The sequence below is a fragment of the Bradyrhizobium manausense genome (assembly GCF_018129685.1).
GTDB classification, from domain to species: domain Bacteria; phylum Pseudomonadota; class Alphaproteobacteria; order Rhizobiales; family Xanthobacteraceae; genus Bradyrhizobium; species Bradyrhizobium manausense_D.
Window position 1 is genome coordinate 1 of sequence record NZ_JAFCLG010000009.1, and the last position, 226892, is coordinate 226892.

Sequence of the window (226892 nt, forward strand, 5' to 3'; positions counted from 1 at the left end):
GCCCTCATTGCTGTCGCCAGGAAGCTGCTGACCATCCTCAACGCCATGCTGCGCGACCGAAAAATCTATAAGGTCGAACCATCAACATAACAGTTGCCGGCCTTCGCCGGGACGACAGTTGAGCTAGACTCCATATTGGGGTCTCACATTGCACCCCCGCCCAATCACGACCAGGTGTCTTGATTAGGAAACAATCATTCCCTAATATCGCGCTATGCAGAAAGCCGCCCGCAAATCCGAGCCTGCCTCCAATCCACCCGGCCGCCCCCGGGAATTCGACATGGATACCGCGCTGGACGGCGCGATCAGGGTGTTTTGCGAGCGCGGCTATCATGCCACCTCGATCGGAGAGCTGACGGCGGCCATGCGGCTCGCGACCGGCAGCGTCTATAAGGCGTTTCGCGACAAGCATGCCGTGTTTCTCGCCGCCTTCGAGCGCTACGTCGAGGTCCGCCAGGAGCAGACCCGCAGCGCGGCTGCGCGCGGTGCGAACGGTCGCGAGCGGCTGCGTCATGTGCTGCTGTCTTACGTCGAGCACTCCCAAGGCAGCGAGGGGCGCCGCGGCTGCATCGTCGTCGGCAGTGCGGTCGAGCTGTCGGCGGTCGATCCGGTGATGCGCGCGCGCGTCACGGCGCAGCTCAAGACCAACGAGACGTTCATGGCGAGCCTCATTCGCGAGGGGCAGGTCGACGGCTCGATCCCCGGTCACGTCGATGCCGATGATACCGCGCGGCTGATGATCTGCATGACACAGGGCCTACGCGTCGTCGGCAAGGCGCGTCTGCCGCTCGACGGCGACCGCCTCGTCGGCATCGCGATGAAGCTGCTCGATTGAACCTCGTCAAATTAGGAAATGAACGTTTCCGATCTATGCAAGTGTCGAAGTGCCGGAGAGTTTGGAATGACGATGAATGCCACAATCGACGCTGCGCCCGAACCGGATGCGGTGTCACAACGACTGACGTTCGTGCTGGCCGCGGCCTGTGGCATGGTTGCGGCCAATATCTACTACGCCCAGCCGCTGATCGCCCCGATCAGCGCCGCGCTCGGCCTGTCGCACGCGGCCGCGGGCCTGATCGTGACCATGACGCAGATCGGCTACGGCACGGGCTTGCTGTTCATCGTGCCGCTCGGCGATCTCGTCGAGAACCGGACGCTGATCTGCAGCGTCATCGCGCTGGGCGCGGCGTCATTGATCGCGGCTGGCTTCGCCACGCATGCGCTGCCGTTCCTGATCGCGGCGCTGTTCATCGGTCTCGGCTCGGTCGCCGTGCAGATCATCATTCCCTATGCCGCCCATCTCGCGCCGGAGGCCATTCGCGGCCGCGTCGTCGGCAATGTCTCGACCGGATTGATGCTCGGCATCATGCTGGCGCGGCCGGCTTCGAGTTTCGTCACCGCAGCGCTGTCGTGGCACGCGGTGTTCTTCTGTTCGGCGGCGTTGATGATCGCGCTCATCGTGGTGCTTCGACTGACGCTGCCGAAGCGCAAGCCGGTGGCGCGGATGCATTACGGCGAACTGCTGCTGTCGATGCCGCATCTGGTGCGGAAAATGCCGCTGCTCCGGCGCCGCGCACTCTACCAGGCCGGGCTGTTCGGCGCCTTCACCCTGTTCTGGACGGTGGTGCCGCTCCAGCTTGCAAGCTCCTTCGGCCTCACTCAGAGCGGCATCGCGCTGTTCGCGCTCGCCGGCGTGTCCGGCGTGTTCTCCGCCCCGATCGCAGGAAGGCTCGCCGATCGCGGCCATAGCCGCATCGCCACCATCGCCGCGATGCTGTTCGTCGCCCTCGGCTTCCTGGTGACCCATGTCGGCGCGGCCGGCTCGATGCTCAACCTCGCCTGCCTCGTCGTGGCCGCGATCGCCATCGATTTCGGCGTTCAGGGCAATGTCGTGCTGGGCTTCCGCGCCATCTTCGTGCTGGGGCACGAGCACCGCAGCCGTCTCAACGGCCTCTATATGGCGACGTTCTTCGCCGCAGGTGCCGCCGGCTCCGCGCTCGGCGCCTGGGCGTTCGCGCAAGGCGGCTGGACCCTCGCCTCGGCCATTGGCCTTGCGCTGCCCGTCGCCAGCCTGATCTACGCCGCAACCGAATAGCGGTACGATTGTGTGCCCTGGGCCGTTTACCAGCCTCGGATCGGGCAGCGGGTCGGTGCGATTTCCGTCTCGCGGATTCCCTGCCGCTGTAGTACTTTGGTCGCAAGCGGCCTGATTAACGGCGGCAAGGGAGGGCCTATGAGGCGTGCGGGACTGGTTGGCGTACCGCGAGTACGGCCATGGTCGTGGCAGGCATTTCTGCTCGGATTTGTCGTCGTCGCCGCGTCGGCTGCGCTTCAGGGCGTCTGCGTCGCGCTTGGCGCAAAGCTTTACTTCGCGGTGTTCTTGCCGAGCCTGTTCGTACTCGGCCTCGTCGCTGGCGCGCCAGCGGCAATCTTCGCCGCATTGCTGACCGTTCCGCTGGTATGGTGGGCGTTCATGCCGCCGGTTTTCGAGATTGCGCCGCTGACCCCTGCCGACGCGGATTCCATCAACCTGTTCTTCCTGCTCGCCGTGCTCCTGATCGGCCTTGCCGATCTCTGCCGCAAGGCCGCGGCCATCATCAGCCGCGGCGGGTTGAAGTCGTCGGGCGAGAGCGCGGCAACGAATTCGCAATGATGAAATGCCGCGCGTGACAGGCCCGTTGCGCGCGTGCAACAGTCCGGCAACCATCCGCGCGCTCAGATCGCGCCGCTAACTTTTCAAAAAAGATTTGGCCGCAATTTCTCCCGCGGGAATACGAGGGAGTTTTCGACATGAACGGTCAAGCCATTTTCGAGAATGTGCGCCGCTATCGCGGCATCGCATCGCTCTATCGCCAGACTGCGGCATTCCGGCCGGGCCAGCGCTGGTCGCTGCTCGAGCAGGCCAGCGAGTGGGAAGCCCGCGCGCTGTCCGAGCTGGAAGCCTATTTCGCAGCTCGCGCCGACTACGCCGCCCCGCTTGCTGCCTAGTCGTTAACCGTCCGCGGCCCGCGTCAGCGAAGGCAATCGCTGACGCTCTCGATGATCAAAGATCAGAAGCGACAGCACGTCGATTTCCGATCCGCATCCGGGTAGAACCCGATACGATTACGGGTTACCCCGGCGCCGGCGTATGCTAGCAAGCCGTCCGGACACCTTCACGATGACCAGGGGCGCGCGATGACCACCTTCAACCGTATCTTCACGACACAGCGCCTGCTTCAGATCATCGTGATCCTCACGGCGGCGGTCGCGTTGAAGTTGATGGGCTGAGCAGCGACTGCGCTACCGCTCAGCGAAATCGGGCACCTCGGGCAGATAGTTCGCGCCTTCAGATCCCAGAAAATCGAACATCGCCTGCGCTGGCGGCAGCAGCACCTTGTCGCTTCGGCGGATCACGTACCATTGCCGGATGATCGGAAGACCTGCGACGTCGAGCACGACGAGGCGGCCCTCGGCGAGCTCATGCGCCACCGTGTGCGCCGAGATGAAGGCGATGCCGAGGCCCGCGATCACCGCCTGCTTGATGGTCTCGTTGCTGCTCATCTCCATGCCGATGACCGGCTCGAGATCGGACTTCTGAAACATCCCCTCCATCAGCGTGCGCGTGCCCGATCCCGGTTCGCGCGAGAGGAAAGTCTCATGCACGAGATCGGTCAAGCTGAGGCCTGAATCCTTCTCCAGCCAGTGCCCCTTGCGTGCGACGATGATGTGGGGATTGCGCCCGAGCTGGCGCACGTCGACGCTGACATCGGCCGGCGGCCGACCCATCACGGCGAAATCGAGATCGTAGCCGTGCATGGCCTCGCGAATCTCCGCGCGGTTACCGATGGTGAGCTTGATCTCGATCTTCGGTGACCGCTTGGAGAAGGCCGCGATCGCGTGCGGCACGAAATATTTCGCGGTCGAGACCGCGCCGAGATGCACCGTGCCGCCGGTCTTGCCCGCAAGCAGGTCGAGCGCGCCCTGGCAGTCCGTGATCGCGGCCTCGACGCGCTCGGCGAGCGCCAGCACCGCGCGGCCTGCCTGCGTCAGCAGCATGCCGTCGCCGGTCCGCTGCACCAGCGGCAAACCCGCGAGGTCCTGCAGCTGCCTGAGCTGTTGTGTCACCGCCGGCTGCGTCAGCCCGAGCTGGTTCGAGGCCGCCGTCACGCTGCCCTTGGCCGAGAGCGCGGCAAGCGAGCGCAGCTGCCGGATCGTCAGATGCCGGAGATGGGTCGCCGAAGGGCCGGGCCCATTATAAGGAAATTCTTTGGCGCTCATAATGAATCGAAATTTTCCTTATTAAGCCCGCCCTGTCAATCTCATCGTGCCGGGACAGACCGCACCGACCTCCTCCGGGGAGGGAACTGGATGCGGCTCCGGCAAGGGGATGGACGCAGATGACCGGGCAACTCAGGCTGGACGACCACCTCCGACGCTTTTCCGAGACCGCGCCGCATGCGCTTGCCGTGGCGGATGCAATCGATGCCATCGCGGCGGCCGCGATCGAGATTGCCGACCTCATCGCCACCGGCGATCTTGCCGACGCCTCGGGCCTCACGACCGGTTGCAACAGCGACGGCGATATTCAACGCCATCTCGACGTGCAAGCTGATGCGATCTTGCGCCGCTGCCTCGGCAAGCTGCCGATCGCGGCGCTGGCGTCTGAAGAGATGCGCGAGCCGCAGATCGTCGACCGCACTGCAAATATCTGCGTCGCGATCGATCCCCTCGACGGTTCCTCCAACATTGACGTCAACATGACCGTCGGCACGATCTTCTCGATCCTGCCCGCGCCGGACGATCTCGCCCTCGCATTTCATCAATGTGGCTCGGCACAACTCGCCGCCGGTTTCGTCACCTACGGTCCGCAGACCTCGCTCGTGCTGACGCTGGGCGACGGCGTCGACATCTTCACGCTTGACCGCAAGTCGGGCTGTTTCCGTCTCTCGCGGCGCGGCGTGCAGATTCCCGAGACAGCAGACGAATTCGCAATCAACGTCTCGAACCGCCGGCACTGGGATCCACCAATGCGCGCTTTCGTCGACGAATGCCTGGCCGGCATCGATGGTCCCGCAAATCGCAACTTCAACATGCGCTGGATCGCATCGCTGGTCGCGGAGGCCTATCGTATCCTCACCCGCGGCGGTGTGTTCCTCTATCCCTCCGACGCGCGGCCCGGCTATGGCGACGGCCGCCTGCGCCTCACCTACGAGGCGCACCCAATGGCCATGATCATCGAGCAGGCGGGTGGTTCCGCCTCGACCGGACGGGAGCGCATCCTCGAACTTTCAGCGCAGAATCTGCACCAGCGCGTGCCGCTCGTCATGGGCTCGAGCAACGAGGTTCGGCGCGTCGATGAGTTGCACTGCGATCCGCTGCTCGTGGCGAGCGGCTCCGCGCCTCTGTTCGCGCGTCGCGGCTTCTTCCGCGTCTGAGAGGGGGCGACTCATGTCCAGGAAGCATCCGATCATTTCCATCACCGGCTCGTCCGGCGCCGGCACCACCTCGGTGAAGAAGACGTTCGAGCAGATCTTCTTCCGCGAGAAGGTCAATGCCGTCTACATCGAGGGCGATGCCTTCCATCGCTACGATCGCGCCGAGATGCGCGCGCGGATGGCCAAGGAGGCCGAACGCGGCAACAAGCATTTCAGCCATTTCAGCCCTGATACGAATTTGTTCGAGGAACTGGAGCGGGCGTTTCGCGACTATGGCGAGACCGGCACTGCGACCACGCGGCACTACGTCCACGATGCCGAGGAATCGGCGCTGCACGGCGCGGAGCCCGGCACCTTCACCGGATGGGAGCGGCTCCCCGAAAATTCGGACCTGCTGTTCTACGAAGGCCTGCATGGCGCCGTGGTCACCGACAAGGTCAATGTCGCGCGTTACGCCGACCTCAAGATCGGAGTCGTGCCCGTCATCAATCTCGAATGGATCCAGAAACTGCATCGCGACCGCAGCGCGCGGGGTTATTCGACCGAGGCCGTCACCGACACCATTCTGCGGCGGATGCCCGATTACATCCACTACATCTGCCCGCAATTTTCCGAGACCGACATCAATTTCCAGCGCGTGCCGACGGTGGACACCTCCAATCCGTTCATCGCGCGCTGGATCCCGACACCCGACGAATCGATGGTCGTGATCCGCTTCAAGAATCCGCGCGGCATAGACTTCCCTTATCTGCTCTCGATGCTGCCGCACAGCTTCATGTCGCGCGCCAATTCGATCGTGTGTCCTGGTGCGAAGCTCGACCTCGCAATGCAGCTGATCCTCACGCCGTTGATCATGCAGCTCATCGAGCGCAAGCGAAACCTGAAGTGAAGAAGGTGAGGATCCGATGAACGTCTCCGTCCATGCCGACGCCGACCTCACGACCGTCACGCACAACGACCTCGCCAATGCCGTCCGCTTCCTGGCTGTCGACGCCATCGAGACCTCGCAATCCGGTCATCCCGGCTTGCCGATGGGCATGGCCGACGTCGCGACCGTGCTGTTCTCGCGTTTCCTCAAATTCGACTCGGCGCATCCAGACTGGCCGGACCGCGACCGCTTCGTGCTGTCGGCGGGCCACGGTTCGATGCTGCTCTACGCCTTGCTTCACCTCACCGGCGGCGATGTCAGCCTCGACGACATCAAGGCTTTCAGGCAATGGGGCTCCAAGACGCCGGGGCATCCGGAATACGGTCACACGCCCGGTGTCGAGACCACGACCGGACCGTTGGGGCAGGGGATCGCGACCGCAGTTGGCATGGCTCTGGCCGAGCGCATGGCCAATGCGCGGCATGGCGATGCCCTCGTCGATCACTTCACCTATGTCATCGCCGGTGACGGCTGCCTGATGGAAGGCATCAGCCAGGAGGCGATCTCGCTTGCCGGCCATCTCGGGCTCGGCCGCCTGATCGTGCTGTTCGATGACAACGGCATCTCCATCGATGGGCCGACGTCGCTCGCGACCTCCGACGACCAGCTTGCGCGCTTCGCTGCATCCGGCTGGTCGGTGCGCCGCGTCGACGGGCACGATCCCGAAGCGGTTGCGCAGGCGATTGCCGCGGAACGCGAGAGCGCACAACCATCGCTGATCGCCTGCCGTACCATCATCGGCTACGGCGCGCCGGACCGGCAGGGTACCGAGAAGGCGCATGGCGCGCCGCTCGGCCCCGATCAGACGGCAGCGGCGCGTCGGATGCTGGGCTGGGACTATCAGCCCTTCGTGGTTCCGATGCCCGTCGCAAAGGCGTGGCGGATGATCGGGCAGCGCGGGCAGGTCGAACGCCTCGCATGGCTCGACCGCTACGAAGACGCGACGCCCGAACAGCGCGATTTGTTCATCGAGGGCAAATCCGTCACCTTGCCGAACGCCTATGTCCAGGCGTCGGCGAAATTGCGCGAGCGCTTTGCCACCGAGCGGCCCAAGCTCGCGACGCGGCAAGCCTCGCAGCAGGTGCTGGACGGGATTGCCGGGACAATCCCTGGATTTGTCGGCGGCTCTGCGGACCTGACGCATTCGAATCTGACGCATGCCAAGGCGCAGGTGCCTGTGAAGCGGGACGCATTCGCAGGTGATTACATCCATTACGGCATCCGCGAGCACGGCATGGCCGCCGCGATGAATGGTCTCGCGCTGCATGGCGGCTTCATTCCCTATGGCGGCACGTTCCTCGCCTTCTCCGACTATAGCCGTCCGGCGATTCGCCTTGCGGCCTTGATGCGGCTCCGCGTCATCCACGTGATGACCCATGACTCCATCGGGCTCGGCGAGGACGGCCCGACGCATCAGCCGGTCGAACACCTCGCGGCGCTGCGCGTCATTCCCAACTTGCTGGTGTTCCGTCCCGCCGATGCGGTTGAGACGCTGGAGGCTTGGGACTGCGCGCTCGAAGCGGAGAACCGTCCCTCCGTATTGTGCCTGTCGCGCCAGGCGTTGCCTGCCTTCCGCAGCGATGCGCGCGGCCGAAACCACGTCGCGCACGGCGCTTATGTAATTGAATCGCCCGATGGCGGCCGTGACGTGACGTTGATAGCAACCGGCTCGGAAGTGTCGATTGCGCTGGAAGCCGCCCGTCTGCTTGCCACCGAGCATGTCCGCGCGGCCGTGGTGTCAGCGCCATGCTTCGCCTTGTTCGAGGAGCAGCCGGACGACTATCGCGCCGCCGTTCTCGGCACGGCGCCGCGTGTCGGCGTCGAGGCGGCCGTCGCCGGAGATTGGCATCGCTGGATCGGCACCGAGGGCGAGTTCGTCGGCATGCGCGGCTTCGGCGCCTCGGCCCCGGCACCGGTGCTTTACCGTGAATTCGGCATCACGCCGCAGGGCATTGCCGAAGCCGCCCGTCGGGCGATCGCCCGCGCTCGCAAGCGATAACAGGAGGAAGCCCCGTGGCCCGTATCACTCTTCGCCATCTGCTCGATCACGCGGCATCCCACGGCTATGCGGTGCCGGCGTTCAACATCAACAACATGGAGCAGGGGATCGCGATCATGCAGGCTGCGGCCGAGGTCGACGCGCCCGTCATCATCCAGGCCTCGCGTGGCGCGCGCAGCTATGCTGGCGATCTCATGCTCTCGCACATGATCGACGCGCTGGAGCGAACCTATCCCGACATCCCGCTCTGCATGCACCAGGACCACGGCAATGACGAGGCGACCTGCGCCTCCGCCATCGCCCATGGCTTCACTTCCGTGATGATGGACGGCTCGCTCAAGACCGACGCCAAGACGGCGGCCGACTACGACTACAACGTCGCGATCACCCGGCGCGTCGTCGATCTCGCCCATTGGGTTGGCGCCTCCGTCGAAGGCGAACTCGGCGTGCTCGGCTCGCTCGAGCACGGCGGCGGAGAGCAGGAGGATGGCCACGGCGTCGAGGGCAAGGTCAGCCACGACCAGCTCCTGACCGATCCCGACCAGGCGGTCGACTTCGTTCGTGCCACCAAGGTCGACGCGCTCGCGATCGCGATGGGTACCTCGCACGGCGCCTACAAGTTCAGCCGCAAGCCTGATGGCGACATCCTGGCGATGCGCGTGGTCGAGGAGATCCACAAACGGCTGCCGAACACGCATCTGGTGATGCACGGCTCTTCGTCGGTGCCCCAGCCGCTGCAGGACATGTTCAACCAGTTCGGCGGCGAGATGCCGCAGACCTGGGGCGTGCCGGTGGAGGAGATCGTCCGCGGCATCAAGAGCGGCGTGCGCAAGGTCAATATCGATACGGATTGCCGCCTGGCGATGACCGCGGCGTTCCGGAAAGTGGCCGCGCAAAGCCGCAATGAGTTCGATCCGCGCAAGTTCCTGAAGCCGGCGATGGATGCGATGCGCGAGCTCTGCCGCGACCGTTTCGAGCAATTCGGCACTGCGGGGCATGCCAGCAGGATCAAGGTCGTTCCCTTGAGCGAGATGGCACGGCGCTACCGAACCGGCGAGCTCGACCCGCGTGTCGATGCCCGCGAGCCGGTCGCGGCCTAATCATTCAGAGAGAGAGAAGAGCGGGAGAGAGCCATGAATGCACACGCAGGAACCGTCCGCGGCAAGGAGCGCTATCGATCGGGCACGATGGAATACGCGCGCATGGGCTATTGGGAGCCCGATTATGTGCCGAAGGACACTGACGTCATCGCGCTGTTCCGCGTCACGCCGCAAGAGGGAGTCGATCCGATCGAGGCGTCCGCGGCCGTGGCCGGCGAATCCTCCACCGCGACCTGGACGGTGGTGTGGACCGACCGCCTGACCGCTGCCGAAAAGTACCGCGCCAAGTGCTATCGTGTCGATCCGGTGCCGGGCACGCCTGGCTCGTACTTCGCTTACATCGCCTACGACCTCGACCTGTTCGAGCCGGGCTCGATCGCAAACCTCTCGGCGTCGATCATCGGTAACGTGTTTGGCTTCAAGCCGCTCAAGGCACTGCGCCTGGAGGACATGCGCTTCCCCGTCGCCTATGTGAAGACGTTCCAGGGTCCGGCGACCGGCATCGTCGTCGAGCGCGAACGGCTCGACAAGTTCGGCCGGCCGCTATTGGGGGCGACGGTGAAACCGAAGCTCGGCCTTTCGGGCCGCAATTACGGCCGTGTCGTCTACGAGGCGCTGAAGGGGGGGCTCGACTTCACCAAGGACGACGAGAACATCAATTCGCAGCCCTTCATGCATTGGCGCGACCGCTTCCTCTATTGCATGGAGGCGGTGAACCGGGCGCAGGCCGCCTCCGGTGAGGTGAAGGGCACCTACCTGAACGTCACCGCAGGAACGATGGAGGACATGTACGAGCGCGCGGAGTTCGCGAAAGAACTCGGCTCTGTCATCATCATGATCGACCTCGTGATCGGCTACACGGCAATCCAGTCCATGGCGAAATGGGCGCGCCGCAACGACATGATCCTGCATCTGCATCGCGCGGGTCACTCGACCTATACGCGGCAGAAGAGCCATGGCGTGTCGTTCCGCGTCATCGCCAAATGGATGCGGCTTGCCGGCGTCGATCACATCCATGCCGGCACGGTGGTCGGCAAGCTGGAAGGCGATCCCAACACGACGCGAGGCTACTACGACATCTGCCGCGACGATTTCAATCCGGTGAAACTCGAGCACGGCGTGTTCTTCGACCAGCCCTGGGCGAGCCTCAACAAGATGATGCCCGTCGCGTCCGGCGGCATTCATGCGGGCCAGATGCATCAGTTGCTCGATCTCCTCGGCGAGGACGTCGTGCTGCAGTTCGGCGGCGGCACGATCGGTCATCCCATGGGGATCGCGGCTGGTGCCATTGCCAACCGTGTCGCGCTCGAAGCCATGATCCTCGCCCGCAACGAAGGGCGCGACTACGTCCATGAGGGACCAGAAATCCTGGCCAGGGCAGCCGAGACCTGCACGCCGCTGAAATCGGCGCTAGAGGTCTGGAAGGACGTGAGTTTCAACTATCAATCCACCGATACGCCGGACTTCGTGCCGACGGCGCTGGAAACCGTTTGAGGAGTTTGACAATGAAATTGACCCAGGGCTGCTTCTCGTTCCTGCCTGATCTGACCGACGATCAGATCACCAAGCAGGTGCAATATTGCCTCGCCAATGGCTGGGCGGTGAACATCGAGTTCACCGACGATCCGCATCCCCGCAACACCTATTGGGAGATGTGGGGCCTGCCGATGTTCGATCTCCAGGACGCCGCGGGCGTGATGATGGAGCTAGCTGAATGCCGCAGAGTCTACGGCGACCGTTACATTCGGGTCAGCGGCTTCGACTCCAACCACGGTTGGGAATCGGTGCGCATCTCGTTCATCGTCAACCGACCGAAGCAGGAGGCCGAGTTCGAGCTGGTGCGGCAGGAAGTCGGTGGCCGCGCGATCCGCTATACCACGGTGCGCAAGCCGGCCGTGCACGCATCGACCTGATTATCCTCTCCGCGCGGAGCCGCCCTGCTCCGTTTCCTTGGCGGACCACTGCTTCGCCGCCGCCCCCCGCGGCGAAGCTTCTTTCTTCGAGGTGCCGATGCTCGATATGCCCAACGCAACGACCACCGAGCTGACTGAGACCAGCTTCGATCTCCGCAAGGAAGCCGAAGCGGCCGGGATCACCGACACGCTGCAACAACTCGAGCGGGAGCTCATCGGGCTGAAGCCGGTCAAGGGCCGTGTGCGCCAGATCGCATCATTGCTGCTGATCGAGCGCATCCGCCAACGTGCCGGCCTCGCATCGGCACCGCCGACACTGCACATGTCGTTCACCGGCAATCCCGGCACCGGCAAGACCACGGTGGCGCTGCGCATGGCCAAGATCCTGCACGGGCTCGGCTTCGTCCGGCGAGGGCAGGTGATCTCGGTGACGCGCGATGATCTCGTCGGGCAATATATCGGCCACACCGCGCCGAAGACCAAGGAGATCCTGAAGAAGGCGATGGGCGGCGTGCTGTTCATCGATGAAGCCTATTACCTGCACCGTCCGGACAATGAGCGCGACTACGGGCAGGAGGCGATCGAGATCCTGCTCCAGGTGATGGAAAACCAGCGCGAGGACCTCGTGGTGATCCTGGCAGGCTATGGCGAGCGCATGACGAAGTTTTTCGGCTCGAATCCCGGCTTCCGCTCGCGCATTGCCCATCACATTGAATTTCCTGACTATGGCGAAGCCGAGCTGCTGGTCATCGCCGAGCTGATGCTGAGGGAACGCGGTTATCGCTTCTCGGCAGCGGCGCGCGAGGCCTTCGAGAAGTACATTGCGTTGCGCCGGACCCAGCCGTTCTTCTCCAATGCTCGCTCGATCCGCAACGCCGTCGATCGCATTCGCCTGCGGCAGGCCGACCGCCTGGTGTCCGACCTCGATCGCATGCTCGATGTCGCCGATCTCGAAACCATCGATCCGGCGGACGTGCTCGCGAGCCGTGTCTTCACTGGTGGAGCTGACGCGCCGAGCGCAAAGCCATGACCAGAGAGATCATCATTGCTCCCTCGATTTTGGCGGCGGATTTCGCGCGCCTCGGCAACGAGATCGCCGCGATCGATGCGGCCGGCGCCGACTGGATCCACTGCGACGTCATGGATGGCCACTTCGTGCCGAACATCAGCTTTGGTGCCGATGTCATCAAGGCGATCCGGCCAGTGACGAAGAAGGTCTTTGACGTGCATCTGATGATCGCCCCGACCGATCCCTATCTCGAAGCGTTCGCCAAGGCGGGTGCGGATGTGATCACCGTGCATGCCGAAGCGGGCCCGCATCTGGACCGTTCGCTCCAGGCGATCCGCGGGCTCGGCAAGAAGGCTGGCATCAGCCTGTGCCCGTCGACATCGGAAGGCGCGATTGAGTATGTGCTCGATCGTCTGGACTTGGTGCTGGTGATGACAGTCAATCCGGGTTTCGGCGGCCAGTCCTTCCTCGGCTCCCAGCTCGAGAAGATCGCACGCATTCGAAGCATGATCGGCGAACGGGAGATCCGGCTCCAGGTTGATGGCGGTGTCACGCGCGACAATGCCGCCGCGGTTGCCGCCGCTGGCGCGGATACGCTTGTGGCCGGTTCCGCGGTATTCCGCGGCGGCAGCGCCAACTATGCCGGCAACATCGCGGCCATTCGGATCGCGGCGGAGGCTGGTCGGGTTCCAAAACTGCAACAACTTGGTTCCGCGCAGCCAATGCTGGCGAGCGAGGGTGCGCGCATCCGGTAGACTAGGGTGGCGGCATGCGTGCGCGCGTGACGATTCTCCGGTGTCCTACGGGGAATCGGCCGTGAATCCGCGGCGCGTTTCATGACGGGGTAACCAATAGCGGCGAAGGCGGGTGTCCGATTAACGGCGAGGCAATGCGCCGCACCACAATCTGTGGTTCAAGGACCGCAGAGAGCGTGGGATGCAGATTCAATATCGCCACTGGAATGCTGCCCACGGCTGGCGCGGAGCGAATGCCCTGCGCGAGCCGCCTCAGCTCGTCCTTTGTTTCGGCAGCCGTGAGGGATTGGCGGGCGGGGAGCGCTATCGCGAACTGCGCACCTTCTATCCGGACAGCCACATCGTGGGTTGCAGCACCGGCGGACAGGTCCATGGCGACGACGTCGCCGACGACGTCATCGTCGCCGTCGCCCTGCGTTTTGCCCGGACGCAGGTGCGGGTCGTGAAAGAGGCGATCGAATCCCGCGAGGCGTCGCGAGTTTGCGGTATGCGTTTCGCCCGCCGGCTGGCTGCGCCCGATCTCGCCGGCGTCTTCGTCCTCTCCGAAGGATTGAACGTGAACGGCAACGAACTGATCGCGGGCATCACCGAGGTCTTGGGGCCCGGTCTGCCGGTAACCGGCGGACTGGCCGGCGATGGCGCCAGGTTCGAGCAGACCCTGGTCGGCGCCGACGGCGAGCCACAGCCGCACTGCATCGCCGCGATCGGCTTCTATGGCGCGTCCCTCCGCTTCACGCACGGTTGTGCCGGGGGCTGGGATGTGTTCGGCCCGCGGCGCAAGGTGACGAAATCGGACGGCCGGGTTGTCGTGGAACTCGATGGCGAGCCGCCGCTCGATCTCTACACCCGTTATCTCGGCGAAGAGGAAGCCGCGGCGATGCCGGGCTCGGGCATCGCCTTTCCCCTGCGCATTCACGACGAAGCCGCGCCGGAGCGCCAGATCGTGCGCTCGGTGTTCGCGGTGGATCGCAATGCCCGTACGCTGACTTATGCGGCCGATATTCCGGAGGGATGCACCGCGCAGCTGATGCGCGCCAATTTCGACAGTCTTGCCGCCGGCGCGGGCGAGGCGGGGCGGCAGGCGCGCAACGCGCTTGCAGGCGAGATCGCGGGCGACAAGCTCGCGATCCTGGTGAGCTGCACAGGCCGCCGCAAGGTGATGGGGCAGCGCACGCAGGATGAGCTCGATGCGGTCGCCGCCGAGCTTGGCGACGACGTCACCCGCATCGGCTTCTACTCCTATGGCGAGATTGCTCCACCCGCGGCGACCGGTCGTTGCGAGCTGCACAACCAGACGATGACGATCACGATGATCGCGGAGGTGGCCGCGTGACCATGCATCGCCTGCTGGCAAGGCAGATCAGGCAGTCGACGGACGAGGCCGGACAGGTCGATATGACCAGGCTGGGCGAGCTCGTCAGCGCCGCCTATGAGGAGAGCGATCGCGATCGTCGCCGGACAGACCGTGCCATCAAGCTGATGATCGAGGAGCTCGAGCAGACGCACAAACGTGCCGAGCAGGACTTGTCGCAGGCGCGCGAATTTCTCGACAGCATCATCGAGAACATCCCGATCGCGGTGTTTGCCAAGGATGCCCGGGATTCGCGCTATATCCTGCTCAACCGCGCCGGCGAAGAATATTACGGCATGCCCCGCGAGGAGATGCTGGGCAGGACTCCGGAGCAGATCTTTCCCGCCGATCTCGCCCGCGTCGTCAGCGAGCAGGATCGCCGCGTGGTCGAGAGCGGTACGCCGTTGTTCCTGGAGGGGCATCGGCTTGAGGTAGGCGTCCATGGTCACGATCGCGTCGTCAATTCCCGCAAGCTGCTGGTCCGCGACGGGAATGGCGCCCCGCAATACCTGGTCGGGGTGATCGAGGACGTCACCGAGCGGATCACCAACCAGGCGCGCATCAGCCATCTTGCCCATCATGATGCGTTGACCGACCTGCCGAACCGCAGTGCTTTCAACGCGGCGCTCGCCGGGCGGCTGGAGCGCGCGCAGGAGGCGTCGACCAGCTTTGCCGTGCTGAGCCTCGATCTCGACCGCTTCAAGGATGTCAACGACGTGTTCGGTCATCCCGTCGGCGACATGATGATGCGGGCAGCCGCCGAGCGTCTTGTCGCGGACGCCGATGGTGCTTTCGTTGCCCGTATCGGCGGCGACGAGTTCATGATCTTGATGCCTGACGACGTCAGGCGCGAAGACGTCCTCTCGCTTGCCGAGCGGCTGGTCGAGGCGATCGGTAACGAGCTGGAGGTCGAGGAATTCTTCTCCCATGTCGGCCTCAGCGTCGGCATCGCGGTCTATCCGCACGACGGCGAGGATGCGGCGACGTTGCTGGCCAATGCCGATTCCGCACTCTATCGCGCCAAGCGCGAAGGCCGGGGCAGGGTCTGTTTCTTCGAGACCGAGATGGACCGGGAGCTGCGCGACCGCAGGCTGTTGCAGCACGATCTGCGCCAGGCCGTGGAGCAGAACCAGCTCCTGGTCTACTTCCAGCCGCAGGCGCGGATCGATGGCGAAATCATCGGCTTCGAGGCGCTGGTGCGCTGGGACCATCCGACGCGCGGCTTCGTGCCGCCCGACCAGTTCATTCCGCTCGCCGAAGAGAACGGACTGATCATCCAGATCGGCGAATGGGTGCTGCGCGAGGCGTGCCGCGAGGCCGCGTCCTGGCCGCGGCCGTTGCAGGTCGCGGTCAATCTGTCGCCGGTCCAGTTCCAGGCTGGCGATCTCGAACGGTCTATCCACCAGATCCTGCTGGAGACCGGGCTTGCGCCGACGCGGCTCGAGGTCGAAATCACCGAGGGCGTGCTGATCGGCGACTTCACCCGTGCGCTGAATCTGCTGCGGCGGCTCAAGGCGCTCGGTATCCGCATCGCGATGGACGATTTCGGCACTGGGTACTCATCGCTGTCCTATCTGCAGTCGTTCCCGTTCGACAAGATCAAGATCGACCGCAGCTTCATCCTGGATCTCGAGGCAACGCCGCAATCGGCCGAGATCGTCCGCGCGGTGCTCAGCCTTGCACACGCCCTGCACATCCCGGTCGTTGCGGAAGGGGTGGAGACGGAGGCGCAGCGCGCCTTCCTGGAACACGAGGCATGCGAGGAGATGCAGGGTTATCTCATCGGCCAGCCGGAACCGATCGAACATTATTTCGATTTGATCGGCATCAAGGTCGACTGCCGCCGCTACGCTTAGACATACTGCGAGTTCCACGCTTGGCTCGTCCGGTAGGAACGAAAATGCGTCTGCGCATTTCCTGAAAGTTAACCGATGTTAAGCCGTCCAGGCGCGCAGAAAATGTTTTGCACAACCGCCATCGGCCTGACGCAAATCAGGGCAATAAGCCCACTGTGAATGCGAGGGAGGGTCTCATGGAGAATGTACGTCGCTACCGCGCGCTGGCATCCCTCTGTCGCCAGCAGGCCGCCTATCGGCCGCTGCAAAACTGGCAGCTGCTCGGTCAGGCCGAGCATTTCGAACATCTCGCCGAGATCGCGCTGAAAGCGCATTTCGATGCGTGCAATGCGCAACGCGAAGAGGATGCCGTCGCGGCCGCAGCATGGGAGCGACCCGCCGCGGCGTGAGCGGTGCGTTGTTCGAAGGACTGCCTACGTCCGCCAGCCGCAGTTTCTTTGCCAAGAATTAATCGCGCGGACGGGACGTCGTAAGGTGACGATGTCCATGTTGGGTACAAGGCGACTTACCCAAGATGGACATCTCGACATGATCGATCGCGTCAATTCCGACACCACCAGGACTCCAACCATTCTGAAGCCGCGCCGGCTGGCGCTGCTCGGCACCGTGGCCGCGCTTGGCGTGGCCGTGCTGGCGGCTTCTCCCGCTTCAACGCCGTTCGGCGTGTCTTCGCTGATTTCGCCTGCGCAGGCTGCTGAAAGCACCGCAACGCCGCCGGGCTTCGGCGATCTCGTCAGCAAGGTCAAGCCGGCCGTCATCTCGGTGCGGGTGAAGATCGACCAGGACAACGACAAGAGCGCGATGCTGCAGCAGAACCGGATGGATCAGGACGAAGACACACCGTTCGACCAGTTCTCGCGGCAGTTCGGTTTCCGCGGCCCCGGCGGCATGAACGGCATGCCGCGCCAGCGTCATCAAATGATCACCGGCGAGGGCTCCGGCTTCTTCATCTCGGCTGACGGCTATGCCGTCACCAACAATCACGTCGTCGATCACGCCGAGTCCGTGCAGGTGACGATGGATGACGGCACGATTTACACCGCAAAGGTCGTCGGCACCGATCCGAAGACCGATCTCGCGCTGATCAAGGTCGACGGCAAGAAGGACTTTCCGTTCGTGAAGTTCTCCGACCAGAAGCCGCGGATCGGCGACTGGGTGGTCGCGGTCGGCAATCCGTTCGGCCTCGGCGGCACCGTCACGGCCGGTATTGTCTCGGCCAGCGGCCGCGACATCGGCAACGGTCCCTATGACGATTTCATCCAGATCGACGCGCCGATCAACAAGGGCAATTCCGGCGGACCCGCGTTCGACATGAACGGCAACGTGATCGGCGTGAACACCGCGATCTATTCGCCCTCGGGCGGCTCGGTCGGCATTGGTTTCGACATTCCGTCCTCGACCGCGAAGCTTGTGGTCGCGCAGCTCAAGGACAAGGGCTCCGTCACCCGCGGCTGGCTCGGCGTGCAGGTGCAGCCCGTGACGGCGGAGATCGCCGACAGCCTCGGCCTGAAAGCCGCGCGCGGCGCGATCGTCGACAACCCGCAGGATGGCAGCCCGGCGGCGAAGGCCGGCATCGAGGCAGGTGACGTCATCACCGCGGTCAACGGTGCCGCGATCAAGGACTCCCGCGATCTTGCCCGCACCATCGCAGGGCTGGCGCCGGGCACGTCCGTGAAGCTCGACATCGTTCACAAGGGCGACAGCAAGATGGTGACGCTGGCGCTCGGCGAGCTGCCGAACGAGCGGCAGGCCAAAGCGGGCGATCAGGCGGATGACGGCAAGACGCAGCAGGCCCCCGCCGCGCCCCGTCTCGGCCTCAGCCTTGCCCCGGCCGGTGACGTCCAGGGTACCGGCCAGAAGGGCGTCGTGGTCACCGAGGTCGATCCCCAGGGACCGGCAGCGCAGCGCGGCATCCAGACCGGCGACGTCATCCTGAATGTGGGCGGCAAGGCTGTCGCCAGCGTCGGCGACGTCCGCGCCGAGCTGGCGCAGGCCAAGTCGGCCGGCAAGAACAGCGTGCTGCTGCAGGTGAAGAGTGCGGAGGCGACCCGGTTCGTCGCCGTGCCGCTCGCCTGATCTCCGCTCGATGGCAAATTCAAGAGGCGGCCAGCGGGCCGCCTTTTTCGTGGGCATCTGCGAGATACCCACAGGCCACCGATAACATTCGCGTTAACGGCAGCCATGATGACGGGTTCGTCCGAAAAAGCCGCGTTCGATCTTCAGACTTCGGAATAGTGTGTCGTGCTTCGGCGGCAATGAAGCCCCGAGGCAGATTGCTGGAGTGGAACTTCGGACGTCCGGCCGTTTTGTGGAACCGGCCAGTTGTTCGCATTTGATCGGTGCCGACATGGATCGATTGAAGCTCTCGCTGAGATGTGCGCTGCTCGTCGCGACCCTCATTCTGTCGACCGGAAGCGCGATGGGGCGTGATGACGGCCGCTTCAAGGATTCGCCGCTCAAGCCCTGGTTCGACAGTTTGCGCAGCCATCTGGGTCCGTGCTGCTCGGATGCCGACGGCGTTGCCGTGGCCGATCCTGATTGGGATTCGCACAATGGGCATTATCGGGTGCGACTCGACGGAGAGTGGGTCGATGTCCCCGACGAAGCCGTGATCACCGAGCCAAACCGGGCTGGTCGAACCATGGTCTGGCCGGTCAAGACGGTGTTTGGCATTTCGATCCGTTGCTTCATGCCCGGCAGCATGATCTGACGGCGGTCAGCCTCGCCGCTTGGCGGATTTGCGTACCGCGCTCTTCTTGGTCGTTTTCTTGGTCGTCTTCCGCTTGGATGCCTTCTTCGGCACCTTCTTGCCTTTCGCGCGCGCTTCGGACAGGGCGATCGCGATCGCCTGCTTGCGGCTCTTCACGCGTCCACCGCGACCGCGGGGTCCGCTTTTGGCGGTGCCCTTCTTGTAACGCCGCATCTCGCGCGCGACGTCATCGCCGGCGCTGGGTGAATAACGGCGCTTGGCTGCCTTGCGTGCCATCAACTCTCTCCCTTGGCGTGGCAAGAGAACAAGACTGCCGACGCAACGTTCCAAAAGCGCGAGCAGCCCGTCAGAAGGAGTTGGCGAGCTCGATCTCCGCCTCCAGCACCTGGATGCGGCGCGCGGCTTCGGCAGAGGACAGGCCGCGATCGTATTGCGCGGGCTGATAAGCCTCTTCGCTCAGCCGTTTCAGCCGCAGCCCTTGCGCCCGCGTCATCTGCTCCATGAGAAAAGCCTTGGCGTCGTATTTACCCTGAACCTGCATCTGACCTCTCCGTTCTGAATTCGTGACTTGACTATATGTTCTTATTCTGTTCTAACAAGCCATGGACAACAGAATTAATGAAATTCGACGCAAAATCAGTGCCTTGAGACTGGAGATGGCCGATGTCGAGGCGGCCGTGCGCGATCTCGTCAATCGCGACCGCGACTGCTCTGGGATGGCCCAGGCGCAGATGGATCTGCGCCGGAAAATCGATCTGCTGATCAGCGAATGGAAGGCCGCCGGCGGCGGCGAGATGTTGCCCGACATCCGCGATCGGGTGCGCCTGCGTCCGCTGAAGAATGCGAGCAGGCCAGTACGCCGCTGAGGCACGTGGGTGGAGGCTGGCCGTGGAAGAAGACCCGGACACCTACCGGATTCTGAAATTGCGTGCCGAGATCCTCGAATTGGGCTCTGCCATCAGGCAATTGCAGCGGGAGGGCCTGGACGATGCGGCGGCTCAGCTCCTGATCGCGCGCAAACGCGCGCGGCTCGACCATCTTGTGAAGACCGGCTCTCCGGGCGGGCACCTTAACATCACTGACATCCGACGCAGCTAAAGCGGTCGCGCAACGCGACATGCTGGAGCTCGTCAATGCCGCATGCCGAAATGGCCGCCCTGTTGCGGGCGGTGCTCGATGAAGTCTGCGCGGAAATTTCTCTATCGGATACCGCGACGCGCGAGCGCGTTTTCGCGAAACTCAATGACCTCGCCCGCTCAGGGCAATGTTCGGTCGACGATTTGAGGCGCGCGGGCCGCGATGCGCTGACCCGTGCGCCCACCATGTGGCCTTGAGGTGCTCTATTGGAAAGGCCCCGCTGTCGCGGGGCCTTTAGTCGTGACGAGCCTGTTACTTGGTGCTGCTCGGCGCGCTCTTGTTGGACATGGTGCCGCTCTGATCGGCGCCGGGAGCGGAGCCGCCTTGGGCCGTGGGTTCGCTGCCCTTCGACTTCATGTTGGCGCCCGTCGTCGTCTGCGACATGGAAGAGGAGTGATGTTTCTTGTGCGACTTGGCCTGCGCGGCCAACGGCGCGGCGGCAAGGCCGGTTGCCAACATTGCGGCGAGAGCGAGCTTGATCGTCTTCATATGGGGGAACTCCCTGAGTTGAATCGACGCAGGCAGCCAACCGCCACTCGCCGCAGGAGTTCCTGGCAAATTCGGAGGACGCGTACGCGCGCGTCAAGATTCCTTGTTTTCGTCGAGAATGAGCACCGCGCCTGTCAGCGTTGCACCGATGGAAAACGTTGTCACCATCGTGACGACGACGACGTAGATGGCGCCGCTCCCGCTGTCGTTCAGCAATTCTGCCACCGCAGGATTGGCCAGAATGAGCGCGAGCGTGAAGGCGAGACCGAGCGCCGCGCCCATCATCGCATGCGTCATCAGCCTGACGAATCCGGCGGGAGAGATCAGGCTTTGCGACTTCTTGGCGCGCATGGAACCGCCCCTCGATTTTGCATGCAACGCGGCTGATGATCGCAGGTTCCATCATCGTGAACGATTTGTCACGGCAGGCTTCATCCGGCGTTCATGCCGACCTTGCGAAGATGAACGGCATCAACACGGGAACATTTCGCTATGGCTAAGGTGGTTTTTCTCTATCGCTCGCTGGCTTACCGCAACGCTGCGGCGGACATGTTGCGCAAGGCGCGCAAGCTGCCGCCAGGCGCAGAGCGAAGCGCCGCTCGTCGTTACGCAACGGCCCTGCGTGACCTCGCACGGACGGAAGCCTGGCTCGAAGGGCGCGTCGCCGATGAACCGCAGTCGATGCCGCGGCTGAAAATTGCCGCGGCGCGCTAACCCGACGCGCGCTGAAGCTCGGGAGAGGCGCTCGCCTCGAACTTGTCCTGTGCCGCCGACGTTGCCGCGCTCTTGCGCGTCAACGGAACCTCGAGACGGCACACCAGGCCCTCCGGGCGCCAATCGAACAGGGCCCGTCCACCGAGCTGGGATTCGACACTGGCGAGCAGGCTTCTTGTGCCGAAGCCATGCGATTTCGGCGTCCTGACCAGCGGCCCGCCGGTCTCCTCCCACGTCACGGTGAGCAGATCATCCTCGGCCTGCCATCCGATCGCCAGCCGTCCCGACCGCGTCGAGAGCGCGCCATACTTGGCCGAATTGGTGAACAGCTCGTGCAGCGCGAGCGCGAGCGTCTGGGCGGTGGCCGGCAGCAACTGCACTTCCGGACCGGTCAGCTTGATCTGGCCCCCGAGCGAATAGGGCGCAAGCTCTTCCTCGATCAGCTTCGAAAGCTCGGCGCCCTGCCAGCTCGACAGCGACAGGATGGTGTGCACGCGCGCGAGCGCATTGATGCGGCCCTCGACCGCGCTGACGTAAGCCTTGACCTCGTCCGCGCGGGTGAGGCGCACGATCGACTGCGCCAGCGCCAGCGCATTCTTGGCGCGATGATCGACCTCGCGAGCGAGCAGGTTCTGTCGTTCCTCCGCGCGCTTGCGTTCGGTGATATCGACGGTGACGCCGCTCACCCGCACGACCCGGCCGCTGGCGTCGACGGTTGCGGCCGCCGTGCCGACGCACCAGCGCACCTCGCCATCGGGGCGAATGATGCGAAACTCTCCTTCATAGGCATGGGAGCCGGTATTGAATGCTGCAATGGCCCGGCTGAACTGGTCGGCATCGTCAGGATGCAGCAGCGCCTGGACATTCGCCGACGTGACCTTGAACGTTTCCGGCGTTACGCCAAAAATGCGGTACTGGCCTTCATCCCACATCCAGTCGCCGTTGACCCAATCCCAATCCCAGGATCCCATTTTGCCGGCTGCGATCGCCATGCTGCGCCGCTCTTCGCTCTCGCGCAGTTTTGCGGTGGAGTTTTCCAGCTCGGCCGTACGGGCGCGCACGCGGTCCTCGAGATCCTGGTTGAGCCGTTCGAGCTCGCGCGTCTTGCGATACAGCTCGGCAAACACCTTGACCTTGGCGCGCAGCACTTCCGGGATGACGGGAACCGGCACGTAGTCGACCGCGCCCATCTCGTAGCCGCGCAGGCGGTCGATGTCGCTGACCTGAATGGCGGAGATGAAGATCATCGCGGTCTTCTGGAAGCGCGGATGTTCGCGGATCATCGCCGCGAGCTCGAAGCCGTCGAGTTCGGGCATGCAGACGTCGACCAGGATGACCGCGATCTCGGTCCTGAGCAGCACCTCCAGCGCCTCGCGGCCGGACGAGGCGATCACGAGGTTCTCGCCGAGTTCCTTCAGGATCACCTCGTAGGCGAGCAGCTTGGCCGGCTGGTCGTCGACGAGGAGGATGTTGACCTTCTCATGGTCCATTCGCGGATCCTACTCAGCGGTGCAGCCACATGCGGATCGCAAGCAGCAATTGATCGGTGTTGACCGGCTTTGCGAGATAGTCGGAGGCGCCTGCCTCCAGGCATTTCTCGCGGTCGCCCTTCATCGCCTTCGCCGTCAGCGCGATGATCGGCAGGCGAAGGAAGGCCGGGTTCTCCCGGATCACGCCGATGGTCTGATAGCCGTCCATCTGCGGCATCATGATGTCCATCAGCACGATGGCGATTTCCGGGTTGGATTCGACCAGCGTCACCGCCTCGCGGCCGGTTGTCGCCGTCAGCACTTTCATGCCGCGCCGTTCCAGCACGCTCGACAGGGCGAAGATGTTGCGGGCGTCGTCGTCGACGAGCAGCGCGGTCTTGCCGATCAGATCCTCGTCGGAACTGTTCAGCTTTTCCAGCATGCGCTGCTTCTCGACCGGCAGTTCCGTGATCACGCGATGCAGGAACAGCGCCGTTTCGTCGAGCAGGCGTTCGGGCGATTCCACGCCCTTGACCACGATGCTTCGCGCCATGGTGTGGAGCTCTGCATCCTCTTCGGCCGAGAGTTCGCGGCCGGTGAATACCACGACGGGAACATTTGACAGTGCCTCGTCGCGGCGGATCTGATCCAGCACCTCGAAGCCGCTCATGTCGGGCAGGCGCAGATCGAGCACCACGCAATCACAGGGGACTTCGCGCAATGTCGAGAGCGCGCCGGCCCCGGTGTCGGTGGTGACGATCTCGATGTCGTCGTGATGCAGCAACTCGCGGATCGACAGCTGCTCGGCCTCGTTGTCTTCGACGATCAGCAGGCGCTTGCGCCGCGGTCTTGCATACTCCTTGATCTGCGTCAGCGCGGCGGCGACGCCCTCGGTCGTCGTCGGCTTGTTGACGAAAGAGAAGGCGCCGCGGGCCAGCGCATGCTGGCGGTCCTCGTCGAGCGTGATGATCTGCACCGGGATGTGGCGCGTGAGCGGATTGTGCTTGAGCTGGCTCAGCACCGTCCAGCCGAGCATGTCGGGCAGGAACACGTCGAGGGAAACGGCGCTTGGCTGATATTGTTTGGCAAGCTCGAGCGCCTCCGCGCCGCGCGCGGCGACCAGGACCTTGAAGCCCTTGTCGCGCGCGAGGTCGACCAGGATGCGCGCATAGTGCGGATCGTCCTCGACGATCAAGAGGATGCTGTCGCCGGGCTCGATATTGAGCCGGTCGTCCGGCAACTGCTCGGTGACGCGCTCCGGCGCCGTCGCGGCCGGCTGGAGTGCTGGCGGCTGGTTGTGTTGATGCGGCGAAGGCGTTGCGCGCGGCGCAAGCGTCGGCCCGGAATATTTCAGCGGCAGATACAGCGTGAACGTGGAGCCCTTGCCGGGCGCGCTGCGCAGATGGATTTCGCCGCCGAGCAGGCTCGCAAGCTCGCGGCTGATGGCGAGGCCGAGGCCGGTGCCGCCGTATTTGCGGCTGGTGCCGGCGTCCGCCTGCTGGAACGCCTCGAAGATCAGCTTCTGCTTCTCCAGGGGAATGCCGATTCCGGTATCGGAGACCTCGAAGGCGATCACGGCCGGCGCGGAGTTGAGCACCGGATGGTCCGTGCCCCAGCCGCCGAGCGCGCCGGCGACCTTGAGCCGCACTTCGCCTTCTGCGGTGAACTTGAAGGCGTTGGAGAGCAGGTTCTTCAGCACCTGCTGCAGACGCTTGGAGTCGGTGACGATGCTGCGTGCGAGGTTCGGATCGACGTCGATCTTGAATGACAGGCCACGGTTCTCCGCTTCGTGCCGGAATGGCCGCCCGACCGTTTCGAGCAGGTTCGCGGTGAGGATTTCCTCGGCGTCGACCGTCACCGTGCCGGACTCGATCTTGGAGAGATCGAGAATGTCGCTGATGAGGTTCAACAGGTCGGTGCCGGCGCCGTGGATGGTGCGGGCGAATTCGACCTGCTTGGCGGAGAGGTTGCCGTCCGGATTGTCGGTGAGCTGCTGTCCGAGGATCAGGATCGAGTTCAGCGGCGTGCGCAGCTCGTGGCTCATATTGGCGAGGAATTCCGACTTGTACTTCGAGGTCAGCGCGAGCTCGGTCGCCTTCTCCTCGAGCGCGCGGCGGGCCTGCTCGATTTCCTGGTTCTTGCGCTCGACCTCGACGTTGCGTTCGGCGAGCTGTTGCGCCTTCTGCTCCAGCTGGTCGTTGGTCTGCTGCAACTCACGCTGCTGGGTCTGGAGTTCGGTGGCGAGCTGCTGCGACTGCTTGAGCAGGCCTTCGGTCTGCATCGTCGCTTCGATCGAGTTGAGCACGATGCCGATGGAGTCGGTCAGCTGCTCCAGGAACGTCATCTGCGAGGTCGTGAACGTGGTGAGCGAGGCGAGCTCGATCACCGCCTTGACCTGGCCCTCGAACAGCACCGGCAGCACCACGAGGTTCTTCGGTGCCACACGAAGCAGCGCCGAGTTGATCGGCACCACGTCGGCGGGAATGTCGGCGACCACGCGAGGGCGCCGGTCGACCGCGCACTGGCCGATCAGGCCGTCGCCGAACTGCAGCACGCGTTGATACGGATAGACGCCGTCGCCGGCATAGGAGGCGAGCAGCAAGAGCTGCGGATTGTCCTCGTTTTCGACCTGGTAGATCACGCCGGTATGGGCGTTCACCAGCGGCGACAGCTCGGTCAGCAGCAGCCGGCCGACCGTGGTGAGGTCGCGCTGGCCCTGGAGCATGTTGGTGAACTTGGCGAGGTTGGTCTTCAGCCAGTCCTGCTCGGTGTTCAGCTCCGTCGTCAGACGGAGATTCGTGATCATCGTGTTGATGTTGTCTTTCAGCTCGGCCACTTCGCCGCGCGCATCGACCTGAATCGATCGCGTCAGGTCGCCCTTGGTCACGGCAGTGGCGACTTCCGCGATCGCGCGCACCTGCGAGGTGAGGTTGGCCGCCAGCAGGTTGACGTTGCCGGTAAGGTCCTTCCAGGTGCCGGCCGCGCCCGGCACGTCGGCCTGGCCGCCGAGACGGCCTTCGACGCCGACTTCGCGCGCCACCGACGACACCTGATCGGCGAAGGTCGCCAGCGTCTCGGTCATGTTGTTGATGGTGTCGGCGAGCGCGGCGACCTCGCCCTTCGATTTCACGGTGAGGTTCTGCTTGAGGTCGCCGTTGGCGACCGCGGTCACCACCTTGACGATGCCGCGGACCTGCTCGGTGAGGTTCGCCGCCATGAAGTTGACGGTGTCGGTGAGGTCCTTCCAGGTACCGGCCACGCCAGGCACCTGGGCCTGGCCGCCGAGCTCGCCTTCGGTGCCGACCTCGCGCGCGACGCGGGTGACTTCGCCGGCGAAGGCGTTGAGCTGATCCACCATGGTGTTGATGGTGTTCTTCAGCTCGAGGATTTCGCCCTTCACGTCCACCGTGATCTTGCGGGACAAGTCGCCGCGCGCGACGGCCGTGGTGACTTCGGCGATGTTGCGGACCTGCGTGGTGAGGTTTGCGGCCAGCAGGTTGACGTTGTCGGTGAGGTCCTTCCAGGTGCCGCCGACCCCGGGCACGACGGCCTGACCGCCCAGCCGGCCCTCGGTGCCGACCTCGCGCGCGACGCGCGTCACTTCGGCCGCGAAGGAGCGCAGCTGCTCCACCATCGTGTTGAGGGTATCCTTGAGCAGCAGGATTTCGCCGCGCACGTCAACCGTGATCTTCTTCGACAGATCGCCGCCGGCGATGGCGGTCGCAACCTCGGCGATATTGCGGACCTGCGCCGTCAGGTTCGAGGCCATGAAGTTGACGTTGTCGGTGAGGTCCTTCCAGGTGCCGGCAACGCCGGGCACTTCGGCCTGGCCGCCGAGCTTGCCTTCGGTGCCGACCTCGCGCGCGACGCGCGTCACTTCGCCGGCGAAGCCGTTGAGCTGGTCCACCATGGTGTTGATGGTGTTCTTCAGCTCGAGGATTTCGCCCTTCACATCCACCGTGATCTTGCGGGACAAGTCGCCGCGCGCCACGGCCGTGGTCACTTCGGCGATGTTGCGCACCTGGGCGGTGAGGTTGCCCGCCATCGAGTTCACGCTGTCGGTGAGGTCCTTCCAGGTGCCGGCGACGCCGGGCACGTTGGCCTGGCCGCCGAGACGACCTTCGGTGCCGACCTCACGCGCCACGCGCGTCACCTCGCCCGCGAAGCGGTTGAGCTGGTCGACCATCGTGTTCAGCGTGTCCTTCAGCTGAAGGATCTCGCCGCGCACGTCCACCGTGATCTTGCGCGAGAGGTCGCCGCCGGCAATCGCGGTCGCGACCTCGGCGATGTTGCGCACCTGAGCGGTCAGGTTGCCCGCCATCGAGTTGACGGAGTCGGTCAAATCCTTCCAGGTGCCGGCAACACCAGGCACGTCGGCCTGGCCGCCGAGCTTGCCGTCGGTGCCGACTTCGCGCGCCACGCGCGTGACTTCGCCGGCGAAGGCGTTGAGCTGGTCCACCATCGTATTGAGCGTTTCCTTCAGCTGAAGGATTTCGCCCGACACGTTCACGGTGATCTTCTTCGACAAGTCGCCCTTGGCGACGGCGGTCGCGACTTCGGCGATGTTGCGGACCTGGCCCGTCAAATTCGACGCCATCGAGTTGACGGAGTCCGTCAGGTCCTTCCAGGTGCCACCGACGCCGCGCACGACGGCCTGGCCGCCGAGCTTGCCTTCGGTGCCGACCTCGCGCGCGACGCGCGTGACTTCGCCGGCGAAGGCGTTGAGCTGGTCCACCATGGTGTTGATGGTGTCTTTCAGCTCGAGGATTTCGCCGCGCGTGTCCACGGTGATCTTCTTGGAGAGGTCGCCGCCGGCGACCGCCGTCGTCACCTCGGCGATGTTGCGGACCTGGGCGGTCAGGTTCGAGGCCATCGAGTTGACGCTCTCGGTCAAATCCTTCCAGGTGCCGGCGACGCCGAGCACGTTGGCCTGACCGCCGAGCCGGCCTTCGGTGCCGACTTCGCGCGCGACGCGCGTCACTTCGCTGGCGAACGCATTGAGCTGGTCCACGCAGGTGTTGAGCGTTTCTTTCAGCTGGAGGATCTCGCCCGAGACGTTCACCGTGATTTTCTTCGACAGATCGCCGCCGGCGATGGCCGTGGCGACGTCGGCGATGTTGCGGACCTGCGCGGTCAGGTTCGACGCCATGAAGTTGACGTTGTCGGTGAGGTCCTTCCAGGTGCCGGCGACGCCGGGCACCTGCGCCTGGCCGCCGAGCTTGCCTTCGGTGCCGACTTCGCGCGCCACGCGCGTCACCTCGGAAGCGAAGGAGTTCAGCTGGTCCACCATCGTGTTGATGGTGTCCTTGAGCTCCAGGATCTCGCCGCGGACGTCCACCGTGATCTTGCGGGACAAGTCGCCGCGCGCCACGGCGGTCGTGACGTTGGCGATGTTGCGGACCTGGGCAGTCAAGTTGCCGCACATCGCGTTCACGGAATCGGTCAGGTCTTTCCACGTGCCGGCGACGCCGGGCACGATCGCTTGGCCGCCGAGCTTGCCGTCGGTGCCGACCTCGCGCGCGACGCGCGTCACTTCCGAGGCGAAGGAGCGTAGCTGATCCACCATCGTGTTGATGGCTTCCTTGAGCTGCAGGATCTCGCCGCGGACGTCGACGGTGATCTTCTTGGACAAGTCGCCGTTCGCGACCGCGATCGTCACTTCGGCGATGTTGCGAACCTGGTTCGTCAGGTTGTTCGCCATCGAGTTGACGCTCTCGGTCAGGTCCTTCCAGACGCCGGTCACCTCGGGCACCTGGGCCTGGCCGCCGAGCTTGCCCTCGGTGCCGACCTCGCGTGCCACGCGCGTCACCTCGGAGGTGAATACGCTGAGCTGCTTGATCATCGTGTTGACGATGGTCGCCGACTGCAGGAACTCTCCGCGCAGCGGGCGGCCCTCGACATCGAGCTTGACGGTCTGGAGCAGGTCGCCCTGCGCCACGGCCGCGACCGCGCGGGTCACCTCGCGCGTCGGCCAGAGCAGATCGTCGATCAGCGTGTTGACGGAGCCTTCCATGTCGGCCCAGGAGCCGGAGGCGAGGCCGAACTTCACGCGCTGGCGGGTCTTGCCCTCGCGTCCCACCACCTGGCCAACCAGCTCAAGCTGCTGTGCCATGCGCTGGTTGGCTGCGATGATCTCGTTGAAGGTGTCGGCGATCTTGCCGTCGATGCCGAGATAGTCGCCGCTCATGCGGACGGAGAAATCGCCGCTGCGCATGGCCTGGAGCGCGAGCAGCAATTCCTGCCGCGAGTCCGGCTCTGACGTTCCGTTGATTTTTGGCTTTGGGACACGACGACCGGAGCGTGATGCACTTCCGGGATCGAGGTCGCTCATGCTGAATCCCCCGCAGGCGTCGTCCGAACCTGCGGCGCGACGCGATTGGTCAAAATAGAGCGTCTGCTGAATCGCAAATCAAGCGCCGAGGTTGCGGCGCGAGGAAATGGAACCTGCTTGGCTCAGCCCAATTGCGAGAACGGCGGCCAGCGCGATTGGTTCCACCCAGTCTGCGGAAATGTTTCAATTGTCGGAGGAGCTTCCGCCAGGGTTACGATTCGGTAAGGCCGGTTGCGGGGCGGAGGTTCCGTGCCCAATTGTAGTTCATGAAACAGTCTGACATCTTCAGGGATAACGCCGAAAACTGCCTGCAGCTGGCCGAGCGTTCGGACGGGCAACCCGCCTATAAACGCTATTTGCGCATGGCGGATGCCTGGACGGCCTTGGCACAAGAGCAGGACTGGCTCGATGGCGAAATCCCTCCTGTAACCCGTCGCAGCCGTCAAGCGCTGGATGCGTAGCCGCTTGCGCGCGTCCGCGTGTGAGACGGCTCACGGAACGCGAGGGAGCAATCAGTCACAACTGGGGACAGTCGGTCGCGTTGATTTTTTGATTCCAGAAGGAGGTTTGCGATGGCTCCACGTCTTGCACTTCTCTCACTCATTCTCGCCTTTGGCGTCTCGGTCGCGTTCGCGACGGTGACCACGGTTCGACAGGTGCATCAGGAAAATGCATCCATTGCGCTTCACGCGGCGCACAGCTAGCGCAGCGAACCTCTCGCTCGCAGGAACATTCGACGCAGCGGAGCGTAAGCGCTTCGAGGTATCGGACAAGGCGAGAGGACATCATGGCAAATTCGGACCACGGCATCGTCAAGGACGAGCGCGCTGAAGACCAGCCGGCCGACAAACAGCGGGCGCAAACCGCGCACAGCACGGATCAGAAGGGATCGCCGTCGCGCGAAGCGACGCGCGATCCCAGGCTGAACGACAACGGCAAGACGCCCGGCTCCGGCATGACGCCGGATGATTCCGGGGCGGCGCCAAGCGGCTAACCAGGCGAGGAACGAAAATTCTTGTGGTGCGTCGATAGGTTGCTTCCGGTGACATGCCCCCGGTGCTCCGGAAGCAATCTCCAAGGACGGCCCTGGCACTCCGATGTGCCGGGGTCGTTTTGCTTGTGAGAGCTGGAAATCAATCCTCGGCGTCGCCGTCGGGCTTCGTCGGCGTGTGGCCTTCGGGACCGCGGCCGAAGACACCAAATTCGCTTGATTTGATGCCTGCCGACGGGTCGACGCTCGGCCCGATGTCTGCGGCCGCCAACCCGAACTTGAGCAACTCGCGAACCGCCGCAGCGCGCGTCGGCATGCGGTGCTCGAACCGGAAATCGTCAACCGCGGAAAGCTCTTCCGGCGAGAGCATGACCTGAAGGCGCTCGGCGCGAAGGTCGTTCATGGTCGATCACGCAAAGTGAGTAGTTGAGTATTTTGCTCAACGAACCAACTTGGCGCGGGTTCCGCTGGAGTCCTAAAAAGCACCGATTGAGCAAGATAACCAAATAAAATCAATGTGTTGCGGGTTGAAACGTTTTCCCTTGAGGTGAATTCTAAGGGAAAGGGAGATCAGCCATGACGGAAGAAGTCAGGTTACCCCGCAAACTTTCCGACGAGCCCGAAGCGCCCAAACCGGTGCGCCCGAGCCACCAGAAGGTCATCGAGCAAGTCGAGCGCTGGGCCAACAGCCCTGGCCTGCAACCCCCAAGGAGTGACCATGCGAAGACGATCTGAGCCGCACACATTCGAGCAGCGCCTCGCCGCGCAGAGGCTGCGGCTTTTGGACGAACTGTCGAGCCTGCCGGACGGTCCTCAGCGCGACTGCGTCGTGGCTCGCATCGAACAGCTGCAAAGCGCAGCCGAGATGTACGATTTCCTCACGTTGCGAGAAGCGGCCTCCGCTTCTGGCTGATCGCCCCGCGCACGCTTCACATCGCCACTATCGACGGGGTCGTTGACGCCACGCCTGATGTCGCGAAAGTCGCTCATGGTTCACCTCATTCCTTGCCAGGCAAGATCTTTTCCAGCATCTGCCGTGCCGCCCCCTTGATCATGCCGCTCTCGTTGGGGTCGCCCTTCATCAAAGCGAGCGAGAAATTCTTGGCCTGTTGCAGGGTGATGTGCGGCGGCAGCGGCGGCACCTCGGGATCGGTCTTTACCTCCAATACGACCGGCTTGTCGTTCGCCAGCGCCTGATCCCAGGCTGAACCAAGCAGCTGCGGGCTGTCGACGAAGATGCCTGTGAGGCCGATCATCTCGGCAAAGCGCGCGTAGGGCACGTCCGGGATGCGCTGGGAGGCTTCGAATTTGGGATCGCCATTGATGATGCGCTGCTCCCAGGTCACCTGGTTGAGATCTTCGTTGTTGAAGACGCAGACGATGAAACGCGGATCGCGCCAGGACCGCCAGTATTTGGCGGCCGTGATCAGCTCGGCCATGTTGTTCATCTGCATGGCGCCGTCGCCGACCAGCGCGATCACCGGGCGATCCGGATGGGCATATTTCGCCGCGAGCGCGTAGGGCACGGCTGCGCCCATCGATGCGAGGCCGCCGGAGAGCGAGGCCATCATGCCGCGCCGGATCCTGAGATCGCGCGCAAACCAGTTGGCGCAGGAACCCGAGTCGCTGGTGACGATTGCGCGCTCGGGCAGGCGCGGCGACAGTTCCCAGGCGACGAGTTGGGGATTGATCGGTGCGGCAGGCTGATGCGCACGGTCGTCCAGCGTCTTCCACCATTTGGCGACGTCGTGCTCGATACCCTTGCGCCAGCTATCGTCGCTCTTGGGCGCAAGGCGCGGCAGCAAGCTCCGCAATGTCTCGGCAGCATCGCCGACGAGGCTGACCTCCATCGGGAAGCGGATCGAACTCATGCCGGCATCGATGTCGATCTGCACGCCGCGCGCGGCAGTTTCCTTCGGAAGGAATTCTGCGTAGGGGAACGCGGAGCCGACCATCAGCAGCGTGTCGCATTCCATCATCATGGTGTAGCTGGGCTCGGTGCCGAGCAGGCCGATCGAGCCCGTCACCCATGGCAGGTCGTCCGGCAGCGCCGCCTTGCCGAGAAGTGCCTTGGCGCAGCCGGCGGACAGGCGGTCGGCGACCGCAATCACCTCGTCGGCGGCGCCGAGCGCGCCGGCACCGACGAGCATCGCGACCTTCTTGCCGGCGTTGAGGATCTCGGCGGCACGCTCGAGCTCGGCCTCGCGCGGCATCACGCGTGGGGCACTATAGCCGACGCCGGAATGCAGGGTCCCGTGCGCGCGGGGCGGCGCCTCGTAAGGCTCTTCCTGGAGGTCGCTGGGCAGGATGATGGCGGTCGGGGCCCGGCGCGCGAGCGCGATCCGCACCGCGCGGTCGATCAGATGCCGCACCTGCGCAGCCGAGGACGCCTGCACCACATAGGCGCCGGCAACGTCCTTGAACATCGAGACAAGATCGAGTTCCTGCTGATAGCTCCCGCCTAACGCATTTCGCGCCTGCTGACCCACGATCGCCAGAACCGGCTGATGATCGAGCAGCGCGTCGTAGAGGCCGGTGATGAGATGCGAGGCGCCGGGCCCCGACGTCGCGATGCAGACGCCAAGGTCGCCGGAAAATTTCGCATAGGCCGACGCCATGAACGCAGCCATCTCCTCGTGGCGAGCCTGGACGAAGCCGATCCTGGTCTCGGCCTCGGCTTCGGCGCGGTTCAGTGCGCCGAACACGCCGTTGATGCCATCGCCGGGGTAACCGAAGATACGGCGGACGCCCCACTGATGGAGACGCTGGACGATGAAGTCGGACACGGTCTGGGACATCGTGGGCGGCTCCCGGTTTTCCTCTGTGAGGATCCTGCGCTGAGGATCTTGCGCTGAAGCATGAAGAACCGCGCGTTCCCCGCGATGTTCCTGTGCGGCCGCGGGTGCATTCTGGAACGATCACCCCTTCATGCTTGTTGGTTCAAACACGGATGAGTGGAGAACAGACATGTTGAATGAAAGCGAGTTGGACCGCAGCGAGATGGGCCGGCTGATCGGCAGCGACAAGGTCGAGGGAACTTCGGTTTACGGTGCCGATCGCAATCGGATCGGCTCGATCGAGCGGGTGATGATCGACAAGGTCAGCGGCAAGGTCTCCTACGCCGTGCTCGGTTTCGGCGGATTTCTGGGCATCGGCAACGACCATTATCCCTTGCCCTGGCAGTCGCTGAAATACGACACCGAGCTCGGTGGCTATGTCACCGGAATCACCGCCAAGGCGCTCGAAGGCGCGCCGAAATATGGCGAGCGCAGCGACTGGAACTGGGGAGACGACGCGGCCATGCGCGGCGTCGACACCTATTACGGCGTCGGCGTGATTTGAAATTTTTGCACGGAAAGATCGATGAGCAAGGAACGACCCAACGACGATCCCCGGCATCAGACTGATTGGGGATCGCACGCCCAGACGGATAAGCCCTGGAAGGGCAATCCGGAGAAGGATCAGAAGTCCGGCAAGAATAAGCCGGATCTGGAGCAGTGGCACGAAACCAAAACACACTGAACCGACCAAGCAGTGAGTGAAGCGCGGCACAAACGGGGCCGCGCTTCTTTTTTGCGCAATGCATTCACGAATGGCGGCGCCGCTCTCCGACCCGGAACCATGTTTCCGCGTTGCGGTTAGGCTCCCGGCGCGCGCATGGCCAATCCGTTTGCCGCAGCCAAATCGTCCCGATCGAGGTGTTCGCAGTGGATGCTCAAACCCGGGAGCGTGGGCCGTCCGCGGAGCAACCGCGGAAGGTGGAAGCTCCAAAGAACTCGCCCGACGCCGAGCGCCGGACCCAGCAGCAGCCGGGGAAGGCGGACAAGACTCCGTCGCTGCGCGAGCGGATTCGCGAGCATTGGCTGCTCGCGAGCGTCGGCGCAGTCGTGCTGATCGCGGCGCTGGTCGCCGCGCTGCTCTATTGGCTCGAGGTGCGGCACTACGAGTCCACCGACGATGCCTTCGTCGCTGCGCGCAGCTTTTCGGTGGCCTCGAAGGTCGGCGGCTACGTGACTGACATCCCGGTGACGGACAACCAGCATGTCAGCGCCGGAGATCTGCTCGCCAGGATCGACGAGCGCGACTATCGCATCGCCGTGGACCAGGCCGCGGCCCAGGTCGAGGTCTCCAGGGCCAACATCGCCAATGTCGAGGCGCAGCTCGATTCCCAGCAGGAGCAGATCAAACAGGCCCAGTCGCAGCTCGACCAGGCGCAGGCCCAGCTTCAATTTTCCCAGGAAGAGTTCAACCGCGCGCAAGATCTGGTCGAGAAGGGCGCCGGCACCGTGCAGCGCCAGCAACAGACCCGCTCCGATCTCCAGGCCCAGCAGGCCAACACCGAGCGCGCCAAGACCGCGGTGACCGCCGCGCAGCTCGGCATCAAGACGCTGCAGGCCCAACTCGAAGGCGCCAGGGCGCAGCTTCAGCAGTCACAGGCGCAGCTCGATCAGGCCAGGCTGAACCTGCAATACACCGGAGTCGTCGCCGCGCAGTCGGGCCGCGTCGTCAAGCTGTCGGGCGCCAAGGGAACCTTCGTCACGGCCGGACAGAGCCTGATGATGTTCGTGCCAGACGATGTCTGGATCGTCGCCAATTACAAGGAAACCCAGCTCGCCGACATGCGGCCGGGCCAGCCGGTCGAGATCCGCATCGACGCCTATCCCGGACGCAAGCTGACAGGCCACGTCGATTCCGTGCAGCCGGGCTCCGGCACTGCCTTCAGCCTGCTGCCGGCGGAGAATGCCACAGGCAATTACGTCAAGGTGGTGCAGCGCGTGCCGGTGAAGATCGTGGTCGACAATTGGCCGGCCGATCTGCCTGTGGGTCCCGGCATGTCGGTCTTGCCCTGGACCAGGGTGCGATGACGGACGCGGCCCAGGCCGGCGCATCCGGAGGCTGGTCGCCCGGGCGGTCGGCGGCCGGCGGGCACAATCCTTATCTCATCGCGTTCGTGGTCTCGATCGCGACTTTCATGGAGGTGCTCGACACCACCATCGCCAATGTCGCGTTGCGCCACATCGCAGGCGGTCTTGCCGTCGGCATCGACGAGAGCACCTACGTCATCACCAGCTATCTCGTCGCCAACGCGATCGTGCTGTCGATCTCCGGCTGGCTGTCGACCGTGATCGGCCGCAAGCGCTTCTACATGATGTGCGTGGCGACGTTCACGGTGGCCTCACTGCTGTGCGGCTTTGCCTGGAATCTGCAATCGCTGGTGCTGTTCCGCATCCTCCAGGGCCTGGGCGGCGGTGGCATGGCGACCAGCGAGCAGGCGATCCTCGCCGACTCCTTCCCGCCGCAGAAGCGCGGCCAGGCCTTCGCCATTTACGGCGTCGCCGTGGTGGTCGCGCCGGTGATCGGTCCGACGCTCGGCGGCTGGATCACCGACACCTACACATGGCATTGGGTATTCCTCATCAATGTGCCGATGGGGATGCTGTCGCTGTTCCTGGTGGGCACGCTGGTCAAGGAGCCGTCGGGCGCGGAGGAGGAGCGCAGGAAGCTGCTGGGCAATGGATTGCGCGTCGACTTTATCGGCTTCCTGTTCGTTGCGATCGGACTCGGCTCGCTCGAATACGTGCTCGATGAAGGCCAGCGCAACGACTGGTTCGGCTCGAACCTCATCATCACCTTCGCAGTGCTATCGGCCGCATCACTGTTGGCGCTGATCCCGTGGGAATTGACGCGCGACGAGCCCATCGTCGATCTCCGCCTGCTCGGCCGGCGCCAATTCGCCGCCTGCTTCCTGGTGATGCTCGGCACCGGTGCGGTGCTGATCTCGACCACGCAGATCCTGCCGCAACTGCTCCAGAGCGATCTGAACTACACGGCGCTGTTGGCCGGTCTCGCCCTGTCGCCCGGCGGAATAGCGACGCTGATGCTGATGCCCGTGGTCGGCCGCCTCGTCAGTACGGTGCAGCCGAAATACCTGATCATGACGGGGGCGACCATTGTCGCGCTGTCGATGTGGCACCTGACCGGGATCAACGGCGACATCACCTATGGGTATGCGGCGCTGTCGCGCATCTTCCTCGCGCTCGGTCTGCCCTTCCTGTTCCTGCCGGTGACGACAGCCTCATATGACGGCGTGCCGCCCGACAAGACCAACCAGGCCTCGGCGCTGATCAACGTCGCCCGCAATATCGGGGGCTCGATGGGCGTGGCGCTGGCGCAGACGGTTCTGGCGCAGCGCCAGCAATTCCATCAGAGCCGTCTGATCGAGCACGCCGCGCCGTCAGACATCGGCTACCAGCAGACCATCGATGCGATGACGCGCTACTTCCAGGCTCAGGGTTCGAATGCGAGCGATGCCGCGTCGCAGGCGGTTGCCTGGGTTGGCAAGACCTTGCAGCAGCAGGTCGACTTTCTCGCCTATATCGACGTGTTCTGGACGCTCGCGATCATTGCGGTGCTGATGATTCCAACGGCGGCGGTGCTGCGCCCGATCAATCTCGGCGCACCGGCGCGGGGGCACTGAACGGAACCGATCCGTCACCTGAGGTGTGAGCCTCACGGCGCGACAGCGCCGTGAGGGGAAACTCGAAGGATGACGGACGTCGCGGGTTGGACTTGGCGCCGCTCACCCCACCGCTTCCTGACGCCCCGGCCCCGCATGCACATGCACCTGTTTGGCGTGCAGAGGCTCGCCGCATTCGGAGCACACCATCACCGGATCGAACAGCTTGCCGCAGGTCTTGTGCTCGTGCAGCAGCGGGCGGCCGCGCTCGTCACCCATGTGGGTGTCGCCCCAATGCACCATCGCCATGATCACAGGATAGAGGTCGAGCCCCTTCTGCGTCAGGATATATTCGTAGCGCTTCGGCGCCTCGGAATAGGGGACGCGGCGCAGGATGCCGAAGCGCACCAGCTTCTTCAGCCGCTCCGACAGCAGATGCCGCGTGATCTGCAGCGAGGATTGAAACGCCTCGAAGCGGCGCACGCGCAAGAAGCATTCGCGCAGGATCAGGAGCGTCCAGCGGTCGCCGACCACCGCGACGGTGCGCGAGAGCGAGCAGGGCTCTTCCTCCAGCGTATCCCACTTCATGATCCGGTCTCCGGCCGTACTCCAGTCAGTCAGAAAAAGGAACTGACTTGAATGATCAACGCAATTTCCAGCGGAAGCTAGCATTCAGCCCGACAATTTGACAGTTCTATTTTAGAACTATAGCCTCCGGCACAATCATACGCTTATCGGAGGAGGCGACCTTGCCCAAGCGACATGCGACAGCCGCCGTCATCGGCGCCGGCGATTTCATCGGCTCCGAGATTGCCAGGAAGTTCGCCGCCGAAGGCTTTTCGATCTATGCGGGCCGTCGCAACGGCGACAAGCTCGCGCCGCTGGTCAAGGACATCGAGGCGGCCGGCGGCGAGATCCACGCGCGCTCGCTGGATGCGCGGAAGGAGGAAGAGGTCATCTCCTTCCTCAACGATGCCGACAGCCACGCGCCGCTGGAGGTCTGCATCTTCAATGTCGGCGCCAACGTGAACTTCCCGATCCTCGACACCACCGAGCGCGTCTTCCGCAAGGTCTGGGAGATGGCCTGCTATTCCGGCTTCCTCGCAGGGCGCGAGGCGGCGCGGCTGATGCTGCCGCGCGGCGGTGGCAACATCTTCTTCACCGGCGCCACCGCGTCCTTGCGCGGCGGCAGCGGCTTTGCGGCATTCGCCAGCGCCAAGTTCGGGCTGCGCGCCGTGGCGCAGGCGATGGCGCGCGAGCTCGGCCCGAAGAACATCCACGTCGCCCATCTCATCATCGATTCAGGCGTCGACACCGAATGGGTGCGGCAGCGCCGGCTCGAGGCGCTCGGCCCGAACGCGCTCGACAACCCTGACCTGCTGATGCCGCCCTCGGCCGTCGCCGACTCCTATTGGCAGCTCTATCAGCAGCCGAAGAGCGCCTGGACTTTCGAGATGGAGATCCGCCCGTTCGGCGAGAAATGGTGACCGCGGCGCAAAAGTCCGGCTAGACTGGCCTTAAGCAAGGCTGAAGCAAAATTCCGGGAGGAGAACTTAAGTGAAGACCGCGATCACCGAACTGTTCGGCATCGAGCACCCCATCATCCAGGGCGGCATGCATTTCGTCGGCTTTGCCGAGCTGGCTGCCGCCGTCTCCAATGCCGGCGGGCTCGGCATCATCACCGGCCTCACGCAGAAGACGCCGGAGCTGCTCGCCAAGGAGATCGCGCGCTGTCGCGACATGACCGACAAGCCGTTCGGCGTGAACCTCACCTTCCTGCCGACGTTTTCGGCACCGCCTTATCCGGAATATATCGCCGCCATCGTCGAGGGCGGCATCAAGGCGGTGGAGACCGCCGGCCGCAGCCCGGAAGCCTACATGCCGGCGCTGAAGGCCGCGGGCATCAAGGTGATCCACAAATGCACCTCGGTGCGCCACTCGCTCAAGGCCGAGCGGATCGGCTGCGACGCGGTCAGCGTCGATGGTTTCGAGTGCGGCGGTCATCCCGGCGAGGACGACATTCCCAACATGATCCTGCTGCCGCGCGCAGCCGAAGAGTTGAAGATCCCGTTCGTGGCTTCCGGCGGCATGGCCGACGGACGCAGCCTCGTCGCAGCCCTGTCGCTCGGCGCATCAGGCATGAACATGGGCACGCGTTTCATCGCGACCAGGGAAGCGCCCGTGCATCAGAACGTCAAGAACGCGCTGGTCGCGGCGACCGAGCTCGACACGCGCCTCATCATGCGCGCCCTGCGCAACACCGAGCGCGTGCTGAAGAACGCCAATGTCGACCGCCTGCTGGAGATCGAGCACGCCAAGGGCGACAAGCTCACGATCGACGACATCCACGACCAGGTCGCGGGCGTCTATCCCAAGGTCATGCTGGACGGGCAGATGGATGCCGGCGCCTGGAGCTGCGGCATGGTCGCTGGCCTGATCCACGACATCCCCTCCTGCAAGGAACTCGTCGATCGCATCATGAGTGAGGCGGAACAAATCATCCGCAACAGGCTGATGGGGTTCCTGGACGGGACCGGCGCGACGCGAAAGGTCGCCTGACACCGCCAAACTTCTTAACCACGGCGGCACTTGGCCGCTGGAATTGCGCGCGACGCCTCCTACATAGGAGCAAATGACTCCTTAACAATCAATTTCAGGAGGCGTCCGTGGTCCTGAAAAGCATTCCTTTTGCGGTTGCCATTGCGCTGGTGCTTGCTGCGGGCGGTGTCGCGCGCGCTGACGACTACAAGCCCGACGAATATCTCGGTCTCGATCTCTCCAAGGCCGTGCTGTCGCCGAAGCGGCTCGGGCCCGAGACGCAATTCGCTCCGGTTGCGCTGGAGGCGAAGGGCGGCAACGAGGCGCAAGCGCGTATCGAACCGGTTGACGTGCCGAAGAAGGTCGCAGCCGGTCGCGTGCATGTGTCCGAGCCGAAGCTCGCCCGCGCAAAGAGCGAGCCGCGTGGCGCAGCCCGCGCCCGGCTTGCGCATCGTCATGGCAATCCGCTTGACGCGCAGGCGATGGACACGCGCATCCAGACCTGGCCGTGCCGCTCCGGCGGCATCTGCAACTGGAAGCATTGATTTTCCTTTCGCCTCTCCCCGCGTGCGGGGAGGCAATCGCATATGGATTTCACGGGGATTGTCCGCGGGCTTGCTTCGCCTCTCCCGCTTGCGGGAGAGGCCGACGCGCGCCGGGCGATGCGCAGCAATCGTCCCGGGCGCGGCGGGTGAGGGCTCTCGCCTCGCAGGGACACCCTGATTAATTCTCGACAACCCCAATGCGGAGACACCCCCACCCCAGCCCTCCCCCGCAAGCGGGAGAGGGAGCGCACCTGCGTCGTGGCTGCGCTTTGCATCCCGCCCGTCACCTCCGCGTCGCAAAACCGTCGGCGCGGAGTCAACAAACCGTAAGCTAGCCGTCAAACGGCGCAGGCACCTTCCGTCGCGATTCGACGAAGGTCTCCTTGATGGCAACGCTCCGCGCCTCGCGCGCATGGACCCGGCGGCAGTTCCTGGTCCGCTCCACATCCTCCCTCGCCATCGCCTCGCTCGCAAAGCCCGCCGTCAGCCGCGCCGCCGATCGCCCGCGGATCGCGGGAGGCATTCAGTCCGGCGACGTATCAGATGGTTCGGTGGTGATCTGGGCGCGTGCCGACCGGCCCGCGCGGATGCAGGTCGAATGGTCGACCGTCGAGAGTTTCAAGACCATCCTTGCGTCGGCGTCGCGCGATGCGCTGCCGGAGGCGGACTTCACCGCAAAGCTGCAGCTGGGCGATCTGCCGCCCGGGCAGGACATCTTCTATCGCGTCCGCTTCGACGACGTCGCGAGCGGCATCGCCGGCGAAAGCCGCGTCGGCCATTTCCGCACGGCGCCGGCCGACGGGCGGTCGATCTCGTTCCTGTGGTCAGGCGACGTCGCGGGGCAGGGCTGGGGCATCGACATCTCCCGCGGCGGCTATCGCAGCTATCGCACCATGCTCGCCAACCGTCCGGATTTCTTCATCCACTCCGGCGATCACATCTATGCCGATTGCACGATTCCCGCCGAGCAGACCCTGCCCAACGGCGAGATCTGGCGCAACCTAGTGACCGAGGAGAAATCGGAGGTCGCGCACACGCTGGCGCAGTTCCGCGGCAACTACAAATACAACCATCTCGACGAGCACTTCCGCGCCTTCCACGCTGACGTGCCGATGTTCGCGCAATGGGACGATCACGAGGTCACCAACGATTGGTCGCCGACCGGCAGCTATGACGAGGCCGGTTACGAGGACGACGGCACCCCGCGCCTGGTCGCGCGCGCCCGCCGCGCGTTCTTCGACTTCATGCCGATCCGAACCATCGGCGCGCGCCAGGGCCGCGTCTATCGCAAGATCGCCTACGGGCCGCTGCTCGACGTGTTCATGATCGACATGCGCAGCTACCGCGACGAGACCTGGAACAAGGGCGACGACCATCGCGGCTGGATCCTCGGCGCGGAGCAGCTCGCCTGGCTGAAGCGGGAGCTGGCGGCTTCGCGCGCGACCTGGAAGGTGATCGCGGCGGATCTGCCGATCGGCCTGATCAGCCTCGATGCCGTCGCGCTGGGCGACGGCCCCCCTGATCGACGCGAGCACGAGATCGCCGATCTGCTGGCGTCGATCAAGCGCGCTTGTGTTCGCAACGTCGTCTGGCTCACCGCCGACATGCACTACACCGCCGCGCATTACTACGATCCGAACAAGGCGCAATTCCGGGATTTCGAGCCGTTCTGGGAATTCGTTTCGGGCCCCCTCCATGCCGGCACCTGGGGCCCTGGCGAGCTCGACGACACGTTTGGCCCCGTGGCGATGTACCGGAATGGCTGCAGCGCGGCCCAGGGCGAGAACCTCGCGCCCTGTTTCGGCCTGCAGTTCTTCGGCCGCGTCGATATCGACGGCGCCAGCGGTGTGATGACCGTGACCTTGAAGGACGTCGACAACCGCGATCTCTGGTCGGTCGATATCCTGCCGCAACCCCAAGCGCGCCCGGCCCAGGTGGCGCAGCATTCGTGAGGGGGCTCAACTCGGGCTTGCTCCGCCTCTCCCGCTTGCGGGAGAGGCCGACGCGCCACGGCGATGCGAAGCATCGTCCGCGCGCGGCGGGTGAGGGTTTTCTCCTCTGGGGGATTGTCCCGTTGCGGATGCACCCTCTCCCCGGCCCTCTCCCGCAAGCGGGAGAGGGAGATCACCTAACCCGATCTTGATTGGCCGCCACCCGCCCAGCGCGCTATAGTCGCCGTTCCCGCCACCTCTTTTCCATCACACAAGAGTCTGCTCACGCGGCATCGCCGCGCGTATCCGGCGGGCTGAAATACCTCAGGAGCCTGTTCCATGGACTATCTGAAAACACAGGGCATCAGCATGCCCAGGCTCGGCCTCGGCACCTTCCGCATGCAGGGCGATGTCTGCCGCGCGGCGGTCGAGACCGCGCTGTCGATCGGCTATCGCCATATCGACACCGCCGAAATGTACGCCAACGAGGAAGCCATCGGCGCTGCGCTCAAGGCGGCGGCGGTGCCGCGTGGCGAGCTGCATGTCACGACAAAGGTCTGGCACGAGAATCTGGCGCCGGACGCGATCCGCCGCGCCTTCGATGCCAGCCTGAAGAAGCTCGGGCTTGATCACGTCGACCTCTATCTCGTGCATTGGCCGTCAAGATCGGCGAACTGGGGCGCGGTGTTCGAAACCTTGATGAAGCTGAAGGACGAGGGGCGCACGCGGGCGATCGGTGTCGCCAATTTCACCACGGCGCTGCTCAAGATCGCGGTCGAGGACATCAAGGCGCCGATTGCCTGCAACCAGATCGAATATCACGCGATGCTGGATCAATCGAAGGTGCTGGCCTATCTCAAGGCGAAGTCGATCCCGCTGGTTGCTTACTGCCCATTGGCTCAGGGACGCTTTGCTACCGATCCGTTGCTCGCTGAGATCGGCGCCAGGCACAATGCGAGCGCAGCTCAAGTCGCACTGAAATGGCTGCTCGACCAGGACGGCGTCGCCGCGATCCCGAAGGCGTCACGTCGCGAAAGCCAGCAGGCCAATCTCGATGCGCTGAAGATCGACCTGGATGATGCCGACCGCAACAAGATCGCCGCGCTGCCGAAGGACAAGCGCTGCGTCAATCCGGGCTTTGCGCCCGTTTGGGATTGACTGTGCCCTCTCCCCTTGCGGGAGAGGGCATCACCAAAGGTCGATACATGCTCGCTTGGGTGAGGGGTATCTCTCCATGCACTCAGGCATATCTGTATGCGCTGAGAGATACCCCTCATCCGGCGCTTCGCGCCACCTTCTCCCGCAAGGGGAGAAGGAAGAGCACACAAAGAAATGGCCCCGCGAGGGGCCATTTCCATGTCGTGTCTCGCATCAGTACATGTGGTGGTGGCCGTGCCTCATCACCACGACCCGGTCGCGATGATGGTACCAGCCGCGATGCCAGCCGTGGTCGCGATGCTCGCGCATTTCGGCGCGGGCGCCGTAGCCGTGATGGCCGTGCCTGACGATGACTGTCTCAGCACTTGCCAGCGTGGGCGCCGCAACCGCGAGCGCACCGAGAGCGGCAACGACATAACCAAGCTTCTTCATGATGTCCTCCTCCAACGTAATGCAATTGGCAACGGCGCATGGGTGCGAACGTTCCGGAGGAGCGGGAAGAGAATTCTGAATGGATGTTCAGCATCAAGACGATTGTTCAGAGCAGCGTTGCTGCGGAAGCGTCGGCTTGCCTGTCTTGACGTATTTGCCGTCCTTGATCGTGAATTCGCCGCGCTCGCTGCGATTGTAGATCGCGCGCAGGCTGCCATCCTTGGTCAGCATCACGCCGAATTCCCGCGTCTGATGGAGTGATGGAAAGAACACCATCAGGTTGAGCAGGCCTCTCGCGTCGACGGTGGCGGACACCACTTCGTTCTCGTCCTTGGCGTCGCCGAAATTGCGCCGGTACATCACCCGGCCGTCCTTCCGGATTTCGTAAGTCAGAAGCGCGCCCTTGTCGCGGTCGGGGCTCACCGCGCAATCGACCGCCCATGATCCAAGCAGGCCCCATTGCGCGACCGTCGCCGCGAGCGTTTCGGCACCAGCGAGGGAACAGAAGGCAATCCAAAGCACAGCCGCGATCGTCCAGCGGCTCAAACAACGCGTCATGTCCTGAAAAGCCCCGCCTCGAACATCTCCAAACTGTAGCATCCCCGTCACGGTCGTGCACGCCGGCTGCCATTCGCGCGCGAATTTGATCCGCGTCAATGAGGCGGCGCACGTCGGGGGTAAGATGGCGATCCCGAAGGCGAAACTGGTGAGAGCGATGCTGAATCAAGTGATGGATTTCGCGGGCGAGGTGCTGCCGGGAAGCTGTGCGCTCCCGCCGTATTCCGAAACCGCGTTTCTGGCCGAACTGGGCGAGCGCCTGAGGTCCTCGCGCGCGCGGTGCGCGCTGTCGCGCCGGGAACTGGCCCGCCGCTCCGGGATTTCCGAGCGCTACATCGCCCAGATCGAGGCCGGCAAGGGCAATGTCTCGATCGTCCTGCTGCTGCGGCTGGCTTCCGCGATCCACGGCAGCCAGGTCCGGGCGGCCTGACGACCCGGGGTGACCATGATGGGGCAGCTGGTACTCGCGGCCAAGGTCACCCATGTTCCCTCCTTGATGCTGTCGGAGCAGCCCGGCAGCCCGTTGCGCGCGGCGCGGGAGCCGGCGGTCACGTCGCTCCGCGAGCTCGGGCGGCGGGCAAGAGAGCGCGGCGTCACCAGTTTCGTGGTGTTCGACACCCACTGGCTCTCCAATTTCGGCTACCACATCAACGCCAATGAGCGGCATCGCGGCGCGTTCACCAGCCACGAGGCGCCGCAGATGATCCAGGATCTGCGCTACGATCTGCCGGGCGATACGGCCCTCGCCAAGGCCATCGCGGGCAGGGCGCTCGATGCCGATCTCAACGTCACCGCGCATGAGGTCGCGAGCCTGGGGCTGGAATACGGCACCATCGTGCCGATGCACTACATGAACCCCGATGGCTTCGCGAAAGTGGTCTCGGTCGCCTCGCCGCTGTTCACCTCGTTCGAGGAGAGCCGGATTCTCGGCGAAGCAACCCGCCGCGCCATCGAGGCGTCCGGCGAGCGCGTCGCGATCCTCGCCAGCGGTTCGCTCTCGCATAAGCTCTGGCCCAACAGGAAGCTGGGCCCCGAGGCATGGACATCGGTCGCCAGCGAGTTCAACCGCCAGGTCGATCTGCGCGTGCTCGAGCTATGGCAGGCTCGCCGCTACCGCGAATTCCTCGACATGCTTCCGGACTACGCCACCAAGTGCAACGGCGAGGGCGGCATGGCCGACACCATTATGCTGTTCGCCGCGCTTGGCTGGGACGAGTACTGTGGCAGAGCCGAGCAGCTCTGCGATTATTTCCCATCCTCCGGGAGCGGTCAGGTCAACGTGGAATTCCACGTCGACCTGTGAGCCATTGGCGTCAGGCCTGCTTCTCCACATTGGCGCTGCGGGCCGGCACGCCGAATTCCTTGCGGCAGACCTCGGCCAGCACGGCGACGCCCTCGCGGATCTGCTGATGCGTGGGGCTGCCAAAACACAGCCGCAGCCGCGAGCCTGAATGGCCCTTGTTGGTCGACCATTCCGGCCCCGGATTGATCGCGACGCCGGCAGCCAGCGCAGCCTGATAGAGCTTGAGCGTATCGACCTGGTCGGGCAGTTTCACCCACAGGAAAATGCCGCCCTTGGGCGCCTCGAACTCGGCCGCGGTCCCGAACTGCTCGTTGAGGGCTTCCATCAGCGTGTCGAGCTTGGCGCGCAGCGCCTTGGTCAGCGCGGGCACGTGGCTGGCGAAATGCGGCTGGCAGTAGGTGGCGAGCACCATCTGCTCGAGCGCCCCGGAGCCGGCATCGGTCTTCAGCGCCAGCATCCGCGACATCACATCCCAGGGCGCGACGATGAAGCCGACGCGCAGCGCCGGCGCGATTGACTTCGAGAACGAGCCGACATGGATCACCCCGCCATTCCGGCTCATCGCGTAGATCGCCGGCGGCCGCTGTCCCGACCAAACGAGGTCGGCATAGCAATCGTCCTCGAACACGGGCACGCCGTATTCGGCCGAAAGCCGCAGCAATTCGGCGCGGCGCGATTCCGGCATGATGCTGCCGGTCGGGTTCTGCACGGTCGGAATGGTGTAGATGTATTTCGGCCTGACGCCGCGCCCCTTCAGTTCGGCGAGCGTGGCGGCGAGCGCATCCATCCGCATGCCGTCGCCGTCGAGGGGAACGCCGACGATGTTGACGCCCAGCCGCGTCAGCCGCTGCAGCGCTCCCTGATACGTCTCCTGCTCGACGATCACGGTGTCGCCGCGCGCCAGCAGCGTGTTGTTGACGAGGTCGAGCGCCTGCAACGAGCCGGACACGATCATGAGATCGTCGACCGTGCAGGTGATGCCGCCATCGCGCTTCAGTTTCGTCACCAGGAATTCGCGCAGCGGCAGATAGCCCTGGGGGCCATGCGCCAGCCCGTAAGTCGCAAGCGAGCGGCCCTCGCGCTTCAGGGCCTGATTGGCGGCCTCGATCAGCCCGTCGAGCGGCAATTGCTCGGAATCATTGTTGCCGCCGACAAAGCTGTATTTGGCAAGGCCCGTCCAGCGCGCAGAAGGGGCCGGCAGCCCCGAGGGAAACAGGGGCGCGAAATCGAAGCTGGACGTCATGGGAGCGTTCCTCGTTTTGTTCTTGTTGGGGTGTTCTTGTCGGGGGGTCTTGTCGGGTTGTTCTTTTGGTCGTTTTTATTGGGTTGTTCTTCTTGAGCGGCCGGTCCGCCGCCGATCGGGCGCTGGGATTTCGATGATGCCATCATGCCAGTGTTTTGCCCGACGGGTCAAACAAAATTCGTAAAATCCGCATGCGTGCGACGCGGGCCAATAAGCCGTTGATTTTGCAGATCGGGCCTACTGTGCATGGGGTTGTTTTCGAGCTTGTCGGTGCGATGTCGCGACAGCGCTCGCTTGAAGCGATCTCGCCGGTGGCGGCCCAGTCGACGACGTGGCGCCCTGAGGGCGCTGCCGCCCGTCTTCCGTCCGGGCGGGGCGCGCCTATATCGCTGGTATGGTCTCTTCGGTGCAAGGCTGAGAGCCCGCCCGGGAGTGGTCTGCGGGCATATGCGGTTGCATCCAGGACACTAGCGCTTGGCTCCAAGTCCGGCTAAGGCGTCCGTCAACTGCGGCCCATAACCATCAGAGATTGGGACATGCCCGATACCGTTCAGGAAGTTCTGCAAGCCTTCGCCCGGGGCGAGCTCGTCGTCGTGACCGATGACGAGGACCGCGAGGGCGAGGGCGATCTGATCGTCGCCGCCTCATTCTGCACGGCGGAAAAGATGGCCTTCATCATCCGCCACACCTCCGGCATCGTCTGCGCTCCTGTGACCACCGAGGACGCGCGCCGGCTGCGGCTCGATCCGATGGTCGCCCACAACGACTCCGCGCACACCACCGCGTTTACGGTCTCGATCGACTACAAGCCCGACGGCGGCACCGGCATCTCGGCCGAGGAGCGCGCCTCCTGCTGCCGTGCGCTGTCCAATCCCAACGCCGGCGCCAACGACTTCGCCCGCCCGGGCCACATCTTCCCGCTGATCGCAAAGGACGGCGGCGTGCTGCTGCGCTCCGGCCATACCGAGGCCGCGGTCGATCTCTGCAAGCTCTCGGGCCTTCCGCCGGTCGGCGTCATCAGCGAGCTGATGAACGATGACGGCAGCGTGATGAAGGGCGAGCAGGTTGCCCAGTTCGCCGCCCGGCACAAGCTGAAGCACGTCACGATTGCGGACATGATCGCCTATCGCCAGGCGCGCGAAAAGCTGATCGAGCGGGTCTCGACCTTCACCACCGACAGCCCGATCGGACCGCTCCAGGGCTATGCCTACCGCTCGCCGTTCGATTCCATCGCCCACGTCGCCTTCGTCTACAACGGAGTCGGTGACGGCAAGAACGTTCTGACGCGCTTCCACAAGCCGAACATCGTCAAGGACATCTTCACCGGCCACAAGCGCATGATGGCCGTGCTCGAGCATTTCAAGAAATCCGGCCGCGGCGTGCTGGTTTACCTGCGCGACGGCGCCGCCGGCGTGCCGGTGTCGGCGCTGCCGGACGAGACCGCAACGGAGGCCGACCGCAATCGCCAGTGGCGCGAGGTTGGTGTCGGCGCGCAGATCCTGCGCGATCTCGGCGTCACCTCGATCCGCCATCTCACCTCGTCGGTGCACGACTACAAGGGTCTCTCCGGCTTCGGCATCGAGATCGTCGCCAACGAGCAGCTCGAGAGCTAGCGCTAACGCAATTGCACTTGTTGCCGTGGCGATTTAGTTTGTCCGGCAATTGTAGACGGAACCAGACCCGAAAGGACGTTTCATGAGCGCGCGCCCTCAGACCAAGGACAAGCCGGCTGCGGCTTCCTTCCAGTGGGACGATCCGTTCCTGCTCGACGAGCAGCTGACCGAAGACGAGCGCATGGTGCGCGACACCGCGCGCGCCTACGCGCAGGACAAGCTGATGCCGCGCGTCACCAAGGCCTATCTGGAAGAGAAGACCGACCGCGAGATCTTCAACGAGATGGGCGAGCTCGGCCTGATCGGCATCACGCTGCCGGAGGAATATGGCTGCGCCAATGCGAGCTACGTGGCCTATGGCCTCGTTGCGCGCGAGATCGAGCGGGTCGATTCCGGCTATCGCTCGATGAACTCGGTGCAGTCCTCGCTGGTGATGTATCCGATCTACGCCTATGGCGACGAGAGCCAGCGCAAGAAGTACCTGCCCAAGCTCGCCAGCGGCGAGTGGGTCGGCTGCTTCGGCCTCACCGAGCCCGATGCCGGCTCCGACCCGGCCGGGATGAAGACCCGCGCCGAGAAGGTCTCGGACGGTTATCGCCTGACCGGCAGCAAGATGTGGATTTCGAACGCGCCGATCGCCGACGTGTTCGTGATCTGGGCCAAGTCGGCCGAGCACGACAATCAGATCCGCGGCTTCGTGCTGGAGAAGGGCATGAAGGGCCTCTCCGCGCCGAAGATCGGCGGCAAGCTGTCGCTTCGCGCCTCGATCACCGGCGAAGTCGTGATGGACGGCGTCGTGGTCCCCGAGGACGCGTTGCTGCCCAACGTCTCCGGCCTCAAGGGTCCGTTCGGCTGCCTCAACCGCGCCCGCTACGGCATCTCCTGGGGCGTGCTCGGCGCCGCCGAGGACTGCATGCATCGCGCCCGCCAGTACACGCTCGACCGCAAGCAGTTCGGCAAGCCGCTCGCCGCGACCCAGCTGGTGCAGAAGAAGCTCGCCGACATGGAGACCGAGATCGCGCTCGGCCTGCAGGGGAGCTTGCGCGTCGGCCGGCTGATGGACGAAGGCAAGTTCGCGCCCGAGATGATCTCGATCATGAAGCGCAACAATTGCGGCAAGGCGCTCGACATCGCCCGCGTCGCGCGCGACATGCACGGCGGCAACGGCATCTCGGCCGAGTACCACGTGATGCGCCACGTCCATAACCTCGAGACGGTCAACACCTACGAGGGGACCCACGACGTCCACGCCCTGATCCTGGGCCGCGCGATCACGGGCATTCAGGCGTTTTTCTGAGCGCCACGGATTCCGCGGTCGGTGTTTTGCTCAACTGTCATCGCCCGCGCAGGCGGGCGATCCAGTATCCCAGAGACCTCGCCTTCGCCACGGAGGCCACGGCGTACTGGATACCCCGCCTTCGCGGGGTATGACGGCCGGGGTTGGGTTGGCACTGCACAGGAAGTCCCATGTCCGACAACGACGACGTCCCGTTCAACCGCAACTTTCCGCTTCAGCCCGGTGTCGTCGAGGAAGTCCGCCCCGGCGTGCGGCGGGTGCTCTGTAACAATCCGAGCCCGTTCACCTTCACCGGAACCGTCAGCTACATCGTCGGCACCGGCAACGTCGCGATCATCGATCCCGGTCCCGACGATGAGGCGCATGCGGCCGCGTTGCTCGACGCCGTGCGCGGCGAGACGGTGACCCACATCTTCGTCACCCACACCCACCGCGACCACTCTCCCAATACGCAGCGGATCAAGCGGGCGACCGGCGCGCCTGTCTATGCCGAGGGGCCGCACCGCGCCTCGCGCCCGCGCTTCGAAAGCGAGAAGCATAGTCCGGAATCAGGGTCTGACCGCGATTTCGTGCCTGATTTCAGGATGGCACACGGCGATGTCGTCGAGGGTGACGGCTGGCGGCTCGAGGCCGTGGCGACGCCCGGCCATACCGCCAATCACCTTGCCTTTGCCTGGCCCGAGCGGAAGTTCAACTTCGTCGGCGATCACGTGATGGGCTGGTCGACCTCGATCGTGGCGCCGCCCGACGGCTCGATGATCGACTACATGGACTCGCTCGACCGGCTCGCTGCGCGCGAGGAGGATCTGTATTTCTCCGGCCACGGCCCGGAGATCCCCGAGGGCCAGCGCTTCGTGCGCTTCCTGATCCGCCACCGCAAGGCGCGCGAGGCCTCGATCCTTCATCGCCTCGCCAAGGGCGAGGCCGATATCCCGACCATGGTGCGCGCGATCTATATCGGCATCGATCCCAGGCTGACGACGGCCGCCGGCTATTCCGTTCTGGCGCATCTGGAAGATCTGGTTGCGCGCGGCGTCGTCGCGACGGACGGTGATCCCGTGATCGGCGGGACCTACCGGATGGCTTAGGAGCGAATGGCGAGTAGCGAATGGGTGGGCGTTCCATTCGCCACTCGCTACTCCCCACTCGCCTCCATCACTTCTTCACTGTCTTCGCGGGCGCCTTTGACGGTGCCACCGGGGTCTTCTTGACCGGCTTCAGCGCGTCCGCGTCGGCTGCAGTGTTGAGGTCGTCGATGAATTTGGTCACGCGCGCAGCGTTGCTGCCGAGATCGCTGTCGAAATAGCGCGAGGCGGAGCGGATATCGACGCGGGAGTCCTCGCCGTCAGGCACGACCCGGATCGAGATATCCTCGCGAAAGCCCATGATCGGCGTGCGCGCCACGGCCTCGATGCGACCGATGCGGCGCGGCGGCTGCGGCTCGCGCTCGTCGATCACGGTCCATTTGCGCTTGATGACGAGCTGGCGCGCGATCGCATAGGCGCGGTCGACGGGAATCTCGAGCTCGATCGGTTCGATGTCGGGATAGAGCTGGCGCTGTTGCTCGGCCGAATAGAGACCGGCATACACGGCGGTGTTGGTGCCGTCGCCGGTGCGCAGGCGCGACAGCGCATCGAAACGCGGCGGGTCGATCGGGTCGGTGGTGATGTCGTAGATATGCGGCAGCCTGCTGTACAGCAGGGCCTGATAAGCGGGATAGGCGAGGATTGCCCCGTCGATCAGGAAGGCGAGCAGAATGCGCGCCATGCCGCGCGAGCCGTTCTGCCAGATCGCGGCAAAGCCGGCGAGGCCGAACAGGATCGAAAGTCCTGAGATCGCGAGCCCGCCGAAGAACGTCGCCATCGCCGGCTTCATTTCCAGGAAGTCGAAACGCACGATGACGATCGACACCACAACCACCACTACGGCGAACACGGCCAGGTTGCGCGCCCAGCTCGCGAGACTGGACACGGGCTCCGACTGATAGGGAGCGGAAAACCTGCGGGCCATCGGGTGAGCTCTGCCGGGGTCTTGGGGCGCGGTGCCGGCCGATTTGGCGCGACGATGAGCCGTTGAGACCACGACCCGGGGGCAAATTCAAGAGAGACCGGACTGCCACTGCCCGTCATTCCGGGGCGCCCGAAGGGCGAACCCGGAATCTCGAGATTCCGGGTTCGATGCCGTTGGCATCGCCCCGGAATGACGTGTAAGGCCCTACGCCGCCGCGTTCGGGAAGCGATAGTCCTTGAACTGGTCGCGCAGCGCCGTTTTCAGGATCTTGCCGGTCGCGGTGTGCGGGATGCCGTCGACAAAGACCACGTCGTCGGGCATCCACCATTTGGCGATCTTGCCGTCCATGAATTTCAGGATGTCTTCGCGGCTGGCCTGCTGGCCCTGCTTGAGCTGCACGATCAAGAGCGGCCGCTCGTCCCATTTGGGATGATAGACGCCGATCACGGCGGCCTCCGCCACGGCGGGATGGCCGACCGCGAGGTTCTCGAGGTCGATCGAGGAGATCCACTCGCCGCCGGACTTGATCACGTCCTTGGAGCGGTCGGTGATGCGCATATAGCCGCCTTCGTCGATGGTCGCGACGTCGCCGGTGTCGAAGAAGCCGTCCTCGTCGAGGATGTTGTTGTCGAGGCGGAAATAGGCCTTGGCGACCGCGGGGCCGGACACCTTGAGACGGCCGAAGGTCTTGCCGTCCCAGGGCAGCTCCTTGCCGGCATCGTCGGTGATCTTCATCTCGACCGCGAAGGGCGCATAGCCCTGCATCTGCAGAACGTCGAGGCGGGCCTCGCCGGTTGCGTTCTGGAACGGCGGCTTCAGCGCCGCGACGGTGCCGATCGGGCTCATCTCGGTCATGCCCCAGGCGTGGCGCACGTTCGAGCCCATATCAAGGAAGGCCTTGATCATGGAGCGCGGCATCGCCGAGCCGCCACAGATCACCATTTTCAGGTGAGGCAGCTTCAGGTTATTGGCCGTCATGTGCTGGAGCAGCATCAGCCACACCGTCGGCACGCCCGCGGTGTGCGTCACCTTCTCGGTCGAGAGCAGCTCGTAGACCGAGGCGCCGTCGAGCTTGGCGCCGGGCATGACCAGCTTGGTGCCCTGTGAGGGCGCGGAGAAGGCGATGCCCCAGCTGTTGGCATGGAACAGGGGAACCACCGGCAGCATCGTCTCGGAGGCGCTGGTGCCGAGCGCGTCGACGTTGTTGGCCATCAGCGCGTGCAGCACGTTGGAGCGATGCGAATACAGCACGCCCTTCGGGTCGCCCGTCGTGCCTGACGTGTAGCACATCGCGGCCGCCGTGTTCTCGTCAAAGTCCTTCCATTTGAATTTGCCGTCGGCCGCGGCGATCCAGTCCTCGTAGGCCACGACGTTCTTCAACGTGGTCTCGGGCATATGCGCCTTGTCGGTGAGGATGACGTACCGTTCGACGCTCGGCAGCTTGTCGGCGAGCTTCTCCAGCACGGGCACGAAGGTCAGGTCGACCATCACGATGCGATCCTGCGCGTGGTTGATGATCCAGGCGATCTGCTCGGGGAAAAGCCGGGGATTGATGGTATGGCAGATGGCGCCGATGCCCATGATGCCGTACCAGACCTCCAGGTGACGCCAGGTGTTCCAGGCGATCGTGGCGACACGGTCGCCGAGCTTGATGCCGTCCCGCTCCAGCATCTGCGAGACCTTGAGCGCCCGCTCGTGGATTTCGGCGTAGGTGGTGCGATGGATCGGTCCCTCCACCGATCGCGTCACGACCTCCTGCTTGCCGTGAATCTTGGCAGCGTGTTCGATGATCCGGTGGCAGAGCAGGGGCCAATCTTGCATCAAGCCGAGCATTCAGACGTTCCTCCGAGAAGTCGCTGGGCGCGTTATCGCTCTCAGCGCAGGGCCAAAGAATTATCATGAGTTTTAGCCTGCCGGACTTTCGCCGCAAATGGTCTTGTCGCGGCAATATGTCCGCCGGCGCGGCAATGGTTACCGCCGCGCTGGGGCTGGCTCTTGTGTTGCCCGGGTCCGCAGGCGCGCGAAATCATGCTGCGCCGCTCGATATCTTTGGCCTGGGTACGCCACGGCCGCGCGGGGGTGTTCACGGCGCAAAGATACCGCTACCAAGGCCCCGTCCTGAGGAGGCGCCCAAAGCGACGGAGGAGGGGGCAACGAAGGACGACGGCAAGCCGTCCCCTGATAAATCCTCCGCCGACAAGCCCGACGCCAACAAGCCGGCCGAAGCCGCGCCGCCCGAGAAGCAGCCTTCTGCCTGCCGTCTCGCGCTGACCGAGGAGGTCGCGGTCGCGCCCTCCATACCCGACATCCATGGTCCCGGCGCCTGTGGTGGCGAGGATCTGGTGCGGCTCGAGGCGATCGTCCTGACGGACAAGCGCAAGGTCGCGGTGAAACCGGCTGCGATCCTTCGCTGCAGCATGGCGTCGGCGATTGCGGATTGGGTGCGTACCGACATGGTGCCGCTGGCTACGAGCCTCGGCTCGACCATCACCGATCTCGACAATTTCGACAGCTTCGAGTGCCGCGGCCGCAACCGCGTGGCCGGTGCGATGCTGTCCGAGCACGGCAAGGCCAATGCGCTTGACGTCCGTTCGCTCAAGCTCGCCAACGGACAGTCCATTGGTCTGACCGACCGCACCATGGCGCGCGACGTGCGCGAGCGCGTGCTGCATTCGGTTTGCTCGCGTTTTTCGACCGTGCTCGGCCCGGGCTCGGACTGGTACCACGAGGACCACATCCACCTCGATCTCGCGCAGCGCCGCAACGACTACCGGATCTGCCAATGGAACGTCTGGGATCCCTTGCCCCAGGTCGCGCCGCTGCTGCCGGCCGAGCGCCCCGAGGACGCGCCGCCGCGCGAGGTGGCGGCCAAGCCGGAGGACGGCAAGGATGGGACCGGCGATCAGGAGATCGCAAAGCCCGCCGCGCAAGCCGACAAGCCCCCAGTCGACTCCGGCAAGAGCAAGCCCCCAACAAAAAAGCGCCGGTGAACCGGCGCTTTTCAAAAGCTTGAGGCAAGTTCCGCTTAGTAAGAGCTGGTGTTGCCGCCGCCGCCCTGGAGAGCAAGGCGCGAATTGTAGGGCGAGTCGCCGTGCTTCGGCTCGAGCACCACGACGATGGTGCCGATCTTGACGCGATTGTAGAGGTCGATTGCGTCCTCGTTGGTCAGGCGAATGCAGCCCGACGAGATCGAAGCGCCGATATATTCAGGCTGGTTAGTGCCGTGAATGCGGAACAGCGTGTCCTTGCCACCCGAGTACAGGTACATCGCGCGCGAGCCCATCGGATTATCAGGGCCGGGAGCGACAAAGGTCGGCACGCCCAGGCGCGAAATCTCGCCCGGGGTCGGGTGCCAGGCCGGCCATTCGGTCATGCTGCCGACCTTGGCGATGCCGGACCAGGCCATTGCCTCTTCGCCGACGGTGATGCCGTAGCGGATCGCCTTGCCGCCATCCATCACGTAATAGAGGTAGTGGTTGTCGGAATCGACCACGATCGAGCCCGGCGATTCCTTGCGATGATAGTCGACGATGGCGCGACGGAACGGCTCTGCCACCGGCGTATTCTCGTACCGGATCTTGGCAAGGAGCTCCTTGTCCTTCGGCTTGAAATTCTGGGTGTTGGTGGCTTCGTAGTGCGTGCCCTGCATGCAGCCCGACAGCATGAAGCCAGCAGCCAAAATGCCCAATGTAACTTTCAGCGACGACATGGTTCGGTTCCAATCAAATCAATACCGCGCAGGTCCTCAAGCGTAGCACCCGAGGCCTTCGACTCCGTTGATTTCATTATCGTTGAAATCTGCCACAATTCCAGCGTTTAGGGGCTTATCCCGCGCTGCGAGACCCAACCTGTGGCTTTTTTGCCGCAAGTTCTGCGCTCCCAGGCTTGGTTTTTGGCGCGAAAAGCTCAACTGTCGATTCCGTGCCACAGTTGGGCCATTCCGCCGCCACAAATTCAAACGCTCCCTTAATGTGGTTGTCATCATGAACTTGTCAGAATCGCGCTAAGGGCAGCCATTCTGTCGCAGGCCTCTCCCGGAGTTGTTTATGTTTTCCGTGTTCGTTCCCACCGACTCCTCCCTGAAGAAGGCCATCGTCGAAGATCTTGGGGCTCTGCCGGAGAATTCGCCGTGGATCGACCTGGTCAACCCGACGGCGGCGGAGGACAAGGCGGTGGAGCGGCTCCTTGGGATCGCGATCCCGACCCGGGAGGACATGCAGGAGATCGAGATCTCCAGCCGCCTCTATATCGAGAACGGCGCGCGCTACATGACGGCGACGCTGATGTGCCACTCCGATACCGACATGCCCCGGACCACGGCGGTGACCTTCATCCTCGGCGATCACCGCCTGGTGACGGTGCGCTACGACCAGCCCAAGCCGTTCGCCCTGGTCGAGGCCAAGCTGGCCCGGACCTGCACCCCGGGGATCACCGGCGAGATGGTGCTGATGGAGCTCCTGGACGCCGTGATCGACCGCTGCGCCGACATTCTGGAGCGCTGTGGCGCGGAGATCGACCAGGTCAGCCACGACATCTTCGAGCCGGAGAGCGAGCGCCACGGCCACGCCAAGCAATATTCGCAGATCCTGATCTCGATCGGCCGCAAGGGCGATCTGACCTCCAAGGTTCGCGAGAGCCTGGTGTCGATCGGCCGCGTCGTCACCTTCCTTTCGGCGGTGGTGGAGGGCGTGAAATGGTCGAAGGACATGCGCGAGCAGCTCAAGACCATGCAGCGTGACGTCGCCTCACTGACCGACCACGCCTCCTATCTCTCCAGCAAGATCACCTTCGTGCTCGATGCCATGCTCGGCGTCGTCAATCTCGAGCAGAACAACATCATCAAGCTGTTTTCGGTCATGGCCGTTGTCCTGATGCCGCCGACGCTGATCGCCTCGATCTACGGCATGAACTTCAAGGCGATGCCGGAGCTCGAATGGGAGCACGGCTATCCCTTTGCCATCGTGTTGATGGTGATCGCGGCGATCGTCCCGTACTGGATCTTCAAGTTGAAGAAGTGGCTCTGAGCCCGCGCGCCTTCCGAAATAGCTACCGGGACCTTACGCCGGTCGCAGAGACAAGGCCGATGGTGTCGCAGAATAGAGCGCCATTGCGGCTGCGCCGTGATGTGTGTGCCACGCCCCAATTCCTCCGGTAAAATTTGAGCAGTGGGCTGAACGTTTGTGCGAAACTTGTCTGCGATAAGCAGCGGGTTAGCCGCGAGGAAAAACCATGGTTGAAAAACACATAACGACGCCCCGCAACGTCATCGACCTGACCAGCTATCGTCAGAGCGTGGCGAGCGGCAAGGCGCCGTCGTTGTCGGCGCGCATGTGCCGGCACTGTGGTGCTCCGCTGCTCGATGGCGAGAACGACGACGATTGCTCGACTGCATTCAGTGCAACCGCACCAAATGCTGCAACGTTGAGGCTGCGCGAACGGTCGCGTCGCATTCGCCTGGATTGAGGAGCGGAAGGAAGGGCGGGCGATCCAGTCCTGCGGCGGCGTTGTCTGGATCGCCTTGCTTCCCGCCTTCCGCGGCAAATTCCCTAGCGCTTCACGATCTCTGCCGTCGAGATGAAGGTCTCGGCGATTGCGCCGTCGTGGGCGAACGCAGCCAGATGGCTCTCGACCTCCCGCAGCGCGGCCTCGACATTGTCGCCCAGCGCTTCTGGTGAGGACGACGAATAGGTCAGCACGCGATGTGTCAGCTCCGGCACGCTGACCACGTGGCTGGTCTCGACCGCGACGAGCCCGGTAGGGGCGAAGGCGCTGCCGCGAAAGAACGTCGGCAAGTCGCGATGGGTCCGCGCACCTTTGCCGGCTTCTTCCCACAGCTTCGTTGGTGACCAGCGGCGGCGGATCTCGTTGTAGCCGTCAAGCCACGGATTGCGGCCGTCGGTGACCGAGAACGAGGCGCAGATCAGGATGGCGCCGTCGCGTGCGACCAGTTGGTCGAGCCGCGCAAGCATCGCCTCGCGATCCATCCAGTGCAGCGCGCGGCCGATCGTCACGACGTCGAACGTGCCGATGTCTTGGGGAAGCGTCTCTGCCTTGCCCTCGATCAGCGTCAGCTCCAGGCCCGCGCGCGCCGCCGCCTGCCGCGCGGCCTCGATCATCGCCGGCTCAGGGTCGACGCCGACGATGCGACCGGCATAGGGAGCGAAGCCGAGCGCGAGCAGGCCGGGGCCTGTGCCGAGATCGATCAGGCTGCTCCCTTTGGTGAGGCCAAGCTTCTGCGCGACGCTTCGGAAGAACGCGTTCGGGTAGAGCGGCCGCAGGTGCTCGTAAGTTGACGCCGTGCTGGCAAATCGGCCCATGCGTCACCTCAAAGCGCCACTTCAATGCGTCTACTGTCCTACACGTGCTGGCCGCCGTTGATGTGGATCTCGGCGCCGTTGACGTAGGAACTCGTGTCCGTGCACAGCACGTAGATGATCTTGGCGACTTCGTCGGGCGTGCCGAGGCGGTGCATCGGGATCTGCTGCTCGACGATCTTCTCGGTGCCCGGCGACAGGATCGAGGTGTCGATCTCGCCCGGTGCGATCGCATTGACGCGGACGCCGACACGGCCGAAGTCGGAGGCCATCTCGCGCGTTAGGGAGGCGAGCGCGGCCTTGGAAGTCGCGTAGGCCGCGCCCGCGAACGGATGCACGCGCGAGCCCGCAATCGAGGTGACGTTCACGACCGAGCCCTTGGCCGCCTTCAACTCCTCGATCAAGCCGCGCGCGATCATGATCGGCGCGAAGAAATTGACGTGGAAGACATGCGTCCACGTGTCGAGGTCGGTGTCGACCGAGCCAAGCCGCGAGCCGCCCGGGCCTTTGGGCGATATTGCTGCATTGTTGACCAGCGCATGCAGCATGCCGCCCTCGAGGCGGTCGCGGATGTCGGAGATCGCGCGCCTGGTGTCCGCGGGATTGCCGAGGTCGACCTGGATGTGGTCCTCGGGACCCGCGTCCCATGGGCAGTCCTCGGGAAAGGGATGCCGCGAGCAGGTGATGACGCGCCAGCCCGCCGAAGAAAAGCGGATCACGGTGGCGTGGCCGATACCGCGGCTGGCTCCTGTCAGGAGCAGCGTGCGGCGCGGCGCATTGGACGAATGCGGCATGGACATCTTTCAGGTCGCCCTAGAACTTACGGATACATCCGCGTCTTGGACCACGGTTGGCCGGCCGCGTCACGGCGAAATTCAATACGGTCGTGCAGGCGGAACGGGCGGTCGTGCCAGAACTCGATACGCGATGGCGTGATGCGCCAGCCGCTCCAGCCCGGCGGCCGCGGCACCTCGCCGATGACGTGCTTGGCTGCGACCTTGGCGATGGCCTGTTCGAAGGCGAAGCGGCTCTCCAGCTCCTGCGACTGCTTGCTGGCCCAGGCGCCGATCTGCGCCTGCTTCGGTCGTGTCGCAAAATAGGCGTCGGCCTCGGCATCGGTCACCGGCGTCACGTTGCCGCGGATGCGCACCTGACGGCGCAGCGACTTCCAGTGAAAAAGTAAAGCCGCCTTAGGATTTGCGGCGAGTTCGCGGCCCTTTTGGCTCGCGATGTGGCTGTAGAAGACAAAACCGCCGGCATCGAAGCCCTTCATCAGCACCATGCGCACGTCGGGCAGGCCGTCCGGATCGACGGTTGCGAGCGCCATGGCGTTCGGATCGTTCGGCTCGCTCTTGATCGCCTCGTTCAACCAGGCCTCGAACAGCGCAAAAGGCTCGTCGGCTGCGGTGAAATCACCGGATGTTAAGGGTGTCTGGTGTTTGATCGAGGTCGTGTCGGTCATGTCTGGAGTCCGAATTGCGTTCCGCCGCTCAAAGCGCGCTGTTGTCTGCTCTCGCTCTATATAGGGCATGGGGACGCGTTGGCCTATCGGCGATGCGGCCGACCAGCCTCGTCATGACGATGATTCTGATCGGGCTCGGCGCCGGCGGCTGCAGCCTGTCGCGGACCGACCACAACGCCTACGCCAAGGCTGACGACAGCGACCTGACCGGTTCGATCGCCCGGCCGGCGAAGGACACCGCACCGACCGAAACCGATCTCGCCTTTGCGCGCAACGCCGCCTCCGACGTGCTGAGCATGGGCGACAAGGATGCCAGCCAGCACTGGGAGAATCCGGAAACCGGCGCACGCGGCTCGGTGACGCCGATCGCGCAATCCTACGCCGCCGAGGATGGCCGCAAGTGCCGCGACTTCCTGGCAAGCTACGTCAACGGCACCACCGAAAGCTGGCTCCAGGGTGCCGGCTGCCAAAGCAGCCGTGGCCGTTGGGAGATTCATACGCTAAAGCCGTGGCGCAGCTGAGCATGAACCGGGAACCGGATTTCCGATAAGATCATGCTCGAATCGTAAGACTTCGCTTCGCCTGACTAGTTGCAAAAATGCCACTCGCCTCCCACATGAGGCTCAAATGGGGGTGGGAAGCCCCTTCAACATTTCGATTTCCCAAGAGGAGACCTGACGGATGCGCGACCCCTACGAGGTCTTGGGGGTGCCGCGGAGCGCGAGCGCTGCCGCGATCAAGAGCGCCTATCGCAAACTGGCCAAGAAGCATCATCCCGACCGCAACAAGGATGATCCCAAGGCCGCGGAGCGCTTCTCCGAGATCAATTCGGCCAACGAGATCATCGGCGACGAGGACAAGCGCAAGCAGTTCGATCGCGGCGAGATCGACGCCGAGGGCAAGCCGCGCTTCCAGGGCTTCCCGGGCGGCGGCGGGCCGCGCGGTCGCGCTGGCGCAGGCCCCGGCGGCTTCGAGAGCTACACGTTCCGTGGCGGCGGGGCAGGCCCCGGCCAGGGCGCCGGCGCCTTCGAGGATATTCTCAACAGCATGTTCGGCGGCGGGATGCGCGGCGCGCGGCCCGGAGCCGGCGGCGGTCCCCAGTTCGAATTCGACACCGGCGGGATCGGGCTCGATCTCGACGTCAATGTCGCCATGTCCGTCTCGCTGGAGGAGTCCATCAAGGGCGCCGAGAAGCGCGTCCGCTTGCCGAACGGCAAGGAGCTCAACGTCAAGATTCCCGCCGGCGTCGTCGAGGGTCAGCAGATCCGTCTGCGCGGACAAGGCGAGACCGCGCCGGGCCATCCGCCGGGCGATCTCTTGATCGCCATCAGCATCGCACCGCATCCGTTCTTCAAGATCGATGGCGCGGACCTGAGGATCGATCTCCCGGTCACGCTTTACGAGGCCGTTCTCGGCGGCAAGGTTCGCGTGCCGACGCTCGGCAATGCCGTGGAACTGTCGGTCCCGAAGAACACGTCCAGCGGGCGAACCTTCCGTCTCAAAGGCAAGGGCTTGCCGAAATCGGGCGGCACCGGGGATCTCTTCGTCACTGTCAGGATTATGCTACCGGACGGGAACGACGCCGAGCTTGAAGCATTGATGGAAAAGTGGCGGGATCACCACCCCTACAATCCACGTAGCGGGCTGGGTTAACGCATGATCCGGGAAAGCGCGTCGCAAAAAGCGCGAGCCATCGCGCTTTACGGGGAGATCGAACCAAGGGGTTCTCCTGAAGACCCAGGGCATTATCCAGGAGATGATGCCCGTCATATGGCCGAGGCGTGGTAGCGCTTCGCTTGCCCGACGTGTCGGCTGTTCGGCGGGGCAGCCGATAAAAAGGTGCGGCCTCGAGAGGGGGACCAGCGCGGTACCAAAAACCCCAATCGAGGCCGCCCGCGTCGATCGGCGGATCGAACGCCACTCATAATCGCGTGAGCACCCGGTGCGATAATGAGACGCGCCGATGTCCTGATTCCAAATTTTCAATGACGGAATCGAGGCACGCGGTTCGCGCGGTTGCCTAGCCGCCGCTTTTCTCGGCCTGGTCGTACACGGCCTGTGCCACCTTGGTCAGCCGATCCCGGTCGGCGCCGCCACCGCTCACGACATAGCCGACGCCGCGCTCGGCCCAGAACAACGCCCCATCCTTGTCCGCCTTGGCGTATCGCATCTGCGTTGCGCCGGTCTCCGTCTTGGCGGTGTAGATCGTATAGCGCTCGCCCGAGGCGCCCTCATACATCAGGAATGATGCCGGCCCGTTCGGCCCCGGCAGCAGCCGTCCGCCGACGAGCTTCAGCCCGCTTCCCTCGAGATTGGGCGCGAACACGGTCCAGCCGCAGCGCCGGGTCAGCCAGGCCTGGAGGTGATCGCGTTCGTTTCCGCCGACCTCGACCGGGTGGCGGACCTCGACGACATAGAGGCGGTGCGCGTCGAGCGCATCCGCCGTAAAGCTCTGGAAGGTCGACGGCGCGTTCGCGGCGCCATGCGCGACCCAGCCGGCGGTACCGCCGGCGACGAAGGCGACCAGAGTGGCCGCAACCGCACCATAGAGCCATTGCCGCGGACGGCGCTCCAGCCGCTCCAGTTCCAGCCGGGCCGGCACCGGCTCCAGGGCGACGGAGTCGTAGCGCGCGTGCAGCATCTCGGCCATCGCGCGCCAGGACTGCACCCGCTCGGCATCCTCAGGATGGGCGGCAAGCCAGGCCTCGACGTCGGCGCGGCGCTCGGCCGGCAACTCGCCATCGACAAAGGCGTGCAGTTCGTCTTCGGTCACTGAAATATTGCGGTCGTTCATATCGGTCGTCTCTGGCTCTGCGGCCCAAAATATCTGATGTCGTTCAACTTCGCTTTTTCTCTCCGCGCGCAACGGAGGTGGCCTGCGCGATGCATCAATCCTGCCATCATTTCACCCGCCTGAGCGCCGGGCGCCCACCCTCCAGCGAGGCTTTCACATGGGCGCGGGCGCGCGCCAGGCGGGACATCACGGTGCCGATCGGCACGCCCTGGATGTCGGCGACCTCGCGGTAGCTCATGCCTTCCAGCATCACCAGCAGCAGAACTGAACGCTGTTCCTCGACGAGCGTCGAGAGCGCCCGCTCGATGTCGCGTCCTTCTGCCTCCGTCCCGCTGGCATCCGGATTGTTCTCCGTCAGCTGCATGAACTGCGGACGCCTTGCCAGCGAGCGCCGCCGGTTCTTGTTGAGGTTGGTCAGGATCGTGTAGAGCCAGCTCCTGACGTCGCCCCCGAGAAACAATCGCTCCGAACGCAATGCACGCACCAGCGTGTCCTGCACCAGATCGTCCGCCGCATCCGCATCGCGCGTCAGTGCGCGGGCGTAGCGGCGCAACGCCGGGATCATGGCTTCCACGCTCTGGCGAAACGCGCTCATTCCGTCTGGACGTCCTTCACATCGGGCGCGAGCGCCCACAGCAATCATAACACCCGAATGGAACGGCTATTCCGGCGCCGGAAACAGCGTTAACGCCGCGGATTAGGACTGTACCGCGTCGGAGGGCTGGTGTACCTCCAGACCTTAACGAGAGCTACAGGACGTGAGCAAATGGCGCAGAATTCAGGTCTGATGCAAGGACTGATGCAGGGCAAGCGCGGGGTCATCCTCGGCGTGGCCAACAACCGCTCGATCGCCTGGGGCATCGCCAAGGCATGCCAGGCGGCCGGCGCCGAGATCGCGCTCACCTACCAGGGCGATGCGCTGAAAAAGCGCGTCGAGCCGCTCGCCGCCGAGCTCGGCGCGCTCATGCTCGGCCATTGCGACGTCACGGATGCTGCCACCATCGACGCGGTGTTCGACGTGGTGAAGGAGAAGTGGGGCAAGATCGATTTCGTCGTGCACGCGATCGCGTTTGCCGACAAGGACGAGCTCGAGGGCCGCTACGTCGACACCACCGCGGACAATTTCTCCAAGTCGATGCTGATCTCCTGCTACTCGCTGACAGCCATCGCGCAGCGCGCCGAGAAGTTGATGACCGACGGCGGTTCGATCATCACGCTAAGCTACTACGGCTCCGAGAAGTGGATGCCGAACTACAACGTCATGGGCGTTGCGAAGGCGGCACTCGAGGCGAGCGTGCGCTATCTGGCCGCCGATCTCGGCGTGAAGGCGATCCGCGTCAACGCGATTTCGGCAGGGCCGATCAAGACGCTGGCCTTCGCCGGCATCGCCGATTCACGCCTTCTTCTGAAATACAACGAGCTCAATGCGCCGCTGCGGCGCAACGTGACGATCGAGGAGGTCGGCGACAGCGCGGTGTATTTCCTCTCCGACATGTCGCGTGGCGTCACCGGCGAGGTCCATCATGTCGATTCCGGCTACAACGTGCTGGGCATGGTCCGGCCCGACGCTTCGGATGCGTCGAAGGACTGACCGCCGTCAGCCATGCCCGTGCCCACGATCTACTATCTTCGCCACGGCGAGACCGAGTGGAATGCGCTCGGCAGGCTTCAGGGCACAAGGGACATTCCGCTGAATGCGCGCGGCCGCCACCAGGCGGTGCAGGCAGGCCTCATTCTGGCCGATCTGTTCAAGCGCGACGGCCGCGACAAGGCGGCGCTGCCCTATGTGTCGAGCCCGCTCGGCCGGGCCCGCCAGACCATGGAACTCGCGCGCGGCAAGCTCGAATTGCCGGTTGCCGACTACGCGCTCGACGATCGCCTGCGCGAGATCGGCTACGGCGTCTGGGAAGGGCTGACGCTGGCCGAAAGCGAGGCGAGAGATCCCGGGATCTATGCGAGGCGCCTTGGCGACAAATGGACCGTGGCGCCCGAAGGCGCGGAGACCTACGCCGATGTGCAGGTCCGCGTGCGCGCCTGGTACGACGAGCTCAAGGCCGACACCGTGGCGGTCGCCCATGGCGGCACCTGCCGGGCCCTGATGGTCTCGCTTGGCCTGGAGACGCCGGCCAGCGCCGCCGATCTCTATATCGAGCAGGGCGCCGTTTACGTGTTCCGCGACGGCCGGCTCGAGAAGCATAGCTAGGCCCGGCTCGTCGCCCCGCCCTCCGCCGTCATGCCCGGGCTTGTCCCGGGCATCCACGAGCTTTCGTGCTTGCGGCGACGTGGATGGCCGGGACAAGCCCGGCCATTGCGACCGTGGTGGGCATTTGACCCCCCATCGAGAGCGCGTTACCACACGCCGGAACACAGCCAGCGAGCAGCAATGTCCTTCAACACCTTCGGCCACATGTTCCGCGTCACCACCTTCGGCGAGAGCCATGGGGTGGCGATCGGCTGCGTGGTCGACGGCTGCCCGCCGATGATCCCGCTCACCGAGACCGACATCCAGCAGGACCTCGATCGCCGCAAGCCGGGTCAGTCGCGCTTCACCACCCAGCGCCAGGAGCCGGACCAGGTCAAGATCCTGTCGGGCGTGATGGCGCACCCCGAAACCGGCGTGCAGGTGACCACGGGCACGCCGATCGGACTTTTGATCGAGAACACCGACCAGCGCTCCAAGGACTATTCCGAGATCAAGGACAAGTTTCGCCCGGGCCATGCCGACTTCACCTACGAGGCGAAGTACGGCCTGCGCGACTACCGCGGCGGCGGCCGCTCATCGGCGCGCGAGACCGCGATGCGCGTTGCCGCCGGCGCGATCGCGCGCAAGGTGCTGCCGGACGTAAAGGTGCGCGGCGCGCTGGTGCAGATGGGCCCGCACAAGATCGACCGGGCGAAGTGGAACTGGGACGAGATCGCGAAAAATCCGTTCTTCTGTCCCGACAAGGACAAGGCGGCGTTCTTCGAGACCTATCTCGACGGCATCCGCAAGAGCGGCTCCTCGATCGGCGCGGTGCTGGAGATCGTCGCCGAGGGCGTGCCGGCCGGGCTCGGCGCGCCGATCTACGCAAAACTCGATTCGGATCTCGCCGGCGCGATGATGACCATCAACGCCGTGAAGGGCGTCGAGATCGGCGCCGGCTTCGGTGCGGCCGAGCTCACCGGCGAAGAGAACGCCGACGAGATGCGCACCGGCAATGACGGCACGCGCTTCTTGTCCAACCATGCCGGCGGCATTCTGGGCGGTATCTCCACCGGACAGCCGATCGTGGTGCGCTTCGCGGTGAAGCCGACCTCGTCGATCCTGCAGCCGCGCCTCACCGTCGATCGCCAGGGCGCCGACACCGAGATCATGACAAAAGGCCGCCACGACCCGTGCGTCGGCATCCGCGCCGTCCCCGTCGGCGAGGCCATGATGGCCTGCGTGCTCGCCGACCACTTTTTGCGGGACCGCGGGCAGGTTGGGCGGTAGCGGCAGAGACTCTTCACCTCTCCCGTAGGGAGAGGTCGGATCGCATCGAAAGATGCGATCCGGGTGAGGGGTTACAGTCTCACGGTGCGCTGCGGCCCCTCACCCGGATTGCTCAGGCGCGCAATTGCGCGCCAAAGCAATCCGACCTCTCCCCGACGGGGAGAGGTGAACACATCGTGCTTGTCACGGTACCAGCTCACCGCGCAGCTTGACGGCTTCACAACTTCGTCGGCAAATGCGGCATGGAAAGCTCCGAGCTCCAGCGCATCGTCAATTGGCTGATCGACGGCGCCCGGTCGTCGCGCGGGACGGCCGAGATGATCTCGGACGCCTGCGAGCAACTGGTCGCAGCCGGCCTGCCGCTGTGGCGGTTCGGCGTCTTCATCCGCACGCTGCATCCCGAGATCTTCGGCCGCAACTTCGTCTGGCGGCAGGGCGAGGAGGTCGAGATCGGCACTGTCGATTTCGAGGTTCTCGCCACGCCCGAATTCGCCCGGAGCCCGCTTCGGATCGTGTTCGAGGAAGGGCTGGAGGTCAGGGGACGCGTCAACGAGGTCGACACCAGGCGCTTTCCGTTCCTGGAAGACATGCGCGCCGAGGGCGCCACCGACTACATCGCGACGCCGATGCGCTTTCTCGACGGCTCGGTCCACGCCATCAGCTGGACCACCAGGCATCCCGGCGGTTTCAGCGACGACGACATCGCGACCATCCGCTCCATCGTGGCGCCGCTCGCGCGCGTCAGCGAGATCGTCACCCTGCGCCGCACCGCCGCGACCCTGCTCGACACCTATGTCGGCAACCGCGCCGGCGAACGCATTCTCGGCGGCCAGATTCGCCGCGGCCACAACGACACGATGCAGGCCGCGATCTGGCTGTCGGACCTGCGCGGCTTCACCGCGCTCTCGGACCGGCTGCCGGCCGAGACGGTGGTCGAGATCCTCAACCGCTATTTCGATTGCCAGGTCGCCGCGATCCGCGCCCAGGGCGGTGAGGTCCTGAAATTCATGGGCGACGGCCTGCTCGCAGTGTTTCCGATCGACGAGTATGTCGGCGATGCCGCTCACGTCTGTGCTCGTACGCTGGAAGCTGCGCGCGAAGCCCGCGCCAGCGTCGATGCACTCGCGCATCCGGTCGGCGATGTCGTCGAGCGCTTTCGTTTCGGCGTCGCGCTGCATGTCGGCAACATCCTCTACGGCAATATCGGCGGTGGCAACCGGCTCGACTTCACCTGCATCGGCCCCGCCGTGAATCTCGCGGCGCGGATGGAGAAGATCGCAGGGCGGCTGGGACGGACCGTCGTCGCCTCGGAGGTCTTCGCAAAAATCTGCCATCACGACTGGCGCGATCTCGGCGATTTTCCGATCGCGGGATTTTCCAGGGCGCAGCGCGTCTACGGGCTGGCCGAGGAGACGCCGGTGGTGATGGCTTAGGGTACGGCATCGTAGGTCCACCGCATTCGCTCGGTCGGCAAGATCCAGTCGCTAGACGGCTGCCGCCATGACCGACTTAAGCGGGACGTCCAATCGATAGGCAAATCCCGTCGGCTCGTAGGCGAGGTGCACCTGGCCACTCAGTTGGTGACCGAGCGACTCGATCATCCTCGTGCCGAAGCTTCGACGCGTTGGCGGCGCCACCGGGGGACCGCCGCTCTCGCTCCACGTCAGGCGCAGCCGCTGCCCGATGTCGTCGACCGTCCAGGCGATGTCGACATGGCCGGAGGCATCGGACAGCGCGCCGAATTTGGTGGTGTTGGTGCACAATTCGTTGAACGTCATCGCGAGCGCAATGACGGCACCGGAGGTGATCCTGACGTCCGGCCCATTGAAATGGAAGCGTCTGCCCCCTTGAACATCGTAGGGATCGGTTGCGCCGCTGAGTGTATGAGTGAGGCTGGCATTTGCCCAGCTGACTTGCATCAGCAGATCGTGGGCCCGTCCCAAGGCCAGCAACCGGCCTTCCATCGCCTTCTGCCCATGCTCCAGATTGATGGCGCCGCGGAAGCTCTGCGATGCAATCGCGCTGACGGTCGCAAGGGTATTCTTGATGCGATGATGCAATTCCCCGAGGATGAGTTTCTGGAGCTTGTCGGCCGCATCGCGTTGTTGAGCTTCAATGCCTGCTTGAGCAAGCAACACCTTGGCGTCGGTACCGGCTTGCTCCAGCAGAAGTCGAAGATTCTCGTTCTCCGCCGCCAGGATGGCTTCTTGTGGCGAACGGGGCGCCTGAAGGATGTCCTCGGCGGAAACTGCGCTGGTGTCCGGAACGATCTGTAACGCGCCCGCGCCGATCATTGTCTGCAACTGGGCGGTCAGTTCCTCGACGCCAAGCGGCTTGCGAAAGAAGCGGCTGTCCGCGGGCGTATCAGCCTCGGAGGGCTTCACCTGACCGGAAACCAGTATGATCTTGATCGAGGGCCAGCGGTCGTGCACCGCGTGAGCCAGCTTCAGCCCGTCCATGCTGCCGGGCATCTGGATATCGCTGAACAGCAGCGATATGTCCGACCGCGACTCGAGAATGGAGATCGCTTCGTCGGCGTTGACGGCTTCCACCGAATGAAAGCCGGCGTCCTCGACGATGTCGACGGCGCGCATGCGCAATATCATCTCGTCTTCGACGACGAGAACGTTCGGCAACGGTGTTGGAGTTATTGACATCTCAGCCACGATACTTTCCCGCATCAGCCGACAAGATCGGCCTGCGCTTTGCGATTGTTGGTCTAGCGACGCGCCGTCACCAGACGAGCTTCTTGCACCGGGACATTGGAGTCGCCGTTGCGCAGGCAGGAGGCTTCGAAGTTGGGCCAGACCTGGTCGGAGCAATTCCGGACAGCGATCACCAGTCGATCTGCTTTTGCCGAGGTGACTGCGTCTTGCGCCCTCAATTCCGGAGCAAAACCGGGCAACACGATTACGGATACGCCGAGGAGCGCGAATATCGCGAACGGGGCGAGAGATTTCATCATTTGGGGGCTGCTTTGGCTGTTGGCGGCTCCCGCTGCGTTCGGGGAACGTTGTTACAACAAGCAAAACAATATATTGTTCATTGTTTTCAACTTATATTTGAAGCCGTATTCGTCGAATGCAGCCCCTCGCCCGGTCTCCCTGACGTAAAATGGCCCGCACTGATGGAGGCCGTGATACGCCGGTGATGGCTCACCATGGGCCGCTTGACGGCCAATAGATACCAAATTCCGCAGCGCAACTGGGTCACCTAATGTGCCGCCGGCGAGCCGCGCGGTCTCAGCGCATGTCGGCGATCTCTTCATGGGGCTCGTTCCTGATTTCCGCGGCAAAGGTTTTGGCGAGCGGTTGCTGCGGCAGGCGGTTCAAGCTGCCGATGCGTTCGGCTTCCGGCGCATCGAACTCGGCGTGTTCGCGACCAACACCGCCGCGGCGGCTCTCTACAGGAAAGTCGGGTTCGTCGAGGAGGGCACCAAGAGGGGTGCGATCCTCCTCGACGGAATCTATCACGACGAAATCATCATGGCGCGCCTCAACGGTTAGGCGGAAGGCCGCCTATTCTTCCGGCTCCGTCGTGAACAGCAGCGGATAGCCCTTGGCGCGGCCGGCGTCGGTGGCGCGGGTGGCCTTGGTTTCGGCGACGTCCTTGGTGAACACCGCGACGACGCAGGCGCCCAGCTTGTGCGCGGTGATCATGACCTTGTAGGCCTGATCTTCGGTCATCCGGAATTCGGCCTTGAGCACCATCGTGACGAACTCACGCGGCGTAAAGTCGTCGTTGACCAGGATGACCTTGTGCAGCTTCGGCCGCTCGACCTTGGTCTTGGTCCTGGTTTTCGGCTTGGTGACGGTGTCGGCCATCGTGTCCTGAAATACCCCGGTTCCGAGCTTTCAGCTGCTCGGCCATCCGGCCGGGCAACCGTTTCATTATATTGCGGGACCCGCAACGTCTCCAAGACGGCCGGAGCGGTTCGAATCATGCCGTCGCGGACAGGCAGGGATGCGTCAAGGAAGCGCCCGGACGAGATGCATCGCGGCGATGAGCGCGCCGACGGACAGGACGACCGACGCAATCATATAGGTTGCCGAGGCCCATGTCTGGCCGCGCTCGATCAGATACCAGGCATCCAGCGAGAAGGTCGAGAAGGTCGTGTATCCGCCGCAGATCCCGACCGTCAGAAAGATCCGGACGGCCTGAGGCAGGTTCCATCGGGTCGCGAACAATGCGGCGAAGACGCCGATCAGAAACGAGCCCGTGACATTGATGATCAGCGTGCCCCAGGGAAAATCGATGCCGAATGCCCGGCCCGCGCCGATTGCGACGAGATAACGGATGACCGCGCCCAAAGCCCCACCAGCCGCGACCGCCAGAATGAATTGAATGTTCAACGTATCGTTCCCCAGTTTACGACATGCACGATCACTTTTTCTCCATTGCCAGGCCATCGCCGACGGCAAGCAGTCCCGCCAGCGCGGCCAGTGCGAAGCCGAGCCCGGCAAGGAACGTGCCGACCGGACCATAGGCGTCCCACAATGCGCCCGCGATGATGCTTGCGGCCAGCAGCGCAAGGCCGGTGAACAGGTTGAAATAGCCGAACGCAGTCCCGCGCAAGTCCGGCGGTGCCGTATCGGCGACGAGCGCCGAGAGCAAGCCTTGCGTCAGCCCCATATGCAGGCCCCACAGCACGACGCCGATCGCGAGGCCGGGGAGGTTAGGCAACAGCGCCAGCACGAGGTCGGCGCCGGCGAGAACGACGAGGCCGAGCGCGAGCAGGGCGGTCCGGTTGATCCGGTCCGACAGCACGCCGGCTGGATAGGCCGAGAGCGCATAAGCGATGTTCATCAGCACCAGCACCGCCGGCGCCCACATGGCATTGAGGCCGATGTTCTGGGCGCGCAGGATCAGGAAGGCCTCGCTGAAACGCGCCAGCGTGAACACGATGCCGATCGCGACGACCCGCCAGTAGACCGGTCCGAGCTGCCGCATCGCGGCGGCGTTGAGCGGGTTCTTCGCGGGCTCCCGGCTCGCATCCGGCTCCGGCTCCTTCACCGCGAATGCGATCAGCCCGAAGGACAGGAATGCCGGCACCACCGCAACCCAGAACACGGCGACAAAATGATCTGATGTCCACCACATCAGGCCGATTGCGACGAGCGGGCCGACGAAGGCGCCGATCGTGTCGAGCGACTGCCGAAGGCCGAAGCTCGCGCCGCGCAGGCCCGCTGGCGAGATATCCGCGATCAGCGCATCGCGGGGGGCGCCGCGAATGCCCTTGCCGACACGGTCGATGAAGCGGGCAGCCACCAGCCAGCCGACACTGGGGGCGAGCGGGAACAGCGGCTTGGTCAGGGCGGCAAGGCCATAGCCGAGCGCGGCGAGCAGCTTGCGCCGGCCGAGCCAGTCGGACAACGCACCGGAGAAGATCTTCGTGATCGAAGCGGTCGCCTCCGCGATGCCCTCGATGAAGCCGACGGTGAGCGTGGAAGCGCCGAGCACGGTGACGAGATAGACCGGCAGCAGCGCGTGAATCATCTCGGAGGAGATGTCCATCAGCATCGAGACGAAGCCGAGCACCCAGATTCCCCTGGGCAGCTTGGCGTGCGCAGCATTCGGGGTGGTTATCGTCACGCGTCCTGACCTTCGTTGCAGGCAACAACAAACCCGCCCAACAAAAAACCCGCCCAACAAAAAACCCGCCAACGGCGGGTTTGTCCATGCTCCCGCCGAAGGCAGAGGCTGATTGCCTCACCTCAAGCAGGCGCCATCAGCCCACGACGATCAGGCGACCGCCGGGCGGTTGTCGGGGGGCTCCATCCCCATCTGTGCGGTCAGCCTAGCATGGAAAATGCGCCCGACAAGTGGGCGCGGGGCGGTCCCCAGATCGCAGCGATGCGTTCCCAGTCAGGCGCGAGCGTGGCGACAGCGCGGCAGCTTTGCGCGCCCGCAAGATCCCAGCGTGCTGACCTGCAAATCTCTGACCTGCAAATCTCTAACCTGCAAATCTCTAACCTGAATGTGAAGCATAAGCGATCTTCGCGCTTTGCGGCAAGGCGTTTGCATGTCACCATCGCGTCATACGACGGGAGACTGCGATGCGCATGCTGTTCTCGATCGGGGCTGTGCTGGTGGCCGGCGTGCTTGCCGGGGGGGACGTCGCGGGCATCGCGGCACCAAGTCCCAAATTTGAACCGCCGAAATTCGAACCACAACGACAGCAGCGCCTGGCAGCCGACGGCGATGCGCAGTCGGTCGATGTCGAGCTGATCCTCGCGGTCGACGTCTCCTACTCCATGGACATGGACGAGCTCGCGATCCAGCGCGAGGGCTACGCGCAGGCGATCCAGTCCAAGGATTTCCTGCAGGCGCTGAAGGCCGGCCCCAACGGCAGGATCGCGGTGACATATTTCGAATGGGCGGCATCGAGCGACCAGAAGATCATCATCCCCTGGCGCCTGATCGACGGGCCGGAGACCGCGGATGCGGTCGCAGCCGAGATCCTGAAGACGCCGATCCGGCGCGCCTCGCGCACCTCGATCTCAGGCGCGATCGGATTTGCGATGCCGTTGTTCGACGAGGATCCTTATCACGGAATTCGTCGCGTGATCGATATCTCCGGCGACGGGCCCAACAACAATGGCGGCCCTGTCACCGTGGCGCGCGATCTCGCGCTGGAGAAGGGCATCGTCATCAACGGCCTGCCGATCATGGTGAAGGAGCCGTCCTATTCGACGATGGATATCGATAATCTCGATTTCTATTACGAGGATTGCGTCATCGGCGGTCCCGGCTCCTTCGTGATCCCGATCAAGGATCGCGACAAGTTCAAGGAGGCGATTCGCACCAAGCTGCTGATGGAGGTGGCCGGCCGCACGCCCGAGCGTCCCGTGGTGCGCGTTGCGGACAAGGGCAAGGAGCCGCGCGTGAGCTGCCTGATCGGCGAGAAGATCTGGTCGGATCGCTGGGGCCGCTGACGGCGCGTCTCGACGAGGCCATATGCTTCACCGCATCGGAAGGTCGAAATTAACCATTGGTTAACCATAGCGTGGCCCTATCCGACTGTTTCCAGATGTTTCTGATGCCCTGTGGCGCTCGAAAACAACGGGGCTTTTCCATCTCGTTCATCGAGCAGAGCCATGTCCATCGTCACGTCGAGCACCAGCCAGATCTCGCCTGCCAATGAGCGAATCTATCACCAGAGCAGTCTGATCGGTGAGTGGAAGGGCAAGTGGGCGGGCAACAACCAGGACGTCGGCTTCAAGGTCGTGAACATCAGAGGCGCCCGCGCCCAGGTCGAATACACCCACAACGGACACACCGAGCGCGGCATCGGCCAGGTCAACGGCGCAACCATCTCATTCGGCTCGGTGTCGATCGGAACCAAGAACGGCAAGGATGCCGTACTGCTGTTCTCCGCCGGCGGTGGCAAGGCGAGCGCGTATCTGAGCAAGCAGGCGCCGCCCGCCGACGACAACCGGCTGATTGGCAGCTGGGGCGGCTATTCCAGTGAAAACGGCAAGAGCGCGAGCTTTCGCGTGCTGTCCGTCAACGGCAAGGAAGCGCTGGTCTCCACCACCGTCAACGGCGTGACCCAGCAAGGCACCGGCCTCGTCTACAAGAATGTCGTGATGTTCGGCCAGACGCAGATCTCGACCGACGACGGGCAGAACGGCAAGGTCATCTTCCAGGTCGGCTCCAAGTCTTTCACCGTGCCGGTGACGAAATATCCGCCGGCCGATTCGTCATCCTCGGTCGACCGGACGGCGTGATGGCTCGCCGCTACCGTCCGCTGGACTGCGTCAGCTCTCGCAATTGGAGATCGATCTGCCGCATGGCATCGCAGGCAGACGCGAGGGCGTCGTCCCCGATCAGCCGACACACCGTCCTTGCTTGTTTGCTCAGATGCGGAATCGTTCGCGGCAAAAGCGCAGCCTCCAGCAGCGCGCCCTTCTCGTTGATGAGATAGCGCTCGTTCAGCGCGAACAGGACCTGCGCTGTGCAAGCGAGTGATCGGTAGATGCATCCGGCAATATGGGTCTGCCCGCCGCGCGAGATGCCGAGCTCGGCATTCTCGATGCCAAACCGGATCTCCCACTGAAAGCGCCGGATCAAGGCGTCGCCCAGAGCTGGCGGATAGGGCAGCGCGATCGATTTCAAACCTGCGATCAGGCCCGGAGGATCGTGCAGCGGCTGGCAATAGGCAATCTCGCCCATCCAGATCGCCGAGCAGAAGCCGTGCGGGTGGCCGGGCTGGTAGTCCATGGTGATCTCGCCGGCACGGCACGATGTCATCACGGCCTCGACGGCGCCGGCATCGCGGTACAGCAGATCGACCTTGTGTCCTTCGACCGACAGCCACGCGCCGCCGACGATCCACGGCCCCCATTCGCCGATCGGCGTCACTGAAGTGGCCGCCGGATCGTCGGCGACGGCCTTCGCGGCCACCAATAGACGTTCCGTATCCAGCGGAGCGGCCGCGGTGAAGTAGAGGCCGATATCGTAGTCGGATGTCGCATGCGCGTTGCCGCGGGCACGCGAGCCGCCAAGCACGATGGCAGCGACGCCCGGTACTCCGGCAAAGGCCGATGTCAAACGCGTGAGCAAGCGATCCTGCGGCATCACCGGCTGCGAGGCAAGGCTGCGGCGTCCGTGCTCGTCGGCTTGCGCGCGCCGAGCGCGAGGCCGACCTCCCGATCGAGCGAGGCCGGCGTGCAGACCATCGTCGACGCCGCGCAATAGACGCGCCCGACCGGGTTGAGATTGTCTTCAAAGCGTCGGGAAGGGCTGGTCTGGAACTCATCGGCGGCATCCCGTCGCTGGTATTTGCAAGATGCCGGGCGTATAATTGGACACTATCCTGACGGTTACCTGAAATGCCCGGCCTTGCTCGTTCCTGCTGTCTTGCAGCTTTCCTCGCAGTGCTCTGCCTCGCTGGAGCGCCTGCCCATGCGCAGGTCGCGCCCCTGCAGTACTGGATTCCCGGTAACGCTTTCAGTTACGGCGGCAGCGGCGACAGTTACCGCAACTTTCCGAGCTTCAATGCGGGCGATGCCAACGGCTACGATTTGCGTCCCGGCTTCTTTGTCGGAAGCCAGCACGGCAATCTGGGCTTGAGCGGTTTCAGCCAGGCGGGATCGTCAGGCAATTTCAGCGCGCTCAGCTACGACAGTACGCGGTTCGGCTACAACATGAAGACCGCGGGCGGCTCGCCCGTGACGTTCTTTGCCGGCTTCGATACGCTGAAATACGGCAACGGCATCGGCAGCTCGGTCGCGCCGCTGACCTCCGCCGCCGGACCGGGTTACGGTGCGTTTGGTGGCATCGAATTCAAGCCGACCTCCAACCTCAGCCTGTCGTTCAGCGCCGGGTTCACCCAGCGGGACTCCGGCCGCATGGACAGCGATATCAAGTCGGACATGCTGCCGGGCGAGTCGCCTGCGCTGGGTATGCTTCGGCGTTAGGGCTGCATCACCAGCTCCGGGGGACGCCGCAGCGATCTCGGCAAACCCGGGCCGAATCCGAAGCGCATCACGATGTCGGCTCGCCGATCGCCCAGACCGAGTGATGTCGCGAATTGCGGCCGCAGTGCCGCAACCTCGACGGGTTGATTGACGAAGGAATATTTGAGGCCCAGCGCGGTCGCCTGCAAACCGAAGCGCTGGCAGGCGCGGCCGACCGCGATCCAGTGCGAGGTGTCGCTGCGATCGGCTGCGAGCACGACGACGCCCGCAGAGCTGTCGAGTTCGTCGCGATATTTCTTGTTTTCCCCGTCTTCAGTGAAGAAGAACCTCAGCAGCGGCCGGGCGAGCCATGCGGGCAGGGAGGGATTTCCCGAGGCACGCGAAAACAGTCCGTCCATCGTTGCGAGCGCATCGGTCTCATTGAAGCGCATCCAGCTCACGAGCTCGCGCATGAAGGCCTGGTCGCGCATTTGCGCCGAATTGCCTTCGAGCACATAGTCGGTCACCGTCTTGATCGCGCTACGTTCGGTCATCAGGATCGCGGCGACACCAGGTTCGCGGCAGGCGTTCTCGAGCTGATGCAGGATTTCGGGCGTGGCCGGCCTGCCGTCGAACACCGCGCGCGTGCATTGCCGGACCGGAATGGCGCCGGCCAGCACTGAGGCTGCCGGCGGGGCTTCCTCGAGTGCGATCACGATCCGGGCGCCGTCGAACACGGAGTTGACGCGCCAGCCCAGCGCCGATGCCGCGAGGCTGAGGTTTTCGGCGGCGCATCCGAGACTGACGAAGAGATGATGATCGTCGGGGTCGACGGCCGGACAGCGGCGCTTGAAGTCGGGCGCAATCGTGATCTCGTTGCCGTGGGCGGCGAAAATCCAGGGCTGCGTGTTGTGGCTGTTGGCTGCAAGCGTCGCAAAACGCACGAGCTCGCGGTCTCGCGGCGCGGCCGCCAGCGGGGCGCGTGACGTCTTGACGGCCTCGTCATAGGTCATGCCGGCTGCACCGGCCGGGAGGCCGGCGGCGGTGGCGGCAGAAAGCCCGAGTGCGGCCCCGATGAACTGTCGTCGATCAACCACAAGCGTCCGCTCCGCCTTCCATCCTCGTCGACGCTTTTAGCGCCAGCGCAGAACGGGGCGATTGAGCAGTATCAAAGTTCGACCGCGCCGGCTTGATCCGACGTTCGCCGCCTACCGCGCAAACCGTGCGACGATCTCGACATGCGGCGTGTGGCGAAATTGGTCGACGGGCACAACCGCGTCGATTTTGTAACCACCATCGATGAGCAGCCGCGCGTCACGGGCGAACGTCGCGACGTTGCAGGAGACGGCGATCACCACGGGCACCTTGCTTGCCGCGAGCTTCAGCGCCTGCGCCTGTGCGCCCTGGCGCGGCGGATCGAACACGACGGCATCGAAGTCGCGCAGCTCCGGTGGCACCAAGGGGCGGCGGAACAGGTCGCGCGGCTCGCACCTGATCGGCTTCAGCCCCGGCGTGCGTGCGGCCTTCGCCAGCGCCGCGACCGCACCGGCATCATTGTCATGGGCGGTGACCCGCGCCTTCTCCGCGAGCCTGAGTGCGAATGGGCCGACGCCGCAGAAGAGGTCGAGAACCTCCTTGGCCTTGCCGACGCCTTTGGCGACGAGTGCGGCAAGCGTCTCTTCGCCCGCGACGGTTGCTTGCAGGAACGAGCCCGGCGGCAACGTCACGTCAGCGCGGCCCATCCTCACCGTCGGCGGCAGACGTTGCAGAACCAGTTCGCCGTGCCGCGTCAGCCGCGCCAAGCGGTGCTGCTCGGCAACGCGCGACAGCGCCGTGACCAGCGGCGTCGGCAGCGGGCCGGAGCCGCGGACGTCGACATCGAGGCCGTTGGCCGTCGCGGTGATCTGGATGTCGAGCGGTTTCGTCACGGGCATCCTTGACGTCAGCGGCTCGGCGAGCGCCCAGGCGGCATCGAGCGCGCCATTAAGCGCAGGATCCAAAATTGGGCAGCGATCAATCGGAATCACGTCGTGCGAGCTTGCGGCGGAGAACCCGACCTTGAGCACGTCATGCGTGCCGAACCGTCCGTGCAGCGTGATGCGCCGCCGGCCCGCGCCGTGGGCGTCGACAACAGGCGCCACCTGGCAGTCGATGCCGGCTTGCGCCAGCGTTTCGACCACGATGTTGCGCTTCCACGCATGATACGGCTCGGTCGCCCAGTGCTGGATCGCGCAGCCGCCGCAGATGCCGAAATGCGGGCAGAACGGCGCGATGCGCTCGGGACTTGCGACATCGACCGCCAGCAGCTTGCGGCGGTCGGGATGACCGGCGACATGGTCGACCTCGACGGTCTCGCCGCCGAGCGTGTAGGGCACGTAGACCGCATCGCCTGCCGTCAGCGAGACGCCGTCGCCGCGATGGCCGACATGATCGATCGTGATGCGCTCAACCACGGCGCGCGCCCAGGAAGAATTCGATATTGCCGTCGCCGCCCGCAATCGAGGACGGAAACACCGCGATGTCGGTACAGCCGAGGGAAGCCGCGAAGGCGACGATGTCGTCGCAGATTTCCCGATGCACGGCGGCATCGCGGATGATGCCCTTCTTGTTGTGCTTCCTGTCGGCCTCGAATTGCGGCTTGATCAGTGCCAGCAGGCTCATCGGCGCCGCTGCGAGCGACAGCGCGACAGGCAGCACCGCCTTCAGCGAGATGAAGCTGACGTCGATGACGACGACATCGGGCCGCGCCGGCAGACGCCTGCCCTCATAGCTGCGGATGTCGGTCTCCTCCATCGACACGATTTTCGGATGACCGCGCAGCGAAGCATGCAACTGGCTGGTGCCGACATCGATGGCGAACACGAGGCTCGCGCCGTTCGCCAGCAGCACCTCGGTGAAGCCGCCGGTGGAGGCGCCGACGTCGAGGCAGACATGGTCCTCGATCTCGATCTGATATCGCTCCAGCGCGCCGGCGAGCTTGACGCCGCCGCGCGAGACGTAAGGGTGTGCCGGCTCGGCCTGGATCACCGCGTCCTCGGCGATCGTCTCCGACGGCTTTGCGACCTGCTTGTCATCGGCTGTGACGAGCCCGGCCTCGATCGCCGCGCGCGCCCGCGCCCGGCTCTCGAACAGGCCGCGTTCGACCAGCAGAACATCGGCGCGTTTGCGGGCAGGGGACATCGGATCTCCGAAGGCGACTGGAACGTCTATGACGCGATCAATCGCGCGGCTGCCATCCGGACGCAAGTCTCGAACGCAGCCAGATCGTGCCAGACGTCGATCGGTTGCTTTGCCGGCGTCACCAGCGGGCAGCCGTGCAGCTCCAGCGCGTGGATCATCATGAGGTTGTCGACGAGGCCAAAATCCTCGACGGTCAGCCCCTGCGCATCGACCAGCCGGCCGTCGTCCGAGGTCACGCCGGTGAGGCGACCGAGGCGGTCGGCATAGGTGGCGGGATCGTTGGAATAGGCCAGGCAAAACTTGCCCCGGCCGGCCATGTAGCCGAGCTCATAGACGGTGCCGGGATCGGCGCCTGCGCCGCGGAACGGGGTGAGATTGGCGATGATGGCATCGGCCTCGTCCATCATGGCCTCGTTGCCGCAGAAAATCTGCCGCGAGGCGTCGGGCAGGGTGAGGTCGACCGTGTTGTCGAGGGGATAGAGGCCTGTGAGCCCGTGAGCCGCGCAGATCGCGGCCTTATGCCGACCGATCTCGACCGCATCCGGCAGGAACACATCGGGACCTGCCAGATAGATTTTCATGGGAGCAAAGCCGGAAAAGTTTGGATCGAGGTGCGAGCCGCAGCGCGTGCCCTGCTCCCTCTCCCGCTTGCGGGGGAGGGTTGGGGAGGGGGTGTCTCCTCAGGCGAGAACCCCCGAGAGGAGAAAACCCTCACCCGACGCTTCGCGTCGACCTCTCCCGCAAGCGGGAGAGGTTAAGAGCCAGCATCAAGCCAGCTTGACCGTCTCGGTCTTGACGTCCTTGCCAAGCGCTTCGAACACCTTGGCGACGATGCCCTTGGCGTCGAGGCCGGCGCGCGCGTACATCGCCGCCGGCGTATCGTGATCCTGGAACACGTCGGGCAGCACCATCGCGCGGAACTTGACCATGCCGGTGTCGAGCACGCCCTGTTCGCTCAGGAACTGCGACACATGCGAGCCGAAGCCGCCGATCGAGCCCTCTTCCACCGTAATCAGCACGTCGTGGTCGCGGGCAAGCTTCAGCACCAGCTCGGTGTCGAGCGGCTTCATGAAGCGCGCATCGGCGATCGAGGTGGAGAGGCCATGGGCGGCGAGCTCGTCGGCGGCCTTCTCGCATTCGGCAAGCCGCGTGCCGAAGGAGAGCAGGGCGATCTTGTTGCCCTGGCGGATCATGCGGCCCTTGCCGATTTCGAGGGGAACGCCGACATCGGGCATCTCGATGCCGCGGCCTTCGCCGCGCGGATAGCGCAGCGAGCTCGGACGATCGTTGATCGCGACCTGGGTCGCCACCATGTGCACCAGCTCGGCTTCATCTGCCGCCGCCATGATCACCATGTTCGGCAGGCAGCCAAGATAGGCGTTGTCGAACGAGCCGGCATGCGTCGCGCCGTCGGCGCCGACGAGACCGGCGCGGTCGATGGCGAAGCGGACCGGCAGGTTCTGGATCGCGACGTCGTGGACGATCTGGTCGTAGCCGCGCTGCAGGAAGGTCGAGTAGATCGCGCAGAACGGCTTGTAACCTTCGGTCGCAAGACCGGCGGCAAAGGTCACCGCGTGCTGCTCGGCGATACCGACGTCGAAGGTGCGTTCGGGGAACGCCTTGTTGAAGATGTCGACGCCGGTGCCCGACGGCATCGCCGCGGTGATGGCGACGATCTTGTCGTCCTTCTGCGCTTCCTTGACGAGGCTCTGGCCGAACACGTTCTGGTAGGCCGGCGCGTTCGGCTTGGCCTTCGCCTGCGTGCCGGTGGCGACGTCGAACTTGACGACGGCGTGATACTTGTCGGCGGAGGCTTCCGCCGGGCCGTAGCCCTTGCCCTTCTGCGTCACGACGTGGACCAGGATCGGGCCGGTCTCCATGTCGCGCACGTTCTTCAGCACGGGCAGCAGATGGTCGAGGTTATGGCCGTCGATCGGGCCGACGTAATAGAAGCCGAGCTCCTCGAACAGCGTACCGCCGTCCATCATGAAGCCGCGCGAATATTCCTCGACGCGGTTGGCGCGGTTGGCGAGGATCTTGGGCAGGCGCTTGTTGATCTGCTTGGCAGCCTCGCGCAGCGTGCGGTAGGTCTTGCCGGAGTAGAGCCGCGACAGGTACGCGCTCATGGCGCCCACCGGCGGCGCGATCGACATGTCGTTGTCGTTGAGGATGACGATCAGCCGCGAGTTCATGGCGCCGGCATTGTTCATGGCCTCATAGGCCATGCCCGCCGACATCGCACCGTCACCGATCACTGCGATAACGTTGTTCTTGCCGCCGGCGAGGTCGCGGGCGACGGCCATGCCGAGGCCTGCGGAGATCGAGGTCGAGGAATGCGCGGCGCCGAACGGATCGTAATCGCTCTCGCTGCGCTTGGTGAAGCCGGACAGGCCACCGCCGGTGCGCAGCGTGCGGATGCGGTCGCGGCGCCCGGTGAGGATCTTGTGCGGGTAGGCCTGATGGCCGACGTCCCAGATCAGCCGGTCACGCGGCGTGTCGAAGACGTAGTGGATCGCGGTGGTGAGCTCGACCACACCGAGACCCGCGCCGAAGTGACCGCCGGTCACCGAGACGGCATCGATGGTCTCCTGACGCAGCTCGTCGGCGACCTGGCGAACCTGCTCGACCTTGAGCTTGCGCAGGTCTTCCGGCGTCCGGATGGTGTCGAGAAGCGGCGTTTTACTGTATGCGTTCACAGCGATTTCCAATTTGTCAGCGCCGGAAGGTCATTCCGGTGCGCGATGGGTTTGCACAATATCGGCGCAGCGCGAGTCCTCAAACCGTCGGAGCCACCTGCATGGGGCAAAGCCCCGTCTTCAAGCTTAGGTGAGCTTAAGCGCGCTCCGGTTCAGTCTCTGTGACCCCAGTCACTTAGATCGGCTTCGTCCGTCCCAGCCAATTTCATTAGCGATTTGAAGTGCTTGACGTTGAAAATGGGTCCCCACGTCAAGGCTAACAAAAAGCCACACTGCATGCAGCTTTACACCAAAGCTTGGGGCAAAGCCAACCCGCCCTACCCAACTAAGGGTATGCAGGTGCAACCGGCGGGCCAATTTGGTTAATCGCGGCCCCGGCGGGGAAGTTCCATCCTGCCCGGTTCCTTGGCGGGATTCTTTGGGAATGGACAGCGTTTTCGGCGGGAATCGCGGGGGAAAACGCTGCCAGCCTTCTCATCCGTCAGCCTGGTTCCCGCACCCAGGCACTGCATTGACCAAGACGCGGACCAAGGAGCAGACCAGGACGGAGGCGTGCGATCCCGAAAAACGGCAGGCGGACGATGCGTCGGACGGGGACTGCGCCTGCCCTTACTGCACGTCGAGCGGCGCCGTGCCAGTGGCCTTGCCGCCGGCATCGGTCGTGATCTTGTCGACGCGCGCCTCGGCCTGGCGCAAAAGCTCCTCGCAACGGCGCTTCAGGGCTTCGCCGCGCTCGTAGATCGTCACGGATTCCTCGAGCGGCACCTTGCCGTCCTCGAGCCGCTTCACGATCGTTTCGAGTTCCTCGATCGCGCGCTCGAAGGTGAGCCTGGAGACGTCGACTTGGGTATTTTCGGCCATATCCGTTTCCGATTGCCCGATTCGCTTCCTGCGTAAAACAGCAGAGTTTTGCGGGCTTAATGTGGCGAGTGCATCAAGCACCCATCAAGGCGCCGACATGCGCCGTAACAGATTCTTTCAATCCTTGCAGGTCGTAGCCGCCTTCGAGCACGGAAACAACGCGGCCACCGGCGGACTTGTCGGCGAGATCCATCAGTTTGCGCGTCACCCAGGCATAATCCTCCGCGCGCAAATTCAAGGAGGCCAGCGGATCGCGGAAATGCGCGTCAAAGCCTGCGGAGATGATGAGCAGCTCGGGGCTGAATTCCGTCAGGCGCGGCAGAATCAGATTCTCGAACGCGGCTCGGAATTCGGGGCCGCCGTCTTCGGAGGCGAGCGGCGCATTGACGATGGTGTCGTGATCGCCGCGCTCGCCCTTGGCGCCGGTGCCCGGAAACAGCGGCATTTGGTGTGTCGAGCAGTACATCACGGTCGGATCCGACCAGAAGATGTCCTGCGTGCCGTTGCCGTGATGGACGTCGAAATCGATGATGGCCGCACGCTTGATGCCGTATTTGCGCTGCGCGTGGCGGGCGGCAATCGCGACATTGTCGAAGAAGCAGAAGCCCATCGGCTTGCCGATCTCGGCGTGATGGCCAGGCGGGCGCACCGCGACGAAGGCGTTGCGATGCTCGCCGTTCATCACCGCTTCGGTCGCCGCGACCGCGCCGCCGACGCCGCGCATCACCGCTTCCCATGTGCCGGGGGACATCGAGGTGTCGCCGTCGAGATAGACCTGGCCGCTGGTCGGCGCGATGTGGCGGAGCTCGGTGACGTAATGCTCGTTGTGGCAGAGCGTGACGAGGTCAAGATCGCCCTCCGGCGCCAGGTCGCGCGCCAAAAACTGGAAGCGCTCAGCCGACAGCGCTTCTTCCACCGCACGCAGGCGGTCCGCCCGCTCAGGGTGTCCGGGCGGCGTGACGTGGTCGAGGCAGGCCTTGTGGGAAAGGAGAAGCGTGCTCATCAGGTCGGCCTCGCAGGGAACGAACTCTCGACGTCGCTTGGCGCATCCGGCGCCAAAACGCAATGCAAAACACAATCTAGGCGTTCTCCCGGGAATGGCAAATAGCTGCCGTTTTCCGGCCCTTTTGATCCAGATCAATTCAAGCGCAGGATGCGGGTGGGCGGCTGCGGGCCGATCGGGCCGTGCCCCTTGAAGAAAGCAAACAGCGCATCGGCGTCGTAACCGCCATATTGCGGCCAGGCGCCCTGCTTGGCGACGCTAAAGCCATCGCCGCCGGCGGCGAGGTAGTCGTTGACCGTGACGCGATAGCCGGTGGCCGGCTCGATCGGCCTGCCGTGCAGCGTCATCCTGTCGGCCATCACGCGTTCGCCGAACGGCTTCGATGCATCCCAGCTGTAGCTGAACCCGTTTGAAACTTGCAGGATCCGCGGCCGTTTCGGATCGAGCCATTGCTGCTCCAGCATGTCCTTGAGCTGGCTGCCTGACAGCGTCATGGTGACGAGGCGGTTGCGAAACGGCTGGCTCGCGAAGATTTCGCCATAGGTGACCGCGCCGTTCGCCTGCGGGATGATGTCGGTGCGGATGCCGCCGGGATTGGTGAGCGCGATGACAGCGCTGCCATCCTTGGCATCGCTGGTTGCGGCAAGCTGTGCGTCCGCGATGACATCGCCGAGCGCGCTTTCGCCGGCGTCATTGGGGACACGCGACAATATCTGCGTGACCGATCCGGCCGGCCGGTTGGCGATCGGTGCGGAGAGCTTGTCATAGGCGTCGATCAGCGCGGTCTGTTCGGGTTCCTTCGCCAGCGAAGCGCTGGCGACGATGACGTTCTCGGCTTTTGCTCCGACGATGTCGCGGGTTGCGGGATCGAGCTTGAGGTCGATCGCGGTGACCAGCGTGCCGTATTTGTCGCCGCTGGTGACGAGCCGTCCATCGATGTCGCAGACATAGGCACGATGCGTGTGGCCGCTGACCACGACGTCGACGGCGCGATCGAATTTCTTCACGATGTCGACGATGGGCCCGGTAATGGCCGGGCACTCGTTGTAGTCGCCCGCGGGCTCTCCGCCCTGGTGAATCAGCACCACGATCGCCTCGACGCCGCGCGTTTTGAGTTGCGGCACCAGCGCATTCACCGTCTCGGCCTCGTCGCGAAATTCCAGTCCCGCAATGCCCTTCGGCGAGACAATGCCTGATGTCTCCTTCAAGGTCAGCCCGATGAAGGCGACAGGGATGCCCTCGAACTCGCGGATCTCGTAGGGCGGCAACACGCTCTTGCCGGTCGCGGTCTCGACGGTGGACGCGGCGAGATAGTGGAATTTGGCGCCGGCGAAGGGGTGAGGACCCTGGCATCCGTCCTCGGGATGGCAGCCGCCGTTCTGCATCCGGAGCAGTTCGGTCTTGCCCTCGTCGAATTCGTGATTGCCGACCGAGGTGATCGCGAGCCCCATCATCGAGAGCGACTCGACCGAGGGCTCGTCATGAAACATCGCCGACAGAAACGGGCTCGCCCCGATCAGATCGCCGGCGGCGACAAAGATGGTGTTCTTGTGCCCGGCGCTCAGCTGCTTCACCAGCGTCGCCATGTACTCGGCACCGCCGGCGTTCACCATCACCTTCTTGGTCTTGTCTTCGGGGTCATTGATGCGGATGCCGCCCGGCGGCGGACGAAGATTGCCGTGGAAATCGTTGATCGCGAGAATGCGCAGCTCGACAGGTGCCGCAGGCTGGGCGAAAGCGGGGAAGGCGCAGAGCGCGAGCGCGGCCAGGGTGAGTTTTTTAAGGGCGTATCGCATGGAGCCAGACTAAGCGTTCCGCACAACGTTTTCACGAAACCTTTTGTTGAAGTGCGGCGCATGCCACGTGCTCCGACCCGCCCCTTGAGGGGGCGGGTCGGTTCGCATGAAATGCGAACCGGGGCGGGGTGACAGACTATCCTGGCGAGAGGTGTTAGAGAGTCTCGTGCAATACCGGCGAGAGTCTTTGTGCGGCTCACCCCACCCGGTTCGCGCTTCGCGCGAACGACCCTCCCGCTCCAGGGGAGGGTGGCAACCTCCTACCTCTTCTTCCTGTTCGCAAACGTCTTGAACGCCGCAACGGCTTCGTCCGATTTCAGCCTCTCGCCGAACAGATGGCCTTCCTGGTCGATGCGGCGGGTGAGTTCCTCCGGCGCGGCGCGCAGCAGCTTGCGTGAGGTCGCGACCGCCTCGGCCGGCAGCTTGCAGATTTCGCGGGCCACCTTGCGGGCCTCGACCTCGGTATGTCCCGGCGACACCACGGTATTGACGAAGCCGGCGGCCTGGGCCTCGTCGGCGGTGAAGCTGCGTCCCATCACCAGCATGGCAAAGGCGCGCTGGTAACCCATCGTACGTGGCATCAAGAGGCTGGCGGCGCCGATCGGAATGAGCCCGAGATTGATGTAGGGTGCCGAGAACGTCGCGGCATTGGAGGCGAGCACGTAGTCGCAGTGAAACAGCATCACCGTGCCCACGCCGATCGAGGCGCCGTCGACTGCAGCGATGATCGGCTTGGCGTTGAGTGCCAGCGAATAGAGAAATCTCGCGCCATCCGACAACGTCTCGGGGCGCGAGGCGTCGGCCTTCAGGAAGTCGTCGAGGTCGTCGCCGGCCGTAAACACGCCGGAGCCGCCGGTGATGATCATGCAGCGGATGTCGGGGTTGTTCTGCGCGGTGTCGATCGCCCGGCTCATCTCGCGATACATGTCCTGCGTGATCGCGTTCTTCTTGCTGGGCCGGCGCAGGGTGATCACGCGCGTGGCGCGCTCCTCCGTGACGATGATGTTGCCGTTCGGCATGCGCACTCCCTGCGGCCGCCGTGGCGCCTGCCAGCCGCGACCCTTGCGATTCTCAGCCTACATGATCCCGCAGGCGTGCCAATCCCGCGGCTCATCCATTTGGGCCGTGACGGCCGTGAGCGGTTGCATGACACCTCGCGCGACGATTGCACGCGCAAGGGAGCCGCGGCGCGACACTGCATCACCACTGCGACATTTTGCGCATTGCAACAATTGGCTACAATGTTTCATTTGAAAAACCGAGGGTTGTGCGGCACGATCAACCGTCTGGTTCATTAAGCCAATATCCGATCGATGATTGCCGCAACCGGCGTTGACGAATCCTCGCTGCATTATCGCGGCTGGCGTGTTGTGCTGGCCTGTTTCCTGATGGCTTTCTTCATGTTCGGCTTTGGCCTCTACGGCCAGGGCGTCTATCTCGCCGAGCTCCAGCGCGCCCATGGCTGGCCCGGCACGCTGGTTTCCGCGGCCAGCACCTTCTCGTTCCTGCTGAGCGCCGTCCTCGTCATCTTCACCGACGATCTTCTTGCCCGCATGGGTCTGCGCAGCCTGATCCTGTGCGGGCTGACGGCACTTGGCGCATCGACCGCGCTGCTGGGGCTGATGCAATCGCCCTGGCAGCTCTACCTCGCCTATGCGCTGATGTCGGTCGGCTGGACCGGAATGGGCTCGGTGGTGATCGCGACCGTGCTGAACACCTGGTTCGAACGGCGACGGGGGCTCGCACTCAGTCTCGCCTTCAACGGCGCCACCTGCGGCGGCATCATCCTTGTTCCGCTGCTGCTGGCCCTCAGCGCCAACATCGGCTTCCGCTCCGCCATGCTGGCGGTGACCATGGCGATGGTCTTGCTGGTGTTGCCGGTGGTTGTCGTCTTCACCTCATGGCCGGTCGGTGCGCCGCCGCATGCAGCGGTACGAGCTTCCGGCGGCGGCAAGGTTGCGCGCCATTCGCGCCGGGCGCTGCTCGCCAACGCCTCGTTCTGGACCATGGTGCTGCCAATCGCGATCGCGCTGCTCGCGCAGATGGGATTCATCATCCACCAGGTCACGTTTCTCGAACCATTGATCGGCCGCGCCAGTGCGGGCCTTGCCGTCACCATCATGGCCACGATGGCGGTGGTCGGCCGGCTGACGCTCGGCCTGTTCGTCGACCGGCTCGATCCACGGCTTGCTTGCGCAGCGTCGATGACCAGCCAGGCGGCGGCGCTGCTCGTTCTCTTGCAGAGCCAGAGCCCGATCGTCCTGCTGATGTGCTGCGCCGTCTACGGCTTCTCGATCGGCAACATGATCACGTTCCCGCCCTTGATCATCCAGCGCGAGATCGGCAGCACGGCCTTCGCGGCCGCGATGGGGCTGGGCACGTCGATCAGCGGCATCGTCAGCGCGTTCGGCCCCGGCATCGTCGGCTTCGTGCACAGCGCGAGCGGCAATTACACGATGGCGTTTGCGATGTGCGTGGTGCTCGATGTGATCGCGGCCGGTATCGTGCTGTGGCGGCCGGGGAAGAAGGCGGAGGCTAAGCCAAGTCTATCACCGTCACCCTGAGGTGCTCGCCTCTTGGCGAGCCTCGAAGGGCGTAGGGTGGATTAGCGAAGCGTAATCCACCTCTACTTTTTACGCGGCGGCAGAAGCGGTGGGTTACGCCTGCGGCTAACCCACCCTACGCGTCGAGGCATTTACCCCAGCAGCACCGCATCCGCCGCGGCGACCGATTCCGCACTTTCCGTCACGGTGCGCTCGAGCGCGCCGGCCTGCACGGTGATGTTCTCGGCGAAGAAGCGCGCGAGCGAAACATAGCGCGCGGCCTCGCTGTTGCCGTCGGCCTTTGCGGCGAGCGCCTCGGACGCCAGCAGGCAGCCGCCGAGCGTGGCGCCGAACTGCTGCAGATATGGCGAAGCTCCTGCGAGGGCCTCGTTCGGCGCGGAGCCAACGCGTTCCAGCAGCCACTTGCTGGTGCGCGTCAGCGCGTCCAAGGCCTCGCGCAGTTTCACGCCGGTGGTGCCGAAAGCGGGATCGTTGGAGGCTTCGACCTGCTTCACCGTGGCGGAGAGCTCGTCGAGCAGCGCCCACACCGACGCGCCGCCGTTGGCCGCGAGCTTGCGCGTGACGAGGTCGATCGCCTGGATCCCGTTGGTGCCCTCGTAGATCGCGGTGATGCGCGCGTCGCGAAAATGCTGCGCGGCGCCGGTCTCCTCGATGAAGCCCATGCCGCCATGCACCTGCACACCGAGATAGGCGACCTCGTTGCCGATGTCGGTGGAATAGCCCTTCGCCATCGGCGTCAGTAGCGCGGCGCGCGCGGCGGCCTCCGTGCGGACCTTCGGATCCTTGGCGCGAAAGGAGACGTCGAGCGCGACCGCGGTCGCGTAGCAGATGGTGCGCGCCGCTGCCGTTTGCGCCCGCATCCGCATCAGCATGCGCTTGACGTCGGGGTGCACGAAGATCGCATCCGAGCCGTCGCCCTTCTTGCCGACGGCGCGGCCCTGCTTGCGTTCCAGCGCGTAGGCCAGCGCCTGCTGATAGGCGCGATCGGCGACACCGACGCCCTCGAGGCCGACGCCGAGCCGGGCCTGGTTCATCATCGTGAACATGCAGCGCATGCCCTGGTTCTCTTCGCCGATCAGGAAGCCGATCGCGCCGCCATGGTCGCCCATGGTCATGGTGCAGGTGGGCGAGGCGTGCATGCCGAGCTTGTGCTCGACGCCGGAGGCGAAGATGTCGTTGCGCTGCCCCAGCGAGCCGTCGGCGTTGACCATGAATTTCGGCACCAGGAACAGCGAGATTCCCTTGGTGCCGGCGGGGGCGTCGGGCAGGCGCGCCAGCACGAAATGCACGATGTTGTCGGTCATGTCGTGCTCGCCATAGGTGATGTAGATCTTCGTGCCCGTGATGCGATAGGTGCCGTCGGGCGCGCGTTCGGCACGGGTGCGCAGCGCGCCGACGTCGGAGCCGGCCTGCGGCTCGGTCAATTGCATCGTGCCGGTCCATTCGCCGGAAACGAGCTTCTCGAGATAGATCTTTTTCAGCTCGTCGCTGCCGTGTGCATCGAGCGCTTCGATCGCCGAGGCCGTCAGCAGCGGGCAGAGGCCGAAAGCGACGTTCGCAGCGCTCCAGATCTCGGTGCAGGCGGCGTTGATCGCCAGCGGCAGGCCCTGGCCGCCGAAACCTTCCGGGCCCGACACCGCGTTCCAGCCGCCGTCGATCCAGCGCTTGTAGGCATCCGGCCAGCCCGGCGCCGTCGTCACCTTGCCGGCCTCGAGCTTGATGCCGTGCTCGTCGCCCACCTTGTTGAGCGGCGCCAATACGTCGGTTGCGAACTTGCCGGCTTCCTCCAGCACGGCCGCGACGATATCGCCGTCGAAATCTCCGTAATGGCCGGCGTCCATGGCAGCCTTCAGCCCGGCGCCATGGTTGAGCGACAGCAGCATGTCAGAAATCGGCGCGCGGTAGGTCATGGTCTCACTCCCGGAGGACAGGTTTGCCGCCGTCTTCCCATGAAATCGGGGAGGGCTCAATGGGCGGAGGGGGAGCGGCGGAATCCGGCTATGATTATAATAGAGTATGGTCCGGCCGACCCTCGGTCCGGCGGTATTTTGCCGCTCCAGGCGGTTGAAATGCCGCGCGGCGGTGGACAGCTACAGCAAGCTCGGGCTATCGGCGGATGTCTTCGGATTCGACGAATAAGAAATCCTTGCTGTTCGATGGCTGGGGGGGGGGCTCTGCGCAGGCTCAACCAAAGCGACACCGCGGCAAATGAGCAAAAAATGAGGACAGAATTCGCCATACCGAAAGGACCGTTGAACGGGCTCAGGAGGATCGCGGTGTAGGCGAATGCGAGCATAAGTTGGCCCGCCAAGGATTTGCTCTTAACGACGGCTCGATACGCTGCGCCCGACAAGGCCCCCCAGAACACGACCACCAAGATCAAACCCAGAAAGTCGCCGCCGTCCAGCAGCCAGGCGCACCATGCGTTGGGAAACCAGCCATTGAGACCTGCCGCGGCGAGCTGCTCACGCATCGTTTCCGGCAGTCTCAGTTGGGGAGCGAAGACATCGAAAAGCGGGGACAAGATACCGATCTGGTATAGCCCGTAATAGGCAGAGAGCTGCTGCTCGTGCTCCACAAAGCGCTGTACCGTCGTGGGACTATGGGTCAGGTAAAAGGCGTAGCTGATAAAGTTCATTACCGTTTCCGCCGCGAAAGATCCGCTGCGGGCCGCATCATCGAGCCACATGCTCGGTCTCAAGTTCCATTTCTCCCAGGCGACACGCAGAAAGTCATCGTAATTATGGATGTTGCCCACTTGCCTGCGACTAGCCAAAATTGCGTTGTTGTAGATGAGGAAGCCCGCGACGACGGCCAAGATATTGGGCCACAAATACCACCCACCCGGTAAGACCGATCTTCCGAGCAGGATCCGAACGAACGTGCAGCTGATTGCCAAAACGACAACGAGCACGATCGGCACGGGTGACCAGTACAGGATGGCGTAGATCACCATAGCCGAAACAGAGGCCTGCCCGAGCCAACCGGCAAAGCGCCCAACCTTTTCGCCCCCGAGAAGGAATAGGCAGAATGACGCACATGAAAATGGTACGGTCAGATATCCGGCATAGAGCAGCCAAGACCGCTTTATCGCAACACCCTCCATCACATCCACGAAGCGTCGGTCGCGCAGCGCTGTAATTCCTACCGACCATTCCTGACCGCTCAGAAAAACCTTGTCCAGGGCTATCAGGAGGGCGCCGGCGATACCGGCGACAGCGCACGTCGCAATGATCCCGTCGAGATATTTGGAGTCGTCTGCCGCGTGTCCGAGTTGGGGAGGCGGCAGAGACACCACTATTGATCCCCAGCAAAAAGCCAGAATTCCCGAAGCCATCAATTGCCACGCGACCAATCCTGGTGCGTGAACATATTGGATGGGAATTGCGAAGTAGATCGCGATGAAGATAGCCCAGACTATCCCCATAAAGATGTCGGGCCGAAGCGCGATCTTAAGCATTTTCTGGAAGCTGCTGGACGGTCGGAGATCTGGCTAGCCAAGCCAACGAAACGTTGGGAAGAACGCTGCGCGATACGATGCCAAGAGCCATCCAGCATAGCGGGTTCGTTGCCTGAAATCCGAGGAGACTGTCAACAAACGTGCCGATCGAAAACAAGGTCATTGTTAGATCGACGCCGACAGCAGTCCACACCTTGATCAGAGATGCGAAAATGAGTCCGGATAGGAGGACCGTGAAAACGATGGCAAGGGGCAACCCGCTCGTGAGGGCTACATGTACCGGGGCGAGGTCCGCTTGGTCTCTGCTGAATTCTACAGGCTTGTAATTGTTCGGAGAGATATACCTTACTGTGAATTTGCTTCCGAAACCATTTCCGAACAGCGCCTGGTAGGGTGACTTGCTAACCAGGTTCCAGACAGCTTCGGCTTCGATGTTTCTCGCGCTGGTCAGTCGTACCAGCGGACTTACCTTGGCCTCGTTGGCGGCCGTAGCTTCGGCTCCGCCGTTGTACGTCGGCTCTAGAGTGAAGCGCTCTACAACAGTAGCCACCCGCACATTGCCATAGGACATCATGGCCCAACCAAGTGCCGTGACGACGACTCCCAAGCCAAGTGAGACAATCGGGGTTCCCACAACGATAATCGCAAGGCGCTCGAACTTGGTTCGATGGCTTCGCCGATTGATGATGACTGCTATGTACACGGCAATGATGAGTGAGAGGCCCAAGTAAACAGCCCGCTTGTCGCCTATGACGACAACAAGGCAACCAACGACCGATCCCACCCAGTTTGAGGTTGCCAAGCTGGATGCGACCGAGAGCAGGGCGAGATTGGGCTGAAAGCTATAGCCTCCCAACTGGAGCCCCGGCGTGGCGACATAGATTGCCGTCGCGACCATGTAGCCGCACAGAATAGCCGACGACAGGATCTTTACCGCTCCTTCAGGGACTGACCTGCATGCGACGTCGCGTCCCAAAAGGTAGAAGGCGAGCAGGAATGCGTACTGAAAGAAATGGCGGAAATAGGTGAGCCAGTCCTTTTGGTCCAACAGGCCGGAAAGAGCGCCGGATACAATTATGAGTAACAGGCACGCTGCAAAAGGATCCAGCAGCTCAACGAGATTTTCGCGAATGAGCCAGAGGTAACAGCCCCCTACAGCGAGCAGCATTATCCGCGTGCCCGTGAGAAAGCGGACAAAGTCAAAATTTACTTGATATTCGAGGGTATAACTAATCGTGAAAATAAGAATGTAGACGAACAGCAGACCGAAAAGTATACGCAATACCAGCCGTCTTGTACTCCCCGGATCCAAGATCTCACTCTCCAAATTATCGCCATCACTCAACCCTTACGCGAAGAAAAAGTCAATTGCAATCCAAGGGAACGGTGCGGTCGGTCCCTGAAACGCCCAATGCATTTTGGTAACTGGAGGGTGCGGGGTTGTTGGACTTGCGGTACACCGTCCAGCGGGGACTCCGGGCCACTCAGATCGAGGGTGGCATCACGCGGGGCTTGAAGAACGATCGCGTGCCTGGCCAAGTAGTCCCGTTTGCACTCGTTGCAGCTCTTTTTGCTAGTTGGCTCAGCGTCGATAAGATCGACGGCGGCCTTCAATTGCTTTTGAAAAATAGCGCCGGAACGGCTGAGTCATTCCACGGTCGGAATGACCTTTGATATCTACGGGTGATATCTACGGGCACCTATTCCTCCGGCCTGACGAGAGCGAGGAACTAGCCGCCGCCAAGCCTGCTCTGCTAGGATAGGTTTCTAAAGCGAATCTGGACGCAGCACGGCGGGTTTTCGAATATGATTTGCAAAACCAAACCAATGTGACTATACGCGTAACCGCCTAAAAGCACTTAGCTTTTTGGATTTCCATTCCATCGGATTGGGGCGTAGCCAAGCGGTAAGGCAGCGGATTTTGATTCCGCCATTCGGAGGTTCGATCCCTCCCGCCCCAGCCAATTGGGTCAACTGACCAATCCCTCGTTTTCTGGGCCGCCGTTCGGATTGCTGTCAGGTGCTGCGTGCGAGGAGCTGACAGCGCGCAGTTGGCCGTGTGAGCCCGGTTTCTTCGAGCCCGGTCATACCCGCCTCGATCGCCCGAGCGACAAGCGCGCGAGGACTTCCACTTCGCAAAGCGGGTCGAGATCCAACGATGGGGCCGCGTGGTTTCGGCGCGCCGATCGGCTACCGGATCGCCAGCTGGCGCGCGGAGAGCCGGGGCGACAATTTGTTGGAGCCTAAGGCAGCCGCAGCAGACCGCCGTCCATCAGGTTTGCCAAGATTATCACAGCAAAGGCCAGATAAGTTGACGTCGCGAGTATTGATCTCATCCGCAGATCCTCGGTGCTGCGATTTGGTAAATTTTTATGGTTAAGATTTGGTTACGGGCGTGGCGTCCACTGGGCGCAGCGTGATCCGGGTCAGTTCGGACGGGCGGCCGAGCCGCAGCGCGAAGCCCGGCCAGAGCGCGGTCCCATTGTTCACGTAGAGCGTCATTCCCTCGACGTCGTAGCGGCCCGAGACGTAGCCGGCATTGGCGGGCGCAGCCAACCGGTCGATCCCGACAATCAGTCCGCCGTGGGTATGCCCGGACAATTGCAAGGCGACACCCAGCTTCGCGGCGTGCCGCGCATCGCTCGGCTGGTGATCGAGCAAGATGACGGGAGCGCCTTCGGGGATGCCTTCGAGCACCGCGGCGAGGTCGCGGGCGGGAGTCCCCCTGTGGCGCGACGCCCGGTCCGTGATGCCGGCGAAAACCAGCCTGCCGCCGTCGCGATCAAGAACAATGCGCCTGTTTTCGAGCGACAGCAGTCCAAGGTCGAAGAACCGCGCCATCCACCTGTCGTAGCCGAAAATGTACTCGTGATTGCCCGAGATCACGTAGACGCCATCGGTCGCTTTCAGGTCCCGCAAGGGCTCGATGTCGGCGCGTCGCGCATCGACGGTGCCGTCGATCAGATCCCCCGTGATCGCAATCAGGTCGACGCCGAGCTTGTTGGATCGTTCGACGACGGCACGCGCCCATGACGCCGGGAACAGCCGGCTGATGTGGAGATCGGTCAGTTGCAGAACGGTGTATCCGTCGAATTGCCGGGGCAGCCCGCGGATACCGATCTCGATGTCTTTCAACGACGGAATCCGCATCGCCTGCTGGACGCCGATCGCCGCCGCGACGGCAGCCAACGAAGCCAGTCCATAGCGCACGCCGTCAGGGGCGCCCACGATGCCACCCTGGATCACCGCTGCGGCGAGAAGTCCGACATCGAGCGCCAGTTGCAGCAGCGCGAGCAGGACGATTGTGCCGAACGCCCAGTTGAAGAGCGCGACCACCGGGCGCGGAAACTCCGGAGAGAAGACCGAGCCCGACGACAGCTTGCTCCACCGGTGAAACTGCAACGCGACCAACGCGAGCGCAGCCATCACGAGCTTGATCGAGAGCGGCAACTGCAGCGGCCAGATGAAGCGGGTCACGATCAGCAGATAGGCCAGGCCGAATATCAGCTGGGGAATCGGTTCTATCCTTCGTATTGTTCCGGCCCCATCGCCCACGATGCCTGATCGTGGCCGTAGGCATAGTTGCGGTTGTTGACCACAGGGTTGCGATTGACCATCGGCCGCATGAACATCGGATGCGTCGCGCTGCGCACCTCGTGCTCGACGGTGAAGAGATGCTTGCCGCTGTCGAGCTCGACGATGTCGCAGAAGCGGTACTGATACTGGTTGTCCTCGCGCGAGATCAGATCGCGCGCCTTTAGCTTGCGGTAGGGGCCGGAGAAGTCGGTGATGTAGATCTGCACATGGTGCCCGTCATAGTCAGGCTGCACCCGATCGGTCTCGCGGAACAGGAGGTGCTGGTCGCGGCCGGTTTTCACGGCGGCAACCTTGCCGTCGCCGTTGCGAAGGCTCGCGGGCATGCCCATGATCTCGGGATAGAAAGCGCAGATCGCCTGCGCCGATCCGGCCGGCACGTCGAACGCGACATAGGGAATGCCGAGCGTGATGCGCCCGAAGCGCGCGGCATCCGGTTCGTGGACGCGAATGCGGTTGCCCCAGGGGCAGGTCGCCTCGACATAATCATTATGCTCGGCATACGCGAAGGCCGTGCCTTCGAGCTTGCTCTTGACCGAGGCCAATCGCGCCAGCAGCGCCTCGCGTCCCTCGATGACCAATCCGGTATGGCCGCGCAGCACCTGCGCCTTGCCGCTGGGCAGGTGAAACTGGCTCCGTCCGACGTTGATCCACATGTTGGTGTCGGACACCATCAGATAGGGATCGCGCGTCAACCCAAGGCCGGTGACGTAGAACAGCGTGGCGAGGCGCTGGTCCGGAACCTGGATGTTGACGTGCTCGAAATGGATGGCGTTGCCGAGATCTTCTGCGGACCTGTCGAATTGTTGCGGCATGAATGTGCGCTTTTGGCTGGAGGGACGGACGGGGCCGCATACTAGAGCAGAATTTCCGCCAACCGATACACCTGGCCGATCACATCTTGAGGGCCGCCCATTGTGCGCCGCCACCTTGCCGTGGCGAGCGTTCGCTGTAATCTGACCGGAAATAGCCAGGGAATGAGGTCGATGGGGGGAGTTCTGGAAGGCGTGCGCGTCCTTGATTTCGGGCGCTATATCGCGGGGCCATATTGCGCGACCTTGCTGGCGGAGTTCGGCGCCGACGTCATCCGCGTCGAGAAGCGCGACGGCAGCGAGGACCGCTTCGTGGCACCGGTCGGCGAAGGCGGCGAGGGCGCGCTGTTCCTCCAGGTCAATCGCAACAAGAAGTGCATCACGCTCGATCCGATGAAGCCCGAGGGCCAGGAGGTGATGCGCCGGCTGATCAAGACGGCAGATGTCGTCGTCGCCAATCTGCCGCCGCAGACGCTTCTTGCGATGAAGCTCGACTATGACTCGCTGAAGGCGATCAAACCGGACATCATCCTGACGACGGCAACTGCGTTTGGCGGGCCCGGCCCCTGGTCCGACCGCGTCGGCTTCGATGGCGTGGGCCAGGTCATGTCGGGCGCGGTCTACATGACCGGCGCCGGCAATCCGCCTTATCGCGCGGCGGTTAACTGGGTCGATTTCGGCACCGCGCTGCACTGCGCGTTCGGGACGCTTGCCGCGCTGATCGAGCGCGGCAAGTCCGGGCGCGGGCAGATCGTCGAGGGCGCGCTGCTGGCGACCGCCTTGTCCTTCACCAATGCGACGCTGATCGAACAGGCCGTCATATCGGTCAACCGCGTTCCCACAGGCAATCTCGGCCAGACCGCGGCGCCCGTGGACATCTATCGCACCAAGGACGGCTGGGTGCTGTGTCAGGTCACCGGCCATCCGCTGTTCAAGCGCTGGGCGAGGCTCATGGGCGAAGAGGAGTTGTGGCTGAGCGATCCGCGCTTTGCCGACGACATCAGCCGCGGCAATAACGGCCCCATCATCAGCGAGCGGATGGCGCGCTGGTGTGCCGAGCGCACCACGCAGGAGGCGGTCGACACGCTCGGCAAGGCGATGATTCCGACCGGGCCTGTCCTCAGCCCGCAGCAGGCGCTCGATCATCCGCACATTCGCGCCGCCGGCTTCCTGCAGGATGTCGACTATCCCGGCTTGCCGAAGCAAGCCCCCGTTGCTCGTGCTGCGGTCCGGCTGTCGGAAACGCCGGGCGAGATCGCGACACGTCCGCCGACGTTGGGTGAGCATACCGATTCGGTGCTGACCGAGCTCGGCTATGACAAGGCTGAAATTGCAGCACTGCGGCAGAGCGGCATCATTTAGCCTGGACGTGATGACAAGAGTGGAAATGGGCCGGCGCGTCTGCTAGACGACTGGCGGCTTGTCCTCGCGCTTTTTGCGTTGGCCGGCGACCTCCGTGTCGCACGAGGCTTTTGGGGAGGCGCGCGTTCGTGCGCCCCGCCCCATATGCATGACCATCCGCGACCGCATCGACCTTAGCTCGGCTGCGCGGTGCCATTGATGACTGCCTACGACGAGAAACGGATTCACGTGCGTCATTCCAGAAAATTGCGTTCAGCAGCCAAGAACTCGCTCAACAAGAGCTCACTCAAGAAGAGCTCACTCAAGAAGAGTTCACCAGTCAAAAGCGCGGCCAAGAAGCGCCCGCCGGCCAAGAGCCCGACAAGCAGACGCGCCCCGGGCAAGACATCCGCCAAGCAAAGCAAGGGCGCGCCGCGCGCCGCGATCTCGTCGTCCTCGCCGCTTGGCATGATGGCGCTGCATCTGCTGGCGCAGTGGAAGGACTCCGGCCGCGGCGGCCTCGTGTTCCTCGCCGAGAGCGAGAACCGGGCGGAGCGGCTCGGCAGCGTCATTCATGCGCTCGACCCGTCCTGCGACGTCCTGGTGTTTCCGCGGCTGAACACCCTGCCGTTCGATCAACTGGAACCATCGCGCGAGATCGCCGGCCGCAGAGCCTCGGTGCTGCGGCGCCTCGCGAAGTCGAAGCAACCGATCTTCCTGGTGTCCACGGCCGAAGCCGTGATGGAGCGCCTGCCGGCGCCGGCAAGCCTGCTCCGCACGAACACGAGCCTGAAGGTCGGTGGCGCCTTCTCCGAAAGCGAGCTTCGCGTTCGTCTCGAACAGCTGGGCTACGATCTCGATGACGAGCCGGATTATGCGGGCGGCGCGCTCTTTCACGGCCAGACCTTCGAGATCTTTCCGGCGGGTGCGCTGGGTCCGTTCCGCGTCGAGCATTCCGGGCGCGCCATCAAGCGGATCGTGGCGTTCGACCCGCAGCAGCATGACATCATCTTCGAGACCAGGGAGCTTCTCGTCGATCCGATGTCGGAGCGGCTTGCCATGTCGGGCGCGCGGGCCAAACGCGCGACGCTGTTCGACTATTGCGGCAAGGCGAGGTGGATCGCGGATGCCGCCGTTCCCGTGCATGCCGATGCCTGGCTGAGCACGATCGAGGAGGCCGCGGGCCGCGCCGACAGGGAGCGCGAATATCTCGGGCGGAGCGACTGGAAGCAGGCGACCCGCGGCATCAAGGTGCTGGCGCGCACCTCTGCGTTCCAGCCGACGCCGGAATTCTCCAAGCTGTCGTCGGCGCGCAAAGCCCTGCGCGCCTTCGTCGAGGACGCCAGGCACGACGATGCGCGCTTCATCCTCGTCGCCGCGATCGAGGAGGATCTGCGCGCGATGGAGCGGATGAGCGGCGTCAAGGCGGAGCGGGTCGCCGATTGGACGGAGGCCGAGGCGGCGTTCCCGCGCGATGTCGCCCTGCTCGCCGATCTCGACGCCGGCTTCGCCATTCCCGGCAAAAAGCCTGCCGTCGTCCTCACCGCCACCGACGTGCTTGGCAGCCGCGCGCATCATCCGCAGCCGATGGCGCGAAGCTGGAACGCCGCGTTTGATCATGCCGATGTGCCGGAGCAGGGCACGGTCGTCGTGCATCTGCAGCGCGGCATCGGCGTGCTCGACGGCCTGCAGACCGTCAACACCGGTGGCGGGGCCATGCGCGAGATGGTCCGGCTGTCCTTCGCCGGTGACAACGCGGTCCTCGTGCCGCCGCCCGATCTCGCCCAGATGTGGCCCTACTCAACGGAGCGCGGCAAGCTCGCGCTCGACAAGGCGGATGGCAGCACATGGTGGGCCCGCCGCAGCGAGGCCGAGCAGGAGATCCGGGCTGCCGGCAAGGTGCTCGCCAGGCACGTCAGCCAGCGCAGGCGGCGCAAGGCGCCAAAGCTGGTCCCGCCGGGATCGGCTTACGAGAAATTCGTGGCGCGCTTTCCCTATTTCCCGACAGTCGATCAGGCCAAGGCGATCCACGATGTGCTGGACGATCTCGCCTCCGGCCATCCAATGGACCGGGTGATCTGCGGCGACGTCGGCTTCGGCAAGACCGAGGTGGCGCTGCGCGCGGCCGCCGCCGCGGTGCTCTCGGGCAAGCAGGTGGCGATCGCCGTGCCGACCACCGTGCTCGCGCGGCAGCATGTCGCGACCTTCAGCAAGCGCTTTGCCCCACTGGGTATCGAGGTCGGAAGCCTGTCGCGCGCCGCCTCCAGCGCGGAGATGCGGCAGACCAGGGAGGGCCTGCGCAGCGGCCGGATCAAGGTCGTGGTCGGAACGCAGGCGCTCTCGTCCAAGGACGTGAAGTTCGACGACCTCGGTCTCGTCATCATCGACGAGGAGCAGCATTTCGGCGCGGCCGAGAAGGCAAGGCTGTCCGGGCTCGCCAGGAACGCACATACGCTCTGGATGAGCGCCACGCCGATCCCGCGCACGCTGGCCGCGGGCCTTGCCGGCTTCAGGGATCTCAGCGTCATTGCATCGCCGCCCGTGCACCGGCTCCCGGTCGCGACCAGGATCGCGCCGCTGTCGGATGCTGCGATCGCCTCGGCCTTGCTGCGCGAGCAGCGGCGGCACGGGCAGAGCTTTCTGATCTGCCCGCGCATCCAGGATCTGGAGCCGATGTTGGCGCGGGTCCAGGCGGTGGCGCCCGATCTCAAGATCGTCTGCCTGCACGGCAAATTGCCGGCCGACGAGATCGACGAGCGCATGATGACCTTCGTCGAGGGCAAGGCCGACGTGCTGCTGGCCACCAACATCGTCGAGAGCGGCCTCGACATTCCGCGCGCCAACACTATCGTGGTGTGCCGGCCGGAAAATTTCGGCCTCGCCCAATTGCACCAGCTGCGCGGACGCGTCGGGCGTGGCGGCATCCGTGCCTTCGCCTATCTCCTGACCGAGTCGGCCTCGGCGCAGTCGGAGAAGCGGCTCGCCGTGCTGGAGGAGTTCAGCCGGCCGGGCGCGGGCTTCGCCATCAGCGAACGCGACCTCGATCTTCGCGGCGCGGGCGATCTGTTCTCGGAGCAGCAATCGGGCCACGTCCACGTCTTCGGACCCATCCTCTACAGCCATCTGCTGAAGATGGCCTCGGAGAAGGTCGATGACGGCATGTCCGTGGTGTGGGTGCCCGATCTGAACCTGCCGGTCGCGGACATGCTGCCCGCGAGCTACGTGCAATCCGCTCCCGTGCGGCTCGAGCTCTATGCCCGCGCCGCGCGCTGCGCCAGCGAGGACGATCTGGAAGATCTCGAGGAAGAGACCTCGCGCCGCTTCGGGCCCTTGCCGCAGGCCGCGCGCGATTTCTTTGCGGCCGCGCGGCTGAGGCTTGATTGCAAGCGCAGGGGCATCATCCGGCTCGACGTCGGGCAAAGCGCGGTGGCTGCGACGTTCCTGCCGGGACGGCTGCGCAAGTCCAAGGGGAAATCGGCGGGGAAGTCCTTGCAGCGCGACGGCGATCGCGTCGTCTATCACAGCCCGACGCAGGGCGCCCCGTTCGAGCAGGTCGAGGAACTGCTGGAGCTTCTCGACGAGTCGTGAACCGGGGGCTTGGACCGGTCAAGGCCATGTCGGTTGCCGACGGCTAAGCGGAGGACACCTACTCGGCCAGAGTTTTAGCGGATTGGACCCGAAGGCGACTTCAGGAGCCCAATCTATAGACGCTCGAACCCAACTCTACCCTATCCGGAAAGCCGGCTTGGCCGTTAGGCTACCCCCCGAAGGTTGAGGCTGGAATGAAGCGAGCTTCATTTATTACACTGCTTGGAGCCATGGCGAGCTGGCCGCTCAAAGTCCAGGCGAGGTCCGTCCCCCGAGTTGGCGTCGCTCGGAGTGTGATTTCAACCACGTACAGTTCGATAGGCTCCGTTATTCTCTTTTTAGCGAGCTACACAGTGTAGCCGCACCAAAGGAGTAACGGACATGAAGACCTCAAGGATCGCTCTCTTCGCTTTTGCGACAATCGTCGGCATCGGCTCGCTAATCGGCTCCGGCCACGCGAAGGCTGGGGGCCTCGACTTTTTAAACCACATGAATCCGCAGTTCACGAACTGCGTAGCTGACACACGCGCCGGCATCTCTCCGCAGTACCGCGACCAGCCCAACGTTCATGATGCAGTCATAGACTACTGCGCTCGGAAATACCCTCCGCTCGGCAAGTGACAAACTCGATCTGCAACCATGCAAAAATTATTTGCCGATCCGCCTCGGTCACCGTTGCAAGAGCAAGCCCGCGGCCGTTACGCCGCCGGATTGATCTTGCAACCGCCGGCTCGGTGACCGGCGTCATTCTATGAAGGCACCATAATTCCGCGGACGCCCTCGCACTTGGAAGCCGGGCGGCTCATGCCTTGGCGGGCCTTTTCGGGTCGGACCGCTACAGGCGCCGGTTCAACAGCGAATCGTCACGCACAAACTAATTGCATGAGTCAGCGATTGGTCCATCTGCGAAGTTGCAGCGCGCCTGACTTCGATCCGACCACCCATCCCAACGGCAACTTGCCATATCAGACCGGCGTCCAAGTCGCCTTCTGTGGCTAATCCAGCCTTGCTCCGGTGTTCCGACGCAGCGCGCGGCGCGAGCATGGAACTCCAGCCACATGGCGCAAATGCACCTAGCCCGCGTGCCGTTGTCGCTAGGGCGCGACACCGAGCCGCTGCAAGCCTTGACGCGCGGCCGTACGGGCCGGATCAAGAGCCAGCGCCCTCCGGAAATCGGCGATCGCATTGTCGCGGTCCTTTTTCCTCTCAAAGAGCAGCCCGCGCATGAGGTAGGCGAAAGCGTAACGCGGGTTCAGTTCGATTCCTTTGGTGAGATCAGCAATCGCATCATCGAACTTTCCCATTTTGCCATAAGCGGAGCCGCGCTCGCCGTATGATCTGTAGAATTTCGGGTCGACCTTGATCGCAGTCGCGTAGTCGGCTAACGCCAAATCGGTGAGACCCTTGTCGTCATACACATTCGCCCGCGATACATAGGCGACGGCAGCCTTGGGCTCCAACTCGATCGCCTTGCTGAGGTCGCCGAGTGCCCGGTCATAATCCTTCTTGCGATAGTAGGCGACGCCCCGATTCACGTATGCAAACGCGAGGGTGGGAGACACCGAGATCGCCGTCGTATAATCGGCGATCGCGAGATCACTCTGGCCGCTATCATCGTAGGCGTTGCCGCGCGACGTATACAAGATGGCATCCGGCTTCAGGTTGATCGCGTTCGAAAAATGCGCGATGGCTTCGGCATAATTGGACCGGAGATAGGCAGCCATTCCGACCTGGTACTCGCTGGCGGCATCTGCGAATGCCACACAGCCGCCAGCCACCAACAAGCTCACGGCCAGCATCAGAACCCGCATTGCCAATTGCCCTGTCGTCGCGACATGAAGCCGGCGATCAGCTTGATGAGCTCGGCTTGCAGACGTCTGATGACCGGCGGCTTGGATTCAGCCGCCGGCCACGCTTTCAGTCAACGCAGACTCTGACCCGATGCGCGTTGCTCAATCGTCGTCCCTGTCCCCACGCTCAAAGAGTTCCGGAAGAACGCGTGTGCCTTCTTTCCGGACGGAGTCCAGCGCGTGGGTGGGAAGCCCGAGGGCGCGCAGGATGGTCGGCGCGATCTGGGTCGTATGCACGAGCTCGTCGACCTTGCCGCCTTCGACGGAAGGTCCCGCGACGAGCAGGGCCACATGGGTGTCGTCCAGCGTTCCGCCACCGTGCTCGGCAATCTTCTTCTTGCTGCCCGAATAGATCACGCCGTAATCGGGCTGGATGAAGATGTCGGGCGCCCTGGCGGCGGCGATCGAGCCGGGGACGCGGGGATCGCCGAAGATATCGGCGAGCGCGTCACCCGAGACGATGTTGGAGCCGAAGATCGTCCCTGTCGGCAGCGTGCCGGCATGGATCGGAATTGCATTGTTGTGCAGGCTGATCACGGCCTGCTTCACATCCGCCGGCGTGTTGGGTTGAAGCCAGACGATACCGACGTCGTCCGTCTGCAGGTGGCCGCCTTGCGCATATTGGTTGCCGCTGTTCGGGTTGGTGAACGCGGAGAAAGTCTGGTCGACAGGCGCGTTGATGACGTTGCCCGGATCCACCACCGTGTGATCAGGTGCCTGGGTCGCCTTGGCCTCCATCTGCAGCTTGGTGGGATCGATCGGCGACTGGCCGTGCTTTGCCGATACGATGATCAGCGTGTCCTCGAGCAGGTCCCGCGCCTTCAACGCATCGATCATCCGCTTGATCGAGGCGTCGGTGTGCGCGATGGCATGGGCGAGGATCGGCTTCGGCGCGAGTTGTGCGTCGTAACCGCCGGCCACCAGCTTCTCGCCAACGCTGACCGCCTGGAAGTTCATGCCGAAAATCGCCGGTGCCCGGCCGGTCCAGGGCTGGCCTTCGGCGCGTTTCCCGTTGATCCAGTTGATGACCGCGTTGACCTTGACGTCGTCATAGGCCTCCTGGGTCGGTGCGCAGTCGACATATTGCACCGGAACAACGTTGTTGAATGCCAGCGTCGAGTTGGTCGCATCGCATTTGCCGGCGGGGCCCGCCAGATCAACGCCGTTTGCGGAGGACGGTCCCGGCGGGTTTGCGGTGGCGATGTTCGAGTTGATCTCGGGCGTGTAGAGCTCGTCGATATTGGGCGCGCCGACATACGGGCCGTTCGCGATGTCGTAGGCCGGATGCTTGTCGGACCAAGCCGTCTGCAGGCCGGCTTTATGGGCGACCCCGAAGATCGTGTTCACCTTGATGAAATCGTGCGGGAACACCTTCGTGCAGCTGCCGTCGGCATGTTTCTGCTGAGGCAAAAAGGCCGGGTTGATGCCGCCGCTGAACAATTTGGTCGAGTCGAAATCGAGCGACTCGTCCAGCACGACTTCGGTTCCCGCATTGCCGCTGCAACCGGTCGCAACAGCCGGGAGCTTTCCGTCCGGCGAGAACAGGGTGCGATCGTAGCTGTCGTCATAATAGACGCCGGTCGTTTTCGGTGTTCCGCCCGTCAGTTGCGCGAGCAAGCCGGGGAATGAATCGGAGGGCGTGGTGGTCCGTGCGTTGGTATAGGTGAGGCCGCGGCCCGCGAGCTTGGCGAGGGTCGGGCAGGTGCCTTTTTGCAGGCAGGTCGCCAGATCGTGCTGGTGGAAGCCGTCGATGCTCAGGAGAAGCACGTGCCTGACGCGGTGGTGATCGTCTTCCGCGCGGCTTGCCTGCGCGAAAAGCATTTGAGAAGCGAGCACACTCGCGATCGCGCCGGTCGACAGCAAATAGTTACGATAGTTTCGCACCACGTCGCCCTCCCTGTTATTTGGCCAGACAAGAATTCAGTGCGGTTGGAATGAGCTCCACTGAACGGCGGCAACGCTACTCTTCGACAGTTGACGCCACGATGACGTCTCCTTGCAGATTTGATGACCGTACCCAGCGCGGTGATGTGATCGCTGGGATCGACGGACGCAGCGCGCGGCTGCTGCCCTGAAACGCCGTCGGTTTTTGTCGCTTGAATACTCGTGCGGGCTCAGAGCGAGCTGCCGCCGCAGATCACGAGCTGCTGGCCGGTGATGGCGGCGGCTTCGTCCGAGAGCAGGAAGGCCACGGCGGCCGCGACTTCTTCCGGCTGAATGAAGCGGCCGATCGGCGGCAGTTTTGGCGCGACGTTGGCGCGCATCGGGTCCTTCAGCATCGGCGTCTGCGTTGCTGCGGGTGCGACCACGTTCACCGTGATGCCGCGCGGCGCGAGCTCGCTCGCCCAGGATCGCGCCATCGCGACCAGCGCCGCCTTGGTCGCGGCATATTGCCCGCGGCCGGCGGCGCCGGATGCGGTGCGACTGCCGATGAAGACGATGCGCCCGCCCTGTGGCAGAATGGGTGCCAGCGCGTCGGCGAGACGCCCGGCGACGTCGACATGCAGCCGCCACATCGCAGCGCCGTCGTCATGGTCGAGCGATCCGAGCGGGCCGACCTTCAGCAAGCCCGCGGCGTGAACCAGCGCGGTCGGTGCGAGACCTGCGACGGCGCGCGCGATGGCGTCGACCTCGTTGAGGTCCAGCGCCAGATGCGCGAACGCCGGATGGTCGAACCTGACAGGCCGGCGGCTGATCCCGGTGACGCGCCAGCCGTCGCGCAGCAGGCGCTCGACGATCGCTGCGCCAATCCCCGAACTGGCGCCCGTGACGAGCGCGTGCGGCCGCTTGTCCATCACGTCAGTCCTTCACCACAGCCTTGCACCTCAACCCTGCTGCACCCACGCTTCGCTCACGCGGACATATTTGATCGCGCGGCGATGGAAGGTAAAGGCCATGTGGATCGCGCCGTCGGCGGTCTGCTTGACGCTGGGATAGGACAGCTCGCGATTGGTCTGGTCCCGCGAATTGTTGGTCATGCAATAGCCGTCGCCAGTCTCGACGTTGCGCTTGCGCCAGCTCTGTCCACCGTTGGTCGAGATGGCCAGGGTCATCGGCGCCCGCGGCGCGCCCCAGAACGCGGTGCGTCCGTCGGCCTTGTGGCCGTCGCCGGCGAGCACGGGCGGAAGGTCATCCTCGATCTCGTCATAGAGCGACAGCCTGCGCCCGGTTGCGTCCCTGGCGCTGGAATCGTTGAACACCAGCGCGAGATGACCATTGCCGAGCCGCGTCAACTGGATCGAGGAATTGTTGTTGGGAAGCGCGGTTGCTTCAGGCGCCGACCAGCTGCGGCCGTGATCGGTGGAGCAGCTCTGGTAGATGTTGTCGGCCCAGCGGCTGCGGTACATCGCGAGCAGCGAGCCGTCGTCGAGGCGCGCGATGCTCATATGCACGCAGCCGCGGCTGCCGGATACCTCGATATCGCGCCACGTCTTGCCTGCGTCGGACGAGAGCTTCACCGCGCTGGTGTCTTCGTCGCCGTTCCATTTCCGGCCCGGCGTGCTGTGGCAATAGAACACGGGCAGCAGCCAGTCGCCATTGTCGAGCACGACGATCGGCTGGCGGATGAAGGTGCCGCGTCCGCGATGCTCCGGGAACAGCGTCTCGATCGGACCCCAGCTGTTGCCGTTGTCGCACGAGAGCCGGCGGCGGATGATGGCGGTGTCCTGGTTGCCGGCGAGCTGCGCCGTCCACATCAGCCACAGCGTGCCGTCGGGGGCAGGGAACAGCACCGGGTTCTGCTCGGAGCGGCCGGAATCATCGGACAGCTTTTCGGCGCGCGACCACTGCGTCGCGCCGCGCGGCAGCCGCGAAAAATACACCGAGATATCGGACATGCCCTCCTGCGTGCCGCCGAACCAGACGCAGGCGAGATCGCCATTGGCGAGCGGCATCAGGTTGGCGGCGTGGTTCTGCACGCAAGGCGAGGGAATGAAGGCGTCGAACCTGTTGGGATCGCCGGCCGCCGGGCGAACGGCGCCGTCGGCCGCGATCTCGCGTTCGATGGTCGCGACCTCGGTACCGATGGTCATGTCGACGTCCTTTCGACGAACGCGTTGGGCTGCGCGGCCTGCGGGGCGGCAGGCGCGTGGCCCATCGCCAGGCGCTCGATCGCCATCACCAGCAGCGGCGTCACCGCGGCGATGTACATGTTGTCGATGCCGAAGGGATTGCCGAGCACGTACCAGACCGTGGTCGAGACAGCAGCGCCGATCAGGCCGGCGGTGGCGCCGCGGTTGCTGGCGAACAGCGGCAGGTAGAAGCCGGTCATCGCCACCATCGTGATCGACAGGCGCAGCGCGCGGGTGAAGAACGACAGTTTCAGGATCTCGGGAATGAAGAACACGAACACCAGCGGCACGATCGCGATCAGAACCGAGAACACGCGCGTCATCTTCAACTCGCGTTCGGGCGTCGGCTTCCAATAGGGGACGTAGAAGTCGCGCACGACCAGCGAAGCGATCGCGAGAGCCACCGTGCAGACGCTGACGAAGATCGATGCCACCAGCGAGGTCGTCACGAAGGCGGAGGCCAGCGGCGGCATCTTCTCCAGGAACACCGGCAGCGCGTAGAGGCTGTTCATGTCGGGGTAGAGATATCTTGCGGAAACGCCGATCAGCGCGAGCAGAAGGCCGAGCGGGAGGCAGAACGCAGCCGCGTAGTAGGTCGCCTTGCGGGCGTCGTCGGCGCTCGGCGTCGAGGAGATCGCCTGCACGATGAACTGCGTCGAGAAGATCGCGCCGACGGTGCCGAAGGTCCAGGCGAAGATGGTCGTAAAGCCGATCTTGCCGTCCCAGCTGAAATAATAAGCCGGAAGCTTGGCCTGCATCGGCGCGATGCCGCCGGTCAGCGACATCGCAACCGCGAAGATGATGATGATGCCGACGACCTTGAAGGCGCTGTGCAGGATCGTCACCCAGGCGACGCCCTTCAATCCGCCGAACACGTAGTAGAAGGTCGAGACGGCAGCGATGATGCACATTGCCACCGGCAGGCTGACATGCAGCGAGGTGGCGATCGCGGCGGCGCCGCTGACGTAGTTGCCGACATTCACCAGCAGCAGCGCGTAGATCATGATCACCGACACGGTGAGCATGGTCGACTTGCCGTATTTCTGCGCGATCGCCGCGGATATGGTGTATTCGCCTGAGTTGTAGAGCTTCTTCACCATCAACAGGCCGAACAGCAGAAAGCCGATCGAGGCGCCGAGCACGGCCCAGCCCGCGGCCATGCCTGACTGGAACGCTTCCTGCGCCGTGCCGACGGTCGATTTGGCGCCGACGAATTCGCTCATCATCAGCACGCCGACGACCACGGCCGGCATCGCGCGCGATGCGGTCATGAACTGATCGCTGGTCCGGCTGCGCAGCTTCAGCGTGAGCCAGGACGTGAAGGCGATGTAGGCGACGATCATCGCGATGACGAGCGTGCTGTCGCCGTTGAGGATGGCTTGCATCGGTGACGTTTCCTCTGGTGGCGCGGGCGCGGTGTTGTGAACCCGCTTAGTCCAGCCAATACGAATGTTCGGAATGCGAACAATTGTTCTTTGAGCTAATTAAACCTGCTCGGACGCCGTGCGTCAAGCGCGCGCGGTCAGGAGGTTCCAGGCTGGGGCGTGTGCTCATCACGCCGCGATCGGGTGGTCTCCGAAAGCGGACTTGCCGTTCGTCAGCTGCCGCTTCGGTTCAGGGCCTATGAGCAGGCCTCCGTTGGAGGAGGCGCAGCTTTTTCAGGCCACGTCCTCATTCGCCGACAGCGCGGTCTTGGCGACCTCGGCCATCCAGTGTGAGGCGACCGGCAGGATCGCGTCGTTGAAATCGTAGCGTGGGCCGTGCAGCTCGGCGCCGTCGCGCAAGGGTCCGTTGCCGATCCACACGAACGCGCCGGGCCGTTGCTGGAGGTAGAACGCGAAATCCTCGCCCGCCATGCTCGGCGCGAGGTCGCGCCGCACGGGCGCCCGCACCTTCTCCGCGGCGATGCGCGCGAAGCCGGCTTCATCAGGCGTGTTGGCGGTGACGCCGACGCCCATCACGATATCGGGCGTGACCTTGACGTCGAAGCTCGTGGCGATGCCGGCGCAGATCTCGCCGATCCGTGCGAGGATGATGTCCTTGACGTGATTGCGGTGATGCCGCAGCGTGCCGCGGATCACGACCTTGCCCGCGATCTGGTTGGCCGCGGTGCCGCCCTCGATCGCCGACAGCGAGAGCACGGCGGTGTCGAGCGGATCGACGCTGCGCGACACGATCGATTGCATCGCCACGATCAGATGGCCGGCCGCCATCACGGGATCGCGGGTCAGGTGCGGCATGCCGGCGTGCCCGGCATGGCCCTCGATGGTGATGGTGATGCGTCCGCCGGAGGCCATCACCGCGCCGTCATGGACCGCGATGGTGCCGGCTTCCAGGCCCGGCCAGTTGTGAAAGCCGAACACGCGGTCCACCGGGAAGCGCTCGAACAGCCCGGCCGCGACCATCGCGCGCGAGCCGCCAAATCCCTCCTCGGCCGGCTGAAAGATGAAATCGACGGTGCCGCTCCAGTCGGTATCGGCCGCGAGCAGCGCCGCGGCGCCGAGCAGCGAAGCGGTGTGCCCGTCATGCCCGCAGGCGTGCATCACGCCGGGCGTTGTCGAGGCATAGCTGAGCCCCGTATCTTCCGTGATCGGCAGCGCGTCCATGTCGGCCCGCAAGCCGACGCGTCCCGCGGCGGTCCCGCGCGTCAGCGTCGCGACCACGCCGTGGCCCCCGATATTGGTCTCGAAGGGAATGCCGAGCTCGGCGAGCCGCTCCTGCACGAAGGCGGCGGTCCCCTTTTCCTGGAGCGACAGTTCGGGATGCGCATGCAGATGCCGGCGCCAGGCGGTCAGTTTCTTGTGCAGTTCGGGGGGCAAGGCGGGAACTTTCGAATGGTGACGGCTGTCGCCAGTGTAGCCTGATATCCGCACCCCGCATCAAGCCCTGGCGAATGCCTCGCGTGCGGCCATGCGCACCACTCCCGTCATTCCGGGGCGCGACGACGTCGCGAGCCCGGAATCCATCGGCCACTGAGATTGCCGCGCAATGGATTCCGGGTTCGCGCCAGGAGGCGCGCCCCGGAATGACGGGTGATGGGTGTCACGCCAGCTTCGCCAGCCCCTTCCAGTCGAAGCTGATGCCGTGGCCCGGACGGTCCGGCGCCAGGGCCTTGCCATCCTCCAGCACCAGCGGATGTTCGATATATTTGTCGAGCCCGAAGCCGTGGGCCTCCAGATACGACCGGTTCGGGCAGGCTGCGAGCAGATGCACGGTGATGTCGTGGGCGCCATGGCTGGTGACCGGCAGGTTGAACGCCTCCGCCAGTCGCGCGACCTTCATGAAGGCGCTGACGCCGCCGCAATTGGTGACATCGGGCTCCGGATAGGACACCGCGCCTGATGCGATGTAGTTCTTGAACTCCCACAGCGAGCGCAGATTTTCGCCCGCGGCGATCGGAACGCCGCCGGCCTGCATGATGCGGGCATGGCCGGCGACATCGTCGGGGATGATTGGCTCTTCCAGCCAGGTCAGGTCGTAAGGCACGAAGGCGCGGGCGGCGCGGATCGCTTCCTCGACCGTCCACTTCATGTTGGCGTCCGCCATCAGCGGAAAGCCGTCGCCGAGATGCGCTCGCATCGCCGCGACCCGCGCGATGTCCGCTTTGAGATCGGGCCGGCCGACCTTCATCTTGATGGCGCGAAAGCCTTTGGCGAGATTGCCGTCGGTCTGCTTCAGGAGCGCCTCGACCGAAAGATCGAGATCGATACCGCCGGCGTAACAAGGCACGCGGGCATCGAATCCGCCGAGCAATCGGTACAGTGGCAGTTTGGCGCGCTGCGCTTTCAAATCCCACAGCGCGATGTCGAGCGCGGACAGCGCCAGCACCGCCGGCCCGCCGCGTCCGCCATAATGCAGGCCCCACCAGACATGATGCCAGATCGCTTCGGAATCGTCGGCCTCACGGCCTTCGACCAGAGGCGGAATCTCGCGCTTCAAGATATCGGCCACGGCGCCGCCGTTGCGTCCGACCGTGTAGGTGTAGCCGACGCCTTCGGCGCCATCGGCATCGCGGATGCGGCAGGTGATCAACTCGAACGCCGACATGTCGCCATGCGTGGAATCGGACAGCGTGACGGGGAGAGGAATCCGATAGAGGGCGGATTCGATATGAGCGATACGCGGCATGTGGCCTCCCTGTATTTTCTTTTTCGTAGGGTGGGTTAGCCGGCGGCTGCGCGAAGCGCAGGTCGCTGGCGTAACCCACTCTTTGATCTCCGCAGCGGCAGAAGTGGTGGGTTATGCCGAGCAGATGCGCGGCGCGCATCTGCAGGGCTAACCCACCCTACTGTCCCTCCCTCACCGCATCGTCGCGAGCTGCAGCGCCAGCGCGCAGGCGCGGTCGTATTCGTCCAGATTGATCCACTCGTCGATCGTGTGTGCCTCGTTCTGGCCGGCGCCGAAGGTCACGGTCGGAATGCCGTGGCGGACCATCCAGTTGGCGTCCAGGCCGCCATTGGCGGCGCGGACGTTCGGCGTGCCGCCGACCGCGGACACCGCCTCGATCGCGCGCTTCACGACGGGCAGATTCTCCTTCATTCGGAATGGATAATAGTCGGTCTCGGCCTTGAACTTGACCTTGCCCGACTGGCCTTGCGTGTTCGTGACCTTCTTGGCGGCTTTCTCGAACGCGGCCTTGTAGGCCTTCGTGATCTCCTTGAAGAACTTGCCGTCATGGCTGCGGCTTTCGCCGCGCACATGCACGTAGTCGGTGACGACGTTGGTGGCATCGCCCGCGGGCCGGCCTTCGCCGCCGGTGACGGGGCCGATATTGCTGGTGCCCATCCGCGCGCTCGCGCCCTTGCCTTTCACCACCTTGCCGAACCAGCCGCCGGCCTTCACGTCGGCCAGCGCCAGCGCCATGATCATGGTCGCGGAGATGCCGCGCTCCGGCGCGACGCCGGCATGCGAGGCGCGGCCGAAGATCTCGACGGTCCAGCGGTCGGCGCCGACCGCGCCGATCACGACGTTGGAGGCCGAGCCGCCGTCATAGTTGAACGCCATCGCCGGCGAGCCGAGCTCGTCCAGCTTGACGTGGCGCGCGCCGTAGAGCCCGCTCTCCTCGCGCACGCAGAACAGCAGCGTGATCGGCGGATGGTCGAGCTTCTGCTTTTCGAGTTCGGCCGCCAGCGTCACCAGCACGCCGCAGCCGCATCTGTTGTCGCCGCCGAGCGCGGTCCTGGCTTCGTTGACGATCTTGCGGCCGGATTTCTTCGGCTTGGCGCCGGCGCAGAGCGGCACGGTGTCCATATGGGTCATGAACATGATGCGCGGCTGGTTGTGCAGCGCGCCGCGGCCGGGCAGGTCGACGATGAGATTGCCGGTTTCGGTCGGCACGGGAATGCGGGTGTTGGCATCGTCGAGCCGGATCGCCTTATCAGGCACGCCGCTCTCCTTCAGCGCGGCGGTGAGCTCACGCCCGATCGCCGCCTCCTGTCCGGTGACGCCTTCCACGGAGAGGAAGCGCATGAGGCGGTCGGTGGCGGCTTTGGTGTCGACGGGCATGAGGCATTCCTTTGATGCGCGGACTGGCAGGGTGGGTTAGCTGATGCGCGGCGCGCATCTGCTCGGCGTAACCCACCACTCTGGTTTCCGCAGTGACGGAAGTGGTGGGTTACGCTGCGCTAACCCACCCTACGAAGTTGCCGAGGTGTAAGTCAAAAAGATCATCACACCCACGAGCAGCATCGCCGCCATGAACAGCAGCACCGCAGGTAGCCCCGCGAAGACCGCCACCGCGCCCGACATCGACTGCATCAGGGCGGTGCCGAGGAAGAAGGCGAGGTTCACCGCCGCCAGCGCCTTGCCGGCGGTCTGCGCATCGACCAGTTGCCGGCACATGCCGAACAGCAGCGGCTGGGCCGAGGTCGCAAGGCCGATCAGCACGAACAGCACGAGATCATATTGCGGCGGCATGACTGTTACGCCGAACAGCCATGCAACCGCAAAATGCGGCGCGCCGAGCGCCATCAGCACGACCAGCGCCGCCGCGACCATGTGCGTAGCGGCCACCAGTTCGCGGCGGCGGCCGATGCTGCGATCGACCATGCCCATCAGAAGCGGGCCTGCGATCATCGCCAGCGTATAGGCGCCGAGCTGGTTGCCGGCCTCGACCCGCGACAGGCCCTTGACCTGCATGAGCCAGGGTCCGCCCCACAAGCCGCGCAGCACCAGCGAGGTCGCCAGCGACACCAGCGCCAGCGCGATCAGCCCGCGCAACGGGCGAGACAGGCCGAGCCTGAGCACCTCGATCATCTGCGACAGCGGCAAGGCATCGTCCTTGTGCTCTGCCTTCTGGTTCGGCACCAGCACGTAGACGGCGAGCGCCACCACGACGCCGCCGGCTGCGGCGATCCAGAACCCGGCGCGCCAGCCGTACTGATCGATCACGAAGGCAAGCGGGCTCGACGACAGCAGCATGCCGATATTGCCGATCGACAGGATCGCGCCCGACCACAGCCCGAACCGCGCCGCCGACAATTGCTTGGCCGCCAGCGTCATCGGGCACATCAGCATGCCCGAGGTCGCGATGCCGAGCAGCAACTGCCCGAAGGCAAAGCTCGAAGGCCCCGTGGCAAGGCCGGACGCGATTGCGCCGACGATGGTTCCCGCAAGCAGGCTGAGGGACACCGGCCGCACGCCAAAGCGGTCCATCGCCGCACCAACCGGGATCTGCGAGGCTGCAAAGGCGAAATGATAGACCGAGGTGAGGCTCGCCAGCGCCTGAGGCTGCACATGGAAATCCGCCGCCATCAGATCGAGGCTGAGCGCAGGGATGGTGCGCAGCAGCGTCGACAGCATGTGCCCGCAGGCCAGCGCCACCAGCGCGAAGATCAGCGCGCTTGTGCCATGTCCCGCGTCGTCGTTGGCAACCGCACTCATCAGCGTCCCGTCCCGGCAATGGTTTTCGAAGGGTTTTCGTCGGGTTACATGATCGGGGCAGGCGTGCCAATGCCGGGAGAGGGCGGCTTATCGCATGGCCCGCCAGACCTTGGCGGCACAGCGTGCCGTCGCGGCTTCGCTTTGACCCGACCTTGAATGGGCATCTGGCGACCACACCCACGCTGTGCTTTGATCGTGTCGTAACGCTGGGCGAGGGCGATATGAAAATCGAGGGCAGCTGTCACTGCGGTCAAGTGACTTTTGAGGCGGAAACGGAGACCAACGAGTTTGGAATTTGTCATTGCAGCGAATGCCAAACGTTGACGGGCACGGCCTTCAACACCGCCTTGCCGGTTTCGGCGGCCAAGTTTGTGCTCTTGAGTGGCACGCCAAGAACTTATGTGAAGACCGCCGAACAGAGCGGCAGGAAAGTATTGCGTGCTTTCTGCGGCAATTGCGGCTCGCCCATCTACCGGCATTCCTTGCTCGATCCGTCCATTCTCAGGATAGGCGTCGGGTCAATCAAGCAGCGCAGAGCTTTCACGCCAGTTCGACAGATCTGGAAATGCTCGGCATTGCCGTGGGTAGACACCATCGCCGATCTTCCAACGTCCGAGAGAAATCCCGAGAACATCAATTTACAGGTCAAGTAATTGAAAGCCACCCTCTGGCCGATGAGCGACTGGGCCAGGGCGACATCATCGCAGATGTTAGCGCGGACTTGCAGAAGCCGGGTATGCGGATGGCGCGCAAATATCTGGCCCATTGGGGGGACGCACACATGATCGCAAGGCTTGGACGCATTCTTCTTCTCGCTGCATTCGCGGCATGCGCCGCGCTTGGCACCGCTCGCGCGGCAACCGTCGTCGCGCTTGGCGCCAGCAACACCTTCGGAAAAGGCGTCTCGCGCAGCCAGGCCTATCCCGCACAGCTCGAAGCGCTTCTCCGTGCGCGGGGGCTTGGCGTCCGCGTCATCAATGCCGGCGTCAACGGTGACACCACGGGAGGCATGCTGGCCCGGCTGGATCGCGTGGTGCCGAAGGGAACGAGCGTCGTCATCCTCCAACCCGGCGGAAACGACCGGAGGAAGCTGGCCGCCGACAACACGCCCGCCATCCAAAGTCGGCTAGCCGCGATGGGAATCAAGGTTGTCATGCTCCCGAACGGGATACTGCGCGGCCTGCCGCATCAACCCGACGGGCAGCATCTCACGCCGGAGGGCTATCACATGCTGGCGGAGCAACTGGTCGGCGAAGTCGCCTCGGCATTGGGCCGATAGAGTCGCGTCTCTGAAACGCCGGCGCGGTTCGCAGGCCCACCAGCACATGGGTGCGCCGGAATCGATCGATTCGTCGTGTAATTCGTCCTCGGCACGGAGAATAATCTGCCCGGCGCGGCCGCGTGGCTACGAATACGCGGCCAAATTGCGCTGGATCAATCCTGCCTGTTTTTCCCGGTCTAGGCTGCCTGCTCGGGAGGAACGAAATGCTGGTAAGGATCAACAGGGCGAGCGACCGTCCAATTGACGGACCTCTGGCGAAACTCGCGGGGGAGCGCAGCTTCTCGAGCGCATTCACGTATCGGAGGGGAACCGAGATATTCGGCGAGGGTGAAGAGGCGGAATACGTCTACCAAATCACCTCCGGATCGGTGCGGACCTACAGGCTGCTGCTGGACGGCCGGCGCCAGATCAACGCGTTTCATGTGCCGGGCGATATGTTCGGCTTCGAAAATGGTCCAACTCACCGCTTCACTGCGGATGCCGTCGTCCAAACGGACGTTCGCATCATGAAGCGAAACAGTTTGCTGGAGTCGCTTCCGGGCCGCGAGATGGGCACCAAGGCGCTGATCGGCATGGTCACTCAAAATCTCCGGCATGCCGAGACTCACATGCTTCTGCTGGGCCGCAAGACGTCGCTCGAAAAGGTCTCGGCGTTCCTTGTCGAGATGGACGAGCGGTTGGGGCATCCCGGCACGCTGACGTTGCCGATGAGCCGCCGCGATATCGCAGACTATCTCGGACTGACTCTGGAGACCGTCTCGCGAACGCTTTCCATACTGCGGGACAGGGAATTGCTGCGGTTCGAAGGGACGACCCAGCGATCGATCGAGTTGCTCGACCGCGACGGACTGATCGAATTGAACGGCTGATGCGCCCAGTGCGAATGGCGCTGTCGGCGTCCGAGGGGGGAGGATGCGAAATGACGCTTCGTCGATTGCTGCGCGGCTCCTCGGTGCCGCCCGAGACGATCGCAGAGCTCAACCTCGCTTACGGCAAGATCCTCCGCGCTGAATCTCGTCGACCGCGACGATCCCGTGTCCGAGATCGTCGCAAGGCGGATCATCGCGATCGCCAATACCGGCGTTCGCGATCCCAGGCAGATTTGCAGGGTGGCGGTCGAGCAGCTCGAACCGCGCCAGGGGCTCCGAAAGGCGCCGCCGCCGGCACACCCTGTTGAGATCAATCAATAGCCGGCCGATCTCCGACGCCAGGCTTCGGCCGGGAGATGCATCATGAATGCACTGATGGAGGAAGTCAGGCACAGCCCGCTGCTGTGGTTGCTGGTCTTTGTGCCTGTGGTGATCGTCGCCGCGCATGTCATGCCGGATGCGCACACGCTGCTTTTCGTGCTGGCCGTGATCGCCATCGTTCCGCTCGCGAGCCTGCTCAGCCACGCCACCGAAGCCGTCGCCGAGAAAACGGGAGACGCCGTCGGCGGCCTGTTGAACGCAACGCTCGGCAATTTGACCGAGCTGATCATCGCGGTATCGGCCCTGCGCGCCGGCGAGTACATGCTGGTCAAGGCGTCCATCGCGGGCGCCATCGTCACCAATGCGCTGTTCATGCTGGGAGCATCGCTGCTCCTGGGCGGACTGAGGCACCACGTGCAGGAGTACAACCGTGCAGGGGGACGGCTGCATTCCGCGTTGCTGCTGATGGCGACGATCGCGTTGTTGTCGCCATCCGCGGTGGCGGACCTCAACTTTCCCGGAATGGAGGCGGTTGTCCACCGCCTGAGTGCGGCGTTGGCTGTCCTCCTGATCGTGGCCTACGGCCTCAGCCTGCTGTTCTCGCTGCGCACGCACAAGGAGCTGTTTGCCAGTGGCGAGCATGGCGAAGCGGGCGGGCCGGCGCTGCCGATCGCGGTGGCGGTTCCGACATTGCTGGTGGTGACGGTGCTGGTTGCGCTCGTCAGCGAGATCTTCGTCGAGTCGGTGCAGAAGGCGGCCGAGACCCTCGGCATGACGCCGGCGTTTGTCGGCTTCATCGTGGTTGCTCTGGTCGGTGCCGCCGCCGAGATGGCGGTCGCATTCTCCGCGGCTCGCCGCGACAGGCTCGACATGAGTGTGAGTATCGCATTGGGCAGCGCGTCCCAGATCGCCCTGTTCGTGGCGCCCGTGCTGGTGCTGCTCAGCTATGTCGCCGGGCCGAAGCCGATGGACCTGCAATTCTGGCCGGGCGCGGTGACCATGGTCATGATCGCCACCGTCGTCGCAAGCTTCGTCACCAATGGCGGACGGTCAGCCTGGTTCGTTGGTGCTCTCCTGCTGTGCATCTACGCCATTTTCGCGATGACGCTCTACATGGTGCCGCCGGGCTCGCATGGCCCGTTGTAGGGGCGAACCGGCAGGTGTCAGCCCCGGAATGAGCTCACTTGAACTCCAGAAGCAGCTGTCGCGCTTGACGGAGCAAAGCCTGTGTTCGAGTTCGCTCGTCGATCGCGTCCCGGGTCGACAGTCCATGCTTTATCGCATTCCGGTTTCCCCACGGCGCGCCCGATCCCGCGGCGCCTCCATGCATGCGGCAGCGCGCCTTTCCGTACGCAGCAGGCGCGCGGCAGGAGCCGCCGGCGCGGGTCCTGGCCCCGCAACGCGGGCTCGCCCGCATCGCGGCGGTGTTGCGGGCGTGGCTCATGCGGTGACGGCGTCCACCAGGCCCGGCTGCGCCGCGATCAGGCTCGCATGCTGCGTGAAATGACCGACGACGGCCTTGCCGCCATCCTGCACCGACAAATTCTGCACCGTGATGGGGCAGGCGCCGTTGCTGCGATGGCGGTTCAAGGCCTCCATCTGCGCCGAGAAGGTGCGCGACAGGCGAGTCAGGGCGCGCGTCAGGCTCTCCTGCTGCGGCACGTCGTCGGTGCAGGCGAGGCGAGCGGCGCAGCGCATCGACGCGAGGTGGATGCCCACCATCTGCGCCGCCAGCATCGCCTCGAGCGATTCCCTTGGCGCGATGCTCTTGAGCATCGAGACCATGAAGGAAAGATTGCCCTGGTCCGGCCTGCGCCCCGTCGCGCTCGCTTTCACCAGCTGGCTCAAGAGGCCCTGCAGCGCGTCGCTGTCGACGACGCCGAGCGCCTGGGCGAGCAGCGTCTCGCTGGCCTTCGGGTCGGGGTGCACGATCACCGTGCGTCGGCGGCGGAGCTTGACCCGCGGGCTTGCGATGGTCGCGGCGCGATCGCCGGTTGCGATGGGCATTGTCTCGGTGCGGGTCAGGGATGTCGTCATGCGATGAGTCCTTAGCTGCGCAGGTGCGACGGCGCGCGGCGAGCAAAGCCGGTCGCGCGCCTGCCTGCGGCGGTTGAGATTTCAGATGTGATGAGGTGTTCTCGCGCAGCCGGATCGAGGCGCGCCCATGAGCGGGCGCGGCCTGGACACGGGCTGATTTTGCGATGATGCCATTATGCACCTGTTTTGCCCGACGGGTCAAACGATATTTCGGACATTCCGTATTTGACGCCGTGCAAGTTCCTGATCCGACTGGCGCCGGCTACTGTGCATGGGGTTGTTTTTGCGCGGTTTGCCGGGATGGCGCCGCGACCGTCAAGGCGGAGCGAGGGCTACAGCCACAAAATCTGCTTGCGGTAGCCGAGATCATCGAGCAGCGGCGTCGCCGGCCCCTGGTGGAACACCGCGCCGCGCTCCAGCGCGAAGACGCGGTCGGCCAGAGCCAGGACGAGGTCGAGATTGTGCTCGACGATCACGATCGACATGTGGCGGCGGAGCTGGTCGAACACCTTGAACAGCTCGAGCGTCACCGCCGGCGCGAGGCCCTCGAACGGCTCGTCGAGCAGCAGCAGGCGCACATTGCCCGACATCGCACGGGCGACCGCGACCATCTGCTGCTCGCCGCCGGAGAGATAGTCGGCCGCGACGTTCATCCGCTCCTTCAGGCGCGGGAAGGTGCCGAGGATCTGCTCCTCGTCCCAGACCACGCCGTCGCTGCCGTCAGTCTTGCGGGCAAGGCGCCCGAGCGCGAGGTTCTCGCGCACGGTCATGCCGGCGAACAGGCCGCGGCCCTGCGGCACGTAGCCGATGCCGCGACGGGCGATGTCGGGCGCGGCAAGGCTTGCGATATCCTCGCCGCGATAGGCGATGCTGCCCGAGGCCGCAGGCACGAGACCGGCGATGGTCTTCAGCAGCGTCGACTTGCCGGCGCCGTTGCGGCCGAGCAGCGCGACGATCTCGCCCTCGCGCACGTCGAGCGCGGCGTCGTTGAGGATGTGGCTCTTGCCGTAGAACGTGTTGACGCCATCGAGCCGCAGCACGGTCTGCCGTGCGCCGGCGCCGAGGTCGCTGCGCCGATGCTCGACGGCGGGAGTGCCCCTGCCGGTATAGATCTGCTGCACCCGCGGATCGGCCCTGACGGCGCCGGGGCAATCGGACATCAGCACCTCGCCCTGGTTCATCACGGTGACGATCTGCGAGAAGCCGAGCACACGATCGATGTCGTGCTCGACGATCAGCACCGGAATGTTGGCCGCGATGTTCTTGACGAGGTTCGACACCCGCTCGCGCTCGGCCGCGGCGAGGCCCGCGAGCGGTTCGTCGAGCAGCAGCACCTGCGGCTTGGAGCCGAGCGCGATGCCGAGATCGACCAGCCGCTGCCCGCCATAGGAGAGCTCGCCGCCCTCGATCTCCTCGATGCCTTCGAGGCCGAGGAATTTCACCAGCGCCGCGGTCTCGGCGTGGATGTCCTCGTACGCGTCGATGTCGTTCCAGATGTTGAAGCGCATGGCGCGCTGCGCCTGCAGCGACAGGCGGAGGTTCTCGTAGATGGTCAGCCCGCGAAACAGGTTGGTGATCTGGAACGAGCGCGCCAGCCCTTGATGGCAGATCAGGTTTGCCGGCACGCCGGCGATGTCGCGGCCCTGCAGGCGGATGGTGCCCCGGTCCGGCGCGTAGAGGCCGGAGACCAGGTTGAACAGCGTGGTCTTGCCGGCGCCGTTTGGCCCGATCAGCGCGTGGATCTCGCCGGCAGCGACCTTGAGGCTCGCATTCTCGACGGCGCGGATGCCGCCGAACTTCCGCGAGACGGCGCTGACCTCGAGCACGGTGCCCTTCAGCGACTCCGGCCGCAGAAAGTCGGGCAGTGGCAGACCGTCGTAGATCTTGCGCCGGCTCATTGCGGCCGTCTCTTCCGCAGGCGGTCGCAGACGCCGCATGATCAGCGCGCCGATACCGACAAGGCCGCCGGGCGAATACATCACGAAGGCCACGAAGGTGAGCCCGAACCAGAACAGCCAGTCCGACGTCCAGATCGAGAACAGCTCCCGGAACAGGATGAAGAACACCGCGCCGAGCGCGGGGCCGAGCAGGCTGCGCATGCCGCCGATCACGACCATCGCCAGCAGCTCGCCCGCAAACGGCACCGAGACCGCTTCGGCCGAGACCAGATAGTTCAGGAACGCGATCAGCGCGCCGGCAAGGCCGGTGACCACGGCCGACATCACGAACACCGCGAGCTTGTAGCGCTCGACCGGATAGCCCTGAAAGCTCGCGCGCAGCTGGTTCTCGCGGATCGCCACCAGCACATGCCCGAACGGCGAGCGCACCAGCCTCATCAGCACGTAGAGCACGGCGAGCGAGACGATCGCGACCACGACGTAATAGGCGAGCGCGCCGTCGAAGCTGATGGCGCCGATGCTGCCGCGTTTCAACCCGCCGAGCCCGTCCTCGCCGCCGGTGAGGCTCGTCCAGCGAAAGGCGGTGGTGTAGACGAGGGCGGCCAGCGCCAGCGTCAGCAGCGAGAAATAGACGCCGCGCCGGCGCAGGATCAGAACTCCGATGGCGGTTGCCGCGATCGCGACGACCACCGCCGATCCCAGCAGCGGCAGCCAGATCTGGTCGGGGAAGACGCGCAGCTGGATCAAGCCGGCCGCATAGGCCCCGATGCCGAACCATGCGCTGTGGCCGAACGAGACGAGGCCGGTGTAGCCGATGCAGAGGTTCAGCCCCATCGCCGCGATGGCCAGGCCGAGCATCCAGGTGCCGGTGTTGAGCGACAGGCCGAGCGTGCGCAGCAGGAACGGCAGCGCGATCACCGCAACAGTTGCGATCAGCAGCGGCCGCAGCCTTTCGATGGTCGTGGCATTCCTCATTCGAATTTCTCGATGCGCTCGCCGAGCAGGCCGCGCGGGCGCACCAGCAGCACCACGAACATCAGGATGTAGATCGAGGCTTCGCCGGCCGCCGGCTCGAAATGAATGGCGATGCCGCGCACGACGCCGACGAGAAGGGCAGCGATGATCACGCCCCAGAAACTGCCGAGCCCGCCGATCACGACCACGACGAAGGCGATGGTCATGATCTCCGCGCCCATGGCGGGGTGCACCGTCGTGATCGGCGCGAAGAACGCGCCGCCGAGCGCTGCAAGACCGACGCCGAGCATCACGATCGCGGTCATGTAGGGCTGCAGGCGAATGCCCAGCGCCGCGACCATGTCCGGCCGCTGGATGCCGGCGCGCACCACGCGCCCGAACGATGTCTTGTGCAGCAGCAGCCAGACCCCCAGCAGGATCGCTGCGACCACGCCAAGGATCAGCAGCCGATAGCGCGAGAACAGGAAGTCGCCGACGATGACTGAGCCGCGAAAGCTCTGCGGGATCTCGGTCGAGACCGGGGCCGCGCCCCAGATCATGCGGATCGCCTGCTCCGCGACCATGGCCACTCCGAACGTCACGAGCAGGCTGAGAATCGGATCAGCCGCGTAGAAACGGCGCAGGATGAAGCGCTCGAACAGGATGCCGAGCAGCGCCACGGCAAGCGGCGAAATCACCACGGAGGCGCCGAAGCCGAGACGGCTGGTCAGCTCGACGCAGAGGTAGGCACCGAGCGCATAGAACGCGCCATGCGCGAGGTTGACGATGCCGCCGACGGAGAAGATCAGCGACAGCCCGAGCGCGATGAGCAGATAATAGCCTCCGAGCACGAGGCCATTCACCACCTGTTCCAGCAAGAACTCGAACTGCATGTTGCGTCCTTGCCGCGCGCGGGCGCGTCAGGCCTTCATCTCGCAGGGGTTTTGCTCTTTGGTCGGGTAGATCGTCTCCAGCGGATCGTTCGCGGCGGGGACCGCATCGCCCAGGACCAGCATGTCCCACTGGTCCTTCATCTGCTCCTTCGGCTTGACCGTGAACGGATAGGCTTCCTGCACCAGCTGATGATCCCAGGCGCGGAAGTACGCCTTGCGCGCCTTGCCGATATCGAACTGCGCCTGCTTCTCGAAATAGGCGATCAGCTCGCCGCTGTCGGTCGACTTGGCGGTGTTGATGGCCTCCGCCAGCAGCTTCAGCGTGACGTAGTCGATCCAGGCGTGGTTCTCCGGCGGCTTGCCGTATTTCTTGCTGAACGCCGCGACAAAGGCCCGCGACATCGGATTGTCCAGCGTGTGATACCAGACCGTCGGCCAGGTGCCGCTCAGATTGCCCGCCCCGGCGGCCCAGGCGTCGCCGGTGTTGAGGTTGAAGCCGACCAGCGGATAGGGGAAGCCGAACTCGGCATATTGCTTGACGAGGTTGGTCACTTGGTTGCCGGCGAGATTGCAGCAGACCACGTCGGGCTTTGCCTGCCGCACCTTCAGCAGATAGGGGCTGAAGTCGGTGACATCAGTCGCGATGAGCTCGTCGCCGATCAGATTGGCATCATGCGCGCCGAAAAAGACTTTTGCGGCCTTCAGGAGATCGTGGCCGAATATGTAGTCGGCCGTGAGCGTGAAGAATTTCCTGCCCTTCACCATGCCCTTCTGCGACAGCGCGGTGCCGACCGCGTTCACCATGACGGTGTTCGGGATGTCGCAGTGGAACGAGTATTTGTTGCAGCTCTTGCCGCGCAGCGCGTCCGAGCGCGCGCCCGTCGAGAAGAACACCTTCTTGTTCCGCTCGGCCACCTGCATGATGGTCAGCGAGGACGCCGAGGAGATTTCGCCGAGCAGCACCACCGCACCGTCCTGCTCCAGCATGCGCTGCGCCTTGGTCGCGGCGGTCGCCGGATTGATCGAGTCTTCCGAAAGCAGGTCGATCTGCCTGCCCATGATGCCGCCGGACGCATTGATCTCTTCGGCTGCGAGCTTCACGCCCAGCTGCGCGTAGCTGCCGATCACGCCGAGAAAGCCGGTGAGCGGCGTCAGATGCCCGATCCGGATCTTTTCGGCCTGCGCCCTGACGATGGCGGGAAACCCGAGCGCGGTCGCACCAGCAAAGGCTGCGCCCGCGCGCAGCACCGTCCGTCGTGGATAGCGGATCATGTCTGTCTCCTCCGGGTGCATCGCGTGCCTCTCTTCAAGCCGTTTATCCGGTATTGTGAGAGGGCTTCTTTTAATGCTGGAGGATAATCCCGAACGCCATTGCCGGTGTCAACCGGCAAAATCGACGCCTGGGCTGCGCCCTAGACTTTCTGCGCAAGCGCCTTGTGCGCCCGGTCCTTGGCGCCGAATTCGGCCGACAGGCGGTCGGCGGCGGCCTGCACGACCTGCGCACCGGCGTGCAGCGCCTGGTTGGAGAGACGCCAGATCGGCCCGGAAATACCGAGCGCGCCGATCACCTGCCCGGTGAAATCCGTCACGGGCACGGCGACGCAGCGCACTTCCGGGTTGAACTCGCCATCGTCGAAGGCGACGCCGGTGCGTTGCACCTCGGCGATCTCGCGCATCAGCGCGCCGACATCGCTGATCGATTTCGGCGTCGACGGCTTCAGCTCCACGCGATCGATGAAGCGCTTCAGCTGCTCGGGGCGAAGCGACGCCAGAATGATCTTGCCGAGCGCGGTGCAATGGGCGGGCCTGACCACGCCGACGCGATCGGCGAGCTGGAACGCGCCGGGTCCGCTGGTGCGGGCGATGACAACGACAGCATCGCCCATTCGTACGGCAAAATGCCCGCTTTCGCCGGTCTGGCGCGACAGTTCCTCCAGCACGGGAGTAGCGACATTGACCATCTCGATCTCGTCGAGCGCGCTGGCCGCCAGCGCAAACAAGGGACGGCCGATGCGGTAGCGCTTGTTGTCCTTCTCCTGGCGGAGGTAGCCGAGCGAGGCCAGCGTCTTTGCGAGATGGAAGGTCGTCGAGTTGTGCAGGCCGACCAGCTTGCTGAGCTCGGCAAGGCCAATTCCCTCGCGATGGCGCGCCACCTCTTCGAGGATCGAGAAGGCGCGCCCGAGCGACTGCACGCCACCGCCGCGCTGCTTGTCGTCGGCTTCGTCGTCGCCAGCGGCCCTGGGGGCGGCGACCAGCTTTGCAATCGCCGCCTTGCGCGGGCTTGCAGGCTTCTCGCCGGTCGTCGGCTTGGTACGCGATCTCAAGGCCAAGGCCCCCTTCTCGTGAATCGACATGGCTCCGTTCTTGCGACAGTAGCACGCAACCGGCGCGGCCGTCGGCGCGGAGCTCACCGTTTCCGCAAAGCACGAGTCTATCACAATATAAATTGACGTACAGCATTATGAGAAATAGGCTGCCGGCGGCCCTGTGATGACCGGCCGCGTTCTCCGCATCGGTACAGAAGAAGTAGGCGGGCCGAGAGGGAGACCGGTTGATGTCGAAGAATATGCTCAATGGCGCGCAGGTCATTGTCGATTATCTGATCCAGGAAAAGGTGCCGCAGGTGTTCGGGCTCTGCGGCCACGGCAACATCCAGTTCATCGACGCGCTGTACGAACGCTCCTCCGACATCAAGACCATCTCCGTGCATCACGAGAGCGTCGCCGGCTTCATGGCGGATGTCTATTACCGCGTCTCCGGACGGCCGACCGCGACCTTCACGTCCTGCGGGCCGGGCTCGGCAAACCTGCCGATCTCCCTTGCCAATGCGTTTCTCGACTCCGTGCCGTTCATGGCGATCACCGGCAATGTGCCGACCAGCCAGTTCAACCGTGGTGCGTTCCAGGAGATGTACCGGCACTACCAGGCAGACTTCCCCTCCACCGTGCGCACGATGTGCAAGAAGGTGTTCCAGCCGACACGCGGGGAGATGGTGCCGCTTGCGATAAGACAGGCGTGGAAGACGATGGTGACGGGAAGGCCCGGTCCCGTCGTGGTCGACGTGCCCTTTGACGTCTTCATGGAATCGGCTGCGGAAGAAGCGCCGAAGGCGATCGAGTGGAGCGCGAACATCTCCAGTCGCTGCGGTGCCGACCCTGAGGGCGTCGAGAAGGCGGTCGACATGCTGCTCTCGGCCGAGCGCCCCGTGATGCTGGTCGGCCAGGGCGTGCGCTATGGCGGCGCTGCGGAGGAGCTGCGCAAGCTGGCCGAGCGGCTGCAAATTCCGGTCGCGGCGTCAGCGAGCGGCCTCGGTGCGATCGACGTCAACCATCCGCTCGCGCTCGGTCTCGTCGCGCGGGCCGGGCACTACCAGGCCAACCACGCCGCGCGCCAGGCCGACGTGCTGCTCGCGCTCGGTGTCCGCTTCGACGATCGCACCTCGAGCTCGTGGATTCCCGGCTATTCCTTCACGATCCCGCCGACGCGGCTGATCCATGTCGACATCGATCCCGAAGAGATCGGCCGCAATTATCCTGTCGCGCTGGGCCTGATGGCCGATGTCCGCACCTTCCTGCGCCAGGTGCATGCCGAACTCGATCGTCGCGACAACCTCTCCAAAAAGGCCGATGCCCGCAAGAAATGGCTGGCGCAGATCGACGGCTATCGCAAGGAATGGGACAAGTTCGTTGCGCCCGGCTTCTCCGATGACACTACGCCGATCAACCCACAGCGCGCCGCCGCCGAGATAGACAAAGCTCTGCCGGAGGATGCGATCCTCGTTTCCGACATTGGCGTGCACCACAACTGGCTGCTCGGCTTCTGCAAGCCGAAGCGACCGGACTCGCTGATCGGCTCGATGGGGTTTGGTCCGATGGGCTTTGGCGTGGCCGGCGTGATGGGCGCGAAGTTCGCGGCGCCCGATCGTCCCTGCGTGTCCGTCTGCGGCGACGGCGCCTTCTTCATGCACGCCAACGTGCTGGGCACGGCGGTCGAGTACAATCTGCCCGTGGTCTGGGTGGTCTGGAACAATTACGCCTATGCCTCGATCCGCGGGCTTCAGCGGGGCTATCTCGGTGGCCGCGAGCTTGCGACTGACTTCAGGCATCCGGAAACGGGCGAGCGCTACAATCCGGATTTTGCGGCGATGGCGCGCGCCTGTGGCGTCGAGGGCGTGCGGGTCGACCGTGCCGCCGACATCGGCGAAGCCATCCGCAAGGGCATCGCCGCCAATAGGCCTTATCTGATCGACGTCGACATCGCGGCCGACGTCAATCCTTCCGGCGCGGGCGTCTGGGAATTGCCGGGCCTCGGCCAGAGCAAGGCCGGCATCGGCACGCGCTTCCAGCCGGGCTGAGCACCGTTCGCAAAGGCAATCAACAGTAATATCCGGGAGATGGGAATGACGCTCGCAGGCAAGAAGGTCGTCGTGATCGGCGGCTCCTCAGGCATCGGCCTGGCCACGGCGGAGCTTGTAAAGAGCCAAGGCGCTGATGTCGTGATCGCTTCACGCAGCGCCGCGAAGCTGGATCCCATCGCCGAGCGGCTGAAGGTGACGGCGATTCCGACTGACGTCACCAACGACCAGAGCGTGGCCGAACTGTTCGAGCGCACGGGCCCGGTCGATCATGTGGTGCTAACGGCCGCGCAGCTTCGCACCGGGCCGTTCAAGACGGTCGCGATGGAAGACGTGCGGGCGACGATGGAAGGAAAATTCTGGGGCGCGTGGCGCGTTGCACGCGAGGCCGAGATCCGCGCAGGCGGCTCGCTGACGCTGGTCACCGGTTTCCTCAGCATTCGGCCAAGGCCTAACTCGGCGATCATCAGCGCCGCCAATGGTGCGCTGGAGTCGCTCGCCCGTGCGCTGGCGCTTGAGCTTGCGCCGGTGCGTGTCAACGCGGTGTCGCCGGGTGTTATCGATACGCCGATCCGGGCCGCGATGCCGGAGGCTGCGCGCAAGGAGATGCTGGCCAAGACGGCGGCCGCACTGCCGGTCGGCCGCGTCGGCATGGCCGAGGATATCGCCCAGCAGATCGCAAGCTTCATGAGCAATGGCTTTGCCACGGGCGCCATCGTCTATGTCGACGGCGGCGCGCTGGTGAACTAGGGAGCGGTAGCATGGCCGAAGCAGGCAACGGCGCCTTCATCCGCAACATTGCGGAAGTGCCCTGGCGCGAATTCCCCAACCATTTTGGCGGTGCGCTGTCGAAGCCGCTGGTGATGCCGGAGACCGCGGGCTCGCGCCGCATCGACTACCGCATCTCGATGTATCAGCCGATGGCCTATGTGGCGCGGCATCATCACAAGGTGCAGGAGCAGGTCTATCACGTGCTCGACGGCGAAGGACTGATGGAGATTGCAGGCAAGAACCATGTCGTGCGCAAGCATGACGTGATCTTCCTGCCGCCCGGCGTCGAGCACGCCATCTCGAATTCCGGCCTGACCGATCTCGTGTTCCTGGTGGTGACGTCGCCGGTGACCGACGACGAGAAACCGGTGTGAGCTTGTCGCTCGCCCTTCAGCGACGGCCACTCCGTGAGCTCGGCCGGCACGTCACATGCGATCGGCGATGCTTCCTTGAACATGCGTGTGGCCTCGGACGGCTTGGACTGCGGAGAATCCTGGGGCCGCCCGGTCAACGCACGTTAAACAAGCGGATTAAATCAGACGGCAATGAAGGCGAGCAGGGTGCCGTTGGCCCGGGCCGGCGGCACGACGACCGCAGCTCCGCTGCGGACGGCCGCCGAGCCGAGGGCCTTTTCTGTTGCCGCAAGATCGCCGCTGACGAGCACCAGTGCCGCGCCGCCGCGCTCGGAGAGACCTGCGAGCGGCACGCCCGGATAGCGTTTGCCGAGCTGGTCCAGCGTCAGATAGACGAAGTCGGCGCGGTCGCCGCCCGATGTCACGGCCACTGCGCCGTCGGCTTCTGCCGTGGCTTCGCGATCGATCAGCCGCGCCAGATGCGCCGCTTCCCTGGCAGGCTCGGGCGTCGCGATCAGCACCTCGCTGATCCGCTTCGCAGCATTGGCGTGCCTCATCAGCTCGGGGATCCATACTGTCTCGCGGGTCTTGTGCTGGCAGGCGAAGATGCGCACGCCGCCGGGCGCTTCCGCGGTCGGCCACATGAAGGTGCGGAATTTGGCGGCTGAGACGGTGCCGTCAGGCATTGTCACCGGCCGCTCGAAATCGGTCGGGCCGATCGGCGTGAAGCCGCGCGCGCGGATTTCCTCGGCGCCTTCGGCTGAATCGACCGCCGTGAAGGCGATGCGTTCGATCCCTTCGCCGTGCCGCTCGACAAAGGCGCGTGCCGGCGCATTGTGCTCGGTCGGCTCCAGCACGCCGAGCAGCTCCATATAGTCGGGGTCGAACATGATGGTGTAGTTGCCGGTGCCCATATGCGCGCTGTGGGTGCCGCGCGGCGACAGGGTGAAGCCGAGCGTCCGGTAGTTTTCGGCGGCGCTGTCGAGGTCTTTCACCATGACGACGGCGTGGTCGATACCGATGATGTTCTTGAGGGCCACTGTGATTTCCCCGGCAAGGATTGCAAACTGACGTGAGACCGCAAGGGCGGCCGCTCGCAATGTCTACGCCGGATGGGCGCGCAAGTCATTTTCAATTCGGCGGGAGATCAGGAATTTCATTCCGCAAGATCGGGCAATGACGCGCGGTGGCGTCAGCGATCCTGCTCGCCGATATAGGCGGCGAGGACGGCGCGTTCCTCGCTGGTCATCTCGGTGATATTGCCGGGCGGCATCGCCGTCGACCACGCGGCCACGCGGCCGATCAGGCGGATATTGCGGTGGATGTGCTCGGGCGCGTCGAGCAGAATGCCCTTCGGCGCGGTGACGATACCGGCCCACACCGGCTCGGCCGCGTGGCACATGCTGCAGCGGGACATCACGATCTCCTCGACATTGGCGAGCGTCGGCTGTGCCGACAGCGCGCCCGTCTTCACCTCGCGCGGACCGGCCGCGGAGAGGAAAAGGATCGCGACCGCGCCTGCGGCGGCGACGCCCCACACCCACCACGGCGATTTGCGTCCGGCATGGCCCTCGTTGAAGAAATGGCGGATCACCGGTCCCAGCGCCAGCACGATGGCAACGATGATCCAGTTGAAGCGCGTCGCGTAGAGCAGGGGATAGTGATTGCTGATCATCAGCACGACGACCGGCAGCGTCAGATAGTTGTTGTGGACCGAGCGCTCCTTGCTGGTCTTGCCGAGCTTGGGGTCGGGCGCCTGTCCTGCGATCAGCGCGGCGACGATTTTCTTCTGGTTCGGGATGATCACCGTGAAGACATTGGCGACCATGATGGTGCCGATCAGGGCGCCGATCTGGTTGAAGGCGCCGCGACCGCTCAGCACATGGGTGAACGCGAAGGTCAACACGACCAGGAACAGATAGCCGCCGATGGCGAACGGCAGTTCGCGCTGTGCGAGTCCGGTGCGACAGGCTGCCTCGTAGAGCAGCCAGGCCAGTGCGAGGCTGCCGAAGCTGAACAGTCCGGCCTGGAATGGCGTGAGGTCGAGGATCGACTTGTCGACCAGGAACAGGTCGGCGTCGAGATAATACACCACCACCATCAAGGCGAAGCCCGACAGCCAGGTGGTGTAGGCCTCCCATTTGAACCAGGTCAGCTCGTCCGGCATTTGGGCCGGTGCCACCAGATATTTCATGATCCGGTAGAAGCCGCCGCCATGGACCTGCCAGGCTTCGCCCAGCACGCCATCAGGCAGGTCGCTCCTGGGCCTGAGGCTGAGGTCGAGGGCGATGAAATAGAACGAGCTGCCGATCCAGGCGACCGCCGCGACCACGTGCAGCCAGCGCAGCAGCAGGCTCGCCCATTCCGATATGATCGATCCCCACATGATCACCCCATCGCTCGCGACGTCGATGCCGCGGCTTTGATGACCGCAACCCGCGGCCGTGCCCTCATAATCTGTTGCACCGATCCGCGCCATTTTCCAGTACGATGGGTCAACCCATCTGCACATCGTGCGGGCATGAGCTGACGTGGGATGCGGCAGGGAAAGTCCGGGAGGAAGACGACTTGAAAATCCATGTTTCGCCGCTGATGGTGCCAGCGTGGCTGGTGGTCGCCTGCGCCGGCGTGCAGGCCGAGCCTGTGCTGCAGGGCAAGGATGCCTATGGCAGCTGGCAGGCCGACAAGCCCGGCCTGGTCAGGCTGATCCGCCCGGAGGATCTGCCGAAGCCCGGAGCTTCGCCCTCGGTCGCCAATTTCACGCGGGTGACGTCGCGCGGCGGCGCCGCGCCGCTCGTGCCCGACGGCTTCAAGATCGAGCTCTTGGCTGACGGCCTCTCCGATCCACGTGTGCTGCGGGTCGCGCCGAATGGCGACATTTTCGTTGCCGAGACAGTGCCGGGGCGCATTCGCGTGCTGCGTCTCGGGGAAGGCGGCAGGGTTGCGACCAACGAAATCTTCGCCAGCGGGCTCATTCGTCCTTTCGGGATCGCCTTCTTTCCGAACGGCGACAATCCGCAATGGGTCTATGTCGCCAACGCCGGCAGTGTCGTCCGCTTTCCCTATCACGCCGGCGACCTGAAGGCGTCGGGCAAGGCTGATGTCGTGGTGGCAAACCTGGCGCAGGGATCGGGTCACTCCACGCGCGACATTGTGTTCACACCCGACGGCAAGCGCATGCTGGTGTCGGTCGGCTCCGCCAGCAATGTCGCTGAAGGCATGGGAAGCCCGCCGAGTGGGCTCGAGGCCTGGTCGCGCACGCAAGCGCTTGGCGCATCCTGGGGGTACGAGGCCGAGCGCGCCGCGGTGCTGTCCTTCACGCCCGAAGGCAAGGATCGAAAGCTCTATGCCACCGGCATCCGCAACTGTGTTGGCCTCGCGATCCAGCCGCAGACCGGCCTGCCCTGGTGCTCGACCAATGAGCGCGATGGCCTCGGCGACGATCTCGTGCCCGACTATGTGACCAGCGTGAAGGAGGGCGCGTTCTATGGTTGGCCCTGGTTCTACATCGGCGCAAACGAAGATCCGCGTCACGCCGGCGCGCGGCCGGACCTCAAGGACAAGATCACGGTGCCTGATGTACTGGTGCAGCCGCATTCAGCCTCGCTCGGCATGATCTTCTATCGGGGCACGCAGTTTCCATCCGAATACCAGGGCGACGCCTTCGCCGCAGAGCACGGCTCCTGGAACCGCTCGAAGCGGACCGGCTACAAGGTGATTCGTATCAGGATGAAGGATGGCAAGCCGACCGGCGCGTATGAGGATTTCGTCACGGGTTTTGTCGTGAACGACAGCCAGGTATGGGGACGGCCGGTCGGGATCGCGGTGGCCAAGGACGGCGCGCTGCTGATCTCGGAGGATACGGGCGGCACGATCTGGCGGGTGACGCACTGACGCCGAGCGAGCTCTCTTCGAAAGACCTACCCCCGCCTCACGCTCGCGCCGCCGTCCACCGGCAGCGTCACGCCGGTGATGAAGTTCGCTTCATCCGACGCCAGGAACAGCGCGGCATTGGCGACATCCCATCCGGTGCCCATCTTCTTGCGCAGCGGCACCTTGCTGTCGCGCTCGGCTTCGACTTCGGCGCGGGTCTTGTGCCATTCGCGGGCGCGGGTGTCGACGGCCATCGGCGTGTTCATCAGGCCGGGCAGGATGACGTTGGCACGGATGCCGTATTCGGCGTTCTGGTAGGCGAGCTGCTCGGTGAAGGCGATCATGGCCGATTTCGTCGCCTTGTAGGCGACGTAAGGGTAAGTGGTGATCGCCGCCATCGAGGAGATGTTGATGATGGCGCCGCTGTTCTGCGCGCGCATGATCGGGATCACCTCCTTGGCTGCGAGAATGCAGCTCTTCAGATTGATGGCGACGACTCGGTCGAACGCCTCTTCAGTCAGCTGAAGCAGCTCGGCATCGCCGCCGGCGAGGCTGACGCCCACGTTGTTGTGCAGCACGTCGATCCGGCCCCAGCGGACCTGCGCGTCCGCGACCATCGCCTTGATGTCGGCGGACTTGGTCACGTCGGCCTTGAAGGCCGCGGCGGTGCCTTGCTTCGCTGCAATCAGATCGACGGTTTCCTGCGCCGATTCCAGATGATGGTCGACGCAGAGCACCTTGGCGCCCTCGCGCGCGAAAGTGAGCGCGGTGGCGCGGCCGTTGCCCATGCCTTCGCCTGGGCTCTGGCCGGCGCCGACGACGATCGCAACCTTGTCCTTCAGGCGCATGTCAGTTCACTCCTGATATCGGGTACTGCTGGAGTACCTCTTTGTAAGTGGGCTCATTGTCGATCTTCATGGTCGCGAGCACGCGCACCACGGCGCAATAGAAGGCGATGGTGAGAACGAGGTCGACCATATGCTCGTCGGAAAGGTGCTGTTTGATCTCGGCGAAGGTCGCCTCCGACATCGCGAGCTCGCGCACCATCTCGCGGGCGCCTTTCAGGATCGCCTTGGCCAGCGGCTCGAGCTTCGACGGCTTGCCTTCGGTCTCCGCCATCAGGCCGGCGATGTCCTCGTCGGTGACGCCGAACTCCCTGCCGATCTTCACGTGATGGGTGAATTCGTATTCCGACTTCTCCATCCAGCCGACCTGGAGGATGGCGAGCTCGCGCAGGCGCGGATCGAGCTTGCTCTTGAAGCGGATGTAGCCGCCGATGCCGTTGAAGGCGCGCGCCATCTCCGGCGAGTTGATCAGCAGCTTGTGCAGGTTGGTGTTGCGCTTGAGCATGTCGCGATATTCGGGCGCGACCTGATCGGCCTCGAGATAGGGCAGGCGGGCCATTTTCGTGTTTCCTCTAGTGTTCCTGCGACTCGCGTTCGGGGGCTTGCAGCGTGACGCCGCCGTCGACGACCAGCACCTGGCCGGTGATGAAGCGGGCAAAGTTGCTGAGCAGGAATTTGACGGCGTGGCCGACGTCCCAGCCGGTGCCTTCGGTCTTCAGCACCGAGGCCCGGGCGCGCTGGGCACGGGCCTGCTCGCTCATGCCGCGGGCATAGACCATCGGCGTGTACATCGGTCCGGGACAGATGCAGTTGACTCGAATGTTTTCGCGGCCGTGATCGACCGCCATCGCGCGCGTCAGCCCGATGATGGCGGCCTTCGACGTCGTGTAGGTCGTGAGCCCGCGCGGCCGCAACGCCGAGATCGAGGAGATGTTGACGATCGCGCCGCCCTTCGCGGTCTTGATCATCGCGGGGATCGCGTGTTTCGACAGCAGGAACATGGTCTCGACATTGACCTGCATGACGCGGCGATATTGCTCGGGCGCTTCGTCGACCACGCTGCCGCGGCTGCCGATGCCGACATTGTTGTCGAGGAAATCGAGCCGGCCCCAGCGGTCGAGAGCGGCTTCAACGAGCTTCTTGCAATCCGCTTCGCTGGTAACGTCGCCGCCATGGGCTGCAGCCGCGCCGCCTTCGGCGGTGATCATCTCGACAGTGCGTTCGGCGAGCTTGAGCTCGCGATCGGCCACCAGCACCTTCGCGCCGGCGCGCGCAAGCAGGATTGCTGCAGCACGGCCGTTGCCGATGCCGTCGCCCGCGGCGCCACCTCCGCTGATCAGCGCCACCTTGCCGGCGAGGCCGGCATCGTCCTCAGGGCCCTGCATGTCGTTTCATCCCGATATTTTCGTGCAAGTTAGCAATGGCCTGCGGACGTGAGAAGGCCGGTCGTCGTGCGCCGATGTCATTGACATCGCATGGAATTGCATGCCGCCGCGCGGGATGGCCCGGAAATCCAGCAAGCTCGCTGTGGAACCGTCTTCACGTAACTGCGTTCATTGCCGGGGGATTTTTGCGCTACGCTTCCCTCGGGGTTTCCCAATCGCCAGTGGCTTGCCGATGAATCTGCTCGATCCACAAGGGCCGGTGGCTGCCGCCAACAGCACCATCCTGGTCGATTCCGTCTTCATCATGCTTGCGATCGTGGTCCCGACCATCGTCGCGATCCTGGCGTTCGCTTTCTGGTTTCGCGCCTCCAATTCGAGGGCGCGCTTCCAGCCCGACTTCGTCCATTCGGGGCGGATCGAGATCGTGGTGTGGTCGATCCCCGCGCTGACCGTGATCCTGCTTGGCGGGGTCGCCTGGATCGGCGCGCACCAGCTCGATCCCGCAGCGCCCGTGCCGGGTACCGGAAGCCCGGTGCGGATCCAGGCCGTCTCGCTCGACTGGAAATGGCTCTTCATTTATCCGGATCAACGTATCGCCACCGTCAACACGTTGACGGTGCCGGCCGGCGCCGAGCTGAATTTTCAGCTGACGTCGTCGAGCGTGATGAACACGTTCTTCATCCCGCAGCTCGGCAGCATGATCTACACCATGAACGGCATGGTCACCAAGCTGAACCTGCGCGCCGACAACGAGGGCAAGCTTCAGGGCATGTCGGCGCATTTCTCCGGCGACGGCTTTCCCGACATGCTGTTCGATGTCGTTGTGATCTCACCGCTCTCGTTTCCGGATTGGGTGGCGAGCACGGCGAAGACCAACGCCGTGCTCAACGAGGAGAGCTACAAGAAGCTGATGCAGCAGGGCATCGAGAAGAGCAGATTGACTTTCCGCCTCGATGATCCCCGCCTGTTCGATCTGATCGCGACCCAGCACATTCCTCCAGGCCCCGGCCCGGAGTTGATGTCGGACGCCAGCCGGACGCACAGTGGAGGCGATCATGCTCGGTAAGCTCGATTGGTCGGCCATCCCGTTCGGCCAGCCAATTCCCCTGATCGCCGGCGGCGTGGTGCTGGTCGGGGTCCTCGCCGTACTGATGTGGGTCGTGGTGAAAGGGCATCTGCCCTATCTTTGGCACGAATGGATCACCAGCGTCGATCACAAGCGCATCGGCGTCATGTACATCCTGCTGGCCTCGGTGATGCTGCTGCGCGGTGGCAGCGACGCCATCATGATGCGAATCCAGCAGGCGATCGCCTTTCAGTCGCAGGGCTATCTGCCGCCGGAGCACTACAACCAGATCTTCTCCGCGCACGGCACCATCATGATCTTCTTCGTGGCGATGCCGTTCGTGATCGGGCTGATGAATCTGGTGGTGCCGTTGCAGCTCGGCGTGCGCGACGTCGCCTTCCCGACGCTGAACTCGGTCGGCTTCTGGCTGACGGCGACCGGCGCGCTGCTGGTCAATCTCTCGCTCGTGGTCGGCGAGTTCGCCCGCACCGGCTGGCTCGCCTTTCCGCCGCTGTCGGAATTGTCCTATTCGCCCGGGGTCGGCGTCGATTACTACGCCTGGTCGCTCCAGATCTCCGGCGTCGGAACGCTGGTCGCGGGCATCAATCTCGTCACGACGGTGCTGAAGCTGCGCACCAAGGGCATGAACTATCTGCGCATGCCGATGTTCTGCTGGACCACGCTGGCGTCGAACCTGCTGATCGTCGCGGCCTTCCCGATCCTCACCGCGACCCTCGCGATGCTATTGCTCGATCGCTACCTCGGCTTCCACTTCTTCACCAATGAAGCCGGCGGCAACGTGATGATGTTCATGAACCTGATCTGGGCCTGGGGCCATCCGGAGGTCTACATCCTGGTGCTGCCGGCATTCGGCATCTTCTCGGAGGTGGTCTCGACCTTCTCCGGCAAGGCGTTGTTCGGCTATCGCTCGATGGTGCTCGCCACCATGGCGATCTGCGTCATCTCCTTCATGGTCTGGCTGCACCATTTCTTCACGATGGGCGCGGGGCCCGATGTCAACGCCATCTTCGGTATCGCCAGCATGATCATCGCGGTGCCGACGGGGGTGAAGATCTACAATTGGCTATTCACGATGTATGGCGGCCGGATCCGCTTCGCGACGCCGATGCTGTGGGCGGTCGGCTTCATGGTCACCTTCATCATCGGCGGCCTGACCGGCGTGCTGGTCGCGGTGCCGCCCGCGGATTTCATGCTCCACAACAGCATGTTTCTGGTGGCGCACTTCCACAATGTCATCATCGGCGGCGTGCTGTTCGGCGCCTTCGCCGGCTTCGAATACTGGTTTCCGAAGGCATTCGGCTTCCGCCTCGACGAGCGCTGGGGCAAGCTGGCGTTCTGGTTTACCTTCTCAGGCTTCTACATCACCTTCGTGCCGCTCTATGTCGCCGGCATGCTCGGCATGACGCGGCGCATGCAGCATTATGACGTCGCGGAATGGCGGCCGTGGATGATCGTGGCGGCGATTGGCATGGCCGTGCTGTCGATCGGCGTCATCTGCCAGATCATGCAGCTCGTCGTCAGCATCCGAAATCGCGAGGCATTGCGCGACCGCACCGGCGACCCCTGGGACGGCCGTTCGCTGGAATGGGCGACCTCGTCGCCGCCGCCGGTGTTCAACTTTGCCTTCCACCCCGACGTGCGTGGTGAGGACGCTTATTGGGACATGAAGGTCCACGCCCGGAAGCAGGCGCTCGAGCATGCTGTGCCCGAATATCACGACATCGAGATGCCCCGGAATTCGCCGACCGGCTTTGTTTGCGCCTTCTTTGCCACCGTCATGGGCTTTGCGCTGATCTGGCATATCTGGTGGATGGTGATCCTGGGCGCCATTGGCGCGTTCGCGACCTTTGTCGTGTTCGCCTGGCGTGACCACGACGAATACGTCATTCCGGCCGCGGAGGTCGCGGCGATCGACCGCGTCAATCTCGAGGAACGGCGCAGCCTCGTCAGCATGGCGGGGGCGGTCTGATGTCGATGACCGCAACAGCCGGCCACACCCATGCCGATCCCCATCAGATCGGGCGGGTCGTCGAGCACACCGGGCCCGCGCCGAAACGCATCGTGACCGCCTACGGCTTCTGGATCTTCCTGATCTCGGACATCGTGATGTTCTCCTGCTTCTTTGCGGCCTATGCGGTGCTGGTCGATCAGACCGCTGGCGGCCCCAAGGGCTCCGAGATTTTCGACCAGCGCAATGTCGCGATCGAGACGGTCTGCCTGCTGCTGTCGAGCTTCACCTGCGGCATGGCGAGCATCGCGGCCGACGAACACAACCGGTTCTGGTTCTACCTTGGCATGGCTGTGACCTGCGTGCTCGGTCTGATCTTCCTTGCCGTCGAGTTCCGCGAATTCGCCGATCTCGTCGCGCGCGGCTACGGTCCCTCGCGCAGCGCGTTCCTCACCTCGTTCTTCTCGCTGGTCGGGTGCCATGGTCTGCATGTCTCCGCCGGCGTCTTGTGGCTCCTCACCATGATGGCCCAGGTCTTTGCCAAGGGCTTTCGCGCCGATATCCTGCGGCGGATGCGGTGCTTTGCGCTGTTCTGGCATGCGCTCGACATCATCTGGGTCGGGGTGTTCTCCGTGGTCTACCTGCTTGGGAGTGGCGCATGAGCGACCGGACAGATGCTCCGATCGAGCACGATCTTGCACCTGGCGAGGAAGCGCAACACACCGTCGGTGAACGGATTCTCGGCTACGTCGTCGGCCTTGGTCTCGCGCTGCTTCTCACAGCAACGTCGTTCTTTATCGCCGGCACCAATCTGGTCTGGCAGCCGTCCATTCCGGTCGCGCTGATCGTCCTCGCGATCGCGCAGATGGGCGTGCATCTGGTGTTCTTCCTGCACATCACGACGGGGGCGGACAACACCAACAACGTGCTGGCGCTGGCGTTCGGGCTGCTGATCGTCTTCCTGGTGGTCGGCGGCACCGTGTGGATCATGGCGCATCTCAACCAGAACATGCCGCCGATGGATCAGTTCATTCGCATGCACAGCTAGAGCGTGATCCGGAAAAGTGTGCAGCGGTTTTCCGAGAAGACCATGCTCAAACAGCAAACTAAAGCGCGATGACGATTCAACCCGATCTCATCGCGCTTTGGACCGGCACAAAAAAGAAGAGCCGCTTGTGAGTGACAAGCGGCCCAAGTCTAGGGAGGAAACGCCCGAGCAAAGACCATCCGATGAGGATTGTCCGCCAAGGGAACGCACGCGCGAAGCGCTTGCGTGCACATATAGGTGCAGCAACTCCCGTTTCAGTTCAATTCCGGATCATTACTGTCTCCGGCTACCACTCACGGCCGCGTGAACCAAATATTCACTTTGGCCGGCGGCAATTGTAGGCCTTGCGGAAGCCCGAGGCCTGCGCGTCGTCTTCCGAGCAGAACCAGCGATCCGGCTTGGTGGTCGCGGCGTAGCTCGGGCAACCCCTCAAGTGATAGATGCCGATGTTGCCGGTGACGCGCGCGCGCACCGCGAGCTTGCCCTTGATCGCGCAGCTCGGCGGCGCGGTCAGCTCCTCCGGAAACAGCACCGCGCGGATTTCTTTGTCGCGGTCGGCGCGGCAGGCGGAGCCAAGCAGGGTGCCGTCCTTCTTGCCGGTGCGAAATTCTTGCGGTGCAACAAAGCAGCCTTTCCAGATGCCGGCCGAGGCTGTCCTCGCCTCCGCTGCCGCCGGCTTGACGTTGGCCTTGATGGGCTCGCGCGCGATGGCAAAGCCCAGCTTGAGCAACTGCTCGTTCAACGAGACCTTGTCGCCCTCGACCGTGCAGATCGCACGATGGCGCTTGCCGAAGTTCTTCTCGGGGCCGACATCGTCACAGCGCACCGGCTTGCCGCCGATCAGCTTGGTGAGCTGGTCGCGGGCCTCGATGCCGCAGGTCCAGGGATCGGCGTGGTCGTCGATGCAGACCTGGTCGAGTTCGGGTGCGTCGACACCGTCGAGCCGGTAGGTGACGTCGCCAAGCTGGATCGAATTGGCATCCCGGACCATCGCAGCCGCAGTCAGCGCGGCGACGGGGTGGCAGGTCCCCAGAAATCCGGACAGAGCGAGAAATAAAACGAGCGCGAACGCGCGGGTGGCGGCCAATGAATTCCTTGGGGACATAACTTCTCGCTATCGATTGCTCTTGCCCCCGTTCCTAGCATCCGGACGTCGCGAGACCAATGGTCTGCGCTGTGCGAAGTGCGACATTCGCCCGCCAGCCTTTACTCGCCGGCCGGTCTGCCCCTATCGTTCGGGGTGCAGATCAAGCCGGCAAGGCCGAATCGCCCGGGAAGCGGCGAGGGCAGGAGGAAGACGTTTTGACCAAAGACCCCGTGGACGTCCTGATCATCGGCGCCGGCGCATCAGGCGCGGCGGTGGCATGGTCGCTGGCCGAAACCAAGATGCACATTCTCTGCCTGGAGCAGGGCGGCTGGATGAACCCCGCGGAATATCCCAGCACGGGCCGCGACTGGGAGGCCAAGTTCTACGGCGAGTGGTCGTCGAGCCCGAACATCCGCGCCCGGCCCGAGGACTATCCCGTTAACGACGACAATTCGCCGATCAAGGTCGTGAACTATAACGCCGTCGGCGGCTCGACGGTGATGTACACCGCGCACTGGCCGCGGCTGCATCCCTCCGATTTCAAGGTGAAGACGCTCGACGGCGTCGCCGACGACTGGCCGATCGATTACGACGCGCTGACGCCGTTCTTCGAGGAGAACGACCGCATGATGGGCACGTCGGGCCTGTCCGGCGATCCGCTGTCGCCGCTGACGCATCCGCCGATGCCGCAACAGCCGATGGGATTGTCCGGTGCCATCATCGGCAAGGCCATGAACAAGCTCGGCTGGCACTGGTGGCCGTCGGATACGACGGTCGCGACCACGGACTATGAGGGCCGCGCGCGCTGCATCAATCTCGGCCATTGCACGCCGGCCTGCGCGCAAGGCGCGAAGTCCTCGACCGACATCACGTATTGGCCGCATGCGGTTCGCGCCGGTGTCGAGCTGCGCACGCATTGCCGGGTGCGCGAGATCACCACCGACGAAAACGGCATGGCCACGGGCGTGGTCTACTACGACAAGGACGGCGTCGAGCAGTTCCAGCCGGCGCATGTCGTCATCATCGCCTGCAACGGCGTCGGCACGCCGCGCCTGCTGCTCAATTCGAAATCCGATCGCTTCCCGAACGGCCTTGCCAACTCATCGGGCCTGGTTGGCAAGAATTTGATGTTCCACCCCTATGCGCAGATCTACGGCTATGTGAAGGAGCCGACTGACAGCAACCGCGCACCGCCGACCTGCCTGTGGAGCAAGGAGTGGTACGACACGGACCTCTCGCGCGGCTTCGTGCGCGGCTACGGCGTCCAGTTCGTGCGCGGCGCAGGGCCGGTGTTCGAGGCTGTGGTCAGCGAGCAGAAGGGTATTCTGCCGTGGGGTGAGGACCATCACCGCGTCTTCCGCAAGCTCAACGGTCATCGTCTCGGGTTCTCCGCGATCTGCGAGGATCTGCCGGAAGAGCACAACCAGGTCACGCTCGACCCGGTGTTGAAGGACAGCCACGGCATTCCCGCACCGAAGATCGACTACACGATCTCCGAGAACAGCCGGAAGATGATGGACCACGCGCTCGCCCGCGGCCGGGAGGTCCTCGAAATGGCGGGCGCGACCGATATCTGCGTCAACTCACCGATCCCCTGGGGCGGCTGGCATCTGCTGGGCACGGCGCGGATGGGCACCGATCCGAACAAATCCGTCGTCAACGAGTGGGGCCGCGCGCATGACGTGAAAAACCTCTTCATCGTCGATGGCAGCATTTTCGTCACCTCGGGCGGTGTGAATCCGACCTCCACCATCCAGGCCCTCGCGCTCTACATCGCCGACCAGATGAAGCAGCGCCTCGCCAATCTGTTCGACTGAGGCCGTCATGTCCGCAGACAATTCGCTTACACGCGCTCAATGCAATGACCTCCGCACCGTCGCGGCGATGATCGTGCCCGCCAGCGACGAATACAAAGTCCCTGGCGCCGATGATCCCGCCATCCAGGCCGATATCTTGGCGACGCTCGGCCGCGACACCAGATTGGTGGCGGTGGCGCTGGATCATCTGGCGCGGCTCGCCGGCCAGCCGCTTGCCGAGCTCGATGCCGAAAGGCGCGACACGGTAGCGCGGGAGTTTCGCAGGAGTGGCGGTGCGGCCGCCGCAACGCTCACTCGCGTCGTCCTGCAATGCTACTACCGCGACGACCGCGTGCTGCGTTCGCTCGGGCTTGAGCTGCGCGCGCCATTCCCCAAGGGCTACGTGCTCCCGGATGGCGATTGGTCGCTGCTGGATCCCGTCAAGGCGAGGGGCGGCACGCTGCGGCGGGCGCCGACGATCTAGGTGCTATAATACCGTCAGTAGACGTGGCAAACGACGTCCGGGTCAGACTGGGTGCGTTCGTATTCGGGCTTCTGAAGCTGTTCCTCGATGAACTGATCAAAGGCATCGGCACTGATTGCTTTGTTGTCCCGAGAAGGCGATGCTTGAACTCGCTCCCGAGTCTTGTGGGAACTCTTGCTTATGGTCTTTGGGGACATGGGGCTCGCCTTAAACGCGTTGAAGACAGCTATATTAACAAACCATTAAAGAGATGTGAATCGGTAGAGCGTGATTTATGTTGGAAAGAATTGAGTTTCCCGAGCTTTTCTTCGGTCTCGTTGCGCCAATAGGTGTTGACCTCGGCGAAACTGTCCTTCCGTTGAAGACACTGTTGGAAGGATTCGGATACCAGGTCGTTCCAATCAAGGTAACAAGTCTCTTCCGAGACATTGGTTATTGCGATGTCAAGCTCTACGACAAGCCGAGCGAGGAAAGGTTCAAGAGCTACATCGAGTTCGGGAATCGCCTCCGAGAGATTTCCGATGACAAGGCGATCTGCGCGTCACTTGTGATCGATCAAATTGCGAAGAGCAGGGGGGAGGACCCAAAGACACGACGCCATAGCGAAAAGCGTGCTTACATAATTCATCAGTTCAAGCGCAAAGAGGAAATTGACCTCCTGCGCAGCGTCTACGGCAAGCTCTTTTTCCAGATATCAGTTTACTCATCCAAGGGTGAGCGAACAGACGCTTTTGCTCAACGCATTGCGCGCGATCACAAGAGCACGGATCTAGATAAATACAAATCCGTCGCAGATCAATTGATCAAGCTGGACGAAGACCAAGAAGAAGACGACAACGGTCAGCGGGTAAGAGACGTCTTTCATCTCGCCGACTTCATTATCAACATTGATATTCCCGTCACTCAGTTTGAACAGCTTGAGCGATTCATAAAGCTCATCTTCGGGGCTACAAATCTGTCTCCTACGCCTATCGAATATGGAATGTATATGGCAAAGGGCGCATCTCTGCGCTCGCTAGATTTGTCTAGGCAGGTAGGAGCCGCGATATTCTCTAGGCGTCATGAGGTTATCACTCTTGGGTGCAACGAGGTTCCAAAGGGCGGCGGTGGCACATATTGGGCAGATGATGATGGTGGAGGCGATGCTCGAGATTTTAAGTGGGGCAGCGACCCTAATGATGAGAAAAAGCGTTCGCTGATCCTCGATTTGTTCGAGCGCCTGAGCGATAGCGGTATGATGGAAAAGGAGTGTGTGGAAAAAATCGACGACATGCTTCAGCATGCTGCCGTCAAGGACTCTCAACTGATGGACATCATCGAATTTGGTCGCATACTTCACGCTGAGATGTCTGCCCTTATGGATGCCGCTCGGCTAGGCCGCCCAGTGCAAGATGCGACCCTGTTTTGCACTACGTTTCCTTGTCACATCTGCGCCAAGCACATTGTTGGGGCAGGAATTGACACTGTGTATTTTCTCGAACCTTACCCAAAGAGTGCAGCGTTTGCGCTCCATCCCGATTCCATCGAAGTGGAAGGCTCGTCACGTGTTCACTACGCGAACTACAGGAAGACGAAGTTCACTCATTTCTTTGGAATCTCCCCGAGACGATATCGAGACTTCTTTGAAAAATCGCTACGCAAGAATAAAGCTTCCGGCAGGGCTCAAGAATGGCTCGGTCCGAAGAACGAGCCTCGTCCGATCCTAGATGTGAAGGTTGCGATCTACTTGCCTTTGGAAAAGTACGTTGAAGATGCGCTTCGAAAAAGTAAGGCTACCGCAATAGAAGCTCTGGAGGTTGCGCGTACTGTCAAGAAGGCTTTGGACGATGAAGAGGCTGAGCCAAGGCGTCCAAGGAAGCGAAAAGCAGCGGTACGAGCGCGAAGTGAGAGTAGCCGACTGAGAAAACGACGATAGGAAGCTCAAGCTCGGCTGTGTGGCGAGACCGTTCGCTCCGATGTTGGCGGCACGCTGGGCCTCGCGCCCTAGCCATCTGGGCAGTCCAGCCTTGCACCCCCGGGAAGGTCTGAAGACGGCCGATCGCTGACAGCCTGCGAAAATGACGATCGGCGGGATGATGCCATCGTACTCCTGTTTTGCCCGACGGGTCAAACGATATTCGGAAAATGGAAAATCAGCACGGCGTAGATTTCTTCAATGATTTGTACTGTGCATGGGGTTGTTTTCGCGCTTCGTGCACCTTGCACCTGATCGGACAGGCCACCATCTGTGTGAGCCTCAAGGACTTTTGCCATGCTGGACTTCACTTCGGATATCGTCGATGACGCCTCGTCATCGCGAACGACAGGATCTGCCCCGGTCGATGACCGGGCCTTGCTGGACGCCTATTCCAATGCCGTGATCGACGTCACCGACCGGGTCGGTCCCGCCGTCGTGCGTGTCGAGACGGGACCAAAGACGCTGAACGGTCGCGAACGTGGTGGGCTTGGTTCCGGCATCGTGATTTCGCCGGACGGGCTCGTGCTCACAAATAGCCATGTGGTCGGTTCTTCCAAGGAGATCCGGCTGCGGGACGTCGAAGGCCATGTCGGCGATGCCCGCGTGCTCGGCGTCGATCCCGATACGGATCTGGCGCTGCTGCGCGCCAATGGCGTGCGCGACTTGCCCTATGCCGCGCTCGGAAACTCCAAAACCCTCAAGCGTGGCCAGCTCGTGATTGCGATCGGCAATCCGCTCGGTTTTGAATCGACCGTCACGGCCGGCGTGGTCTCCGCGCTCGGGCGCTCGATCCGCTCGGTCAGCGGCCGCACCATCGAGGACGTGATCCAGACCGATGCCGCGCTCAATCCCGGCAATTCCGGCGGGCCGCTGCTGTCGTCGAATGCCGAGGTGATTGGCATCAACACCGCCATCATCAACGGCGCGCAAGGCATCTGCTTTGCGGTCGCCAGCAACACCGCGCAATTCGTGCTGTCGGAGATCATCCGCCATGGCTATGTCCGCCGCGCGTTCATCGGCGTCGCCGGGCAGACCGCACCGGTCCCGCGGCGGCATGCGGTGCTGGCCGGTGTCGAGAACAGGATGGGCGCGCTGCTGATGCAGATCGAGCAGGACGGCCCCGCGGCGAAGGCGGGCTTGTTGCCCGGCGACGTCGTGATCAAGCTGGATGGTGTCGACATCAATGGCGTCGATGATCTGATCCGTGTGCTCGACCGTGACCGGATTGGTCGGCGGCTTGCGATGGACGTGCTGCGGCGTGGGCAGCTGAGGGCGTTCGAGATCGATCCGATCGAGCGGAAGCCGCAGCGCTAGCTGCGGGCCCGCAGGCGGGGTATGACGGTGTCATGCCTCGTTTCCGGACCCTTGCCGCATGATGCCGTCCCAGGACACCTACGACGTCATCGTCATCGGCGCCGGTGCCGGCGGCATGACGGCAGCGGCGGTTGCGGCCGCCGAAGGTCTGCGCGTGCTGGTGATCGAGAAGACTGCCTTTGTCGGCGGCACCACGGCGTGGTCTGGCGGCATGGTCTGGATTCCCGCTAATGCCAGGATGAAAGAGGCGGGGCTCTGCGACAGCGTCGCCGATGCCGTCCAGTATCTCTCGAGCACGGCGCCTGAAGCCGCCAATGCCGGACTGCGCGCCGCTTTCCTCGCGCGCGGGCCGGAGGCACTTGCCTATCTCGAAGCCAATACGCAAGTGCGCCTTCAGCCAGTGAAGGTCTATCCGGACTATTATCCGGAAAGGCTGGGCGCGACATCGGGCGGCCGCGTCCTGGAGCCGGTTGCGTTCGATGGCGCGCGGCTCGGTGCAGCGTTCGCGCGGCTGCGCGCGCCGCTGCCGGAGTTCACGCTATTCGGCGGGATGATGGTCAACCGGCTCGATATCCCGCATCTGCGCCGGATCGGAAAATCGCTGCGCTCGACGCTGCGCGCGGCGCGGCTGGTCTCGGCGTACGCCTTGCAGCGGCTGCGCAGCCCGCGCGGCACGACGCTGCATCTCGGCAATGCGCTCGCCGCCCGGCTGTACGCTTCGCTGCTGGCGCGCCAGGTCGAGATCCTCTTCAGTGCCGATGTCGAGGATCTGTCGATGCAAAGCGATCGCGTCAGCGGCGTGGTGATCCGGCACGGCTCGCGCGATCGGCTGATCGCCGCGCGCCGGGGCGTCGTGCTGGCGACGGGCGGTTTCTCGCACGATGCCACGTTGCGTAAGCGCTTTTTTCCGTCGGCCGCCGGATCTGTCTCGGCGACCAACACGGCAGGCACGGGCGACGGGCTTCGACTCGCGGTGACGGCCGGTGCTGCGCTCAACACGGAGGCGACCAGTCCGGCCTATTGGGTGCCGGCGTCTCTCTTTCGCCGCGACGACGGAAGCCGAGGCGTCTTCCCGCACACGGTCACCGATCGCGCCAAGCCCGGCGTGATTGCCGTCAACGCCGCAGGGCGGCGCTTCGTCAACGAGGCGCTGTCCTACCACGAGTTCGTGCTCGCGATGCTGCGCGACAGCAGCGGCGAGCCGGAGCGGCCGTTCCATCTGGTCTGTGATCGCCAGTTTCTGTGGCGCTACGGCCTCGGCCGCATCAAGCCCTTCACGTGCCGTGTGCGGCGTTACGTGGCGAGTGGTGAGTTGATCGAGGCTCCGGATATCGCGGAGCTTGCGGCCAGGATCGGCATCAAGCCGTCGACGCTGACCGCGACGATTGCCGGTTACAACGCCGAGGCGAAGGAGGGCCGCGATCCCGAATTCGGCCGCGGCAGCACCATCTACCAGCGGCATCTCGGCGATGCCGCTCACAAGCCCAACCCTTGCGTCGCGCCGATTGCTCGCGCGCCGTTCTTCGCGATGCGCATCTACCCCGCGGATCTCGGCACCGCGATCGGCATGAAGGTCGATGCGCAGGCGCGCGTGCTCCGCGAGGACGGTACGGCGATCGCGGGGCTCTATGCCTGCGGCAACGACATGGGTTCGATCATGAACGGGAATTATCCGGGGCCGGGGATCACGCTCGGGCCGGCGCTGACGTTTGGGTACATTGCGGGGCGTCATTTGGCGGAGGGGACGGCGGCCAGCACGGCCCTGATTTCAGTCTAGCGATTCCCGCCGTTGTCATGCCCCGGCTTGACCGGGGCATCCAGTACTCCGCAGCTTATCAGCTCAATCACGACCCTCTCGGCGTACTGGATCGCCCGGTCAAGCCGGGCGATCACACCGAGTGGGTTGCGTGGCCTTCGTCTACTCCGCCGCTGCCGCAAAACGGCTGTTCTCGAGCTCTGATTCCAGCCGCGCCTTCTCGGCCGCCGCCAGCTTGATGTTGGCTTCCTTGACGTGTCCGAAGCCGCGGATCGTCTCCGGCACACGCGCGAGCCGCGTCAGCAGCGGGATCTGCTCCGCCTTTAGCCCGGACATCCGCTGATCGATCATGCCGAGATAGTCCGCAACCAGCCGCCGCTCGGTCCGGCGCTCCTCGCTGCGACCGAACGGATCGAACACGCTGCCACGCAGGAATCTCAGCTTGGCCAGCACACGGAAGGCGTGGATCATCCAGCCGCCGAATTCCTTCTTCTGGAGATGCCCGGTCGTCTTGTCGCGCCGCGCGAAGATCGGCGGTGCCAGGTGAAACTTCAGCGAGAAGTCGCCATCGAATTTCTCCGACACCTTCTTGGCAAAGCTGCCGTCGGTGTAGAGCCGCGCAACCTCGTACTCGTCCTTGTAGGACATCAGCTTGAACAGGTTCTTCGCGACGGCCTCGGTCAGTTCGGTGGATGCGGGCGATGCGGCGCTCTCCGCCTTGCGCACCTTGGCAACGGCTGAGAGATAGCGATCCGCATAGGCCTTGTCCTGATAACCCGTCAGGAACTCCGCGCGGGTTGCGATGATGTCGTCGAGCGACTTCGTCGGCGCGCTCGCCCGGTTCCTGAACTGGAGCACGCTGCGCACCCGCGACATGTCGTGGGCGGCCAGGCGTCCCCAGCTGAAGGCGAGCTTGTTCATCTCGATCGCGGCGCCGTTGATCTCGATGGCGCGGAGCAGAGCCTCCAACGACAGCGGGATTGCGCCTCTCTGGAAGGCGAAACCGAGCATGAAGGGATTCGTGGCGATGCTGTCGCCCATCAGGGCCGCGGCGATGCCTGTGGCGTCGATGATGTCGAGGTTCTTGTCGCCGACGGCATCGCGCAGCACGGTCTGCATTGTGCCCATCTCGAAGTCGATGTCGGGGTTTTGCACGAAGCTCGCGGTCGGCTGCAAATCGGCGTTGATAAAGGCCTTCGTCACGCCGCGCTCGGCGCGGCTGAGTGCGGCGGGGCCGGCCGAGACGATCATGTCGCAGCCGAGGATGACGTCGGCGCCGCCCGTGGTGATGCGGACGGCGGAAATGTCCTCCGGCTTCGGTGCGATGCGGACATGGCTCATCACCGCGCCGTTCTTCTGGGACAGGCCGGTGAAGTCCAGCGCCGAGCAGCCGCGGCCGTCGACATGGGCCGCCATGCCGAGCAGGGCGCCGATGGTGATGACGCCGGTGCCGCCGATGCCGGTGACGAGGATATTGTAGGGCGCCTCCAGCTCGCGTGCGGGCGGCAACGGCAGATCGGCGAACAACTGGCCGGAATCCACCGCCGAGGTCTTCATCCGCTTCAGCGAACCGCCATGCACGGTCACAAAGCTCGGACAAAAGCCTTCGACGCAGGAAAAGTCCTTGTTGCAGTTCGACTGATCGATTTGGCGCTTGCGGCCGAACTCGGTTTCGAGCGGCTGCACCGAGACACAGTTGGAAGCCTGCGAACAATCGCCGCAGCCTTCGCAGACAAGCTCGTTGATAAAGGCGCGCTTGGCGGGATCGGGATAGAGGCCGCGCTTGCGGCGGCGCCGCTTTTCGGCGGCGCAGGTCTGGTCGTAGATCACGACAGTGAGGCCCTTGATGTCGCGCAACTCGCGTTGCACGGCATCGAGCTCGCGGCGATGATGGATTGTCGCGCCTTGCGGGAAATAATTGCCCTCAGGATATTTGGCGGGATCGTCCGAGACGATCGCGAGGCGCTTGACGCCTTCGGCCCAGACCTGATGCGCAATCTGCGCGACGTTGAAGGCGCCTTCTGCAGGCTGCCCGCCGGTCATCGCCACAGCGTCGTTGTAGAGGATCTTGTAGGTGATGTTGATGCCGGCAGCGGATGCGGCGCGGAGTGCCAGCAACCCCGAATGCGTGTAGGTGCCGTCGCCGAGATTCTGGAAGATATGCTTCTCTGTGGTGAAGGGTGACTGGCCGATCCAGTTCACGCCCTCGGCGCCCATATGCGAGATCAGGTCGGTGCGGCGGGTCGGCATGCTCAGGGCCATGCCGTGGCAGCCGATGCCGGCCATGGCGCGGCTGCCTTCGGGGACCCGTGTGGAGGTATTGTGCGGGCAGCCCGAGCAGAAGAACGGCGTACGCGCGAGCTTGATCTGCGTCGAGGTGGTGACGGGATTGTCGAAGGTCTCGAGGCGGGCGAGGCGCTGCTCCAGCACCGGGCTGTGATGGCCGAGCTTGCGAAGCCGAGCCACCAGCGCGCCCGCAACGATGGTCGGCGTCAGCTCGCCCTCGCTCGGCAGCAGCGGCGCGCCGCGCTCGTCGCGTTTTCCCGTGACGGTCGGGCGCCGCGACGCATCGATATTGTAGAGGATGCGCATCAGCTGGTCTTCGATGAAGCCGCGCTTCTCCTCGACCACCAGCACGTCCTGAAGACCTTCGGCAAAACGCTTCGCGCCGCTTTCTTCCAGCGGCCAGGTCAGCGCGACCTTGTAGATGCGCAGGCCCAGATCCTGCGCGTCATTGTCCGTAATGCCGAGGTCGGCGAGCGCCTGGCGCAGGTCGAGATAGGCTTTGCCCGTCGCGATGATACCGAGCCGGGCGGGCCTGGAATCGAGCACGATACGGTCGAGCTGGTTGGCGCGGGCGAAAGCCTGCACCGCGGCCATCTTCGGGCCGAACAGGCGCTTTTCGGCTTCCAGCGGCGGATCGGGCCAGCGGATGTTAAGGCCGCCGGGCGGCATCTCGAAATCATCGGGCAGCACGATCTTGATGCGCTCGGGATCACTGTAGATGGAGGCCGAGCTCTCGACGGTCTCGCTGATCGCCTTGAAGCCGACCCAGCAGCCGGAGAAGCGCGACAGCGCAAAGCCGTAGAGACCGAGATCGAGGTAATCCTGCAGCGTCGCCGGATTGATCACGGGGATCAGCGCCGCCGCGAACACCTGCTCGCTCTGATGCGCCAGCGTCGAGGACTGGCAGCCATGGTCGTCGCCGGCGAGCGCCAGCACGCCGCCATTGAGCGAAGTGCCGGCGGCGTTGGCATGCTTGAGCGCATCGACGGAGCGGTCGACGCCCGGGCCCTTGCCGTACCAGATGCCGAACACACCATCGACCTTGGCGCCGGGAAACAGGCCGACCTGCTGGCTGCCCCAGACGGCGGTTGCCGCCAGATCCTCGTTCAGGCCGGGGACGAAGGCGATGTCGTGCTGCTGGAGGTGCGACTTGGCGCGCCACAGCGCGTGGTCGTACATGCCGAGCGGGGAACCGCGATACCCGGAAATGAAGCCGCCGGTGTTGAGCCCCTGCAGCCGGTCGCGTTCGCGCTGCAACATGGGCAGGCGGACCAGGGCCTGGGTGCCGGACAGAAAGATCCGCTTCGATTCGAGCCGGTATTTGTCGTCCAGCTCGACCTGCATCAGCGTCATTTCAGGAGTCCTTGTCGTCGCATCAAATGGGAATTTTGCGCCGCGGAAAGAGGGGCGACTTGCGAAGCGGGTATTGGCAGTCAAGGGCATGGAGCACCGAAGTCAATATCGCTGGCCGCATCCGTGGCGCTCCTGCTAGTCATGGCTGCCTGTGGAGGAGCCCATGACTGCAAACGCATTTGATACCGTGATCACCGAAACGGCCGAGGCTCTGATCGGACCGTGGCGCCAGCCGCGGCAGATGCTGCACGCGCAGGTTTACGACGCGCATGCGTCCATCCATGACGACGCCACCGCGCAGAAGCTCGGCTTCAAGGGTGGCACCATCGAAGGCCCGACGCATTTCAGCCAGTTCGCGCCTCTCGGCGCTCGGCTGTGGGGACAGGCTTGGTTCGAGAGCGGCTGCCTGTCAGCGCATTATCGCAGCGCCTGTTACGAGGGCGAGGAGGTGCAGGCGATCCTGTCGAAGCCGCTGCCGGGCACGAGCCAATGCCAGATCCAGATGGTGAAGCGCGACGGCACCGAGGTGCTGCGCGGCACGGCCTCTCTCGGCGAACCTCACGCGGCGACTGCGCTCGAGACACGGCTTTCCGAGCTCAAGCCGCTCACCGACCCGGTGATCCTCCGCGACGTGAAGGTCGCGCAGACGAGCAAGCGGCAGGCGGTGCGGATGGCGTTCGACCAGAACATGGGCGACCTCTATCCGTTCTCTCTGCGGCAGAAGCTCGCGGTCATCACCGAGAACTCGCCTTATTATTCGGGCGCAGACAATCCATGGGCGCGGGCGATCATTCCAATGGAGATGCTGAGTGTGCTCTTCCAGTACCGCTCCAAGGACGATCCGCTGCCGGCGAAAGGGCCGGCCGTCGGCCTGTTCGCCGACCAGGAGATCCGACTGATGAAGGGTCCGCTCTTCGTCGACGAGGAGTACGAAGTCGAGCGCGAGGTGGTCGCGCTCTCCGGAAGCCGCCGCACCGAGAGTGCCTGGGTCAAGACGCGGGTGTTCGACAATGCGGGCGCAATGGTCGCGACGATGCTGCTCAACATGGCGACGCTGAAGGATTCCTATGCGCCGTATGAGGATGAGTATCGTCAGCTGTATGGGGCCGGGCGGTAGGGGCAAGACGTTGCCGCACATGCTCCTCGTCATTCCGGGGCGCGCGTAGCGCGAGCCCGGAATCCATTTTGCCTCAGTCGTTGTCGCCCGATGAATTCCGGGCCCGACGTTTCGCATCGCCCCGGAATGACAACGGAGAGCGCTCAACCTTTGAGCAAATGCACGTCGCAAAGACGTCGCACAGGGAATAAGCAGCCGCCGTGCCGAGACGTAAGCTTCTGAGCAAGCAGCGAATTCCCTCGCTCCGCGCGCTCAATCGCTATTGTACACAATGGCACGGCGCTTGCAGAACTCTCCTCAACGAGAGTTCTCGCGGGGGGCCTGCGTCATGTTGAACTCAACCAAGTCGACACTGGGCGTCATCAGCGCCGAGCCCGAGCCGATCAAGCTCGACTGGTCGTCCACCGCGCTCGTCATCATCGACATGCAGCGCGACTTCATGGAGCCCGGCGGCTTCGGCGAGACGCTCGGCAATGACGTCAGCCAACTCGCCCGCGCGGTGAAGCCGATCGGTGCCGTGCTGCAAGCCGCGCGCGATACCGGCATGCTCGTCGTCCACACCCGCGAAGGGCATCTGCCTGATTTGTCCGACGCGCCGCCGGCGAAAGTCGAACGCGGCGCGCCGAGCCTTCGCATCGGCGATCCCGGTCCGATGGGGCGTATCCTCATCCGTGGCGAGGCTGGTCACGACATCATTCCGGAGCTTTATCCGCTCGACAGCGAAGTCGTGATCGACAAGCCCGGCAAGGGCGCGTTCTACGCGACCGAGCTCTCCGACGTGCTGGAGAAATACGGCATCGAGAATCTTCTGGTGTGCGGCGTCACCACCGAGGTGTGCGTCAACACCACCGTGCGCGAGGCCAATGACCGCGGCTATCGCTGCGTCGTCATCTCGGACGGCTGCGCATCCTACTTCCCCGAATTTCACGAGATGGGCCTGAAGATGATCAAGGCCCAGGGCGGCATCTTCGGCTGGGTCGCAAGCTCAGCCGCAGTCTTGGAGGCGATGAAGACTTCGACCACATAGGGGAATATCATGAGCACATTGACGGGGACGGCCGGCAAGTCTGATCTGAACAGGTCCGAGTTCAAGCCGGCGCTATGGACATCGGGCGACTGGAACGCGTTTTTTGGCTTCGGCACCAACATCCTCGTCAACATGCTGGTGCTCACGGGCCTCCTGCGCTTCGTTTTGAAGATGCCGGACTCCCTCGTGTTCGGCCGTATCCTGCCCGCGCTCGGGCTGATGATGTGCCTCTCCACCTTCTACTACGCGTTCCTCGCTTATCGCCTCGCGCAGAAGACCGGCCGCAGCGACGTCTGCGCGCTGCCGTCGGGCGTCAGCGTGCCGCACATGTTCATCGTCACCTTCGTGATCATGCTGCCGGTGACGCTCAAGACCGGCGATCCGCTGAAGGGCTGGTCGGCCGGCCTGGTCTGGGTGTTTTTCCAGAGCTTCATCCTGATGATCGGTGGCTTCATCGCGCCGTTCATCCGCAAGATCACGCCGCGCGCAGCACTGCTCGGTACGCTGGCCGGTGTTTCGCTGACCTTCATTGCGATGCGTCCGGCGCTCGAGATGTACGTCACGCCGCAGATCGGTCTGGTCTGCTTCGCCATCATCCTGGTGAGCTGGTTCGGTGGCGTGAAATATCCCAGGAGCATTCCGGCAGGTCTGGTCGCGATCGTAGCCGGCATGATCATCGCATGGGGCTCGAACCTGTTCGGTCTCAGCCTTGGCGGATTGAGCATCAAGGGCGTCGGAGATGCCTTCGCCAATTTCGGCTTCTCCGTGCCGATCCCGGCGGCGAACTATGTCTTCTCGGGCTTTGAATATCTCGGCGTGATCCTGGTCACCGCCATTCCGTTCGGCATCTATGACCTCGTCGAGGCCATGGACAACGTCGAGAGCGCGGAGGCGGCCGGCGACGAATATCCGACCACCCGCGTGTTGACTGCCGACGGCGTCGTCAGCTTGATTGGCTGCCTGATGGGCAATCCTTTCATCAACGCCGTCTATATCGGTCATCCCGGCTGGAAGGCGATGGGCGGCCGCATCGGCTACTCGGCTGCGACCGGCGTCATGGTGGTGGTCTTGTCCTGGTTCGGCGTCATCTCGGTCCTGCTGGCGCTGGTGCCCGTCGTCGCGATCTCACCGATCCTGCTCTATATCGGCATGCTGATGACAGCTCAGGCCTTCCAGACCACGCCGTCGAAGCACGCGCCCGCCGTGGCGCTGGCGTTCACGCCGCATCTTGCCGCCTGGGCCAAGCTCCAGATCGACACCATGCTGGGCTCGATCATGAATGCGGCGGCAACGGTTGGCGGCATGGCTGCCGACAAGGCCGACGCGGTCAAGGCCGCTGCCATCGCGGCGCTGCCGCAACAGGGCGTGATCTATCACGGGCTTGAAGTGATGGGTGGCGGCTCAATTCTGGCGGGTCTCATCCTCGGTGCGGTCGGCGTCTTCATCATCGAGCGTGACTTCGAAAAGGCCTCGGCCTTCGCGTTCGTCGGTGCAGTGCTGACCTTTTTCGGCTTCATGCATGGCGAAGCCGTCGGCATTGGCGTCACGCCCGCGGTGGCGTTCGCTTATGCCGTGATGGCGGCCGGCCTGTTCGCGGCCGGCAAGCTCGGCGCCAGCGAGCACTATGCCGCGCATCCGGAGATGCACGCGGCACCGGCGGAGTAGAGCGGCCAACAGATGAAACGCGGCCGGGCGACGTCATGTTGTCCGGCCTTTTGTGGCGCAGCTACCCGCCCTTGACCGCCCCCGCCGTGAGCCCGGCTACGATCTGCCGCTGCGCGAACACCGTCAGCAGCAGCACCGGGAGGGTGACGATCAGCGCGGCCGCTGCGAGCGGCCCCCAGCTCAGCTGGTCGAACGAGATCATGTTGTAGACGGCGACGGGCAGGGTGCGGGTCTCGCGTCCGGCGAGCACGATGCCGAACACAAAATTGTTCCAGGAAAAGATCACCGCCAGAATGAAGGCCACCGCGATGCCGGGCTTGGCGATCGGAAGCGCGACGTGCCGAAACACCTGCCAGCGGCCTGCACCGTCGATCAGAGCAGCTTCTTCCAGCTCCATCGGCGTCGTCTCGAAATAGCCGATCATGATCCAGATCACGATCGGGACCGTCACGACGAGATGAATGATGACCTGCGGCACCAGCGTGCCGAGCAAACCCAGCCACTGGAACATCAGGAACAGCGGGATCAGATAGGACAGGCCGGGCGTGATGCGGGCGATCAGGATCACGATCGCGGATTTGTGCGCGGCCATGCGTGCGATACCGTAGCCGGCGGGGACGCCGACCACGAGCGCAAGGACCGTCGCGCTGCCGGTCACGACCAGGCTGTTGATGAAATAGGTCAGGAAGCGGTTGGAGGCGAGCACGTCGGCGTAGTTCTTCCAGGCGATATGCTCCGGGAAGAACACCGGCGGATAGGCGGCGTTGTCGATCTCGAATTTGAGCGACAGCGAGAGCATCCAGAGGAAGAACAGGATTGCCGGCGACACGATGACGAGCACCGCGAACCACAGGCTGATCTTGCCGATGATCTGCTTTCCGGTCATGCGCCGCTCTCGATCTCGGTCCACACCATACGCTGACGCGCATAGAGCATCACCGCTGCAAGCAGGACGATCAGCAGGAAGAACACGACCGCGATCGCCGAGCCGTAGCCGAGGTCGTAATAAGTGAAGGCGACGCTGTAGAGATAGATGTTGATCGTCTCCGAGGCCGAACCCGGTCCGCCCTGCGTGATCGCGAAGATGATGTCGAAGCTTTTGACGGCGTCGATCATGCGGATCATGCCGGCGATAAAAAGGAACGGCATGATCAGCGGCAGCGTGATGAAGCGGAACACCTGCCAGAGATTGGCGCCATCGATCTGTGCGCTTTCATAGGGTTCGGCCGGGATCGCGGCGAGGCCGCCGAGCACGATCAGCATCACCAGCGGTGTCCATTGCCAGGTCTCGACCAGCACCAGCGAGGGGATAACCGTTGCCGGATGAAACACCCAGAGCTGCGCGGGAATCCCGACCAGCGACAGAAGGTAATTCAGCACGCCGAGCTGCGGGTGGAACATCATGGTCCAGACCAGCGCAATCGCCACCGGCGTTGCCATCATCGGCATGATGAAGATGCCGCGCAGGAAACCGCGGCCGGCAAATTTCTGGTGAAACACCACGGCCGCGAACGTCCCGAATACGAGCGGCAACACCACGGACAGCACGGTGTAGACCAGCGTGTGTCCGATCGCCTCGATGAAGCGGGGATCGCTGGTCAGGCGCAGGTAGTTGGAAAATCCGACGAAGGTGGTCGGCGAACCGACCTTCCATTCGTTCAGGCTCATCCAGATGGTGAAGACCCAGGGAAAGATGATGATCGCGAGCACGACGACCAGCGCCGGCACCACGAACGGCCAATAGGACGGGGGCCGCAATTCCTTCTCCGGCGCGGCATCAGACCGTGCCGCGACCGGAGTCGATTGTGTCAACGCACTCACGCCTTTTCGCTACGCTCCAGGATCGGCCGATACTGATCGTTGGCCTTCTTCAGTTCGGTCGCGGGATCGGCACCCGACAGAGTCGCAGTAAGAGCTGCGCCGACGATGTCGCGGAATTCGGCGACCGGAATTACGACGGGCAGGCCGAGCTTGCTGATCTTGCCGGAATCGATCACCGACTGCAGCCACTCCTTCGGCATCTTGACGCCGCTCTGGACCTCCGCATCGTTCAAAATCGAATTGCGGAACGGCACGCCGCCGCCGGCCTGCAACAGGCGTGCGCCCTGCTGCTTGGAGACGATCCACTGGCAGAGCAGATAGGCGGCTTCCTTGTTCTTGCTCGCAGCGGCGATGCCGACGCCGTCGCCATAGGTGGCCGAATACTGCCCCTTCGGCCCGGCGGGCACGACGGTATAGCCGACCTTGCCGACAACGCGCGATGCGGCCGGATCCTCCAGCGGCGGCGCCCAGCCGACGCCGTCGATCCACATCGCCGAACGTCCCTGCGTGAACGAGGCCATCGACTCCATCCAGTTGAAGCCGGCAACGCCTGGAGGGGCGACTTTCGTCAGCAGCGTTTGATAGAGCTTTGTGGCCGCGATCGCTTCGGGGCCATCGGTCAGGATGTTGCCCTTGGCATCGAGGAACTCGCCGCCATAGTTGAGGAAGAAGTTGGTCCACAACGTCATATTGGCGTTGCGCAAGCCGCGCCCGACGAAGCCGAAGGTGCCTTCCTTCGGATCGGTGAGCTTCTCCGCGGCCGCGACCATCTCGTCGAGTGTCTTGGGGACGGCGACGCCCTTCTTCTGGAAGAGCTCCTTGTTGTAGTAGAGGATGAAATAATCGACCGACCAGGGCAGCGACAGCATCTGGCCCTTGTCGTTCTTGGCGTATTGCAGGCCGGCGGCCGAGAAGTCGCTTTCGACGAGATCGGGCGCGGTCAGCGTCGGGTCCTTCATGTAGGGCGTGAGGTCGGCGAGCCAGCCGGCCTTTTCGAACTGCCGCTTCTGCACGTGATAGCTGACATGGACGACGTCGAAGCTCGGACGGCCCGAGGTGAGTTCGATGACGCATTTCTGGCGCTGCTGCTGCTCGGGAATCTGCTCGGATTCGACCTGGATGCCGGTGAGCTCGGTGAATTCCTTGACGTATTTCTGCAGATTGTCGCCGCGCGGGCCCTTGGCGAGGATCACCTCGAGCTTGGTGCCTGCATATTTCTTCCAATTCACCTCGGCGCGTGCCGGCAGCCCGGTGAGGCTGAGTGCGCCAGCCGCGGCGGTACCCGTCAACAGCGTGCGGCGCGAGATTTTATGGTCAGCCACTTTGGTCCCTCCCTGTGATTCAAGTCTTTCGGAGGGATACTAACGACCGTTCCACGCCTGCCTAGCCCTAATTTGGGCGTTACGGTCGCACCGCCGGTGTTTCCATCAGCATTCCGCGGGCCCGCGACATCAGATAGAGTTCGAGCGCAACCAGCTCGGGCGCACCGTACTCATAGGCCTGGGCGCGGACACCGGTCATGCAGCTGCGCAAGCGCCGCTCCAGGGATCCCAGCGTCTGCCATTCCAGCCGATAGATCGGGTAGCCGGTCGGCTGCGCCTGCGTGATCGGCGAGCCGGCGAGGCGCTTGTCAAAGTTGTCGTCGTGGCAATTGGTGCAGGCCAGGTTGAGCTGACCTTCGCGCTGCATGAACAGCCTGCGCCCCTGTTCGACGAAAGAATTAAGCTGTGGATCGTCGCCCGCGGTGATCGCAACGCCGCGCGACTGATGAGCAACGAAGGCAGACAGCGCCAGGATGTCGCGGCTCTCATAGGGCAGCGGTGCTGCCTGTTGATGATTGGCGCGGCAAAGATTGATGCGCTGGTCGAGAGTGACGGGGCGCGCGAGCGCCTTGTCGAAGGCGGGATAGCGGGCTGCGACGCCCTTCATGCTGCTCCTGGCATCGCCATGGCAGTCCGCGCAGGCCTTGTTCGCGCTGCCGGCCTTCTTCGTCCACAGCGCCTCGCCGTCGAGCACGAACAACATCCCGGGATTCGACGAGTCGTCATCCTGCATGGCGCGGGTGCCTGGGCTCATGAAGGAATAGCCGGAGCGACGCGCATCGGGTGGGATTTCACCGGCGAACAGGCGAGGGGCCGTGGCGGCAAGAGCCGCCAGGACTATCGCGCGCCAGAAGTTCATTCGACGGTGATCGATGCCGATGCGGTTGACGAATAGCCGTTATCGCCAATCCATTCGAACTCGAACTTGCCGCTTTCCTTGGCGACGGTGAAAAACGAGAGATAAGGATTGGCGGCGATCGCGGGAAACAGATCAGCGCGAAAAATCTCGGTACCGTTATAGCGGCAGGTGAAGCTCGTGATGATGTCGCGCGGCACCACAGCGCCGTCCATGGTGCGGCGGAAGCCGGTTTCCATGATGTGCGATGTCAGCGTGCGAATCTCGATGGCGTCGCCACGCCTGGCCTTCGCGGGAACGTTGATGAGAGCGGCCATCAGTTCACCTCCTCGGTGCAGGCGGCCAGCGTCACGACGACATCGGCTGTGACCTGCCAGAAACTGTCGTCGGACAGGCGCGCGATCGCGACCACCTTCTGGGTGTCGGCAAGCCGGATGCGCGTCGTAATCTGGGCGCGGCCGGAAGCAGGGTTCAGATAGAAGTTGCCGACGTTCGGTTGCGGGTTCTTTTCGTTGAAGACGTGGATGCTCTTGACGTAGTCCTCCGTAGTCATTGGGCTTGCGACGCTCACCATCATAGGCACCGTATTGCCGTTCTCGACCAGCGGTGGAATGTCGAGCTTGATCCTGCCAGCGCGAATGGGCGCTTCACCAACGACGTTGCGGATGGCAGCATTGAGCATCGCCGGCGTCGCGTCCACCGGCCGCAGCGTCACGATCGGAATGACCGTGACGCTGCCAGCCAGGCCCAGGAATTGTCGTCGCGTCGTTGGCATCAGCAGTCCTAGTCCCGAAGTGTTGCAAGATAGGCCACGATGTCCTCGATCTCTGCGGCCGACAATATCGGTTTGCCGACAAAATTGCGCCCGACCCGCACCAGCCCATCGTCCCGATAATATGAGGGCATGATTGTCCCCGGGTTGAAGCGCGAAGCGTCCACCATCCGAAGTCGCAACTGGCTCACCGTCCAGCGGTTCCCCGCGCCGGTGAGATCTGGCGCAAGGTCGCCCTGGAACCGCGTCTCCGGGAACGGGCCGGAATGGCAGAGGATGCAGGTTGTCGTGCGCGCCAGCACCAGCTCGCGTCCGCGCGCGGCATCTCCGGCAGCGCCCGTTAGCGAATTCGCGATGCCATCGCCCGTGATCTCGTAGTGCACGAGCCCCTCGGCGCTCCCGCCGGAGACGAGCGCGAGGCCGGCAATCAGCGTAGCGATCTGGAGCGTCGATCTAGCCAAAGGTGTCCGCCGTGATGGTTTGAAACCAGCGTTCCGCCTCTGCCGCCTCGCGGGCGCGCAGCTCGCGCGGCGCATCGACCGGACTCGTGGCGCCGCCTTCGACCTCGGCAAAGATGTCGCCCTTGGGCTGGTAATTGCCTGACAACGAAAAACCGTAACCGGGTGCGACGGTATTGTAGCAGACTCCGGTGAGCCGCGGGGTTTCCGGTGCGCGGCCGGCAAGCAGATGCACGATGGCGGCAGCGCAGGCTTTACCTTGCGCACTCGCGGCCGATGCTGATTTCGGTATGCCGCCGCCGAGGCAGGAATCGCCGATGACATGAATTTTTTTGACCAACGTTGACTCGAAGGTCACGGGATCGATCGGGCACCAGCCGGTCGTATCAGCTGCACCAGCGATCTCGGCGATGTGACCGGCGCGTTGCGGCGGAATGACGTTGGCGACATCGGGGGTGTAATTACCGAACTCGGTGACGATTGTCCGGGTGGCCGGATCGACCGAGGTGACACGGCCGCCTTGCGACAAGCCGATGCGCTCGATCATGTCGCCATAGAGCTCCTTCCAGGCCTTCTCAAACAGCCGCTGCTGGGAAAAATTGTCCTTGGCGTCGAGGATCAACACCTTCGAGCGCGGCTTCTTCGTCTTCAGGTAATGTGCGATCAGGCTGGCGCGCTCGTAAGGCGCAGGCGGACAGCGCGAGGGATTGGCGGGGACCGCGATGGCGACCGTGCCGCCGTCATCCATCGCCTCCAACTGCCTGCGCAGCAACAGCGTCTGCGCCCCGGCCTTCCAGGCATGCGGCATCTTTTCCGACGCGGCCTGGTCATAACCGGGCAGAGCCTCGAAATGGAAGTCGATGCCGGGCGAGAGCACGAGGCGGTCATAAGGCAGCGCGACGCCGTCGGCCGTCATGACGCTGCGCTGCTCCGGCGCGATGGTGGTCACGGTCTGGCCGATCACGGTGACGCCCTCGGAGGCGAGCTTGTCATGGCTAAACTGCTGCGCCTCGATGTCGCGCAGGCCGGCGATCACCTCGTTGCTCAGGGGGCACGAGGTGAAGATCGCGTTGGGCTCGATCAGGATCACTTGCAGGTCCGCTTGCGCGCGTTTGAGCGCGCGGGCGCAGGCAGCGCCGCCGAAGCCACCACCGACGACGACGACGCGGCCTGTCGACTGCGCGCGCAGGATTGACGGCCGCGCCAATGTCGTGGCGGCGGCGGTGATGCCGAGCACGGCGGTTCGCCGCGTCATCGGTCGCCTGGTCATTGAGATCATCCAGATGAGATGCCGCGGCGGCCACCATGGTCGCCGCGGCGTTTCGCTATGCGAAGGTAATGTTCTGGTCGCGCAGTGGCACCGAGCGGATGCGCTTGCCCGTCGCCGCGAAATAGGCGTTGAGCACCGCCGGTCCGGCAACGCCGATGGTCGGTTCGCCGACGCCGCCCCAGAAACCACCACTCGGCATCACGATCGATTCCACCTTCGGCATCGCCGCGATGCGCATCGAATCGTAGGTGTCGAAGTTGGTCTGTTCGACGGCGCCGTCCTTGACCGTGATGCCGCCATAGAACAGTCCGCTCAGGCCGTAGACGAACGAGCCGGCAATCTGTCGTTCGATCTGGGCGGGGTTCACGGCGTAGCCGGGATCGGTCGCGGCGACGATGCGATGCACCTTGATCTTGTTGCCGTCGGTGACGGAGATCTCCGCGGCCGCCGCGACGTAGCTGCCGTAGGACGCGAAGTGAGAAAGTCCGCGGTAGATGCCCTGCGGCGGCGCGGTGCCCCAGCCGATCTTCTCGGCCACGGCTTCGAGCACCGCGAGGTGCTTCGGATGCTCCTTCATCAGCTTGCGCCGGAACTCCAGCGGGTCCTGGCCCACGGCATGCGCGAGCTCATCCATGAAGCATTCGACATAGATCGCATTCTGGTTGACGTTCACGCCGCGCCAGAAGCCCGGGATGATGTGCGGGTTGCGCATCGAATGCTCGATCAGCAGATTGGGAACCGAGTATCCGAACGGCGCATCGCCTTTGGCATTGAGGCCGGCGAAGGTCGCGGGATCCATGCCTTTGACGAGGGCGTCCGGCCGCAGGCTGGCCAGGATCGACTGACCTGAGATCCGCATGTGGAAAGCGGTCAGGTTGTTGTCGGCATCGAAGCCCGCGGTCAGCTTGCACTGCGTGATCGGATGATAGCGGCCGTGCGTCATGTCCTCTTCGCGCGTCCACAGCAGCTTGATCGGCGTGCCCGGCATCTGCTTGGCGATCAGCACCGCCTGCCGCACATAGTCGGTCTGGCCGCGCCGGCCGAAACCGCCGCCGAGCAGCATTTTGTTGACGTCGCATTTCTCGGCGGGAAGCTCCGAGGCTTCCAGCGCGGCGGCGAAGGCCGCCTCGCCGTTCTGCGTGCCACACCAGACCTCGCATTTGTCGGCCGTGTAGAGCGCGGTGGCGTTCATCGGCTCCATCGTGGCGTGGTTCTGGTAGGGGTAGTTGTAGACGGCTTCGACCGTCTTCGCCGCGCCTGCGAGCGCAGCCTTTGCGTCGCCATTGGAATTGCCGACATAGGCCGGACCGCCCTCGAGGCCTTCCGCCAGCCACTTTGCAATCGAGGCGCTCGAGACTTTGGCATTCTCGCCTTCGTCCCAGACGATCGGCAGCGCATCGAGCGCGGTCTTGGCGTGCCAGAACGTGTCGGCCACGACAGCAACTGCGGTGTCGCCGACCTTCACGACCTTCTTCACGCCCTTCATGCCCGCGATCTTCGCCTCGTCATAGCTCTTCAGCTTGCCGCCGGTGACCGGGCAATCCTTGATCGCGGCGTTGAGCATTCCGGGCAGCTTGACATCGATGCCGTAGACGGTGGTGCCCGTGACCTTGTCCGGCGTGTCGAGCCGCTTCACGCCCTTGCCGACCAGCCGCCAATCCTTGGGGTCCTTCAGCTTGACATCGGCCGGCGGCGCCAGCTTGGCCGCGGCTTCGGCGACCTTGCCGTAGGTCGTCGTCTTGCCCGATGGCGCATGGGTGATGACGCTGTTGGCGGCGCTGCATTCGGAGGCCGGTACCTTCCATTCGTTGGCCGCAGCCTGGATCAGCATCATGCGCGCGGTGGCGCCGCCCTTGCGCACATAATCGTGCGAGGTGCGGATGCCGCGACTGCCGCCGGTCGAGTAATCGCCCCAGACCCGCTTGCGGGCGACGTTCTGTCCGGGCGAGGGGAATTCGGTCGTGACCTTGGTCCAGTCGCATTCGAGTTCCTCGGCCACGAGCTGGGCGAGGCCGGTGAGAGAGCCCTGGCCCATCTCGGAGCGGGCGACGCGGATCACCACGGTGTCGTCGGGCTTGATGACGACCCAGGCATTGATCTCGGGCGAGCCGTCGGCCGCACGGACCACGGCGGGGCCGCCGAAGGGAATATCGAGGCCAATGGCCAGACCTGCGCCGAGCGCGGTGCTGCCGATGACGAAGGCGCGGCGATTCAGTTTGGGAGAAACATGCTTGTTCATGGGCCGGCTCCTTACGCGCTTGCGATCGTGTGGATCGCTTCGCGCACCTGCTGGAAGGTGCCGCAGCGGCAGATATTGGTGATGGCCTCGTCGATGTCGGTGTCGGTCGGCTTCGGCTTCTCGGCCAGCAGCGCTGCCACGGCCATGATCATGCCGCTCTGGCAGTAGCCGCATTGAGGGACGTCCTGGGCAATCCAGGCCTCCTGCACCTTGTGCAGCGTGTTGCCTGACGCGAGCCCCTCGATCGTGGTGATCTTCTTGCCTTCGGCCTCGGCGACCGAAATCCCGCATGAGCGCGTGGCGATGCCGTCGATGTGGACCGTGCAGGCCCCGCATTGTGCAATGCCGCAGCCATATTTGGTGCCGGTCAGGCCGGCATTTTCGCGGATCGCCCAGAGCAGCGGCGTATCCGGCTCGACATCGAGTGTGAAGCTCTTTCCGTTGATTGTTAGGTTTGCCATCGCAAGTCCCCTGATTGGCCCATCCACCGATGGACTCAGCGGCGCAATGTGTCCGGCAAATTGGAACTGTTCAAATCAATAGTCTGAGGGGTGACCATGAAGATTTGCGCGGCCGCGGGAAGATTCCGGATCGGGCGGTGTTGTGCGCGTCCGCCGCCTACTTCACCGCCAGCCGCAGAAAGCTCATCACGCTGCCGAGCGCGGCGAAGCCTGCTCCCAGCGCCAGCGCCACGGTGGCGCCGTTGTGACCGGCGAGCGCAAAGCACGCTGCCGCAAGCGCCGCGCCGGTGGTCTGTCCCGTCAGCCGCGCGGTGGCGACGATACCCGAGGCGCTGCCGCCGCGATGCGGCGGCGCGCTTCCCATGATCGCCTTCATGTTCGGCGCCTGGAAGAAGCCGAAGCCCATGCCGCAGATCATGATCCGCCAGACGATGTCGGGGATGCTCGGGCTCGCCGGAAGCAACGCGAGCAGCGCCATGCCGAGGCCGAGCAGGATGAGACCGATGCCGCCGAGCAGGCCGACCGGATGACGATCCGACAGGCGGCCGGCGATCGGCGCCATGATGCCCACGACCAGCGGCCAGGGCGTCATGAAGAAGCCGGTCTCGACCTGCGAGCGTCCGAGCACGTCCTCGAAATAGAACGGCAGCGAGACGAAAGCGAGGCCCTGCACCGCGAAGGAGCACACCGCGGTCGCCGCCGACAACGCGAACATCGGCCGGCTGAACAAATCGATCGGCAGCATCGGCGCGGGATGATCCGCATGGCGGCGCGTCAGGATGAAGCCGAGCGCGAGCGCCGTGACCAGTTCGATGGCCACCACGACCGGCGACAGATTATGCGCGGCGCTGCCGATGCCGGTGATGAAAAGGCCAAGGCAGAGGGCCGCGAGAAGGGCGCCGAGGAAATCAAAGCCGTGATCGGCGCGCGGCGTCTTCGGCAGCATCGCAAAGCCGATGCCGGTGGCGATGAGGCCGAACGGGATGTTGACGGCGAACAGCCACGGCCACGGCCCGATCGCGAGGATCGCGGACGCGATCGAGGGACCGAAGGTGAAGGCGGTTGCGACCACCAGCGCGTTGTGGCCGAAGCCGCGGCCCTGCATCCGCCCGGGATAAACGAAGCGCACCAGCGCGGTGTTGACGCTCATGATGCCGCTCGCGCCCAGCCCCTGCAGCGTGCGCGCGACCAGCAGACTGTCGAGCGACCATGCCACCGCGCAAAGCAGCGAGGCGATGGTGAACAGGATCAGGCCGCCGAGATAGATGCGCTGGTGTCCGACGATCTCGCCGAGCGCGCCTAACGGCAGCAGCGTCGCCACCAGCGCGATCTGGTAGACATTGACCACCCAGACCGACTGCTCCGGGCTGACATGCAGATCGGCGGCGATGGCGGGCAGCGCGATGTTTGCGATCGCGGTGTCGAGCGAGGCCATCGCCAGCGCGGTGAAGATCGCCGCGATCGCCCAGCGGCGCTGCTCGGCCGGCAGGCCATCGGCCTTGGCGTGTTCAGGCTCGCGCGCAGCGGCAGGTAACGTTGATGTCATTGCCTCAGCGCTTCGCTCCGGCGGTCTGGCTTCGATGGTCTCTGGCATGTACTACGCTCGAGGCTGCTTCCACAGTCATATGCTTGCATGCATTGTATGCGCGAAGGCCGGGCGCCGCTCTCGAAAGGGGATCACCATGCACATCGTCGTTCTGCCGGGGGACGGCATCGGCCCGGAGATCACGGCGGCGACGTCAGGCGTGCTGCGTGCGGCCTCGGAGCGCTTCCAGCTCGATCTGCGGCTCGAGGAGCATGCGGTCGGACATGCGAGTCTCAGGCAGTTCGGCACGACGGTGCGCCCCGAGCTGCTCGACACCGTCCGCGCCGCCGACGGCCTGATCCTCGGGCCGAGCGCGACCTTCGACTTCAAGGACGAGATGCATGGCGAGATCAACCCCTCGCGCCACTTCCGCAAGAATCTCGACCTCTACGCCAACATCAGGCCCGCGCGCACCTACGCGGGTCGCCCTGGCCGGCTCGGCGATTTCGACCTCGTCGTCGTCCGCGAAAACACCGAAGGGTTTTACGCCGACCGCAACATGGAGCAGGGCAATGGCGAACTGCTGGTCACATCGGACGTCGTGATCTCGCTGCGCCGGATCACGCGCTTCTGCTGCGAGCGCATCGCCCATGCTGCCTGTCGCCTGGCGATGAAGCGGCGCAAGCAGCTCACCATCGTCCACAAGGCCAATGTGCTCAAGATCGGCGACGGCATGTTTCTCGACATCTGTCGCGCAGCGGCCAAGGCCTATCCCGGTCTCGAGGTCGACGACATCCTCGTCGACGCGATGATGGCGCATGTGGTGCGCAACCCCGATCGTTTCGATGTCATCGTCGCCACCAACATGTTCGGCGATATTCTCTCGGACCTGACGGCGGAACTCTCGGGCAGTCTCGGTCTCGGCGGCTCGCTCAACGTCGGCGACCGCCATGCGATGGCGCAGGCCGCGCACGGCTCGGCGCCCGATATTGCCGGTCAGGACGTCGCCAACCCGGTCTCGCTGATCCTGTCGACCGCGCTGCTGCTCGGCTGGCACGGCGAGAGAAGCGGCGCGGTCCGCTACGAGGAGGCGGCACGTGCGATCGAGGCCGCGGTGGCGAAGGCGATCGGCGAGGGCAGGGCGACGCGCGACGTCGGCGGCAAGCTCGGCACGATCGCGGCGGGCGCCGCGATTGCGGAGATGCTGCACGCGGAGTGAGCTTTCGCCCGCATTTTTTGTTCGTGCTCGCAACAGCAAGCCGAAAACAACCCCATGCACAGTAGAAGGCCCTTGATCGACAAGGGGTTTTTCAGCCGGCTCGGTCGCGGCCTCCGACGCATCGGGACATTGACACGTCGGGCAAAACACCTGCACGATCGTTCCAATCCTCATCATCGGCACTTCCATCCGTATCGCTGGATCGCGCGGAAGCGAGAGTCGGGCGGCCGCTGACGCCGGGCAGCGTCGCGGGCGTTAACCGCAGGGTGCATCGCCGCGCCTATTACGGCGCAGCGGCGGTGGGGGCTGCGGGCGCTTACGGTGCGTATGCGGATAGTTGCGGCGGATCTGCCCGCTCATGATGCGGCGGGGCGGGATGCAATCGACGGTAATGCCATGCTTGCCGTTCTCGCGGACCGGCGCATCCGGGCTTGCGCCCCAGCCGGGCGGGGAACGGCCGGGGCGCAATCTGTCCGTCACGGTCGAGCCTCATGAAGCACTCGACCGTGGGGGCGGCGTTTCGGCATTGCGGGGCAGGCTCTGCCGCGTCACCACACCCTCAACGACCGCCGGGGCAAGCCGGATCAGTCTGCGCGGAACATTTCGCGCGGCGTTGCGCGGCCGGGCCCGCGCGAGGGCATAGGACGTTTTGTCCAATGTTGAGCGGCGGCCGCCGGCCTTCTGATAGCCAACGCCGCCAGAAATTCTCGAACCCAGAATTCCCGAACCCAGACGTCCGGGCCGAGCAGTGCAGGCAAGACGGGTCTGCAACCTTGGCGCCGGACCGCCAGTGGATGAGCCGTTGCCATGACAATACGTAAATTCCAGGGCCTCGACGAAGCGAACAGCGGCCGTATGGACGCGGACGTCGCCTGCGACGAGCACGACATGATCGAGGCTCTTGCGCAGCTGCGGCATACGGCGGGGATCAGCCTCGAGACCCTGGCCTTCATGCTCGGCACAGCGGGCGGACACGTCTCGCGCCGTCTCAAGCAAGGTGGAAACATCAACCTGACGAATTACCTGCAGATCGCCCGAGCGCTCGGATATCGCGCCAGGATCGTTTTCGAGAAGGTCGACGACGGCGGCGCGCCGTCGCTCAACAAGGTCGCGCACCGGGTCTCCAGAAGTCGCTGAACTCCGGTGCATCGGCTCCGATCATGCAGATCGCGCCGAAATGGCCGCGCGGGAGATTACGGATGGACGCCCCGAGCGGGCGCTTGCTGGGGCTTTAATCGACCTTTTCCCCCGCCCACCCGAGACCTTCCCGACCGGACATGGTACTGTCTGCCGGCCTTATCGAAAGAAGTCGTTTTCGGTTGGGATGAACCGTGGTGCAATGCGCGATGTCTGCTAGCGAAGTGACTATGCCGGTGTGGCATGAAAAACACCTGCGGGCCGCAACGCGCGCCGCCGGGGTCGCGCTGTGGTCCTGGAACGTTGATACTGACGCCATTACCATGGATGAGCCTGCGTACGATCTTTGGGAGGTTTCCAAGGACGAACGGAAAATCACGTTCGAGATCCTATCCAGGAATATCCATCCTGCCGATCTCGAGAGGGTCAGGTCAGCATTTGCGGCTACGCGCGCGGTCGTCGGCGCCTACGAGATAGATTTTCGTATTCTGACCGGAGCCGATATTCGCTGGATTTCCGCTCGGGGCCAAGGCGACGACGCAGACATAGCAGATCGAACTATGTTCGGTATCTTCCTCGATGTGACCCAACGCAAGCAAGCCGAGGAGGCCAATGAGTTGCTAGCGGGCGAGATGAGCCATCGGGTGAAAAACCTTTTGACCATCGCAACGGCGCTTACTCAGATTACGTCACGCTCGGCAGCGACAAAAGAAGATATGGCACACGAGTTGACCAGTCGTCTGATCGCGCTCGGACGCGCCCAGGACCTTATTCGTCCAGTGCCCGGCGGGAAGAGCGACGCCACGCTTCTTGGCGACCTCATCTCCGTCCTGCTCGCACCGTACGACGAGAAGGGAGCCAGCGTCCGTATTCGTGTCTCGGTCCCCAAGATGAACGTGGGAGAGACTTCGAGCACAGCACTGGCCCTGGTGATCCATGAATTGGCAACCAACTCGGCAAAATACGGAGCGCTATCGCTTTCAAGTGGCACCCTGGATGTATCTTGCAACGCCCACGAGGACGACGTCGTGGTCATGTGGACCGAGCGGGGCGGCCCGCCTGTCGTCACTCCGACAAAGCTGGAAGGCTTTGGAAGCAAGTTGGTGCACCGAAGCATGGCCGCTCAGCTCGGCGGGACGATAGCTTTTGACTGGTCGGACGAGGGTGTGGTTGCCACGCTGCGAATGAGCAAGAACCGCCTCGCAAATTGAGTGCAGATCGAACCTGACTCCATCACGCCTTAGAACTGATACCGCCTCAACCCCGCCGTCTCGAGCAAGCTGAAAACATCAACCTGACGAACTATATCCAGATCGCCAGAGCGCTCGGATATCACGCAAGGATCGTTTTCGAGAAGGTCGACGACGACGGCGCGTCGTCGCTCAACACGGTCGCGCACCGGGTCTCCAGGAGTCGCTGAACTGCGTTGCATTCGCCTCCGGATCATGCAGACAGCGCCGAACGGGTACGCGAAAGATGACGGATGCGCCATCAGGTGCAGTCCAGCACCTTCACCGCATGCTGAACTGCGGTCCGTCGCCTCTCATCGTGGGCGGTCAGGATGCCAGTCGAACGAGAACCCAGCCGCTTCCTGCAATGTGTGCCAGCGTGATCAGCACCGAAATGGCGTGCAGCGTCCTGAATCGAGTCCTGTTCCGGGCGTCGGTTGCCTGATTGATGGCGGGCATCAGGACCTGGCGGGCAAAGATGGTGGTCGCCGCGATGATGCCTAGTATCGTCGGGGCAATGACATCATGGAGCGTCGCCATCATCGCAGCCGCAGCGGTGAAAAGGACGAAGAGATAAAAATAGGGGAATGCGCGCCGGATCACCGTACCCGCGAGCTCCGTCGGCAGAACATTGAAGATGAAGGCGGCAAACCCGAAAGAATACAGAACCATTCCCCCGAACAGGAGGGCGGTCGCAAGCAGGGCGAAGGTCGACATGCGCTGTCTCCAAATGTTCGTCCGGCTCCTGCGTCGGACGAAACGAAGCTTCTCATTGCTGATCGCTGCTGTTCCGCAAGGGAGCAAATCGCGGCAATACGTAGGGGACCGACGCACGATAGCGATCGAACCGTTCGCCATAACGGGCTGCGAACCGGCGCTCCTTCAGGCGTGGGGCGAGCAGGCAATAGGCGCTGTAGCAGACCGCAAGCGCGAGCTGGTCCGGCGTCCAGACCGGTACGGTCCATAGCGTCAACGCGAAGGCCGCATAGATCGGCTGGCGGATCAGGCGGAACAGTCCTCCAACCGGCATGTCGGGGAAGACGGGACGCCGGTTCGCCATCAGCGACATCCATCCGAGCGCGCCTGATTGCACCTCGGCCCCGGCGTCGAAGCTCGCCTTCATGAGCAGCAGCCAGCTTGCGGCGTAGGCTGTCGCGATCACCCAGAATGTGATGCCGTCTGCGCGCCACCAGATCACTTCCGTGGGCGTCCACAACACGAACAGCGCGAGCAACCCGATCGAGGCGATGATCGCGTAGCTGGTCGTGCCGAGGGTCGACCCATGTGGGGCGGGCATCAGCCGGGTCAGCCAACGGCCACCCCGTCGCGTCAGGAGCACGGAATGAACCAGTGGAAACTGGAGCAGAAGGAGTGCGTTGGTCAGCGCGGCCCAGGGCCAAGGTACGGTCCCGAGCGATCGGCTCATGCCGAAGAACATCGCAGCGATCATGGCAAACACGGCAGCTGCGAAAACCAGATGGACGGTGATGCCGCAGGCGAGCGCCAGCATGATGCGGCCGGGGCCCGGTGGCGGCCGAAGCGCTCCCGCGACGAGCGCAACCAGTCGCCTCAGTTCGATTCGCTTCGTCGCCATCAGCCCGCCCGCTTGGCCGACCCGGGAAGGGCGACAAGGTTGCGCGCGGCGACGCGCCGGTACAGCACAGGCCGGATTGGTTCAAACGCCATATCTCACTCCGCTTCCAAAACGCTGAAAGCTCCGCAATGGATCAGAGCGGCGAGCCGGCCGATGGAGATATTGCGTAGAAACCTCGCCAGGTAACGCATGCTTTCTTCGATCGCCGCGATCTGGTGCGCGGCGAGGCGACGCCCTAGAACTGATACCGCCTCAACCCCCCATCCACCGGGATCACCGTTCCCGTGATGTAGCGCGCCACGGGTGAGGCGAGGAACACCGCCAGCGCGGCAAGATCTTCCGGCTCGCCCCAATAGCCGACCGGGATCTCCTCTTCCGCAAAGCGCTCGCGATAGTCAGGCGCATAGTTGCGGCGGATCTGCTCGCTCATGATGCGGCCGGGCGGGATGCAGTTGATGGTGATGCCGTGCTTGCCGATCTCGCGCGACAGGCCCTTGGCCCAGGCGTGAACCGCGGCCTTGGCCGCGAAGGCCGCGTTCAACCCCTCCGGTTCGGACTTGCCGGTGATGTTGACGATGCGGCCCCATTTGCGTTCGATCATCTGCGGCAACAGCGCATGCGCGATGCGGCGATAGCTGGTGAAGTTCAGCGCGATCGCCTCGTCCCATTGGCTGTCGGGCGCATCGACCGGCAGCGGGCGGCTGCCGCCGGCATTGTTGATGAGGATGTCGACATGGCCGAGCTCCTTCAGCGCGAAGGCCGCGATTCTCTCCGCTGCGTCCTTGGCCATCACGTCCTGCTCGAGCGGCGTGATCAGGCCGGAGCCGACCTCCTTCACAAGCTCGGCGAGCAGGTCGGTCCGGCGCGCCACGCCCACCACGCGCACGCCTTCGGCAGCGAGGCCCTTGGCGATGGCGCGGCCGATGCCGATGCTGGCTCCGGTGACAACAGCGGTTTTCGATTTCAGCCCGAGGTCCATGGTCACACGCTCTCCGGTTCGCTTTTCGCGCTTTGATTTTGGTCTGGCTTGCGCTTGCTTTTAGATTTCCTGCCCTGTCCCGGCTGCGGCGATTTGCCCGACCGGGACGAGCAGTGGTAACCAAGGGCGAAGGCGAAGGAAATACGAAAAAGAAAAGGCTTCAACGATGGTATGGGATCCGCAGCAATATCTGAAATTCTCCGGCCACCGGCTCCGGCCCGCGGTCGACCTGTTGATGCGCATTCCCGATATCGGCCCGCGCACGGTCGCAGACCTTGGCGCCGGCGCCGGCAATGTCACCAAGCTGATCAAGGAGCGCTGGCCGTCTGCCGCGGTCACGGGCGTCGAGGGCTCGGCCGAGATGGTTGCCGCGGGGCGCAAGGCCGCGCCCGATGTGGAATGGTCGCATGAGGACCTCGGTCATTGGCGCCCCGCCGGGCAATATGACGTGGTCTATTCCAATGCCGCACTGCACTGGCTGCCCAATCATGCGGCACTCTTCCCCTCGGTCATGGAGAAGGTCGCGCCCGGCGGCATGCTTGCGGTGCAGATGCCGCGCAACTTCCTGGCGCCGTCGCACGTGCTGATCGGCGAGACTGCCCTGAACGGGCCCTGGCGGTCCAAGGTCGAGCACCTCGTCACGCCGCCGCCGGTCGAGGGGCCGGCCTTCTATCACGACGTGCTCGCGCCTCTGTCACAGAACATCGACATCTGGGAGACCGAGTATCTTCAGGTCCTGGAAGGCGACAATCCCGTGAAGGAATGGACCAAGGGCACCTGGCTGACGCGTTATCTCGATATTCTGCAGGGCGACGAAAAGGCGGCGTTCGAAGCCGCCTATGGGATGCGCGTCGCAAAGGCCTACCCGAAGAACGAAGCGGGCCAGACGCTGTTCCCGTTCCGGCGGCTGTTCATGGTCGCCCAGCGCAAGGGCTGACGCCCTTCGGCGATGCGACATAAGCGCTCGCCTCGCGGCGTGGAGCGGGCGCCCGGTTGCGCACGCGGGCGCTGTCAAGATAGCCTCCCGCGGCAAAGCTTCGCTGCGGCAAATTGGGCTTAGGTCTAGTTGTTCGGGCTACGGATTGCTGCCACTACTGAAACCGCAAAACAAAAAGAACCCGGTTTCCGAGGTTGTTGGGGAGGTTCCTTCATGCGCAAACTGCTTCTGGCGGTCGCCGCAGCCGCGCTCGCTCTGGCTCCGGCCGCAGCTCAGGCCCAGAGCCCGATCGTCATCAAATTCAGTCACGTCGTCGCCAACGACACACCCAAAGGCAAGGGCGCGCTGAAGTTCAAGGAGCTTGCCGAGAAGTACACCGACGGCAAGGTCAAGATCGAAGTCTATCCGAACTCCTCGCTCTACAAGGACAAGGAGGAGATCGAGGCGCTTCAGCTCGGCTCGGTGCAGATGCTGGCGCCCTCGACCGCGAAATTCGCCCCGCTCGGCATCAAGGAGTTCGAAGCGCTCGACCTGCCCTGGCTGTTCAAGGACGACGCGACCTATTCCGCCGCGATGAAGGGCACCGTCGGCAAATGGCTGTTCCAGAAACTCGAATCCAAGGGCATCACCGGTCTCGCCTATTGGGACAACGGCTTCCACATGGTGTCGTCGAACCGGCCGCTGATGAAGCCGGAGGATTTCAAGGGCCTGAAATTCCGCATCTCCGGCTCCAAGATCGCGGACCAGTATTTCCGCCTGATGGGTTCGATCCCGCAGATTATGGCGTTCTCGGAAGTCTACCAGGCGCTGCAGACCGGCGTGGTCGACGGCTGCGAGAACACGGCGTCGAACTATCTGACGCAGAAGTTCTACGAGGTGCAGAAGGACATCACCGTGTCCTATCACGCCCATCTGCAATATGCCGTCATCGTCAACTCGAAATTCTGGTCCGGCCTGCCGCCCGACATCCGCACCCAGCTCGACAAGGCGATGGCGGAGGCGACCGACTACACCAATCAGATCGCGCATCAGGAAAACGAGGATGCGCTGGCCGAGATCAAGAAGGCGGGCAAGACGACGCTGCATTATCTGAGCGACGCCGATCGCAAGGCGTGGCAGGAAGCGATGCGCCCGACCTATGCCTGGGCCAAGGGCCGGGTCGGGCAGGAGGTGCTCGATCTCATCGCCAAGGAACTCGACGTCAAGATGAACTGACGCGTTTCCTAGAGAACAAGACCAACGGTCGGGAGTGTGTGCACTCCCGACCGTTTCGTATCGATAGGGGGACCTTGATTTGCTTCGCGCGCTCAACCAGTTGCTCAATCATCTCGAAGAATGGCTGATCGCGACGCTCATTGCCGCTGCAACCGGGCTGATCTTCATCGCGGTGCTGCACCGCTACGGCGCCGGCGAATCGATCGTGTTCGCGCGATGGGCCACCGCGCACGGATTGACCTGGCTGGCGTCGCTGGCGATGGTCGTGTTCACCTTCCTGTCCGAGCTGGATCTGTCCTGGGCGCAGGAACTCTGCATCTACATGTTCATCTGGATGGCGAAGTTCGGCGCGGCCTATGGCGTGCGCACCGGCATCCATGTCGGCGTCGATCTGCTGGTCAACCGTTTGCCCGAGCATTCGCGCAAGCACGTCATCCTGTTCTCGCTGCTCTGCGGCGCGCTGTTCACGGGCATGATCGCCGCCTTCGGCGCGTCCTTTGTTTCCGAGATGTTCAAGACCGGCCAGCAGTCCAACGACCTGGAAGCGCCGATGTGGTTCGTCTATCTGGCGATCCCGCTCGGCTCCGGCCTGATGTGCTTCCGCTTCCTGCAGGTCTCCTGGTTCTACTACTGGACCGGCGAGCTGCCGCATCATGACGAGACCCGCGTCGAGGGCGTGGAGGCGGACATCTCGCCGGCGCTGCATCCGCAGCCCGCCGGCGCCGCGACGAAAGCCGCCGCGCGAAAAGTCTCGCCGCTCGGCGTCATCCTGATCATGGCGCCGATCCTGATCTTCGCGCTGTGTCTTGGCGAGAAGACCGGCTTCATCGTGCTGCCGCATTGGCTGCGCGCCTTCACCGTGTTCGCGCTGCTGATCGCGCTGATGCTGACCGGCATCCCGGTCTCGATCGCGCTTGGCCTCACCGTGATGACGTTCCTGTTCACGCTGACCGCGGTGCCGATCGAAGCCGTCTCGATGAAGCTCTTCACGGGCATCGAAGGCTTCGAGATCATGGCGATCCCGTTCTTCATCCTCGCCGGCAATTTCCTCACCCATGGCGGCGTCGCGCGGCGCATGATCAATTTCGCGACCTCGCTGATCGGGCACTGGCACGGCGGCCTGGGGCTTGCCGGCATCGTCGCCTGCGCGATGTTCGCGCTGGTCTGCGGCTCGAGCGTCGCGACGGTGGCGGCGATCGGCGCCATCGTGCTGCCCGAGATGGTCCGCCACGGCTATCCCATGCGCTTCGGCGCCGGCATCATCACCGTTGCCGGCTCGCTCGGCATCCTGATGCTGCCGTCGATCCCCAAGATCGTCTACGCGGTCTCGACGAATACCTCGATCGGGGCGCTGTTCGTCGCCGGCCTGCTGCCCGGCATGCTGCTGACGACCATGCTCTGCATCGTCACCTGGTGGCTGGCACGCAGCCGCGACTATCCCCGGATGAAGAAGGCGAGCTGGGGCGAGACCATCCACGCCTTCCGCGAGAGCATCTGGGGATTGATGCTCGTCGTCATCATCATCGGCGGTATCTACAGCGGCCTGTTCACCGCCACGGAGGCGGCGGCGATGGCCGCAGTCTACTCCTTCATCATCGCCGTGTTCGTCTACAAGGCGATCAGGATAACGGACGTGCCGCGGGTGCTGCTGCGTGCCGCCAACACCAGCGCGATGCTGCTCTACATCGTGACCAACGCGGTGCTGTTCTCCTTCGTGCTCTCCAACGAGAACCTGCCGGCGACGCTCGCCGACTGGATCGCGGCGCAGAACCTCGGCTGGGTGGGCTTCCTGCTCGTCGTCAACGTGCTGCTGCTGCTCGCCGGCAACTTCATGGAGCCCAACTCGATCATCCTGATCATGGCGCCGATCCTGGCGCCGGCTGCCAAGAAGCTCGGCATCGACCTCGTCCATTTCGGCATCGTCATGGACGTCAACATGGAGGTCGGCCTCTGCCATCCGCCGGTCGGCTTGAACCTCTATGTGGCATCGATGATCGCGCGCATGCGCATCACCGATCTCGCCGTCGCGGTGATGCCGTGGCTGCTCACCATGCTCGGCTTCCTCGTCATCGTGACCTACTGGCCCGATCTGACGCTGTTTCTGCCGCGGGTGCTGGGGATGCACTAGCCGATCGAGCGGTGCGACATGGCTAACGCGCGGTAAACCCGCGCGTTCAAATGCGGCCGCGGTGCAAAGCAAGCCTTTTTACGGATGTGCGGTAGGACAATGCCAGCGGGACAGGTGCGGGCATGTTGTTCAACAGAATGGAATCCGGACGAGCGTCGATCTCCGACGCCGTCTATCTGGAAGTCATCACGGGCCTTCACGGCACGACGATGCCCAACGTTCTTGCGGCCGCCTGCCTGGCGATGGTCGGCGCCATCACGACCTACGAGACCGATGACGGGGTGACCGCGGCCTTTACCGTGGCCGGCGTCGCCGTGGCCATCGTTCGTCTGTTCGAGATCTTTGCATTCCGCCGCCGCCTCACGCGTTCGCCGCGGCTCGGCCGCGCGGAGGCCGTGCGCTGGGAGCGGCGCTATGTGGCCGGCACCGTCGTGACGGCTCTCATCCTCGGCCTGTTCGCCGCACGCAGCATCGTGCTGGGCGATGCGCTCTGCTGTGTCATGGCGGTCGGCATCGGATTCGGCTTTGGCGCCGGCGTGGTGGCGCGGCTGGCGCTGCGCCCCGTCGCGGCGCTGCTCGATCTGATCGCCATCGCCGCACCCGCCGCAATCGTCACCCTGATGCAGCCCGATCTGCGTCATGTCGGCCTCGGGCTCCTCATCCTGATGTATGTGGTCGCAAGCTTCGAGATGGTGCGGCTGAGCTTCAACGCCTCGATCAAGCAGATCACGCTCAAACGCCAGTTCGAGCAGCTGTCGCGCGTGGACCCGATGACCGGCGTGGCCAATCGTTCGGCGCTGGCGACGGACCTGCCCGCCATGCTTGCGGCCGGGACCATCGCCGTCCATACGCTCGACCTCGACCGCTTCAAGGAAGCGAACGATCGTTTTGGCCATCCGGTCGGTGACGCCCTGCTGAAACAGGTCGCCGAGCGGCTCCGAAAGATCGCCGCGCCTGATGATCTCGTGGTGCGGATGGGCGGCGACGAATTCGTCCTGGTCCAGCGCGCGGTTGATGATGCGGAAGCGACGGCCCAGCGGATCGTTCAGTCGATCAGCATGCCCTATGACATCGACGGACAGATGGTCGAGCTCGGCGTGAGCATCGGCGTTGCGGTGGCGGCGGACGACGGCCGAACCGCGGAAGCGCTGCTGTCGCGTTCCGACAAGGCGCTCTACCGTGCCAAGCACCATCGCGGCGGCTATGTGCTGGCGCGGGAGTTGCGGATGGCGGATGCCACCGCATCGGGCAAAAGCGTTTCTGAAGGGCTGGCGGCGTAAGCAGCGGTTGGAACCGGAATCGAGATGCGGTTAGATGCCTCCCGGACAAGACCGGGGAGGAACGCTATGACCAGCACCGAAGCAGCCGACACGCCGAAGGACGCAACGCCATCAGTCATCGCGCAGCATCAGGCGATGTTGAATGCGCTGCCATTTTCCGACACGCGGGATTTCGACGACGCTGCGCGCGGCTTTCTCGGAACGATCGAGCACGCAAAGATTGCGAACCCGCAAGGGAGGACGGTCTGGAGCCTCGAGCCCTATGGCTTTCTGTCCAGCGAGCAGGCACCGCCGACCGTCAATCCCAGCCTGTGGCGGCAGGCGCGCCTCAACATGCAGCATGGCCTGTTCGAGGTGGTGCCCGGGGTCTACCAGGTGCGCGGGCTCGATATCGCCAACATGACGCTGATCGAGGGCGACAGCGGCGTCATCGTGGTCGACACGCTGACCTCGATCGAGGGCGCACGCGCCGCGCTCGATCTCTATTTCAGGCACCGTGGCCTGAAGCCGGTCGCGGCGGTGATCTTCACCCACACCCACACCGACCATTGGGGCGGCGCGCGCGGCGTGCTGGAAGAAGACGCATTGGCCACAGGCCGCGTGCCGATCATCGCGCCTGATCTGTTCATGGAGCACGCCGTCTCCGAGAACATCATCGCGGGGCCGGCGATGCTGCGCCGGGCGCAGTACCAGTTCGGGCCGTTCCTGGCCAAGGGCGCACGCGGACATGTCGATTGCGGCCTCGGCAAGACCATGGCGGCGGGCGCGGTCGCGCTGCTGCGTCCGACCGACCTGATCATGGCGACCGGCGACACGCGCGTCATCGACGGCGTCGAATTCGAATTCCAGATGGCGCCGAACAGCGAGGCGCCGGCGGAGATGCACTTCTTCCTGCCGCGCTACAAGCTTTTGAACCTGGCCGAAAACTGCACGCATAATTTCCACAATCTGCTGCCGTTCCGCGGCGCCGACGTGCGCGATGCGCTGGCGTGGTCGAAGTATCTCAACGAGGCGCTGCAGCTGTGGGGTGGCAAGGCCGAGGCGATGTGCGGCCAGCATCACTGGCCGGTGTGGGGCCGCGAGCGCATCGACACCATGATCCGCGAGCAGCGCGACCTCTACAAGTTTGCGCATGACCAGACCATCCGCCTGATGAATCACGGCCTCAACGCAGCCGAGATCGCCGAGGCGATCCAGCTGCCGAAGAGCCTCGAAGGTGCCTGGCATGGCCGCGGCTATTACGGCCACGTCAGGCATAACGTGAAGGCGATCTACCAGAAATATCTCGGCTGGTACGATGCCAACCCCGTCAATCTCGATCCGCTGCCGCCGGTGGCGTCAGGCAAGAAATACGTCGAGTACATGGGCGGCGCGGATGCGATCCTGACGCGGGCGCGGGCGGATTTCGACAAGGGCGAATTCCGCTTCGTGGCGCAGGCGCTCGGCCATCTCGTCTTTGCCGAGCCGGACCACCAGGCGGCACGCGCGCTGCTGGCCGACACGCTGGAGCAGCTCGGCTATGCCGCCGAGAGCTCGACCTGGCGCAACGCCTATCTGTTCGGCGCGCAGGAATTGCGCCAGGGCATGCCGAAGACGCCTCCGCGTGCACCGATGCCGCGCGAGACGCTGGCGGCGCTGCGGACCTCGCAGCTCTGGGACGTGCTCGGCGTCCGCCTCAACGGTCCGAAGGCGGAAGGCAAGCGCATCGTGCTGAACTGGAGCTTTTCGGACACCGGCGAGACATTCGTGCTCAATCTCCAGAACTGCGCGCTGACTTATACCGAAGGCGTTCAGGCCGACAACGCCGACGCCAGCTTCACGCTGGCGCGCGCGACGCTGGATGAGGTGATCGGCAAGCTGACGAGTTTTCCGGAAGCGGTGGCTGCGGGGAAGGTCAGGCTGTCGGGCAATCCGATGAAGCTTGCCGAGCTGATGGGCCTGATGGATGAGTTCCCGCGGATGTTCGAGATCGTCGAGCCGAAGCGGGCGGTGGTGGTGTAGCCAGCGCCGTCGCCATACACTCCGTCATTGCGAGCGCAGCGAAGCAATCCAGAGTCTTTCCGGAGAGGCAGTCTGGATTGCTTCGCTACGCTCGCAATGACGGGCGGATAGAGTGGGGTGCTACACACCTAGTTGTCGTCGCGGAGTCCCGGATCGGCGCGCGCTTGGGGCGCGCTTGTCCGGGACGACACCGTTGGTGGAGCAATTACTCCGCGCTGCTCACCAGCTTGATCCGTGGCGCCTGTGCCTCGCTCAGGCTGCGATAGGCGGCGAGGTAGTCGAGGGCCATCCGCCGGGCCGTGAAGCGCTTTTCGAACTGTTTGCGGATGGCGGTGCGGTCGAGCTGCGCGAGGCGGCCCACGACGCCGGCGGCACTGAGGACGTCCTCGACCACGAAGCCGGTGAGGCCCTCGTCGATGATTTCAGGCACCGAGCCGCGGTTGAAGGCGACCACCGGCGTGCCGCAGGCCATCGCTTCGATCATCACCAGACCGAACGGCTCCGGCCAGTCGATCGGCAGCAACAGCCCGAGCGCGCCGCTGAGGAAGTCCGACTTCTCGTGATCGCCGATCTCGCCGATGAAATCCACCAGCGGATTGCCTGCGATCATCGGCCTGATCTGCTCGTCATAATAATCCTGGTCGGCGCGGTCGACCTTGGCCGCGATCTTCAGCGGGATGCCGCAATGCATCGCGATCTTGATGGCGCGGTCGACGCCCTTCTCCGGCGCAATGCGGCCGAGCACGGCGAGATATTCCTGTTTCGCCGGCTTCGGCGTCAGCAGCGTCTCCGGCAGGCCATGATGGATCGTTCTGACCCAGTTCGCCTGCGGCACCGGCCGCCGCTGCGCGTTCGAGATCGAGATCACCGGGACCTTCGCGAACGTATTGAATGCCGGCTGATGCTCGGGCAGATCCAGCCGGCCATGCAGCGTGGTCAGGAACGGTGTCGGCTGCCTGTAGAACAGCGACCACGGATAATAGTCGAGATGGAAGTGGAGGAAGTCGAACTCCTCGTCGTCGCATTTCTGCCGCACGCGCTCCAGCATCACCATGTGCAGCGCGTTGGCATCGCGCACGGAACCGTCGAGGCGAAGTGCCCGCGGCCAGGTTGCGTCCAGTTTTGCCGATGTCTGCGAATCGCCGCTGGCGAACAAGGTGACGTCGTGTCCCAGGGCGACCAACTCTTCCGTCAACCAATGCACCACGCGCTCGGTGCCGCCATACAGCTTGGGTGGAACAGCCTCCGTCAACGGAGCTACCTGCGCGATGCGCATCTCACCTTCTCCTCTGTCCGATCATGGAAGTCAAAGCCCCTACCGTGTTCGGCACCGGCATGCCGTGGAGGGAACGTTCTCGCATGTGCGAAGTTCCTCTCGTCGAACGTTACTTCTTCGATACGCATGTTTGTCGCGATGCTGCCATCACCTCAACTCAGATCGCCCGCATCCGCATGTCGTGATGGCTTCGCCCGGGAACCGAGGCAAAGCGGTCGATGTTCAGTCGACAGCCAAGAAAAATCCAAAGCATGACGGGGTCGCAGCCACATGGATCATCTCTCTGGATACGCGCGCAGGCCATTTGCCTTTGTCCTGCGCTATCTCCGGCGTCGTTTGGCGTCGCATCTGGTGATCCTCACCGCTGTCGTTGCGGCGGTTGCCTGCTCGGTGGGCACGCAGTACGGGGTCAAATCTCTTGTCGACGCCCTGTCGGCAGGACCTTCGCATGGGGGGACCGTGTGGCTGGCATTCATCCTGCTCATGTCGCTGGTCGCCGCCGACAACTTCCTGTGGCGGATCGCGAGCTGGACGGCGAGCTTCACCTTCGTCCGCGTCACCGGCGATTTGCGCCGTGACATCTTTCGTCACCTGACCGGGCATGCGCCGAGCTACTTCTCGGACCGGATGCCGGGCATGCTGACCAGCCGCATTACCGCCACATCCAACGCGGTGTTCACCGTCGAGAACATGTTCGTCTGGAACGTGTTGCCGCCGTGCATTGCCACACTTGCGGCCATCGCGCTGATTGGAACCGTCAGTGCATATATGGCACTCGGCCTGATCGTCATCGCAGGAGGCATGGTGATCGTGATGTTCCATCTGGCCGCGGCCGGCAAGCCGTTGCATGACGAGTTCGCCGACAAGGCAGCCGCCGTCGACGGCGAGATGATCGACGTCATCAGCAACATGCCGCTTGTCCGCGCCTTCTGCGGCATCGGCCACGAGCACGAGCGGTTTGACGCCACGGTGAACCGGGAAGTCCATGCGCGCGGACGCAGCCTGCGCTATCTGGAGAAGCTGCGGTTGTTGCATGCCGCCGTGACCGTGATCTTGACGATCGCCCTGATGGCCTGGACCATCACGCTCTGGCAGCAGGGCGAGGCGACCACCGGCGACGTCGTGCTGGTCTGTACCCTCGGTATGTCGATCCTGAGCGCAACCCGCGATCTCGCGGTCGCCCTGGTCGATGTCACCCAGCACGTCGCGCGCCTGACCGAGGCGATCGCCACGCTCCTGGTGCCGCACGAGCTGCGCGATCACCCCGAGGCCGAGCCGCTGGTCAAGAGCGGCGCCGCGATCGCCTATAACAACGTCACCTTCGGCTATCCGGGCGGCGAAAAGATCTTCGAGCGGTTCAGTCTGCGGCTCCAGCCCGGCCAGCGCGTCGGCCTGGTCGGCCCGTCCGGCGGCGGCAAATCGACCTTGTTCACGCTGCTTCAACGCTTCTACGATGTGGACGAGGGCAGCGTCACCATCGACGGTCAGGACATCTCCAAGGTGACCCAGCTGAGCCTGCGCGAGGCGATCTCGGTCGTGCCGCAGGACATTTCCCTGTTCCACCGCTCCATTCGCGAGAACATCCGCTATGGCCGGCCCAATGCGACCGACGACGAGGTGCTGCGCGCGGCGATCGCGGCGCGCTGCGACTTCATCGACAGCCTGCCGGACGGTCTCGACACCATGGTCGGCGACCGCGGTGTGAAGATGTCCGGCGGCCAGCGCCAGCGCATCGCGATCGCGCGCGCCTTCCTGAAGGACGCGCCGATCCTGCTGCTCGACGAGGCCACCGCCGCGCTCGACAGCGAATCCGAGGAGGCGATCCGCGAGGCGCTGTCGCGCCTCATGCGCGGCCGCACCGTGATCGCAATCGCGCATCGCCTCGCAACACTGCGCAATTTCGACCGCGTGGTGGTGCTGAAGGGTGGTAAGATCATCGAGGACGGTTCGCCCGAGCGCCTGATGCAGGGCCACGGGCCTTATCGCGAGCTCGTTACGCAGGAAATCAGCCGGCTCGCGCAAGCCGCCGCCTGAATCCAGCAGTTGCGTTTGCGTTGGCCGCGTTTTGAAACAAGCCGCAGGGGAGCAGCTCATGGCAGCCGAAGCCGCAACCAGGATCATCTCGGCGTCGAAGACGACAGAGACCGTCGCCGAGCAGCCGTTCTACATTCCGATGACGGGCCCCGCCGCACGGCCCCGCCGCTCGCTCAAGCACGATGACACCTTCATCGTGCTGGACAGCCATGGCGACATCGGCGCCTCCGCGGGCGGGCCGGATGGTCTGTTCAACCATGACACGCGCTATCTGGCGCGGCTCGAGCTCGTGCTCGATGATCTCCAGCCGTTGCTGCTCGGCTCGAATTTGCGCGATGACAATTCCGGATTGACGGTCGATCTGACCAACCCCGATATCTATCGCCAGGGCCGTATCGTTCTTCAGAAGGACCTGCTGCACATCGTGCGGACGATCTTCCTGTGGCGCGGGACGGCCTATCAGCGCATCGGCCTGCAGAACCACGGCGAGCAACCGGCCGCCTTCGAGCTGACGCTGCTTTTCGACAACGACTTTGCCGATCTGTTCGAGGTGCGCGGCGAGCGGCGGTCGCGCCGCGGCACAGGCACGAGCAAGCTGCTTGGGCCGACCGACGTGCTGTTCGACTATCGCGGCCTCGACGAGGCCGAGCGTACCACCGGCCTGCATTTCGATCCGCGACCCACGCGGCTGTCGGTGAACGCAGCGACCTGGCAGCTCGAGCTGGATCCGCACGAGCTCAAATCGCTGTTCGTGGCTGTCTCCTGCAACCGGCCGCTCGCGGAGAAGCCGGCGCGCTTCTTCAGAGGATTGCTGGCGCATCGCCGCGAGATGCGGCGGTCGACGATCGGCGCGGCCAGCATCGAGACCTCCAACAACATCTTCAACGAGGTGCTGTGCCAGGCCATGGCCGACCTCAACATGCTGATGACGGAGACGCCGCAGGGGCGCTATCCCTATGCCGGCATCCCCTGGTACTCGACGACGTTCGGCCGCGACGGTCTGATCACCGCGCTCCAGATGCTGTGGGTCGATCCGCGGGTGGCGAAAGGCGTGCTGCGGCGCCTTGCGCATTTTCAGGCCAAGGCGGTCGATCCGCTCGCCGATGCGGCGCCCGGGAAGATCCTGCACGAGATGCGCGGCGGCGAGATGGCGGCGCTGCGCGAAGTGCCGTTCTCGCAATATTACGGCAGCGTGGATTCGACCGCGCTGTTCGTGTTGCTCGCCGGATGCTATTTCGAGCGCACCGGCGACGAGGCCACGCTCACCGAACTGTGGCCTGCGATCGAGGCCGGGCTCGCCTGGATCGACGGTCCCGGTGATCCCGACCAGGACGGCTTTGTCGAATACCAGCGCGCCACCGAAAAGGGGCTCGCCAACCAGGGCTGGAAAGACTCTTACGACGCCATCTTCCACGCCGACGGCAATCTCGCGGAAGGCAATATCGCGCTCGCGGAGGTCCAGGGCTATGTTTACGCCGCCAAGCAACTCGCCGCGCGATGCGCGCTGAAGCTCGGCAAGCCCGATCTTGCGAAAAAGCTCGAGGCCGAAGCCAGGTCGCTCGCCGAGCGTTTTGAAGACGCGTTCTGGTGCGAGAAGCTCGGCACCTATGCGCTCGCGCTCGACGGCAACAAGCGGCGGTGCGAGGTGCGGACCTCGAATGCCGGGCAGGTGCTGTTCAGCGGCATGATCCGCGAGGATCGCGCCCGGCGCGTTGCCGCCGATCTGATGCAGCCGCATTTCTTCTCGGGCTGGGGCATCCGCACCGTCGCGCAGGGCGAGGTGCGCTACAACCCGATGTCCTATCACGATGGATCGATCTGGCCGCACGACAATGCCCTGATCGCGCTCGGCCTCGCCCGTTACGGGCTCAAGCACTCGGTCGCGCAGGTCTTCAAGGGGCTGTTCGACGCCGCGACCTATATGGATCTGCGCCGGCTGCCCGAACTGTTCTGCGGCTTCCGCCGCGAGAAGCGGCGTGGCCCTACGCTCTATCCGGTCGCCTGTGCGCCGCAGGCCTGGGCCAGCGCCACGCCGTTCACGCTGCTCGAGGCGGCGCTCGGTATCGAGTTCGACGTCGCGCGCTGCGAGATCCGTCTGCGCAATCCGCACCTTCCGGCGTTTCTGAACGAGATCACTCTGCGCGATCTGCGCCTTGGCGAATCCAGCGTCGATCTGCGCGTCAGCCGCCACGGCGATGACGTGGCGCTGGAGGTGCTGCGGACGCGCGGCCAGATCCAGGTGTCGATCGTGCTGACGCGCTAGCGGCGCGCCGCAAGGAGGTTTCATGCGTACCGCTGGATGGTTGGTCTTGTGCGTGGCGATCGTGGCCGGATTGTCGGTTGCCGTGTCACGCGCCGCGGAGGAGACGCCTGCGACCACGAACGAGGCGAGCGGACCTGCTGCGGCGCCGAAGGATGCGAAGGATGGGGCGCCGCCGCCATCGGTAACCATCATCGGCGCCGCCGACGCGCATGGCGTACTTGGGCGCGACGTGCGCAGCGCAGCGGACGAGGATATGGGCCGCATCGTCGACGTCATCGTCGATCTGACCGGCCATGTGCGCGCTGCGGTGATCGATTTCGGCGGTTTCCTCGGCGTCGGCAGCCGCAAGATCGTCGTTGACTGGAATGCGCTTCGGTTCGGCAAGATCACCAACAAGAAGGACAGCATCACGCTGGAATTGACCAAGGCTCAGGTCGCGGCCGCGCCGGAGTACAAGGAAGACACGCCGATGGTCGTGCTCGGTGCGTCCGGCAGTCTCCAACCGTTTCAAGCAATTCAGTGAGGGGAGGGATGGCTGGCGGTGCTGTTGTCGAAGAAGCCTGATCAAGAGAGGCACGAGGAACGTGCTGGACAGGACAACGTCGCCGTACCGGTTCTCGCGGCCATCCCGGAGCCGTCACGCCGTAGCCTGCGCGGCCTCGACTGGTTCATCTTCTTCCTCGCCGACGTGCAGACCGGATTCGGGCCCTTCATCGCGGTCTACCTGACGACGCAGAAATGGACCCAGGTCGAGATCGGCCTGGTGCTGTCGATCAGCGGCATCGTCGCGCTGATCGGGCAGATGCCGGGCGGTGCAATCATCGATGCGGCGAGATCCGAGCGCCTGGTCGCGGGGCTTGCGATTGCGACCATCGGCTGCTGTGCGCTTGCTTATGCGGCGATGCCGATCTTCCCGGTGGTGGTGGCGGCCGCGACGTTGCATGCGGCGGCGAGCTGCGTGCTCGGTCCCGCGATTGCGGCGATCAGCCTGGGCCTGGTTGGCCCGCTCAAGATCGGCGAGCGGCTCGGCCGCAACGCCCGTTTCGCCTCGCTCGGCAATGGCGTTGCCGCCGCGGTGATGGGGACGGCCGGATACCTGCTCTCGAGCCGCTCGGTCTTCCTGGTCACCTTCGTGCTCGCGATTCCCACGCTGATTGCCCTGTCGCGTATCCGCGAGGAGGAGGTCGACATCGCGCGCAGTCACGGCGAGATGCCGCGCGAGGCTCCGGTTCAGGGCGACACCAATATCTGGCATTTGATCCGGCAGAAGCCGCTGATCGTCTTTGCGCTGAGCGTGCTGCTGCTGCAGCTGGCAAACGCCTCGATGATGCCGCTGATGGCAAGCACGGTGACGGCGCGTTCGAGCCAGTGGGCGACGGTTCTGGTCGCCTTTTGCATCGTCGTGCCGCAGGCTATTGTCGCGCTGCTGTCACCTTCGGTGGGACGCAAGGCGCAAGCTTGGGGCCGGCGCCCGCTGCTGCTGATCGGGTTCGGCGCGCTGACGATCCGCGGCCTGCTGTTTGCGACCGTGCGCGATCCCTATCTGCTGGTGCTGGTGCAGGTGTTCGACGGCTTTACGGCGGCGGTTTTCGCGGTGATGATTCCGCTTGTGGTGGCCGATGTCGCCTTCGGCAGCGGGCACTTCAATCTGGCGCAAGGCATCGTCGGCACTGCGACCGGCGTCGGTGCGTCCTTGAGCACCGCGCTTGGCGGCTATGTCAGCGATAAGTTCGGCAATGCCACCGCCTTCTTCGGGCTCGCAAGCATCGCCGCGACCGGGCTTTTGCTGATCCTCTTCGTGATGCCGGAAACCCGGCGCACCGTCATGACGGCAAAAGAAATGGCCGGCTGAACGAGATCAGCCGGCCACAGGAGGGGAAGACAAAGCGATCAGGCGTCGAGATTGTGCAGCCGCTGACGGTTGCGCAGCACGATCTGTCGGGCGCCGGAGAAGCCGAGGATGCCCTGGCTGTGAAGCTGCGACAGCGCACGCGACACGGTCTCGAGGGTCAGGCCGAGATAGTCGCCGATATCGCGACGGCACATCGGCAATGCCATCATGCCGGCGACCGCAAGGCGGCGATCCATTTCGAGCAGGAAGGTTGCAACGCGCTCCATCGCGGTCTTGCGGCCGAGCAGCAGCATGTGGTCTTCGGCGTGGCGCAGCTCGCCGGCGGTCATGGCCCAGAGCTGGCGGGCGACCTGCACGTCGGTGCCCGCGGCTTTTTCCAGACTGGCGCGCTTTACCAGGCGCACATTGGTGTCGATGATGGCTTCAGCAGCAAGGCGGTGGGTGGCGCCGGATTCGAGGCCGAACACGTCGCCGGGAAGATGGAAGGTGCCGATCTGGCGGCGGCCGTCGGAGAGGAGCTTGTAGGTGCGGACCGCGCCGGAAACGACCTGGTAGACATATTCGGCGGGCTCGTCCTCACCGTAGATCTCCTCGTCCTTGCGGTAGGAGAACTCGGTGGCGACCAGACCAACATGGCCGGTGACCGCACCGAACTGATCGGAGACGGAAGGGGGCGGGGCAATCTTGCCACCGATTTGGGTGTTGATCGCCTGGGTGTTGAGAGTCTGCGTCAGCATTTGCGCCATCTCCGTTGTGATGGCGCTTTGATACGCGGTATCGGGTGCTTCGAAAATTTCGCGAGATATCTTAAGGGGTAACCCTTACGTAGAATCCCGTAGGTCGGCCGGAGGGTCTGAGCCTATCTAGTTTCCGCGCCTGCTCTGGATGGCGTGGCGGATGCGTTTGACCAGGTTTTCGTCGAGAAGCGGCTTCAATATCACGTCTTGTACGCCCGCGGCGGCGGCCCGCGCCGAGATGTTGCCATCCGGATAGCCGGTGATCAGGATCACCGGAGTACCGCCATGGGACTGGCGCAGCTTGCCGGCGAGCTCGATGCCGTTGATGTCGGGCATCTTGTAGTCGATCACGTAGCAATCCGCGCCGGGCAGACTCGGCGCGTTGAGCAGCGCCGTGGCGTTCCGAAACGTCCGCACGGCAAAGCCGTCGGTTTCCAGCAGGAAGCGCAGCGATCCCAGCACGGCATCATCATCGTCGACCACGTAGACGATGGGCTGTGCCAAGGATACCATTGGTAACCGCTGATGATGCGAGCCGATTCCGATCATTCCTATCAAATAGCACAGGCGGATCGGCCCATTTTGACTTAGCTCAACCGGATTTGCCTCAACCGGAACTGCCTCAACCGGACCTGCCTTAACCGGACCTGCCTTAACCGGACCTGCCTCAACCCCGTTTGCCTCAATCCTTCAGCATGCCGGCGCGCATCGCCAGCCGCACCAGTTCCGACAGGCTGCCGGCCTGCATCTTGGTCATCACGTTGGCCCGGTAGACCTCGATCGTGCGAGGGCTGATATCGTAGTCGCGGGCGATCAGCTTGTTGGAGAGCCCCGCGACAAGTCCTTCCATGACCTGGCGCTCGCGGGGACTGAGGGATGCAACACGGCCGACAATGTCCTGCGCGATCGCCTCGTTCTGGGCCGCTGGCTCGGCCTGGCGGATCGCGGTCTCGATCATGGCGGTGAGGCGGTCGTCCTCGAAGGGCTTTTCGAGGAAGTCGACCGCACCGAGCTTCATCGCCTCGACCGCCAGTGGCACATCGCCGTGGCCGGTCATGATCAGGATTGGAAAGGGCGAGTGTTGCGCCTTCATCCGCTTCAGAAGCTCAATCCCGTCGATTCCGGGCATGCGCACATCGGAGAGGACGCAGCCAAAGGCGAGGCCGGGCAGGGCGTCGAGGAAGCTCTGCGCATCGTCGAACAGCTTGACGCCGAAACCGGCGGAGTCCAGCAGAAAGCTCAACGAATCCCGCATCGCCTCGTCGTCGTCGATGACGTAAACATGTCCCTTGGTCGTCATGGCTCAGGTCTCGTCAGCTGCTGGGAGGGTGAAGCGGAATATCGCCCCGCCCGGTGCATTGCCCTCGGCCCACATGCGCCCGCCGTGAGCCTCGATGATCGAGCGGCTGATGGACAGTCCTACGCCCATGCCGGTGTCCTTGGTAGTGAAGAAAGTCTGAAACAGGTTGGGAAACACGTCGTCCCGGAATCCGGGGCCGGTATCGGACACCTGGATCTCGATCATGTCGTCGGCGACGGGGGTGTTGGTGACGACGAGCTCCCGCCGCGGCGATTGGGCCATCGCTTCCAGCGCGTTGCGGAACAGGTTGACCAGGACCTGCTGGATCTGAACCCGGTCGGCAAGCACGAGATCGGCGTCCGGGTCGAGGTTGAAGCGAAGCTGCACGTTCTGCTCGCGTGCGCCGGCAAGGCCGAGCGCGCCGGCTTCCTCGATCAGCTTCGACAGGCTCTCGACCCGCTTCTCCGATTCGCCCCGGGAGACGAAATCGCGCAGGCGGCGGATGATCTGGCCGGCGCGCAGCGCCTGTTCCGAGGCGCGATCGAGCGCGCTTTCGATCTTCGGGGCGTTGGGATCGGTGCTGCCGGCGAGCAGCCGCCGCGATCCCTTCATATAATTGCTGATCGCCGCCAAGGGCTGGTTGATCTCGTGGGCCAGCGCCGAGGCCATCTCGCCCATCGCCGTCAGCCGCGAGACATGGACGAGCTCGGACTGCAATTCCTGCAGCCGGGCCTGGGTCTTCTGGTGCTCGGTGAGGTCGCGAACGAAGCCGGTGAAATAGGGCTCGCCGCCCGACTGCATCTCGCCGATCGACAGATGCATCGGGAATGTCGTGCCGTCGCGGCGTTTGCCGGTGACGATGCGGCCGATGCCGATAATGTGCGGATCACTGGTCGAGCGATAGCGCGCGATGTAGCCGTCGTGGCGGGTGCGGTCCGGCTCCGGCATCAGGATGCTGACGTTCTGGCCGATCGCCTCATGCTCGGCCCAGCCGAACAGCCGCTCGGCGGCCGTGCTGAAGAGCTGAATGACGCCGTGGCCGTCGATGACGATCATGGCGTCGGGAATGGTGTGCAGGATGGAGCGGAGGTGGGTCTCACGCGTGCGCAGCGCTTCCTCGACACGCTTTTCCTGGTCGATGTCGAGGAAGATACCGCTCAGATGACGGGCCGCGCCCGCATCGTCGCTAATGACGCCCGCGCGGGCCCGAATCCAGTGCCCGCGACCTGAAGGATCCGCAACCCTGAAGGAGACGTCGAAACCGGCGCCTTCTGACACTTTCCTGACAGCGTCTTCCACGCGGGTGCGGTCGTTGGCTTCGAGGCGCGACAGGAAGAGCTCATAGCTCGCCGGTCGCCCCGGCTCGATCCCGAGCAGCGTTCTGGCCGTCTCAGACCACTCCAGATCGTAGGTCGTGAGATCGAGATCCCAGGTACCGACGCCGAATCCCTCGATTAGGACCCGGAAATGCTCGCCGCGACCGTCGTCGGGTTGATGCGTCACACGCGTCGGTGACAAGTGATGGCTCCAATCGTGTTTTCGGCGGCCGCGGATGAGGTTACGGCCGGGGCAATGTCGCGCAAGGCAGGACTTGCGGCAAGGTTGGCCATGTTCGCCTAAAGGCGAATGCGCACCAAAGGACAGCTTGAATTTTTGATCTACCTCATCCCGTAACGCGGAGGAGGGCCTACAATTTTGCAAGACCCCCACGGGAGAACCCGAATGACCTATGCCACCGTAATGGTCAGCTTGGCGCTGAATCAGCCTAATCATGCGCGCCTCCAGGCCGCTGGCGAGCTTGCCGACCGATTCGAGGCCACAATCGTCGGGGTTGCCGCAGCCCAATTCGCCTCGCCGCTTTATTTCACCGACGGAACCGAGGCCCAGCGCCTGATCGATCAGGAGGAGACCTCCGTCAAGCGGCGCCTGGCCGATCTGGAGGCGGAGTTCCGCGCCGCGACAAAGACGCGCGGCGGGCGCGTGGAGTGGCGCAGCGCCCTGGACTTTCCGGCCCGGTTCGTGCTGTCGCAGGCGCGCTGCGCCGACATCATCGTCAGCGGGGGGGAGAGCCCGGCCTTCTCCGATGCCTTTTCGCTGGCAAGCCCGAAGGATCTGGTGATGCAGGCCGGTCGGCCGCTTCTGGTCGTGCCAGATCGAGCCGATTGGCTCGATCTGCGCAGCGTGCTGGTGGCCTGGAAGGACACGCCGGAGGCGCGCCGCGCGGTGGTCGACGCGCTGCCGATGCTGCGCAAGGCAAAGGACATCACCATCGTCGAGATTCCGGAGGAAGGCGACGACCGCGCAGAAGTGGCGGCGCGTGTCAGCGACGTCACCGCCTGGCTCGCCCGCCATGGCGTCACCTCCACGGCGCGCGTGTCGGAACTGGCCGGAAACGAAACCGCCGCCGTGCAACTGGAGCGGATTGCGGGCGATGTCGGAGCCGGCCTGATCGTTGCCGGCGCCTACGGTCATTCGCGCTTCCGCGAGTTGATCCTCGGCGGTGTCACCCAGTATCTGGTCACGCAAACGGCCCGATGCGTGCTGCTATCGCACTGACGGCAAGACGAAGCCAAATCGATGAGGACGCGCCGTGTACAAATTCCTTGAGCAGACCGTCGACGGTTACATGACACGCGGCGTCAGGACGGTGACGCGCAACCTGGACATGCTCGCCCTCAGCGAGATGTTCGAGCAGGACGATTTCAACTCCTATCCGGTCGCGGACGAGGGGCAGGTCGTCGGCATCGTCACGAAGTTCGACATCCTGAAGTGCTTTGCCTTCACGCCGAGCCAGATGCTGCCGCGCTATCACGACCTGATGAGCCGCAAGGTCGGCGACGTCATGACGCCGGAGTTCATCTATGTCAGCCCCGATACCCGCCTGACGCGCGTGCTCCAGATCATGGTCGAGCACCGCATCCGCAGCATCATCGTGCTCGACGGCGCCCAGAAGCTGGTCGGAATCATCGCGCGCGAGGACGTCATCAAGGCGCTCAAGGCGACCTCGGCCGACTGACGATCAATCAAGAATTCCAGGCTCCCTGATTTTCCGGGGAGCCGCGACCCGCAACGGGCTTGGCGCGGTGTTCAGACGGCTGAGATCGCTTGCCGATCAGCATCGGTCGCACATTAACAGAAATCCACTCGTCTTGATTTCAATCAATTCCCCGCGAGGGTGAATGTGGTTTCTGGCGGCGTGTTCTTTCAGAGAGAATCCGCGATGCCCCAGCCCTCCATCTCCAAAACCATGACTGCAGGCGAAAGTGGCCTGGCGCTCATCTTCGCGGTCACGGCCTTCCTCTGCGTGGTCGCCTCCGCCAAGGCGCTTGACGCGCCCTTCGCATTCCATGCAGCGCTCAGTGCGGCGGCGAGCCTGGCCGCGGTGTTCTTCATCATCAACAATTACTACGACCGCCCGGCAGCCTTGCCTGCCGCGGAGATCAACGGCCGGCCCAACTACAATATGGGCCCCATCAAGTTCTCGTCCTTCATGGCCATGTTCTGGGGCATCGCCGGCTTCCTGGTCGGCCTGATCATTGCCTCGCAGCTCGCCTGGCCCGCGCTGAACTTCGATCTGCCCTGGATCCAGTTCGGCCGTCTCCGGCCGCTGCACACCTCGGCCGTGATCTTTGCCTTCGGCGGCAACGTGCTGCTCGCGACGTCCTTTTATGTGGTGCAGAAGAGCTGCCACGTCCGGCTCGCAGGCTATATCGCGCCCTGGTTCGTCGTCGTCGGCTACAATTTCTTCATCCTGATCGCGGGCACGGGCTACCTGCTCGGCGTGACGCAGGGCAAGGAATACGCCGAGCCGGAGTGGTACTCGGACCTCTGGCTCACCATCGTCTGGGTGACCTATCTGCTGGTCTTCCTTGTCACGATCATCAAGCGCAAGGAACCGCACATCTTTGTCGCCAACTGGTTCTATCTCGCGTTCATCGTGACGATCGCAGTGCTGCACCTCGGCAACAATCCCGCGCTGCCGGTGTCGTTCTTCGGTTCGAAGTCCTACATCGCCTGGGGCGGCATCCAGGATGCGATGTTCCAGTGGTGGTACGGCCATAACGCGGTCGGCTTCTTCCTGACCGCCGGCTTCCTCGCCATCATGTACTATTTCATCCCGAAGCGCGCGGAGCGGCCGATCTATTCGTACCGGCTCTCGATCATCCATTTCTGGGCGCTGATCTTCCTCTACATCTGGGCCGGCCCCCACCATCTGCACTACACGGCTCTGCCCGACTGGACGCAGACGCTCGGCATGACGTTCTCGATCATGCTGTGGATGCCATCCTGGGGCGGCATGATCAACGGCCTGATGACGCTGTCGGGCGCCTGGGACAAGCTGCGCACCGACCCCGTGCTGCGCATGCTGGTCGTCTCCGTCGCCTTCTACGGCATGTCGACCTTCGAAGGTCCGATGATGTCGATCAAGGTGGTGAACTCGCTCAGCCACTACACCGACTGGACCATCGGCCACGTCCATTCCGGCGCGCTCGGCTGGGTCGGCTTCGTCTCCTTCGGCGCGCTGTACTGCCTGGTGCCGTGGGCATGGAATCGCAAGGGGCTCTACAGCCTGAAGCTCGTCAACTGGCATTTCTGGATCGCCACGCTCGGCATCGTTCTCTACATCTCGGCGATGTGGGTGTCCGGCATCCTTCAGGGCCTGATGTGGCGCGCCTACACCTCGCTCGGCTTCCTCGAATATTCCTTCATCGAGACCGTCGAGGCGATGCACCCCTTCTACGTCATTCGCGCCGCTGGCGGTGCGCTGTTCCTGATCGGCGCACTGATCATGGCCTATAACCTCTGGATGACGGTTCGCGTCGGCGAGCAGGAAGTCCAGATGCCCGTCGCTCTTCAGCCGGCGGAATGAGGAGCCTCCCATGTCGTTCTGGACACGCCACCAAGTCTTCGAAAAGAACTCGATCATTCTGGTCGTCGGCATCCTGCTGGTGATCGCGATCGGCGGTCTCGTCGAGATCACGCCGCTGTTCTACCTCAAGAGCACGATCGAGGTGGTCGACGGCGTCAGGCCCTACACGCCGCTGGAGCTTGCGGGCCGCAACATCTATGTCCGCGAGGGATGCTATCTCTGCCATTCGCAGATGATCCGTCCCTTGCGCGACGAGGTCGAGCGTTACGGCCACTTCTCGCTCGCCGCCGAGAGCATGTTCGACCACCCGTTCCAGTGGGGCTCGAAGCGCACCGGTCCTGACCTTGCCCGCGTCGGCGCCAAATATTCCGACGACTGGCACGTCACCCATCTGACCAATCCGCGCGCGATCGTGCCGCAATCGGTGATGCCGGGCTATCCGTTCCTGGCTCAAACGGAGGTCGATCCTGACACGATCGCCGACCATATGCGCACCCTGCGGACCGTCGGTGTTCCCTACACCGACGACCAAATCGCCAACGCTGCGGCCGACATGAAGGCCCAGGCCGATCCTGACAATGCCGGCGCCGACGCCTTCACCAAGCGCTACGCCAAGGCTGTCGTGCGTAATTTCGACGGCAAGACCGGCACGCCGACCGAAATGGATGCGCTGATCGCGTACCTGCAGATGCTCGGCACGCTGGTCGACTTCAAGATCTACAACGAGAAAGCAAATCTTCGCTGAGAAGGCATCCACCGATGAAAGCCATCCTGACACTCGACAATCTCGCGTCCGGTCTTGTGACCACGATCTGGACGCCGGTCTTCGTCGCGATCTTTCTCGCGATCATCGCCTACGCATTCTGGCCCCGCAACAAGGCCGCGTTCGACGAGGCAGCCCGCCTGCCGTTGCGGGAGGAGTAAGAGATCATGACCGATCATCACAATGAAATCGATTCCGTCTCCGGCAGGTCCACGACCGGACATGAGTGGGATGGCATCAAGGAGCTCAACACGCCGCTGCCGCGATGGTGGGTGATCACGTTCTACCTCACCATCATCTGGGCGATCGGCTACTGGATCGTCTATCCGGCCTGGCCGCTGATCTCCAGCAACACGCGCGGCGTGCTCGGCTACTCTTCGCGCGCCGACGTCGCGGTCGAGCTCGCCAACCTCGACAAGATCCGGGGCGACAAGATGGTGGCGCTGGGCGCGGCCTCGCTCGCCGACATCGAGAAGGACCCGGCCTTGCTGGCGCTCGCACGCGCCAAGGGCAAAACCGTGTTCGGCGACAATTGCGCGCCTTGCCATGGATCCGGCGCCGCCGGCGCCAAGGGTTTTCCGAACCTGAACGACGACGACTGGCTGTGGGGCGGCACGCTCGAGCAGATCATGCAGACCATCCAGTTCGGCGCGCGCTCGGGCCACGCCAAGGCGCATGAGGGCCAGATGCTGGCGTTCGGCAAGGACGGCGTGTTGAAACCGGAGGAGATCGTGACGGTCGCCAATTACGTGCGCTCGCTGTCGGGCCTTTCGACCCGCAATGGTTACGACGCCGCCAAGGGCGAGAAGATCTTTGCCGAGAACTGCATCGCCTGCCATGGCGATGGCGGCAAGGGCAACCAGGAGCTCGGCGCGCCCAATCTGACCGACAAGATCTGGCTTTACGGCTCCGACGAGGCGACCCTGATCGAGACCATCAGCCAGGGCCGCGCCGGCGTCATGCCGGCCTGGGAAGGGCGGCTCGACCCCTCCACCATCAAGGCGATGGCGGTCTACGTCCACTCGCTGGGTGGCGGAAAATAGCCGGCAAAAAGCGACGATCGGCGACTGGCGGGGGCGAACAAAATCGCCCCCGTTTGCGCTGGATCAACTGACCCGGCGGCACTGGGTCTAGGTTTAATCGCACCGTTTCGAGACACCCCGCGCGATGAACAAGACCGTGAACCCGAACGAACTCACATCGGATGACGACTACGGCCCGCTCTATGCGGCCCGCAAGAAGGTCTATCCCCAGAGCGTCCACGGCACCTTCCGCCGGATCAAATGGGGTCTGATGGCGTTCTGTCTCGGCGTCTACTACTTCCTGCCCTTCGTGCGCTGGAACAGAGGCTTGGGTGCGCCCAGCCAGGCGGTGCTGATCGACCTGCCCAACAGCCGCTTCTATTTCTTCTTCATCGAGCTGTGGCCGCAGGAGGTCTATTACTTCACCGGCCTCCTGATCGTCGCCGCGGTGACGCTGTTCCTGATGAACTCGGTCGGCGGCCGCATCTGGTGCGGCTATCTCTGCCCGCAGACCGTCTGGACCGACGTGTTCTACGCCGTCGAGCGTCTGATCGAGGGTGACCGGCGCGAGCGGATGAAGAAGGACAAATCGTCCGACCCGATGAAGCTCGAGCGCATCTCCGAGATCGTGCTCAAGCATTCGATCTGGCTGTTGATCGCCTGGTGGACCGGCGGCGCCTGGGTGCTCTATTTCAACGATGCGCCGACGCTGGTGAAGCAGCTCATCACCTTCCAGGCGCCCATGATCGCCTATATCTGGATCGGCATCCTGACCGCCACGACTTACCTGCTCGCCGGTCACATGCGCGAGCAGGTCTGCAACTACATGTGCCCGTGGCCGCGCATCCAGGCCGCACTCACCGACGAATGGGCGCTCAACGTCACCTATCGCTACGATCGGGGCGAGAAGCGCACGTCGGTGAAGAAGGCCGCCGAGCTGCGCGCGCTCGGCCAGCAGGTCGGCGACTGCGTCGACTGTTACCAATGCGTCGCGGTCTGCCCGACCGGCATCGACATCCGCAACGGGCCGCAGCTCGAATGCATCCAGTGCGGGCTCTGCATCGACGCCTGCGACAACGTCATGGCCAAGATCGGCCGGCCGAAGCGGCTGATCGGCTATGACAACGATATCAACATCCACCGCCGCCAGGAGGGCAAGGCGCCGATCTATCGCATCGTCCGCGCCCGTACCATTGCTTACAGCGCGATCATCGCGGCCGTCGGCGGCATCATGATCTACGTGCTGGCGACCCGCACCCTGCTCGACATCAACGTGCTGCACGACCGCAATCCAGTCGCGGTCAAGCTCAGCGACGGCTCGATCCGCAATGCCTATACGGCCCGGCTGCTGAACAAGAGCGGACATGACCGCGTCATCGCGATCGACATCGACGGCCCGGTCAATGCGACGATTCACGTCGTCGGTGCGGATTCCGTGACGCCGGACCGGCCGATGATCGTGATCCCCCGCGACTCCACCAGCGAACTGCGGCTGCTCGTGACCGCGCCGGCCGACGGCAATCCGGAGAAGTCGATCCCGGTTCACTTCCACGTCACCGATATCGGGCTCGGCGAAGCCGCGTCCACCACCGACAATTTTGTCGCGCCGTAAGAGCAGGAGACTGATATGGCCACCAAGCCGCTGACCGGAACCAAAGTGTTCCTGATGCTGGTCGCCTTCTTCGGCGTCGTGATCGGCGTCAACGTCACCATGATGAAGCTCGCGATCGCGACGTTGCCCGGCACCGATGTCGATAGCCCCTATGCGGCGGGTCTCGCCTATGACCGCGAGATCTCGGCGGCGCAGGACCAGGCCGCGCGCAAATGGACGGTGAGTGCGCATATCGAGCGACGTGCTGATGGCAATGCCGTGCTTCAGGTCGAGGCGCGCGATGCGGCAGGGCAGCCCGTGACGGGATTGAAATTCGGCGGCCGCCTGGAACGGCCGACCGACAAGCGTGCTGATCTTGAGGTCGAACTCGCGGAGGCCGGCAGCGGCATCTATCGCGGCAACGCCGCCTCGGTCGCGCCGGGCCAGTGGGAGCTCATCATCGAGGGCGATGCCAAGGGCGGCGAGCGCGTGTTCCTGTCGCGCAACCGCGTGATCCTGAACTGAGGTTTCGCCATGCAGGTGACGCGCGATTTCTCCCACTACGTCCGCGCCGCAGGCGCGGGCCTCCAGCACATCGATCTTGCGGTCGAAGGCGTTCACTGCGCCGGCTGCATGGCCAAGATCGAGCGCGGACTGTCGGCCATCCCCGATGTCACTCTGGCACGTGTGAACCTCACCGACCGGCGCGTCGCGCTGGAATGGAAAGGGGGAACGCTCGATCCCGCCCGCTTCATCGACCGCCTCGAAGAGCTCGGCTACAAGGCCTATCCCTACGAGACCGAGAGCGCGGAGGCGACAGAAGTCGCAGAGTCCCGCTTCCTGCTGCGCTGCCTCGGCGTCGCTGCGTTCGCCACCATGAACGTGATGATGCTGTCGATCCCGGTATGGTCGGGCAATGTCTCGGACATGCTGCCCGAGCAGCGCGACTTCTTCCACTGGCTGTCGGCTCTGATCGCGTTGCCGGCCGCGGCCTATGCCGGCCAGCCGTTCTTCCGCTCGGCCTGGCGCGCGCTGTCGAACAAGACCACCAACATGGACGTGCCGATCTCGATCGGTGTGTGCCTTGCGCTCGGCATGTCCGTGGTCGAGACCATCAACCACGCCGAACACGCCTATTTCGATGCGGCCATCATGCTGCTGACCTTCCTGCTGGTCGGCCGCTTCCTCGACCAGAACATGCGGCGGCGGACCCGCGCGGTTGCCGGCAATCTCGCAGCATTGAAGGCGGAGACCGCGGCGAAATTCGTCGGACCAGACGAAATCTCGCAGGTGCCGGTCGCCGCGATCCATCCCGGCGATATCGTGCTGCTGCGGCCCGGCGAGCGCTGCGCCGTCGACGGCACCGTGATCGAGGGCCGTTCCGAGATCGACCAGAGCCTGATCACCGGCGAGACGCTCTACGTCACCGCGGAGCACGGCACGCCGGTCTACGCCGGCTCCATGAACATCTCCGGCACGCTGCGGCTGCGGGTCTCAGCCGCCTCGGAAGCCACGCTGCTCGCCGAGATCACGCGGCTGCTCGACAATGCGCTGCAGGCACGCTCGCGCTACATGCGGCTTGCCGACCGTGCCTCGCGGCTCTATGCGCCGGTGGTGCATGCGACCGCGCTTCTCACCATCCTCGGCTGGGTCATCGCCGGCGCAAGCTGGCATGATGCGATCGTCACCGGCGTTGCCGTCCTGATCATCACGTGCCCCTGTGCACTCGGCCTTGCGATTCCGACCGTGCAGACGATCGCCTCGGGCGCGATGTTCAAGTCCGGCGTTTTGCTCAATTCGGGCGATGCCATCGAGCGCCTCGCCGAAGTCGACCATGTCATCTTCGACAAGACCGGCACGCTGACGCTGCCGGCGCTCGAGGTCACGAACGCGGCCGACATTCCCGCTGATATCCTCAATCTCGCCGGCCGGCTTGCGCTGTCGAGCCATCATCCGGTCGCCGCAGCGGTCGCGCAGGCCGCGGGTGCGACATCGCCGATTCTCAGTGCGGTCGAAGAGGCCGGGCAGGGCGTGCACGCAACCCTGGACGGCGTCGAGCTTCGTCTCGGCCGCCCGTCCTTCTGCGGCGCCGAGCAGATCGTCGGCAGCACCACGGTCGATCCCGAAGCCTCGATCGTGGCCTTCAGCATGGGGACCGAAAAATTCATCCTCTCGGTGCGTCAAGGCCTGCGTCCCGATGCGAAGGCGGTGATCGCGGCCCTGAAGGACCGCAACATCGGCATCGAGATCCTCTCCGGTGACCGCGAGCCGGCGGTGATCGCAGCGGCCGACGCCCTCGGCATCGCCGAATGGCGTGCCGGTGTCACGCCGGCCGACAAGATCGCGCGGATCGAGGAGTTGAAGCGGCGCGGCACGAAGGTGTTGATGGTCGGCGACGGCATGAACGATGCGCCGTCGCTGGCGGCCGCCCATGTCTCGATGTCGCCGATCTCGGCCGCGCATCTGAGCCAGGCCACCGCCGATCTCGTCTTCCTCGGCCGGCCGCTGGCGCCGGTGGTTGCAGCCATCGATTCCGCGCGCAGGGCGCTGCGCCTGATGCGGCAAAACCTCTGGCTTGCGATTGGCTACAACGTGCTGGCCGTGCCGGTCGCGATCAGCGGCGTGGTGACGCCCCTGATCGCCGCGGCCGCCATGAGCGGATCGTCGATCCTGGTGATGCTGAATTCGCTGCGCGCCCGCAGCCCCTCGCGGGAGATCATGTGATGGAGATCCTGGTCATCCTTGTGCCGCTGGCACTGATGCTGGGTGGTGCGGGCCTTGCCGCCTTCCTGTGGTCGCTGCGCAGTGGCCAATACGACGATCTCGACGGCGCCGCCTGGCGGGCGATTGCCGACGACGAACCGCCGGCACAAGAAAAAGCGCTAGAGCCTCGCCCGTTCCGATGAAATCGGAACGGGCTCCAGATCTTGTTTTGACGGGTTTTCTTGACGCGAACCGGTGCCCGCTTCGCTCGAAAACGCTCTAGCGCTTCAGGCTGAAGGTGAGAACGGCGGCGGCCCCGAGGGCTGCGCCGACGCCCGCGACGCAGGCGTGCCAGCCGAAGGCGTCGAACATCCGCCCGAGGACGGCGGTGCCGACGAGCCCACCGCCGAAATAGCAGGCCAAATAGGTTCCGCTGGCAATGCCACGGTTGTCGGTGGCCGCCTGTCCGACGTAGCCGGTTGCTGCGGCCTGCGCGAAAAAGGTTCCGACGCCGACCAGGACCATCCCGGTGAGGACCTCACCGAGATGCGGCGCCAGCATCAGCGGCAAGCCCAGTCCGGCGACGGCAAGCGAGCCCCAGATCGTGGGCCGCGTCCCGAGCCAGGCGGCTACCTTGCCGGCCAGCAGGGTCGTGACGATCGAGGGCAGAAAGACGAGGTAGACGAAACCCAGGTCCATCATGCCCAGCGACAGCGGCGGCCGCACCAGAACGAAATTGACGAAGGTGAAGGTGCCGATGAAGGCGAACAGGATGCAGAAGCCGATGCCGAAGGCCGCGCGCAGCCGCGGATTGCGCCAATGCGCCGTTGTCGCCGCCAGCGGCGATCCGGCCGGCATCATGGCATGCATCGGCTGCACCCGCTGAATGGTGAAATAGACCAGCAGCGCACCGGCCAGATTGAGAGCCGCGAAGACGTAGAAGTTCCAGGCAAGGCCAAGACTGTCGGCGATTGCGGCCGAGATCAGCCGGCCGACCAGGTTGCTCGCGACGTTGCCGGTGATGTAGGCGGCGAACGCACCGCCGGCATCCATGGCGCTGCATTGCTCGCCGAGATAGGCGAGCGTCAGCGCAAAGGCGGACGCCATGCACAGGCCCTGTGCGACCCGCAAGGCGGTGAAGACGGCAAGGTTGGGCGCCGATGCCAGCAGGCTCGTGGGGATCGCCAGCAGCATCAGGCTGATCAGGATGCCCCTTCGCCGATCGATGTGGGGGCTGAAGAAGCCGACGACGAGGCTGGCGACCGCCATGCCGAAGGTGCTGGCATTGACGGCAAAGCCCATCGCAGCCGGTGTGACGCCATAGTGCCGGGTCAGCGAGGGCAAGATCGCCTGCGTTGCGAAGAGGTCGACGACAGTCAAGAATGCGGTCAACCCGATCACGAGCGAGCGGAGCGCGCGTCCCGGGGAATGCGCATCCATGCTGATCACGGCCGGCTTGATGGGTGCGGACAGATCGGTCATGGCTAGGCATCTCCTGTGGTGGATGTGGCGCCAGGCATGCCGGGGAGCATGAGGGATCCCGGGCGCCACATCCGGTCACGCGTGCGTTGGGGCAAACGCACCCGTTACATGTTGTGGTCGTTCGGATCCTTGCGAACGTCGCCGACATAGAGAATGACCGTCTCCTTGCCGAGGTTCTTCCACCAATGCGAGGTGCCGAACACTTCCGGGCGAAGGTCGCCGGCCTTGTGCATGATCGGATCGATGCAGTTGGAGGCGTATTCGACGATCTCGCCCTGCTGCACGAAGATCAGAGCCGGACGGTCGTCGTGGCTGTGCCAGGGCACGATGCCGCCGGGCTCGATCGTGAGCTTGCGGAAGCGCAGCTCGCGGCCTTCGATATGGGCCGGCTGCTTGCCGAGGTCGATCGCGCCAAGCGTGGTGTCGGTGACGCCGACAGGCTTGTAGTCGACCATTTGGTGCGCATTCGGCTTGATCTTGTCGGCCGGGCATTCGCCGGCACGCGCCGGCTGAGCGAGAAGCGTCAATGCGCCGACGATGGCGAGGCCCGGCCAGATCAGGCCTGACGCCGCGGGAAGCTTGGACATGGGAGATCTCCTGTGTTGACCGCAACCTCGGTGGTGGCGGGCTATACAGAAGCTTGGTCGATATGGCGTCTTTTCGGAAATGCCTGATGGCTCTGGATGCGATAGTTTCGCGCTATGTTGATACGTGCCGGCTATCGAACCGATTGGGGATCGGCATTTCCGTCTGATCGGGAGCGGGCATTGGATAGACGTCACCCCTTGCACCAGGGGCGGAACGCAAAAATAATGCGACCCCGATGCGGGAGCCTGAGATGACGTCACTTTCGCCAGCCGATGCCGAACGTCTCAAGCGCGCCTTCCAGCGCTGTCGCGAGATGGAAGGGACCTTGAACGAGCAATTGCGGGCCTATGCCGATGCCAGCCGCGAGATCTTCCCGGCCTATGGCGCGGCGGTCGATCGGCTGGTGATGCGATTGAGCGGCAATGGCGGCGGCGAGACCGCGCCGCGCCCGGGCGACGCGATGCCGCCGTTCATGCTGCCCGACCAGACCGGACGTTTCGTCGCGTTGCCGACCCTGCTGGAGCAGGGCCCGGTCGCGGTGATGTTCTTCCGTGGGCACTGGTGCCCCTATTGCCGCCTCAACATGCGGGCGGTGGCCGAGGCCGACGCGCAGATCAGGGCCATGGGTGCGCAGGTCGTCGCGATCATGCCCGAGACCCAGCAATTTACGGAGCAGCTGAGGGCCGAGTCGCACGCGCCGTTTCCGATCCTGACCGATCTCGACAATGGCTACGCGCTGTCGCTCAACCTCGCGATCTGGCTTGGCACCGAAATCCAGGGCCTGTTGTCCTATCAGGACATGGCGAGATTCCACGGCAATGATGGCTGGATGCTGCCGATCCCGGCGGTGTTCGTCGTCGGCCGCGACGGGACAGTCAGGTCTCGCTTCGTCGATCCGGATTTCCGCAAGCGGATGGAGATCGACGATCTGCTTGCGGCTTTGGAGAGCACGAGCCGCGAGCGCTGAAAGCGCGTCTCGTTGGCCGCCGCGCCTTATCCGGCAATCTCTCGCCAGTCCGCACCGCGCAGCACGCGCATCACGGCGTTGGCGACCGCCGTGCGCTGCCGGCCTGCCACGCCGTAGAGGCTGACCGTGCGGCGCGCGTCGAGGCCTTCAACCGCCGTGCGTTTCAGGCTCGCCGGTACCGGTGAGGTGCGCGGCATCATGGCGATGCCGATATCGGCTTCCACCAGCTCGATCAGGTCGCGCTCGCTCGATATCTCGTGGCCATGCTCGATATCGACGCCGTGCTCGCGCAGACTGGCCGAGATACGCCTGGAATGCTCGCAGTAGCTGCGGCCGAGCAATTGCTCCGCGCGCAGATCATCCGGCTCGACCGTGTCGTGGCCGGCAAGGCGGTGCTCGCGATTGAGGACGAGATCGAACGGTTCGGTGAACAGCGGCCAGACGTCGAGCCGGTCCCAGGCCTCGTCGACCTCGGCGGCGATGCCGAGCTCGGCTTCGCCTTTCTTGAGGAAATCGCCGACCTCACGACTCGTCCCGCGCAGGAAGCGGAGATCGAGCCGGTTGAACTGCCGCCTGATCTCCTTGAGATGCGGAATGAGCAACGACAGGTCGATCGAATGTGTCAGCGCGATGCGCAATGCACCGACCTCGCCGCTCCTGAACGAGGAGGCGAGCGAGCGCGCGCCGATCGCGGCGTCATAGCACTGCTTCAGCAGCGGATGCATGCGCTCGCCGAGCTCCGTCAATTGCGCCGCAGGCCGTTCGCGGCGAAACAGGTCGCCGCCGAGCTCGGCCTCGAGCTGCTTGATCGCACGCGTCAGCGAGGGTTGCGTCACATTGCATTCCTCCGCGGCGCGCGTGAAATTGAACAGCTGCGCCACTGCGAGAAAATAGCGGACCTGGTGCATTTCCATGGATCAGCTCCCCAGCAGGATCGGCCCGAAATCTAGCCGATCGGGACCGGAAATGACATCCCGCTTGCGATAGCGCGGACGTATGGACTTGGAAGCCAACGGGCATTTCCACGGACCTTGATGATGCCTCACATTTCGGTGCAGCCACGACGCAACGTCGCGCCGGCCACAGCCGAATGACCAAATGCCGAATGAGGTGTGATCATGAATATCCCGATCAAGACACAAACGACCGTTTCATCACGTGTGCTGGCCGGCAGGATCGCGCTGGTCACCGGATCGACCAGCGGCATCGGCCTCGGTATTGCGCGTGCGCTGGCTGCGGCCGGGGCCGACATCGTGCTGAACGGTCTTGGCGTTGCCAGTGAGATTGGCCGCACCCGCGAGCAGATCGCCGCCGAATTCGGCGTCAAGGCGAGCTACTCGCCTGCCGACATGACCCGGCCGAAAGCCATCGCCGAGATGATCTCGGCGACGGTGTCGGAGGCTGGCCGGCTCGATATCCTCGTCAACAATGCCGGTATCCAGCACGTGGCGCCGCTCGACCAGTTTCCGGTCGACAAATGGGACCAGATCCTCGCCATCAACCTGTCCTCGGCTTTCCATGCGACGCGGCTCGCGCTGCCTGCGATGCGGCAGAACGGTTTTGGCCGCATCATCAACATCGCTTCCACGCACGGCCTCGTCGGCTCGCCGTTCAAGGCCGCTTATGTCACCGCCAAGCACGGCATCGTCGGCCTCACGAAGGTGACGGCCCTGGAGACGGCCGAGGACGGCATCACCTGCAATGCCGTCTGCCCTGGCTATGTCCATACGCCGCTGGTCGAGGCGCAGATCGACGGCCAGGCCAAGGCCCACGGCATCTCCCGCGATCAGGTGATCCGCGACGTCCTGCTGGCGCAGCAGCCAAACAAGCGCTTTGTCACGGTCGAGGAGCTCGGCGCGCTCGCGGTCTTCCTGTCCACCGACGCGGCCGCCTCGATCACCGGCGTTGCGCTGCCGGTCGACGGCGGCTGGACCGCGCATTAACATGAGCCGGCGTAACAAATCACTGCGAACGGCGAATATTCGGGCAGGGCAGGCTGATCAGGAGCGAACCATGAGCGGCACGCAGAACAACTCACAGGTCAAGGGGCTCCCGGGCCAGATCGTGCTCGTGCTTCAGGGCGGCGGCGCGCTCGGCTCCTATCAGGCGGGCGTCTACCAGGCGCTGCACGAGGCGGGCGTCGAGCCGGACTGGGTGATCGGCACCTCCATCGGCGCCATCAATGCGAGCCTGATCGCCGGCAACGCGCCGGAGCACCGGCTTTCGCGTTTGAGGGAATTCTGGAAGCGGATGGAGCAGAAGCCGGTCTGGAGTCCGGGCAGTGTGTTTCCCGGCTTCAACGAGAAGCTGGCCTATTGGTCGACCGTTACCCACGGTGTTCCCGGCTTCTTCCGGCCCAATCCGCTGGCGCATGTCAGCGAGTCCTATCCGCTCGGAGCCGACCGGGCCGGCTTCTATTCGACCGCGCCGCTGGAGAAGACCCTGCTCGAGCTGGTCGACTTCGATCTGGCCAATCGCTGCGCGCCGCGCCTGACGGTCGGTGCGGCGCATGTCGGCACCAGCCAGATGCGCTATTTCGACAGCCGCGACGGCGAGCTCACGGTGAAGCACGTGATGGCTTCGGGCGCGCTGCCGCCGGCTTTTCCGCCGGTGCGGATCGACGGCGAGCTCTATTGGGACGGCGGCATCCTGTCGAACACGCCAACCGAAGCCGTCTTCGACGACAATCCGCGCAGAGACTCGCTGATCTTCTCCGTGCATCTGTGGAATCCGGTCGGCGCCGAGCCGACGACGATGGCGGAGGTGCTGAACCGGCACAAGGACGTGCAATATTCCAGCCGCATCGCCAGCCAGATCGTCCGCCAGCAGCAGGCGCACCGCCTGCGCCACGTCATCAAGCAGCTCGCCGCGCGGCTGCCGGAGAGCGAACGCAGCGACCCCGCAGTGAAGGAGCTGATCGGCTACGGCTGCTCGACCCGCATGCATGTCGTGCGGCTGCTGTCACCGCAGCTCGAGCAGGAGACCCACACCAAGGACATCGACTTCAGCCCGTCAGGAATCACGCGGCGCTGGAATGCCGGCTATGCCCACACCCGCTCTGCGCTGGCGCGGGCGCCCTGGGTCGGCGAGTTCGATCCGCTGTCGGGCGTGGTGCTGCACGAGCATATCGACGAGATGCCGCTGGCCGCGGAGTAGCAGCTGCGTAGCTAGTCGCGCGAATGCCTGTGGCTCTGCACGGCGACCGGCGTGCCGTCCGGCCAGACCGAGCGCATCGCCTCGTGCAGGAACGCGCCGACCGCCGGCGAATGCGGGCGGCCCTTCACGGTCATCAGGCTGACGTCGCGAAAGAATTCCGGATCGACCATCGGAACGGCGACGACGCCTGCGTGGTCGATCGAGTAGCGCGGGAAGAAGCCGAATCCGAACCCGCTCGCGATCATGGCGAGCACCCAGTCGTCGCGATCGCTGCGATAGACGGTGTCGCAATCCACTCCGCGTGCGATGAAGATATCGTCGACGACGCCGTTGAACTCGCAGGCCGCGCGCTCCACATAGGGTTCGCCCTGAAGGTCGTCGACGCGAATGGCGTGGCGATCGGCGAACCGGTGGCTCTGCGGCAGCACGATCATCATCTGCTCGCGAAACAGCGGGAGACGATGCAGGCGGGGATCCTGCGGGCGGTCGGGGCGGCAATAGATCGCGGCCTCCGTCTCGGACACGATGAGACGCTCCTCGACAGAGACCGCCGTGCCGTCGATCAGCTCGAGCCTGATGTCGGGATGCGCTGCCCTGAACCGCTCGAACAGGCGGATCAGCAGCTTTGGCGCGATCGTGCACATGATCGCGAGCTTCAGCTGCCTTGGCCTTGCGGCGACGAAGGCCCGGGCTTCGGTCCGTGCGGCCGCCGCCTGATCCCAGATCGACTGGAGATAGGGATGCACGACCTTGCCGAGCTCGGTCAGCGCCGCGCTCGGCCGGAGCCGGTGGAACAGAAGGCCGCCGAACTCGGCTTCGAGCAGCTTGATGGCGCGGGTGAGGGAGGGCTGCGTCACGTGGCATTTGTTGGCCGCGCGCGTGAAATTCCGCTCCTCGCAGACGGCGAGGAAATACCGAACCTGATGCAGCTCCATGAATTCCGCTCATTGCAGCGGGCCGCAGCGGCCCTGAAATCCTGCGAGGATATTCGTCCGGGGCGCGGAGGTTGTTACGCGCGCTTCATCGAATTGCCACAGGGTTTGCGGATTGTCGGCCCTCTGTCGCGATCGAAAGGCGCAGCAAATTGGTGTCCGAAAACGATCTGGAGACGGCTCTCGCCGAGGTCCGGGCCGCGGCGGCCGGGCCGATTGCCGGCGTGTTCGGTCCGGACTCGCTGACCTGGCGGATCGACCGGGAGGCCGTCATCTTCCTCGGCGCGGGCCCCGCGCTGCTGCTTCAGCTCGCGCACCCCTGGGTTGCCGCCGCCATTGCCGAGCACTCGACGACCTTTGCCGATCCGATCGGGCGCTTCCATCGCACCTTCGATATCGTCTTCGCCATGGTGTTCGGCTCGCTCGACCGGGCGCTGCTGTCGGCCCGGCAGCTGCACCGGCGTCACACCATGATCGTGGGCGAGATGCCCGAGACCGTCGGCCCGTTCGCGGCCGGATCGCGCTACTGCGCCAACGACATCCCGTCGCTGCGCTGGGTTCATGCAACGCTGGTCTCGTCGGCGCTGATGGCGCACGATCTGGTGCTGCCGCCGCTCTCGGTGGACGAGCGCGAACGCTACTGGGCCGAGAGCCGGACCTATGGCGCGCTGTTCGGACTGACGAGCGACGATCTGCCGGCGGACTGGGGTGGCTTTGAGGCTTATACGGCGGAGATGATGCAGTCGCAGACGCTGACCGTCAGTCCGGCTGCGCGCGAGATCGCTGCGCAGATCCTTGGCGGCGCGCGGCCCTGGTTGCGGCCGCCGCGCTGGTATCGGGCGCACACAGCAAAGATGCTGCCGGAGCGCCTGCGCGCCGGCTTCGGCCTTGCGCTCGACGCGCGGGACGCAAGGTCCGCCGACACGGCGCTGCGATGGATCCGGCGCGTCTATCCGATGCTGCCCGACAGGCTGCGCTATGCCAGTCCCTACCACGAAGCGCAGGCGCGATTGCGGGGCGAGGCTCGGCCCGACTGGATGACCCGCTGCCTCAATCGCGTTTGGATCGGCCGGCCGCAGATGGATGCGCGCAGGAAGTAAGGCCTCACACCGCCGCCAGCTTGCGATACAGCGCGCTGTAGCTTCCTGCCGAAATGCTCCAGGAGAACGATCGGCCCATGGCGCTGCGGCGCATGGTGTCGAGCTGGTCCTGGGCCATGAACGCCGCGAAGGCGCGACGGACACCGCCGAGAAAAGACTCGTGCGACGGCCTCGAGAAAAGGAAGCCGGTCTCGCCGTCGGTGATGGTCTCGGCGAGGCCGCCGGTCTGGTGGCCGATCGGCAGCGAGCCGAAGCGCTGGGCATACATCTGGCTGAGGCCGCACGGCTCGAAGCGCGACGGCATCAAGGTGAAATCGCTGCCCGCAAAGATGCGCCTTGCCTGCGCGTCGTTGAAGCCGATGGTGACGCCGATGGCATCGGGGCGGCGGCGATGGGCGTCGATCAGGGCCTGCTCGAGCGCCGGCTCGCCGGAACCGGTGACCACGATCTGCCCGCCGGCATCGACGATCTCGTCCGCGGCAGAGAGCACGAGGTCAATGCCCTTCTGGTGCACGAGGCGCGCGACGATCGCGAACATCGGCCCGCGCGAGACTGCGAGGCCGAACTGCTTGCGGACATAGTCCGCATTGGCCTTCTTGCCGGCCCAGTCGCCGGCGCCGAATTGCTGCGCGAGTTGGGCGCAGGAACGCGGATCCCAGCTCTCATCGATGCCATTGAGGATGCCGGTCAGCTCGGATGCATCCGAGCGGACGCGGAGCAGGCCCTCGAGGCCGCAACCGAATTCCTCCGTCGTGATCTCCCGCGCATAGGTCCCGCTGACGGTGGTGAGGTGGGAGGCATAGACGAGGCCGGCCTTGAGGAAGGAGAGCTGGTCGTAGAACTCGACACCGTCGATGTGGAAGGAGCTTTCGGGGACGCCGATCCGGCGTAACGATTCCTTCGGGAAGAGACCCTGATAGGCGAGGTTGTGGATGGTGAGGATCGACGGCAGCCTGGCGCCGCGCCAGGCAAGGTAGGCCGGTACGAGCGAGGCTTGCCAGTCGTTGGCATGGATCAGGTCTGCTGCCCAATTCTTGTCCAGGTTGCCCATGGCAAGCTCAGCGGCCGCCGAGGCAAAGCGCGCGAAGCGGATGTCGTTGTCTGGCCAGTCGCGCCCGGACTCATCGCCATAGGGGTTGCCGGGACGGTCGTAGAGTTGTGAGCACAACAGCACGTAGACTGGCAGGCCGTCCTTGGTCGCGGCCCGGCCGAGCGAGCAGGCCGGCATCTCCGCAAAGGCCGGGCAGCGTCCAACGATCTGAATATGGGTGAGTTGCTCGATGATGTCGCGATAGCCGGGCAGCATGATCCGGATATCGGCAAAAGGGCGGAGGGCTCGAGGGAGGGCGGCGGACACGGCTCCCAGTCCGCCGACGCGGACGAAGTCGTCCATCTCTGTCGTAACGAATAAGACCCTCAAGAACTGATGCCCTCATCCGATCCCGATTGCTGCTATGCAAGATCGGGTCCAGTTGTCTTTGGATTATCTCAAGCCCCACGCGAGACGCATCGGTTCGGTAAAGACTTTCCTACTCGGCCGCCGCCCTCTAGGGTCGGTCAACCAACAACGCAGAACATCGCTTGTTCCTAAGGACGCCGGGGAGACGTGGCCAGCATGCAGCTATCAGATAAGCATGAGGGGACGACGACAAAAGCCTTCGCCGGCCTCAGGGTCCTGGATTTTTCGACCACCATCGCCGGCCCGCATTGCGCGCGGATGCTGGCCGACATGGGCGCCGAGGTCATCAAGATCGAGAGCGACGAGGGCGAGACGATGCGGACGCGGCCGCCGCTGCGCAACGGCTGCAGCACGGTGTTCGGCCAGCTCAATGTCGGCAAGAAGAGCGTGGTGCTCGACCTCAAGTCCGAGGACGGCAGGGAGGCGGTCCGCCGCCTGGCCGCGACCGCAGACATCCTGGTCGAGAATTTTCGTCCGGGCGTGATGCGCCGGTTGCGGCTCGACTACGCCAGCCTGCGCCCGGTCAACGAGAGGCTGATCTACTGCTCGATCTCGGGCTACGGCCAGACGGGTCCCTCGGCCGAGCTGCCGGCCTACGCACCGGTGATCCATGCGGCCTCGGGCTACGACATGGCGCATCTCGCCCATCAGCCGGGTCGTAACCGTCCGGACTATTGCGGCATCTATCATGCCGACGTCGTCACCGGCACCTACGGCTTCGGCGCGATCGCATCCGCGCTCTATCAGCGCACCGTCACCGGGCTCGGCCAGCACATCGACGTCTCCATGCTGGAATCGATGCTGACGCTGACGGTGATCGAATTGCAGAGCTCGCAATTCGCGGTGAAGCCGCCGCCGCGTCCGATGTTCGGCCCGACCGAGACCGCCAACGGCTATGTCATGATCACCGTCGCGAGCGAGAAGACGTTCCAGGCCTTGATGGGCGTGATCGGCCGCCCCGAATGGGTCGCCGATCCGCGCTTTTCCTCCTACGCCCCGCGGCGCGAAAACTGGGCCGAGATGATGGACGGCGTCGAGACCTGGTCGAGGCGGCTGACGACCGACGCATGTCTTGTCGCCCTCAGCGCAGCTGGCGTGCCGGCCTCGGCCTATCGCACGATCAGGGAAGCTCTCGATGATCCGCAGCTTGCGCACCGGCAGGCGCTCTCGTCGGTGCAGGATGGAGGCGGCTCGTTCCGGGTGCTCAATCTGCCCTTCCGGATGACGGGCGCCGACACGACGCCGGGCGGGAGCATGGCCGAACTTGGCGAGCACACGCGCGAACTGCGCGAGGAGATAGGCCTTGGCAATGCGGCGCCAATTCCGTCAGGCAAAACAGCCGCGACCAGCTGAGGACGTCACGCCGCATGGATGCGGCATCGAACCCGGTGTGTTCCTCTTGCCGTGGCGGGCATTTGCCGCCAAGCTCGCCCGAGTCATCAGCGATCCGAAACATCGGACGAGGATCCCGGGAGGAACCATGACGAAGATTGCTGCCGCGGCGTGCAAGCGCGCGCCGATTTTCCTTGTCGCGGCATTTGCACTCCTTCCGTTGGCCGCGCCAGCGCAGGCCCAGAAGTCGGGCGGCAGCATCACCGTCGGACAGGAACTCGACATTCCCGGCTTCGATCCGCTCAAGGTCGGCGTCTACGACACCTCGACCTTCACTGCCGCGGCTGCGATCTTCGACACGCTCACGACGCTCGACGACAAGGGCGAGGCCGCGCCCAAGCTCGCGGTGTCCTGGACGCATTCCGACGACTACAAGAGCTGGACCTTCAAGCTGCGCCAGGGCGTGAAATTCCACGACGGCACGCCGTTCAATGCGCAGGCCTTCAAGGAAAACTTCGATCGGCAGAAGGATCCTGCCAACAAATGCCGTTGCGCCTTCTACATCACCACCGTCAAGGAAGTGCTGGCGCCTGATGACGACACAATCGTGTATAACCTGACTGATCCGTCCGTGAACCTGCCGGCGATCATCAGCATCCAGAGCCAGAACAACGTCGTGCATTCGCCGACCGCCTGGAAGACCAAGGGCGACGACTATAACCGCAATCCTGTCGGCACCGGCCCCTATATCCTGAAGTCGTGGACCGCCGGCGACCGCATGGTCCTGGAGAAGAACCCGGACTATTGGGACAAGGGCCGTCCCTATCTCGACCGCATCGTCCTGAAGCCGTTGCCCGACGCGCAGTCGCGCTTCGCCTCGCTGCAATCGGGCGAGGTCGACATCATCTGGGACGACGAGAACGACGCGGACAACATTTTGAAGGCGCAAAAGGACCCCAAGCTCACCGTGCACACCTATAAGGGCTCGGGTGCCGCGGTCTATGCCTTCAACACCAAGGTGGCGCCGTTCGACGACGTCCGCGTGCGCCAGGCGCTGGTGATGGCGATCGACCGTCCCAAGATGTCGCAGGCGATCAGCAATGGGCTCAGCCGGCCCGCCACCAACCCCTACGGCGACGGCTCCTGGGTCAAGTGCAAGGACGACGGCGCACTGCCGTTCGACGTCGAGAAAGCCAAGGCGCTGATCAAGGACTACGGCAAGCCGGTCGAGTTCAAGATGCTGGTGACGGCGACGCCGCGCGGCCGCATGATCGGCCAGGTGCTCCAGCAGTTCTGGAAGCGGGTCGGCGCCAACATGGAGATCGACCAGGTCGACCAGGCGACGATTCCCTCGCGCGCCTTCTCGCGCCAGTTTCAGCTGACGCCGTGGCGCATCGTCGATCTCGCCGACCCCGATCCGCAGATGTATGCCAACTTCCGCAGCGGCAGCGCGCTCGCGCTCGCCGGCTTCTCCAATCCGGAGCTCGACAAGCTGCTCGACCATTCGCGCGTGACAGCCGACGTTGGCCAGCGCACCGAGGACTATTGCGCGATCAGCCGGCTGCTCAACAAGGAGGCGATCTGGTTCTGGACCTTCCAGAACACCTATTATGCGCTGTCGAGTGCAAGGCTGAAAGGCTTCCCGAAAATCTACAACGGCGTGATCGACGTCTCGACCACCTGGCTGGAATGACCGCGCGATGCTGATCCTGGTCGTGCGGCGGCTGCTCGGCATGCTGCCGGTGCTGCTTGCCGTCTCGCTGCTCACCTTCCTGATCGCCTCGCTGCTCCCTGGCGATCTCGCCTTCGTCATTCTTGGCGATCAGGCAACGCCCGAGAATGTCGCCGCGCTCCGCCATGACATGGGGCTCGACCAGCCGCTGTGGTGGCGTTACTTGAGCTGGCTTGGCCATGTCATGCAGGGCGATCTTGGCCGTTCGTTCCGCACCGGACAGACGGTGCTGCAGGCGGTCGGCGAGCGGTTTCCGGTCTCGCTCCAGCTGATGCTGATGGCCGAATTCATCGGGCTCCTGATTGGCGTGCCGATTGCGATCGCCTGTGCCGCCCGCGCCGGTGGCGCGTTCGACCGTTTCATGACCGGCAGCGCTTTTGCAATGCTGTCGATGCCGTCCTTTCTGGTGGCGATCCTGCTGATCTATCTGTTCGCGGTCGAACTGCGCTGGCTGCCGGCGACCGGCTACGTGCCGTTCACCGAGGAGCCGCTCGCCAATCTGCGTTTCTTCGTGCTGCCGGCGCTGACGCTGGCTCTCGCCGAATGGCCGGGCATCATGCGCGTGCTGCGCTCCGACATGATCGCGACCCTGCAGGAAGACTACATCGCGCTCGCCAAGGCCAAGGGGTTAAAGCCTTCGCGCATCCTGTTCGTGCATGCGCTCAAACCCTCGTCGCTGACGCTGGTGACGGTCACGGGCATCAATATCGGCCGCCTGCTTGGCGGCACGCTGATCGTGGAATCGATCTTTGCGCTGCCGGGCATCGGCCGGCTGCTGGTCGGCGCGATCTACACCCGCGACCTCATCATCCTCCAGGGCGTGGTTCTGCTCGTCGCCTGCGGCTTCGTCATCGTGAACTTCATCGTCGACATGCTCTACGCCGTGCTCGATCCGAGGATTCGCCATGGCCACGCTTGAGCTTTCGATGCAGGAGGAAGTGCCGGCGCCGGCAAGGGGCAGGCGCAAGCTCGGGGTGCTGTTCTGGATCGCGAGCGCCTGGCTTGCCGTCATCCTGTCGCTCGCGATCCTCGCGCCGTTGCTGCCGCTGCAGAACCCCGTCGACATGGACATGCTGGAGCGTCGCGCCGCGTTCTCTGGGGAGCACTGGCTCGGCACCGACGGCCTTGGCCGCGACGAGCTCGCCCGGCTGATTTTTGGCGCGCGCGTCTCACTGACAGTTGGATTGATCGCTCCGCTGATCGGCCTTGGCATCGGCGGTGCGCTGGGCCTGCTCGCCGGCTATTTCCGTGGCCGGTTCGAGACGCTGATGGTCGGCAGCATGGATGTGCTGCTGGCCTTTCCGCCGCTGATCTTCGCGCTCGCAGTGACGGCCTATCTCGGCCAGTCCATACCCAACCTCACCATGATCCTGGGCGTGCTCGGCATTCCTGCCTTCATGCGGGTGTCGCGCGCGGCGACGCTGTCGCTGGCGCGGCGTGAGTTCGTGATCGCGGCCGAAGCCCTGGGCGCCAGCCACGCGCGTATCCTGCTGCGCGAGCTCTTGCCCAACGTGATCCTGCCGCTGCTCGCCTTCTTCCTGCTCGGCGTCGCCGTCACCATCGTGGTCGAAGGCGCGTTGTCATTCCTCGGGCTCGGCGTGCCGCCGCCGGTGGCGAGCTGGGGCAGCATGATCGGGGAGGGGCGAGACAGCCTCGACGTCGCGCCGCGGCTCGCCTTCCTGCCGGCGGCAGGGCTGTTCCTGACCGTGCTGGCATTCAACCTCGTCGGCGACACCATGCGGGCGCTGACCGACCCGCGTCAGGGGGCGCTGTGAGCGCGCCCCTTCTGAGCATCGAGGACGTCACCGTCGAGCTGCCAACGCCGCGCGGAAACTTGCGCGCGGTGGATCATGTCGACCTGTCGCTGGCGCCGGGCCGTACGCTCGGCATCGTCGGCGAATCCGGTTGCGGCAAGACCATGCTCTCGCGCGCCGTCCTTCAGTTGCTGCCGAAGAAGGCGAAACTCTCGGGACGCGTGATGTTCGGCGGCCAGGATCTGGCCCGGCTCGCACCCGAGAGCCTGCGGCGCCTGCGCGCACGAGAGCTCGCAGTCGTGTTCCAGGATCCCATGACGTCGCTCAATCCGGTGCTCACGATCGGCACTCAGCTGATGGAAACAATCCAGGAGCACCTCGAGCTCGACGCGCCGGCCGCGCGGAAGCGCAGCATCGAGCTGCTCGCCGCTGTCGGCATTCCGGCGCCGGAGCATCGGCTCGCGCAATATCCACATCAATGTTCCGGCGGCATGCGCCAGCGCATCGCGATCGCGATCGCGCTGTCGTGCGAGCCAAAACTGCTGATCGCGGACGAACCGACCACCGCGCTCGACGTCACCATCCAGGCGCAGATCCTCGACCTGCTCGCTCGCGAGCAACGCCGCCGGCACATGGCGATGATCATCATCACCCACGATCTCGGCGTCGTCGCCGGCCGCGCCGACGAGGTCGCGGTGATGTATGCGGGCAGGGTGGTGGAACGCGCCCCGACGCAGGCGCTGTTCAAGCGCATGCACATGCCCTACACCGAGGCGCTGCTGGCGGCGATCCCGAAGCTGGAGACCGCGCCGCATACGCCGCTGCCGGCCATCTCCGGCCGTCCGCCCGATCCGACGCGGCCGCTGAGGGGCTGCTCCTTCGCGCCGCGCTGTCGCTATGCCGCAGCGCGATGCCGCGAAGCCAAGCCCGAGCTGAAAGCCGCCGAGACATCAGGGCATCTCTATGCCTGCTTCCATCCGATCCAGATGGCGGAAGGAATTGGTGCATGACGCAGCCGGCCGCGCGGGAACAGCCGCTGTTGAGCGTCGATAATCTCGTCGTCGAATATGGTCTCGGCAACAGGACCGTTCACGCCGTCTCGGGCGTCAGCCTTCACGTCGCCCGCGGCGAGACGCTGGGGCTGGTCGGCGAGTCCGGCTGCGGCAAGTCGACGCTGGGGCGGGCCGTGCTGCAATTGCGCCGCGCAAAGAGTGGCCGCGTGCTGTTCGACGGCGAGGACCTCACCGCGATGGAGGGCGAGGCGCTGCGAAAAATGCGGCGCCGCGTGCAGCTGATCTTCCAGGACCCGATCGCCTCACTCAATCCGCGCCGGCGGATCGGCGACATCGTGGCCGAGCCGCTGATCATCGCCGGCGTCAGGGATGCCGCCGAGCGCAAACGGCGCGTTCACGAGGTGCTGTTGGCGGTCGGGCTCGATCCGGATCTCGTGGCGGGCCGGTTGCCGCACGAATTCTCCGGCGGCCAGTGCCAGCGCATCTGCATCGCGCGGTCGCTGGTGCTCAATCCGGAGTTCATCGTCTGCGACGAGCCGGTCTCGGCGCTCGACGTCTCCATTCGCGCGCAGATCCTCAATCTGCTGGAGGAGATGAAGGCGCGCTTCGGCCTGACGCTGCTGTTCATCGCGCACGACCTCGCCGTCGTCAAAGCGGTCAGCGACCGTGTCGCGGTGATGTATCTCGGTCGGCTCTGCGAGGTCGGCCCCTCCGAGCGACTGTTCGCAAAGCCTGCGCATCCCTATACCGGGCTGCTGCTGGAGGCGATCCCCGTGCCTGATCCGGACGTGCGTCCCGCCGAGAGCGTGGCGATCGGCGAGCCGCCATCGCCGATTGCGCCGCCATCCGGCTGCCGCTTTCGCACCCGCTGCCCGCGCGCCGACCAGCGATGCAGCGCGGAGATGCCGGAGTTGCGCGAAGTCGCACCCGGCCAGTTCGCGGCTTGTCACCATCCGCTGTGCTGACTTAAGACAGCGCCTGGGTTTGTCTCGCCCCGCCGCCCATGGCATGGTGGCGAGACGAAAAGCATGCGGGGAGGACGCCATGAAGAGTTTCAAGGTCGCCGATTTCAAGGCGCCGCTGCAGGAGTTCGACGAGGCGACGCCGCAGCCCACGGGCACGCAGGTGCTGATCAAGGTCAAGGCCGCCGGCGTCTGTCACAGCGATCTCCACATCTGGGAAGGCGGTTACGATCTCGGCCACGGACGCAAGCCGCTGTCGCTCAAGGACCGCGGCATCAATCTGCCGCTGACCATGGGCCACGAGACCGTCGGCGAGGTTGTCGCCTTCGGTCCTGACGTGAAGCCGGGCGACCAGGGCGACCTCAAGCTCGGCGACGTCGGCCTGGTCTATCCCTGGATCGGCTGCGGCAAATGCCCCACCTGCCTTGCCGGTGACGAGAACATGTGCCTGACCCCGCGCTCGCTCGGCGTCTATTGCGACGGCGGCTATTCCGATCACATGCTGGTGCCGCATCCGCGCTATCTGCTCAATCTCAGGGGGCTCGACCCGGCGACGACTGCACCTTACGCCTGCTCGGGCGTCACCACCTACAGTGCATTGAAGAAGGTCGAGCAGCACTTCGGCGAGCCGATCGTGATGTTCGGCGCCGGCGGCCTTGGCCTGATGGCGCTGTCGCTGCTCAAGGCGATGGGCGGCAAGGGCGCGATCATGGTCGACATCGATGCGCGAAAGCGCGAGGCCGCCGAGAAGGCCGGCGCGCTCGCGACCGTCGATCCCAAGGCACCGGATGCGCTGGAGCAGCTCGCCAAGAAGGCGGGTGGTCCGATCCGCGCCGTGATCGATTTCGTCGGCAATGCCGCAACGACGCAGCTCGGCTTCGACTGCCTCACCAAGGGCGGCAAGCTCGTCATCGTCGGCCTGTTTGGCGGCGGCGCGACCTGGGCCTTGCCGCTGATCCCGATCAAGGCGGTGACGATCCAGGGCAGCTATGTCGGCAATCTGCGCGAGACGCAGGAATTGCTCGATCTCGTGCGCGCGAAGAAGATACCGCCGATTCCGGTGACAAAGGCGCCGCTCAGCAAGGCCAACGACGCTCTGGTGCAGTTGCAGCAGGGTGCGGTGATCGGGCGCACGGTGCTGACGCCGTAGCAACGATTGTTGGTTTGTCGTCATGGCCGGGCTTGACCTGGCCATCCAAATCTTGCCACGGAGTTGGTATCGAGGCGTGGATGCCCGGGACAAGCCCGGGCATGACGTGGAGAGAGTAGGAAAGAATGTCCGCAAATAACGCCTTCCACATCGCCGTGCTCGCCGGTGACGGCATTGGTCCCGAAGTCATGGCGCCGGCGCTCGACGTGCTGCGCAAGATCGAGGCGAAATCGGACTTGCGTTTCCGCTTCACCGAGGCGCCCGCGGGCGCCAACAATTACCTGGCGACCGGCAAGTCGATGCCTGACAGCACCATCAAGCTCTGCGAGGAGGCCGACGCCATCCTGTTGGGGGCCTGCGGCCTGCCGTCGGTGCGCTACCCCGACAACACGGAGATCGCGCCGCAGATCGAGCTGCGATTCATTTTCGATCTCTACGCCGGCGTGCGGCCGGCGCGGCTCATTCCGGGCGTGCCGAGCCCGATCGTCGGTGCCGACCAGCGCGGCATCGACCTCGTCGTGATCCGCGAATCCACCGAGGGCTTGTTCGCCTCGATGGGCAAGGGCGTCGTCACGGATGAAGACGCGCGCGAGACGCTGGTCATCACGCGCAAGACCTCGGAACGGTTGTTCGAGTTCTCCTTCCGTCTCGCCGAACGGCGCAAGGCGCGCGGCAAGCCGGGGTCGCTTGCCTGCGTCGACAAGGCGAATGTGTTCAAGGCGTTCGCCTTCTTCCGCCGGATCTTTGACGAGACCGCCAAGCGTCATCCTGATGTGAAGATCGATCATCTCTATGTCGATGCCTGCTCGGCGATGCTGGTCAAGCGCCCCTGGGATTTCGACGTGATGGTGATGGAGAACATGTTCGGCGACATCGTCTCCGACATCACCGCGAGCCTGATCGGCGGCCTCGGCATGGCGCCGTCGGCCGACATCGGCGACAAATATGCGGTGTTCCAGCCGTGCCACGGCACCGCCCCCGACATCACGGGACAGGGCAAGGCCAACCCCACCGGCATGATCCTGTCGGCGGCAATGATGCTGGACTGGCTCGCCGACAAGCACGGCGTCGAGAGCGCCGCGGAAGCCTGCGAACAGATCGAGCGCGCGGTCGATCAGGTCTATGCCGGCGGGCTCAAGCCGATGGAGTTCGGCGGCAGCAGCGGCACGGCGGACATCACCAAGGCGGTGCTTGGCGCGCTCTGACGACGCGCACAGAAAAAGGGGCCTCGCGGCCCCTTCGTCACTTACCAGCGGCGCCAGTGGCGATGGCCCCAGCCCCACGGTCGTGGGCCGTAACCGTAGAAGCGGCGCGGACCGCCATAATAGCCATAGGCGCCGTAATAGTTCGGGCGCCACCAACAGCGGCCCCAGGCATTGCAGACCATCCGCACCTGGTCGACATGCGCGGCCGGGCCGCTTGCGACCTGGTCGGCCTGCGGAATGCCGTTCGGCATCGCCGCGAGCGCCTGTCCCGACGCCAGCGCCGCGCTGCCGAGCGCAGCCAGACCAAGAACAGCAAATTTGAGTTTCATCGCAATCTCCTCGTTGGTCGCGGGAGAACTTGCGCCGGATCAATTGGTTGCTACGCAGCGCAGGGCGACGAGGAATTTAATCTTCCTGAACAGGTGTTCACGGCAGCGGCGGCGTCGCCTCCGCGGCGCTCGGTCAAGCAGGCATCCCCATCGCAGGCCGAAATGGTGGATCGTTTCCGGGCGAGGGGGCCGGAGCAACGACTCCAAGGGCGAGCCCGTCATGTGAATAACCCCGTCGCCGCACGGCTCGGGCCACCCCCGGGCCAAATTGTTGAGTGATTTCTACTGTGCATGGGGTTGTTTTCGAGCTTTCTGCTGGCGCGAGAGAACGCCAGGGCTACTTCCCCTGGAATTGCGGCTTGCGCTTTTCCATGAAGGCCTGCCGGCCCTCGCGGAAATCCGCACTGTCCATGCAGGCGGTGCCGATCGCCTTGATCGCGTTCATGTCGCGCGCGCTCTCGTCTTTGAGCACCTCTGCGATGGTGATCTTCGCGGCCTTGATGGCGAGCGGCGCGTTCTGCGAGATCGTGGTGGCGATTCCCATCGTCTCGCCCCAGAGCTGGTCGTCCGGGATCACGCGGTCGACGAGGCCGATGCGCAGCGCCTCGGTGGAATCGATACGCATGCCCGTGTACATCAACAGCCGCGCCCAGGACGGACCGACCAGCGACACCAGATGCTTCAACCCGTCATAGCCATAGGCGATGCCGAGCTTCGCCGCTGGAATGCCGAACTGGCTGTCATGCGCAGCGATACGGATGTCGGCGAGCATCGCGACCTGCATGCCGCCGCCGAGACAGAAGCCCTGGATGCAGGCAATCGTCGGCTTCGGGTAATCGGCGAGCAGTGCGCGCTGGGCGGCGCTGCGCTTGCCGTATTCCTCTGAAGCCGCCGCGTTGTGGCGCGTCTTTTCGAACTGGCTGATATCGGCGCCCGAGACGAATGCCTTGCCGCCGGCGCCGCGCAGGATCACGACGCGCACCAAATCGTCGTCGCGCAAGGCGGTCAGTGCTTCGCCAAATCCCTCCCACATCTCCAGCGACATCGCGTTGCGCTTGTCGGGATTGTTGAAGGTGATCACGCCGACGCCGTCGGTGACCTGCTTGAGGATCTTGCCGTCGGCGTAGGGAGTCTCTTGGGACAGATCAGGCATCGCGCGCTCGCTTGTCGTTTGGCGAGGCGCAATGTGCGACCGGGTGAAGCCCCGGGTCAACCGCGGCGGGGGATGCGGTCTTGCATCCGCCCGTACCGCGATTGCATGCCTGGCGCGCTGTCCTACTGCGCCATATGCGCGGTCAGCGGATGGCTGCCGGCATTGCTGAAGAACGCAGCTTCCTCGGCGGTCGCCTCGAGCAATTGCTCGTCCTGGTTATAGACGTCGTTGCGGAACTGGACGGTCTGGTCCTTGGTCATCCAGGCCGTGAGATAGATCCAGGCCACCGGCACCTTCTTGGCCATGGCGACCTCCTGGTGCTGGCCGGTAGCGATCTCCGCGTCGATCGCGGCGCGGGTCCATTTCGGCTGGTCCTTGAGCAGCCAGGCGGCGAGATCGCGCACATTGTCGACGCGGGAGCAGCCGTGGGAATCGAAGCGGTAATCGTCGCTGAACAGGTTGCGCTGGTTGGTATCGTGCATGTAGACCGAATAGGAATTCGGCATGTCGATCTTCACCGCGCCGAGGGCGTTGAAGCTGCCGTTCTGCTGGCGCACGGTGAAGTTCGGCGTGTGCGTGCCCGACCAGTCGACGGAATGCGGATCGATCGGATTGTCGTGGGCGTCCAGCACCTCCATGTGCATGCGCGACAGATAGGTCGGGTCCTTGCGCATATGCGCGGAGATCTCGGTCTTGGCGATCGAGGAGGGCACGGTCCACGTCGGATTGAGCACGACGCCGGTGATCTGGGCCGTCAGCGTCGGCGAGGGCTTTTCCGTTTTGCCGACGATGACGCGATAACGCCGCACCACGACGTCGTTCTCGACTGCCTCGGCAAAGGCGGCCGGGATGTTGACCACGACATAGCGCGGGCCGAAGCTGAAATTCGTGTTCTCGAGCCGTTCGAGCGAGGCCTCGAGCTGGCGGATGCGCTTCTGCACGGAGACGTTCATGGCGGCGAGCGTGCGCGGCGTCATCATGCCGGTGGGCGCAAGACCGTGGCGGGCCTGGAAGCGCTTCACGCCGTCGGCCAGATCCTGGTCGAACGCGCCGCTCGCCTTGTCGGCGGCAAGGTCACCGGTGAGGATCAGGCGCTTGCGGAGGAGATCGTCATTGGCGCCCTGGACGCCGAGCGCAAACTTGGCGTCCGCGGGGATCGTCGGCCAGCCGCCGCGCACCGCGAGATCCGAATAGCTCAGCGCCGCATCCTTGATCCGCTGGGCGGTGCCCTCGTCATAGGTCGGCTCATGTGTCAGCGCGAGCGCTGCGGCGGAGCGGCTCTCGGCGGTTGAAATAGGGGCAGCGATGGCGGTCTTGGGGGCTGCGGCGTGAGCCGGGTTGGCGGCCGTCGGCACCGCACCGGAAGGGGCGGCAGGTTTGGGACCGGCCTGGCCGGTGGTCTCGGACTGCGCCAATGCGGAGGCGCTGGCCAAGAGGCCCGCTGCGAACAGATTCATGGCAACGATCACGGCATGGCGTTTCGACATCTGTCTGGTTTTCCCCAAATAGGCCCGAACGGGCGCTCGCATTGGCAATTCCCGGCCACCCAAGCTGCGCGTGCCGATTCGCTCAAATCGGCGGGACGCTAGGGTAACAGGGTTACGGTCCTGCTAAGCATGCCGCAGCGATCCCGCGACGCGCCGGCGCCAAGGCTCTCGGTTTGGTCGCAGCAAGGCTGGGCGGGGTTCGCGAAAATCGCGATCGATCGCGCTCGAACGCAGCAAATGGGCAAAGAAAAAGGGGCGGCTTGGCCGCCCCAAGACACAATGGCCGTGCGCATAGGGCGCGCAGGCCAGATCTGATCCCGGCAATTCTGGCTGGCGAAGCCTTGACCAAACATGCGTTGCCCAATCAAGCCTTGCCGAATCAAGCCCCGCCCAATCCAGCCGCGCCCCCGCGACGCGGCGGATTGAACATCGGCCGTGAAGGCCGGACCCTCGACTGGCTCAGTCTTCGTTCGCTGCGATCGATTCCATCAGCGAGACGAGCTGACGCTGCACCGTCTGATCCTTGATCTTGCTGTAAGCGCGCAGCAGGCGGAGGCTGAAAGCCGAGTCCAAGAACAGCAGGCTTTCGACTTCGCGGGCCTTGTTGTCGCCGTCATAGAAGAAGGTCACGGGCACATCGAGGGCGGAGGCGATCTGCTGAAGCCGAGCCGCGCCGACACGATTGACGCCCTTCTCGTATTTCTGGACCTGCTGGAAGCTGACGCCGAGCTTTTCTCCGAGCTCGGCCTGCGAGATCTTCATCTCGACGCGCCGCAGACGGATGCGCTTGCCAAGCTCGATGTCCGGCTTGCCGGCACTGCGCTGCTTCATTCTCTTCGCCGCTGCTTTCATCTTCGTTTTCACCTTTGTTCTTCGGTTGAAAATCCCCCGAAGAGCTGGGTCAGGGGTTCGCCCATATACGAGTCCTTGAATTCATGCGGATGCACGAATTCTTCCTTAAACCACGGGAAGCGAGCCGGATTGAAAGCCTCGATCAGCCAGTCAATCATGTGCCGCACGCGGGGAATCCGGCCGCTACCGGGGTGGTAGGACAACCAGATATCCAGCGGTCGGTTCAACTCGACCTCCAGTGGAATCAACTTCCCGCCAAGCGCAATGGCATAGCTCGGGAAGACGCCGATGCCGGCGCCGTTCGCGACCGCCCAGTAGTTGGCGCTTGAGACGTTGGTCTTCATGACCAGAAGGTCACGTTCCGGAACGCCCGGGAAGAAGCTCTCAAAGGTTTCCTTGGCGGCGATCTGGTCGGCGAATTGCAGCACCAGGCGGTGCTTGATCAACTCGGCAGCCGAGCGCGGCGCGCCATATTTCTCGACATAGCTCTTGGAAGCCCAGAACATCAGGTGCATACGGCCGAGCCGCACCAGCTTGACGTCGAGTGCCGACGGACGCGACAGATGGATGGCGACGTCGGCCTCGTGCCTGCTGACGTCGGCCGAGCGCATCGCGCAGTGCAAATCGACCAGCACGTTCGGATAGGTCTGCTGGAATTCCACCAGCCGCGGGGCGAGCCAGAACGTGCCCAATCCTTCCGTGACCGCGACACGCACCTCGCCGGTGAGGGCATTGGCGGTCGAATCGCTGGTGCGCAAGACGTCGAAGGCGGCGGCCTCCATGCGCTCGACAGCGGAGACCACCAGCGCGCCCTCATCGGTCAGATGGGTGCCGTGGACGTCGCGGGTAAACAGGGTGGTGCCGGTCTGGCGTTCAAAATCATCGATCCGGCGGCGGACAGCGTTGATCGACAGGGACAAGCGTTCAGCCGCCGAGCGGAAACTGCCGCATCGAACGACTTCCAAGAAAATGCGGGCCGCGTCCCAATCGGAGAGGCCGCTGATATTTGTCTTTAGGCGTTCCTCCAGTGGAACGCCCCTTTCCGCCAAGGAGTGCATACAAGTCCCTTCGGGCCGGTAAACTGGCAGAATCTAGCGCAAACCACAACCACGGCGGGTTGGGGAACGGTGAGTTTTGAACGTCATACTTACCGCGGCCGAGGTGGTATTTGAGTGTGCTAAGGGTCGGGAATCGGGCGAGTTTTTGCCTGGAAGAGGGGTACACGTGCGTTCCGTTGCGAGCCCTACCATGGCTGCGGGATTGCAGGGTCCAGGTGGACAGCAAGTTGACGCGCGAGATGTCGCGCGCGCGCCTGGAACGGGTCAAGCGCGAATGGATCACGCGCATTGGTCTCAAGCGCGTTGGTCTCAATCGGATCGGTTCAGGCATTTTGGTTTTGACAGTTCCGGCTTGCGCCGCGGAGCGGTGCCGTCCGGAATTGCGGTTTCGACACAGAAACACATTGAAATCGTCTTCGAGGGCTCAGTCTCCTCGTGCTATCCTTCGCTCTGTTTCGGGGCCGAGGGTATCTTTTCAAGCACGTCTCGCAGCCCGAACTAACGGAAAGAACTCCGGTGTCGTATTCAGACGAACAATTGCAGTCGGTGCTCGAGACGCTCGAGGAGTGCCGCAAGGTTCTCAACGAGAGCAACAACCGTGAATCGGCTGAGCTGCTCTCGATCGTCATCCTCGATGTCAGGATGAAGCTCAAGGGAATCGACAGTGCCGACCTCAAGGCGCTGTGCGACGAAATGCTGCGGAGCGCTGCCGGCGAGCCGCTGCCCCCCTCCAAGCAGACGCAGGACCAGCCCCGGCGTCCGCTGCTCCGCGTGGTGAAGTAGCCGCGCCGCCTGATCTCGCTTTTTGGCGAGCTTTGTGCGCGTCCCGATGCCGCATCTGTGATCACAGGCGGCATCGGGAGGAGCCCTGGTTTGATCGCGCCTCTGTTGCGCATTCCCCGGCATCGGCTACACCAGAGCCGGTTCGGCCCTCGTCATGTGCGCAGTCCCCGCGCGCAGCCCGGGGGCCCGGGATGGCTCCGACTGCATCATGCAAAATGTTTCGATTACGGCGGCGCTGATTGCCGGCCTCGTCAGCTTCCTCTCGCCCTGCGTTCTGCCGCTGGTTCCCCCCTATCTGATCTATCTCACGGGCGCCACGATCGAGCATGTCGAGAGCGACGAGCCCGACACGGCCTCCAAGCGCGCGATCACGATGGCGGCGCTGCTGTTCGTGCTCGGCTTCTCCACGGTGTTTGTGGCGCTCGGCGCCAGCGCCTCGCTGGTCGGCTCCCTGATCCGCGCCTGGTCGGCTGAGCTGTCGATCCTGGCCGGCATCGTCATCATCATCATGGGCCTGCACTTCCTTGGTCTGACGCGGATCGGCCTGTTGATGCGCGAGGGGCGCCTGACAGCGCCAAAACCTGTCGGCCTCTGGGGCGCCTATGTGATGGGGCTGGCATTCGCGTTCGGCTGGACACCCTGCATCGGCCCGATCCTGGCGGCGATCCTCTCGATCGCCGCGGCTGAGGCAACGGTGACGAAAGGCGCGGGGCTGCTCGCGGTCTATTCCGCGGGCCTTGGCATTCCCTTCCTGATCGCGGCCCTGATGATCGAGCAGTTCACAAGACTTTTCGCACGCATGAAGGGCCACCTCGTCAATGTCGAGCGCGCCATGGGCGTTCTGATGGTGATCACCGGCATCGGCTTCCTCACGGGCGCGGTCTCCAATGTCAGCATCTGGTTGCTGGAGACCTTCCCGGCCTTGCAGACCATCGGCTAAACTTACGCTCGCACGGCCTATAGCGCGCAGGCTGCCATGAAGTCCGGCCCCAGGGGGGGTCCCGGGCTGTCGTGATCGCCAAGGCAGCCAGGCCGACGAGCCCACGTCCTCGGTTCACCGCGGGTCATCCAGCGCGCAAATCACCGTGCAGACAACGCCGCGCGGCAGAAAGTCCACCGTCGCCTCACCGCCAAGCTGATCACGTGCGCTGCGCTCGATCAGGCGCGAGCCGAAGCCGCGCTGCACGGGCGCTGTCACCAATGGGCCGCCGATCTCGGTCCAGACCAGTCGCAGCCGCGGCTTCGGTGCGTCGGCAATCACGTCCCATTCGAGCGTGACGCGCCCGGTCTCGTTGGACAGCGCACCGTATTTCGCGGCGTTGGTTGCGATCTCGTGCACGATCATCGACAGCACGACCGCGAGCCGTGGCGACAGCGGCACGGCAGGGCCGGCCATCCGGATGCGATCGGGACTTGTCAGCAGGAACGGCTGCAGCGCACGCGCGATCACGTCCCTCAGCTCCGAGCCGGCCCATTTCTCCTGGCTGAGGAGATTGTGCGCTTCGGCAAGCGCGCCGAGACGCCCCTCGAACTTGGTCCGCTCGTCGCGGCTGGCGCTGCGGAAGGTTTGCACCGCGATCGCCTGCATCAAGGCCAGCGTGTTTTTGACGCGGTGGTTGAGCTCCTCGATCAAAAGATTATGCAGCATTTCACCGCGCGCGATCGTGGTGGCCATCCTGACCGCGAAGGTGAGGCCGATCAGCAGCAGCACGCCGCCGATCAGGCTGGTGATCGCGATGTTGCCCCAAAGCGGAGCGATCAGCGAGCTTTCCGGAACGCCGGCAGCGACCGTCCAGCCGGTCAGATGCGATCGCGTATAGGCGGATGCAAGTGGAATGCCGTCGAGTGAGACCGATGAGAGCGTAGCCTCGCTGCTGCGAAACATCTCGGTGTAGAGCGAGGGTGACGCGCGCTTGCCAAAGGTCTCACTCGGATTTGGCACGCGGGCGAACACGGTGCCCGTGGTGTCGAGCAATGAGACCGTCCATTCCGGGTCGGGTCGCTGCTTCTCGACGAGGCTCTGGAAGATACCGATCGGCGGGCTGAAGCAGAGGTCGTAGATCACTTCGCCGTCGCGGATCACGGGAACCTCGACGGTGAGAACCTGCCGACGGTTGTAGATGCCGTTGAACAGGTCGGAATATTGCGGCGCCTTGGTCGCGAACAATTTCTCAACAATCGCCATATTGCCGCGTGGCGGCAGGCTCGCCGCATCTTCCGTCGCGGACGAAAACAGAATGCGTCCCTTGCGGTCGGAGACGAGCACCAGGCCGCCCTTGCCATATTGATCGAGGAAGCCGAGCGCGATGCGGCGAAAACCGACGAAGTCGTCGTTGCGCAGCGAATTCGTCAGCGCCAGCACCTGCAGGCCGCCGGTCATCCGCTGCACCTCGGAGTCCAGCACCAGGCGCATGCTGCGCACGTTCTCAAGCACGCGGCGGGTCGCGTCGCTGCGGTCCTGCTTGTAATTGTAGAATGCGATGCCGACCGCGAAGACGATCAGCGGTAACATCGTTCCCGTGACCAGGAGAGCGAGCCGGACCGGCAGGGAGAGCTTTGACAAACGCTGGCGTCCCGATTCCAGCGCATTTGCGCCGGATTATGATTTTGCAGGGAACCATACGGGCAGGATTTGCGCGGCGCCACGATTTTCGTAATCGGCGAGCGGGCCAAGCGGGACTTTTTGCAGCGCAGTCACAGACGCTTCAGCTCATGCTGATTGCGGTGAGCAGCAGGCACACCGCGTACACGGCGGCCAGGCTGAGCCCGGCAATCCGGGCTTCTCGATTCGGTGTCATGTGATCAACTCCTGGGGCGGCCACCGCTCGCGGCGGCCGCCCGTTCATGACGCCTTAGTCGATTTCCTGCACGACCGTCCGTGTGCCGGGATCGACCAGCATCACGCGCTCGCCGGAGTAGACGTAGCGATAGTGCGTAAGCGACGGACCCCAATCGGCCGGAACCGCCTCGAGTTCGACATCCGTCGGAACCGTCGCGCCCACGACGATCTTCTCCTTTGTCGTCACCGGCCGCAGGTGATGCTCGGTCACGTATGTTTTGATCCGCGTCCGGTATTGCGGTTCGATCTGGATCGCCGCGGCATGACCGGTTCCGGTCGTTGTCACCACGGTCGATTGCGCGAACGCGCCGGTCGAGATCATCGCCGCCGCGGAAAGCAGGAATAGCTTCTTCATGTGGTCCTCCTCGTGAATAAGCGCCGCACCAACATCTCACCGCGGATGACGTTCCCAACCGACAGGAACTAATTGCCACTTTGTCCCGTTTGCGAGTCGACCGGGCGCGGAGCGTCCGGCAATTGGAGGAGGAGAGAATGAAGCTGAGGATTGCGGCCGCGGCGCTGATGGTTGCTGCGTTTTCGTTGCCGGCCTTCGCGGCCGACGAGTTCTACGTCGTGCAGGACGTCAAGACCAAGAAGTGCACGGTCGTCGACAAGAAGCCGACGGAGTCGAGCATGACTGTCGTCAGCCCCTCGGGCACGATCTACAAATCGCGCACCGAGGCCGAGAGCGGCATGAAGACCGTCAAGGTCTGCACGTCAAACTGAGGAGGATGCAAATGCCAGTCTTGATTCTGTGGGCCGTGCCGGCAGTGCTGGTGGTCGGCGGTGGCATTTATCTGATCGGCCACTTCCACTAAGCAGCAAAAACCAGTCGGGCTCCGCGATCGCTCGCGGAGCCCGACGCAACAAGAGTCGTGAACGTCAGAGATTGCTCTCGGTGATCGCGGCGTAGACCATGCTGCGCAGCTCGCGCCGGAGCGGGTAGGCGCTCGATGGCAGCACCTGCGTCATGAAGATGGTGATGAGTTCCTCGGCGGGATCGATCCAGAACGAGGTCGTGGCCGCGCCGCCCCAATTATATTCGCCGGGGCTGCCGGCGATCAGCGTTTCGGCGGGACGCATCGTCACGGCAAAGCCGAGACCGAAGCCGATGCCGTTGTAGGTCGCCTCGGAGAACAGCGACCGCGACACGTCCGGCAGCGCCTGTCCGCCCGGAATGTGGTTGGTCGTCATCAGCGCCAGCGTCTTGGGCCCGATCAGGCGGACGCCGCCAAGTTCGCCACCGTTGAGCAGCGCACGGCAGAAGGTGAGATAGTCGGCCATGGTCGAGCAGAGCCCGCCGCCGCCGGAAATGAGGGAGGGCGGCGTCAGAAACGAGCTTTTGGCCGGATCGTCCTGGAGCGTCAGGCCCTCGCGGCGCTGGCCGGCATGCATGGTGAATCCACCGCCGGGATCGGCGTTGTAGCAGGCGGCCAAGCGATGCGCCTTCGAGGCCGGGACGTAGAAATCGGTGTCGGTCATGCCGAGCGGATCGAGGATACGCGCTTTCAGGAACTGCTCGAGGGGCATTCCCGAGATCTTGCCGATGAGATAGCCGAGCACGTCGGTCGCAACTGAGTAGTTCCAGGACTCGCCCGGCGAGAATTCCAGCGGGATCTTTGCCAGGCTCTGGATCATGCCGTCCAGCGTGCCTGATTTCTCGACCTCGCCGATCTTCTCGGCGCGATAGGCGGCATCGACGTTGGAGCGCTGCTGGAAGCCGTAGGTCAGCCCCGACGTATGTCGAAGCAGGTCGACGATCAGCATCGGCCGGGACGGCGGCCGGGTCAGGAAGTTGGGGTGGCTGCCGGCGACGAAGACGCCGAGATTCTTCCATTCCGGAATGTACTTTGCGACGGGCTCGTCGATCGCGACCAGACCCTCTTCGACCAGCATCATGAAGGCGACGCTGGTGAGCGGCTTGGTCATGGAATAGATGCGGTAGATGGTGTCATCCTTGATCGGCGCCTTCCGCTCGACATCGGCGAAGCCCTGCACCGAGTTGTGGGCGATCTTGCCGCGGCGATAGACCAGCAGATGCGTGCCCGGGAAGCGGCCGGCATCGATGTACCTGACCTTCAGATGGGCATCGACGCGGTCGAGCGCGGCCTTGGACATGCCTACGGATTCGGGCGAGGCGGGGGTGGGGGCAAGCATCAGTTCCTCCGGCAGGTTTGTCCTGCGTTGATAGCCGAAATGACAGCCTTATTCCAAGCGGGTCGCGCTTAACGTGCGGCCGCCTGATGGTGTAGGCTCCGGTCTGGAACGCCTCCAATCAGCCCGGCCGGGCCAACGAGAAAATCCAGGGCAAACGCACCATGACCCAGTTCAACGAGACCGAACTCACCGAGGCCGTCGTCAAGAGCTTCGACAACACGCCGAATCCACGTGCGAAATTCCTGCTCCAGGAATTGGTGAAGTCGCTGCACGATTACGTGAGCAAGACCGGTCTGACCTTCGAGGAATGGGAATACGCGATCGAATTCCTGACCCGGACCGGCCAGAAATGCACCGATACCCGGCAGGAGTTCATCCTGCTGTCGGATGTACT

General features: G+C 64.2%; 212 protein-coding genes, 1 tRNA gene, 2 pseudogenes and 1 riboswitch (1 of these 216 running past the window's edge). Of the genes and pseudogenes, 118 read left to right on the forward strand and 97 right to left on the reverse strand.

Annotated elements, in window-relative coordinates; translation table 11 throughout:
* The first annotated feature begins 214 nt into the window (after positions 1-214).
* The 4 genes from JQ621_RS21265 to JQ621_RS21280 all read left to right on the forward strand — a co-directional run bounded on the left by JQ621_RS21265 (position 215) and on the right by JQ621_RS21280 (position 2988).
* A complete protein-coding gene (locus JQ621_RS21265) occupies positions 215-835 on the forward strand; it encodes a TetR/AcrR family transcriptional regulator (protein WP_212236634.1) in 621 nt (206 codons plus the stop codon).
* Positions 836-901: 66 nt separating this feature from the next.
* Positions 902-2095, forward strand: coding sequence for an MFS transporter (locus JQ621_RS21270; RefSeq protein ID WP_212236635.1), 1194 nt, complete (start codon positions 902-904; stop codon positions 2093-2095).
* A 138-nt stretch (positions 2096-2233) separates the two neighbouring features.
* Positions 2234-2653 carry a DUF4118 domain-containing protein gene (locus tag JQ621_RS21275; protein WP_212236636.1) on the forward strand — a complete coding sequence of 140 codons (420 nt, stop codon included), beginning with the start codon at positions 2234-2236 and terminating at the stop codon, positions 2651-2653.
* 137 nt (positions 2654-2790) lie between these two features.
* Positions 2791-2988 carry a hypothetical protein gene (locus JQ621_RS21280; protein WP_212236637.1) on the forward strand — a complete coding sequence of 66 codons (198 nt, stop codon included), beginning with the start codon at positions 2791-2793 and terminating at the stop codon, positions 2986-2988.
* A 294-nt stretch (positions 2989-3282) separates the two neighbouring features.
* On the opposite strand, the gene JQ621_RS21285 is transcribed toward JQ621_RS21280, so the two are convergent.
* Entirely contained in the window at positions 3283-4260 is a 978-nt protein-coding gene (locus tag JQ621_RS21285) for a LysR family transcriptional regulator (RefSeq protein ID WP_212236638.1), read from the reverse strand.
* A 119-nt stretch (positions 4261-4379) separates the two neighbouring features.
* Between JQ621_RS21285 and JQ621_RS21290 the strand changes: the two genes are divergently transcribed.
* The 13 genes from JQ621_RS21290 to JQ621_RS21350 all read left to right on the forward strand — a co-directional run bounded on the left by JQ621_RS21290 (position 4380) and on the right by JQ621_RS21350 (position 19038).
* Complete coding sequence (locus tag JQ621_RS21290) at positions 4380-5417, forward strand: class 1 fructose-bisphosphatase (protein ID WP_212236639.1); 1038 nt, start codon at positions 4380-4382, stop codon at positions 5415-5417.
* Positions 5418-5430: 13 nt separating this feature from the next.
* On the forward strand, positions 5431-6306 hold the full coding sequence (locus JQ621_RS21295) for a phosphoribulokinase (protein ID WP_212236640.1): 876 nt from the start codon (positions 5431-5433) through the stop codon (positions 6304-6306).
* A gap of 16 nt (positions 6307-6322) precedes the next feature.
* Complete coding sequence (tkt, locus tag JQ621_RS21300; protein ID WP_212236641.1) at positions 6323-8344, forward strand: transketolase; 2022 nt, start codon at positions 6323-6325, stop codon at positions 8342-8344.
* Between the two features lie 14 nt (positions 8345-8358).
* The gene (gene fba / locus JQ621_RS21305) at positions 8359-9444 is read left to right on the forward strand and encodes a class II fructose-bisphosphate aldolase (protein ID WP_212236642.1); all 1086 of its coding nucleotides are present in this window, start codon (positions 8359-8361) and stop codon (positions 9442-9444) included.
* Between the two features lie 33 nt (positions 9445-9477).
* Positions 9478-10938, forward strand: a complete 1461-nt coding sequence (locus tag JQ621_RS21310; protein ID WP_212236643.1) for a form I ribulose bisphosphate carboxylase large subunit — start codon at positions 9478-9480, stop codon at positions 10936-10938.
* Between the two features lie 11 nt (positions 10939-10949).
* Positions 10950-11357: a ribulose bisphosphate carboxylase small subunit gene (locus JQ621_RS21315; protein ID WP_212236644.1), complete on the forward strand. Its 408-nt coding sequence runs from the start codon at positions 10950-10952 to the stop codon at positions 11355-11357.
* A 97-nt stretch (positions 11358-11454) separates the two neighbouring features.
* Complete coding sequence (gene cbbX, locus JQ621_RS21320; protein WP_212236645.1) at positions 11455-12387, forward strand: CbbX protein; 933 nt, start codon at positions 11455-11457, stop codon at positions 12385-12387.
* A complete protein-coding gene (gene rpe / locus JQ621_RS21325; RefSeq protein WP_212236646.1) occupies positions 12384-13121 on the forward strand; it encodes a ribulose-phosphate 3-epimerase in 738 nt (245 codons plus the stop codon). Before cbbX ends, rpe begins: the two co-directional genes overlap by 4 nt.
* Positions 13122-13302: 181 nt before the next feature.
* Positions 13303-14454 carry an FIST signal transduction protein gene (locus JQ621_RS21330; RefSeq protein ID WP_212236647.1) on the forward strand — a complete coding sequence of 384 codons (1152 nt, stop codon included), beginning with the start codon at positions 13303-13305 and terminating at the stop codon, positions 14452-14454.
* A gap of 2 nt (positions 14455-14456) precedes the next feature.
* Positions 14457-16328: a putative bifunctional diguanylate cyclase/phosphodiesterase gene (locus JQ621_RS21335; RefSeq protein ID WP_249125461.1), complete on the forward strand. Its 1872-nt coding sequence runs from the start codon at positions 14457-14459 to the stop codon at positions 16326-16328.
* Positions 16329-16504: 176 nt separating this feature from the next.
* Positions 16505-16717 (forward strand): hypothetical protein, encoded by a 213-nt coding sequence (locus JQ621_RS21340; RefSeq protein ID WP_212236649.1) that lies wholly within the window; start codon positions 16505-16507, stop codon positions 16715-16717.
* 139 nt (positions 16718-16856) lie between these two features.
* Positions 16857-18404, forward strand: coding sequence for a Do family serine endopeptidase (locus JQ621_RS21345; protein ID WP_212236650.1), 1548 nt, complete (start codon positions 16857-16859; stop codon positions 18402-18404).
* 271 nt (positions 18405-18675) lie between these two features.
* A complete protein-coding gene (locus JQ621_RS21350) occupies positions 18676-19038 on the forward strand; it encodes a hypothetical protein (RefSeq protein ID WP_212236853.1) in 363 nt (120 codons plus the stop codon).
* Between the two features lie 6 nt (positions 19039-19044).
* On the opposite strand, the gene JQ621_RS21355 is transcribed toward JQ621_RS21350, so the two are convergent.
* Both JQ621_RS21355 and JQ621_RS21360 read right to left on the reverse strand, forming a co-directional pair.
* Positions 19045-19314: a DUF6496 domain-containing protein gene (locus tag JQ621_RS21355; RefSeq protein ID WP_212236651.1), complete on the reverse strand. Its 270-nt coding sequence runs from the start codon at positions 19312-19314 to the stop codon at positions 19045-19047.
* Positions 19315-19384: 70 nt separating this feature from the next.
* Positions 19385-19579 carry a DUF3072 domain-containing protein gene (locus JQ621_RS21360; RefSeq protein ID WP_200472691.1) on the reverse strand — a complete coding sequence of 65 codons (195 nt, stop codon included), beginning with the start codon at positions 19577-19579 and terminating at the stop codon, positions 19385-19387.
* A gap of 115 nt (positions 19580-19694) precedes the next feature.
* Between JQ621_RS21360 and JQ621_RS21365 the strand changes: the two genes are divergently transcribed.
* The 3 genes from JQ621_RS21365 to JQ621_RS21375 are packed head-to-tail and all read left to right on the forward strand — an operon-like array spanning position 19695 to position 20372.
* Positions 19695-19904 carry a hypothetical protein gene (locus JQ621_RS21365; protein ID WP_212236652.1) on the forward strand — a complete coding sequence of 70 codons (210 nt, stop codon included), beginning with the start codon at positions 19695-19697 and terminating at the stop codon, positions 19902-19904.
* Positions 19905-19926: 22 nt separating this feature from the next.
* Complete coding sequence (locus tag JQ621_RS21370) at positions 19927-20136, forward strand: hypothetical protein (RefSeq protein ID WP_212236653.1); 210 nt, start codon at positions 19927-19929, stop codon at positions 20134-20136.
* Positions 20137-20171: 35 nt separating this feature from the next.
* Positions 20172-20372, forward strand: a complete 201-nt coding sequence (locus JQ621_RS21375) for a hypothetical protein (protein WP_212236654.1) — start codon at positions 20172-20174, stop codon at positions 20370-20372.
* Between the two features lie 55 nt (positions 20373-20427).
* Here JQ621_RS21375 and JQ621_RS21380 read toward each other — a convergent pair whose 3' ends face one another.
* The gene (locus tag JQ621_RS21380) at positions 20428-20664 is read right to left on the reverse strand and encodes a hypothetical protein (RefSeq protein WP_212236655.1); all 237 of its coding nucleotides are present in this window, start codon (positions 20662-20664) and stop codon (positions 20428-20430) included.
* A gap of 93 nt (positions 20665-20757) precedes the next feature.
* Entirely contained in the window at positions 20758-21015 is a 258-nt protein-coding gene (locus JQ621_RS21385; protein ID WP_212236656.1) for a hypothetical protein, read from the reverse strand.
* Between the two features lie 141 nt (positions 21016-21156).
* Here JQ621_RS21385 and JQ621_RS21390 point away from each other — a divergent pair, with 141 nt between their 5' ends.
* Positions 21157-21378, forward strand: a complete 222-nt coding sequence (locus tag JQ621_RS21390) for a hypothetical protein (protein WP_212236657.1) — start codon at positions 21157-21159, stop codon at positions 21376-21378.
* Here JQ621_RS21390 and JQ621_RS21395 read toward each other — a convergent pair.
* Both JQ621_RS21395 and JQ621_RS21400 read right to left on the reverse strand, forming a co-directional pair.
* Positions 21375-22868, reverse strand: a complete 1494-nt coding sequence (locus JQ621_RS21395; protein WP_212236658.1) for an HWE histidine kinase domain-containing protein — start codon at positions 22866-22868, stop codon at positions 21375-21377. The genes JQ621_RS21390 and JQ621_RS21395 overlap by 4 nt on opposite strands.
* 13 nt (positions 22869-22881) lie before the next feature.
* Positions 22882-29178 (reverse strand): HAMP domain-containing protein, encoded by a 6297-nt coding sequence (locus tag JQ621_RS21400; protein WP_212236659.1) that lies wholly within the window; start codon positions 29176-29178, stop codon positions 22882-22884.
* 266 nt (positions 29179-29444) lie between these two features.
* Here JQ621_RS21400 and JQ621_RS21405 point away from each other — a divergent pair, with 266 nt between their 5' ends.
* From JQ621_RS21405 to JQ621_RS21410, 3 genes are all read left to right on the forward strand, one after another.
* Positions 29445-29639, forward strand: a complete 195-nt coding sequence (locus JQ621_RS21405; RefSeq protein ID WP_212236660.1) for a hypothetical protein — start codon at positions 29445-29447, stop codon at positions 29637-29639.
* 111 nt (positions 29640-29750) lie between these two features.
* A complete protein-coding gene (locus tag JQ621_RS35790; protein WP_283813207.1) occupies positions 29751-29882 on the forward strand; it encodes a hypothetical protein in 132 nt (43 codons plus the stop codon).
* An 83-nt stretch (positions 29883-29965) separates the two neighbouring features.
* Positions 29966-30172, forward strand: coding sequence for a hypothetical protein (locus JQ621_RS21410; protein WP_212236661.1), 207 nt, complete (start codon positions 29966-29968; stop codon positions 30170-30172).
* A gap of 139 nt (positions 30173-30311) precedes the next feature.
* On the opposite strand, the gene JQ621_RS21415 is transcribed toward JQ621_RS21410, so the two are convergent.
* The gene (locus tag JQ621_RS21415) at positions 30312-30572 is read right to left on the reverse strand and encodes a hypothetical protein (protein ID WP_212236662.1); all 261 of its coding nucleotides are present in this window, start codon (positions 30570-30572) and stop codon (positions 30312-30314) included.
* Positions 30573-30745: 173 nt separating this feature from the next.
* Between JQ621_RS21415 and JQ621_RS21420 the strand changes: the two genes are divergently transcribed.
* Both JQ621_RS21420 and JQ621_RS21425 read left to right on the forward strand, forming a co-directional pair.
* A complete protein-coding gene (locus JQ621_RS21420) occupies positions 30746-30904 on the forward strand; it encodes a hypothetical protein (protein WP_212236663.1) in 159 nt (52 codons plus the stop codon).
* Positions 30888-31082: a hypothetical protein gene (locus tag JQ621_RS21425; RefSeq protein WP_212236664.1), complete on the forward strand. Its 195-nt coding sequence runs from the start codon at positions 30888-30890 to the stop codon at positions 31080-31082. Before JQ621_RS21420 ends, JQ621_RS21425 begins: the two co-directional genes overlap by 17 nt.
* Positions 31083-31167: 85 nt before the next feature.
* Here JQ621_RS21425 and JQ621_RS21430 read toward each other — a convergent pair whose 3' ends face one another.
* A complete protein-coding gene (locus JQ621_RS21430; RefSeq protein WP_212236665.1) occupies positions 31168-32967 on the reverse strand; it encodes a thiamine pyrophosphate-requiring protein in 1800 nt (599 codons plus the stop codon).
* A 169-nt stretch (positions 32968-33136) separates the two neighbouring features.
* Here JQ621_RS21430 and JQ621_RS21435 point away from each other — a divergent pair, with 169 nt between their 5' ends.
* The 4 genes from JQ621_RS21435 (at position 33137) to JQ621_RS21450 (ending at position 36647) form a co-directional block, all read left to right on the forward strand.
* On the forward strand, positions 33137-33511 hold the full coding sequence (locus JQ621_RS21435; RefSeq protein ID WP_212236666.1) for a PRC-barrel domain-containing protein: 375 nt from the start codon (positions 33137-33139) through the stop codon (positions 33509-33511).
* A 21-nt stretch (positions 33512-33532) separates the two neighbouring features.
* The gene (locus tag JQ621_RS21440) at positions 33533-33691 is read left to right on the forward strand and encodes a hypothetical protein (protein ID WP_212236667.1); all 159 of its coding nucleotides are present in this window, start codon (positions 33533-33535) and stop codon (positions 33689-33691) included.
* Positions 33692-33876: 185 nt separating this feature from the next.
* Positions 33877-35034 carry an HlyD family secretion protein gene (locus JQ621_RS21445; protein ID WP_212236668.1) on the forward strand — a complete coding sequence of 386 codons (1158 nt, stop codon included), beginning with the start codon at positions 33877-33879 and terminating at the stop codon, positions 35032-35034.
* Positions 35031-36647 (forward strand): DHA2 family efflux MFS transporter permease subunit, encoded by a 1617-nt coding sequence (locus JQ621_RS21450; protein WP_212236669.1) that lies wholly within the window; start codon positions 35031-35033, stop codon positions 36645-36647. The genes JQ621_RS21445 and JQ621_RS21450 overlap by 4 nt, the downstream gene beginning before the upstream one ends.
* Before the next feature lie 102 nt (positions 36648-36749).
* Here the strand turns inward: JQ621_RS21450 and JQ621_RS21455 are convergent, their stop codons facing one another.
* The gene (locus JQ621_RS21455) at positions 36750-37214 is read right to left on the reverse strand and encodes a winged helix-turn-helix transcriptional regulator (RefSeq protein WP_212236670.1); all 465 of its coding nucleotides are present in this window, start codon (positions 37212-37214) and stop codon (positions 36750-36752) included.
* A 161-nt stretch (positions 37215-37375) separates the two neighbouring features.
* Between JQ621_RS21455 and JQ621_RS21460 the strand changes: the two genes are divergently transcribed.
* The 5 genes from JQ621_RS21460 (at position 37376) to JQ621_RS21480 (ending at position 42798) form a co-directional block, all read left to right on the forward strand.
* Entirely contained in the window at positions 37376-38113 is a 738-nt protein-coding gene (locus JQ621_RS21460; RefSeq protein ID WP_212236671.1) for an SDR family oxidoreductase, read from the forward strand.
* A 70-nt stretch (positions 38114-38183) separates the two neighbouring features.
* A complete protein-coding gene (locus JQ621_RS21465; RefSeq protein ID WP_212236672.1) occupies positions 38184-39185 on the forward strand; it encodes an NAD(P)H-dependent flavin oxidoreductase in 1002 nt (333 codons plus the stop codon).
* Between the two features lie 107 nt (positions 39186-39292).
* Positions 39293-39709 carry a hypothetical protein gene (locus tag JQ621_RS21470; protein WP_212236673.1) on the forward strand — a complete coding sequence of 139 codons (417 nt, stop codon included), beginning with the start codon at positions 39293-39295 and terminating at the stop codon, positions 39707-39709.
* A 386-nt stretch (positions 39710-40095) separates the two neighbouring features.
* Complete coding sequence (locus JQ621_RS21475; protein ID WP_212236674.1) at positions 40096-41661, forward strand: alkaline phosphatase D family protein; 1566 nt, start codon at positions 40096-40098, stop codon at positions 41659-41661.
* A 318-nt stretch (positions 41662-41979) separates the two neighbouring features.
* The gene (locus JQ621_RS21480; protein ID WP_212236675.1) at positions 41980-42798 is read left to right on the forward strand and encodes an aldo/keto reductase; all 819 of its coding nucleotides are present in this window, start codon (positions 41980-41982) and stop codon (positions 42796-42798) included.
* A gap of 213 nt (positions 42799-43011) precedes the next feature.
* Here the strand turns inward: JQ621_RS21480 and JQ621_RS21485 are convergent, their stop codons facing one another.
* Positions 43012-43230 (reverse strand): hypothetical protein, encoded by a 219-nt coding sequence (locus tag JQ621_RS21485; RefSeq protein ID WP_212236676.1) that lies wholly within the window; start codon positions 43228-43230, stop codon positions 43012-43014.
* A gap of 93 nt (positions 43231-43323) precedes the next feature.
* Positions 43324-43788 carry a hypothetical protein gene (locus tag JQ621_RS21490; protein WP_212236677.1) on the reverse strand — a complete coding sequence of 155 codons (465 nt, stop codon included), beginning with the start codon at positions 43786-43788 and terminating at the stop codon, positions 43324-43326.
* 157 nt (positions 43789-43945) lie between these two features.
* On the opposite strand from JQ621_RS21490, the gene JQ621_RS21495 reads away from it, so the two are divergent.
* Together JQ621_RS21495 and hpaD are read left to right on the forward strand one after the other, a co-directional pair.
* A complete protein-coding gene (locus tag JQ621_RS21495; protein ID WP_212236854.1) occupies positions 43946-44218 on the forward strand; it encodes a helix-turn-helix domain-containing protein in 273 nt (90 codons plus the stop codon).
* Between the two features lie 15 nt (positions 44219-44233).
* Positions 44234-45091 carry a 3,4-dihydroxyphenylacetate 2,3-dioxygenase gene (gene hpaD, locus JQ621_RS21500; protein WP_464165372.1) on the forward strand — a complete coding sequence of 286 codons (858 nt, stop codon included), beginning with the start codon at positions 44234-44236 and terminating at the stop codon, positions 45089-45091.
* A gap of 10 nt (positions 45092-45101) precedes the next feature.
* On the opposite strand, the gene JQ621_RS21505 is transcribed toward hpaD, so the two are convergent.
* Complete coding sequence (locus tag JQ621_RS21505) at positions 45102-46334, reverse strand: aminotransferase-like domain-containing protein (RefSeq protein WP_212236678.1); 1233 nt, start codon at positions 46332-46334, stop codon at positions 45102-45104.
* Positions 46335-46870: 536 nt separating this feature from the next.
* On the opposite strand from JQ621_RS21505, the gene ribB reads away from it, so the two are divergent.
* From ribB to JQ621_RS21520, 3 genes are all read left to right on the forward strand, one after another.
* A complete protein-coding gene (gene ribB / locus JQ621_RS21510; protein WP_212236679.1) occupies positions 46871-47947 on the forward strand; it encodes a 3,4-dihydroxy-2-butanone-4-phosphate synthase in 1077 nt (358 codons plus the stop codon).
* Between the two features lie 82 nt (positions 47948-48029).
* Positions 48030-49244: an acyl-CoA dehydrogenase gene (locus tag JQ621_RS21515; protein ID WP_212236680.1), complete on the forward strand. Its 1215-nt coding sequence runs from the start codon at positions 48030-48032 to the stop codon at positions 49242-49244.
* A gap of 170 nt (positions 49245-49414) precedes the next feature.
* Complete coding sequence (locus JQ621_RS21520; RefSeq protein WP_212236681.1) at positions 49415-50332, forward strand: MBL fold metallo-hydrolase; 918 nt, start codon at positions 49415-49417, stop codon at positions 50330-50332.
* Positions 50333-50399: 67 nt separating this feature from the next.
* Here JQ621_RS21520 and JQ621_RS21525 read toward each other — a convergent pair whose 3' ends face one another.
* Positions 50400-51254, reverse strand: coding sequence for a DUF1499 domain-containing protein (locus JQ621_RS21525; RefSeq protein WP_212236682.1), 855 nt, complete (start codon positions 51252-51254; stop codon positions 50400-50402).
* 204 nt (positions 51255-51458) lie between these two features.
* A complete protein-coding gene (locus JQ621_RS21530) occupies positions 51459-53087 on the reverse strand; it encodes a fatty-acid--CoA ligase (protein WP_212236683.1) in 1629 nt (542 codons plus the stop codon).
* 65 nt (positions 53088-53152) lie between these two features.
* Here JQ621_RS21530 and JQ621_RS21535 point away from each other — a divergent pair, with 65 nt between their 5' ends.
* Positions 53153-54244 (forward strand): extensin family protein, encoded by a 1092-nt coding sequence (locus JQ621_RS21535; protein ID WP_212236684.1) that lies wholly within the window; start codon positions 53153-53155, stop codon positions 54242-54244.
* Positions 54245-54279: 35 nt separating this feature from the next.
* Here the strand turns inward: JQ621_RS21535 and JQ621_RS21540 are convergent, their stop codons facing one another.
* Positions 54280-54963 carry a L,D-transpeptidase gene (locus JQ621_RS21540; RefSeq protein WP_212236685.1) on the reverse strand — a complete coding sequence of 228 codons (684 nt, stop codon included), beginning with the start codon at positions 54961-54963 and terminating at the stop codon, positions 54280-54282.
* 337 nt (positions 54964-55300) lie between these two features.
* Between JQ621_RS21540 and JQ621_RS21545 the strand changes: the two genes are divergently transcribed.
* The gene (locus JQ621_RS21545; RefSeq protein WP_212236686.1) at positions 55301-56278 is read left to right on the forward strand and encodes a magnesium transporter CorA family protein; all 978 of its coding nucleotides are present in this window, start codon (positions 55301-55303) and stop codon (positions 56276-56278) included.
* 205 nt (positions 56279-56483) lie between these two features.
* Positions 56484-56717: a hypothetical protein gene (locus JQ621_RS21550; protein ID WP_212236687.1), complete on the forward strand. Its 234-nt coding sequence runs from the start codon at positions 56484-56486 to the stop codon at positions 56715-56717.
* A gap of 83 nt (positions 56718-56800) precedes the next feature.
* On the opposite strand, the gene JQ621_RS21555 is transcribed toward JQ621_RS21550, so the two are convergent.
* The 3 genes from JQ621_RS21555 to pdxH are packed head-to-tail and all read right to left on the reverse strand — an operon-like array spanning position 56801 to position 59030.
* On the reverse strand, positions 56801-57571 hold the full coding sequence (locus JQ621_RS21555) for a class I SAM-dependent methyltransferase (RefSeq protein ID WP_212236688.1): 771 nt from the start codon (positions 57569-57571) through the stop codon (positions 56801-56803).
* A gap of 38 nt (positions 57572-57609) precedes the next feature.
* Entirely contained in the window at positions 57610-58362 is a 753-nt protein-coding gene (locus tag JQ621_RS21560) for an SDR family NAD(P)-dependent oxidoreductase (RefSeq protein WP_212236856.1), read from the reverse strand.
* Positions 58363-58388: 26 nt separating this feature from the next.
* The gene (pdxH, locus tag JQ621_RS21565) at positions 58389-59030 is read right to left on the reverse strand and encodes a pyridoxamine 5'-phosphate oxidase (protein ID WP_212236689.1); all 642 of its coding nucleotides are present in this window, start codon (positions 59028-59030) and stop codon (positions 58389-58391) included.
* A 113-nt stretch (positions 59031-59143) separates the two neighbouring features.
* On the opposite strand from pdxH, the gene JQ621_RS21570 reads away from it, so the two are divergent.
* Entirely contained in the window at positions 59144-59551 is a 408-nt protein-coding gene (locus tag JQ621_RS21570) for an RT0821/Lpp0805 family surface protein (RefSeq protein WP_212236690.1), read from the forward strand.
* A gap of 160 nt (positions 59552-59711) precedes the next feature.
* Positions 59712-60683, forward strand: coding sequence for a DnaJ C-terminal domain-containing protein (locus JQ621_RS21575; RefSeq protein ID WP_212236691.1), 972 nt, complete (start codon positions 59712-59714; stop codon positions 60681-60683).
* Positions 60684-61050: 367 nt separating this feature from the next.
* On the opposite strand, the gene JQ621_RS21580 is transcribed toward JQ621_RS21575, so the two are convergent.
* Together JQ621_RS21580 and JQ621_RS21585 are read right to left on the reverse strand one after the other, a co-directional pair.
* Positions 61051-61824 carry an anti-sigma factor family protein gene (locus tag JQ621_RS21580; RefSeq protein ID WP_212236692.1) on the reverse strand — a complete coding sequence of 258 codons (774 nt, stop codon included), beginning with the start codon at positions 61822-61824 and terminating at the stop codon, positions 61051-61053.
* A gap of 106 nt (positions 61825-61930) precedes the next feature.
* Positions 61931-62419 (reverse strand): sigma-70 family RNA polymerase sigma factor, encoded by a 489-nt coding sequence (locus tag JQ621_RS21585; RefSeq protein ID WP_212236693.1) that lies wholly within the window; start codon positions 62417-62419, stop codon positions 61931-61933.
* A gap of 171 nt (positions 62420-62590) precedes the next feature.
* On the opposite strand from JQ621_RS21585, the gene fabI reads away from it, so the two are divergent.
* From fabI to JQ621_RS21605, 4 genes are all read left to right on the forward strand, one after another.
* Positions 62591-63415 (forward strand): enoyl-ACP reductase FabI, encoded by an 825-nt coding sequence (gene fabI / locus JQ621_RS21590; RefSeq protein ID WP_212236694.1) that lies wholly within the window; start codon positions 62591-62593, stop codon positions 63413-63415.
* Between the two features lie 12 nt (positions 63416-63427).
* Positions 63428-64027, forward strand: coding sequence for a histidine phosphatase family protein (locus JQ621_RS21595; protein WP_212236695.1), 600 nt, complete (start codon positions 63428-63430; stop codon positions 64025-64027).
* A gap of 180 nt (positions 64028-64207) precedes the next feature.
* Positions 64208-65296, forward strand: coding sequence for a chorismate synthase (gene aroC, locus JQ621_RS21600; protein ID WP_212236696.1), 1089 nt, complete (start codon positions 64208-64210; stop codon positions 65294-65296).
* A 242-nt stretch (positions 65297-65538) separates the two neighbouring features.
* Entirely contained in the window at positions 65539-66729 is a 1191-nt protein-coding gene (locus JQ621_RS21605) for an adenylate/guanylate cyclase domain-containing protein (RefSeq protein WP_212236697.1), read from the forward strand.
* A gap of 51 nt (positions 66730-66780) precedes the next feature.
* Here the strand turns inward: JQ621_RS21605 and JQ621_RS21610 are convergent, their stop codons facing one another.
* Together JQ621_RS21610 and JQ621_RS21615 are read right to left on the reverse strand one after the other, a co-directional pair.
* Positions 66781-67953 carry a sensor histidine kinase gene (locus JQ621_RS21610; RefSeq protein ID WP_212236857.1) on the reverse strand — a complete coding sequence of 391 codons (1173 nt, stop codon included), beginning with the start codon at positions 67951-67953 and terminating at the stop codon, positions 66781-66783.
* Positions 67954-68015: 62 nt separating this feature from the next.
* Positions 68016-68261: a hypothetical protein gene (locus JQ621_RS21615; RefSeq protein WP_212236698.1), complete on the reverse strand. Its 246-nt coding sequence runs from the start codon at positions 68259-68261 to the stop codon at positions 68016-68018.
* A 253-nt stretch (positions 68262-68514) separates the two neighbouring features.
* Between JQ621_RS21615 and JQ621_RS21620 the strand changes: the two genes are divergently transcribed.
* Positions 68515-68802, forward strand: a complete 288-nt coding sequence (locus JQ621_RS21620) for a GNAT family N-acetyltransferase (RefSeq protein WP_409334239.1) — start codon at positions 68515-68517, stop codon at positions 68800-68802.
* Positions 68803-68814: 12 nt separating this feature from the next.
* Here the strand turns inward: JQ621_RS21620 and clpS are convergent, their stop codons facing one another.
* The 3 genes from clpS to JQ621_RS21635 form a co-directional block, all read right to left on the reverse strand.
* Entirely contained in the window at positions 68815-69120 is a 306-nt protein-coding gene (gene clpS, locus JQ621_RS21625; RefSeq protein ID WP_212236700.1) for an ATP-dependent Clp protease adapter ClpS, read from the reverse strand.
* Between the two features lie 144 nt (positions 69121-69264).
* Positions 69265-69648, reverse strand: a complete 384-nt coding sequence (gene crcB / locus JQ621_RS21630) for a fluoride efflux transporter CrcB (RefSeq protein WP_212236858.1) — start codon at positions 69646-69648, stop codon at positions 69265-69267.
* Positions 69649-69679: 31 nt separating this feature from the next.
* Positions 69680-70888: an MFS transporter gene (locus JQ621_RS21635; protein WP_212236701.1), complete on the reverse strand. Its 1209-nt coding sequence runs from the start codon at positions 70886-70888 to the stop codon at positions 69680-69682.
* 120 nt (positions 70889-71008) lie between these two features.
* Positions 71009-71087, reverse strand: a riboswitch (Fluoride riboswitch).
* Between the two features lie 265 nt (positions 71088-71352).
* Here JQ621_RS21635 and JQ621_RS21640 point away from each other — a divergent pair.
* On the forward strand, positions 71353-72231 hold the full coding sequence (locus tag JQ621_RS21640; protein WP_212236702.1) for a DUF1194 domain-containing protein: 879 nt from the start codon (positions 71353-71355) through the stop codon (positions 72229-72231).
* Positions 72232-72393: 162 nt separating this feature from the next.
* Positions 72394-73026 carry a hypothetical protein gene (locus tag JQ621_RS21645; protein WP_212236703.1) on the forward strand — a complete coding sequence of 211 codons (633 nt, stop codon included), beginning with the start codon at positions 72394-72396 and terminating at the stop codon, positions 73024-73026.
* A gap of 10 nt (positions 73027-73036) precedes the next feature.
* Here JQ621_RS21645 and JQ621_RS21650 read toward each other — a convergent pair whose 3' ends face one another.
* A complete protein-coding gene (locus JQ621_RS21650; RefSeq protein ID WP_249125449.1) occupies positions 73037-73861 on the reverse strand; it encodes a nucleotidyltransferase domain-containing protein in 825 nt (274 codons plus the stop codon).
* Between the two features lie 59 nt (positions 73862-73920).
* Positions 73921-74025, reverse strand: a pseudogene (locus tag JQ621_RS36030) (SAM-dependent methyltransferase); the annotation flags it as partial.
* A gap of 105 nt (positions 74026-74130) precedes the next feature.
* Here JQ621_RS36030 and JQ621_RS21655 point away from each other — a divergent pair.
* Positions 74131-74718, forward strand: a complete 588-nt coding sequence (locus tag JQ621_RS21655; protein WP_212236705.1) for a porin family protein — start codon at positions 74131-74133, stop codon at positions 74716-74718.
* Here the strand turns inward: JQ621_RS21655 and JQ621_RS21660 are convergent.
* The 9 genes from JQ621_RS21660 to JQ621_RS21700 form a co-directional block, all read right to left on the reverse strand.
* A complete protein-coding gene (locus JQ621_RS21660) occupies positions 74715-75794 on the reverse strand; it encodes an Acg family FMN-binding oxidoreductase (protein WP_212236706.1) in 1080 nt (359 codons plus the stop codon). The genes JQ621_RS21655 and JQ621_RS21660 overlap by 4 nt on opposite strands.
* A gap of 111 nt (positions 75795-75905) precedes the next feature.
* Positions 75906-77150 carry a class I SAM-dependent RNA methyltransferase gene (locus tag JQ621_RS21665; protein WP_212236707.1) on the reverse strand — a complete coding sequence of 415 codons (1245 nt, stop codon included), beginning with the start codon at positions 77148-77150 and terminating at the stop codon, positions 75906-75908.
* A complete protein-coding gene (locus tag JQ621_RS21670) occupies positions 77143-77877 on the reverse strand; it encodes a TlyA family RNA methyltransferase (protein ID WP_212236708.1) in 735 nt (244 codons plus the stop codon). Before JQ621_RS21670 ends, JQ621_RS21665 begins: the two co-directional genes overlap by 8 nt.
* Before the next feature lie 26 nt (positions 77878-77903).
* The gene (locus JQ621_RS21675; RefSeq protein WP_212236709.1) at positions 77904-78458 is read right to left on the reverse strand and encodes a nucleoside 2-deoxyribosyltransferase; all 555 of its coding nucleotides are present in this window, start codon (positions 78456-78458) and stop codon (positions 77904-77906) included.
* A 186-nt stretch (positions 78459-78644) separates the two neighbouring features.
* A complete protein-coding gene (gene dxs, locus JQ621_RS21680) occupies positions 78645-80573 on the reverse strand; it encodes a 1-deoxy-D-xylulose-5-phosphate synthase (protein WP_212236710.1) in 1929 nt (642 codons plus the stop codon).
* Between the two features lie 609 nt (positions 80574-81182).
* Positions 81183-81434 (reverse strand): exodeoxyribonuclease VII small subunit, encoded by a 252-nt coding sequence (locus tag JQ621_RS21685; protein ID WP_212236711.1) that lies wholly within the window; start codon positions 81432-81434, stop codon positions 81183-81185.
* Between the two features lie 73 nt (positions 81435-81507).
* Complete coding sequence (locus JQ621_RS21690) at positions 81508-82437, reverse strand: histone deacetylase family protein (protein WP_212236712.1); 930 nt, start codon at positions 82435-82437, stop codon at positions 81508-81510.
* Positions 82438-82571: 134 nt separating this feature from the next.
* Positions 82572-84233 carry a bifunctional metallophosphatase/5'-nucleotidase gene (locus JQ621_RS21695; RefSeq protein WP_212236713.1) on the reverse strand — a complete coding sequence of 554 codons (1662 nt, stop codon included), beginning with the start codon at positions 84231-84233 and terminating at the stop codon, positions 82572-82574.
* A gap of 260 nt (positions 84234-84493) precedes the next feature.
* A complete protein-coding gene (locus JQ621_RS21700) occupies positions 84494-85252 on the reverse strand; it encodes an enoyl-CoA hydratase-related protein (protein WP_212236714.1) in 759 nt (252 codons plus the stop codon).
* A gap of 294 nt (positions 85253-85546) precedes the next feature.
* Between JQ621_RS21700 and JQ621_RS21705 the strand changes: the two genes are divergently transcribed.
* Complete coding sequence (locus tag JQ621_RS21705) at positions 85547-86797, forward strand: MFS transporter (RefSeq protein WP_212236715.1); 1251 nt, start codon at positions 85547-85549, stop codon at positions 86795-86797.
* A gap of 131 nt (positions 86798-86928) precedes the next feature.
* Here JQ621_RS21705 and JQ621_RS21710 read toward each other — a convergent pair whose 3' ends face one another.
* Genes JQ621_RS21710 through JQ621_RS21720 form a run of 3 tightly spaced genes read right to left on the reverse strand, consistent with a single transcriptional unit; the run spans position 86929 to position 91602 of the window.
* Positions 86929-88707 (reverse strand): acyl-CoA dehydrogenase, encoded by a 1779-nt coding sequence (locus tag JQ621_RS21710; protein ID WP_212236716.1) that lies wholly within the window; start codon positions 88705-88707, stop codon positions 86929-86931.
* A gap of 56 nt (positions 88708-88763) precedes the next feature.
* Positions 88764-90257 (reverse strand): hypothetical protein, encoded by a 1494-nt coding sequence (locus JQ621_RS21715; protein WP_212236717.1) that lies wholly within the window; start codon positions 90255-90257, stop codon positions 88764-88766.
* Positions 90250-91602, reverse strand: coding sequence for a hypothetical protein (locus JQ621_RS21720; RefSeq protein WP_212236718.1), 1353 nt, complete (start codon positions 91600-91602; stop codon positions 90250-90252). The genes JQ621_RS21715 and JQ621_RS21720 overlap by 8 nt, the downstream gene beginning before the upstream one ends.
* A gap of 544 nt (positions 91603-92146) precedes the next feature.
* On the opposite strand from JQ621_RS21720, the gene JQ621_RS21725 reads away from it, so the two are divergent.
* Positions 92147-92221: transfer RNA gene (locus JQ621_RS21725), tRNA-Gln, on the forward strand.
* Positions 92222-92633: 412 nt separating this feature from the next.
* Here the strand turns inward: JQ621_RS21725 and JQ621_RS21730 are convergent.
* Together JQ621_RS21730 and JQ621_RS21735 are read right to left on the reverse strand one after the other, a co-directional pair.
* The gene (locus tag JQ621_RS21730) at positions 92634-93773 is read right to left on the reverse strand and encodes a metallophosphoesterase (RefSeq protein WP_212236859.1); all 1140 of its coding nucleotides are present in this window, start codon (positions 93771-93773) and stop codon (positions 92634-92636) included.
* Positions 93774-93778: 5 nt separating this feature from the next.
* Positions 93779-94666, reverse strand: coding sequence for a VOC family protein (locus JQ621_RS21735; protein ID WP_212236719.1), 888 nt, complete (start codon positions 94664-94666; stop codon positions 93779-93781).
* Between the two features lie 171 nt (positions 94667-94837).
* Here JQ621_RS21735 and JQ621_RS21740 point away from each other — a divergent pair, with 171 nt between their 5' ends.
* The 3 genes from JQ621_RS21740 to JQ621_RS21750 all read left to right on the forward strand — a co-directional run bounded on the left by JQ621_RS21740 (position 94838) and on the right by JQ621_RS21750 (position 100213).
* A complete protein-coding gene (locus JQ621_RS21740) occupies positions 94838-96025 on the forward strand; it encodes a CaiB/BaiF CoA transferase family protein (protein WP_212236720.1) in 1188 nt (395 codons plus the stop codon).
* Between the two features lie 198 nt (positions 96026-96223).
* Positions 96224-99592, forward strand: coding sequence for a DEAD/DEAH box helicase (locus JQ621_RS21745; RefSeq protein WP_409334240.1), 3369 nt, complete (start codon positions 96224-96226; stop codon positions 99590-99592).
* Positions 99593-99973: 381 nt separating this feature from the next.
* The gene (locus tag JQ621_RS21750; RefSeq protein ID WP_212236721.1) at positions 99974-100213 is read left to right on the forward strand and encodes a hypothetical protein; all 240 of its coding nucleotides are present in this window, start codon (positions 99974-99976) and stop codon (positions 100211-100213) included.
* A 473-nt stretch (positions 100214-100686) separates the two neighbouring features.
* Here the strand turns inward: JQ621_RS21750 and JQ621_RS21755 are convergent, their stop codons facing one another.
* From JQ621_RS21755 to JQ621_RS21795, 9 genes are all read right to left on the reverse strand, one after another.
* Positions 100687-101403, reverse strand: a complete 717-nt coding sequence (locus tag JQ621_RS21755) for a tetratricopeptide repeat protein (protein ID WP_212236722.1) — start codon at positions 101401-101403, stop codon at positions 100687-100689.
* A gap of 141 nt (positions 101404-101544) precedes the next feature.
* A complete protein-coding gene (locus tag JQ621_RS21760) occupies positions 101545-103326 on the reverse strand; it encodes an alkaline phosphatase family protein (RefSeq protein ID WP_212236723.1) in 1782 nt (593 codons plus the stop codon).
* Positions 103327-103556: 230 nt separating this feature from the next.
* Complete coding sequence (locus JQ621_RS21765) at positions 103557-104237, reverse strand: SDR family NAD(P)-dependent oxidoreductase (RefSeq protein ID WP_212236724.1); 681 nt, start codon at positions 104235-104237, stop codon at positions 103557-103559.
* 30 nt (positions 104238-104267) lie between these two features.
* On the reverse strand, positions 104268-105473 hold the full coding sequence (locus JQ621_RS21770) for a sialidase family protein (protein ID WP_212236725.1): 1206 nt from the start codon (positions 105471-105473) through the stop codon (positions 104268-104270).
* Positions 105470-106897 (reverse strand): sodium:solute symporter family protein, encoded by a 1428-nt coding sequence (locus JQ621_RS21775; protein WP_212236726.1) that lies wholly within the window; start codon positions 106895-106897, stop codon positions 105470-105472. The genes JQ621_RS21770 and JQ621_RS21775 overlap by 4 nt, the downstream gene beginning before the upstream one ends.
* Positions 106898-107170: 273 nt before the next feature.
* Positions 107171-108331, reverse strand: a complete 1161-nt coding sequence (locus JQ621_RS21780; protein WP_212236727.1) for an amidohydrolase — start codon at positions 108329-108331, stop codon at positions 107171-107173.
* A 223-nt stretch (positions 108332-108554) separates the two neighbouring features.
* Positions 108555-109640, reverse strand: a complete 1086-nt coding sequence (locus JQ621_RS21785; RefSeq protein WP_212236728.1) for a mandelate racemase/muconate lactonizing enzyme family protein — start codon at positions 109638-109640, stop codon at positions 108555-108557.
* Between the two features lie 171 nt (positions 109641-109811).
* Positions 109812-111017: a M20/M25/M40 family metallo-hydrolase gene (locus tag JQ621_RS21790; protein WP_212236729.1), complete on the reverse strand. Its 1206-nt coding sequence runs from the start codon at positions 111015-111017 to the stop codon at positions 109812-109814.
* Between the two features lie 129 nt (positions 111018-111146).
* Positions 111147-112394: an MFS transporter gene (locus JQ621_RS21795; RefSeq protein WP_212236730.1), complete on the reverse strand. Its 1248-nt coding sequence runs from the start codon at positions 112392-112394 to the stop codon at positions 111147-111149.
* Positions 112395-112516: 122 nt separating this feature from the next.
* Here JQ621_RS21795 and JQ621_RS21800 point away from each other — a divergent pair, with 122 nt between their 5' ends.
* From JQ621_RS21800 to cax, 5 genes are all read left to right on the forward strand, one after another.
* A complete protein-coding gene (locus tag JQ621_RS21800; RefSeq protein ID WP_312015431.1) occupies positions 112517-113047 on the forward strand; it encodes a GFA family protein in 531 nt (176 codons plus the stop codon).
* On the forward strand, positions 112960-113673 hold the full coding sequence (locus tag JQ621_RS21805) for a GDSL-type esterase/lipase family protein (RefSeq protein ID WP_312015432.1): 714 nt from the start codon (positions 112960-112962) through the stop codon (positions 113671-113673). The genes JQ621_RS21800 and JQ621_RS21805 overlap by 88 nt, the downstream gene beginning before the upstream one ends.
* 206 nt (positions 113674-113879) lie before the next feature.
* A complete protein-coding gene (locus JQ621_RS21810) occupies positions 113880-114545 on the forward strand; it encodes a helix-turn-helix domain-containing protein (protein WP_212236731.1) in 666 nt (221 codons plus the stop codon).
* Between the two features lie 165 nt (positions 114546-114710).
* On the forward strand, positions 114711-114866 hold the full coding sequence (locus JQ621_RS21815; RefSeq protein ID WP_249125451.1) for a hypothetical protein: 156 nt from the start codon (positions 114711-114713) through the stop codon (positions 114864-114866).
* 42 nt (positions 114867-114908) lie between these two features.
* Positions 114909-116012, forward strand: a complete 1104-nt coding sequence (cax, locus tag JQ621_RS21820) for a calcium/proton exchanger (protein ID WP_212236732.1) — start codon at positions 114909-114911, stop codon at positions 116010-116012.
* A gap of 34 nt (positions 116013-116046) precedes the next feature.
* On the opposite strand, the gene JQ621_RS35795 is transcribed toward cax, so the two are convergent.
* The 6 genes from JQ621_RS35795 to JQ621_RS21845 form a co-directional block, all read right to left on the reverse strand.
* Positions 116047-116310, reverse strand: a complete 264-nt coding sequence (locus JQ621_RS35795; RefSeq protein ID WP_312015433.1) for an HGGxSTG domain-containing protein — start codon at positions 116308-116310, stop codon at positions 116047-116049.
* The gene (locus tag JQ621_RS21825) at positions 116307-116903 is read right to left on the reverse strand and encodes a hypothetical protein (RefSeq protein WP_212236733.1); all 597 of its coding nucleotides are present in this window, start codon (positions 116901-116903) and stop codon (positions 116307-116309) included. Before JQ621_RS21825 ends, JQ621_RS35795 begins: the two co-directional genes overlap by 4 nt.
* A gap of 332 nt (positions 116904-117235) precedes the next feature.
* The gene (locus JQ621_RS21830; protein WP_212236734.1) at positions 117236-119776 is read right to left on the reverse strand and encodes a branched-chain amino acid ABC transporter ATP-binding protein/permease; all 2541 of its coding nucleotides are present in this window, start codon (positions 119774-119776) and stop codon (positions 117236-117238) included.
* Positions 119773-120648 (reverse strand): branched-chain amino acid ABC transporter permease, encoded by an 876-nt coding sequence (locus JQ621_RS21835; protein WP_212236735.1) that lies wholly within the window; start codon positions 120646-120648, stop codon positions 119773-119775. The genes JQ621_RS21830 and JQ621_RS21835 overlap by 4 nt, the downstream gene beginning before the upstream one ends.
* Positions 120649-120675: 27 nt before the next feature.
* On the reverse strand, positions 120676-121920 hold the full coding sequence (locus tag JQ621_RS21840) for an ABC transporter substrate-binding protein (protein WP_212236736.1): 1245 nt from the start codon (positions 121918-121920) through the stop codon (positions 120676-120678).
* Between the two features lie 140 nt (positions 121921-122060).
* Positions 122061-123002, reverse strand: a complete 942-nt coding sequence (locus tag JQ621_RS21845) for an IclR family transcriptional regulator (RefSeq protein ID WP_249125452.1) — start codon at positions 123000-123002, stop codon at positions 122061-122063.
* A 200-nt stretch (positions 123003-123202) separates the two neighbouring features.
* Between JQ621_RS21845 and JQ621_RS21850 the strand changes: the two genes are divergently transcribed.
* The 3 genes from JQ621_RS21850 to JQ621_RS21860 are packed head-to-tail and all read left to right on the forward strand — an operon-like array spanning position 123203 to position 126147.
* Complete coding sequence (locus JQ621_RS21850) at positions 123203-125002, forward strand: thiamine pyrophosphate-binding protein (RefSeq protein ID WP_212236737.1); 1800 nt, start codon at positions 123203-123205, stop codon at positions 125000-125002.
* Positions 125003-125047: 45 nt separating this feature from the next.
* Positions 125048-125752, forward strand: a complete 705-nt coding sequence (locus JQ621_RS21855) for an SDR family oxidoreductase (protein ID WP_249125453.1) — start codon at positions 125048-125050, stop codon at positions 125750-125752.
* Positions 125753-125763: 11 nt separating this feature from the next.
* Entirely contained in the window at positions 125764-126147 is a 384-nt protein-coding gene (locus tag JQ621_RS21860) for a cupin domain-containing protein (RefSeq protein WP_212236739.1), read from the forward strand.
* 161 nt (positions 126148-126308) lie between these two features.
* On the opposite strand, the gene JQ621_RS21865 is transcribed toward JQ621_RS21860, so the two are convergent.
* Positions 126309-127166, reverse strand: coding sequence for a VOC family protein (locus JQ621_RS21865; protein WP_212236740.1), 858 nt, complete (start codon positions 127164-127166; stop codon positions 126309-126311).
* A gap of 152 nt (positions 127167-127318) precedes the next feature.
* A complete protein-coding gene (locus JQ621_RS21870; protein ID WP_212236741.1) occupies positions 127319-128512 on the reverse strand; it encodes a urate hydroxylase PuuD in 1194 nt (397 codons plus the stop codon).
* Positions 128513-128718: 206 nt separating this feature from the next.
* Between JQ621_RS21870 and JQ621_RS21875 the strand changes: the two genes are divergently transcribed.
* Positions 128719-130020, forward strand: coding sequence for a PQQ-dependent sugar dehydrogenase (locus JQ621_RS21875; protein WP_212236865.1), 1302 nt, complete (start codon positions 128719-128721; stop codon positions 130018-130020).
* A gap of 26 nt (positions 130021-130046) precedes the next feature.
* Here the strand turns inward: JQ621_RS21875 and JQ621_RS21880 are convergent, their stop codons facing one another.
* Genes JQ621_RS21880 through JQ621_RS21890 form a run of 3 tightly spaced genes read right to left on the reverse strand, consistent with a single transcriptional unit; the run spans position 130047 to position 132229 of the window.
* Positions 130047-130847, reverse strand: a complete 801-nt coding sequence (locus tag JQ621_RS21880) for an SDR family NAD(P)-dependent oxidoreductase (RefSeq protein WP_212236742.1) — start codon at positions 130845-130847, stop codon at positions 130047-130049.
* A gap of 1 nt (position 130848) precedes the next feature.
* Positions 130849-131403, reverse strand: a complete 555-nt coding sequence (locus tag JQ621_RS21885; protein WP_212236743.1) for a carboxymuconolactone decarboxylase family protein — start codon at positions 131401-131403, stop codon at positions 130849-130851.
* 13 nt (positions 131404-131416) lie between these two features.
* A complete protein-coding gene (locus tag JQ621_RS21890; protein ID WP_212236744.1) occupies positions 131417-132229 on the reverse strand; it encodes an SDR family NAD(P)-dependent oxidoreductase in 813 nt (270 codons plus the stop codon).
* 232 nt (positions 132230-132461) lie between these two features.
* Here JQ621_RS21890 and JQ621_RS21895 point away from each other — a divergent pair, with 232 nt between their 5' ends.
* From JQ621_RS21895 to cyoD, 4 genes are read left to right on the forward strand one after another with little or no spacing between them, the layout of a single operon-like run.
* A complete protein-coding gene (locus JQ621_RS21895; RefSeq protein WP_212236745.1) occupies positions 132462-133295 on the forward strand; it encodes a cytochrome ubiquinol oxidase subunit II family protein in 834 nt (277 codons plus the stop codon).
* A complete protein-coding gene (gene cyoB, locus JQ621_RS21900) occupies positions 133285-135285 on the forward strand; it encodes a cytochrome o ubiquinol oxidase subunit I (protein ID WP_212236746.1) in 2001 nt (666 codons plus the stop codon). The genes JQ621_RS21895 and cyoB overlap by 11 nt, the downstream gene beginning before the upstream one ends.
* A complete protein-coding gene (locus JQ621_RS21905) occupies positions 135285-135926 on the forward strand; it encodes a cytochrome (ubi)quinol oxidase subunit III (protein ID WP_212236747.1) in 642 nt (213 codons plus the stop codon). Before cyoB ends, JQ621_RS21905 begins: the two co-directional genes overlap by 1 nt.
* Positions 135923-136312, forward strand: a complete 390-nt coding sequence (cyoD, locus tag JQ621_RS21910; protein ID WP_212236748.1) for a cytochrome o ubiquinol oxidase subunit IV — start codon at positions 135923-135925, stop codon at positions 136310-136312. The genes JQ621_RS21905 and cyoD overlap by 4 nt, the downstream gene beginning before the upstream one ends.
* A 316-nt stretch (positions 136313-136628) precedes the next feature.
* Here cyoD and JQ621_RS21915 read toward each other — a convergent pair whose 3' ends face one another.
* The gene (locus JQ621_RS21915) at positions 136629-137417 is read right to left on the reverse strand and encodes a thermonuclease family protein (RefSeq protein ID WP_212236749.1); all 789 of its coding nucleotides are present in this window, start codon (positions 137415-137417) and stop codon (positions 136629-136631) included.
* 197 nt (positions 137418-137614) lie between these two features.
* On the opposite strand from JQ621_RS21915, the gene JQ621_RS21920 reads away from it, so the two are divergent.
* From JQ621_RS21920 to JQ621_RS21930, 3 genes are all read left to right on the forward strand, one after another.
* Positions 137615-139216 carry a GMC family oxidoreductase gene (locus JQ621_RS21920; protein ID WP_212236750.1) on the forward strand — a complete coding sequence of 534 codons (1602 nt, stop codon included), beginning with the start codon at positions 137615-137617 and terminating at the stop codon, positions 139214-139216.
* 7 nt (positions 139217-139223) lie between these two features.
* Entirely contained in the window at positions 139224-139679 is a 456-nt protein-coding gene (locus JQ621_RS21925) for a hypothetical protein (RefSeq protein ID WP_212236751.1), read from the forward strand.
* Positions 139680-139953: 274 nt separating this feature from the next.
* Positions 139954-141594, forward strand: a complete 1641-nt coding sequence (locus JQ621_RS21930; protein WP_212236752.1) for an anti-phage dCTP deaminase — start codon at positions 139954-139956, stop codon at positions 141592-141594.
* A gap of 191 nt (positions 141595-141785) precedes the next feature.
* On the opposite strand, the gene JQ621_RS21935 is transcribed toward JQ621_RS21930, so the two are convergent.
* Positions 141786-141932, reverse strand: a complete 147-nt coding sequence (locus tag JQ621_RS21935) for a hypothetical protein (protein ID WP_212236753.1) — start codon at positions 141930-141932, stop codon at positions 141786-141788.
* On the opposite strand from JQ621_RS21935, the gene JQ621_RS21940 reads away from it, so the two are divergent.
* Both JQ621_RS21940 and JQ621_RS21945 read left to right on the forward strand, forming a co-directional pair.
* Positions 141931-142950 carry a S1C family serine protease gene (locus tag JQ621_RS21940; RefSeq protein ID WP_212236754.1) on the forward strand — a complete coding sequence of 340 codons (1020 nt, stop codon included), beginning with the start codon at positions 141931-141933 and terminating at the stop codon, positions 142948-142950. The two genes, JQ621_RS21935 and JQ621_RS21940, sit on opposite strands and share 2 nt — an antisense overlap.
* Before the next feature lie 58 nt (positions 142951-143008).
* Positions 143009-144727, forward strand: a complete 1719-nt coding sequence (locus JQ621_RS21945) for an FAD-dependent oxidoreductase (RefSeq protein ID WP_212236755.1) — start codon at positions 143009-143011, stop codon at positions 144725-144727.
* Positions 144728-144868: 141 nt separating this feature from the next.
* Here JQ621_RS21945 and JQ621_RS21950 read toward each other — a convergent pair whose 3' ends face one another.
* Positions 144869-148345, reverse strand: coding sequence for an indolepyruvate ferredoxin oxidoreductase family protein (locus tag JQ621_RS21950; RefSeq protein WP_212236756.1), 3477 nt, complete (start codon positions 148343-148345; stop codon positions 144869-144871).
* A gap of 163 nt (positions 148346-148508) precedes the next feature.
* Between JQ621_RS21950 and JQ621_RS21955 the strand changes: the two genes are divergently transcribed.
* The 3 genes from JQ621_RS21955 to JQ621_RS21965 all read left to right on the forward strand — a co-directional run bounded on the left by JQ621_RS21955 (position 148509) and on the right by JQ621_RS21965 (position 152154).
* Positions 148509-149462, forward strand: coding sequence for a hypothetical protein (locus tag JQ621_RS21955; RefSeq protein WP_212236757.1), 954 nt, complete (start codon positions 148509-148511; stop codon positions 149460-149462).
* A gap of 328 nt (positions 149463-149790) precedes the next feature.
* The gene (locus JQ621_RS21960) at positions 149791-150489 is read left to right on the forward strand and encodes a cysteine hydrolase family protein (RefSeq protein WP_212236758.1); all 699 of its coding nucleotides are present in this window, start codon (positions 149791-149793) and stop codon (positions 150487-150489) included.
* Positions 150490-150498: 9 nt separating this feature from the next.
* Complete coding sequence (locus JQ621_RS21965; RefSeq protein ID WP_212236759.1) at positions 150499-152154, forward strand: regulator; 1656 nt, start codon at positions 150499-150501, stop codon at positions 152152-152154.
* A gap of 61 nt (positions 152155-152215) precedes the next feature.
* Here the strand turns inward: JQ621_RS21965 and JQ621_RS21970 are convergent, their stop codons facing one another.
* From JQ621_RS21970 to JQ621_RS22020, 11 genes are all read right to left on the reverse strand, one after another.
* On the reverse strand, positions 152216-153040 hold the full coding sequence (locus tag JQ621_RS21970) for a carbohydrate ABC transporter permease (protein WP_212236760.1): 825 nt from the start codon (positions 153038-153040) through the stop codon (positions 152216-152218).
* Positions 153037-153975 (reverse strand): carbohydrate ABC transporter permease, encoded by a 939-nt coding sequence (locus JQ621_RS21975; RefSeq protein WP_212236761.1) that lies wholly within the window; start codon positions 153973-153975, stop codon positions 153037-153039. Before JQ621_RS21975 ends, JQ621_RS21970 begins: the two co-directional genes overlap by 4 nt.
* Positions 153972-155297: an ABC transporter substrate-binding protein gene (locus JQ621_RS21980; protein ID WP_212236762.1), complete on the reverse strand. Its 1326-nt coding sequence runs from the start codon at positions 155295-155297 to the stop codon at positions 153972-153974. The genes JQ621_RS21975 and JQ621_RS21980 overlap by 4 nt, the downstream gene beginning before the upstream one ends.
* Positions 155298-155376: 79 nt before the next feature.
* Positions 155377-156156 (reverse strand): sulfur oxidation c-type cytochrome SoxA, encoded by a 780-nt coding sequence (soxA, locus tag JQ621_RS21985; protein WP_212236763.1) that lies wholly within the window; start codon positions 156154-156156, stop codon positions 155377-155379.
* On the reverse strand, positions 156153-156470 hold the full coding sequence (gene soxZ, locus JQ621_RS21990) for a thiosulfate oxidation carrier complex protein SoxZ (RefSeq protein WP_212236764.1): 318 nt from the start codon (positions 156468-156470) through the stop codon (positions 156153-156155). Before soxZ ends, soxA begins: the two co-directional genes overlap by 4 nt.
* Entirely contained in the window at positions 156470-156928 is a 459-nt protein-coding gene (locus JQ621_RS21995) for a SoxY-related AACIE arm protein (protein ID WP_212236765.1), read from the reverse strand. The genes soxZ and JQ621_RS21995 overlap by 1 nt, the downstream gene beginning before the upstream one ends.
* An 8-nt stretch (positions 156929-156936) precedes the next feature.
* On the reverse strand, positions 156937-157386 hold the full coding sequence (gene soxX / locus JQ621_RS22000) for a sulfur oxidation c-type cytochrome SoxX (RefSeq protein ID WP_212236766.1): 450 nt from the start codon (positions 157384-157386) through the stop codon (positions 156937-156939).
* Entirely contained in the window at positions 157379-158662 is a 1284-nt protein-coding gene (locus JQ621_RS22005; protein ID WP_212236767.1) for an NAD(P)/FAD-dependent oxidoreductase, read from the reverse strand. The genes soxX and JQ621_RS22005 overlap by 8 nt, the downstream gene beginning before the upstream one ends.
* Before the next feature lie 46 nt (positions 158663-158708).
* Complete coding sequence (locus JQ621_RS22010) at positions 158709-160892, reverse strand: xanthine dehydrogenase family protein molybdopterin-binding subunit (RefSeq protein WP_212236768.1); 2184 nt, start codon at positions 160890-160892, stop codon at positions 158709-158711.
* An 11-nt stretch (positions 160893-160903) separates the two neighbouring features.
* A complete protein-coding gene (locus JQ621_RS22015; protein WP_212236769.1) occupies positions 160904-161353 on the reverse strand; it encodes a (2Fe-2S)-binding protein in 450 nt (149 codons plus the stop codon).
* A gap of 157 nt (positions 161354-161510) precedes the next feature.
* Positions 161511-162899, reverse strand: a complete 1389-nt coding sequence (locus tag JQ621_RS22020; protein ID WP_212236770.1) for an MFS transporter — start codon at positions 162897-162899, stop codon at positions 161511-161513.
* A gap of 136 nt (positions 162900-163035) precedes the next feature.
* On the opposite strand from JQ621_RS22020, the gene JQ621_RS22025 reads away from it, so the two are divergent.
* From JQ621_RS22025 to JQ621_RS22035, 3 genes are all read left to right on the forward strand, one after another.
* A complete protein-coding gene (locus JQ621_RS22025; protein WP_212236771.1) occupies positions 163036-164097 on the forward strand; it encodes an isocitrate/isopropylmalate dehydrogenase family protein in 1062 nt (353 codons plus the stop codon).
* Positions 164098-164904: 807 nt separating this feature from the next.
* The gene (locus JQ621_RS22030; RefSeq protein WP_212236772.1) at positions 164905-165234 is read left to right on the forward strand and encodes a helix-turn-helix domain-containing protein; all 330 of its coding nucleotides are present in this window, start codon (positions 164905-164907) and stop codon (positions 165232-165234) included.
* Between the two features lie 230 nt (positions 165235-165464).
* On the forward strand, positions 165465-166445 hold the full coding sequence (locus JQ621_RS22035; RefSeq protein ID WP_212236773.1) for a sensor histidine kinase: 981 nt from the start codon (positions 165465-165467) through the stop codon (positions 166443-166445).
* Positions 166446-166790: 345 nt separating this feature from the next.
* Here the strand turns inward: JQ621_RS22035 and JQ621_RS22040 are convergent, their stop codons facing one another.
* From JQ621_RS22040 to JQ621_RS22050, 3 genes are all read right to left on the reverse strand, one after another.
* Complete coding sequence (locus JQ621_RS22040; protein ID WP_212236774.1) at positions 166791-167180, reverse strand: DUF4149 domain-containing protein; 390 nt, start codon at positions 167178-167180, stop codon at positions 166791-166793.
* A 52-nt stretch (positions 167181-167232) separates the two neighbouring features.
* Positions 167233-168057, reverse strand: coding sequence for a methyltransferase family protein (locus tag JQ621_RS22045; protein ID WP_212236775.1), 825 nt, complete (start codon positions 168055-168057; stop codon positions 167233-167235).
* A 235-nt stretch (positions 168058-168292) separates the two neighbouring features.
* Positions 168293-169036, reverse strand: coding sequence for an SDR family NAD(P)-dependent oxidoreductase (locus JQ621_RS22050; protein WP_212236866.1), 744 nt, complete (start codon positions 169034-169036; stop codon positions 168293-168295).
* 166 nt (positions 169037-169202) lie between these two features.
* Here JQ621_RS22050 and JQ621_RS22055 point away from each other — a divergent pair, with 166 nt between their 5' ends.
* The 6 genes and pseudogenes from JQ621_RS22055 to JQ621_RS22075 all read left to right on the forward strand — a co-directional run bounded on the left by JQ621_RS22055 (position 169203) and on the right by JQ621_RS22075 (position 176597).
* Positions 169203-169973, forward strand: coding sequence for a methyltransferase domain-containing protein (locus tag JQ621_RS22055; protein ID WP_212236776.1), 771 nt, complete (start codon positions 169203-169205; stop codon positions 169971-169973).
* Between the two features lie 213 nt (positions 169974-170186).
* The gene (locus JQ621_RS22060) at positions 170187-171188 is read left to right on the forward strand and encodes a DctP family TRAP transporter solute-binding subunit (protein WP_212236777.1); all 1002 of its coding nucleotides are present in this window, start codon (positions 170187-170189) and stop codon (positions 171186-171188) included.
* Positions 171189-171447: 259 nt separating this feature from the next.
* A pseudogene (locus JQ621_RS35895) lies at positions 171448-171789 on the forward strand (TRAP transporter small permease); the annotation flags it as partial.
* 243 nt (positions 171790-172032) lie between these two features.
* A complete protein-coding gene (locus tag JQ621_RS35900; protein ID WP_312015434.1) occupies positions 172033-173316 on the forward strand; it encodes a TRAP transporter large permease in 1284 nt (427 codons plus the stop codon).
* A gap of 122 nt (positions 173317-173438) precedes the next feature.
* On the forward strand, positions 173439-174596 hold the full coding sequence (locus JQ621_RS22070; protein ID WP_212236779.1) for a GGDEF domain-containing protein: 1158 nt from the start codon (positions 173439-173441) through the stop codon (positions 174594-174596).
* A 66-nt stretch (positions 174597-174662) separates the two neighbouring features.
* Positions 174663-176597 (forward strand): alkyl/aryl-sulfatase, encoded by a 1935-nt coding sequence (locus tag JQ621_RS22075; RefSeq protein ID WP_212236780.1) that lies wholly within the window; start codon positions 174663-174665, stop codon positions 176595-176597.
* Positions 176598-176802: 205 nt separating this feature from the next.
* Here JQ621_RS22075 and JQ621_RS22080 read toward each other — a convergent pair whose 3' ends face one another.
* Positions 176803-177873, reverse strand: a complete 1071-nt coding sequence (locus tag JQ621_RS22080; RefSeq protein WP_212236781.1) for a glycosyltransferase family 4 protein — start codon at positions 177871-177873, stop codon at positions 176803-176805.
* Positions 177874-178143: 270 nt separating this feature from the next.
* On the opposite strand from JQ621_RS22080, the gene JQ621_RS22085 reads away from it, so the two are divergent.
* From JQ621_RS22085 to JQ621_RS22100, 4 genes are read left to right on the forward strand one after another with little or no spacing between them, the layout of a single operon-like run.
* Positions 178144-179907: an ABC transporter ATP-binding protein gene (locus JQ621_RS22085; protein ID WP_212236782.1), complete on the forward strand. Its 1764-nt coding sequence runs from the start codon at positions 178144-178146 to the stop codon at positions 179905-179907.
* Positions 179908-179965: 58 nt separating this feature from the next.
* Positions 179966-182170: an amylo-alpha-1,6-glucosidase gene (locus JQ621_RS22090; RefSeq protein ID WP_212236783.1), complete on the forward strand. Its 2205-nt coding sequence runs from the start codon at positions 179966-179968 to the stop codon at positions 182168-182170.
* Positions 182171-182192: 22 nt separating this feature from the next.
* Positions 182193-182693: a PRC-barrel domain-containing protein gene (locus JQ621_RS22095; protein ID WP_212236784.1), complete on the forward strand. Its 501-nt coding sequence runs from the start codon at positions 182193-182195 to the stop codon at positions 182691-182693.
* 18 nt (positions 182694-182711) lie between these two features.
* A complete protein-coding gene (locus JQ621_RS22100) occupies positions 182712-184022 on the forward strand; it encodes an MFS transporter (RefSeq protein WP_212236785.1) in 1311 nt (436 codons plus the stop codon).
* Positions 184023-184060: 38 nt separating this feature from the next.
* Here the strand turns inward: JQ621_RS22100 and JQ621_RS22105 are convergent, their stop codons facing one another.
* The 4 genes from JQ621_RS22105 to fixL form a co-directional block, all read right to left on the reverse strand.
* Positions 184061-184759: a helix-turn-helix domain-containing protein gene (locus tag JQ621_RS22105; protein WP_212236786.1), complete on the reverse strand. Its 699-nt coding sequence runs from the start codon at positions 184757-184759 to the stop codon at positions 184061-184063.
* Between the two features lie 126 nt (positions 184760-184885).
* Positions 184886-185308 carry a response regulator gene (locus JQ621_RS22110; protein ID WP_212236787.1) on the reverse strand — a complete coding sequence of 141 codons (423 nt, stop codon included), beginning with the start codon at positions 185306-185308 and terminating at the stop codon, positions 184886-184888.
* Positions 185309-185441: 133 nt separating this feature from the next.
* Positions 185442-186059 (reverse strand): response regulator FixJ, encoded by a 618-nt coding sequence (fixJ, locus tag JQ621_RS22115; protein ID WP_212236788.1) that lies wholly within the window; start codon positions 186057-186059, stop codon positions 185442-185444.
* A 3-nt stretch (positions 186060-186062) separates the two neighbouring features.
* Complete coding sequence (fixL, locus tag JQ621_RS22120; protein WP_212236789.1) at positions 186063-187577, reverse strand: sensor protein FixL; 1515 nt, start codon at positions 187575-187577, stop codon at positions 186063-186065.
* Between the two features lie 204 nt (positions 187578-187781).
* Between fixL and JQ621_RS22125 the strand changes: the two genes are divergently transcribed.
* The 10 genes from JQ621_RS22125 to ccoS all read left to right on the forward strand — a co-directional run bounded on the left by JQ621_RS22125 (position 187782) and on the right by ccoS (position 197211).
* Positions 187782-188615 carry a universal stress protein gene (locus JQ621_RS22125; RefSeq protein ID WP_212236790.1) on the forward strand — a complete coding sequence of 278 codons (834 nt, stop codon included), beginning with the start codon at positions 187782-187784 and terminating at the stop codon, positions 188613-188615.
* 34 nt (positions 188616-188649) lie between these two features.
* Positions 188650-189075, forward strand: a complete 426-nt coding sequence (locus JQ621_RS22130) for a CBS domain-containing protein (protein WP_212236791.1) — start codon at positions 188650-188652, stop codon at positions 189073-189075.
* Positions 189076-189279: 204 nt separating this feature from the next.
* Positions 189280-190929: a cytochrome-c oxidase, cbb3-type subunit I gene (gene ccoN, locus JQ621_RS22135; protein WP_212236792.1), complete on the forward strand. Its 1650-nt coding sequence runs from the start codon at positions 189280-189282 to the stop codon at positions 190927-190929.
* 10 nt (positions 190930-190939) lie between these two features.
* Positions 190940-191674, forward strand: coding sequence for a cytochrome-c oxidase, cbb3-type subunit II (gene ccoO / locus JQ621_RS22140; protein ID WP_212236793.1), 735 nt, complete (start codon positions 190940-190942; stop codon positions 191672-191674).
* Positions 191675-191688: 14 nt separating this feature from the next.
* A complete protein-coding gene (locus JQ621_RS22145) occupies positions 191689-191853 on the forward strand; it encodes a CcoQ/FixQ family Cbb3-type cytochrome c oxidase assembly chaperone (RefSeq protein ID WP_027558455.1) in 165 nt (54 codons plus the stop codon).
* 6 nt (positions 191854-191859) lie between these two features.
* A complete protein-coding gene (gene ccoP, locus JQ621_RS22150) occupies positions 191860-192735 on the forward strand; it encodes a cytochrome-c oxidase, cbb3-type subunit III (protein ID WP_212236794.1) in 876 nt (291 codons plus the stop codon).
* A gap of 124 nt (positions 192736-192859) precedes the next feature.
* Complete coding sequence (ccoG, locus tag JQ621_RS22155) at positions 192860-194326, forward strand: cytochrome c oxidase accessory protein CcoG (protein ID WP_212236795.1); 1467 nt, start codon at positions 192860-192862, stop codon at positions 194324-194326.
* Between the two features lie 15 nt (positions 194327-194341).
* Positions 194342-194830 carry a FixH family protein gene (locus JQ621_RS22160; RefSeq protein ID WP_212236796.1) on the forward strand — a complete coding sequence of 163 codons (489 nt, stop codon included), beginning with the start codon at positions 194342-194344 and terminating at the stop codon, positions 194828-194830.
* 9 nt (positions 194831-194839) lie between these two features.
* On the forward strand, positions 194840-197029 hold the full coding sequence (locus JQ621_RS22165; protein WP_212236797.1) for a cation-translocating P-type ATPase: 2190 nt from the start codon (positions 194840-194842) through the stop codon (positions 197027-197029).
* The gene (ccoS, locus tag JQ621_RS22170) at positions 197029-197211 is read left to right on the forward strand and encodes a cbb3-type cytochrome oxidase assembly protein CcoS (RefSeq protein ID WP_212236798.1); all 183 of its coding nucleotides are present in this window, start codon (positions 197029-197031) and stop codon (positions 197209-197211) included. The genes JQ621_RS22165 and ccoS overlap by 1 nt, the downstream gene beginning before the upstream one ends.
* Before the next feature lie 76 nt (positions 197212-197287).
* Here the strand turns inward: ccoS and JQ621_RS22175 are convergent, their stop codons facing one another.
* Positions 197288-198490 carry an MFS transporter gene (locus tag JQ621_RS22175; RefSeq protein WP_212236799.1) on the reverse strand — a complete coding sequence of 401 codons (1203 nt, stop codon included), beginning with the start codon at positions 198488-198490 and terminating at the stop codon, positions 197288-197290.
* A 104-nt stretch (positions 198491-198594) separates the two neighbouring features.
* On the reverse strand, positions 198595-199077 hold the full coding sequence (locus tag JQ621_RS22180; RefSeq protein ID WP_212236800.1) for a cupin domain-containing protein: 483 nt from the start codon (positions 199075-199077) through the stop codon (positions 198595-198597).
* A 251-nt stretch (positions 199078-199328) separates the two neighbouring features.
* Here JQ621_RS22180 and JQ621_RS22185 point away from each other — a divergent pair, with 251 nt between their 5' ends.
* Positions 199329-200045, forward strand: a complete 717-nt coding sequence (locus JQ621_RS22185; protein WP_212236801.1) for a peroxiredoxin-like family protein — start codon at positions 199329-199331, stop codon at positions 200043-200045.
* A 26-nt stretch (positions 200046-200071) separates the two neighbouring features.
* Here JQ621_RS22185 and JQ621_RS22190 read toward each other — a convergent pair whose 3' ends face one another.
* Positions 200072-200959 (reverse strand): LysR family transcriptional regulator, encoded by an 888-nt coding sequence (locus JQ621_RS22190; protein WP_212236802.1) that lies wholly within the window; start codon positions 200957-200959, stop codon positions 200072-200074.
* A gap of 204 nt (positions 200960-201163) precedes the next feature.
* On the opposite strand from JQ621_RS22190, the gene JQ621_RS22195 reads away from it, so the two are divergent.
* Together JQ621_RS22195 and JQ621_RS22200 are read left to right on the forward strand one after the other, a co-directional pair.
* Positions 201164-201988, forward strand: coding sequence for a 3-hydroxybutyrate dehydrogenase (locus JQ621_RS22195; RefSeq protein ID WP_212236803.1), 825 nt, complete (start codon positions 201164-201166; stop codon positions 201986-201988).
* Positions 201989-202058: 70 nt separating this feature from the next.
* A complete protein-coding gene (locus tag JQ621_RS22200) occupies positions 202059-203201 on the forward strand; it encodes a patatin-like phospholipase family protein (RefSeq protein WP_212236804.1) in 1143 nt (380 codons plus the stop codon).
* 11 nt (positions 203202-203212) lie between these two features.
* Here the strand turns inward: JQ621_RS22200 and JQ621_RS22205 are convergent, their stop codons facing one another.
* The gene (locus JQ621_RS22205) at positions 203213-204136 is read right to left on the reverse strand and encodes a LysR family transcriptional regulator (RefSeq protein WP_212236805.1); all 924 of its coding nucleotides are present in this window, start codon (positions 204134-204136) and stop codon (positions 203213-203215) included.
* Between the two features lie 149 nt (positions 204137-204285).
* Here JQ621_RS22205 and JQ621_RS22210 point away from each other — a divergent pair, with 149 nt between their 5' ends.
* Positions 204286-205233, forward strand: a complete 948-nt coding sequence (locus tag JQ621_RS22210; RefSeq protein ID WP_212236806.1) for an oxygenase MpaB family protein — start codon at positions 204286-204288, stop codon at positions 205231-205233.
* A 4-nt stretch (positions 205234-205237) separates the two neighbouring features.
* Here the strand turns inward: JQ621_RS22210 and glgA are convergent, their stop codons facing one another.
* Positions 205238-206653: a glycogen synthase GlgA gene (glgA, locus tag JQ621_RS22215; RefSeq protein ID WP_212236807.1), complete on the reverse strand. Its 1416-nt coding sequence runs from the start codon at positions 206651-206653 to the stop codon at positions 205238-205240.
* Positions 206654-206848: 195 nt separating this feature from the next.
* On the opposite strand from glgA, the gene JQ621_RS22220 reads away from it, so the two are divergent.
* From JQ621_RS22220 to JQ621_RS22255, 8 genes are all read left to right on the forward strand, one after another.
* Positions 206849-208045, forward strand: a complete 1197-nt coding sequence (locus JQ621_RS22220; protein WP_212236808.1) for a CaiB/BaiF CoA transferase family protein — start codon at positions 206849-206851, stop codon at positions 208043-208045.
* Positions 208046-208172: 127 nt separating this feature from the next.
* Positions 208173-209717 (forward strand): ABC transporter substrate-binding protein, encoded by a 1545-nt coding sequence (locus JQ621_RS22225; protein ID WP_212236809.1) that lies wholly within the window; start codon positions 208173-208175, stop codon positions 209715-209717.
* Between the two features lie 7 nt (positions 209718-209724).
* Complete coding sequence (locus JQ621_RS22230) at positions 209725-210675, forward strand: ABC transporter permease (RefSeq protein WP_212236810.1); 951 nt, start codon at positions 209725-209727, stop codon at positions 210673-210675.
* Positions 210662-211531: an ABC transporter permease gene (locus JQ621_RS22235; protein ID WP_212236811.1), complete on the forward strand. Its 870-nt coding sequence runs from the start codon at positions 210662-210664 to the stop codon at positions 211529-211531. The genes JQ621_RS22230 and JQ621_RS22235 overlap by 14 nt, the downstream gene beginning before the upstream one ends.
* Entirely contained in the window at positions 211528-212520 is a 993-nt protein-coding gene (locus tag JQ621_RS22240; protein ID WP_212236812.1) for an ABC transporter ATP-binding protein, read from the forward strand. Before JQ621_RS22235 ends, JQ621_RS22240 begins: the two co-directional genes overlap by 4 nt.
* Positions 212517-213488: an ABC transporter ATP-binding protein gene (locus JQ621_RS22245; RefSeq protein WP_212236813.1), complete on the forward strand. Its 972-nt coding sequence runs from the start codon at positions 212517-212519 to the stop codon at positions 213486-213488. The genes JQ621_RS22240 and JQ621_RS22245 overlap by 4 nt, the downstream gene beginning before the upstream one ends.
* A 79-nt stretch (positions 213489-213567) precedes the next feature.
* A complete protein-coding gene (locus JQ621_RS22250; protein WP_212236814.1) occupies positions 213568-214635 on the forward strand; it encodes an alcohol dehydrogenase in 1068 nt (355 codons plus the stop codon).
* Positions 214636-214760: 125 nt separating this feature from the next.
* A complete protein-coding gene (locus tag JQ621_RS22255; protein WP_212236815.1) occupies positions 214761-215840 on the forward strand; it encodes an isocitrate/isopropylmalate dehydrogenase family protein in 1080 nt (359 codons plus the stop codon).
* 41 nt (positions 215841-215881) lie between these two features.
* On the opposite strand, the gene JQ621_RS22260 is transcribed toward JQ621_RS22255, so the two are convergent.
* The 5 genes from JQ621_RS22260 to JQ621_RS22280 form a co-directional block, all read right to left on the reverse strand.
* Positions 215882-216169 (reverse strand): hypothetical protein, encoded by a 288-nt coding sequence (locus JQ621_RS22260; RefSeq protein WP_212236816.1) that lies wholly within the window; start codon positions 216167-216169, stop codon positions 215882-215884.
* Between the two features lie 337 nt (positions 216170-216506).
* The gene (locus JQ621_RS22265) at positions 216507-217322 is read right to left on the reverse strand and encodes an enoyl-CoA hydratase (RefSeq protein WP_212236817.1); all 816 of its coding nucleotides are present in this window, start codon (positions 217320-217322) and stop codon (positions 216507-216509) included.
* A gap of 122 nt (positions 217323-217444) precedes the next feature.
* Complete coding sequence (locus JQ621_RS22270; protein WP_212236818.1) at positions 217445-218809, reverse strand: L,D-transpeptidase family protein; 1365 nt, start codon at positions 218807-218809, stop codon at positions 217445-217447.
* A 459-nt stretch (positions 218810-219268) separates the two neighbouring features.
* Complete coding sequence (locus tag JQ621_RS22275) at positions 219269-219640, reverse strand: helix-turn-helix domain-containing protein (RefSeq protein ID WP_164938811.1); 372 nt, start codon at positions 219638-219640, stop codon at positions 219269-219271.
* Between the two features lie 29 nt (positions 219641-219669).
* Positions 219670-220719, reverse strand: coding sequence for a LysR family transcriptional regulator (locus JQ621_RS22280; RefSeq protein ID WP_212236819.1), 1050 nt, complete (start codon positions 220717-220719; stop codon positions 219670-219672).
* Positions 220720-221235: 516 nt separating this feature from the next.
* Between JQ621_RS22280 and JQ621_RS22285 the strand changes: the two genes are divergently transcribed.
* Both JQ621_RS22285 and JQ621_RS22290 read left to right on the forward strand, forming a co-directional pair.
* The gene (locus tag JQ621_RS22285; protein WP_212236820.1) at positions 221236-221502 is read left to right on the forward strand and encodes a hypothetical protein; all 267 of its coding nucleotides are present in this window, start codon (positions 221236-221238) and stop codon (positions 221500-221502) included.
* Positions 221503-221710: 208 nt separating this feature from the next.
* Positions 221711-222442 (forward strand): cytochrome c biogenesis CcdA family protein, encoded by a 732-nt coding sequence (locus tag JQ621_RS22290; RefSeq protein ID WP_212236821.1) that lies wholly within the window; start codon positions 221711-221713, stop codon positions 222440-222442.
* A gap of 114 nt (positions 222443-222556) precedes the next feature.
* On the opposite strand, the gene JQ621_RS22295 is transcribed toward JQ621_RS22290, so the two are convergent.
* Both JQ621_RS22295 and JQ621_RS22300 read right to left on the reverse strand, forming a co-directional pair.
* Positions 222557-224014 carry a sensor histidine kinase gene (locus JQ621_RS22295; RefSeq protein WP_212236867.1) on the reverse strand — a complete coding sequence of 486 codons (1458 nt, stop codon included), beginning with the start codon at positions 224012-224014 and terminating at the stop codon, positions 222557-222559.
* A 340-nt stretch (positions 224015-224354) separates the two neighbouring features.
* Entirely contained in the window at positions 224355-224696 is a 342-nt protein-coding gene (locus JQ621_RS22300) for a DUF1236 domain-containing protein (RefSeq protein WP_212236822.1), read from the reverse strand.
* A 137-nt stretch (positions 224697-224833) separates the two neighbouring features.
* Here JQ621_RS22300 and JQ621_RS22305 point away from each other — a divergent pair, with 137 nt between their 5' ends.
* Positions 224834-225067 carry a hypothetical protein gene (locus JQ621_RS22305; protein WP_212236823.1) on the forward strand — a complete coding sequence of 78 codons (234 nt, stop codon included), beginning with the start codon at positions 224834-224836 and terminating at the stop codon, positions 225065-225067.
* 156 nt (positions 225068-225223) lie between these two features.
* Here JQ621_RS22305 and JQ621_RS22310 read toward each other — a convergent pair whose 3' ends face one another.
* The gene (locus JQ621_RS22310; protein WP_212236824.1) at positions 225224-226498 is read right to left on the reverse strand and encodes a serine hydrolase domain-containing protein; all 1275 of its coding nucleotides are present in this window, start codon (positions 226496-226498) and stop codon (positions 225224-225226) included.
* A 161-nt stretch (positions 226499-226659) separates the two neighbouring features.
* On the opposite strand from JQ621_RS22310, the gene JQ621_RS22315 reads away from it, so the two are divergent.
* Positions 226660-226892, forward strand: partial view of an intradiol ring-cleavage dioxygenase gene (locus JQ621_RS22315; RefSeq protein ID WP_212236825.1) — the beginning only. Its footprint extends 685 nt past the window's final position; the window shows 233 of its 918 coding nt (coding positions 1-233); it begins with the start codon at positions 226660-226662; its stop codon lies off the right edge, out of view.

What these genes read in the sequence shown, in the direction of transcription:
- JQ621_RS21790 (WP_212236729.1), bottom strand. Translation starts at nt 111,017, where the DNA reads ATGCCCGTCGACACCAAAGCCGCCACCGACCGCCTCATGCGCTTCCTC.
- cyoB (WP_212236746.1), top strand. Translation starts at nt 133,285, where the DNA reads ATGCTCGGTAAGCTCGATTGGTCGGCCATCCCGTTCGGCCAGCCAATT.
- JQ621_RS35790 (WP_283813207.1), top strand. Translation starts at nt 29,751, where the DNA reads ATGGCTCCACGTCTTGCACTTCTCTCACTCATTCTCGCCTTTGGCGTC.
- JQ621_RS22145 (WP_027558455.1), top strand. Translation starts at nt 191,689, where the DNA reads ATGAAAGCCATCCTGACACTCGACAATCTCGCGTCCGGTCTTGTGACC.
- JQ621_RS22260 (WP_212236816.1), bottom strand. Translation starts at nt 216,169, where the DNA reads ATGAAACTCAAATTTGCTGTTCTTGGTCTGGCTGCGCTCGGCAGCGCG.
- JQ621_RS21840 (WP_212236736.1), bottom strand. Translation starts at nt 121,920, where the DNA reads ATGATCCGCTATCCACGACGGACGGTGCTGCGCGCGGGCGCAGCCTTT.
- JQ621_RS22160 (WP_212236796.1), top strand. Translation starts at nt 194,342, where the DNA reads ATGGCCACCAAGCCGCTGACCGGAACCAAAGTGTTCCTGATGCTGGTC.
- soxA (WP_212236763.1), bottom strand. Translation starts at nt 156,156, where the DNA reads ATGAACTTCTGGCGCGCGATAGTCCTGGCGGCTCTTGCCGCCACGGCC.
- JQ621_RS21395 (WP_212236658.1), bottom strand. Translation starts at nt 22,868, where the DNA reads ATGGACCATGAGAAGGTCAACATCCTCCTCGTCGACGACCAGCCGGCC.
- JQ621_RS22020 (WP_212236770.1), bottom strand. Translation starts at nt 162,899, where the DNA reads ATGACATCAACGTTACCTGCCGCTGCGCGCGAGCCTGAACACGCCAAG.
- JQ621_RS21845 (WP_249125452.1), bottom strand. Translation starts at nt 123,002, where the DNA reads ATGTCGATTCACGAGAAGGGGGCCTTGGCCTTGAGATCGCGTACCAAG.
- JQ621_RS22045 (WP_212236775.1), bottom strand. Translation starts at nt 168,057, where the DNA reads ATGGCGACGAAGCGAATCGAACTGAGGCGACTGGTTGCGCTCGTCGCG.
- JQ621_RS21740 (WP_212236720.1), top strand. Translation starts at nt 94,838, where the DNA reads ATGGGGGGAGTTCTGGAAGGCGTGCGCGTCCTTGATTTCGGGCGCTAT.
- JQ621_RS22190 (WP_212236802.1), bottom strand. Translation starts at nt 200,959, where the DNA reads ATGGAAATGCACCAGGTCCGCTATTTTCTCGCAGTGGCGCAGCTGTTC.
- JQ621_RS21930 (WP_212236752.1), top strand. Translation starts at nt 139,954, where the DNA reads ATGTTGGAAAGAATTGAGTTTCCCGAGCTTTTCTTCGGTCTCGTTGCG.
- JQ621_RS21440 (WP_212236667.1), top strand. Translation starts at nt 33,533, where the DNA reads ATGAGCAAGGAACGACCCAACGACGATCCCCGGCATCAGACTGATTGG.
- JQ621_RS21715 (WP_212236717.1), bottom strand. Translation starts at nt 90,257, where the DNA reads ATGCTTAAGATCGCGCTTCGGCCCGACATCTTTATGGGGATAGTCTGG.
- JQ621_RS21285 (WP_212236638.1), bottom strand. Translation starts at nt 4,260, where the DNA reads ATGAGCGCCAAAGAATTTCCTTATAATGGGCCCGGCCCTTCGGCGACC.
- JQ621_RS21555 (WP_212236688.1), bottom strand. Translation starts at nt 57,571, where the DNA reads ATGGGCCGATTTGCCAGCACGGCGTCAACTTACGAGCACCTGCGGCCG.
- JQ621_RS21605 (WP_212236697.1), top strand. Translation starts at nt 65,539, where the DNA reads ATGGAAAGCTCCGAGCTCCAGCGCATCGTCAATTGGCTGATCGACGGC.
- JQ621_RS21870 (WP_212236741.1), bottom strand. Translation starts at nt 128,512, where the DNA reads ATGTGGGGATCGATCATATCGGAATGGGCGAGCCTGCTGCTGCGCTGG.
- JQ621_RS21375 (WP_212236654.1), top strand. Translation starts at nt 20,172, where the DNA reads ATGCCGCATGCCGAAATGGCCGCCCTGTTGCGGGCGGTGCTCGATGAA.
- JQ621_RS21580 (WP_212236692.1), bottom strand. Translation starts at nt 61,824, where the DNA reads ATGAACGACCGCAATATTTCAGTGACCGAAGACGAACTGCACGCCTTT.
- JQ621_RS21530 (WP_212236683.1), bottom strand. Translation starts at nt 53,087, where the DNA reads ATGCTCGGCTTGATGCAAGATTGGCCCCTGCTCTGCCACCGGATCATC.
- ccoO (WP_212236793.1), top strand. Translation starts at nt 190,940, where the DNA reads ATGTCGTTCTGGACACGCCACCAAGTCTTCGAAAAGAACTCGATCATT.
- JQ621_RS21825 (WP_212236733.1), bottom strand. Translation starts at nt 116,903, where the DNA reads ATGACGACATCCCTGACCCGCACCGAGACAATGCCCATCGCAACCGGC.
- JQ621_RS22105 (WP_212236786.1), bottom strand. Translation starts at nt 184,759, where the DNA reads ATGCTGACGCAGACTCTCAACACCCAGGCGATCAACACCCAAATCGGT.
- JQ621_RS21585 (WP_212236693.1), bottom strand. Translation starts at nt 62,419, where the DNA reads ATGAGCGCGTTTCGCCAGAGCGTGGAAGCCATGATCCCGGCGTTGCGC.
- JQ621_RS21960 (WP_212236758.1), top strand. Translation starts at nt 149,791, where the DNA reads ATGTTGAACTCAACCAAGTCGACACTGGGCGTCATCAGCGCCGAGCCC.
- JQ621_RS22265 (WP_212236817.1), bottom strand. Translation starts at nt 217,322, where the DNA reads ATGCCTGATCTGTCCCAAGAGACTCCCTACGCCGACGGCAAGATCCTC.
- JQ621_RS21340 (WP_212236649.1), top strand. Translation starts at nt 16,505, where the DNA reads ATGGAGAATGTACGTCGCTACCGCGCGCTGGCATCCCTCTGTCGCCAG.
- JQ621_RS21360 (WP_200472691.1), bottom strand. Translation starts at nt 19,579, where the DNA reads ATGCAGGTTCAGGGTAAATACGACGCCAAGGCTTTTCTCATGGAGCAG.
- JQ621_RS21950 (WP_212236756.1), bottom strand. Translation starts at nt 148,345, where the DNA reads ATGACGCTGATGCAGGTCGAGCTGGACGACAAATACCGGCTCGAATCG.
- hpaD (WP_464165372.1), top strand. Translation starts at nt 44,234, where the DNA reads ATGATGGGGCAGCTGGTACTCGCGGCCAAGGTCACCCATGTTCCCTCC.
- JQ621_RS21805 (WP_312015432.1), top strand. Translation starts at nt 112,960, where the DNA reads ATGCTCGGCATTGCCGTGGGTAGACACCATCGCCGATCTTCCAACGTC.
- JQ621_RS22030 (WP_212236772.1), top strand. Translation starts at nt 164,905, where the DNA reads ATGACAATACGTAAATTCCAGGGCCTCGACGAAGCGAACAGCGGCCGT.
- JQ621_RS21595 (WP_212236695.1), top strand. Translation starts at nt 63,428, where the DNA reads ATGCCCGTGCCCACGATCTACTATCTTCGCCACGGCGAGACCGAGTGG.
- JQ621_RS21785 (WP_212236728.1), bottom strand. Translation starts at nt 109,640, where the DNA reads ATGCCGCGTATCGCTCATATCGAATCCGCCCTCTATCGGATTCCTCTC.
- JQ621_RS22205 (WP_212236805.1), bottom strand. Translation starts at nt 204,136, where the DNA reads ATGGAGCTGCATCAGGTTCGGTATTTCCTCGCCGTCTGCGAGGAGCGG.
- JQ621_RS22270 (WP_212236818.1), bottom strand. Translation starts at nt 218,809, where the DNA reads ATGTCGAAACGCCATGCCGTGATCGTTGCCATGAATCTGTTCGCAGCG.
- JQ621_RS22080 (WP_212236781.1), bottom strand. Translation starts at nt 177,873, where the DNA reads ATGCGCATCGCGCAGGTAGCTCCGTTGACGGAGGCTGTTCCACCCAAG.
- JQ621_RS21965 (WP_212236759.1), top strand. Translation starts at nt 150,499, where the DNA reads ATGAGCACATTGACGGGGACGGCCGGCAAGTCTGATCTGAACAGGTCC.
- JQ621_RS21700 (WP_212236714.1), bottom strand. Translation starts at nt 85,252, where the DNA reads ATGCCGAACGGCAACATCATCGTCACGGAGGAGCGCGCCACGCGCGTG.
- JQ621_RS22195 (WP_212236803.1), top strand. Translation starts at nt 201,164, where the DNA reads ATGAATATCCCGATCAAGACACAAACGACCGTTTCATCACGTGTGCTG.
- JQ621_RS21955 (WP_212236757.1), top strand. Translation starts at nt 148,509, where the DNA reads ATGACTGCAAACGCATTTGATACCGTGATCACCGAAACGGCCGAGGCT.
- JQ621_RS21795 (WP_212236730.1), bottom strand. Translation starts at nt 112,394, where the DNA reads ATGAGTGCGGTTGCCAACGACGACGCGGGACATGGCACAAGCGCGCTG.
- JQ621_RS21775 (WP_212236726.1), bottom strand. Translation starts at nt 106,897, where the DNA reads ATGCAAGCCATCCTCAACGGCGACAGCACGCTCGTCATCGCGATGATC.
- JQ621_RS21940 (WP_212236754.1), top strand. Translation starts at nt 141,931, where the DNA reads ATGCTGGACTTCACTTCGGATATCGTCGATGACGCCTCGTCATCGCGA.
- JQ621_RS21770 (WP_212236725.1), bottom strand. Translation starts at nt 105,473, where the DNA reads ATGACCATCGGTACCGAGGTCGCGACCATCGAACGCGAGATCGCGGCC.
- JQ621_RS21970 (WP_212236760.1), bottom strand. Translation starts at nt 153,040, where the DNA reads ATGACCGGAAAGCAGATCATCGGCAAGATCAGCCTGTGGTTCGCGGTG.
- ccoG (WP_212236795.1), top strand. Translation starts at nt 192,860, where the DNA reads ATGAACAAGACCGTGAACCCGAACGAACTCACATCGGATGACGACTAC.
- JQ621_RS22015 (WP_212236769.1), bottom strand. Translation starts at nt 161,353, where the DNA reads ATGGCAAACCTAACAATCAACGGAAAGAGCTTCACACTCGATGTCGAG.
- JQ621_RS22040 (WP_212236774.1), bottom strand. Translation starts at nt 167,180, where the DNA reads ATGTCGACCTTCGCCCTGCTTGCGACCGCCCTCCTGTTCGGGGGAATG.
- JQ621_RS22055 (WP_212236776.1), top strand. Translation starts at nt 169,203, where the DNA reads ATGGTATGGGATCCGCAGCAATATCTGAAATTCTCCGGCCACCGGCTC.
- JQ621_RS21390 (WP_212236657.1), top strand. Translation starts at nt 21,157, where the DNA reads ATGGCTAAGGTGGTTTTTCTCTATCGCTCGCTGGCTTACCGCAACGCT.
- JQ621_RS21765 (WP_212236724.1), bottom strand. Translation starts at nt 104,237, where the DNA reads ATGGACAAGCGGCCGCACGCGCTCGTCACGGGCGCCAGTTCGGGGATT.
- JQ621_RS21570 (WP_212236690.1), top strand. Translation starts at nt 59,144, where the DNA reads ATGACGATGATTCTGATCGGGCTCGGCGCCGGCGGCTGCAGCCTGTCG.
- JQ621_RS21365 (WP_212236652.1), top strand. Translation starts at nt 19,695, where the DNA reads ATGGCCGATGTCGAGGCGGCCGTGCGCGATCTCGTCAATCGCGACCGC.
- ccoP (WP_212236794.1), top strand. Translation starts at nt 191,860, where the DNA reads ATGACCGATCATCACAATGAAATCGATTCCGTCTCCGGCAGGTCCACG.
- JQ621_RS22225 (WP_212236809.1), top strand. Translation starts at nt 208,173, where the DNA reads ATGACGAAGATTGCTGCCGCGGCGTGCAAGCGCGCGCCGATTTTCCTT.
- JQ621_RS21895 (WP_212236745.1), top strand. Translation starts at nt 132,462, where the DNA reads ATGAATCTGCTCGATCCACAAGGGCCGGTGGCTGCCGCCAACAGCACC.
- JQ621_RS21420 (WP_212236663.1), top strand. Translation starts at nt 30,746, where the DNA reads ATGACGGAAGAAGTCAGGTTACCCCGCAAACTTTCCGACGAGCCCGAA.
- JQ621_RS22300 (WP_212236822.1), bottom strand. Translation starts at nt 224,696, where the DNA reads ATGAAGAAGCTATTCCTGCTTTCCGCGGCGGCGATGATCTCGACCGGC.
- JQ621_RS21520 (WP_212236681.1), top strand. Translation starts at nt 49,415, where the DNA reads ATGTCCGACAACGACGACGTCCCGTTCAACCGCAACTTTCCGCTTCAG.
- JQ621_RS21690 (WP_212236712.1), bottom strand. Translation starts at nt 82,437, where the DNA reads ATGAGCACGCTTCTCCTTTCCCACAAGGCCTGCCTCGACCACGTCACG.
- JQ621_RS21710 (WP_212236716.1), bottom strand. Translation starts at nt 88,707, where the DNA reads ATGACCTACCGCGCGCCGATTTCTGACATGCTGCTGTCGCTCAACCAT.
- JQ621_RS21925 (WP_212236751.1), top strand. Translation starts at nt 139,224, where the DNA reads ATGTCCGCAGACAATTCGCTTACACGCGCTCAATGCAATGACCTCCGC.
- JQ621_RS21435 (WP_212236666.1), top strand. Translation starts at nt 33,137, where the DNA reads ATGTTGAATGAAAGCGAGTTGGACCGCAGCGAGATGGGCCGGCTGATC.
- JQ621_RS21755 (WP_212236722.1), bottom strand. Translation starts at nt 101,403, where the DNA reads ATGCGGGTTCTGATGCTGGCCGTGAGCTTGTTGGTGGCTGGCGGCTGT.
- JQ621_RS21905 (WP_212236747.1), top strand. Translation starts at nt 135,285, where the DNA reads ATGTCGATGACCGCAACAGCCGGCCACACCCATGCCGATCCCCATCAG.
- JQ621_RS21735 (WP_212236719.1), bottom strand. Translation starts at nt 94,666, where the DNA reads ATGCCGCAACAATTCGACAGGTCCGCAGAAGATCTCGGCAACGCCATC.
- JQ621_RS22050 (WP_212236866.1), bottom strand. Translation starts at nt 169,036, where the DNA reads ATGGACCTCGGGCTGAAATCGAAAACCGCTGTTGTCACCGGAGCCAGC.
- JQ621_RS21615 (WP_212236698.1), bottom strand. Translation starts at nt 68,261, where the DNA reads ATGATGAAATCTCTCGCCCCGTTCGCGATATTCGCGCTCCTCGGCGTA.
- JQ621_RS22305 (WP_212236823.1), top strand. Translation starts at nt 224,834, where the DNA reads ATGAAGCTGAGGATTGCGGCCGCGGCGCTGATGGTTGCTGCGTTTTCG.
- JQ621_RS22110 (WP_212236787.1), bottom strand. Translation starts at nt 185,308, where the DNA reads ATGATCGGAATCGGCTCGCATCATCAGCGGTTACCAATGGTATCCTTG.
- aroC (WP_212236696.1), top strand. Translation starts at nt 64,208, where the DNA reads ATGTCCTTCAACACCTTCGGCCACATGTTCCGCGTCACCACCTTCGGC.
- JQ621_RS22085 (WP_212236782.1), top strand. Translation starts at nt 178,144, where the DNA reads ATGGATCATCTCTCTGGATACGCGCGCAGGCCATTTGCCTTTGTCCTG.
- JQ621_RS21485 (WP_212236676.1), bottom strand. Translation starts at nt 43,230, where the DNA reads ATGAAGAAGCTTGGTTATGTCGTTGCCGCTCTCGGTGCGCTCGCGGTT.
- JQ621_RS21560 (WP_212236856.1), bottom strand. Translation starts at nt 58,362, where the DNA reads ATGCCGCATTCGTCCAATGCGCCGCGCCGCACGCTGCTCCTGACAGGA.
- JQ621_RS21265 (WP_212236634.1), top strand. Translation starts at nt 215, where the DNA reads ATGCAGAAAGCCGCCCGCAAATCCGAGCCTGCCTCCAATCCACCCGGC.
- JQ621_RS21935 (WP_212236753.1), bottom strand. Translation starts at nt 141,932, where the DNA reads ATGGCAAAAGTCCTTGAGGCTCACACAGATGGTGGCCTGTCCGATCAG.
- JQ621_RS22235 (WP_212236811.1), top strand. Translation starts at nt 210,662, where the DNA reads ATGGCCACGCTTGAGCTTTCGATGCAGGAGGAAGTGCCGGCGCCGGCA.
- JQ621_RS21945 (WP_212236755.1), top strand. Translation starts at nt 143,009, where the DNA reads ATGATGCCGTCCCAGGACACCTACGACGTCATCGTCATCGGCGCCGGT.
- JQ621_RS22075 (WP_212236780.1), top strand. Translation starts at nt 174,663, where the DNA reads ATGACCAGCACCGAAGCAGCCGACACGCCGAAGGACGCAACGCCATCA.
- JQ621_RS21515 (WP_212236680.1), top strand. Translation starts at nt 48,030, where the DNA reads ATGAGCGCGCGCCCTCAGACCAAGGACAAGCCGGCTGCGGCTTCCTTC.
- JQ621_RS21505 (WP_212236678.1), bottom strand. Translation starts at nt 46,334, where the DNA reads ATGACGTCCAGCTTCGATTTCGCGCCCCTGTTTCCCTCGGGGCTGCCG.
- JQ621_RS21490 (WP_212236677.1), bottom strand. Translation starts at nt 43,788, where the DNA reads ATGACGCGTTGTTTGAGCCGCTGGACGATCGCGGCTGTGCTTTGGATT.
- JQ621_RS21695 (WP_212236713.1), bottom strand. Translation starts at nt 84,233, where the DNA reads ATGCGATACGCCCTTAAAAAACTCACCCTGGCCGCGCTCGCGCTCTGC.
- JQ621_RS21675 (WP_212236709.1), bottom strand. Translation starts at nt 78,458, where the DNA reads ATGAAAATCTATCTGGCAGGTCCCGATGTGTTCCTGCCGGATGCGGTC.
- JQ621_RS21750 (WP_212236721.1), top strand. Translation starts at nt 99,974, where the DNA reads ATGAAGACCTCAAGGATCGCTCTCTTCGCTTTTGCGACAATCGTCGGC.
- JQ621_RS22185 (WP_212236801.1), top strand. Translation starts at nt 199,329, where the DNA reads ATGACGTCACTTTCGCCAGCCGATGCCGAACGTCTCAAGCGCGCCTTC.
- JQ621_RS21410 (WP_212236661.1), top strand. Translation starts at nt 29,966, where the DNA reads ATGGCAAATTCGGACCACGGCATCGTCAAGGACGAGCGCGCTGAAGAC.
- JQ621_RS21860 (WP_212236739.1), top strand. Translation starts at nt 125,764, where the DNA reads ATGGCCGAAGCAGGCAACGGCGCCTTCATCCGCAACATTGCGGAAGTG.
- JQ621_RS21575 (WP_212236691.1), top strand. Translation starts at nt 59,712, where the DNA reads ATGCGCGACCCCTACGAGGTCTTGGGGGTGCCGCGGAGCGCGAGCGCT.
- JQ621_RS22175 (WP_212236799.1), bottom strand. Translation starts at nt 198,490, where the DNA reads ATGACCGATCTGTCCGCACCCATCAAGCCGGCCGTGATCAGCATGGAT.
- JQ621_RS21670 (WP_212236708.1), bottom strand. Translation starts at nt 77,877, where the DNA reads ATGTCCCCTGCCCGCAAACGCGCCGATGTTCTGCTGGTCGAACGCGGC.
- JQ621_RS22230 (WP_212236810.1), top strand. Translation starts at nt 209,725, where the DNA reads ATGCTGATCCTGGTCGTGCGGCGGCTGCTCGGCATGCTGCCGGTGCTG.
- JQ621_RS22310 (WP_212236824.1), bottom strand. Translation starts at nt 226,498, where the DNA reads ATGCTTGCCCCCACCCCCGCCTCGCCCGAATCCGTAGGCATGTCCAAG.
- JQ621_RS21380 (WP_212236655.1), bottom strand. Translation starts at nt 20,664, where the DNA reads ATGAAGACGATCAAGCTCGCTCTCGCCGCAATGTTGGCAACCGGCCTT.
- JQ621_RS21430 (WP_212236665.1), bottom strand. Translation starts at nt 32,967, where the DNA reads ATGTCCCAGACCGTGTCCGACTTCATCGTCCAGCGTCTCCATCAGTGG.
- ccoS (WP_212236798.1), top strand. Translation starts at nt 197,029, where the DNA reads ATGGAGATCCTGGTCATCCTTGTGCCGCTGGCACTGATGCTGGGTGGT.
- JQ621_RS21270 (WP_212236635.1), top strand. Translation starts at nt 902, where the DNA reads ATGACGATGAATGCCACAATCGACGCTGCGCCCGAACCGGATGCGGTG.
- tkt (WP_212236641.1), top strand. Translation starts at nt 6,323, where the DNA reads ATGAACGTCTCCGTCCATGCCGACGCCGACCTCACGACCGTCACGCAC.
- JQ621_RS21880 (WP_212236742.1), bottom strand. Translation starts at nt 130,847, where the DNA reads ATGCGCCTGAAGGACAAGGTTGCGATCGTCGTCGGCGCCGGCCAGAGC.
- JQ621_RS21425 (WP_212236664.1), top strand. Translation starts at nt 30,888, where the DNA reads ATGCGAAGACGATCTGAGCCGCACACATTCGAGCAGCGCCTCGCCGCG.
- JQ621_RS21540 (WP_212236685.1), bottom strand. Translation starts at nt 54,963, where the DNA reads ATGTCGTCGCTGAAAGTTACATTGGGCATTTTGGCTGCTGGCTTCATG.
- JQ621_RS21545 (WP_212236686.1), top strand. Translation starts at nt 55,301, where the DNA reads ATGTTTTCCGTGTTCGTTCCCACCGACTCCTCCCTGAAGAAGGCCATC.
- JQ621_RS22025 (WP_212236771.1), top strand. Translation starts at nt 163,036, where the DNA reads ATGCACATCGTCGTTCTGCCGGGGGACGGCATCGGCCCGGAGATCACG.
- JQ621_RS22095 (WP_212236784.1), top strand. Translation starts at nt 182,193, where the DNA reads ATGCGTACCGCTGGATGGTTGGTCTTGTGCGTGGCGATCGTGGCCGGA.
- ribB (WP_212236679.1), top strand. Translation starts at nt 46,871, where the DNA reads ATGCCCGATACCGTTCAGGAAGTTCTGCAAGCCTTCGCCCGGGGCGAG.
- ccoN (WP_212236792.1), top strand. Translation starts at nt 189,280, where the DNA reads ATGCCCCAGCCCTCCATCTCCAAAACCATGACTGCAGGCGAAAGTGGC.
- JQ621_RS21335 (WP_249125461.1), top strand. Translation starts at nt 14,457, where the DNA reads ATGCATCGCCTGCTGGCAAGGCAGATCAGGCAGTCGACGGACGAGGCC.
- JQ621_RS21875 (WP_212236865.1), top strand. Translation starts at nt 128,719, where the DNA reads ATGGTGCCAGCGTGGCTGGTGGTCGCCTGCGCCGGCGTGCAGGCCGAG.
- JQ621_RS21480 (WP_212236675.1), top strand. Translation starts at nt 41,980, where the DNA reads ATGGACTATCTGAAAACACAGGGCATCAGCATGCCCAGGCTCGGCCTC.
- JQ621_RS22180 (WP_212236800.1), bottom strand. Translation starts at nt 199,077, where the DNA reads ATGTCCAAGCTTCCCGCGGCGTCAGGCCTGATCTGGCCGGGCCTCGCC.
- fabI (WP_212236694.1), top strand. Translation starts at nt 62,591, where the DNA reads ATGGCGCAGAATTCAGGTCTGATGCAAGGACTGATGCAGGGCAAGCGC.
- JQ621_RS21330 (WP_212236647.1), top strand. Translation starts at nt 13,303, where the DNA reads ATGCAGATTCAATATCGCCACTGGAATGCTGCCCACGGCTGGCGCGGA.
- JQ621_RS35795 (WP_312015433.1), bottom strand. Translation starts at nt 116,310, where the DNA reads ATGAGCCACGCCCGCAACACCGCCGCGATGCGGGCGAGCCCGCGTTGC.
- JQ621_RS22060 (WP_212236777.1), top strand. Translation starts at nt 170,187, where the DNA reads ATGCGCAAACTGCTTCTGGCGGTCGCCGCAGCCGCGCTCGCTCTGGCT.
- pdxH (WP_212236689.1), bottom strand. Translation starts at nt 59,030, where the DNA reads ATGACCGACACGACCTCGATCAAACACCAGACACCCTTAACATCCGGT.
- JQ621_RS21915 (WP_212236749.1), bottom strand. Translation starts at nt 137,417, where the DNA reads ATGTCCCCAAGGAATTCATTGGCCGCCACCCGCGCGTTCGCGCTCGTT.
- cbbX (WP_212236645.1), top strand. Translation starts at nt 11,455, where the DNA reads ATGCTCGATATGCCCAACGCAACGACCACCGAGCTGACTGAGACCAGC.
- JQ621_RS21450 (WP_212236669.1), top strand. Translation starts at nt 35,031, where the DNA reads ATGACGGACGCGGCCCAGGCCGGCGCATCCGGAGGCTGGTCGCCCGGG.
- JQ621_RS22125 (WP_212236790.1), top strand. Translation starts at nt 187,782, where the DNA reads ATGACCTATGCCACCGTAATGGTCAGCTTGGCGCTGAATCAGCCTAAT.
- JQ621_RS21855 (WP_249125453.1), top strand. Translation starts at nt 125,048, where the DNA reads ATGACGCTCGCAGGCAAGAAGGTCGTCGTGATCGGCGGCTCCTCAGGC.
- JQ621_RS21655 (WP_212236705.1), top strand. Translation starts at nt 74,131, where the DNA reads ATGCCCGGCCTTGCTCGTTCCTGCTGTCTTGCAGCTTTCCTCGCAGTG.
- JQ621_RS22090 (WP_212236783.1), top strand. Translation starts at nt 179,966, where the DNA reads ATGGCAGCCGAAGCCGCAACCAGGATCATCTCGGCGTCGAAGACGACA.
- JQ621_RS21640 (WP_212236702.1), top strand. Translation starts at nt 71,353, where the DNA reads ATGCGCATGCTGTTCTCGATCGGGGCTGTGCTGGTGGCCGGCGTGCTT.
- JQ621_RS21830 (WP_212236734.1), bottom strand. Translation starts at nt 119,776, where the DNA reads ATGAGGAATGCCACGACCATCGAAAGGCTGCGGCCGCTGCTGATCGCA.
- JQ621_RS22290 (WP_212236821.1), top strand. Translation starts at nt 221,711, where the DNA reads ATGCAAAATGTTTCGATTACGGCGGCGCTGATTGCCGGCCTCGTCAGC.
- JQ621_RS22295 (WP_212236867.1), bottom strand. Translation starts at nt 224,014, where the DNA reads ATGTTACCGCTGATCGTCTTCGCGGTCGGCATCGCATTCTACAATTAC.
- JQ621_RS21525 (WP_212236682.1), bottom strand. Translation starts at nt 51,254, where the DNA reads ATGGCCCGCAGGTTTTCCGCTCCCTATCAGTCGGAGCCCGTGTCCAGT.
- JQ621_RS21385 (WP_212236656.1), bottom strand. Translation starts at nt 21,015, where the DNA reads ATGCGCGCCAAGAAGTCGCAAAGCCTGATCTCTCCCGCCGGATTCGTC.
- JQ621_RS21610 (WP_212236857.1), bottom strand. Translation starts at nt 67,953, where the DNA reads ATGTCAATAACTCCAACACCGTTGCCGAACGTTCTCGTCGTCGAAGAC.
- JQ621_RS22005 (WP_212236767.1), bottom strand. Translation starts at nt 158,662, where the DNA reads ATGATCTCAATGACCAGGCGACCGATGACGCGGCGAACCGCCGTGCTC.
- JQ621_RS22200 (WP_212236804.1), top strand. Translation starts at nt 202,059, where the DNA reads ATGAGCGGCACGCAGAACAACTCACAGGTCAAGGGGCTCCCGGGCCAG.
- JQ621_RS22035 (WP_212236773.1), top strand. Translation starts at nt 165,465, where the DNA reads ATGCCGGTGTGGCATGAAAAACACCTGCGGGCCGCAACGCGCGCCGCC.
- JQ621_RS21345 (WP_212236650.1), top strand. Translation starts at nt 16,857, where the DNA reads ATGATCGATCGCGTCAATTCCGACACCACCAGGACTCCAACCATTCTG.
- JQ621_RS22070 (WP_212236779.1), top strand. Translation starts at nt 173,439, where the DNA reads ATGTTGTTCAACAGAATGGAATCCGGACGAGCGTCGATCTCCGACGCC.
- JQ621_RS22275 (WP_164938811.1), bottom strand. Translation starts at nt 219,640, where the DNA reads ATGAAGCAGCGCAGTGCCGGCAAGCCGGACATCGAGCTTGGCAAGCGC.
- cax (WP_212236732.1), top strand. Translation starts at nt 114,909, where the DNA reads ATGAATGCACTGATGGAGGAAGTCAGGCACAGCCCGCTGCTGTGGTTG.
- JQ621_RS21400 (WP_212236659.1), bottom strand. Translation starts at nt 29,178, where the DNA reads ATGAGCGACCTCGATCCCGGAAGTGCATCACGCTCCGGTCGTCGTGTC.
- JQ621_RS22250 (WP_212236814.1), top strand. Translation starts at nt 213,568, where the DNA reads ATGAAGAGTTTCAAGGTCGCCGATTTCAAGGCGCCGCTGCAGGAGTTC.
- JQ621_RS21705 (WP_212236715.1), top strand. Translation starts at nt 85,547, where the DNA reads ATGATTGCCGCAACCGGCGTTGACGAATCCTCGCTGCATTATCGCGGC.
- JQ621_RS22255 (WP_212236815.1), top strand. Translation starts at nt 214,761, where the DNA reads ATGTCCGCAAATAACGCCTTCCACATCGCCGTGCTCGCCGGTGACGGC.
- JQ621_RS21890 (WP_212236744.1), bottom strand. Translation starts at nt 132,229, where the DNA reads ATGCAGGGCCCTGAGGACGATGCCGGCCTCGCCGGCAAGGTGGCGCTG.
- JQ621_RS21315 (WP_212236644.1), top strand. Translation starts at nt 10,950, where the DNA reads ATGAAATTGACCCAGGGCTGCTTCTCGTTCCTGCCTGATCTGACCGAC.
- JQ621_RS22220 (WP_212236808.1), top strand. Translation starts at nt 206,849, where the DNA reads ATGCAGCTATCAGATAAGCATGAGGGGACGACGACAAAAGCCTTCGCC.
- JQ621_RS21885 (WP_212236743.1), bottom strand. Translation starts at nt 131,403, where the DNA reads ATGGCCCGCCTGCCCTATCTCGAGGCCGATCAGGTCGCGCCCGAATAT.
- fixJ (WP_212236788.1), bottom strand. Translation starts at nt 186,059, where the DNA reads ATGACGACCAAGGGACATGTTTACGTCATCGACGACGACGAGGCGATG.
- JQ621_RS21685 (WP_212236711.1), bottom strand. Translation starts at nt 81,434, where the DNA reads ATGGCCGAAAATACCCAAGTCGACGTCTCCAGGCTCACCTTCGAGCGC.
- JQ621_RS21275 (WP_212236636.1), top strand. Translation starts at nt 2,234, where the DNA reads ATGAGGCGTGCGGGACTGGTTGGCGTACCGCGAGTACGGCCATGGTCG.
- JQ621_RS21535 (WP_212236684.1), top strand. Translation starts at nt 53,153, where the DNA reads ATGAGTTTTAGCCTGCCGGACTTTCGCCGCAAATGGTCTTGTCGCGGC.
- JQ621_RS21550 (WP_212236687.1), top strand. Translation starts at nt 56,484, where the DNA reads ATGGTTGAAAAACACATAACGACGCCCCGCAACGTCATCGACCTGACC.
- JQ621_RS21295 (WP_212236640.1), top strand. Translation starts at nt 5,431, where the DNA reads ATGTCCAGGAAGCATCCGATCATTTCCATCACCGGCTCGTCCGGCGCC.
- JQ621_RS21835 (WP_212236735.1), bottom strand. Translation starts at nt 120,648, where the DNA reads ATGCAGTTCGAGTTCTTGCTGGAACAGGTGGTGAATGGCCTCGTGCTC.
- JQ621_RS22245 (WP_212236813.1), top strand. Translation starts at nt 212,517, where the DNA reads ATGACGCAGCCGGCCGCGCGGGAACAGCCGCTGTTGAGCGTCGATAAT.
- JQ621_RS21850 (WP_212236737.1), top strand. Translation starts at nt 123,203, where the DNA reads ATGTCGAAGAATATGCTCAATGGCGCGCAGGTCATTGTCGATTATCTG.
- JQ621_RS21475 (WP_212236674.1), top strand. Translation starts at nt 40,096, where the DNA reads ATGGCAACGCTCCGCGCCTCGCGCGCATGGACCCGGCGGCAGTTCCTG.
- JQ621_RS21995 (WP_212236765.1), bottom strand. Translation starts at nt 156,928, where the DNA reads ATGCCAACGACGCGACGACAATTCCTGGGCCTGGCTGGCAGCGTCACG.
- JQ621_RS21290 (WP_212236639.1), top strand. Translation starts at nt 4,380, where the DNA reads ATGACCGGGCAACTCAGGCTGGACGACCACCTCCGACGCTTTTCCGAG.
- JQ621_RS21495 (WP_212236854.1), top strand. Translation starts at nt 43,946, where the DNA reads ATGCTGAATCAAGTGATGGATTTCGCGGGCGAGGTGCTGCCGGGAAGC.
- JQ621_RS22165 (WP_212236797.1), top strand. Translation starts at nt 194,840, where the DNA reads ATGCAGGTGACGCGCGATTTCTCCCACTACGTCCGCGCCGCAGGCGCG.
- JQ621_RS22010 (WP_212236768.1), bottom strand. Translation starts at nt 160,892, where the DNA reads ATGAACAAGCATGTTTCTCCCAAACTGAATCGCCGCGCCTTCGTCATC.
- JQ621_RS21310 (WP_212236643.1), top strand. Translation starts at nt 9,478, where the DNA reads ATGAATGCACACGCAGGAACCGTCCGCGGCAAGGAGCGCTATCGATCG.
- rpe (WP_212236646.1), top strand. Translation starts at nt 12,384, where the DNA reads ATGACCAGAGAGATCATCATTGCTCCCTCGATTTTGGCGGCGGATTTC.
- JQ621_RS22280 (WP_212236819.1), bottom strand. Translation starts at nt 220,719, where the DNA reads ATGCACTCCTTGGCGGAAAGGGGCGTTCCACTGGAGGAACGCCTAAAG.
- JQ621_RS21455 (WP_212236670.1), bottom strand. Translation starts at nt 37,214, where the DNA reads ATGAAGTGGGATACGCTGGAGGAAGAGCCCTGCTCGCTCTCGCGCACC.
- JQ621_RS21280 (WP_212236637.1), top strand. Translation starts at nt 2,791, where the DNA reads ATGAACGGTCAAGCCATTTTCGAGAATGTGCGCCGCTATCGCGGCATC.
- soxZ (WP_212236764.1), bottom strand. Translation starts at nt 156,470, where the DNA reads ATGGCCGCTCTCATCAACGTTCCCGCGAAGGCCAGGCGTGGCGACGCC.
- JQ621_RS21405 (WP_212236660.1), top strand. Translation starts at nt 29,445, where the DNA reads ATGAAACAGTCTGACATCTTCAGGGATAACGCCGAAAACTGCCTGCAG.
- clpS (WP_212236700.1), bottom strand. Translation starts at nt 69,120, where the DNA reads ATGGCCGACACCGTCACCAAGCCGAAAACCAGGACCAAGACCAAGGTC.
- JQ621_RS21645 (WP_212236703.1), top strand. Translation starts at nt 72,394, where the DNA reads ATGTCCATCGTCACGTCGAGCACCAGCCAGATCTCGCCTGCCAATGAG.
- JQ621_RS21810 (WP_212236731.1), top strand. Translation starts at nt 113,880, where the DNA reads ATGCTGGTAAGGATCAACAGGGCGAGCGACCGTCCAATTGACGGACCT.
- JQ621_RS21745 (WP_409334240.1), top strand. Translation starts at nt 96,224, where the DNA reads ATGACTGCCTACGACGAGAAACGGATTCACGTGCGTCATTCCAGAAAA.
- cyoD (WP_212236748.1), top strand. Translation starts at nt 135,923, where the DNA reads ATGAGCGACCGGACAGATGCTCCGATCGAGCACGATCTTGCACCTGGC.
- JQ621_RS21415 (WP_212236662.1), bottom strand. Translation starts at nt 30,572, where the DNA reads ATGAACGACCTTCGCGCCGAGCGCCTTCAGGTCATGCTCTCGCCGGAA.
- JQ621_RS21355 (WP_212236651.1), bottom strand. Translation starts at nt 19,314, where the DNA reads ATGGCACGCAAGGCAGCCAAGCGCCGTTATTCACCCAGCGCCGGCGAT.
- JQ621_RS21350 (WP_212236853.1), top strand. Translation starts at nt 18,676, where the DNA reads ATGGATCGATTGAAGCTCTCGCTGAGATGTGCGCTGCTCGTCGCGACC.